The organism is Streptomyces sp. BBFR51, from assembly GCF_044591655.1.
Classification (GTDB): Bacteria; Actinomycetota; Actinomycetes; order Streptomycetales; family Streptomycetaceae; genus Streptomyces.
On sequence record NZ_CP172448.1, the window covers coordinates 565039 to 788899 of the forward strand.

General features: G+C 73.0%; 215 protein-coding genes (2 of these 215 running past the window's edge). 124 read left to right on the forward strand and 91 right to left on the reverse strand.

The annotated features are described in order from the left end of the window. The 5 genes in view from paaE to paaA are tightly spaced (at most 9 nt apart) and all read right to left on the reverse strand, a layout consistent with a single transcriptional unit that may run on beyond the window. Window positions 1–372, reverse strand: partial view of a 1,2-phenylacetyl-CoA epoxidase subunit PaaE gene (gene paaE / locus ACGH7X_RS02580; RefSeq protein ID WP_399881131.1) — the start only. It extends 735 nt beyond the left edge of the window; 372 of the gene's 1107 nt are visible here — the first part of the coding sequence; the start codon lies at window positions 370–372; its stop codon lies off the left edge, out of view. Then, on the reverse strand, window positions 372–878 hold the full coding sequence (paaD, locus tag ACGH7X_RS02585; RefSeq protein WP_399881133.1) for a 1,2-phenylacetyl-CoA epoxidase subunit PaaD: 507 nt from the start codon (window positions 876–878) through the stop codon (window positions 372–374). Before paaD ends, paaE begins: the two co-directional genes overlap by 1 nt. Further along, entirely contained in the window at window positions 872–1699 is an 828-nt protein-coding gene (paaC, locus tag ACGH7X_RS02590; RefSeq protein ID WP_399881135.1) for a 1,2-phenylacetyl-CoA epoxidase subunit PaaC, read from the reverse strand. Before paaC ends, paaD begins: the two co-directional genes overlap by 7 nt. Window positions 1700–1708: 9 nt before the next feature. After that, window positions 1709–2011, reverse strand: coding sequence for a 1,2-phenylacetyl-CoA epoxidase subunit PaaB (gene paaB / locus ACGH7X_RS02595; RefSeq protein WP_399881137.1), 303 nt, complete (start codon window positions 2009–2011; stop codon window positions 1709–1711). Continuing rightward, entirely contained in the window at window positions 2008–2985 is a 978-nt protein-coding gene (gene paaA / locus ACGH7X_RS02600; RefSeq protein ID WP_399881139.1) for a 1,2-phenylacetyl-CoA epoxidase subunit PaaA, read from the reverse strand. The genes paaB and paaA overlap by 4 nt, the downstream gene beginning before the upstream one ends. Window positions 2986–3162: 177 nt before the next feature. On the opposite strand from paaA, the gene paaI reads away from it, so the two are divergent. The 3 genes from paaI to ACGH7X_RS02615 all read left to right on the forward strand — a co-directional run bounded on the left by paaI (window position 3163) and on the right by ACGH7X_RS02615 (window position 6365). After that, window positions 3163–3612, forward strand: a complete 450-nt coding sequence (paaI, locus tag ACGH7X_RS02605; RefSeq protein ID WP_399881141.1) for a hydroxyphenylacetyl-CoA thioesterase PaaI — start codon at window positions 3163–3165, stop codon at window positions 3610–3612. Next, a complete protein-coding gene (gene paaK / locus ACGH7X_RS02610; RefSeq protein ID WP_399881143.1) occupies window positions 3609–4955 on the forward strand; it encodes a phenylacetate--CoA ligase PaaK in 1347 nt (448 codons plus the stop codon). Before paaI ends, paaK begins: the two co-directional genes overlap by 4 nt. A 111-nt stretch (window positions 4956–5066) precedes the next feature. Then, the gene (locus tag ACGH7X_RS02615; protein ID WP_399881145.1) at window positions 5067–6365 is read left to right on the forward strand and encodes a flavin-containing monooxygenase; all 1299 of its coding nucleotides are present in this window, start codon (window positions 5067–5069) and stop codon (window positions 6363–6365) included. A gap of 105 nt (window positions 6366–6470) precedes the next feature. Here the strand turns inward: ACGH7X_RS02615 and ACGH7X_RS02620 are convergent, their stop codons facing one another. The 6 genes from ACGH7X_RS02620 to ACGH7X_RS02645 form a co-directional block, all read right to left on the reverse strand. Further along, on the reverse strand, window positions 6471–7598 hold the full coding sequence (locus tag ACGH7X_RS02620; protein ID WP_399881147.1) for a tryptophan dimethylallyltransferase family protein: 1128 nt from the start codon (window positions 7596–7598) through the stop codon (window positions 6471–6473). Window positions 7599–7811: 213 nt separating this feature from the next. Next, window positions 7812–9161 carry a cytochrome P450 gene (locus ACGH7X_RS02625; protein ID WP_399881149.1) on the reverse strand — a complete coding sequence of 450 codons (1350 nt, stop codon included), beginning with the start codon at window positions 9159–9161 and terminating at the stop codon, window positions 7812–7814. Window positions 9162–9176: 15 nt separating this feature from the next. After that, window positions 9177–9770 carry a GTP-binding protein gene (locus ACGH7X_RS02630; protein WP_399881151.1) on the reverse strand — a complete coding sequence of 198 codons (594 nt, stop codon included), beginning with the start codon at window positions 9768–9770 and terminating at the stop codon, window positions 9177–9179. Continuing rightward, window positions 9745–10122, reverse strand: coding sequence for a DUF742 domain-containing protein (locus ACGH7X_RS02635; protein ID WP_399881153.1), 378 nt, complete (start codon window positions 10120–10122; stop codon window positions 9745–9747). Before ACGH7X_RS02635 ends, ACGH7X_RS02630 begins: the two co-directional genes overlap by 26 nt. Then, window positions 10119–10520, reverse strand: coding sequence for a roadblock/LC7 domain-containing protein (locus ACGH7X_RS02640; RefSeq protein ID WP_399881155.1), 402 nt, complete (start codon window positions 10518–10520; stop codon window positions 10119–10121). Before ACGH7X_RS02640 ends, ACGH7X_RS02635 begins: the two co-directional genes overlap by 4 nt. Then, window positions 10517–11698 (reverse strand): ATP-binding protein, encoded by a 1182-nt coding sequence (locus ACGH7X_RS02645; RefSeq protein WP_399881157.1) that lies wholly within the window; start codon window positions 11696–11698, stop codon window positions 10517–10519. Before ACGH7X_RS02645 ends, ACGH7X_RS02640 begins: the two co-directional genes overlap by 4 nt. Window positions 11699–12042: 344 nt before the next feature. On the opposite strand from ACGH7X_RS02645, the gene ACGH7X_RS02650 reads away from it, so the two are divergent. The 3 genes from ACGH7X_RS02650 (at window position 12043) to ACGH7X_RS02660 (ending at window position 15257) form a co-directional block, all read left to right on the forward strand. Beyond that, on the forward strand, window positions 12043–12795 hold the full coding sequence (locus ACGH7X_RS02650; protein ID WP_399896734.1) for a sulfite exporter TauE/SafE family protein: 753 nt from the start codon (window positions 12043–12045) through the stop codon (window positions 12793–12795). Between the two features lie 167 nt (window positions 12796–12962). Continuing rightward, the gene (locus ACGH7X_RS02655) at window positions 12963–14360 is read left to right on the forward strand and encodes a cytochrome P450 (protein WP_399881159.1); all 1398 of its coding nucleotides are present in this window, start codon (window positions 12963–12965) and stop codon (window positions 14358–14360) included. A 168-nt stretch (window positions 14361–14528) separates the two neighbouring features. Continuing rightward, a complete protein-coding gene (locus tag ACGH7X_RS02660; RefSeq protein WP_399881161.1) occupies window positions 14529–15257 on the forward strand; it encodes a S1 family peptidase in 729 nt (242 codons plus the stop codon). A 51-nt stretch (window positions 15258–15308) separates the two neighbouring features. Here the strand turns inward: ACGH7X_RS02660 and ACGH7X_RS02665 are convergent, their stop codons facing one another. After that, complete coding sequence (locus tag ACGH7X_RS02665; protein ID WP_399881163.1) at window positions 15309–16379, reverse strand: SCO7460 family lipoprotein; 1071 nt, start codon at window positions 16377–16379, stop codon at window positions 15309–15311. Window positions 16380–16573: 194 nt separating this feature from the next. Here ACGH7X_RS02665 and ACGH7X_RS02670 point away from each other — a divergent pair, with 194 nt between their 5' ends. Then, complete coding sequence (locus ACGH7X_RS02670) at window positions 16574–17413, forward strand: ABC transporter ATP-binding protein (RefSeq protein ID WP_399881165.1); 840 nt, start codon at window positions 16574–16576, stop codon at window positions 17411–17413. A 246-nt stretch (window positions 17414–17659) separates the two neighbouring features. Here the strand turns inward: ACGH7X_RS02670 and ACGH7X_RS02675 are convergent, their stop codons facing one another. The 3 genes from ACGH7X_RS02675 to ACGH7X_RS02685 form a co-directional block, all read right to left on the reverse strand. After that, a complete protein-coding gene (locus ACGH7X_RS02675; RefSeq protein ID WP_399881167.1) occupies window positions 17660–17995 on the reverse strand; it encodes a transglycosylase family protein in 336 nt (111 codons plus the stop codon). Window positions 17996–18130: 135 nt separating this feature from the next. Next, window positions 18131–19600 (reverse strand): MFS transporter, encoded by a 1470-nt coding sequence (locus ACGH7X_RS02680; protein ID WP_399881169.1) that lies wholly within the window; start codon window positions 19598–19600, stop codon window positions 18131–18133. A gap of 89 nt (window positions 19601–19689) precedes the next feature. Continuing rightward, on the reverse strand, window positions 19690–20619 hold the full coding sequence (locus ACGH7X_RS02685; protein WP_399896736.1) for a dihydrodipicolinate synthase family protein: 930 nt from the start codon (window positions 20617–20619) through the stop codon (window positions 19690–19692). A gap of 126 nt (window positions 20620–20745) precedes the next feature. Here ACGH7X_RS02685 and ACGH7X_RS02690 point away from each other — a divergent pair, with 126 nt between their 5' ends. After that, window positions 20746–21462, forward strand: coding sequence for a FadR/GntR family transcriptional regulator (locus tag ACGH7X_RS02690; protein WP_399881171.1), 717 nt, complete (start codon window positions 20746–20748; stop codon window positions 21460–21462). 111 nt (window positions 21463–21573) lie between these two features. Further along, window positions 21574–22065 (forward strand): DUF5949 family protein, encoded by a 492-nt coding sequence (locus tag ACGH7X_RS02695; RefSeq protein ID WP_399881173.1) that lies wholly within the window; start codon window positions 21574–21576, stop codon window positions 22063–22065. Window positions 22066–22125: 60 nt separating this feature from the next. On the opposite strand, the gene ACGH7X_RS02700 is transcribed toward ACGH7X_RS02695, so the two are convergent. Next, on the reverse strand, window positions 22126–22662 hold the full coding sequence (locus tag ACGH7X_RS02700; protein WP_399881175.1) for an isochorismatase family cysteine hydrolase: 537 nt from the start codon (window positions 22660–22662) through the stop codon (window positions 22126–22128). A gap of 105 nt (window positions 22663–22767) precedes the next feature. On the opposite strand from ACGH7X_RS02700, the gene ACGH7X_RS02705 reads away from it, so the two are divergent. After that, window positions 22768–23838: a nitrous oxide reductase family maturation protein NosD gene (locus ACGH7X_RS02705; RefSeq protein WP_399881177.1), complete on the forward strand. Its 1071-nt coding sequence runs from the start codon at window positions 22768–22770 to the stop codon at window positions 23836–23838. 47 nt (window positions 23839–23885) lie between these two features. Then, window positions 23886–24914 (forward strand): methyltransferase, encoded by a 1029-nt coding sequence (locus ACGH7X_RS02710; RefSeq protein ID WP_399881179.1) that lies wholly within the window; start codon window positions 23886–23888, stop codon window positions 24912–24914. Window positions 24915–25003: 89 nt separating this feature from the next. On the opposite strand, the gene ACGH7X_RS02715 is transcribed toward ACGH7X_RS02710, so the two are convergent. From ACGH7X_RS02715 to ACGH7X_RS02730, 4 genes are all read right to left on the reverse strand, one after another. Beyond that, on the reverse strand, window positions 25004–26155 hold the full coding sequence (locus ACGH7X_RS02715) for a SchA/CurD-like domain-containing protein (protein ID WP_399881181.1): 1152 nt from the start codon (window positions 26153–26155) through the stop codon (window positions 25004–25006). Between the two features lie 147 nt (window positions 26156–26302). Then, entirely contained in the window at window positions 26303–26980 is a 678-nt protein-coding gene (locus ACGH7X_RS02720) for a class F sortase (protein WP_399881183.1), read from the reverse strand. A gap of 116 nt (window positions 26981–27096) precedes the next feature. Next, window positions 27097–27540 (reverse strand): hypothetical protein, encoded by a 444-nt coding sequence (locus ACGH7X_RS02725; protein WP_399881185.1) that lies wholly within the window; start codon window positions 27538–27540, stop codon window positions 27097–27099. Window positions 27541–27784: 244 nt separating this feature from the next. Continuing rightward, on the reverse strand, window positions 27785–29680 hold the full coding sequence (locus tag ACGH7X_RS02730) for a SpoIIE family protein phosphatase (protein WP_399881187.1): 1896 nt from the start codon (window positions 29678–29680) through the stop codon (window positions 27785–27787). A gap of 154 nt (window positions 29681–29834) precedes the next feature. Here ACGH7X_RS02730 and ACGH7X_RS02735 point away from each other — a divergent pair, with 154 nt between their 5' ends. Beyond that, window positions 29835–30395 (forward strand): GNAT family N-acetyltransferase, encoded by a 561-nt coding sequence (locus ACGH7X_RS02735; protein ID WP_399881189.1) that lies wholly within the window; start codon window positions 29835–29837, stop codon window positions 30393–30395. A gap of 222 nt (window positions 30396–30617) precedes the next feature. On the opposite strand, the gene ACGH7X_RS02740 is transcribed toward ACGH7X_RS02735, so the two are convergent. Beyond that, window positions 30618–31091 (reverse strand): ATP-binding protein, encoded by a 474-nt coding sequence (locus ACGH7X_RS02740; protein WP_399881191.1) that lies wholly within the window; start codon window positions 31089–31091, stop codon window positions 30618–30620. A 103-nt stretch (window positions 31092–31194) separates the two neighbouring features. Beyond that, window positions 31195–31932 (reverse strand): SAM-dependent methyltransferase, encoded by a 738-nt coding sequence (locus ACGH7X_RS02745; protein ID WP_399881193.1) that lies wholly within the window; start codon window positions 31930–31932, stop codon window positions 31195–31197. 202 nt (window positions 31933–32134) lie between these two features. Here ACGH7X_RS02745 and ACGH7X_RS02750 point away from each other — a divergent pair, with 202 nt between their 5' ends. Further along, window positions 32135–33331 (forward strand): cytochrome P450, encoded by a 1197-nt coding sequence (locus tag ACGH7X_RS02750; RefSeq protein WP_399881195.1) that lies wholly within the window; start codon window positions 32135–32137, stop codon window positions 33329–33331. Between the two features lie 53 nt (window positions 33332–33384). Here the strand turns inward: ACGH7X_RS02750 and pgm are convergent, their stop codons facing one another. The 4 genes from pgm to ACGH7X_RS02770 all read right to left on the reverse strand — a co-directional run bounded on the left by pgm (window position 33385) and on the right by ACGH7X_RS02770 (window position 37554). Continuing rightward, window positions 33385–35025 carry a phosphoglucomutase (alpha-D-glucose-1,6-bisphosphate-dependent) gene (pgm, locus tag ACGH7X_RS02755; protein WP_399881197.1) on the reverse strand — a complete coding sequence of 547 codons (1641 nt, stop codon included), beginning with the start codon at window positions 35023–35025 and terminating at the stop codon, window positions 33385–33387. A 136-nt stretch (window positions 35026–35161) separates the two neighbouring features. Next, window positions 35162–35590 carry a hypothetical protein gene (locus ACGH7X_RS02760; protein ID WP_399881199.1) on the reverse strand — a complete coding sequence of 143 codons (429 nt, stop codon included), beginning with the start codon at window positions 35588–35590 and terminating at the stop codon, window positions 35162–35164. Window positions 35591–35831: 241 nt separating this feature from the next. Further along, complete coding sequence (locus ACGH7X_RS02765) at window positions 35832–36572, reverse strand: Type 1 glutamine amidotransferase-like domain-containing protein (protein WP_399881201.1); 741 nt, start codon at window positions 36570–36572, stop codon at window positions 35832–35834. Between the two features lie 46 nt (window positions 36573–36618). After that, on the reverse strand, window positions 36619–37554 hold the full coding sequence (locus ACGH7X_RS02770) for a LysR substrate-binding domain-containing protein (RefSeq protein ID WP_399881203.1): 936 nt from the start codon (window positions 37552–37554) through the stop codon (window positions 36619–36621). 95 nt (window positions 37555–37649) lie between these two features. Here ACGH7X_RS02770 and mdlC point away from each other — a divergent pair, with 95 nt between their 5' ends. The 3 genes from mdlC (at window position 37650) to ACGH7X_RS02785 (ending at window position 42109) form a co-directional block, all read left to right on the forward strand. Next, entirely contained in the window at window positions 37650–39230 is a 1581-nt protein-coding gene (mdlC, locus tag ACGH7X_RS02775; RefSeq protein ID WP_399881205.1) for a benzoylformate decarboxylase, read from the forward strand. Window positions 39231–39303: 73 nt separating this feature from the next. Further along, window positions 39304–40758, forward strand: a complete 1455-nt coding sequence (locus tag ACGH7X_RS02780) for a benzaldehyde dehydrogenase (RefSeq protein ID WP_399881207.1) — start codon at window positions 39304–39306, stop codon at window positions 40756–40758. 97 nt (window positions 40759–40855) lie between these two features. After that, window positions 40856–42109 carry an MFS transporter gene (locus tag ACGH7X_RS02785; RefSeq protein WP_399881209.1) on the forward strand — a complete coding sequence of 418 codons (1254 nt, stop codon included), beginning with the start codon at window positions 40856–40858 and terminating at the stop codon, window positions 42107–42109. Between the two features lie 87 nt (window positions 42110–42196). Here ACGH7X_RS02785 and ACGH7X_RS02790 read toward each other — a convergent pair whose 3' ends face one another. Both ACGH7X_RS02790 and ACGH7X_RS02795 read right to left on the reverse strand, forming a co-directional pair. Beyond that, window positions 42197–42964, reverse strand: a complete 768-nt coding sequence (locus tag ACGH7X_RS02790; RefSeq protein ID WP_399881211.1) for a PepSY domain-containing protein — start codon at window positions 42962–42964, stop codon at window positions 42197–42199. An 85-nt stretch (window positions 42965–43049) separates the two neighbouring features. Next, window positions 43050–44036 carry a LysR substrate-binding domain-containing protein gene (locus tag ACGH7X_RS02795; protein WP_399881213.1) on the reverse strand — a complete coding sequence of 329 codons (987 nt, stop codon included), beginning with the start codon at window positions 44034–44036 and terminating at the stop codon, window positions 43050–43052. A 216-nt stretch (window positions 44037–44252) separates the two neighbouring features. Here ACGH7X_RS02795 and snpA point away from each other — a divergent pair, with 216 nt between their 5' ends. Continuing rightward, window positions 44253–44939, forward strand: coding sequence for a snapalysin (gene snpA, locus ACGH7X_RS02800; protein ID WP_399881215.1), 687 nt, complete (start codon window positions 44253–44255; stop codon window positions 44937–44939). A 73-nt stretch (window positions 44940–45012) separates the two neighbouring features. Here snpA and ACGH7X_RS02805 read toward each other — a convergent pair whose 3' ends face one another. Continuing rightward, a complete protein-coding gene (locus tag ACGH7X_RS02805) occupies window positions 45013–45702 on the reverse strand; it encodes an adenosylcobinamide amidohydrolase (RefSeq protein ID WP_399881217.1) in 690 nt (229 codons plus the stop codon). A 184-nt stretch (window positions 45703–45886) separates the two neighbouring features. Between ACGH7X_RS02805 and ACGH7X_RS02810 the strand changes: the two genes are divergently transcribed. Then, window positions 45887–46237: a hypothetical protein gene (locus tag ACGH7X_RS02810; protein ID WP_399881219.1), complete on the forward strand. Its 351-nt coding sequence runs from the start codon at window positions 45887–45889 to the stop codon at window positions 46235–46237. Window positions 46238–46298: 61 nt separating this feature from the next. Here the strand turns inward: ACGH7X_RS02810 and ACGH7X_RS02815 are convergent, their stop codons facing one another. Then, a complete protein-coding gene (locus ACGH7X_RS02815) occupies window positions 46299–47495 on the reverse strand; it encodes a globin domain-containing protein (RefSeq protein ID WP_399881221.1) in 1197 nt (398 codons plus the stop codon). A gap of 72 nt (window positions 47496–47567) precedes the next feature. Further along, on the reverse strand, window positions 47568–48017 hold the full coding sequence (gene nsrR / locus ACGH7X_RS02820; RefSeq protein ID WP_399881223.1) for a nitric oxide-sensing transcriptional repressor NsrR: 450 nt from the start codon (window positions 48015–48017) through the stop codon (window positions 47568–47570). Window positions 48018–48177: 160 nt separating this feature from the next. Between nsrR and ACGH7X_RS02825 the strand changes: the two genes are divergently transcribed. Then, window positions 48178–48627 (forward strand): hypothetical protein, encoded by a 450-nt coding sequence (locus ACGH7X_RS02825; RefSeq protein WP_399881225.1) that lies wholly within the window; start codon window positions 48178–48180, stop codon window positions 48625–48627. Between the two features lie 8 nt (window positions 48628–48635). Here ACGH7X_RS02825 and ACGH7X_RS02830 read toward each other — a convergent pair whose 3' ends face one another. Both ACGH7X_RS02830 and ACGH7X_RS02835 read right to left on the reverse strand, forming a co-directional pair. Then, the gene (locus ACGH7X_RS02830) at window positions 48636–49322 is read right to left on the reverse strand and encodes an ABC transporter ATP-binding protein (protein ID WP_399881227.1); all 687 of its coding nucleotides are present in this window, start codon (window positions 49320–49322) and stop codon (window positions 48636–48638) included. Next, window positions 49319–50407: an ABC transporter permease gene (locus ACGH7X_RS02835; protein ID WP_399881229.1), complete on the reverse strand. Its 1089-nt coding sequence runs from the start codon at window positions 50405–50407 to the stop codon at window positions 49319–49321. The genes ACGH7X_RS02830 and ACGH7X_RS02835 overlap by 4 nt, the downstream gene beginning before the upstream one ends. Window positions 50408–50607: 200 nt before the next feature. Between ACGH7X_RS02835 and ACGH7X_RS02840 the strand changes: the two genes are divergently transcribed. Then, window positions 50608–51816 carry a sensor histidine kinase gene (locus tag ACGH7X_RS02840; protein ID WP_399881231.1) on the forward strand — a complete coding sequence of 403 codons (1209 nt, stop codon included), beginning with the start codon at window positions 50608–50610 and terminating at the stop codon, window positions 51814–51816. After that, a complete protein-coding gene (locus ACGH7X_RS02845) occupies window positions 51813–52457 on the forward strand; it encodes a response regulator (protein WP_399881233.1) in 645 nt (214 codons plus the stop codon). Before ACGH7X_RS02840 ends, ACGH7X_RS02845 begins: the two co-directional genes overlap by 4 nt. A gap of 14 nt (window positions 52458–52471) precedes the next feature. Here the strand turns inward: ACGH7X_RS02845 and ACGH7X_RS02850 are convergent, their stop codons facing one another. Continuing rightward, window positions 52472–54247: an MFS transporter gene (locus tag ACGH7X_RS02850; protein WP_399881235.1), complete on the reverse strand. Its 1776-nt coding sequence runs from the start codon at window positions 54245–54247 to the stop codon at window positions 52472–52474. Next, complete coding sequence (locus ACGH7X_RS02855; protein ID WP_399881237.1) at window positions 54244–54723, reverse strand: MarR family winged helix-turn-helix transcriptional regulator; 480 nt, start codon at window positions 54721–54723, stop codon at window positions 54244–54246. Before ACGH7X_RS02855 ends, ACGH7X_RS02850 begins: the two co-directional genes overlap by 4 nt. A 117-nt stretch (window positions 54724–54840) precedes the next feature. On the opposite strand from ACGH7X_RS02855, the gene ACGH7X_RS02860 reads away from it, so the two are divergent. From ACGH7X_RS02860 to ACGH7X_RS02895, 8 genes are all read left to right on the forward strand, one after another. Beyond that, entirely contained in the window at window positions 54841–55530 is a 690-nt protein-coding gene (locus ACGH7X_RS02860) for a GAF and ANTAR domain-containing protein (RefSeq protein ID WP_399881239.1), read from the forward strand. A 166-nt stretch (window positions 55531–55696) separates the two neighbouring features. Next, window positions 55697–57388, forward strand: coding sequence for an ATP-binding protein (locus ACGH7X_RS02865; protein ID WP_399881241.1), 1692 nt, complete (start codon window positions 55697–55699; stop codon window positions 57386–57388). Beyond that, on the forward strand, window positions 57385–57792 hold the full coding sequence (locus ACGH7X_RS02870; protein ID WP_399881243.1) for a roadblock/LC7 domain-containing protein: 408 nt from the start codon (window positions 57385–57387) through the stop codon (window positions 57790–57792). Before ACGH7X_RS02865 ends, ACGH7X_RS02870 begins: the two co-directional genes overlap by 4 nt. After that, window positions 57789–58136 carry a DUF742 domain-containing protein gene (locus ACGH7X_RS02875; protein ID WP_399881245.1) on the forward strand — a complete coding sequence of 116 codons (348 nt, stop codon included), beginning with the start codon at window positions 57789–57791 and terminating at the stop codon, window positions 58134–58136. The genes ACGH7X_RS02870 and ACGH7X_RS02875 overlap by 4 nt, the downstream gene beginning before the upstream one ends. Beyond that, on the forward strand, window positions 58117–58758 hold the full coding sequence (locus ACGH7X_RS02880; protein ID WP_399881247.1) for a GTP-binding protein: 642 nt from the start codon (window positions 58117–58119) through the stop codon (window positions 58756–58758). The genes ACGH7X_RS02875 and ACGH7X_RS02880 overlap by 20 nt, the downstream gene beginning before the upstream one ends. Beyond that, a complete protein-coding gene (locus ACGH7X_RS02885) occupies window positions 58755–59996 on the forward strand; it encodes a cytochrome P450 (protein ID WP_399881249.1) in 1242 nt (413 codons plus the stop codon). The genes ACGH7X_RS02880 and ACGH7X_RS02885 overlap by 4 nt, the downstream gene beginning before the upstream one ends. Beyond that, complete coding sequence (locus ACGH7X_RS02890) at window positions 59993–61216, forward strand: cytochrome P450 (protein ID WP_399881251.1); 1224 nt, start codon at window positions 59993–59995, stop codon at window positions 61214–61216. Before ACGH7X_RS02885 ends, ACGH7X_RS02890 begins: the two co-directional genes overlap by 4 nt. 107 nt (window positions 61217–61323) lie before the next feature. Further along, the gene (locus tag ACGH7X_RS02895; RefSeq protein WP_399881253.1) at window positions 61324–61725 is read left to right on the forward strand and encodes a hypothetical protein; all 402 of its coding nucleotides are present in this window, start codon (window positions 61324–61326) and stop codon (window positions 61723–61725) included. Window positions 61726–61741: 16 nt separating this feature from the next. On the opposite strand, the gene ACGH7X_RS02900 is transcribed toward ACGH7X_RS02895, so the two are convergent. Then, window positions 61742–62905, reverse strand: coding sequence for an enolase C-terminal domain-like protein (locus ACGH7X_RS02900; protein WP_399881255.1), 1164 nt, complete (start codon window positions 62903–62905; stop codon window positions 61742–61744). A gap of 165 nt (window positions 62906–63070) precedes the next feature. Between ACGH7X_RS02900 and ACGH7X_RS02905 the strand changes: the two genes are divergently transcribed. Next, on the forward strand, window positions 63071–63874 hold the full coding sequence (locus ACGH7X_RS02905; protein WP_399881257.1) for a ribonuclease BN: 804 nt from the start codon (window positions 63071–63073) through the stop codon (window positions 63872–63874). A gap of 11 nt (window positions 63875–63885) precedes the next feature. On the opposite strand, the gene ACGH7X_RS02910 is transcribed toward ACGH7X_RS02905, so the two are convergent. The 3 genes from ACGH7X_RS02910 to ACGH7X_RS02920 form a co-directional block, all read right to left on the reverse strand. Then, window positions 63886–64950, reverse strand: a complete 1065-nt coding sequence (locus ACGH7X_RS02910) for an SDR family oxidoreductase (RefSeq protein ID WP_399881259.1) — start codon at window positions 64948–64950, stop codon at window positions 63886–63888. Beyond that, on the reverse strand, window positions 64947–66749 hold the full coding sequence (locus ACGH7X_RS02915; protein WP_399881261.1) for a thiamine pyrophosphate-requiring protein: 1803 nt from the start codon (window positions 66747–66749) through the stop codon (window positions 64947–64949). The genes ACGH7X_RS02910 and ACGH7X_RS02915 overlap by 4 nt, the downstream gene beginning before the upstream one ends. Window positions 66750–66876: 127 nt before the next feature. Then, complete coding sequence (locus ACGH7X_RS02920) at window positions 66877–67944, reverse strand: LacI family DNA-binding transcriptional regulator (protein ID WP_399881263.1); 1068 nt, start codon at window positions 67942–67944, stop codon at window positions 66877–66879. 210 nt (window positions 67945–68154) lie between these two features. Here ACGH7X_RS02920 and ACGH7X_RS02925 point away from each other — a divergent pair, with 210 nt between their 5' ends. The 6 genes from ACGH7X_RS02925 to ACGH7X_RS02950 all read left to right on the forward strand — a co-directional run bounded on the left by ACGH7X_RS02925 (window position 68155) and on the right by ACGH7X_RS02950 (window position 75242). Continuing rightward, complete coding sequence (locus ACGH7X_RS02925) at window positions 68155–69081, forward strand: carbohydrate ABC transporter permease (protein ID WP_399881265.1); 927 nt, start codon at window positions 68155–68157, stop codon at window positions 69079–69081. Between the two features lie 7 nt (window positions 69082–69088). Continuing rightward, complete coding sequence (locus tag ACGH7X_RS02930) at window positions 69089–70039, forward strand: carbohydrate ABC transporter permease (RefSeq protein ID WP_399881267.1); 951 nt, start codon at window positions 69089–69091, stop codon at window positions 70037–70039. Between the two features lie 102 nt (window positions 70040–70141). Then, window positions 70142–71485: an ABC transporter substrate-binding protein gene (locus ACGH7X_RS02935; protein WP_399881269.1), complete on the forward strand. Its 1344-nt coding sequence runs from the start codon at window positions 70142–70144 to the stop codon at window positions 71483–71485. Window positions 71486–71512: 27 nt separating this feature from the next. Further along, on the forward strand, window positions 71513–73558 hold the full coding sequence (locus ACGH7X_RS02940; protein WP_399881271.1) for a beta-galactosidase: 2046 nt from the start codon (window positions 71513–71515) through the stop codon (window positions 73556–73558). Between the two features lie 125 nt (window positions 73559–73683). Continuing rightward, the gene (locus ACGH7X_RS02945; RefSeq protein ID WP_399881273.1) at window positions 73684–74325 is read left to right on the forward strand and encodes a sugar O-acetyltransferase; all 642 of its coding nucleotides are present in this window, start codon (window positions 73684–73686) and stop codon (window positions 74323–74325) included. Between the two features lie 125 nt (window positions 74326–74450). Further along, window positions 74451–75242, forward strand: a complete 792-nt coding sequence (locus tag ACGH7X_RS02950; RefSeq protein ID WP_399881275.1) for an SAM-dependent methyltransferase — start codon at window positions 74451–74453, stop codon at window positions 75240–75242. A 20-nt stretch (window positions 75243–75262) separates the two neighbouring features. Here ACGH7X_RS02950 and ACGH7X_RS02955 read toward each other — a convergent pair whose 3' ends face one another. Beyond that, entirely contained in the window at window positions 75263–75448 is a 186-nt protein-coding gene (locus ACGH7X_RS02955; RefSeq protein ID WP_399881277.1) for a hypothetical protein, read from the reverse strand. A gap of 245 nt (window positions 75449–75693) precedes the next feature. Between ACGH7X_RS02955 and ACGH7X_RS02960 the strand changes: the two genes are divergently transcribed. The 5 genes from ACGH7X_RS02960 (at window position 75694) to ACGH7X_RS02980 (ending at window position 80977) form a co-directional block, all read left to right on the forward strand. Then, the gene (locus tag ACGH7X_RS02960; RefSeq protein WP_399881279.1) at window positions 75694–76266 is read left to right on the forward strand and encodes an MSMEG_1061 family FMN-dependent PPOX-type flavoprotein; all 573 of its coding nucleotides are present in this window, start codon (window positions 75694–75696) and stop codon (window positions 76264–76266) included. A 103-nt stretch (window positions 76267–76369) separates the two neighbouring features. After that, on the forward strand, window positions 76370–77230 hold the full coding sequence (locus tag ACGH7X_RS02965) for an ABC transporter ATP-binding protein (RefSeq protein ID WP_399881281.1): 861 nt from the start codon (window positions 76370–76372) through the stop codon (window positions 77228–77230). Then, on the forward strand, window positions 77227–78210 hold the full coding sequence (cdtB, locus tag ACGH7X_RS02970) for a siderophore ABC transporter substrate-binding protein CdtB (protein WP_399881283.1): 984 nt from the start codon (window positions 77227–77229) through the stop codon (window positions 78208–78210). The genes ACGH7X_RS02965 and cdtB overlap by 4 nt, the downstream gene beginning before the upstream one ends. Window positions 78211–78217: 7 nt before the next feature. Next, the gene (gene cdtC / locus ACGH7X_RS02975; protein ID WP_399881285.1) at window positions 78218–80299 is read left to right on the forward strand and encodes a siderophore ABC transporter permease CdtC; all 2082 of its coding nucleotides are present in this window, start codon (window positions 78218–78220) and stop codon (window positions 80297–80299) included. 51 nt (window positions 80300–80350) lie between these two features. Next, complete coding sequence (locus ACGH7X_RS02980; protein ID WP_399881287.1) at window positions 80351–80977, forward strand: exonuclease domain-containing protein; 627 nt, start codon at window positions 80351–80353, stop codon at window positions 80975–80977. On the opposite strand, the gene ACGH7X_RS02985 is transcribed toward ACGH7X_RS02980, so the two are convergent. Continuing rightward, the gene (locus tag ACGH7X_RS02985; RefSeq protein WP_399881289.1) at window positions 80937–82406 is read right to left on the reverse strand and encodes a subtype B tannase; all 1470 of its coding nucleotides are present in this window, start codon (window positions 82404–82406) and stop codon (window positions 80937–80939) included. The genes ACGH7X_RS02980 and ACGH7X_RS02985 overlap by 41 nt on opposite strands. A 267-nt stretch (window positions 82407–82673) precedes the next feature. On the opposite strand from ACGH7X_RS02985, the gene ACGH7X_RS02990 reads away from it, so the two are divergent. Both ACGH7X_RS02990 and ACGH7X_RS02995 read left to right on the forward strand, forming a co-directional pair. After that, a complete protein-coding gene (locus ACGH7X_RS02990) occupies window positions 82674–84020 on the forward strand; it encodes a lipase family protein (protein ID WP_399881291.1) in 1347 nt (448 codons plus the stop codon). Between the two features lie 181 nt (window positions 84021–84201). After that, window positions 84202–85689, forward strand: a complete 1488-nt coding sequence (locus ACGH7X_RS02995; RefSeq protein ID WP_399881293.1) for an MFS transporter — start codon at window positions 84202–84204, stop codon at window positions 85687–85689. Here the strand turns inward: ACGH7X_RS02995 and ACGH7X_RS03000 are convergent. The 5 genes from ACGH7X_RS03000 to ACGH7X_RS03020 form a co-directional block, all read right to left on the reverse strand. Continuing rightward, window positions 85653–86591, reverse strand: a complete 939-nt coding sequence (locus ACGH7X_RS03000) for an EamA family transporter (RefSeq protein WP_399881295.1) — start codon at window positions 86589–86591, stop codon at window positions 85653–85655. The genes ACGH7X_RS02995 and ACGH7X_RS03000 overlap by 37 nt on opposite strands. A 145-nt stretch (window positions 86592–86736) precedes the next feature. After that, window positions 86737–87228 carry an MSMEG_6728 family protein gene (locus ACGH7X_RS03005; protein WP_399881297.1) on the reverse strand — a complete coding sequence of 164 codons (492 nt, stop codon included), beginning with the start codon at window positions 87226–87228 and terminating at the stop codon, window positions 86737–86739. A 328-nt stretch (window positions 87229–87556) separates the two neighbouring features. Continuing rightward, the gene (locus ACGH7X_RS03010) at window positions 87557–88435 is read right to left on the reverse strand and encodes an SDR family oxidoreductase (RefSeq protein ID WP_399881299.1); all 879 of its coding nucleotides are present in this window, start codon (window positions 88433–88435) and stop codon (window positions 87557–87559) included. A 65-nt stretch (window positions 88436–88500) separates the two neighbouring features. Further along, on the reverse strand, window positions 88501–90120 hold the full coding sequence (locus tag ACGH7X_RS03015) for a phytoene desaturase family protein (protein WP_399881301.1): 1620 nt from the start codon (window positions 90118–90120) through the stop codon (window positions 88501–88503). Continuing rightward, window positions 90113–90619, reverse strand: a complete 507-nt coding sequence (locus ACGH7X_RS03020; RefSeq protein WP_399881303.1) for an SRPBCC family protein — start codon at window positions 90617–90619, stop codon at window positions 90113–90115. Before ACGH7X_RS03020 ends, ACGH7X_RS03015 begins: the two co-directional genes overlap by 8 nt. Window positions 90620–90842: 223 nt before the next feature. Between ACGH7X_RS03020 and ACGH7X_RS03025 the strand changes: the two genes are divergently transcribed. Then, complete coding sequence (locus ACGH7X_RS03025) at window positions 90843–91292, forward strand: hypothetical protein (protein ID WP_399881305.1); 450 nt, start codon at window positions 90843–90845, stop codon at window positions 91290–91292. Between the two features lie 216 nt (window positions 91293–91508). After that, on the forward strand, window positions 91509–92678 hold the full coding sequence (locus ACGH7X_RS03030; RefSeq protein WP_399881307.1) for a S1 family peptidase: 1170 nt from the start codon (window positions 91509–91511) through the stop codon (window positions 92676–92678). Between the two features lie 104 nt (window positions 92679–92782). On the opposite strand, the gene ACGH7X_RS03035 is transcribed toward ACGH7X_RS03030, so the two are convergent. Both ACGH7X_RS03035 and ACGH7X_RS03040 read right to left on the reverse strand, forming a co-directional pair. Further along, complete coding sequence (locus ACGH7X_RS03035) at window positions 92783–93226, reverse strand: hypothetical protein (RefSeq protein ID WP_399881309.1); 444 nt, start codon at window positions 93224–93226, stop codon at window positions 92783–92785. Window positions 93227–93341: 115 nt separating this feature from the next. Continuing rightward, window positions 93342–94700: a cation:proton antiporter gene (locus tag ACGH7X_RS03040; protein WP_399881311.1), complete on the reverse strand. Its 1359-nt coding sequence runs from the start codon at window positions 94698–94700 to the stop codon at window positions 93342–93344. Window positions 94701–95936: 1236 nt separating this feature from the next. Here ACGH7X_RS03040 and ACGH7X_RS03045 point away from each other — a divergent pair. Then, window positions 95937–96311, forward strand: coding sequence for an SH3 domain-containing protein (locus tag ACGH7X_RS03045; RefSeq protein ID WP_399881313.1), 375 nt, complete (start codon window positions 95937–95939; stop codon window positions 96309–96311). Between the two features lie 75 nt (window positions 96312–96386). Beyond that, complete coding sequence (locus tag ACGH7X_RS03050; protein WP_399881315.1) at window positions 96387–96761, forward strand: peptidase M23; 375 nt, start codon at window positions 96387–96389, stop codon at window positions 96759–96761. A gap of 55 nt (window positions 96762–96816) precedes the next feature. Here the strand turns inward: ACGH7X_RS03050 and ACGH7X_RS03055 are convergent, their stop codons facing one another. After that, window positions 96817–97434 carry a hypothetical protein gene (locus ACGH7X_RS03055; protein ID WP_399881317.1) on the reverse strand — a complete coding sequence of 206 codons (618 nt, stop codon included), beginning with the start codon at window positions 97432–97434 and terminating at the stop codon, window positions 96817–96819. A 119-nt stretch (window positions 97435–97553) separates the two neighbouring features. Beyond that, window positions 97554–97967: an SRPBCC family protein gene (locus tag ACGH7X_RS03060; protein ID WP_399881319.1), complete on the reverse strand. Its 414-nt coding sequence runs from the start codon at window positions 97965–97967 to the stop codon at window positions 97554–97556. 35 nt (window positions 97968–98002) lie between these two features. Here ACGH7X_RS03060 and ACGH7X_RS03065 point away from each other — a divergent pair, with 35 nt between their 5' ends. After that, window positions 98003–99322 (forward strand): PP2C family protein-serine/threonine phosphatase, encoded by a 1320-nt coding sequence (locus ACGH7X_RS03065; RefSeq protein ID WP_399881321.1) that lies wholly within the window; start codon window positions 98003–98005, stop codon window positions 99320–99322. A 207-nt stretch (window positions 99323–99529) separates the two neighbouring features. Here ACGH7X_RS03065 and ACGH7X_RS03070 read toward each other — a convergent pair whose 3' ends face one another. Next, entirely contained in the window at window positions 99530–99841 is a 312-nt protein-coding gene (locus ACGH7X_RS03070; protein ID WP_399881323.1) for a hypothetical protein, read from the reverse strand. Between the two features lie 149 nt (window positions 99842–99990). Between ACGH7X_RS03070 and ACGH7X_RS03075 the strand changes: the two genes are divergently transcribed. Genes ACGH7X_RS03075 through ACGH7X_RS03085 form a run of 3 tightly spaced genes read left to right on the forward strand, consistent with a single transcriptional unit; the run spans window position 99991 to window position 101761 of the window. Then, window positions 99991–100743: a nucleotidyltransferase family protein gene (locus tag ACGH7X_RS03075; protein WP_399881325.1), complete on the forward strand. Its 753-nt coding sequence runs from the start codon at window positions 99991–99993 to the stop codon at window positions 100741–100743. Then, window positions 100740–101036: a BON domain-containing protein gene (locus tag ACGH7X_RS03080; RefSeq protein WP_399881327.1), complete on the forward strand. Its 297-nt coding sequence runs from the start codon at window positions 100740–100742 to the stop codon at window positions 101034–101036. The genes ACGH7X_RS03075 and ACGH7X_RS03080 overlap by 4 nt, the downstream gene beginning before the upstream one ends. Beyond that, window positions 101036–101761, forward strand: coding sequence for a metallophosphoesterase (locus ACGH7X_RS03085; protein WP_399881328.1), 726 nt, complete (start codon window positions 101036–101038; stop codon window positions 101759–101761). Before ACGH7X_RS03080 ends, ACGH7X_RS03085 begins: the two co-directional genes overlap by 1 nt. A 39-nt stretch (window positions 101762–101800) precedes the next feature. Here ACGH7X_RS03085 and ACGH7X_RS03090 read toward each other — a convergent pair whose 3' ends face one another. After that, window positions 101801–102439, reverse strand: coding sequence for a GNAT family N-acetyltransferase (locus ACGH7X_RS03090; RefSeq protein ID WP_399881330.1), 639 nt, complete (start codon window positions 102437–102439; stop codon window positions 101801–101803). A gap of 109 nt (window positions 102440–102548) precedes the next feature. Between ACGH7X_RS03090 and ACGH7X_RS03095 the strand changes: the two genes are divergently transcribed. The 4 genes from ACGH7X_RS03095 to ACGH7X_RS03110 all read left to right on the forward strand — a co-directional run bounded on the left by ACGH7X_RS03095 (window position 102549) and on the right by ACGH7X_RS03110 (window position 107705). Next, on the forward strand, window positions 102549–105038 hold the full coding sequence (locus ACGH7X_RS03095; protein ID WP_399881332.1) for a molybdopterin-dependent oxidoreductase: 2490 nt from the start codon (window positions 102549–102551) through the stop codon (window positions 105036–105038). Further along, window positions 105035–105526 (forward strand): hypothetical protein, encoded by a 492-nt coding sequence (locus tag ACGH7X_RS03100; RefSeq protein WP_399881334.1) that lies wholly within the window; start codon window positions 105035–105037, stop codon window positions 105524–105526. The genes ACGH7X_RS03095 and ACGH7X_RS03100 overlap by 4 nt, the downstream gene beginning before the upstream one ends. A gap of 152 nt (window positions 105527–105678) precedes the next feature. Beyond that, window positions 105679–106212: a DoxX family protein gene (locus tag ACGH7X_RS03105; protein ID WP_399881336.1), complete on the forward strand. Its 534-nt coding sequence runs from the start codon at window positions 105679–105681 to the stop codon at window positions 106210–106212. Window positions 106213–106346: 134 nt separating this feature from the next. Then, entirely contained in the window at window positions 106347–107705 is a 1359-nt protein-coding gene (locus ACGH7X_RS03110) for an SLC13 family permease (RefSeq protein ID WP_399896739.1), read from the forward strand. Window positions 107706–107763: 58 nt separating this feature from the next. Here the strand turns inward: ACGH7X_RS03110 and ACGH7X_RS03115 are convergent, their stop codons facing one another. Continuing rightward, the gene (locus ACGH7X_RS03115) at window positions 107764–108537 is read right to left on the reverse strand and encodes a maleylpyruvate isomerase family mycothiol-dependent enzyme (protein ID WP_399881338.1); all 774 of its coding nucleotides are present in this window, start codon (window positions 108535–108537) and stop codon (window positions 107764–107766) included. Between the two features lie 102 nt (window positions 108538–108639). After that, a complete protein-coding gene (locus ACGH7X_RS03120; protein ID WP_217169227.1) occupies window positions 108640–108963 on the reverse strand; it encodes a hypothetical protein in 324 nt (107 codons plus the stop codon). A 134-nt stretch (window positions 108964–109097) separates the two neighbouring features. On the opposite strand from ACGH7X_RS03120, the gene ACGH7X_RS03125 reads away from it, so the two are divergent. Both ACGH7X_RS03125 and ACGH7X_RS03130 read left to right on the forward strand, forming a co-directional pair. Continuing rightward, on the forward strand, window positions 109098–109967 hold the full coding sequence (locus ACGH7X_RS03125; RefSeq protein WP_399881340.1) for a fructosamine kinase family protein: 870 nt from the start codon (window positions 109098–109100) through the stop codon (window positions 109965–109967). A gap of 87 nt (window positions 109968–110054) precedes the next feature. Further along, on the forward strand, window positions 110055–111095 hold the full coding sequence (locus ACGH7X_RS03130; RefSeq protein WP_399881342.1) for an NAD(P)-dependent alcohol dehydrogenase: 1041 nt from the start codon (window positions 110055–110057) through the stop codon (window positions 111093–111095). A gap of 189 nt (window positions 111096–111284) precedes the next feature. Here the strand turns inward: ACGH7X_RS03130 and ACGH7X_RS03135 are convergent, their stop codons facing one another. Then, complete coding sequence (locus ACGH7X_RS03135; protein WP_399881344.1) at window positions 111285–112814, reverse strand: helix-turn-helix domain-containing protein; 1530 nt, start codon at window positions 112812–112814, stop codon at window positions 111285–111287. A gap of 169 nt (window positions 112815–112983) precedes the next feature. Between ACGH7X_RS03135 and ACGH7X_RS03140 the strand changes: the two genes are divergently transcribed. The 3 genes from ACGH7X_RS03140 (at window position 112984) to ACGH7X_RS03150 (ending at window position 116018) form a co-directional block, all read left to right on the forward strand. Beyond that, a complete protein-coding gene (locus ACGH7X_RS03140) occupies window positions 112984–113604 on the forward strand; it encodes an L-threonylcarbamoyladenylate synthase (protein ID WP_399881345.1) in 621 nt (206 codons plus the stop codon). A 42-nt stretch (window positions 113605–113646) separates the two neighbouring features. Continuing rightward, window positions 113647–114402 carry a dienelactone hydrolase family protein gene (locus ACGH7X_RS03145; RefSeq protein WP_399881347.1) on the forward strand — a complete coding sequence of 252 codons (756 nt, stop codon included), beginning with the start codon at window positions 113647–113649 and terminating at the stop codon, window positions 114400–114402. A 110-nt stretch (window positions 114403–114512) separates the two neighbouring features. Continuing rightward, entirely contained in the window at window positions 114513–116018 is a 1506-nt protein-coding gene (locus ACGH7X_RS03150; RefSeq protein WP_399881349.1) for a metallophosphoesterase family protein, read from the forward strand. A gap of 24 nt (window positions 116019–116042) precedes the next feature. Here the strand turns inward: ACGH7X_RS03150 and ACGH7X_RS03155 are convergent, their stop codons facing one another. Continuing rightward, window positions 116043–117044, reverse strand: coding sequence for a TauD/TfdA dioxygenase family protein (locus ACGH7X_RS03155; protein ID WP_399881351.1), 1002 nt, complete (start codon window positions 117042–117044; stop codon window positions 116043–116045). Between the two features lie 112 nt (window positions 117045–117156). On the opposite strand from ACGH7X_RS03155, the gene ACGH7X_RS03160 reads away from it, so the two are divergent. After that, on the forward strand, window positions 117157–117987 hold the full coding sequence (locus ACGH7X_RS03160) for an aldo/keto reductase (protein WP_399881353.1): 831 nt from the start codon (window positions 117157–117159) through the stop codon (window positions 117985–117987). Window positions 117988–118037: 50 nt separating this feature from the next. Further along, window positions 118038–118658: a DNA polymerase ligase N-terminal domain-containing protein gene (locus ACGH7X_RS03165; protein WP_399881355.1), complete on the forward strand. Its 621-nt coding sequence runs from the start codon at window positions 118038–118040 to the stop codon at window positions 118656–118658. 34 nt (window positions 118659–118692) lie between these two features. On the opposite strand, the gene ACGH7X_RS03170 is transcribed toward ACGH7X_RS03165, so the two are convergent. From ACGH7X_RS03170 to ACGH7X_RS03185, 4 genes are all read right to left on the reverse strand, one after another. Continuing rightward, window positions 118693–121020: a SpoIIE family protein phosphatase gene (locus ACGH7X_RS03170; protein ID WP_399896742.1), complete on the reverse strand. Its 2328-nt coding sequence runs from the start codon at window positions 121018–121020 to the stop codon at window positions 118693–118695. A gap of 61 nt (window positions 121021–121081) precedes the next feature. Then, complete coding sequence (locus ACGH7X_RS03175; protein ID WP_399881357.1) at window positions 121082–121549, reverse strand: peroxiredoxin; 468 nt, start codon at window positions 121547–121549, stop codon at window positions 121082–121084. Next, on the reverse strand, window positions 121546–121926 hold the full coding sequence (locus tag ACGH7X_RS03180; protein WP_399881359.1) for a DoxX family protein: 381 nt from the start codon (window positions 121924–121926) through the stop codon (window positions 121546–121548). Before ACGH7X_RS03180 ends, ACGH7X_RS03175 begins: the two co-directional genes overlap by 4 nt. A gap of 64 nt (window positions 121927–121990) precedes the next feature. Then, window positions 121991–122773 carry an AraC family transcriptional regulator gene (locus ACGH7X_RS03185; RefSeq protein WP_399881361.1) on the reverse strand — a complete coding sequence of 261 codons (783 nt, stop codon included), beginning with the start codon at window positions 122771–122773 and terminating at the stop codon, window positions 121991–121993. Window positions 122774–122827: 54 nt separating this feature from the next. Between ACGH7X_RS03185 and ACGH7X_RS03190 the strand changes: the two genes are divergently transcribed. Further along, window positions 122828–124027 carry an MFS transporter gene (locus ACGH7X_RS03190; protein ID WP_399881363.1) on the forward strand — a complete coding sequence of 400 codons (1200 nt, stop codon included), beginning with the start codon at window positions 122828–122830 and terminating at the stop codon, window positions 124025–124027. A 45-nt stretch (window positions 124028–124072) separates the two neighbouring features. On the opposite strand, the gene ACGH7X_RS03195 is transcribed toward ACGH7X_RS03190, so the two are convergent. Then, window positions 124073–125146, reverse strand: a complete 1074-nt coding sequence (locus tag ACGH7X_RS03195; RefSeq protein WP_399881365.1) for a FecCD family ABC transporter permease — start codon at window positions 125144–125146, stop codon at window positions 124073–124075. Continuing rightward, entirely contained in the window at window positions 125143–126213 is a 1071-nt protein-coding gene (locus ACGH7X_RS03200; RefSeq protein WP_399881367.1) for a FecCD family ABC transporter permease, read from the reverse strand. The genes ACGH7X_RS03195 and ACGH7X_RS03200 overlap by 4 nt, the downstream gene beginning before the upstream one ends. Before the next feature lie 99 nt (window positions 126214–126312). Between ACGH7X_RS03200 and fes (ACGH7X_RS03205) the strand changes: the two genes are divergently transcribed. From fes (ACGH7X_RS03205) to ACGH7X_RS03240, 8 genes are all read left to right on the forward strand, one after another. Then, window positions 126313–127647 carry an enterochelin esterase gene (gene fes, locus ACGH7X_RS03205; RefSeq protein ID WP_399881369.1) on the forward strand — a complete coding sequence of 445 codons (1335 nt, stop codon included), beginning with the start codon at window positions 126313–126315 and terminating at the stop codon, window positions 127645–127647. Between the two features lie 81 nt (window positions 127648–127728). Beyond that, window positions 127729–128706, forward strand: coding sequence for an ABC transporter substrate-binding protein (locus ACGH7X_RS03210; protein WP_399881371.1), 978 nt, complete (start codon window positions 127729–127731; stop codon window positions 128704–128706). Next, on the forward strand, window positions 128703–129488 hold the full coding sequence (locus ACGH7X_RS03215; protein WP_399881373.1) for a 2,3-dihydro-2,3-dihydroxybenzoate dehydrogenase: 786 nt from the start codon (window positions 128703–128705) through the stop codon (window positions 129486–129488). Before ACGH7X_RS03210 ends, ACGH7X_RS03215 begins: the two co-directional genes overlap by 4 nt. Before the next feature lie 49 nt (window positions 129489–129537). Beyond that, window positions 129538–130749 (forward strand): isochorismate synthase, encoded by a 1212-nt coding sequence (locus ACGH7X_RS03220; RefSeq protein ID WP_399881375.1) that lies wholly within the window; start codon window positions 129538–129540, stop codon window positions 130747–130749. Next, complete coding sequence (locus ACGH7X_RS03225; RefSeq protein WP_399881377.1) at window positions 130746–132374, forward strand: (2,3-dihydroxybenzoyl)adenylate synthase; 1629 nt, start codon at window positions 130746–130748, stop codon at window positions 132372–132374. The genes ACGH7X_RS03220 and ACGH7X_RS03225 overlap by 4 nt, the downstream gene beginning before the upstream one ends. 23 nt (window positions 132375–132397) lie before the next feature. Next, a complete protein-coding gene (locus ACGH7X_RS03230) occupies window positions 132398–133045 on the forward strand; it encodes an isochorismatase family protein (protein ID WP_399881379.1) in 648 nt (215 codons plus the stop codon). Window positions 133046–133048: 3 nt separating this feature from the next. Further along, a complete protein-coding gene (locus ACGH7X_RS03235; protein ID WP_399881381.1) occupies window positions 133049–133312 on the forward strand; it encodes a phosphopantetheine-binding protein in 264 nt (87 codons plus the stop codon). After that, a complete protein-coding gene (locus tag ACGH7X_RS03240) occupies window positions 133309–137172 on the forward strand; it encodes an amino acid adenylation domain-containing protein (protein WP_399881382.1) in 3864 nt (1287 codons plus the stop codon). Before ACGH7X_RS03235 ends, ACGH7X_RS03240 begins: the two co-directional genes overlap by 4 nt. Window positions 137173–137184: 12 nt before the next feature. Here the strand turns inward: ACGH7X_RS03240 and fes (ACGH7X_RS03245) are convergent, their stop codons facing one another. Further along, the gene (gene fes / locus ACGH7X_RS03245; RefSeq protein WP_399881383.1) at window positions 137185–138516 is read right to left on the reverse strand and encodes an enterochelin esterase; all 1332 of its coding nucleotides are present in this window, start codon (window positions 138514–138516) and stop codon (window positions 137185–137187) included. Window positions 138517–138620: 104 nt separating this feature from the next. Between fes (ACGH7X_RS03245) and ACGH7X_RS03250 the strand changes: the two genes are divergently transcribed. After that, window positions 138621–139700 (forward strand): YncE family protein, encoded by a 1080-nt coding sequence (locus ACGH7X_RS03250; protein ID WP_399881384.1) that lies wholly within the window; start codon window positions 138621–138623, stop codon window positions 139698–139700. A gap of 22 nt (window positions 139701–139722) precedes the next feature. Here the strand turns inward: ACGH7X_RS03250 and ACGH7X_RS03255 are convergent, their stop codons facing one another. Continuing rightward, window positions 139723–140379, reverse strand: coding sequence for a TetR/AcrR family transcriptional regulator (locus ACGH7X_RS03255; RefSeq protein ID WP_399896745.1), 657 nt, complete (start codon window positions 140377–140379; stop codon window positions 139723–139725). Window positions 140380–140609: 230 nt separating this feature from the next. On the opposite strand from ACGH7X_RS03255, the gene ACGH7X_RS03260 reads away from it, so the two are divergent. From ACGH7X_RS03260 to hemC, 4 genes are all read left to right on the forward strand, one after another. Beyond that, entirely contained in the window at window positions 140610–142064 is a 1455-nt protein-coding gene (locus tag ACGH7X_RS03260) for an MFS transporter (protein WP_399881385.1), read from the forward strand. A 96-nt stretch (window positions 142065–142160) separates the two neighbouring features. Further along, window positions 142161–143141 carry an ATP-dependent DNA ligase gene (locus tag ACGH7X_RS03265; RefSeq protein ID WP_399881387.1) on the forward strand — a complete coding sequence of 327 codons (981 nt, stop codon included), beginning with the start codon at window positions 142161–142163 and terminating at the stop codon, window positions 143139–143141. Window positions 143142–143274: 133 nt separating this feature from the next. Further along, window positions 143275–144051 (forward strand): NPP1 family protein, encoded by a 777-nt coding sequence (locus tag ACGH7X_RS03270; protein ID WP_399881389.1) that lies wholly within the window; start codon window positions 143275–143277, stop codon window positions 144049–144051. A 71-nt stretch (window positions 144052–144122) separates the two neighbouring features. Beyond that, a complete protein-coding gene (hemC, locus tag ACGH7X_RS03275; RefSeq protein WP_399881391.1) occupies window positions 144123–145058 on the forward strand; it encodes a hydroxymethylbilane synthase in 936 nt (311 codons plus the stop codon). Window positions 145059–145076: 18 nt separating this feature from the next. Here the strand turns inward: hemC and ACGH7X_RS03280 are convergent, their stop codons facing one another. Beyond that, the gene (locus ACGH7X_RS03280) at window positions 145077–145601 is read right to left on the reverse strand and encodes a hypothetical protein (protein ID WP_399881393.1); all 525 of its coding nucleotides are present in this window, start codon (window positions 145599–145601) and stop codon (window positions 145077–145079) included. Between the two features lie 300 nt (window positions 145602–145901). Here ACGH7X_RS03280 and ACGH7X_RS03285 point away from each other — a divergent pair, with 300 nt between their 5' ends. Further along, the gene (locus ACGH7X_RS03285) at window positions 145902–146693 is read left to right on the forward strand and encodes a SigB/SigF/SigG family RNA polymerase sigma factor (RefSeq protein ID WP_399896748.1); all 792 of its coding nucleotides are present in this window, start codon (window positions 145902–145904) and stop codon (window positions 146691–146693) included. Here the strand turns inward: ACGH7X_RS03285 and ACGH7X_RS03290 are convergent. Beyond that, window positions 146677–147015 carry an ANTAR domain-containing protein gene (locus ACGH7X_RS03290; protein WP_399881395.1) on the reverse strand — a complete coding sequence of 113 codons (339 nt, stop codon included), beginning with the start codon at window positions 147013–147015 and terminating at the stop codon, window positions 146677–146679. The genes ACGH7X_RS03285 and ACGH7X_RS03290 overlap by 17 nt on opposite strands. A 182-nt stretch (window positions 147016–147197) precedes the next feature. Here ACGH7X_RS03290 and ACGH7X_RS03295 point away from each other — a divergent pair, with 182 nt between their 5' ends. Further along, window positions 147198–148001: a VOC family protein gene (locus ACGH7X_RS03295; RefSeq protein WP_399881397.1), complete on the forward strand. Its 804-nt coding sequence runs from the start codon at window positions 147198–147200 to the stop codon at window positions 147999–148001. A 10-nt stretch (window positions 148002–148011) separates the two neighbouring features. Here the strand turns inward: ACGH7X_RS03295 and glgX are convergent, their stop codons facing one another. Both glgX and ACGH7X_RS03305 read right to left on the reverse strand, forming a co-directional pair. Then, a complete protein-coding gene (glgX, locus tag ACGH7X_RS03300) occupies window positions 148012–150159 on the reverse strand; it encodes a glycogen debranching protein GlgX (RefSeq protein ID WP_399881399.1) in 2148 nt (715 codons plus the stop codon). Next, window positions 150156–150671, reverse strand: coding sequence for a pep a2 (locus ACGH7X_RS03305; protein WP_399881401.1), 516 nt, complete (start codon window positions 150669–150671; stop codon window positions 150156–150158). The genes glgX and ACGH7X_RS03305 overlap by 4 nt, the downstream gene beginning before the upstream one ends. 278 nt (window positions 150672–150949) lie before the next feature. On the opposite strand from ACGH7X_RS03305, the gene ACGH7X_RS03310 reads away from it, so the two are divergent. The 6 genes from ACGH7X_RS03310 to ACGH7X_RS03335 all read left to right on the forward strand — a co-directional run bounded on the left by ACGH7X_RS03310 (window position 150950) and on the right by ACGH7X_RS03335 (window position 159789). Further along, window positions 150950–151222, forward strand: coding sequence for a DUF5133 domain-containing protein (locus ACGH7X_RS03310; protein WP_399881403.1), 273 nt, complete (start codon window positions 150950–150952; stop codon window positions 151220–151222). Window positions 151223–151275: 53 nt separating this feature from the next. Continuing rightward, window positions 151276–153276, forward strand: a complete 2001-nt coding sequence (locus ACGH7X_RS03315) for an alpha-1,4-glucan--maltose-1-phosphate maltosyltransferase (protein WP_399881405.1) — start codon at window positions 151276–151278, stop codon at window positions 153274–153276. After that, window positions 153273–155009, forward strand: a complete 1737-nt coding sequence (treS, locus tag ACGH7X_RS03320; protein ID WP_399881407.1) for a maltose alpha-D-glucosyltransferase — start codon at window positions 153273–153275, stop codon at window positions 155007–155009. Before ACGH7X_RS03315 ends, treS begins: the two co-directional genes overlap by 4 nt. A gap of 28 nt (window positions 155010–155037) precedes the next feature. Beyond that, on the forward strand, window positions 155038–156399 hold the full coding sequence (locus tag ACGH7X_RS03325; RefSeq protein ID WP_399881409.1) for a maltokinase: 1362 nt from the start codon (window positions 155038–155040) through the stop codon (window positions 156397–156399). 3 nt (window positions 156400–156402) lie between these two features. After that, a complete protein-coding gene (gene glgB / locus ACGH7X_RS03330; protein ID WP_399881411.1) occupies window positions 156403–158625 on the forward strand; it encodes a 1,4-alpha-glucan branching protein GlgB in 2223 nt (740 codons plus the stop codon). A gap of 72 nt (window positions 158626–158697) precedes the next feature. Next, window positions 158698–159789 carry a glutamate--cysteine ligase gene (locus tag ACGH7X_RS03335; RefSeq protein ID WP_399881413.1) on the forward strand — a complete coding sequence of 364 codons (1092 nt, stop codon included), beginning with the start codon at window positions 158698–158700 and terminating at the stop codon, window positions 159787–159789. Window positions 159790–159793: 4 nt separating this feature from the next. Here ACGH7X_RS03335 and ACGH7X_RS03340 read toward each other — a convergent pair whose 3' ends face one another. Further along, a complete protein-coding gene (locus ACGH7X_RS03340) occupies window positions 159794–160030 on the reverse strand; it encodes a DUF6480 family protein (protein ID WP_399881415.1) in 237 nt (78 codons plus the stop codon). A 155-nt stretch (window positions 160031–160185) separates the two neighbouring features. Between ACGH7X_RS03340 and ACGH7X_RS03345 the strand changes: the two genes are divergently transcribed. Next, the gene (locus ACGH7X_RS03345; protein ID WP_399881417.1) at window positions 160186–162096 is read left to right on the forward strand and encodes an AMP-dependent synthetase/ligase; all 1911 of its coding nucleotides are present in this window, start codon (window positions 160186–160188) and stop codon (window positions 162094–162096) included. Between the two features lie 175 nt (window positions 162097–162271). Continuing rightward, on the forward strand, window positions 162272–162706 hold the full coding sequence (locus tag ACGH7X_RS03350; RefSeq protein WP_399881419.1) for an ATP-binding protein: 435 nt from the start codon (window positions 162272–162274) through the stop codon (window positions 162704–162706). Window positions 162707–162715: 9 nt separating this feature from the next. On the opposite strand, the gene ACGH7X_RS03355 is transcribed toward ACGH7X_RS03350, so the two are convergent. Together ACGH7X_RS03355 and ACGH7X_RS03360 are read right to left on the reverse strand one after the other, a co-directional pair. After that, window positions 162716–163183, reverse strand: a complete 468-nt coding sequence (locus tag ACGH7X_RS03355; protein WP_399881421.1) for an ATP-binding protein — start codon at window positions 163181–163183, stop codon at window positions 162716–162718. Window positions 163184–163226: 43 nt separating this feature from the next. Further along, window positions 163227–163592 (reverse strand): PRC-barrel domain-containing protein, encoded by a 366-nt coding sequence (locus tag ACGH7X_RS03360; protein ID WP_399896750.1) that lies wholly within the window; start codon window positions 163590–163592, stop codon window positions 163227–163229. A 340-nt stretch (window positions 163593–163932) separates the two neighbouring features. Here ACGH7X_RS03360 and ACGH7X_RS03365 point away from each other — a divergent pair, with 340 nt between their 5' ends. From ACGH7X_RS03365 to ACGH7X_RS03410, 10 genes are all read left to right on the forward strand, one after another. Then, on the forward strand, window positions 163933–167928 hold the full coding sequence (locus ACGH7X_RS03365; protein WP_399881423.1) for a HAMP domain-containing protein: 3996 nt from the start codon (window positions 163933–163935) through the stop codon (window positions 167926–167928). A 103-nt stretch (window positions 167929–168031) separates the two neighbouring features. Continuing rightward, window positions 168032–170470: a SpoIIE family protein phosphatase gene (locus ACGH7X_RS03370; protein WP_399896753.1), complete on the forward strand. Its 2439-nt coding sequence runs from the start codon at window positions 168032–168034 to the stop codon at window positions 170468–170470. Window positions 170471–170586: 116 nt separating this feature from the next. After that, on the forward strand, window positions 170587–170979 hold the full coding sequence (locus tag ACGH7X_RS03375) for an STAS domain-containing protein (RefSeq protein WP_399881425.1): 393 nt from the start codon (window positions 170587–170589) through the stop codon (window positions 170977–170979). A gap of 159 nt (window positions 170980–171138) precedes the next feature. Beyond that, window positions 171139–172035 carry an STAS domain-containing protein gene (locus ACGH7X_RS03380; protein ID WP_399881427.1) on the forward strand — a complete coding sequence of 299 codons (897 nt, stop codon included), beginning with the start codon at window positions 171139–171141 and terminating at the stop codon, window positions 172033–172035. Continuing rightward, a complete protein-coding gene (locus ACGH7X_RS03385; protein ID WP_399881429.1) occupies window positions 172032–172463 on the forward strand; it encodes an STAS domain-containing protein in 432 nt (143 codons plus the stop codon). Before ACGH7X_RS03380 ends, ACGH7X_RS03385 begins: the two co-directional genes overlap by 4 nt. Continuing rightward, window positions 172463–172903, forward strand: a complete 441-nt coding sequence (locus tag ACGH7X_RS03390; RefSeq protein ID WP_399896756.1) for an anti-sigma regulatory factor — start codon at window positions 172463–172465, stop codon at window positions 172901–172903. The genes ACGH7X_RS03385 and ACGH7X_RS03390 overlap by 1 nt, the downstream gene beginning before the upstream one ends. Beyond that, on the forward strand, window positions 172903–173967 hold the full coding sequence (locus tag ACGH7X_RS03395; RefSeq protein WP_399881431.1) for an ATP-binding SpoIIE family protein phosphatase: 1065 nt from the start codon (window positions 172903–172905) through the stop codon (window positions 173965–173967). The genes ACGH7X_RS03390 and ACGH7X_RS03395 overlap by 1 nt, the downstream gene beginning before the upstream one ends. Further along, window positions 173964–175697, forward strand: coding sequence for a PP2C family protein-serine/threonine phosphatase (locus ACGH7X_RS03400; RefSeq protein WP_399881433.1), 1734 nt, complete (start codon window positions 173964–173966; stop codon window positions 175695–175697). The genes ACGH7X_RS03395 and ACGH7X_RS03400 overlap by 4 nt, the downstream gene beginning before the upstream one ends. A gap of 222 nt (window positions 175698–175919) precedes the next feature. Further along, window positions 175920–177296 carry an NAD(P)/FAD-dependent oxidoreductase gene (locus ACGH7X_RS03405; protein WP_399881435.1) on the forward strand — a complete coding sequence of 459 codons (1377 nt, stop codon included), beginning with the start codon at window positions 175920–175922 and terminating at the stop codon, window positions 177294–177296. A 115-nt stretch (window positions 177297–177411) separates the two neighbouring features. Then, a complete protein-coding gene (locus ACGH7X_RS03410) occupies window positions 177412–179658 on the forward strand; it encodes an FUSC family protein (protein WP_399881437.1) in 2247 nt (748 codons plus the stop codon). A 23-nt stretch (window positions 179659–179681) separates the two neighbouring features. Here ACGH7X_RS03410 and ACGH7X_RS03415 read toward each other — a convergent pair whose 3' ends face one another. The 5 genes from ACGH7X_RS03415 to ACGH7X_RS03435 form a co-directional block, all read right to left on the reverse strand. Next, window positions 179682–180116: a hypothetical protein gene (locus ACGH7X_RS03415; RefSeq protein WP_399881439.1), complete on the reverse strand. Its 435-nt coding sequence runs from the start codon at window positions 180114–180116 to the stop codon at window positions 179682–179684. A gap of 28 nt (window positions 180117–180144) precedes the next feature. Continuing rightward, complete coding sequence (locus ACGH7X_RS03420; protein ID WP_399881441.1) at window positions 180145–180984, reverse strand: DUF1206 domain-containing protein; 840 nt, start codon at window positions 180982–180984, stop codon at window positions 180145–180147. A gap of 153 nt (window positions 180985–181137) precedes the next feature. Continuing rightward, window positions 181138–181368 (reverse strand): DUF5133 domain-containing protein, encoded by a 231-nt coding sequence (locus ACGH7X_RS03425; protein WP_399896759.1) that lies wholly within the window; start codon window positions 181366–181368, stop codon window positions 181138–181140. Between the two features lie 44 nt (window positions 181369–181412). Then, on the reverse strand, window positions 181413–182285 hold the full coding sequence (locus ACGH7X_RS03430) for a SigB/SigF/SigG family RNA polymerase sigma factor (protein ID WP_399881443.1): 873 nt from the start codon (window positions 182283–182285) through the stop codon (window positions 181413–181415). A gap of 185 nt (window positions 182286–182470) precedes the next feature. Continuing rightward, complete coding sequence (locus ACGH7X_RS03435; protein ID WP_399881445.1) at window positions 182471–182917, reverse strand: ATP-binding protein; 447 nt, start codon at window positions 182915–182917, stop codon at window positions 182471–182473. A gap of 156 nt (window positions 182918–183073) precedes the next feature. Here ACGH7X_RS03435 and ACGH7X_RS03440 point away from each other — a divergent pair, with 156 nt between their 5' ends. From ACGH7X_RS03440 to ACGH7X_RS03450, 3 genes are all read left to right on the forward strand, one after another. Beyond that, a complete protein-coding gene (locus ACGH7X_RS03440; protein ID WP_399881447.1) occupies window positions 183074–183289 on the forward strand; it encodes a hypothetical protein in 216 nt (71 codons plus the stop codon). Between the two features lie 48 nt (window positions 183290–183337). Next, the gene (locus ACGH7X_RS03445) at window positions 183338–184816 is read left to right on the forward strand and encodes an aminotransferase class I/II-fold pyridoxal phosphate-dependent enzyme (RefSeq protein WP_399881449.1); all 1479 of its coding nucleotides are present in this window, start codon (window positions 183338–183340) and stop codon (window positions 184814–184816) included. A 326-nt stretch (window positions 184817–185142) separates the two neighbouring features. Further along, a complete protein-coding gene (locus tag ACGH7X_RS03450; RefSeq protein WP_399881451.1) occupies window positions 185143–185598 on the forward strand; it encodes a Crp/Fnr family transcriptional regulator in 456 nt (151 codons plus the stop codon). Window positions 185599–185605: 7 nt separating this feature from the next. On the opposite strand, the gene ACGH7X_RS03455 is transcribed toward ACGH7X_RS03450, so the two are convergent. Further along, on the reverse strand, window positions 185606–186916 hold the full coding sequence (locus ACGH7X_RS03455) for an MFS transporter (protein WP_399881453.1): 1311 nt from the start codon (window positions 186914–186916) through the stop codon (window positions 185606–185608). A gap of 100 nt (window positions 186917–187016) precedes the next feature. Further along, entirely contained in the window at window positions 187017–187631 is a 615-nt protein-coding gene (locus ACGH7X_RS03460; RefSeq protein ID WP_399881455.1) for a LysE/ArgO family amino acid transporter, read from the reverse strand. 81 nt (window positions 187632–187712) lie between these two features. On the opposite strand from ACGH7X_RS03460, the gene ACGH7X_RS03465 reads away from it, so the two are divergent. Together ACGH7X_RS03465 and ACGH7X_RS03470 are read left to right on the forward strand one after the other, a co-directional pair. After that, a complete protein-coding gene (locus ACGH7X_RS03465; protein WP_399896762.1) occupies window positions 187713–188606 on the forward strand; it encodes a LysR family transcriptional regulator ArgP in 894 nt (297 codons plus the stop codon). A gap of 115 nt (window positions 188607–188721) precedes the next feature. After that, a complete protein-coding gene (locus tag ACGH7X_RS03470; RefSeq protein ID WP_399881457.1) occupies window positions 188722–188973 on the forward strand; it encodes a WhiB family transcriptional regulator in 252 nt (83 codons plus the stop codon). A gap of 48 nt (window positions 188974–189021) precedes the next feature. On the opposite strand, the gene ACGH7X_RS03475 is transcribed toward ACGH7X_RS03470, so the two are convergent. Further along, window positions 189022–190695 (reverse strand): FAD-binding dehydrogenase, encoded by a 1674-nt coding sequence (locus tag ACGH7X_RS03475; RefSeq protein WP_399881459.1) that lies wholly within the window; start codon window positions 190693–190695, stop codon window positions 189022–189024. A gap of 23 nt (window positions 190696–190718) precedes the next feature. Next, a complete protein-coding gene (locus tag ACGH7X_RS03480; protein WP_399881461.1) occupies window positions 190719–191342 on the reverse strand; it encodes a TetR/AcrR family transcriptional regulator in 624 nt (207 codons plus the stop codon). A 141-nt stretch (window positions 191343–191483) separates the two neighbouring features. Between ACGH7X_RS03480 and ACGH7X_RS03485 the strand changes: the two genes are divergently transcribed. The 3 genes from ACGH7X_RS03485 to ACGH7X_RS03495 all read left to right on the forward strand — a co-directional run bounded on the left by ACGH7X_RS03485 (window position 191484) and on the right by ACGH7X_RS03495 (window position 194176). Beyond that, window positions 191484–192113: an alpha-ketoglutarate-dependent dioxygenase AlkB gene (locus tag ACGH7X_RS03485; protein ID WP_399881463.1), complete on the forward strand. Its 630-nt coding sequence runs from the start codon at window positions 191484–191486 to the stop codon at window positions 192111–192113. Between the two features lie 74 nt (window positions 192114–192187). Next, window positions 192188–192934 carry an MBL fold metallo-hydrolase gene (locus tag ACGH7X_RS03490; protein WP_399881465.1) on the forward strand — a complete coding sequence of 249 codons (747 nt, stop codon included), beginning with the start codon at window positions 192188–192190 and terminating at the stop codon, window positions 192932–192934. 9 nt (window positions 192935–192943) lie between these two features. Beyond that, window positions 192944–194176 carry a DUF4032 domain-containing protein gene (locus ACGH7X_RS03495; RefSeq protein ID WP_399881467.1) on the forward strand — a complete coding sequence of 411 codons (1233 nt, stop codon included), beginning with the start codon at window positions 192944–192946 and terminating at the stop codon, window positions 194174–194176. A gap of 19 nt (window positions 194177–194195) precedes the next feature. Here the strand turns inward: ACGH7X_RS03495 and ACGH7X_RS03500 are convergent, their stop codons facing one another. Next, window positions 194196–195068, reverse strand: a complete 873-nt coding sequence (locus ACGH7X_RS03500; RefSeq protein WP_399881469.1) for a universal stress protein — start codon at window positions 195066–195068, stop codon at window positions 194196–194198. A 207-nt stretch (window positions 195069–195275) separates the two neighbouring features. Here ACGH7X_RS03500 and ACGH7X_RS03505 point away from each other — a divergent pair, with 207 nt between their 5' ends. The 10 genes from ACGH7X_RS03505 (at window position 195276) to ACGH7X_RS03550 (ending at window position 208372) form a co-directional block, all read left to right on the forward strand. Continuing rightward, on the forward strand, window positions 195276–196952 hold the full coding sequence (locus ACGH7X_RS03505; protein WP_399881471.1) for an FAD-dependent oxidoreductase: 1677 nt from the start codon (window positions 195276–195278) through the stop codon (window positions 196950–196952). A gap of 11 nt (window positions 196953–196963) precedes the next feature. Further along, the gene (locus ACGH7X_RS03510; RefSeq protein ID WP_399896765.1) at window positions 196964–198442 is read left to right on the forward strand and encodes an ATP-binding protein; all 1479 of its coding nucleotides are present in this window, start codon (window positions 196964–196966) and stop codon (window positions 198440–198442) included. Next, window positions 198439–198792 (forward strand): UBP-type zinc finger domain-containing protein, encoded by a 354-nt coding sequence (locus ACGH7X_RS03515; RefSeq protein ID WP_399881473.1) that lies wholly within the window; start codon window positions 198439–198441, stop codon window positions 198790–198792. Before ACGH7X_RS03510 ends, ACGH7X_RS03515 begins: the two co-directional genes overlap by 4 nt. A gap of 137 nt (window positions 198793–198929) precedes the next feature. After that, window positions 198930–201896, forward strand: coding sequence for an AAA family ATPase (locus tag ACGH7X_RS03520; RefSeq protein WP_399881475.1), 2967 nt, complete (start codon window positions 198930–198932; stop codon window positions 201894–201896). A gap of 91 nt (window positions 201897–201987) precedes the next feature. Further along, window positions 201988–203283 carry a CAP domain-containing protein gene (locus tag ACGH7X_RS03525; protein ID WP_399881477.1) on the forward strand — a complete coding sequence of 432 codons (1296 nt, stop codon included), beginning with the start codon at window positions 201988–201990 and terminating at the stop codon, window positions 203281–203283. A gap of 57 nt (window positions 203284–203340) precedes the next feature. Further along, window positions 203341–204018: an AIM24 family protein gene (locus tag ACGH7X_RS03530; RefSeq protein WP_399881479.1), complete on the forward strand. Its 678-nt coding sequence runs from the start codon at window positions 203341–203343 to the stop codon at window positions 204016–204018. A 50-nt stretch (window positions 204019–204068) separates the two neighbouring features. Continuing rightward, the gene (locus tag ACGH7X_RS03535) at window positions 204069–205028 is read left to right on the forward strand and encodes a threonine/serine dehydratase (RefSeq protein WP_399881481.1); all 960 of its coding nucleotides are present in this window, start codon (window positions 204069–204071) and stop codon (window positions 205026–205028) included. A 187-nt stretch (window positions 205029–205215) separates the two neighbouring features. Continuing rightward, complete coding sequence (locus tag ACGH7X_RS03540; RefSeq protein ID WP_399881483.1) at window positions 205216–206802, forward strand: serine/threonine protein kinase; 1587 nt, start codon at window positions 205216–205218, stop codon at window positions 206800–206802. A 57-nt stretch (window positions 206803–206859) separates the two neighbouring features. Next, the gene (locus tag ACGH7X_RS03545; protein WP_399881485.1) at window positions 206860–207837 is read left to right on the forward strand and encodes an LLM class F420-dependent oxidoreductase; all 978 of its coding nucleotides are present in this window, start codon (window positions 206860–206862) and stop codon (window positions 207835–207837) included. Window positions 207838–207943: 106 nt separating this feature from the next. Next, window positions 207944–208372, forward strand: a complete 429-nt coding sequence (locus ACGH7X_RS03550) for an SsgA family sporulation/cell division regulator (RefSeq protein ID WP_399881487.1) — start codon at window positions 207944–207946, stop codon at window positions 208370–208372. Between the two features lie 46 nt (window positions 208373–208418). On the opposite strand, the gene ACGH7X_RS03555 is transcribed toward ACGH7X_RS03550, so the two are convergent. Next, on the reverse strand, window positions 208419–208922 hold the full coding sequence (locus ACGH7X_RS03555; RefSeq protein WP_399881489.1) for a DUF6328 family protein: 504 nt from the start codon (window positions 208920–208922) through the stop codon (window positions 208419–208421). Between the two features lie 153 nt (window positions 208923–209075). On the opposite strand from ACGH7X_RS03555, the gene ACGH7X_RS03560 reads away from it, so the two are divergent. Beyond that, the gene (locus ACGH7X_RS03560) at window positions 209076–209423 is read left to right on the forward strand and encodes a hypothetical protein (RefSeq protein ID WP_399881491.1); all 348 of its coding nucleotides are present in this window, start codon (window positions 209076–209078) and stop codon (window positions 209421–209423) included. 16 nt (window positions 209424–209439) lie between these two features. Here ACGH7X_RS03560 and ACGH7X_RS03565 read toward each other — a convergent pair whose 3' ends face one another. The 5 genes from ACGH7X_RS03565 to ACGH7X_RS03585 all read right to left on the reverse strand — a co-directional run bounded on the left by ACGH7X_RS03565 (window position 209440) and on the right by ACGH7X_RS03585 (window position 213894). Continuing rightward, window positions 209440–210423: an aldo/keto reductase gene (locus ACGH7X_RS03565; RefSeq protein ID WP_399881493.1), complete on the reverse strand. Its 984-nt coding sequence runs from the start codon at window positions 210421–210423 to the stop codon at window positions 209440–209442. 12 nt (window positions 210424–210435) lie between these two features. Then, window positions 210436–211701, reverse strand: a complete 1266-nt coding sequence (locus ACGH7X_RS03570) for an FAD-dependent monooxygenase (RefSeq protein WP_399881495.1) — start codon at window positions 211699–211701, stop codon at window positions 210436–210438. A 129-nt stretch (window positions 211702–211830) separates the two neighbouring features. Beyond that, window positions 211831–212532, reverse strand: a complete 702-nt coding sequence (locus ACGH7X_RS03575) for a ribonuclease H (RefSeq protein ID WP_399881497.1) — start codon at window positions 212530–212532, stop codon at window positions 211831–211833. Between the two features lie 31 nt (window positions 212533–212563). Then, window positions 212564–213361, reverse strand: coding sequence for a VOC family protein (locus tag ACGH7X_RS03580; protein WP_399881499.1), 798 nt, complete (start codon window positions 213359–213361; stop codon window positions 212564–212566). Window positions 213362–213411: 50 nt separating this feature from the next. After that, window positions 213412–213894, reverse strand: a complete 483-nt coding sequence (locus tag ACGH7X_RS03585) for a VOC family protein (protein WP_399881501.1) — start codon at window positions 213892–213894, stop codon at window positions 213412–213414. A 226-nt stretch (window positions 213895–214120) separates the two neighbouring features. On the opposite strand from ACGH7X_RS03585, the gene ACGH7X_RS03590 reads away from it, so the two are divergent. Together ACGH7X_RS03590 and ACGH7X_RS03595 are read left to right on the forward strand one after the other, a co-directional pair. Then, window positions 214121–214774, forward strand: coding sequence for an ATP-dependent Clp protease proteolytic subunit (locus ACGH7X_RS03590; RefSeq protein WP_399881503.1), 654 nt, complete (start codon window positions 214121–214123; stop codon window positions 214772–214774). Between the two features lies 1 nt (window position 214775). Continuing rightward, the gene (locus ACGH7X_RS03595) at window positions 214776–215378 is read left to right on the forward strand and encodes a ClpP family protease (RefSeq protein WP_399881505.1); all 603 of its coding nucleotides are present in this window, start codon (window positions 214776–214778) and stop codon (window positions 215376–215378) included. Between the two features lie 67 nt (window positions 215379–215445). Here the strand turns inward: ACGH7X_RS03595 and ACGH7X_RS03600 are convergent, their stop codons facing one another. Further along, window positions 215446–215874, reverse strand: coding sequence for a helix-turn-helix domain-containing protein (locus ACGH7X_RS03600; protein ID WP_399881507.1), 429 nt, complete (start codon window positions 215872–215874; stop codon window positions 215446–215448). A gap of 254 nt (window positions 215875–216128) precedes the next feature. Between ACGH7X_RS03600 and ACGH7X_RS03605 the strand changes: the two genes are divergently transcribed. Continuing rightward, complete coding sequence (locus ACGH7X_RS03605; RefSeq protein WP_399896768.1) at window positions 216129–217016, forward strand: RNA polymerase sigma factor SigF; 888 nt, start codon at window positions 216129–216131, stop codon at window positions 217014–217016. A gap of 45 nt (window positions 217017–217061) precedes the next feature. Here ACGH7X_RS03605 and ACGH7X_RS03610 read toward each other — a convergent pair whose 3' ends face one another. Then, window positions 217062–217517: an ATP-binding protein gene (locus tag ACGH7X_RS03610; protein ID WP_399881509.1), complete on the reverse strand. Its 456-nt coding sequence runs from the start codon at window positions 217515–217517 to the stop codon at window positions 217062–217064. A gap of 170 nt (window positions 217518–217687) precedes the next feature. Between ACGH7X_RS03610 and ACGH7X_RS03615 the strand changes: the two genes are divergently transcribed. The 3 genes from ACGH7X_RS03615 (at window position 217688) to ACGH7X_RS03625 (ending at window position 220058) form a co-directional block, all read left to right on the forward strand. Beyond that, the gene (locus tag ACGH7X_RS03615) at window positions 217688–218272 is read left to right on the forward strand and encodes a PRC-barrel domain-containing protein (RefSeq protein ID WP_399881511.1); all 585 of its coding nucleotides are present in this window, start codon (window positions 217688–217690) and stop codon (window positions 218270–218272) included. Beyond that, on the forward strand, window positions 218269–218685 hold the full coding sequence (locus ACGH7X_RS03620; protein ID WP_399881513.1) for a PRC-barrel domain-containing protein: 417 nt from the start codon (window positions 218269–218271) through the stop codon (window positions 218683–218685). The genes ACGH7X_RS03615 and ACGH7X_RS03620 overlap by 4 nt, the downstream gene beginning before the upstream one ends. Before the next feature lie 95 nt (window positions 218686–218780). Further along, entirely contained in the window at window positions 218781–220058 is a 1278-nt protein-coding gene (locus tag ACGH7X_RS03625; protein ID WP_399881515.1) for a streptophobe family protein, read from the forward strand. Between the two features lie 18 nt (window positions 220059–220076). On the opposite strand, the gene ACGH7X_RS03630 is transcribed toward ACGH7X_RS03625, so the two are convergent. After that, entirely contained in the window at window positions 220077–220487 is a 411-nt protein-coding gene (locus tag ACGH7X_RS03630; RefSeq protein WP_399881517.1) for a hypothetical protein, read from the reverse strand. A 379-nt stretch (window positions 220488–220866) separates the two neighbouring features. Here ACGH7X_RS03630 and ACGH7X_RS03635 point away from each other — a divergent pair, with 379 nt between their 5' ends. Next, window positions 220867–221265, forward strand: coding sequence for a nuclear transport factor 2 family protein (locus ACGH7X_RS03635; RefSeq protein WP_399881519.1), 399 nt, complete (start codon window positions 220867–220869; stop codon window positions 221263–221265). A gap of 81 nt (window positions 221266–221346) precedes the next feature. On the opposite strand, the gene mgrA is transcribed toward ACGH7X_RS03635, so the two are convergent. After that, window positions 221347–222339 (reverse strand): L-glyceraldehyde 3-phosphate reductase, encoded by a 993-nt coding sequence (gene mgrA / locus ACGH7X_RS03640; protein WP_399881521.1) that lies wholly within the window; start codon window positions 222337–222339, stop codon window positions 221347–221349. Window positions 222340–222467: 128 nt separating this feature from the next. Here mgrA and ACGH7X_RS03645 point away from each other — a divergent pair, with 128 nt between their 5' ends. Then, window positions 222468–223352 carry a LysR family transcriptional regulator gene (locus ACGH7X_RS03645; RefSeq protein WP_399881523.1) on the forward strand — a complete coding sequence of 295 codons (885 nt, stop codon included), beginning with the start codon at window positions 222468–222470 and terminating at the stop codon, window positions 223350–223352. Window positions 223353–223436: 84 nt separating this feature from the next. Continuing rightward, window positions 223437–223861 carry the 5' portion of a DinB family protein gene (locus ACGH7X_RS03650; protein WP_399881525.1) on the forward strand. The gene runs 91 nt beyond the window's last position, so only the first 425 of its 516 coding nucleotides appear in the window; its start codon is at window positions 223437–223439; its stop codon lies beyond the right edge, outside the window.

The window sequence follows — 223861 nt, forward strand, 5'->3', positions numbered from 1 at the left end:
GGTGGTCAGATCGGGGGTGAAGAGCCCGGTGGGCGCCATCACCTCGACACCGTCGCCGGGGCGCACGTCGTTGACCAGCCACGCGGAGAACAGGCCGCCCGGCACCACCCGCACCCCGATGCGCGGCACCGAGCCGGCCGGTGCGCAGATCGAGTACGAGCGGCGCTCGTCCCGTCCGTCGACCTCGCGCCGCAGGGTGAGCGACTGACCGGGCGCGAAGGCGAACTCCCCGGCCAGCTCGTCCGGGATCTCGAAGCTCACGGCCGCCGCGTCCGCGCACAGCCGCTCGACGGCCGCGACGCGCAGACGGTGGAAGGCGGGCCGGCGACGCGTGCGCACCGGTGGCGCCGGGACGGGGGCGCTCTGGGCCATCAGATCTCCTTGACGTACTCGAACGGCTCGCGGCAGGCCCGGCAGCGCCACAGCGCCTTGCAGGACGTGGCGGCGAAGCGGGAGGTCTCCTCGGTGTCCGCCGAGCCGCAGCGGGGACAGGCCACCGCAGGCCGGGTCGGCGACAGCACCAGCGGGACCGGACCGCGGGGCGCGGCACCGGGCGGGGCGATGCCGTGCTCGGCCAGCTTGCGGCGGCCGGACTCGGTGATCCAGTCGCTGGTCCAGGGCGGGTTCAGGACGGTGCGGATCTCCACGCGCGGGTAGCCCGCGTCCCGCAGCCGCGCGGCGACGTCCGCCCGCATCTCGGCCATGGCCGGGCAGCCCGAGTAGGTGGGGGTCAGACTCGCGACCACGGTGCCGTCCGCGCCCACCTCGACGTCGCGCAGCACCCCGAGGTCGGCGAGGGTCAGCATGGGCAGCTCGGGGTCGGGCACCTGCTCGGCGACGCGGCGGGCCCGGCGGGCGTCCAGGAGGGCGGTCACCATGTCGCCTCCGGGTGGGCGCGGGCGATGCCCTGCAACTCGGTGAGCAGCGGCGCCAGATGCTCGGTGTGCTCGCCTGCGCGGCCGGAGCCGGGCAACGGGCGGTACACCGGCAGGGGCAGTCCGGCCGCCTCGGTGACCTGGCGCAGGTCTTCGGCGACCTCGTCCCGTACGTCGTACGCGGTGTGCAGCTCGCCCAGGTACGGGGCGATGTCGTCCAGTGCCGCGCGCATCCTGCGGTGGGACTCCTCGGTGCCGTCGCCCAGGCGCACGGCCCACTCGGCCGCGTACTGCCGGTGGTAGGTGAGTTCCTTGACGCCCTTGGCGGCGACCGCCGCGAGGACCGGGTCGGGGTGGTCCAGCAGCCGCTGGAAGTGGGCCAGGCGCCAGCTGGAGAGCACCAGCAGCCGCACGACGGCGAACGCGAAGTCGCCGCCGGGCAGTTCGGCCAGCGTCACGTTCCGGAATTCGGCGGCGTCCCGGAAGTAGGCGTAGGCGTCCTCGTCACGGCCGGTGCCGTCGGCCTGGCCGGCGCGGGAGTAGAGCAGCCGGGCCTGGCCGAGCAGGTCCAGGCCGATGTTGGCCAGCGCCACCTCCTCCTCCAGCTCCGGGGCGCGGGTGACCCACTCGGCGAGCCGCTGCGCGCTGACCAGGGCGTCGTCGGCGAGCGCCACGCACTCCGCGGCCAGTGCGCCGGCGTCGACGCCCTCGGGCACGGTGGTGTCGACGCCGTGCAGCGGGTCCTCGAAGCCGGTGCCGTAGGCCCAGCGGGTGTCGTCCTCGTGCCCCTCGGCCAGGGTGAGGTAGACGTGGTCGTCACTCATGCCCTGCTCCTAGATGTGGGGGACGTCGTCGGGGATGTCGTAGAAGGTCGGGTGGCGGTAGACCTTGTCGGCGCTCGGGGCGAAGAAGGGGTCCTTCTCGTCGCGGGTGGAGGCGGCGATGTGCTCCGAGCGCACCACCCAGATGCTCACGCCCTCGTTGCGCCGGGTGTAGAGGTCGCGGGCGTGGGTGAGGGCCATGGCGTCGTCGGCGGCGTGCAGCGAGCCGACGTGGACGTGGTTGAGTCCGCGCTTGCCGCGCACGAACACCTCGTACAGCGGCCAGCCCTGCTTCTCGGGCTTCTCGGGGGTCATGCCGCCGCTCCCTTCTGCGCACGAGCGGCCTGCTTGGCGGCGTGGGCGGTGGCCGCCTCGCGCACCCAGGCGCCGTCCTCGTGGGCGGTCCGCCGCCGCTCGCTCCGCTGTGCGTTGCACGGGCCGTCGCCCTTGATGACGCGCATCAGCTCGTCCCAGTCCGGGGTGCCGAAGTCGTGGTGCCCCGTCTCCTCGTTCCACCGCAGCTCCGGGTCGGGCAGGGTGACGCCGAGCTTCTCGGCCTGCGGGACGGTCATGTCGACGAAGCGGCGGCGCAGTTCGTCGTTGCTGTGGCGCTTGATCTTCCAGGCCATCGACTGCGCCGAGTTGGGCGAGGCGTCGTCGGGCGGGCCGAACATCATCAGGGAGGGCCACCACCAGCGGTCCACCGCGTCCTGGACCATCTCGCGCTGGGCGGGAGTGCCGCGCATCATCGTCACCAGCAGCTCGTAGCCCTGCCGCTGGTGGAACGACTCCTCCTTGCAGATGCGCACCATCGCGCGCGCGTACGGGCCGTACGAGCTGCGGCACAGCGGCACCTGGTTGCAGATGGCCGCGCCGTCCACGAACCAGCCGATCACGCCCATGTCGGCGAAGCTGAGGGTCGGGTAGTTGAAGATCGACGAGTACTTCTGCCGGCCCTCGATCAGGCGCCGGGTGAGGTCGTCGCGGTCCGCGCCGAGGGTCTCGGCCGCCGAGTACAGATACAGCCCGTGGCCGGCCTCGTCCTGGACCTTGGCGAACAGGATCGCCTTGCGGCGCAGCGACGGCGCCCGGGTGATCCACTCGCCCTCGGGCTGCATGCCGATGATCTCCGAGTGCGCGTGCTGGGCGATCTGCCGGATCAGCGTCTTCCGGTAGCCCTCGGGCATCCAGTCCCGCGGCTCGATGCGCTGGTCGCGCGCGATCGTCGCGTCGAAGTGCTCCTGGAGCCCCTCGGGGGGCGGCGCCTCGGCATCGTGTGTCGTGGTCATCGTCACCAGCTTCCCAACCGACCATTCGTTCGGTATCAGTGTGACGGGTTTCCGGCCCCCGGGCAAGACCCGGACCCCCGCCGGTCACACTCTTGACAGCGCCGCCGCGCGGCTGGATTACTGGGGCTTGCCGCGCGCTAACCGAATGGTCGGTCGGGACAGAAGGTGGTGGGAAGGATGTCGCAGGCCACTGGGCCGACACCCACGGAGGTGATGTTCTTGGCGGACGAGGCCTCCCGGCGGCTCGGCATCGAGCTGGTCGAGCACGGCGAGGGGACCGCCGTACTCCGTATGACCGTGACCCCCGCGATGGTGAACGGGCACCGGATCGCCCACGGCGGCTATCTGTTCCTGCTCGCCGACACCGCTTTCGCCTGCGCCTGCAACAGCCACGGCCCGGTGACCGTCGCGGCCGGCGCCGACATCGTGTTCGTGGCCCCGGCCCGCGAGGGCGACGTGCTCGAGGCCCGCGCCGAGGAACGCGCCCGCTACGGACGCAGCGGCATCTACGACGTGAGCGTGCGGCGCGGCGACGAGGTGATCGCGGAGTTCCGCGGACGCAGCCGCAGCGTGCGGGAGACCACGGCGCGCGAGACGCCGGGCACGACGACGAAGGAGTCGCGATGAGCAGCGAGCCGACGACCGGGGCGGCCCCGGCGCCCCGACCTGGCGAGCCTCTCCCCCACGACCTGCTGGACGACGCCGAGCGCCTGTCCCGCGAGCAGCTCCGGGAGCTCCAGCTCGACCGGCTGCGCGCGACCCTTCGGCACGCCTACGACAACGTGGAGCTGTACCGGAAGAAGTTCGACGCCGCCGGGGTGACGCCCGACGACTGCCGCAGCCTGGCGGACCTGTCCAGGTTCCCCTTCACCACCAAGGCCGACCTGCGGGACACCTACCCGTTCGGCATGTTCGCGGTCCCGATGGCCGACGTGCGGCGCGTGCACGCCTCCAGCGGCACCACCGGCCGCGCCACCGTCGTCGGGTACACGGACCACGACCTGTCCATGTGGGCGGACGTCGTCGCCCGTTCGATCCGCGCCGCGGGCGGCCGCCCCGGCCACAAGGTGCACATCTCCTACGGCTACGGCCTGTTCACCGGCGGCCTCGGCGCGCACTACGGCGCCGAACGCGCCGGGTGCACGGTGATCCCGGCCTCCGGCGGCATGACCGCACGCCAGGTGCAGATCATCCAGGACTTCCGGCCCGAGATCATCATGGTCACCCCGTCCTACATGCTCACCCTGCTCGACGAGTTCGAGCGGCAGGGCATCGACCCGCGCTCCAGCTCCCTGAAGGTCGGCATCTTCGGCGCCGAGCCGTGGACCGAGGAGATGCGCCGCGAGATCGAGGAGCGCGTGGACATCCACGCCGTCGACATCTACGGCCTGTCCGAGGTGATCGGCCCCGGCGTGGCGCAGGAGTGCGTCGAGACCAAGGACGGCCTGCACGTGTGGGAGGACCACTTCTACCCGGAGGTGGTGGACCCGCTCACGGACACCGTGCTGCCCGAGGGCGAGGAGGGGGAGATCGTCTTCACCTCCCTCACCAAGGAGGCGCTCCCGGTGATCCGGTACCGCACGCGCGACCTCTCGCGGCTGCTGCCGGGCACCGCACGGCCGGCCTTCCGGCGGATGCGGAAGGTCACCGGGCGCTGCGACGACATGATCATCCTGCGCGGCGTGAACGTCTTCCCCACCCAGATCGAGGAGATCGTGCTGCGCACCCCCGGTGTCGCCCCGCACTTCCAGATCCGGCTCACCGAGCGCGGGCGCATGGACCACATGACCGTGCGGGTCGAGGCCCGTCCCGACGCGGACCCCGAGCGGCGCGAGGCCGCCGCGCGGGCGATCGCGCAGGGCGTCAAGGACGGGGTGGGCGTCACCGTGGAGGTGGAGATCGTCGCCCCGGAGACCCTGGAGCGCTCGCTGGGCAAGCTCCACCGGGTCCGGGATCTGCGGGGCGCGTGAAACGTGAGCACGGACACGTCTGTTCACCACTCGGGCTGGTGTGCGGCGAGATACGGATGGGCAGTAATGGCGTGATCGGGGGAGGTTGAGTACATCCTGGGGGGAAATCCCGTGCGTGTGTGTGTGATCGGTGCAGGCCTGTCGGGGCTGGCGGTGGCCCATGCTCTCAAGCAGCGCGGCATCTCCTTCGTCTGTCTGGAGAAGGCACCCGACGTCGGCGGGATCTGGCGTCAGCCACAGGCCGGCGAGCGGGGTCCGGGCTACCGGTCCCTGCACCTGAACACCGCCAAGCAGCTGACCGGTTACGCGGACTTCCCGATGCCGTCCTCGTACCCGCTCTATCCCCGGCACAGCCAGGTCGCCGGCTATCTGCGGTCCTTCGCCGAGTGGGCGGGCCTGCTGGACCACGTCGAGCTGCGGACCGAGGTGGTGTCCGTCGGTCAGGACCCTGACGGCGGGTGGACCGTCGTCAGCCGCGGCGCGGACGGCGCGCAGGCCACGCGGCGGTTCGAGCAGGTGGTCGTCGCCTCGGGCCACCACACCGACCCGGTCCTGCCCGACCCCCTCCCGCCCGGCGCCGATTCCTTCGCCGGAACGATTCTGCACTCCCTCGACTACCGCGACGGAAGCGACTTCGACGGCCGGCGCGTCGTCGTGGTGGGCCTCGGCGCGTCGGCGGTGGACATCGCGGCGGACCTCTCCCGGCATGCCGCGTACACCGTGCTGTCGGTGCGCCGGGGACTGCACATCGTGCCCAAGCAGCTCTTCGGGATGTCGGTCGACGAGATCGCCGAGGCCCCCTGGTGGAACGAGATGTCCTTCGACGAGCGGCGCCGGTGGGTGGAGCAGGCCCTGCTCGTGGCGCGCGGCAGACTGTCGGACTACGGCCTGCCGGAGCCCGACCACCCGGTCTTCTCCTCCGCCACGACCCTCTCGGACGAGATCCTCAGCCGGATCCGGCACGGGGCGGTGACCCCGAAGCCCGCGATCGCCTCCTTCGACGGCGACCGGGTCGTCTTCACCGACGGCAGCTCCGAGAACGCCGACGCGGTCGTCTACTGCACCGGATTCCACATGACCTTCCCCTTCCTGCCCGACGGCTGCCCGGTGGCGGCGGACGGCTCGGTCGAGCTGTACAGACGCGTCGTCCCGGCCGACCGGCCCGGCCTGTACTTCGTCGGGCTGGTCCGGCCGGTGGGAGCGATCACCCGGCTGGTGGAGGCCCAGGCGCAGTGGGTGGCACGGATCGTCGACGGCGCCGCCGCGCTGCCCGCGGCCGAGGAGATGCGCGAGGAGATCGGCACCTACCTCGACGGCATCGTCCGGCGTTACGGCCGGACCCGGGGTGCCTCGATCCAGGTCGACGTGGGCCCGTATCTGGCCGAGTTCCGGGAGTCGCTGACCGTGTAGCCGCTCCGCCGGGCGCGGTCGGCGACGACGACGCCCTGCGGCCATGTCCTCGCCAGGGCTCCCGGTGGATGTCACCGGGAGCCCTGGCACGTCCGCCGGGTCGCCTCAGCTCACCGACAGCCGACGGCGGTCGGCCTCCACGACCGGCGGCCGGACCGCGTACGCCTCCGAGGAGAGGTACGCCGTCACCCGCGGCGGGCGGTCCCGCTGATGGGCCAGGGCCAGGTAGGCGATCAGGCCCACCCCGTCCTCGGGGCGCCGTTCGGTGAGGGCGGTCAGGGCACGCTCGAGCACGGAGGCGTCCATGCCGTGGTGGCACAGCACCCTCCCCGCCCGCGCCAGGACCTCCCCGTCGTGCCGGGCGTAGTCCCTGACCGGGATGTGGAGGGTGAATCCACTCGGCCGTGCCGTGGCGGTGTCGGTGAAGGAGTGGCAGGACAGGCCGGGCCGTCTGCCGAGCCCCGTCGTGTCGGGGCCGAGGCCGGCGGCCGTGCGGAAGAACCCCTCGATCGCCGCGGGCCCGGGGCCGGAGTCCGTGCGGGACAGGCGCCCTGCCTGGCCGGCCGTGAGGTGGTCGTGACGCACGTAGACCTTCGCCCGGGGTTCCGCCCAGTCGCCGAGGTCCAGGGCGAGGAACGGATGGCCGGCCCCCTGGGGCAGGTTGGCGAAGGCCTGCCGGTGGCCGAGCCGGTGCAGGGCCTCGCGCACCGTCGTGGCGGAACGTTCCGCCCCGTTCGCCGCCGGGTTCAGATAGACCTTGACCTTGGGCACGCCGCCGGGCACCAGCTCCAGGGCGCACCACAGGGCGAGGGGGCCCTGTGGTGCGGGCGGCAGGAACAGGTCCTGGACCGCGTCGAGGGCGTCGGTGGTGAAGTGCCAGCGCCGGGCCATGCCCCGGATCGCCTCGAGTCCGATCCGGCCGCCCTGAGCCAGGCTGTCTGCGCCGCAGCCCGGTTCAAGGAGCACCCGCATGGAGGGCTTCGCGTCCGGCTGGAAGGAGAGGGAGAACTCCACGGGGGTGTGGTCGTCGGACAGGAAGGTGCGGGTGGGTGGCGGCAGGCTCAGTGGCCGCTCGGCCACCGGGCCCAGAGCCTCGGTCAGGACCTGTGCGTAGGTCCCGGCGTCGGTCTCCGAGAGGCCGGCGACCGCGCCGAGTCTTCGCAGCTGACCGCCGGTGAGGGAGCCGAGCGTGGGTGTGCCCCGCGGGCCCGTGCCCCTGGGTTCGGCGGTCACCGGCCCGTCCCCGGCCGCGGTTTGGGCCGCACAGAGTGATACCCGCCTCGGGAGGCGGGTATCGGGTGGGTCGGCGGCGGGAAAGCGGCGTTCGTGGATATGTGGTCCACGACACCTCCTTTTACTCGTAAGCAACTTGAATGCCGCGTTGCTCACTACCCGTGCCGTTCAACCTTCATGCGAAAGGGGCGGGTTGGGAGGGTGTTGCACAAATCACCGTGTGAGCCAGTTGAGGAACTGGCTCCACATGCCACTGCGTTCGGCCGGACGGGTCGGACTCGCCGCGTTCTGCTGCCCGGCCGAGGCGGTGGCCGGCCGCGGTTCGGCACTCCGGGCCGGGCGCACCGGGGTGAAGCGGGCCGGGAGCGTGGCCAGGGCCCGGTTGAAGGGTCCCGGTCGCCACGTCAGGCTGTCCTCGGGGACGGCGAGTTCGACGTCGGGCAGCTCGTTGAGCAGATGCTCGATGGCCGTGACCGTGATGTGCCGGGCCGGTTCCTTGGACGGGCAGGCGTGCGGGCCCGCGCTCCAGGCGAGGTGCGCGCGGTTGCTGCCGGCCTGGCGTGAGGCCTTCAGGGCCGGACCGGTGTTGGCCGCGGCGAAGCTGACCAGGACGAGGTCGCCCGCCTGAAGCTGCTGTCCGGCGAGTTCCGTGTCGGCGGCCGGGTAGTGCGGGGCGTAGTTGGCCATGGGCGGGTTCTCCCACAGCGTGTCGTCGAGCGCCTCGTCGATCAGGCCGCCCTCACGGGCGTACCTCTCGTGGGTGAGGAGCCGGTGCAGGGTGTTGCCGAGGAGGTTGCGCAGGGGCTCGGCGCCCGCGCCGAGGAGCAGGGCGAGCTGGTGGACCATCTCCTCGTCGTCGAGGCGCGCCTCGTGCTGCATCAGCCAGGAGGTGACGTCGTCACCGGGCTTGCTCCGCTTGAGCGCGACGAGTTCTCCCACGGCCTGGAAGAGCACCGCGGTGGCCTTGTCGGCGTTGACGCCGTCGAACATGCCGGAGATCCCGAACAGCACCCGGTCGCCGATGTCGGCAGGGCAGCCGAAGAGTTCGTTGAACACGAACAGCGGCAGCTGCTTGGCGTAGTCGCCGAGCAGGTCGGCCGAGCCGCGGCCGCCGAACTGGGAGATGAGGTAGCCGGAGATCTGCTCGGTGCTGCGGCTCAGCCGCCGGGTGTCCACCCGCGCCATGCTGTCGGTGACCGCCTGGCGCAGCCTGATGTGGTCGGCCCCGTCGGCGAACATGCAGTTGGGCCGGTAGGCCAGCAGGGGCGCGACCGGGCTGTCCGGCCCCACCTTGCCCTCGTTGAAGGCCCGCCAGCGGCGCGCGTCCTTGCGGAAGGACCCGGAGTCCTGCAGCAGTTGGAGCGCCGCCGCGTAGTCCGTGACCAGCGTGGCCTCGACCCCCGGGGCCAGTTCGACGGGGGCCGCGGCCCCGTAGTGGCGCAGGTACTCGTAGTACGCCTGCGGGTCGGCGGCGAACTCCGGCCCGTGCAGCGGCACTCGGGCGCCGGAGCCGTGGGCCGGGCAGCCGGGCGGCGGGACCAGCGCGGTGTCGTGGGCGTTCATGTCTGCTCCCAGCTCCTAGCGGGTGCGGTCCAGCAAGTAGCGGACGAGGGTGGTCAGTGCGGCGGCCGAGGACTTCTCGTCGCGGGCGTCGCAGGTGACGACGGGGGTGTCGTCGAGCAGGTCGAGCGCCTCGCGCAGCGCCCGCTCGTCGCGCAGCGGCGCGCCGTCGAAGTGGTTGACGGCGATGGCGTAGTCGAGCCCGTAGTGCTCGATGAGGTCGATCACGGGGAAGGAGTCCGCGAGTCGCTCGGGGTCGAGCAGGACCAGGGCGCCGAGAGCGCCGCGCGCCATGTCCTCCCACATCTGCACGAAGCGCTGCTGGCCCGGCGTGCCGAAGAGGTACAGCACGACGCGGTCGCTGATGGTGAGGCGGCCGAAGTCCATGGCGACCGTGGTGGTGGTCTTGCCCTGGACCCCCTTGAGGTCGTCGACCGACTCGGCGGCCTGCGTCATCGTCTCCTCGGTGGACAGCGGCTCGATCTCCGAGATGGAGCCGATGAGGGTGGTCTTGCCCACCGCGAAGTGCCCGACGACGAGGATCTTCACCGCGGTCTGGGTCGCCCCGCCGCTCACGTAGTCCCGCTCATCCAAACTTGGCGCGGAGCCCATTGAGCACCTCCTGAAGGATCTCCTTGTCGGCGAGACGGGCCCGGGCCACCGGCGGGCGGGTCGTCAGGTGTCCGCCTTCCATCAGGGAGGCCAGCAGGATCCGCACCACGCCCAGCGGGAACTGCGTGTGTCCGGCGATCTCGGCGACCGAGAGGTAGCCGGCGGAGCAGAGGTCCAGCAGGCTCTGCTCCTCGGGGGACAGCCGGGTCGGCTGCCGCGTGTCCTCGGCGGACGCGGTGACCAGGGTGATGAGCGAGAGGTGGTCCTCGTCGGGCAGGCCGCGGCCCTTGGTGATGACGTACGGCCGCACTAATTCGGGGGCCTCGGGCTGCCAGCCGTCGTGGCCGGTCATGAGTGGGCGCCGAGGTTCTCGCGCGGCGGTGTCGTCAGCCGCTTGCCGAGCTGGGCGACGAGCTGCTGCATCCGGAAGGTGATGTCCGCCATGTCGACCTCCGGGGAGGCGGAGACACCGAGGTAGGCACCCTCGCCCGCGGAGATCAGGAACACCCAGCCGCCGTCGAACTCGACCAGCGTCTGCCGCCACGCCTGGCTGGGGTCCTCACAGAAGAAGGCGAGGGTGCGGCTGAGCGACTGCACGCCGCTCATCGCGGCGGCGACCCGGTCGGCGTCGTCCTTGTCGAAGTCCTGCGTCCGGGCCATCAGCAGGCCGTCGGCGGATATCAGGACCGCGTGCAGGGCACCTGGAATCTCCAGAGCGCTGTCGAGCATCCATGACAGATCGTCGTTCACGAGACCTCATGTCCTTCGCTGCTTGCACCAGGTGTTCTGCTCGTCCGGTCAGCGTTGTCCGGGCGCTCCGGTTCGGTGCCCCGGCCGGACTGCGTTCCGCGCTGGAAGGCACCCATGACCTGTGCCTGCTCGGAGTCGGAGCGGCCCGTCGGGCGCGGGGTGGACGCGCTGCCGGGCACGATGGCCATCGGCCGCTTGCGGCGCCGCCGGGGCAGACCGTCGTCGGACTGGGACGAGGCGTGCGCGCTCTCCGGTCCGCCGTCCGTCACCGGCCGGGCCGTGCCGCGGGCGGCGGGCGCGGGTGCCTTCTTCTCCGGCATGCCGGTGAGCAGTTCGTGCGGCAGCAGGACCACCGCCCGTACACCTCCGTAGGGGGAGGAGGAGTCCACCGACACCTCGAAGCCGAATCGCTCGCTCAGCAGGCCGATGACCGCGAAACCGAACTGCGGCGGGTTGCCGAGCCCGGCCACGCCCGAGGCGCGCTCGGTGGCGAGCAGCTTGTCGGCGCGAGCCCGCTCCTCGTCACTCATGCCGACACCGGCGTCGTCGACCACGACGCAGATGCCCTTGGGCACGGTCCGGATGTTGATCTCGACCACGGTGTCCGGGCTGGAGTAGCTGGTGGCGTTGTCGAGCAGCTCGGCGAGGGCCAGGGCGACGGGCTCGACGGCCCGGCTGGTGATGCCGAAGTCGACCTGGGAGAGGATGTCCACCCGGCGGAAGTGCCGGATCCGGCCCTGGGCGCTGCGCACCACGTCGTACACCGAGGCGGTGTCGCGCCGCCCGCCCAGCCAGCCGTCGCACAGTACGGCGATGGACTGGGCCCGCCGGCCGAACTGCGAGTTGGTGTGGTCGATCTCCAGCAGGTCCTGGAGGAGTGCCGAGTCGCCGTACTTGTTCTGCAGCCGGGAGAGCACCAGCTGCTGTTCGGCGGCGAGGCCCTGAAGGGTCCGCATGGCGGATTTCAGCACCGTCTTCGTCTCGTCCTCGGCCCGCTCCTGAGCGGCCTGCACGGACTTCCCGTAATCGTTCTCCAGCTCGGTGTAGTGATCCCTGAGCCCCTGGACCTGCTGCCGCAAAGCTCGTGCCGCCCTGCGCTGGCGGCTGATGAGCACGGCGGCGGCGACGAGGCCGACGAGCAGGACCCAGAGCAATGGGTTCCCTGTGTATTCCGTCATAAGACTCTCTTCAGGCGACTGACAGCCGGCTTGCTGAATTCCCGTCCGTGCGGGCGGCCCGGTGGACTGCCCGCACCGGGGGTAGCTGCCCGGGCTGTCCCTTAAGTCGGGGATGCCGTCTTTCACCCATCCGCCCGCTCCGCAAACGCGGTGATCGTATCACCGCATGATCAGGTGAATTTACGTCAAGAAGCGCCCATCCAGGACCGGTTGGGGACCGCCCGGAGACCGCCGGACGTACCTCTTGTGACAGTGGGTACAGTCGGCCCCGTGAAAGATGCACAAGACACCTTCCGGTCGAGTACGGACCCGGCACGGGACGGCACCGGGTGACGCCGGAGGCCATGGCGGGTGTGTTCGCGGCGGGGGTCGGGGCCGGCGCCATCAACAGCGTCGTGGGCTCCGGAACGCTGATCACCTTTCCCGTGCTGCTGGCCACGGGACTGTCGCCGGTCACCGCCACCGTCTCCAACGCGCTCGGCCTGGTCCCCGGCTCCGTCAGCGGGGCCATCGGCTACCGCGCGGAGCTGAGCGGACAACGCCGGCGCATCCTGAAACTGAGCGTCGGCTGCCTGCTCGGCGCCCTCACGGGCGCCACGCTGCTGCTGTCCCTGCCGGCCGACGCGTTCGAGACGATCGTCCCGGCCCTGGTGGGCCTGGCCCTCGTCCTCGTGGCGCTGCAGCCCCGGCTCAGCAGGCTGGTGCAGCGCCGCCGCGCACGCACCGGCGCTTCACCCCGGCGTGACGGCGGCCCGCCGCTGTTCGCCGGACTGACGCTCGCCAGCGTCTACGGCGGCTACTTCTCCGCGGCACAGGGGATCATCTACCTGTCCCTGATGGGCATGCTCCTCGACGAGCCCCTGCAACGCCTCAACGCCGTCAAGAACGTGCTGTCCGCGATCGTCAACACGGTCGCCGCGCTCTTCTTCCTCTTCGCCGCGGACTTCGACTGGACCGCCGTCGCACTCATCGCGGCCGGCTCGGCCCTCGGCGGCTACCTCGGCGCCAAGGTGGGCCGCCGGTTCAGCCCCGTCGTCCTGCGCACGCTGGTCGTGACGGTCGGCACCGTGGCCCTCGTGCAACTGGTGCTCCGCTAGCCCCTGGCTCCCCGGAGCGGCGGCTCCTCGGCCGGGCCGGCCAAAAGTGGGGTGTGCCCCGCCACTTGCCCCTTCACACCCCGTCGGTGCCCATGCAGGACGTGGCATGCGACACGCCCTCGCGCGGATTGCCACCGGGAGCGATCGGGGAAGCCATTCAGGCGCCCATGATCGACTCGAAGGGACACGCCCTCGTGACGCTCGTAGCGCCTCCCCCCATACCCAGGGCAGCCGGTTCGCTGCCGTTCCTGGGTCACGCGATACAGCTCGTGCGCGACAACCTCGGCTTCATCGCCGCGCTGCGCACCACCTACGGACCACTCGTCGAGATCACCCTCCAGCCCGGCACCCGCACCCTCGTCGTCCAGGACCCCGGGCTCATCCGCACCATGCTCACCGACCTCGGACCGAGCCTCGACAAGGGCCGGTTCTTCGAGAAGATGGGACAGTTGCTGGGCGACTCCGTCGTCACCGCGGCGGGCCAGGAGCACGTCCGCAAACGACGCCAGCTCCAGCCGGCCTTCGCCCGCGAGCGGATCGCCCGCTATGTCGACACCATGCGCGCCGAGACGGAATCCGCCGTCGAGGGCTGGACCGTCGGCCGGCGACTGGACGTGCGCGAGGCCATGGTCGGGCTCAGCCTGGACATGCTGGCCAAGACCGTGTTCTCGGGCAGCCTCGACGACACCACCTTCCGCCGGCTGCGCGCCGACCTGTCGGTCGTGATGAACGGCGTCGGTGCCCGCGTCGTGCTGCCCGACTGGGTCGAGCGGCTGCCGCTGCCCGCCAACCGCCGCTTCACCGCGGCGCGCGACGCCGTGCGGGCCACCGTAGACCGGGCCGTCACCGATCTTCAGGCCTCCGGCCACGACACCGGCGACATGCTCTCCCTGCTGCTGCGCACCACCGACGAGGAGACCGGCCGGCCGTTGTCCGGGCACGAGATCTCCTCCGAGATCCTCACCCTGGCCGTGGCCGGCACCGAGACCACCGCCTCGGTGCTGTCCTGGGTGCTGTACGAACTCGCCCGCGAGCCGAGGATCGAGGCGCGGGTCCTGGCGGAACTGGACGAGGTGCTCGGCGACCGGCCGGTGACCTTCGACGATCTGGGGCGGCTGCCCTTCCTCGGGCGGGTGATCGAGGAGACGCTGCGGCTGCACCACACCGGCTGGCTCGTCACCCGCCGCACCGTCACCGAGACCCGGCTCGGCCCCTGGACGGTGCCCGCGGGCACCGAACTCGCCTACTGCCAGCACGCGCTCCACCGTGACCCCGTGCTGTTCCCGGACCCCCTGGTCTTCGACCCCGACCGCTGGCTCGACGGCTCCGGGCCCCGGCCCACGCAGGCGTTCCTGCCCTTCGGCGCGGGCAAGCACAAGTGCATCGGCGACCGGTTCGCGCTAACCGAACTGGTCACCGCCGTCGCCACGATCGTCCGGCGCGTACGCCTGGAACTGGCACCCGGTCAGACGGTGCGGCCCGTCGCCGCGGCCACCGTACGGCCCCGGACCCTGCTGATGACCGTGCGCGCGAGAGCGGACGCTCCGCCCTCCTCCGCCCGCTGAGGCACCGGGCCGGCCGGCGTGCTCACCCGGCCGGCCCGGCCCGGCCCCACCGGCATAACGCCGCGTTATGCGAAGCCGGGATTGTTCGCGCCGTGCCCGGGCCGGAGATGCTGGGCGCCCCCACACGGCAACACGCGCCCCGACGCGTGTCGTAGGAATCGAGGAGCCTTGCGAACAACGAGACTCGTCCCCGCCCTGTTGGCCGCTCTCGTGGCCGCGCTGCTGTCCGCCCTCACGCTCGCCCCGGCCGCCTCGGCGGTGGAACCCCGGCCCGGTGACGGCGGCCCCCAGCCGATCATCGGCGGCGGCTACGCGCAGAACGCCCCCTGGGCGGCACGGCTGTTCTCCGGCGGCGCCCAGACCTGCACCTCGACCATCATCTCCCCCACCTGGATCCTCACCGCCAAACACTGCGTCGGCGGCGGCGGCCTCGCCTTCCGTATCGGCAGCCTCGACCAGGGATCCGGCGGCACGGTGGCGAACGGCGTCCAGACCGTCACCCACTCCTCGGCGGACCTGGCGCTGGTCCGGCTCGACCGCTCCGTCTCCGCCTCCTACGCACCGCTCGGGCAGCCGGGCACGGTGCGGGTGGGACAGACCGTCCAGGTCTACGGCTGGGGAGCGACCTCCCGGTGCGGCTCGGAGATCAACTGCCAGTCCCAGTACCTCAAGGTCGCCAATGTGAGCGTCACCCGGGGCTGTTACGACGCCTACTACGGTCAGGCGATATGCGCCCGTCCCGTCGACGGCATCACCGCGGGAGGCGACTCCGGCGGCCCGATGATGGCCGGCGGCGTCCAGGTGGGCGTCGCCTCGACCAGCGACCGGCAGACCACCACGGCGTACACCAACGTGACCGCCTACCGCTCCTGGATCCAGTCGGTGGCGGGCGTCTGACCACTCCCGCACCCCGGGTCCGGCACCCGTCCTGCCTCCGGCCTGCCTCCGTCACTGCGGAGGCAGGCGCAGTACCCCGCGCTCGTCGCGGATGTCCGTGAGAACGCGCACGACCTCGGCGTCGCGGCCCTTCGGATCCGAGGTCACCAGCGCCGCCAGGTCACCGTTGCAGCGCTTGCCCTCGGCGGGCGGCCGCTCGCAGAACAGCACGTAACCGCGCATGCGCCGAACGGTCCCCGGCTCCAGCCGCCACACTCCCAGGCCCGCCCCGCCACTCGTCACGGCGTCCGGGTACTTCGCGCGCAGCGCGGGCAGCACCGACGCGTCGACCTGCCGGGAGAAGGCCTGCCTCTCCTTGAGCGGCGAGACGATCCGCAGGCCGGCGGAGGCCACATCCACGGTGTGCTCGGCGTCGCCCCCGACCGGATACGTGGCCACGTAGTACGACTTCTGGGCCAGCGCGGCGAGCCTGGGGCCGTGGGTGAGGCGCAGGACGGTCGGCAACGCACTCTTCGCGGCCGGGAGGTCCTCCGCCGTGCCGGGGGCCGCGAAGTTCACGGACACCGAGCGCGATGCCACCTCGAGGTCCTGCTCGGCGCGGGCCGTGACCCAGCGCTGCGCGCACGCGCCGACGCGGGCCAGGACGTCGTCCACCGTCTCGTCCGTCACCCGTACCTCGATCCAAGGTGCGGTGAGCCTCTCCTCCGAGGCCAGGACCGGGTGCCCGCAGCCGTCGAAGGCCTCCCGCATCGCGCGCAGGTGTCCGGCCTCCAGCCTGGCCCGGTCCACCGCCTTGCGCAGGGCGTCCTTGCAGCTCGGGCCGCCGTCGCAGTGGTCCTTGGCCGCGTCCACCCGCAACCGTACGGCCGCGTCCGGGTCACCGGCGACCGACAGGGTGACCTCCGAGCCCGTGGTCTCGGGGAACAGGATCCGGGCGCCGACGACCTCGAGTTCGCCGGGGTACAGTTCGTCGGCGATTTCCCGGGCCCGCCGTACGTCGTCGTCCGTGTCGAACGCCGCGCAGCCGGTGACGAGCAGCCCGAGCAGCAGGGCCGCAAGGCCCCCGCCGACGCGCCTCGTCCGCCGCCGTCCGCTCCCCCGTGCCGTGCGCCGACGTCCCATGACTCCCCCTCCGTGTCCCACCGACGGCGCCACGATAGGAGGGGTGACCGGCGGCGCGGATGAGTACGCGGGCTCATCCGCGCCCTGAGTGCCGCCGCCCACCGTCCAGGAACCGGACGGTCCGGCGGGCGCGTGGTGAGTACATCTACTGTTCGGGGTGATCGAGGGGTGTCCCGCGCGAAGGAGTCCACGACATGACCGCCCAGCCAGCCGGCTCCCAGGTGAACGAGCACGAGGCGGCCGTTCTCCGGCTCCGGGACGTGAGCGTGCGCCGCTTCACGACGGACCAGCTGATTCTCGACGGCGTCGACTGGACGGTCCGGCCGGGCGAGCACTGGGCACTGCTGGGGGCCAACGGCGCCGGGAAGACCACCCTGCTGCGACTGCTCGGCGCGCTCATGCACCCCACCACGGGCACGGTCGAGGTCCTCGGCAGCCGGCTGGGCCGAGTGGACGTCCGTGAGCTGCGGGCCCGCATCGGCCATGTCAACTCCGCCCAGCGGGTGCCGCAGGACCTCACCGCCCACGCCGTCGTGCTCACCGGCCACAGCGGCACCGTGCAGCCGCTGTGGCGGACCTACGACGACGAGGTCCGCGTGCGCGCCCGCGACCTCCTGACCGAGCTCGGCGTCAAGGAACTGACCGACCGGCCGTACGGTGTCTGCTCGGGCGGGCAGCGGGCGCGGATCCTGATCGCCAGAGCGCTGATGGCCGACCCGGCCCTGCTGCTCCTGGACGAGCCGTTCAACGCGCTGGACCTGCCGTCCCGCGAGGACCTCGTCGAGGCGATGCACCAACTGGCCGAGGGCCGCCCGCACCTGGCCACCGTGACGGTCACCCACCACCTGGAGGAGCTCTTCCCTGCCGTCAGCCACGCCCTGCTGCTGCGCGAGGGCCGGACCCTGTCGCGGGGCCCGGTGGACGAGGTCCTCACCGACTCGCTGCTGACCACCTGCTTCGGCCGCGACATCACGGTGGCCCGGCGAGACGGCCGCTGGTCGGCCTACTCGGGCCGGCGCGTCTGCGGAGCCTGACCCGCCGGTCCCGCCCGTGCGGACGCGGCCGCCGAGGGACCCGTCCGCCGAGGGGGCGAGGCGGCCCCGGAGGTATCGGTGTACGGAACGTCCGGGACCGCCGCTCGGCTCCCCCGCCGGGGCCTGCCCACCCACCCGCCGGGGGAAACGGGAGCGGCGGTGATCCGGCGCAAGTGCACGCCCACGGGTTACCCCGGTCAACCCGGCGCACCGCCGGATGCCGACTCGGCGCGGCCGGGCCGGGCGCTATCGGGCGCAGGACCAGGCGGACATGCCCTGGATGCGGGCCAGGCGTTTGGCCACGGCGATCTGCTCGGCGCGGCTGGCGAGGTCCGCGCGCGGGGCGTACGCGAGGCCGCCGGCGGCGATCCAGCTCGACCGCGCGAACTGCAGGCCGCCGTAGTAGCCGTTGCCGGTGTTCGCCTGCCAGTTGCCGCTGGACTCGCACGCCGCGATGGCGTCCCAGTCGGTGCGCGGAGCCGCCGAGGAGGAGGCAGCCGCCGCGCCGGTCGCACCCAGTGCGGTCGCGGCGAACAGCGCCACCGCGGCGGTTTTGATCCTGCGGCCATGCGAACTGCGCACGTCGCTCTTATGAGCATTTCGTCTACAGATCATAAGAAGACTGTTACACCACGTGACCGCCGGTCGCCGCGTCGGCCACCGCCCCTTGGGCCAGTCGGAGCAGGCCCCCTCCTCCTGCCTCGCCCGCCACGCGCATCACGTCGCCGACCGTATGTGCCCCGGGCTGTCCGGGACCGCCTCGGCGGCCAGGTAGTCCGGCACCGCCTCGGGATCGACGAGCCGGTTGAGCCGGCTCGGGACGTCGAAACCGATCAGCAGGATCACCACGAGAGTCAGCGAGAAGGTCAGCACCGCGAGCGACTGTCCCAGGGACATGGTCGACGCCAGCCTGGCGCCGAGCACCGGCGCGACGGCGCCGCCCAGCGCTCCGACGTTGTAGGTGAAGCCCAGGGAGGCGGCGCGGGTCTCGGTCGGGAAGTGCCCGGCGATGTACTTGGGCAGCAGCCCGGAGATGCCCTGCATGCAGGCGAGCATCAGGAACAGCAGGATGCCCAGCTGGAGTTGGCTGTCCCGGATCGCGAAGACGGGGAACACGAAGGCGATGCCGACCAGCAGGGTGAAGGCGTACGCCTTGCGGGTGCCGAACCGGTCGCCGATGAAGCCGGTGACGATGCAGCCGGCCATCGTGCCGAACCCCGCGAAGTAGAGCGCGTCACTGACCTGCGCGGGGGTGAAGCCGAGTTCGGTCTTGAGATAGGTGGGCAGCAGGGCCTGGACCGGCCAGCTGTAGAGGAAGGCGCAGAAGACGGTGACGCAGAGCGCGACGAACAGCACCCACCTCTTGCGGCCGCCCAGTTGGACCGCGAAGGCGACGAGACAGGCCGTGGCCACGACCGACAGGACGGGCACCGCTCCCGCGCCGAGCGGGGTGAACACCGCGAAGAGCGACCCCGTGGCGACGACCGCGAGCACCGTGTTGACCGTCGCCCGGCGGCGGTCCGCGAACAGCGGCCGGAAGGGGTTGGGCCGTTCACCGGCGGCTCCCACCCGCGCCTCCCAGTCGTCGGCCTCGGGCAGGGCCCGCCGTACCCACAGCGCGACGACGACGGGGAACAGGCCGATGTAGAACAGCCAGCGCCAGCCGTGTCCGGGCACCACGTGCTCGTAGGCCTCGGCCGCCAGGACGCCGCCCAGCGAGAAGCCGGAGATGAGGAAGCCGGAGGCGCGGTTGCGCAGCCGGGCGGGCCAGCTCTCCAGGACGTAGGTGGCGCTGGCGCTGTACTCGCCGGCCATGCCCATGCCGATCAGCAGCCGGGCGGTGAACAAGCTGGTGTAGTCCCAGGCGAAGCCGCAGGCGAAGGTGCCGATCGAGTACAGCAGGATGCTGGCCACCATGGCGCTCTTGCGGCCGAAGCGGTCGCCGAGCGCGCCGAGCACGGCGCCGCCGAGCCAGCGGGTGATGAAGGCTCCGGAGACCAGGCTCGCGGACTCGACGGTGGACAGTCCGAAGTCGTCCGCGATCTCGGTCAGCACGAGCGTGATGAGGACGAAGTCGAAGCCGTCGAGGAGGTAGCCGATCCAGGCGGCGAAGAAGGCCTTCCACTTTGCCCGGGTGATCTCGCGGTACCAGGGCGGAGAGGTCGGGGTCGTACGCGCAGCTGACATGACGGATCCAATGCGGGTGGGGAGACGCGCGGCGGGGTCTGGGGGCGGGTCTGGACCGGGGCCGCGGGCAGGCGGCCCCGGTCCGGGGGTCACAGGAGTCCGGCCTCGGTGAGCCGGGCGCGGACCCGGGCCACGGCCGGCTCGTCGAGCGGTACCTGTGGCGCGGCGGTGGCCGGGCAGTCGATGTGACCGAGCAGGTGGGCGGCGGCCTTGAAGGCGCCGAGCGCGCTGGAGCTGGGGCCCATCAGGCCCGGGTCGCCCGCGTCGGTGAGGGCGAACAGGGCGGCGAGCCGGTCCTGTTCGGCCCGGGCGGCGGCCCAGTCCCCGGCCCGCGCGGCCTCGTAGAGGCGTACGTAGCCGTGCGCATCGACGTTGCCGAGGCCGGGCACGACACCGTCGACGCCGGCCAGCAGCGCGCCGTCGACGGTGAGTTCGGAGCCGGTGAGCACCGAGAAGCCGGGGGCGCGGCGGCGCAGTTCGACCAGCAGGCGGCGCAGGGAGCCCTCGTCGCCGCTGGAGTCCTTGAGCCCGGCGAGGGTGCCGTCGGCGGCCAGGTCGAGGACCACGTCGCGGGGCAGCTTGGTGTGCACGGCGACGGGGATGTCGTAGGCGAACAGCGGCAGGCCGGCGCCCTCCCTCACGCGCCGGAAGTGGCCGGCGATCTCCACGGGGTGCGTGCGGGTGTAGAAGGGCGCCGTGGCCACGAGCGCGTCGGCGCCCGCCCGGACCGCGTCGGCGGCCCGGTCCAGAACCCGGGCGGTGGTCGTGTCGATGACCCCGGCGAGGACGGGCACGCGGCCCGCCGCGGCCTCGACGGCCGCCTCAAGCGCGGTCAGCCGCTGGGCGTCGGTGAGGTAGGCGGTCTCACCGCTGGACCCCAGCAGGAACAGACCGTGCACACCGGCCGAGATCAGGTGCTCGGCGAGCCGGCGCACGGAGGCGGTGTCCACCTCCCCCGCCGGGGTGAGGGGGGTGATGACCGGGGGAACGACGCCGCGCAGCGGCGTGGGGATGGGCATGCGGTACTCCAGGTCGTGCTGTTCGTGTCCCGGGACGGCGGCGGGCAGCAGCGCGCCGGGGGTCCCGGTGACCGAGGACGTAGGATGTCCCACGTCCTGTTAGAGTGACACATGACGGAGCAGGGGATGTCAAGGGTCGAGAGGGGACGTCACATGGGCTCGGTCGCCGCCGACGCCGAGGAGAAGATCAAGGAACTGATCGTCGAACAGGGCCTCGGCCCCGGCGACCCGCTGCCCACCGAGACGGAGCTGATGGAGCGTTTCGGCGTCAGCCGCAACTCGCTGCGCGAGGCGCTCAAGTCCCTCCAGGCCATGCACATCGTCGAGATCCGGCGCGGCTTCGGAACCTACGTCGGCACCATGTCGCTGGAGCCGATGACCGAGGCTATGGCGTTTCGCACCGTGGTCGGACACCGCCGGGGCCAAGGCAGCCTGCTCGAGCTGCTGCAGCTGCGCGAGGCCCTGGAGGCCGGGCTGATGTACCAGTTGGCCGGCCGGCTGCCCGGCGAGGACCTGGCCGAGCTGGACGCGCTGGTGGAGACGATGCACACCGAGGTGCGCGAGGCGGGCGAGATCGCGGCCCGCACCGACCGCGCCTTCCACCGGGCGCTGCACCGCTCGCTGGACAACGACCTGCTCAGCGAGCTCCTCGACGCCTTCTGGAGCGCCTTCCACCGGGTGCGGGCGCAGGCGCAGGGGCTCGGTACGGCCGCCGACGGCGAGGAGCTGGCCCGTATGCACGCCAGGATCGTCGACGCCGTGCGCGCGGGGGACGCGGAGGCCGCGGAGAGGGCCGTGCACCGGCATTTCGACGACATCCGCGGCCGGCTGTCGCAGCACTGAGCGAGCACCGCTCGAGCGAGCACCCCTCGTTCGTGTGAAGAAACGCGAGGACGTCCTCCGGACGGGTGAGAGTCGCCCGGGTGCGTCCCGGCGCCCGCTTACGGTTTCGCGGTGACCTCGATCTCCACTGACCCGCGCCCGCTGCGAACCGCCGACCTCGGCACGCTCGTCATCATGTCCTGGAGCCGTGAGACGCCCGACGGCGACGTCCCCTTCCTGCTCGCCTGCTCCCTCGGCGACGGGGAGGGCGGCCCCGAGGCCACCCCGGCCGCCGTCGAGGGCCTGCTGAGCCGTGCCGGACTCGCCGTGGGCGGCGGCGGCGTCCTCGACGCCGGCGTCCTGCCCGCCCTGCCCGTCGGCCTGCTCGTCGTGCCGGGCGCGGCGGCCCTCACCATGCCCGGAGTCAACGCCCAGTTCGTCCCCACCCCGCAGTGGCGGGCCGCGGTCGACGCGCGGGGGTACGCCTGCCTCATCTTCGCCACGCGCCCGTGGTCCGGGGGCGAGCCCGGCGACCCCGAGGCGGTCGCCGCCTTCGCCAACCACGCGGACACGCTCTCGTCGGCGGCGCAGCTCGTCCTGCCCGTGCGCAGCCTGCGGAGCTGACGCCGGGGGCCCGCCCCGGTCACGGCCCGGCGGCGGGTCACGGCCTGGCGGCGGGCCGCCTCAGGTCCACAACTCGCCGCTGTCGCACACCCGGGCGCCCATGTTCCGCTCCATCATGCGCAGCGCCGCGTCCGCCAGATCGGCGTGGATGTGGGCGACCGCGTCACGCGGAACGATGACCTGGAGATGGCGGATGTGGGCGTCGAGCGCCGAGTAGAGCACGCACTGCTCGGTCACCTGCCCGCACAGCACGAGCCGGTCGATGCCCTGCTGGTGAAGCAGATAGGTCAGCGGGGTCTCGAAGAAGACCGAGTGCCGGGCCTTGACCACGAAGAGGGACGACTCGTCGGGCTTCAGCGGCTCGACGAGCCGGGAGTGCGGCCCCGAGAGTGCCTTGTCGAGGATCTCGCCGTGGTGCGAGCGCCACTCCCCGAAGTTGTCGTTGACGTAGATCACGGGGACGCCCTGCCGCCTCGCCCGTTCCAGCAGGCCGGTCACCTGCGGCAGTACGGATTCCACGGCGGGGATCAGGGACTCGGCGTCCTGGTGGTCGTAGGTGTTGATCATGTCGATGACGATCAGCGCGGTCTTGCCCATGCCGCCCAGGTTGCCACCGGGTGCCGGTACACCGTCCGTTCATGACACGCCGTCGGATGGCTTATCCCGCCCGTGGCCGATTATGTCGGGCATAGCGTGCGGAATATGAAGAAATGCCATGTCGTGTACCTGGTGTGCACCGCAGCGATGATCGGCACGGGGCTCGGTGCGGCTCCGGCGTCCTCCGTCCCCCTGACCCACGTGGTCCACCCCGGGGAATCCATCCAGAAGGCGGTGGACGGCGCCAAGTCGGGCGACACCGTCCTCGTCACTCCCGGTACCTACCACGAGAGCGTCAAGGTGAGCACCCCCGGGCTCACCCTGCGTGGCGTGGGCCGCAGCACGGTCATCAAGCCCAGCACGAAGAAGGCGGCCGACAACACCTGCGCCGAGGGCGGCAACGGCATCTGCGTGATCGGCACCAAGGACAAGAACGTCAAGGGCATCACCGTCGCCGACCTCACGGTGACCGGCTTCACCCGCACCGGTGTGTTCTCGATGGCCACCGACGGCCTGACCGTGCGGAACGTGACCGCGGTGAAGAACGGCGTCTGGGGCATCGCCCAGGAGCGCTCGGTCCACGGCATCATCCGCGGCAACACCGCCCGCGACAACGGCGACGCGGGCATCTTCCTCGCCAACACCGTCAAGACCGAGGAGGGCGCCGCCGACACCGAGGGCACCCTCGTCGCGCACAACCGGCTCGAGGGCAACCGCGTCGGCGTCACCGTCCGGCGGCTGCGCAACCTCGCCGTCGCGGACAACCACATCACCGGCAACTGCGCCGGCGTGTTCGTCGTGGGCGACGAGAACAAGCCCAAGGCGGGCGACCTGGTCGTGCGCGACAACCACGTCGTGCGCAACAACAAGTCCTGCCCGAAGACCGACCGACTGGAGGCACTCCAGGGCTCCGGCATCGTCCTGACCGGCGTCGAGAAGGTCCTGGTCGCCGACAACACGGTCGAGGGCAACTCGGGCAAGTCGTCGATGTCGGGCGGCATCGTCCTGGCCGCGAGCATGGTGGGCACCGCCAACTCGAAGAACGAGGTCAACGGCAACCGGCTGCACGACAACTCCCCCGCCGACCTGGTCAACGCCGGGACCGGCGACACCGGCAAGAGCAACACCTTCACCGGCAACACCTGCGGCGCCTCCAAGCCCGCGGGCATGTGCTGAGCCGGCCGTAGCCACCCCGTGCACCGAAGAAGGAAGGAAAGCGGCACATGACGACCGCACAGACTGCCCCACCCCCGCCCATGCGGCTGAGGGAGCTCGTGTTCGGGGCGGCATGTGCCGCCGCCCTCCGCGCGGCCGCACGGCTCGGCGTCGCCGACGCGCTCGGCGACACCCCCACGGCCGTGGAGGATCTCGCTGCCGCGGTGAAGACCGAGCCCAAGCCGCTGCGCCGGCTGCTGCGCGCCCTGACCTGCTACGGCGTCTTCACCGAGCACAGGAACGGGACCTTCGCGCACACCGACATGTCCCGCCTGCTGCGCGAGGACGACCCGCACAGCCTGCGCAACATCACCCTGTGGTGCACCGAGCCGTGGACCTGGGACGCGTGGCCCCTGCTCGACGAGGCGGTGCGCACCGGTGGCAACGTCGTGGAGGGCCTGTACGGCAAGGAGTTCTTCACCTACCTCAACGAGGACGCCCCCCAGTCGGCCGAGGTCTTCAACCGTGCCATGACGACCTCCAGCCGGCAGTCGGCCCAGGACGTCGCGGCGCTCCTCGACCTGTCGGCGAGCACGTCGGTCGCCGACATCGGCGGCGGCCAGGGGCACGTGGTGGCGAGCCTGCTGGAGAAGTACCCGTCCATGCAGGGCACGCTGCTCGACCTGCCGCGGGTGGTGGAGAACGCCGACCCCCGGCTGCGCGAGGGCGGCTCGCTCGCCGACCGCGTCCGGATCGTGCCGGGCGACTGCCGCGAGGCCGTTCCCGTGCGGGCGGACGTGTACGTCATCAAGAACATCCTGGAATGGGACGACGACAGCACCGCCCGCGCCCTGCGGGGTGTCATGGAGGCCGGCGGGCCCGGCGCCCGGGTCGTCGTCATCGAGAACCTCGTCGACGACACGCCCTCGATGCGGTTCAGCACCGCCATGGACCTGCTGCTGCTCCTCAACGTCGGCGGTGCCAAGCACACGACCGACAGCATGGTCGGGCGGCTGACCGACGCGGGCCTCGTCATCGACGACATCCGCCCGGTCAACCCCTACCTGCACGCCTTCGACTGCACCGTGCCCGAGTGAGCTGACCGGGAGGCACACGGCACGTCGGCCGCCGGACCGCGCACGTCGCGATCCGGCGGCCGACGCGTGTGCGGGCCGCGGGGGCGGGGTCAGGCGTCCGGCGCCCGCCGGTCGGTGACCAACTCCATCCGTGCGCCCTCGAGAGCACGGACGAGTCCGCCGTCCGCCGGGGAACCGGCCTCCGTGAAACCGTCCAGCAGGGTCGTCAGCTCGGTCACCCGGCCCGGGTCCGGAAGGCCGAGGATCACGGCCGGATCGCCGGCGTGCAGGTCGCCCCGTACGTCGACCAGCCGCACCACGACGTCGTCGCGCTGGAAGATCGTGCTGCACAGGACCGGACCGCGCGGATCGTCGGCCGCCGTCTCGTCGCGCTCGGCGAGGAGCTGGGCCAGCCGCATGCCGCACCCCGGCCGGGCCGGGTACGAGAGCGCGTGCCGCTGCGCCGCCGGGTCCTGCTCCCGCGCCGTCACGTGGTGGACGGCGGGCAGCGCGGCCCGCGTGTAGAACACCCGGGCGGACTCCGGGTCGCCGAGGTCCCGGTCCTGCTCCAGGTACGGGTTGATGGCCTCCTCGACGGCCCGCACCTCGGGCTGTTCGGCCACGTGCCGCAGGGCCGCGAGCAGGTCGCCGCGCACCTCGATCGCCCGCACCACCCGGTTGCCGTGCAGGAACAGGGACGTACGGCACAGTCGCGTGGTGTCGTCGACCTTCGGCTCGGGCGAGGCGTAGTCGGCGAGGATCTTGCCGACCGCGTCCTCGCCGCCCGGCTTCACCGTGAAGGTGAGCGCGTGCCGGATCACACCGTCGCCGATCCGGGGCGCCGCCTGGAGCCCGCCCCGGCCGGGCTCGGCGCCCGCCGCCGGACGGCCGGTCTCGCGGACCACGTGGAAGCGCAGTGACCTGGTGTCCCGGACGCAGCTGTGGAGCGGTTCGACCATCCGCACGTGCTCTTCGCTGCTCACCCAGTTCAGGAACGGCGGTGCGCTCTCCCACTCGCTGGTGATGAGCCACTGGGAGGGGTTCTCGATGGACTGGCACAGCTGCTCGCCGATGTGCCCGGGGACGGACTCGACGTGGCTGCGCAGGTTCTCGTACGTCTCGAGGAACTGCTGCTGGGCTCCGTCGTAGACCTCCACCAGCAGGACGACGCGGAGCCTGGAGCCGTCGAACACGGACTGCGAGACCTGGTGCGACACCTGTCGCGTCAGCGGTTCGGAAGCAGGGGTGGACGTGGTGGTCATCCTGCGCACATCTCCTTCGCGGGGGCGGAACTGAACGTCGGCCGCGGTGATGCGACGCCAGCGTGTCTCGATCCTGTGCCCGCCCCCGACGGCGCGCGAGTCGTATGCACTGCGCGGGTGACCGGCGCCGGGGCACGGCGCGCGGGCTCAGGTGAGGTGGGCGAAGACGACCAGGTTGTCCGTGTAGTCCTTGGCCTTGCGGTCGTAGTCGCCCGCGCAGGTGATCAGCCGTACCTCGGGCCGGTCGGCGTCGCCGTACACGCGTTCGCTGGGGAAGTCGTCCTTCTCGAAGGTCTCCATGCTGTCGACCACGAAGGACGCCTTGCGTCCGTCGGCGCGCTCGACCTGGAAGACGTCGCCCTCGTCCAGTTGGTCGAGGCGGGCGAAGACGGCGGCGGACGTCTTCGTGTCCACGTGGCCGGCGATGACGGAGGTGCCCTTCTCCCCGGGGGAGGCGCCCTTGGCGTACCAGCCCACGAGGTTGGTGTCGCCGGCCGGCGGGGGCTGGAGCTGCCCCTTGTCGCCGATGGCCAGGTCGGTGAAGGGGGCGTCGACGGAGATCTCCGGGATCAGCAGGCGCACCGGCTTGGACCGCGGCAGGGCGGATGTGGCCGGGCCGGTCGCGGACGGGGCCGCCGACGCGGACGTGCCGGGCCGCGCGGGCATCGGAGGGCGGGAGGAGTCGGCCGACGTGTCGTTGCCGCCGACCAGGCTCACCGCCAGGATCAGCAGGGCCACGGCGCACAGCACCATCAGGCCGGAGCGGGAACCCTGACCGGTCGGCGCCGTCTCGTCGTCGGCGGGGGCGGAAGGGGGGACTGCCATCGAGGACCACCTCACTGGGGCAGGGCGGCAGGGCGGACACGGTGGAGGGAGGAAGCGAGCCGGGCCGCCCCGTGGTTCCTGGGTGGCGGCCCGGCTGCTATCGCGCCCGGCACGGCTTACGCCACTCCGTGAGCCGACTTCTTGCGTCGCACGGCGTACAGACCGGTCGCGGCGACGGCCAGGACGGCAAGACCGCCCGCGGTCGTGGTCGGCGTGTCCAGTCCGCCGCCGCCGGTGTGCATCCCGCCGCGCGGCTTCTCCTGCTCACCGCCGCCCCAGGACTTCTCGCCCTCGTCCTGCTTGTAGGTCTCCGAGCCCTCCTTGGACTCACGGCCGCCGCCGCCGTCCCAGTCGCCCTCGCTCACCGCGGCCAGCGCACCGCCACCGGTGTGCATTCCGCCGCGCGGCTCCTCGTGCTTGCCTCCGTTGTCGTGCTCCTTGCTGTAGGAAGAGTCGTCGTGGTCCCAGTCGCCACCGGCCGCCGCGTAGGCGCCGGGAGCGCCCAGGACGAAGACGGCCGAGGCCGCCGCCGTGGTCAGGAGCATGCGAGCAGAACGCATCTGAGGTTCCTTCCGTCACGACCGGGCAGCTGGTGCTTCGTCAGCTGAAGTGACCCGGCCCCGACGTGAATCACCGTCAGTCAGCCGTCCGTCTCGCACCACTCAAGGCGCTCAGCCGGGTGAACGCCCCGTCCGTCCGGGTGCTGGTGCCGCCTCGCACCGAGCGGCGAACAGGTCCGGACAGCAGGCGAGTTGACCCGTTCCGGACGGGGTGTCACCCGCGGCGGCCAGTCGTCCGCGCCCGCTACTCCTCCGGGTCGGTGTGGGTCGGGTCCTGTACCTCGGCCTGTTGGCGGCGGGAGCCGGGAGCGGCCCGGTCGGGGGTGGCCTCGCTGTGCCCGGTCTGGGGTGGTGGAGGCGGCTCGGTGTCGCCGGGGGCACCGACGCCGGCAGCGGGCAGGCGCAGGGCGAGCAGGGCGACGTCGTCGCCGCGGGGCGCGATGCGCGCGAGCAGTTCGTCGCAGAAGTCGTCGACGCTCCACCCCTCCAGCCGGTGGGCCAGTACGCCGGCGTGGTGGCGGAGCTGGTCCATGCCCACGTCGATCGGGCGGTCGCGGCTCTCCACCAGGCCGTCGGTGTAGAGCAGCAGGATGCTCTCCGGCGGGAGTTCCTCGCGGGTGTCGGGCCAGTTCAGGCCGAGGCGGAGGGTGGCGCTCATGCCGATGAGCGGGCCGTGGCCGCCCTCCAGGAAGCGGGTCTCGCCGTCCCGTGTGATCAGCAGGGGCGGCGGGTGCCCGGCGTTGACCCAGTGGAGCCGCCAGGGGCCGCCCTCGGCGCCTTCGATACGGGCGAAGACGAGGGTGGCCATGGGCGCGTCGCTGGTGTTGGTCACCGCCTCGTCCAGGCGGCGCATGATCACGCTGGGCGGCTCCTGGTGGTCCCAGGCCAGGGCCCGCAGCATGTTGCGGACCTCGGCCATGTGGGCGGCGGCCTGCAGGTCGTGTCCGACCACGTCCCCGATGACCAGGGCCATCACCCCGTCGCCGAGGAGGAAGGCGTCGTACCAGTCGCCGCCGACCTCCATGGCGCTCTCGGCGGGCCAGTAGCGGGCGGTCATCCGGAGGTGGTCGACCTGTGGAAGGGGCGTCAGGAGCTGGCGTTGCATGGTCTCGGCGACGTTCTGCTGCTCGTGGTAGAGCCGGGCGCTGTCCAGGACCAGCCCGACGCGGCGGCCGATGTCGGCCAGCAGGGCGGCCTCGGCCTCGCTGGGGGCGGGGTGCTCACCGGCGCGGGCCACGGTGAGGATTCCGTAGGACCGTTGCCGGGTGCGCAGGGGGACGACGACGGCCGTGTGTCCGCCGAGCCGTTCGAACAGCACCCGGTGGGTCGCGGCGAGCGGGTTTTCCGGGTCCTGGAACAGGTCGTCCGCTCTCAGCGGCACGGGCCGTTCGCCCTTGACGAGCAGGCTCAGAGCGGCGCGGGCCTGGTCCGGCAGCGAGGCCATGGGACCGCGCAGTCGTCTGGCCCGGTCCGGGTGCGTGCTGCTGCGGACGGCCACCCGTTCCAGTACGTCCGACTGCCCCGGGTAGACGTCGACCGCCGCCCACTGGCCCAGTTCCGGTACCAGCAGGCGTACGAGACGGCGGAGCATGGTGGAGGTGCGCTCGGTGGGCACCAGGACCGTGGAGATCTCGGCGACCAGGTGCAGCTGGGCGGTGAGGGCCTCCAGGGCGGCGGTCCGTGCCCCGGTCTCCTCGGCGGCGCTGCGGTGCAGGCTGAAGTCGTGGAAGACGAGCACCAGCCCTTCCCGCCGTCCCTCGCGGACCAGCGGGGTGGCCGCCCAGATGACGGGGACCACGGTGCCGTCGGCCCGCTGGAAGTACTCCTCGCCTCCCTCCTCGGCGGGCATCCCGTGCAGGGGGTTTCGCAGGGCGCACTGCTCGCGCGGCACGGGGCTGCCGTCCGCGTGCCGGTGCAGGAGGTCGTGCGCGTCGTGTCCGAGCATCCCTTGCTCCGACCGTCCCAGCAGCCGCTCGGCCCAGGGGTTCACCGAGGTGATCCGGGCGGTGGGGCCGAGGGTGAGGACGCCGGTGCCCAAGGCGCTGAGAACGGCACGGGCGAACTCGGGCTCCGGCGCTTCGTCCGTCCCGTCGTGCCCTGATTCCTCGCCCTCCCGGTGGCCCGCCCAGCGTGACGTCACGACCCTCACAGCCTTCCGATGGCGTCCATCCCGCCAGGTTCCCCCGGCGGGCGGGGATGAACCGCCCCACAGGGCCGAAGAGGGAGGAATCGGACGTAAAAATCGGCGCCGAAAATCGGTCGCTCCGCCGGCCCGGTCCCCGTACGTTCACGTGATGTCCGAACTCCGAACCGATCGTCTCGTGCTCCGCGACTGGCGGGCGTCCGACCTGGACCCGTGGGCGGCCATGAACGCCGACCCGGTGGTCCGCGAGTACTTCCCCGGGGTGCTGACCCGGGAGCAGAGCGAGGCCTCGGTGGCCCGCTTCCAGGCCGACCTCGACCGGCGGGGCTGGGGCTGGTGGGCGGTGGAGGTCGCCGCCACCGGCGAGTTCATCGGGTTCACGGGGCTCGATCCCGTGGAGGAGGGCATGCCGTTCTCCGGGGTGGAGGCCGGCTGGCGGCTGGCCCGCACGGCCTGGGGCCACGGCTATGCCACCGAGGCCGCGCGGGCCGCGGTGGCCCACGCCTTCGAGGGCCTCGCCCTGGCGGAGGTCCTCGCGGTGACGGCGGCCGGCAATCTGCGCTCGCGGGCGGTGATGAGCCGCCTCGGCATGACCTACGACCCGGCCGACGACTTCGACGACCCGGAGATCCCCGAGGGCCCCCTGCGACGCTCCGTCGTGTACCGGCTCCGGGCACAGGGCGCCGGGGTCCGGCCGCCCGGCGGGCGGTAGCGCGCGCGACGGTCCTCCATGCCGCCGGTCGCGTCGGCCCGGCCGGACGGTCCGGTGCGTCCGAGCCGGTCGGATCGCCGGCAGGGACCACGGCGCCCGGGTACCGCGTGCGGGCCGAGGCGAGTGACTCCGGTCCATGGGCCGGCGGCGGCGCCGGGCGGCTCCACCCCACCGGCTGGGAGCGCCGTGTTGTACGGCCGTGGTCGCCCCGTCGCGGCCGGGTCAGGCCGGGCGGCCGAGGGCGGCCGTGCCGTTCAGGTCGTCGGCGAGACCCACGGCGGCCCTCATGCGTTTGCCGACCGGTTCCCGGTGCACCTCGAAGCTCTGGCAGACGGCCATGACTATCTCCAGCCCGTGCCGGCCGACGCGGCCCGGGTCGGCGGTCGCGGCCACCGGCAGCACCGGTTCGCTGTCCCACACCGTGACCTCCACCCGGTCCTCGGCCAGCTCCAGGTCGACCAGTGAGGGCCCGGGCGCGTATTTGCACGCGTTCGTCAGCAGCTCGCTGACCACCAGTTGCACCAGCTCCACCGCGCGGTCGGACACGGCGAGCCCCTGGGCCGCGCGTGCCCGGGCCAGAAATCTCCTGGCCAGCTCCCGGCCCCGGGCGATGTCGCCGGGGATGCCCTCGTACTCTGCCGAAACCTTGACCGGCCCCACTCTCGGCCGATCCCCATTCTGGGCAGCCCCGTCCATCCGATCCGCCCTCTTCCTGAGCCTTGACCGTTACGCCAGCCCGTCTACCCCCGAATCCGGGAAACATCACCGGCCCGTCCGCGACCTCCCGGCGGCAGCGGCGTCAGGTGTCCGTCGGACGCAGGACCAGGCAGAGGAAGCCCAGTACGTCCCGGTAGACACGCAGCCATCCGTCGCGGTGGGCGGTGGCCGTCTCGAGTGCCTGCGCGCGGTCCGGGTCGGTGGGGTGGTCCAGGGCCCATGCGGCCAGCGTCCCGGTCCAGGACCACTCGTAGTCGTCGAGCTCCTGGCGGGTGCTGAGGTGTCCGCCCACAGGCGTCCAGCCGCCGGCCACGACCCGCTCCAGGGTGGTCGGCAGGTCGTCGAGGTCACCGAGCATCTCGACGGCCTCGGCGGTCGGTTCGCCGTCCCAGAAGCCGTCGCCGACCAGGACGCGGCCCCCGGGCGCCAGATGTGCGCGTGCGGCGGCGAGGGTGGCGGACAGGCCGCCGAAGGCGTGCGTGGATCCGACGCAGAGGACCAGGTCGAAGCGGTGCGGGGCGGTGAAGCCCGCGGCGTCCTGACGGTGCAGGGTCAGGCGGTCCCCGACCCCGAGCCGGGCCGCCGCCTCGCGGGCGCGGTCGAGCGCGCCCGCGGAGAGGTCGACGCCCTCGGCCGCCAGGCGCGGATGCTCGGCGAGGGCGCGCAGGAGCCACTCCCCTCCGCCGCAGCCCAGGTCGAGGACGCGGGCGCCGCCGCCCGGGATGCCGCGGGCCAGGAGGCGGCGTACCGAGTCGTCGTCGAGCGGGGCCGCGATCGGGTGATCGGCATGGGCGAGTCGGGAGATCTGTTGACGGTCCACCGGCGGAGCCTGGCACGAAGGGCCGGACGGCGCACCCGGTTTCCGGGCCGCCCGCGGCACAGAGGTCGCGGGCGCGCCTCCCCGCCCGCCCGACTCGGCGGATTCCGGGGCTGGTCGGCGTTCGTCGTGTGCCCCATCCTGTGACCACGTCGTCGAGCCGGGCGGTCACCGGGGCCGCGCGGCCGGACTTGGGGGTGGCCACGTGGTGCAGGACGGACAGGTCTCCGCGCGCAAGGCCGACCGGGGACGGGCCCGGCCGACGTGCCCGGTCGACCGCGCGGCGGACGGGACCTGGCAGGTGCACGATTTCGCGGTCGCGCGGGCGCTGCTGCGCGGCCCCGGCACCGTGCAGGCGGGTCTCGGCATCGAGACGGTGGAGAAGCTCCCGCCGCGGGTGCGCCGGCCCGTGCTCTACCGGGACGGTCCCGAACACCGGGAACACCGCAGGCAGACCGCCCGCTTCTTCACTCCGCGCCGGGTGGACGAGCACTACCGGGAGCTGATGGTCCGCATCGCGGAGGAGCAGTTGGCGTCGCTGCGCTCGGCCGGCGAGGCCCAGCTCTCCGACCTCGCCTTCAGTCTGGCGATCGGCGTGGTCGGCGAGGTCGTCGGGCTGCGGTACGGCAGGCCCGGGATCCGTCGCAGGCTGGAGCGGTTCTTCCCGGAGGAGTTCGGCGAGCCCGGGCTGACCAGTGTCCGGGGTCTGTACTGGTTCGTGCGGCAGAACACCAACTGGCTCCGCATCCACCTGGCCGACGTCCGCCCCGCCATCCGCGCGCACCGCCGCCGTGCGCACGACGACCTGATCTCCCACCTGATCGCGGAGGGCTGCTCGGACACCGAGATCCTCGGTGAGTGCCTGACGTTCGCCGCGGCCGGCATGGTCACCACACGCGAGTTCATCGGCCTGGCCGCCTGGCACCTGTTCTCGGACGCCGAGCTGCTCGGCCGCTACCGGTCGGCCGAGGAGACCGAGCGCCTCGCCGTCCTCCAGGAGCTGCTGCGGCTGGAACCCGTCATCGGACGGTTGCGCAGACGGGCCACGGAACCCGTGGAACTGCCCTGCCCCGAGGGGCCGGTGACGGTGTGCCCGGGCGAGTACGTCGAGGTCCATCTGGACGACGCCAACACCGACCCGAAGGCCGTGGGCGACGACCCGCTGCTGGTCCGTCCGGACCGCGCCGAGGGGGTCGGTGCGGGACTCTCCTTCGGCGACGGGCCGCACCGGTGCCCCGGGGCGCACATCGCCCTGCTGGAGACCGACGTCTTCCTCAGCCGCCTGTTCGCCCTCGACGGAGTCCGGATGAGCGGGCGGCCGCGCGTCGCCTTCCAGGAGGCGATCGGCGGCTACGAGATCCGTGGGCTGACCGTGGCAGTCCCCCGGACCGGCCGTGGCTGACCGGCCCGGGGGCGCTGGTACGGCGTGAGCCGTGCGGCGTCAGTGGTGCGGCGTCAGCCGCCCAGGGCGCCCAGGACGACGAGCTTGGCCTCGTCCTGCACCTGCCGGAGGTGGGCCTCGCCGAGGAAGGACTCCCCGTAGATCTTGTAGACGTCCTCGGTGCCGGAGGGCCGCGCCGCGAACCAGGCGTTCTCGGTGGTCACCTTGATGCCGCCGATCGGGGCACCGTTGCCGGGTGCCTCGGTGAGGACGGCGGTGACCGGCTCTCCGGCGAGGGTGCCGGCGGTGACCTGGGCCGGGGACAGCTTGGCCAGGCGGGCCTTCTCCTCGCGGGTGGCGGGGGCGTCGACGCGGGCGTAGGCGGGGGTGCCGAAGCGGTCGGTGAGCGCGGCGTAGTGCTCGGAGGGCGTCCTGCCGGTGACGGCGGTGATCTCGGAGGCGAGCAGGGCGAGGATGATGCCGTCCTTGTCCGTGGTCCACACCGATCCGTCCCGGCGCAGGAAGGACGCCCCGGCGGACTCCTCCCCGCCGAAGCCGAGGGAGCCGTCGACCAGTCCGTCGACGAACCACTTGAAGCCCACGGGTACTTCGACCAGTCGGCGGCCGAGATCGGCGGCGACCCGGTCGATCATGCCCGAGGACACCAGCGTCTTGCCCACGCCCGCGCCGGCCGGCCACTCGGTGCGGTGGGCGTACAGGTAGGCGATGGCGGTGGCGAGGTAGTGGTTGGGGTTCATCAGACCGCCGTCGGGGGTGACGATGCCGTGGCGGTCGGCGTCGGCGTCGTTGCCCGTGGCGATGGTGAAGCGGTCGCGCTGCGCGATGAGGGAGGCCATCGCGTGCGGCGAGGAGCAGTCCATGCGGATCTTGCCGTCCCAGTCCAGCGTCATGAACCGCCAGGTCGGGTCGGTGAGCGGGTTGACGACCGTCAGGTCGAGGCGGTGCCGTTCGGCGATCCGGCCCCAGTACGCGACGGAGGCGCCGCCCAGCGGGTCGGCACCGATGCGTACGCCGGCCGAACGGATCGCGTCGAGGTCCAGGACGCTCGGCAGGTCGCGGACGTAGGTGTCGAGGAAGTCGTACCGCCCGGTTCCGGGTGCGGCGAGCGCCTGTGCGTAGGGGACGCGCCGTACGTCCTTGAGTCCGGCCGCGATGATCTCGTTGGCCCGGTCCTGGATCCAGGAGGTGGCGTCGGAGCCGGCGGGGCCGCCGTTCGGCGGGTTGTACTTGAAGCCGCCGTCGGCGGGCGGGTTGTGCGAGGGGGTGACGACCACGCCGTCGGCGAGGCCCGAGGTGCGGCCGCGGTTGTGGGCGAGGATGGCGTGCGAGACGGCCGGGGTGGGGGTGTAGCCGTCCGCGGTGTCGATGAGGACGGTCACGTCGTTGGCGGCGAACACCTCCAGCGCGGTCACCCTCGCGGGCTCGGACAGGGCGTGGGTGTCGGCGCCCAGGAAGAGCGGGCCGTCGGTGCCCTGCCGGGAGCGGTACTCGCAGATGGCCTGGCTGGTGGCGGCGATGTGGTCCTCGTTGAACGCCGCCGCGAGTGACGAACCGCGGTGTCCGGACGTACCGAAGGCCACGCGCTGTGCGGGCTCGGCCGGGTCCGGGTGCAGGGCGTAGTACGCCGTCACCAGCCGGGCTGTGTCGATCAGGTCCTCGGGGCCGGCCGGCTGCCCGGCTCGGTCGTGCTGCATGCGCCCACTCCTCCGCGTCGGTCGGGACTTCGCTCGCGGTCCCATCTTCCCCTGTCCGGGCAGTGGTACCGCGCGTTCCGGCCGAGGTGGCGGTGCCGTGGGCGCCGGTCGCGCGGGCCGACCGGCCGGCCGGATGTCAGATCCGGCCGCCGGTGAGACGGGTGAGGGGACCGTGCGTGTGGCGTCCCGCGCGGCGTCCCACCGCGTACGACGCGGCACTCACGGCGGTGAGGCCCGCGCCCACGCCCGCGGCGACGAGCTTGCGGTGGGCGATGACCGTCCACGCCGTCTTCGCCGTGGCCGCGACCTGGCCGGAGGTGTTGACGACCGCCTGACGGCCCGCCGCGACGCCCTTGGCGGCCGTCTGTACGGCGCCGTTCGCGGCCTCGGCCGAACGCTGGGCGCCGGCCTTGGCCGCCGACGCGGCGTCACCGGCCTTGTCGGCGGCGGCCCGGCTCGCCCGCGAGGCCGGTGCCGTCGCCTTCTCGGCGGCGCCGCGGGCCTTGGACTCGGCGGTCCGGGTGCTGGTGGGCTTCTTGTTCGTGTCCTTGTTCGGATCGCTCATGGACACCGCCTTGCCCCTCACCGCGGTGGCAAACACGAACGGCCCCTCGGGGCGCTCAACGGGATTGGGCCGTCAGGGCCTTGACGCGACGGAGCGTGAGTACGGTCTCCGCGGTGTGCGGTCCTGTCTGCTGCAGGGGTGATCGCACAGATCACCGCGGTGCCGCCGGCAGCCAAGTCGGTCATCGGCGAGGACGTGGACGAGGCTCCCGCGTACTGACCCGCGTGACCGCGTCGCGCCGTCAGCGTCGCAGGCCTGGCAGCTCGCGTGGCTCGACGCGCTCCTCCACCGCCGTGTCGCCCTCGCGCACGACCACGTAGGCGCCCTTGCCCGGGATTTCCGTGACCGCCTCGATCAGTTCGGTGCCGCGGTAGACGAGGCCGACGCCGTCGTCGGTGCAGTGGGCCGTGGGGAGGGTGCCGTCGGCGACGAGGCGGTGGATCAGGGGGCGGCGGCCCGGGTCGACGTCGTAGTGCACGCCGTTGCCGTACGGCAGGAAGCCCAGGGCGTCGGTGATCGGACGCAGTTCGGGGCCGAAGGAGTCGGTCGCGCCGCCCCGGAACCAGCAGAGGGATCCCGCGCTCACGCCGCTGAGCACGACGCCCGCCTCCCAGGCCGTGCGCATGATCCGGTCCAGGCCGTGCACGCGCCACACCGCCAGCAGGTTGGCCACCGAGCCGCCCATGACCCAGACGACGTCCTGGGCGAGGACGGTCTCCTCCACGTCCTCGACGTTGGGCATGGGGAACAGGTGCAGCGGTGTCAGGTCGAACCCGGCGACGCGGGCCGCCTCCGTCATACGGGCGGTGAAGTGCTCGGCGTCCCCTGTGGCGGTGCCCACGTACAGGATGCGGGGACGGCGAGCGTGCGCGCCCGAGAGGTCCACGGCGTGATGGACCAGGGCGTCGAAGGCCACCATGGTCCGGCCGCCCGCCCGGTGTCCGCCGGAGGTGGCGAGGATGGTCGGTTCCGGTGCCGTCATGCGGGTGATTTTAACGACGCCTCGTCGGCGGCTCGGTGACCGGATGTCACTGAGCGGCGGTCGGCGGCAGCTGGGCCGGGCTCACCTGCTCCCCCAGCACCTCCGCCATGAACTGCACCAGCCAGCGCTGCGCCGGACTGCGCGAGGACTCGTGCCGTGCGTACAGGGCGATCTCGATCGGTTCGGTCTCAAACGGCAGCCGCACCAGGCGCAGTCGGTGGGAGGCGGTGAAGACCTCTCCGACGTACTCGGGGACGATGGCGATCAGGTCGGTCTGTTCCAGCAGGTAGGGCAGCATCGAGAAGCGGGTGGCGTCCACGGCCACCCGTTCCAGGAGCCCGTGCGCGGCCAGCACGGCCCGGGGTGCAACGTGCCCGCTCGGTCCGAACACCGTCGCGTGGTGCTCGGCCGCGAGGTCCGGCAGGGTGACCGCGTCGCCCCGTACGCGCGGGTGGTCCGCGGCGACCATGAGGACGTAGCGCTCCCGGAAGAGCGGGATCCGCACGGTCAGGTGCGAGGTGATCACCGGGGTGGCCACGAACGCGTCGAGGTCGCCGCGGCGCAGCTGGCTCTCGGCCTCCTCCACGTCGAACGGGCGGACGGTGAAGGACACCCCCGGCGCACGCTCGCGCGCCGCGGCGAGGAGCCTCGGCAGCAGGGTCGCCTCGCCGAGGTCGGAGAGGGCGATGGTGAAGCGGCCCGACATGGTCGCGGCGTCGAAGGCGTCGCCCTGCCGGACCGTCCCGTCGATCTCCGCCAGCGCGCGCTGGAGCGGCTCGTACAGCCGCCGGGCGCCGGCCGTGGGCGTCAGCCCGCGCCCGTTGCGGCGGAACAGCTCGTCGTCGAAGTGCCGCCGGAGCTTGCCCAGGCTGTAGCTGACGGTGGGCTGCGTGACGTGGAGCGTCTCGGCGGTGGCCGTGACGCTGCCGGTCTCGTAGAGCAGGACGAAGACGCGGGCCAGGTTGAGATCGAAGGTGCCCATATCGACGGACTCTATATCGGGAGGCCGAAACATCTATTGGTGCCCATGTCACGGGGTGCCTAGCGTGTCCCGCATCACTGCGAAAGGAACCGTCCGTGCCATCCGTGCGCCGTGTCTCCCACGCCCTCCTGGAGCGTCAGGGGCTCACCACCGTCTTCGGCAATCCGGGCTCCAACGAGCTGCCCTTCCTCGCCGGGCTGCCCGACGGCTTCCGCTACGTCCTCGGTCTGCACGAGGGCGCCGTGGTCGGCATGGCCGACGGGTACGCCCAGGCGACCGGCCGGCCGGTGCTGGTCAACCTGCACGCCGCCTCCGGTTCGGGCAACGCGATGGGCGCGCTGACCAATGCCGTGGCCTCCCGGACCCCGCTCGTGGTGGTGGCCGGCCAGCAGGTCAGGTCCGCCATCGGTCCGGAGGCCAACCTGGCGAGCGTCGACGCCCCGGCCCTGATGAAGCCGCTGGTCGGCTGGGCGGCGGAGCCGGCGTGCGCCGAGGACGTGCCGCGCGCACTGGCCCAGGCGGTCTTCGAGGCGCGGCTCCAGCGCCGGCCGACGTACCTGTCCGTGCCGTACGACGACTGGTCGGCCGAGGCCGGCGACAACGCCTCGGCGGTGCTCGACCGGCGGGTGCTGCGGGCGTCGGCGCCCGGTGACGAGCAGCGCCGGTGGCTCGTGGAGCAGGTCGCCTCGGCCCGGCGCCCCGCGCTCGTGCTGGGCGGCGACATCGACTCGGCCGGCCGCTTCGACGACGCCGTGCGGCTGGCCGAACGGCTGGGCGGCCCGGTGTGGGCGGCGCCCTCGCTGTTCCGGCTGCCGTTCCCCAACCGGCATCCGCTGTTCCGGGGTGTGCTGCCCGCCGGGATCGCGCCGATCTCCGAGGCCTTCGAGGGCCACGACCTGGTGCTCGTGCTGGGCGCGCCGGTCTTCCGCTACCACGAGCACCTTCCCGGCCGGTACCTGCCCGAGGGCACCCGGCTGATCCAGGTGACCGAGGACGCCTCCGCCGCCGCGCGGGCGCCGATGGGCGAGGCGCTGGTCGCCGATCCGGGTGCCGTCCTCGACGTACTCCTCGAGTCGCTCGACGCGCCGGGGGCGCCCACGGGCGCGTACCGGCCCGCGCCCGCGCCGCTCGCCGCCGAGGGACCGGGGCTCCACCCCGAGCAGGTCTTCGCCGCGCTGCGTGACGAACTGCCGGAGGACACCGCGTACGTCGTCGAGTCGACGTCGACCAACGCGGCGTGGTGGCGCCAGATGGACCTGCGCCGCCAGGGCTCCTACTACTTCCCGGCGGCCGGCGGACTCGGTTTCGGCCTGCCCGGCGCGGTGGGGGTCGCTATGGCGCAGCCCGACCGCCCGGTCGTCGGCGTGATCGGGGACGGCTCGGCCAACTACGGCATCACCGCCCTGTGGACGGCCGCGCAGCACCGGGTCCCGCTGACCGTGGTGCTGCTGCGCAACGGCACGTACGGGGCGCTGCGCTGGTTCGGCGGCCTGCTCGGCGTGCCGGACGCGCCCGGCCTCGACATCCCGGGCCTTGACTTCACCCGCATCGCGGAGGGGTACGGCGTCCGGGCCCAGCACGTCGGCGGGGCCGCGGAGCTGCGCGCCGCGCTCGCCGAACGCCCCGACCACCCCCGGCTGATCCAGGTGGACACGGCGCTCACCACGCCCTCCTGACCCGACCGACCAACCGGGCGCCCGGAGCCGCCGCCGCGCTCGGCAACCGAAGATCCCGACGAGAGGGAAGACGATGACATTCCTGGACAGCGCCGTCTGGGGCGGGAAGTTCCACAGCGACGGCTGGCAGGACTCCCCCACCGAGCAGCCCGTGACCGAGCCCGCCACCGGCGACCGGCTCGGCTCGGTGGGCCTGGCCAGGGCCGAGGACGTGAACCGTGCCGCCGCCCGGGCCGCCGAGGCCCAGCGCGCGTGGGCGGCGACCTCGCCGCAGCAGCGCGCCGCCGTGCTGCGGCGCGCGGGTGAGCTGTTCACCGAGCACGCCGCCGAGATCGAGGACTGGCTGGTGCGCGAGGCCGGCTCGGTGCGGTCCAAGGCGGGCTTCGAGGCGGGCCTGGCGATCGGCGAGTGCTTCGAGTGCGCCGGCCTGCCGACGCACCCCCAGGGCGAGGTGCTCACCTCCGAGGAGGCCCGCTGGTCGCTGGCCAGGCGCCGCCCGGCCGGTGTCGTCAGCGTGATCGCGCCCTTCAACTTCCCGCTCATCCTCGGCCTGCGTTCCGTGGCCCCGGCGCTGGCGCTCGGCAACGCGGTGCTGCTCAAGCCGGACCCGCGCACCGCGGTGAGCGGCGGCGTCGTCATCGCCCGGATCTTCGAGGAGGCCGGGCTCCCGGCCGGTGTCCTGCACCTGCTGCCGGGCGACGGGTCGGTCGGCCGGGCGGTCGTCGAGGCGCCCGAGGTCAGGGTGATCTCGTTCACCGGTTCCACGCCGGTCGGGCGGGCGATCGGCGAGCAGGCCGGGCGGCTGCTGAAGCGGGCGCACCTGGAGCTGGGCGGCAACAACGCGCTGGTCGTGCTGCCCGGCGCGGACGTGGCGAAGGCGGCCTCGGCGGGCGCGTTCGGCTCGTACCTGCACCAGGGACAGATCTGCATGACGACCGGCCGGCACATCGTGCACGAGTCGCTGGTGGAGGAGTACACCGCCGCGCTCGCCGCGAAGGCCGAGTCGCTGCCGGTGGGCGACCCGGCCCGCGAGGACGTGGCGCTCGGTCCGATCATCGACCGCCGGCAGCTGGAGCGGGTGCACGGCATCGTCACCGACAGCGTCGCGGCGGGCGCGAAGATCGCCGCGGGCGGCGAGATCGCCGGCGCCGGTTACCGCGCCACCGTCCTGACCGGCCTGACGACGGACATGCCGGCCTGGCGCGAGGAGATATTCGGCCCCGTCGCCCCGGTCATCGCCTTCTCCACACCCGAGGAGGCCGCACGGATCGTCAACGACTGCGAGTACGGGCTGTCCGTCGGCATCCTCGGGGACGTCGGGGCGGCGATGAAGCTCGCCGACCGGATCGACTCCGGCAAGGTGCACATCAACGAGCAGACCGTGAGCGACGAACCCAACGCCCCCTTCGGCGGGGTCAAGGCCTCGGGCACCGGTTCCCGCTTCGGGGGCGCGGCGGCCAACGTCGAGGCCTTCACCGAGACCCAGTGGCTCACGGTCCGCCCGGACATCGCCGACTACCCGTTCTGACCCCCTCCGGTCCCGCGCACCGATCCTTCCGGCTCCCCGGCCGCCCCGGCCGTTCCGGCTCCGCTCACTCACACCCGTCCCCGGGGGGAGAGTCATCATGGCTTCCACCACCACGTCCGACGCGCCCGCTCAGACCGGCCGCGCCGGCAGCAGCACGTGGACGGTGATCCTGTGCTGGATCACCGTCCTGCTCGAGGGCTACGACCTCGTCGTCCTCGGCGCCATCATCCCCACCCTGCTCAAGACCCACCATCTCGGCATGACCACGAGCGACGCGACCACCATCGCGACGCTCTCGCTCGTGGGCGTCGCCATCGGCGCGGTGTGCGTCGGTCCGCTGGCCGACCGGCTGGGCCGCCGCCGCCTGCTCATCGGCTCCGTCGTGCTCTTCTCACTGCTCACCGTCGTGGTGCCGCTGGCGAACTCCGTGGCGATGTTCGCCGCGCTCCGGCTGCTCGCCGGTCTGGGCCTGGGCGCCTGCATGCCGGTCTCGCTCACGATGATGGCCGAGCACATGCCCGCCGGCCGCCGGGCGCGGGCCAGCACGCTGACGATGACCGGCTACCACACCGGTGCGGTGATCACCTCGCTGCTGGCGCTGCAGGTGACCGACCACTGGGAGATCCTCTTCTACCTGCTCGGCGTCGTCGGCATCGTGATCGCCGTCGTCCAGTGGTTCAAGCTGCCGGAGTCGGAGGCCTTCGAGCGGGCCAGGCGGGACGGGGCGCGGCGGGTGCCGTTCACCGAGCTGCTCAAGCCGGCGTACCTGCGTGCGGGCATCGGCATCTGGGTCGCGTCCTTCATGGGTCTGCTGCTGGTCTACGGCCTCAACACCTGGCTGCCGAAGCTGATGAACGACGCCGGCTACCCCGTGCCGACGGCGGTCACCCAGCTCCTCGTGCTCAACATCGGCGGCGTCGTCGGTCTGGTCCTGGGCGGGTGGGTCGCCGACCGCCGGGGCATCAAGGGCACCACGATGGTCTGGTTCGCGGTCTCGGTGGCGATGCTGGCGTGCCTGAGCATCAAGATGGAGAGCGACCTGCTGCTCAACGTCGTCGTCTTCTTCACCGGCGTGTTCGTCTTCTCGGCCATGGTGCTCGTGTACGCCTACGTGACGAACTTCTACCCGGCGTCCGTGCGGAGCACCGCGCTGGGCTCGGCGTCCGGGATCGGCCGCATCGGCTCGATCGTCGGCCCGTCGATCACCGGCGCCCTGGTCGCCTCGGGGATCGGTCACCCGTGGGGCTTCTACTTCTTCGCCGCGGTGGCGGTCTGCGGCTTCCTGGCCGTACTGACGCTGCCGCGCGGTGCCGGGAGCGAGACGCAGGAGGCGGCCGCGCCCGCCGGGTGACACCCTGACCGCCTCCGACGGACACGAAGAACGGGAGCAGTGGGCTCGGCGGCCCGCTGCTCCCGTCGGTGTCCGGGGTCCGGTGACTCAGTCGTTGTCGACGTTCTGGCCCAGCACCTTGCCGTTGGCCGCGTCGACGTCGACGGTGGTCTTGTTCCAGTTGCCCTTGTCGACCACGTCGACGCCCCAGACGACCTGCTGGTCGTCGTTGTCGCCGAGTTCGACGTGGGTGACGGTGCCCTTGGCCTTGGCGGTGGCCGCCTTGACCGCCTGCTCCGGCGTCTGCTTGGCCTTGTCCAGCCACTCGGACACCTGGGTCTTGTCGTCGGGGTCCTGGTCCGGGTCGACCTGGGTGCGGAAGACCTTGCCGCTCACCGCGTCGATGTCGATACGGTGCAGGGTGCCGTCGGACTGGGCGACCTTGGCCTCCCACTCGGGGGCGCCCTCACTGGGCGCCGGGTTCGGCATGCTGGGGCTTGCCGAGCCGGTCGCCGAGCCGGACGGCGAAGCGGAGGCGGCGGCCTCCGTGCGCTTGAGTTCGAGGTCCACGAGCTTGCCCTCGGGGACCTCCTTGACGGCGGTGTCGGCGGCCTTGTCCCAGGTGACCTTCGTGGCCGTGACGAGGTCCTTGCGCTCGGTCTGGTCCTCGTTCATCGAGGCCGACGGAGAGCCGGAGGGGGACGCGGACGGCGAATCGGTGGCGGACGCGGAGGGGGACTCGGTCTGGGCCGCCTCCGCGACGCTGGAACGTGTGGTATCGGCGTTCGTACAGGCGGTCACCAGCAGAACGGAGGCGCCCAGGGCGCCCATCACGGCCAGTGAACGCAGCGGGGGAAGTCGTCGTGCAGAGCTCATGATGCTGTCCGTAACCGATCCGTCACGCAGACACACCGGCCCGGTATGAAAATCACTCCATTGGCCGGGGGCTGCTTCGGACCGCTCAGCGAGCCCGTACGAACTCCACCCGGCCGGTGCCCGTGGCGCTCACCGGGCGTCGGGGCAGCGGCCGGATCCCGGCCCCTTCCAGCCACTCGCGGTACGCGGTGGACTGGCGGGCGACCTCCCAGTACGCGTCCTCCAGCGCCGGGAAGACCGCGTCCAGCTCGGCGTGGGTGCGGGCGGCCAGCAGCAGGCGTACGCCCAGGGGGTCGCCGTACAGGCGCCGTACCGCCAGGTCGGGGCGGGACTGGGAGCTGGGCTGGCAGACGGTGACGACCTCGCCGGTGGCGACGAGGGACGCGGCGGTGTGGTAATCGCCGTGCAGCACCCGCGGGTTGAGGCCGACGGCGCGCAGCATGCGGTGCACGCCGTCCCATTCGCCGTCGACGGTGGGGTCGACCATCCACCGGTCCTCGGCCAGGTCGGCGAGCCGCACGACGGGCCGGACGGCCGCGGGGTGGTCGGCGGGCAGCATGACGAACTGGGGTTCGCGCTCGACGAGGACCCGCAGCCGCAGGCCCTCGGGGACGTGCAGGGGGCAGCCCTCGACCTCGTGCACGAAGGCGACGTCGAGCTGCCCGTCGGCGACCCGGCGCAGCAGCGCGTTGGCGGAGACGTCCATCTGCGGCGTCGGTTCCAGGCCCGGCCGTCTGAGCCGGCGCAGCCAGCCGGCCAGGGCCCGGCTGGCCGTGGAGCCGATACGCAGTCTGCTGTCGCCGCCGGCCGAGGCGGCACGGGCCTCGCGGACCAGGGTGCTCATGTCGGCCAGCAGCGGACGGGCCCGGCCGAGCACCGTCCGGCCGAGCGGGGTGGGGCGGCAGCCGGTGCGTTCGCGGATGAACAGGGGGCCGCCCAGGGCCTGTTCGATGCGGACCAACTGGGTGCTCAACGTAGGCTGGGCGACGCCCAGTTGACGTGCCGCCCGGTGCAGGCTGCCGGCGTCGGCGATGGCGCACAGCGCGCGTAGGTGCCTCACCTCGAGCTCCATGCAGGGAGCGTAAGGCGGAACAGTTGGTTGCGCCAGGTGAACAAAACGCGGCGGATCAGGGCGAGTTCTGCACTCCGGTCGAAGCCGCACCCGGGCGGCCGGACGGCGGGGGATAGCCCGGACCTATCACCTGTTGCCATCATCACAGCGGGCTCTTGGGCGCTCCACACTCACCGGTGACGACTTCTCCCCACTCCCCCACACAAGGAGTCATCGATGCGCATCAGCCTGCCCCTGCTGTCCACCGCGGTCGGTCTCGGACTGACGGCGGCCGTGCTCACCGGTCCCGCCGCGACGGCCGCCGCGCCCCAGGCCCCGGCCCAGGCCCAGGGCGCCCACGTGGGCTACGAGCCCTCGGCCGGCTCGGGCGAGGACGCCGCCGCCAACCGGGCGTTCTTCGAGGCGGTCATCAAGTCGGTCGCCGAGAAGCGCGCCGCCAACCCGACGTCGGCGGCGGCCGTCACCGTCTACTACAGCGCCACCAACGCGCCGAGCTTCCGCTCGCAGATATCCAGCTCCGCCCAGATCTGGAACAGCTCGGTGTCCAACGTGCGGCTCGCGGAGTCGAGTTCCGGCGCGGACTTCGCCTACTACGAGGGCAACGACTCGCGCGGCTCGTACGCCTCCACGAACGGGCACGGCAGCGGGTACATCTTCCTCGACTACGCGCAGAACCAGCAGTACGACTCGACCCGCGTGACCGCCCACGAGACCGGGCACGTGCTCGGTCTGCCCGACCACTACTCGGGACCGTGCAGCGAGTTGATGTCGGGCGGCGGTCCCGGCCCGTCCTGCACCAACCCGTACCCGAACTCCGCCGAGCGCGGCCGGGTGAACCAGCTGTGGGCCAACGGCTTCAAGGCCGCCCTCGACAAGGCGCTGGAGAAGACCTCCCAGCGCTGACCGCGGAGGCGGACACCCGCGTGGGCGGCCCGGCCGGGCCGCCCACGCGCACGTGTGCCTCGGGCGGCGGCGCTCAGGGGTGCGCGACGGCGGGGAGCGCGGCGCGTACGGCCCGGTGGACGGCCCGGGCCAGCCGGGCGCCCCACTCCGAGCGGGGGCCCGCGAAGGAATGCGTGTCCGCGCCGTCGCCCGGGGCGCGGGCGGCGACGCACACGGCGTCGGTGGGGGTGCCGGAGCAGTCGAGACCGGCGTCCAGCAGCGCCTGGACCTTGGCCTCGGTCGCCGTCATCACCGCGTTGACCAGCGCGGCGTCGCTCAGCGCGACCGGCAGCGCGGCGACGATGTTGATGGTCCCGGGCGGGGCGGCCCCGGTGGCGCCCTCCTCGGGCGAGGCCGCCCAGCCGCGGACCGAGATGCCGACGGTCGCCACGGCCTCCGCCCCGCCGTCCCGTGCCCGGGCGAACGCGGACACGTCGGCGGCCGTCATCAGGCCCACGCCGGGCCCGTGGGCGCCGTACGTACGGGCCAGGCCGGCCAGGTGCCGTGCGGGGTCGGTGCGCCGGTAGCCGTGGGCGACCTGGGCGTTGAGCACCCAGGCGCGCTCGCCGAGCCCGCCGCCCAGGACGGCGCTGCTGACCATCCGCCAGCCCGGCCCCGGGCGCCACAGCAGGGCGTGGAGCCGTTCGCCGTCCTCCACCCGGGTCAGGCGCTCCGGGGCCGGCAGGTGGGCCCCGGTGCGGGGCGGGGGCAGGAGGGCGGGCACGGTGCGGGGCTCCCAGCGGTGATCTACGGAGGTCCGACTGGGTCGGGACGGACCGGACGATCGTACTCAGTGCCGGTGTTCCGGCGGCGGCCCGCCCCGTCCGGTCGCGGGCGCATTGCGGGCGCGGGGCAGGGCACCTTCACTGAACACAACTTCGCCACCAGGCGACGGATCGGAGGCCGCGATGCTGTCCCACACCCTGGAGCATGGGGTCCTGGTCATCACGGTGGACCAGGACCCGGGAATCGACGGGCGGGCCACGCTGACCACGCACATCACCAACCTGGTCGACGCCCATCAGCCGACCCCCGTCGTCATCGTCCTCACCGACCGGGCCACCGGCCCCGCCACGGTCAGTGCCGTGCTCCGGGCCCACCAGTGGTGCTGCCGGCTCGGCGTCCTGATGTCCGTCGTGACCCACAGCGCGCCGGTGCGGCGGCTGCTGGAGAACAACGCCGACACCTCGGGTCCGCGTCTGGTCGTGCACGCCCGCGTCGACACCGCCATCAGCACCGCGTTCACCGCGGCGGCCTAACGCCCGTACGCAATTGTGCGGCGGCCGGGCGCCCGTCGTCCGGGGCCGCGGCCGCCGGGCACTACTGCTGTGCGAGCCAGAGGTCGGGGCCGAAGACCTCGTAGTGGATGGCCTCGGCGGGCACCCCGCGGCGCAGCAGGTCGCCACGGACGGCACGCATGAAGGGCACCGGGCCGCACAGGTAGACCGTGAGGTCCTCGGGCAGTTCGAGGCCGGTGAGGTCGGCACGGCCGGTCGACGCCTGCGAAGCCTGGTCTCCCGGCTCCTCGTACCACAGGTGGAGCCGGGCGTCGGGCAGCGCGCGTATCAGGTCGAGCTGCTCCTGCCGGTGGGCGTGGTGCTCGGGGGTTCGGTCGGCGTGGACGACGGTCACCGCGCGGTCGGCGCCGGCGGCGGCCAGGTGGTCGAGCATGGCCAGCATGGGGGTGACCCCGATGCCCGCGGAGGCCAGCAGCAGCGGGCCGCGGTCCTCCGCCAGGCCCAGGTCGCCGAACGGCGCGGACACGGTGAGCACGTCACCCTTGCGGGCGTTCGCGTGCAGCCAGGAGGAGACCTCGCCGTCCGGCTGTCCGTCGCCACGGACCCGCTTGACGGTGATGCGCCAGTCGGGGCGGCCGGGTGCGGCGGACAGGCTGTACTGGCGGATCTGCCGGGCGCCGTCGGGCAGTTCGACCTGGACGCTGACGTACTGGCCCGCACGGAAGGGTGCCGCGGCGCGGTCACCGGTCGGCCGCAGTACGAGGGAGACGGTGTCGGCGCTCTCCTCGACCCGGTCGGTGATCTCCATGGGGCGCCAGACGTCTCCGTCCGCGACGCCCGTGCCCGCGTAGAGCCGGGCCTCGATGGCGATGAGCGCGTTGGCCATCAGCCAGTAGACCTCGTCCCAGGCCCGGGCGACCTCGGGGGTGACGGCGTCGCCGAGCACGTCGACGATGGCGGCCATGAGGTGCCGGTGGACGATCGTGTACTGGTCGGAGGTGATGCCCAGCGAGGCGTGCTTGTGCGAGATCCGGGAGAGCATCACGTCGGCACGCTCGTCGGGGTGTTCCAGCAGCATGCCGGCGAACGCGGCGACGGAGCCGGCCAGGGCCCGCTGCTGCTCGCCGTTGGCCTGGTTCCCCCGGTTGAACAGGTTCCGCAGCAGCTCGGGGTGGGCGTCGAACATCTTCCGGTAGAACAGGTCGGCGATGTCACCGATGGCCGCTCCGACGGCGGGAAGAGTGGCTCGGACCACGGGAACGGACTGTTCGGAGAGCACAGCGACTCCTTAATTGGTAGATGATATTCGTGTTTTAGGTCACAGCTCGACGGCCCGTCGGCGGGCCACTCGTCATCCCGAGGGGCGGTCCGTCAGGCCGATCAGAACCGGGCCGGTCGGTGAGGCCACCAGGTCGGTCACGGTCAGGGGGTCGAGCGCCGCGTAGAACGCCTCCTGGGCGCCGCGCAGCGCACCGCGCAGGCGGCAGGCCCCGCGCAGCGGGCAGGGGCTGTCGCCGCCCTCGCAGTCGACCACCTCGGCGTCCCCCTCGAGTTCGCGCACCAGCCAGCCCACCGAGGCGGACCGCCCCAGGCCGGTCAGCGTCAGCCCGCCGCCGCGGCCGCGCCGCGCCTCCACCACGCCGAGGTGCTGGAGGCGGGTGATGGCCTTCGCCGCATGCGTGTACGGCACGCCGACGACCTCGGCCACCTCTCGGGTGGCCAGTGGTTCGTCACCGTCTCTCACGACCGCCAGACGCATCATGGAACGCAGCGCCAGGTCGGTGAACTTCGTCAGCCGCACAGCCAGGACGCTATCAAATACGCATGCTAGATTCGCCTTTACCCCGGGTACCGGTCCTGTGGAGTGCGTCACTCGACCGGCCGCACCCGGGGCGGCCGCTCAACAGGGCGGCACACAGGCACGGTTGGACACGGTCGGGCACACGGAACGGCGGCACCTGATGGCAGCGGAAGACAGCGGCGTCCCCGGCACGGCGGCGGGCCCTCCCCTCCCCCGGGTCCTGTGCGACACCGCCGAACTCGCGTCCCGCGGCGGCGACACGCCGGCCGGCGCCCTGTGGAAACTGGCGGAACCCGGACGGCAGCTCGACGCCAACGTCGTCCGCCTCCCCGCCGGGGGACGGGTGGACACGCACACCGAGCCGGACCTCGACGTCCTGCTGCTCGTCCTCGACGGCGAGGCGTCCCTCCTGTGCACCGACGGCGAACGCCCGCTGCGCGCGGGCGTCCTGACCTGGCTGCCGCACGGCTCGACGCGGGCCGTCCTCGCCGGGCCCGACGGGGTGACGTATCTGACCGTGCACCGGCGCCGCCCCGGTATGCGCATCCAGCCGCCGCAAGCCGCCGACCGGCTGCGGCCGTCCGTCGAGGACACCGGCGACCGCCGCTGAACACGCGGTCAGCTCCCGGTGGGTGAGGGAAGGCCCAGGCGCCCGTCGAACACCTCGGCGACCCGGTCGGCCGCGGCCAGATGGGCGTGGTCGTGGGTGACCAGCACCGTGGCGGTGCCCCGCTCCCGGGTGAGGCGGGTGATCAGGTCGATCACGGCGGCGCCCCGCTCGTGGTCGAGGGCGCTGGTGGGTTCGTCGACGAGCAGCACACCGGGGTCGTTCATCAGGGCACGGGCGATGTTGATCCGCTGCCGCTGGCCCCCGGAGAGCTGGTGGGGCCGTCGCTCGGCCCGGTCCGCCAGGCCCACCGCGTCGAGGAGTTCCAGGGCCCGGCCCCGCGCGGCGCGCGGCCTGCGCCCGTCGAGGTGGGCCATCACCTGGAGCTGCTCGGCCGCGGTGAGCGACGGCAGCAGGTTGGGCTGCTGGAAGACGATCCCGATCCGGTGCCGGCGCAGACCGGCCAGCTCCCCGCGGCTCATCCCGGTGGTGTCGGTGCCGTCGACGGTGACGGTCCCGGAGTCGGGCGTGATCAGCGTGGCGGCCACGGCCAGCAGGCTGGACTTGCCCGAGCCGGAGGGGCCGATGACGGCGGTCAGGCCGCCCCTCGGGACGTCCAGGGTGACGCCGTCGAGGGCGGTCAGGCGGCCGTCGCCGTCGGGGTAGGTGAGGGTGATGTCGGTCAGGCTCAGGCTCATCGGGCGCTCCCCAGGGCGGTCAGCGGGTCCACGGAGGTGATGCGGCGGACGGCGAGGCCCGCCCCGAGCCCGCCGAGGAGCACCATGACGGCGGCCGGGACGAGGACGGTGGCGGGGGTGAGGACGAAGGGGACGGCCGAGCCGGAGACCGCGGCGCCGATCGCGACGGCGGCGGCGGTGCCGGCGAGGGTGCCGCCGACCAGCAGCACGACGGCCTGGCCGAGCGCGTCGCGCAGCAGCGAGGCGGTGGTGGCGCCCAGGGCCTTCAGCACGGCGATGTCGCCGCCGCGCTGGATCGTCCACACGGTGAAGAAGGCCCCGACGACCAGGGCGGAGATGGCGAACAGGAAGCCGCGCATGAGTTGCAGCGAGCCGTTCTCGGAGGTGTAGGAGCCGATCGCGGAGAGCGACTCGTCCTTCGTCACGGTCTCGGTGCCCGCCGCCCGGTCCGTCGCCGCGATGTCGGCGCCGGAGGCGGTGTCCAGGGCGATCACCGTCGCGAGGGGCCCGCCGGCACCGGCGGTGGGCGGGGCGACGGCCTGCCAGGTGCGCAGGCTCGTCCACACCACGGGCGTGTGGCTGAAGGAGACGTCGCGGCCGGTGGTGGCGACGGTCAGCTCCCGGCCGGCCAGGGTGACGGTGTCGCCCACTCCGACGCCGAGTTCGCCCGCCACGGAGTGCGGCAGCGTCACCGCGTGGTCGTCGATCCGGTCGCCGTCCGGTGCGAGGGGCGAGCCGGGCCGGACGCCGAAGACGGACACCCCGGCGCTGCGGTCACCGGCGCCCGCCCGGGTGGTGGTGATGCCCAGCGGCTCGGCACCGAGGACGCCGGGCGCCTTCGCCCACCGGCGCCACTGCGCCTCGGTCACGGTGGAGTTCGCGTACGACACGTCCTGGCCGCCGCTCGGCGCGGCGAAGGCGATCCGGCCGGCGGGCAGGGACGTGACGGCGGAGACGTTCTCCCTGGCCAGGCCGGCGGTCAGCCCGGACACCAGCCCGACCAGCAGGGTGATCAGTACGACGACGACGCCCATCAGGGCGAACCGCCCCTTGGCGAACGTCAGATCTCTCAAGGCGACAAACACGTCTTCGCCCGGCCTTTCGACAACGGTGGGAGGTGCCACGGCACCGGTGGTCGCGGCGATTGCCGTGTGCTCCACCCTCGCCGCCCCGGAGCCCGCCGGCATCGCTCCTGGGCGGGCACTTCGCGGGCCGAAGGATGCGGCCCGGCTTGCACCTTTCGACAGATGCCCGGCCCCGGCCCGGTCCGTAGGCTGGGACGACCGTGAACGTTCTGACTCCCACCACCCGGGCCCTGACCTGGAGCCTGCACCTGCTCGTGGCCGGCCTGCTCGCCCTGGCAGCGGTGCGGGCGGTGACGGACGGCCGGCCGCACGCACCCGCGGTGTCCGCCGTGGCCGCGGCGGTGGGTGTGGTGTACGCCGTGGGCCCCGCGCTCCCCGCCGTCCGCGCCTCGCGCCGCGCCGCCGCGCTGTGGCTGGGTGCGGTCGGTGCGGTGTGGCTCGTACTGCTCGCCCTGTCCGCCGAGGGGGTGTGGCTGGCGTTCCCGCTGTACTTCGTCCAGCTGCATCTGCTGTCCCGCCGTGCCGGGCTCATCGCGGTGATCGGCACGACGGTCGCCGCGGTCGCCGCGTTCTCCGCCCACCAGGGCACGTTCACGGCGGCCACCGTGATCGGTCCCACGCTCGGGGCGGCCGTCGCGGTGGCGGTGGTGTGGGGCTACCAGGCGCTGTACCGGGAGAGCGAACAGCGCCGCCGGCTCATCGAGGAGCTGACCGTCACCCGGGCCGACCTGGCCGACGCCCAGCGGACCGCCGGGGTGCTGGAGGAGCGCCAACGCCTCGCCCGGGAGATCCACGACACCCTCGCCCAGGGGCTGTCCAGCATCCAGTTGCTGCTGCGGGCCGCCGAGCGGGCCCTGCCCGAGCGGCCGGGACCGGCGACCACCTATGTGGGTCAGGCCCGGCAGACCGCGATGGACAACCTCGCCGAGGCCCGCCGGTTCGTCGCCGCCCTCTCCCCACCGGCCCTGGACGACACCACCCTCGCCGACGCGCTGGACCGGCTGTGCGCCACCACCGGCGACCGGCACGGGATCGACGTCCGCTTCCGCCTCGCCGGCCTGCCCCGCCCCCTGCCCACCGCGCACGAGGTCGCCCTGCTGCGCGTCGCCCAGTCCGCGCTGGCCAACACGGTCGGGCACGCCCACGCCGACCACGCCGAGGTGGCCCTGAGTTACGAGGACGACGCCGTCGTCCTCGGTGTCACCGACGACGGGGCGGGTTTCGACCCCGGTGCCGTGTCCTCGCCCGGCCCGGAGGGCGCGGGCTTCGGACTGGCCGCGATGCGGGCTCGCGTGCACGCCCTGGACGGCACGCTCGCCGTCGAGACCGCCCCCGGACACGGCACCGCACTCGCCGCGCGGCTCCCCCTGCCGCCCGCCACCGACGACGACCCCGAGGCCAAGCCGTGACCGAGACCGCGCCGAAGCCGATCCGACTGCTGCTCGCCGACGACCATCCCGTGGTCCGCGCCGGGCTGCGCGCGGTGCTGGAGACCGAGGAGGGCATCACCGTGGCCGCCGAGGCCGCGACCGCCGAGGAGGCCGTCGAGCGGGCGGGGCGCGGCGACATCGACGTCGTCCTGATGGACCTGCGGTTCGGCGGGGGCATGACCGGCGCCCAGGCCACGGCCGCGATCACCGGCCGGCCCGGGGCACCGCGCGTCCTGATCGTCACGACGTACGACACCGACGCCGACACCCTGCCCGCCATCGAGGCCGGTGCCACCGGCTACCTGCTCAAGGACGCCCCGCCGGAGGACCTCGCCGCCGCCGTGCGCACCGCCGCGGCGGGCCGGACCGCCCTGGCGCCGACGGTCGCGGACCGGCTGATGACGCGTCTGCGGGAGCCGCACACCTCGCTGACCCGCCGCGAGACCGAGGTGCTCGCCCTGGTCGCCGAGGGCCTGTCCAACCAGCACATCGGCGAGCGGCTCCATCTGACCGAGGGCACGGTCAAGTCCCACCTGGCCCGCGTCTACGCCAAGCTGGACGTCGACTCCCGCACCGCCGCGGTCGCCGCCGCCGCCGCTCTCGGTCTCATCCGCCGCTGAACCGGGCCGGGGGCTCAGCGGGCCTCGGCGCGCAGCTCCGTCAGGGAGCGCGCGGTCAGGGGGCGCGGCTCCTCTTCGGGGTCGACGAGGACGACGGTGCAGGTGGCGGCGTGGGTGAGGGCGCTGGTGAAGCTGCCGTCGGCGAACTGGGTGAGCGGGCCGCGCGGCGAACGGCCGACCGCGACCGTGCGGGCCCCCACCTCGGCGGCGTGCCGGGCCAGGGCGCGCCCCGCTGCGGCGTGGTCGCCCACGCCGGTGAGGATCTGGCCGGTGGCGGCGACGCCGAGGCCGCTGAGCCGGTCCAGGTGGGCGGTGACGGCGGCCGTGGCCTGCGCGTCGGTCTCGGTGTCGACGGCCTGTTCCTCCACGACGGCGGTCTGCCGTACGTGGACGACCTCGAGCGGGCTGCCGGTGTCGCGGGCGAGTCGTGCCGCGCTGTCGACGACGGCGGCCGCGCCCGGATGGGCGCCGACGGCCACGACGACGGGCTGTGCGTCGGCCTGGGCGTCGGCCGGTGCCGCGACGCCGGCCCCGACGGCGGTGAGCGTCGGCGCGACCGGCTCGCCGTCGATCCCGCCCTCCTCGGCCTTGCGCAGCAGCCCGTGGCCGCTGGCGAGGACCGGGATGGCGAGCAGGAAGGTGGCGGCGCCGAGGTAGAACGGGACGCTGAGGTCGGTGGCGTCGGCGAGCTTTCCGGCGACGTAGGGGGCCAGGCCGCCGCCGATGAAGCGGAGGAAGCCGTACGCCGAGGAGGCCACGGGGCGCTCGACCGGCGAGACGAGCATGACGGCCTGGGTGGTGAGGGTGTTGTTGATGCCGATGAAGGCGCCGCTGACGACGACCGCGACGATCACGGTGGTGGGATCGGAGACGCCCGCCGCGATGACGGCCATGACGATGCTCAGGCCGAGGAGGTTGGCGTAGAGGACCGGTGCGGTGCCGTAGCGGGCCTGGAGGCGCGGGGCGAAGAAGACGCTGAAGGCGGCGACGAGCAGCCCCCAGCCGGTGAAGACGAGGCCGAGTTCGTGGGCGTTCAGCTCCATCGGGTACGGGGCGTAGCCGAGCATGGTGAAGAAGCCCCAGTTGTACAGCAGGGCCATGATGCCCATGGTGAGCAGGCCGCGGTGGCGCAGGGCCTTGAGCGGGGCGAGCGGTGAGGTGACCCGCTTGGGTTTGGGCAGGTCGGGGACGAAGGCGATGGTGGCTATCAGGGCGATGGCCATCAGGGCGGCTACGCCGAAGAAGGGGCCGCGCCAGCTGATGCCGCCGAGTTCGCCGCCGAGCAGGGGGCCGACGGCGATGCCGAGGCCGAGGGCGGTCTCGTAGAGGATGATCGCGCCGCCGAAGCCGCCGCTCGCGGACGCCACGATCACCGCGAGGGAGGTGGCGATGAACAGGGCGTTGCCCAGTCCCCAGCCGGCGCGGAAGCCGACGATGCCGTTGATGGAGTCGGTGGTGCCCGCCAGGGCGGCGAAGACGACGATGACGGCGAGACCGGTGACCAGGGTGCGCTTGGCGCCGATGCGGCTGGAGACCCAGCCGACGAAGAGCATGGCGACCGCGGTGACGATCAGGTAGCTGCTGAACAGCAGGGAGACCTGGCTGGGGGTGGCGTGGAGGCTGTCGGCCAGCGCGGGCAGGATCGGGTCGACCAGGCCGATGCCCATGAACGAGATGACACAGGCGAAGGCGACGGCCCAGACGGCCTTGGGCTGCCGGAACGGACTGGCGGCCTTGGCGTGCGGCGCGCCCTGTCCCTGTGACGTGCCCGGTCCTTGCGATGCGCTCATGTGCGGTGTTCCTCCTGGATGTCCTGACGGTTCTGGATGACCCGGGCCAGGGCCAGGAGCGCGGCGCTGGTGGCCCGCTGCTCCGGTCCGGTCATGTCCTCCATGAGCTCCTGGAGGGCCTGGGCGCGCTCGGCGCGTCGCTGTGCGAAGACCTCCAGTCCGGTGGCCGTCACCTCGACGAGCACGCCGCGCCTGTCGCTGGCGTCGGCGGTGCGACGGACCAGCCCGGCGCGTTCCAGACGGGTGACGAGCTGGGTCATGTTCGGCTGGGAGACGCCTTCGGCCCTGGCCAGTTCGGTCAGCCGCCCCGGGCCCTCGCGGCTCAGCCTGGCCAGCGTCGAGGAGGCGGCGGTGCTCAAAGAGCCGGTCCGGGCGCTGTGCCGCACGTACCGGATCATCTGCTCCACGGCGATGATCAGGTCGTCCGGGGAGGCGGCCGGCTCCTTGGGGCGGTCGGGGTCCGGAAGCCTGTCCATAAGCTCATTATGCATTTAGATGTAATGCGAAACAAGATACGCGTCCTCGTCCCCCGTTGTTGTGTCCGGAGTTCTCCGGGCACTCTTCAGGGACGAGGAGGCACAGGAGGCAACGGCATGGACTGGCGCGGATTCGCACAGCAGATGGCGTCACTGGCGCGTGATCTGCTGGCCCAGGAATCGCTGAACGACACCCTTGAACGGATCACGGGTTCGGCCACGGAACTGGTGGAGGGCTGCGACGCCGCCGGCATCCTCATCCTGCGCGGCGACCGGGTGCAGTCGCTCGCCCCCACCCACCAGGTGGTCGTCGACAGCGACGCACTACAAGGGCGCGTCGGGGAGGGGCCGTGCTTCGACGCCGCGCGCTCCACGGTGGAGCAGCGGCAGTTCCGGATCGCCGACTTCACCCACGAGGCCCGACGCTGGCCCAAGTACGTGCCCGAGGCCCGCAAGCTGAACCTCGGCAGCATGATGGGCTTCCTGCTGTTCACCGAGGACGAGGACTTCGGGGCTCTGAACCTGTATTCCTACCGGCCCGGCGCGTTCACCGAGGCAGACGAGACCGCCGGGTGGCTGCTGGCCTCCCATGCCGCCGTCGCCCTCTCCAGCGCCCGCACGCACGCCCAGTTACAGGAGGCCATCGGCACCCGCCACACCATCGGCGAGGCCATGGGCATCCTCATGGGCAGCCACCGCCTCACCGAGGACCAGGCCTTCGCCACCCTGCGCCGGTACTCGCAGGACCACAACGTCAAACTCCGGGACGTGGCCCGGCGGGTCTGCGAGCGGGGCGACCTGCCCTGAGCGGGAGGCAAGGAAACGAGCAAGGATTGAACAAGTTCCTCTCGTTTCGATCACGAACACTCGTATAGTGATCGCCAGTTGAGTGCCGTGTGAAGCTCTCTCGCTCACACGCGCCCCGTTGGACGACACGAGGGCCGCTCCCCGCGGCCTGGCGAGGACCCGATTGATGACCGCGCCCGCCCGCCCCGGCGACCGACCCGCTCCCCGCGCCCTCGCAGCAGTGGCCCTGCCGTGCGCCGTCGTGGCGGCGCTCGTCGTCGGCGGCGCCGTAGCCGCCGCGCCCTCCTCGGTGCGCCTTCCGCTCGGCCTGGGCGCGAGCGCCGCGGCGATCCTGCTCTGCGTGGCCGTGACGGTGGCCGTGCACGCGGTCCGCGCACAGCGGGCCACCCGCCGGCTGCTGGAGGCCGCCCGCACGGACGCGGACGGTCTCGCCCAGGAGCGGGGGCGGTTGGCGGAGCGGGCGCGACAGGAGCAGGAGCGTCTGCGCGCGGCGGCGGACGGCGAACGGGCCCGTGCCGCCGCGGAGGCCGACCGCGAACGGGCCGCGCTCATCGCCGACTTCGACACCGAGCGCGAGCGGCTCACGGACGGCTTCGAGCGGGAGCGGACGCGGCTGGCCGAGCAGCGGGCCCAGGAGGCGGCGCGGCTCACCGAGGAGACCGCCCGGCTGCGCACGCGACTCGAGACGGCCACCGGTGAGCGTGCCGCCGCCCTCTCCGCCACGGCGAACGCGGCCGGCCGGATGCAGGCGCTGGCCACCGGGATGCTCGCCGACCTGCGCGCCATGGAGGAACGGCACAGCGACGAGGACGTCCTGGCCGACCTGCTCCACCTCGACCACCGCACCGCGCAGGCGGGCAGGCTCGCCGACTCCGTCGCCGTGCTCACCGGCGCCCGCTCCGGGCGCCGTTGGGCCCGGCCCATCGGCATGGAGTCCATTCTGCGCGGCGCCATGGGACGCATCGCCGGCTACCAGCGGGTGCGTGTCCACTCCGCCAGCGACACCGCGGTCGCCGGGCACGCCGCCGAGGGCGTCATGCACGCCCTGGCCGAACTCCTCGACAACGCCGCCAACTTCTCCCCGCCGACGGCCGAGGTCCACGTGTACGTGGAGGAGGTGCCGGCCGGGGTCATCGTGTCCGTGGAGGACAGCGGACTGGTGATGGGCGAGGTGCAGCTGCGCCGGGCCCAGCAGGCGGTGGCCGGTGCGACGGCGGGGCTCGGCGGTCTGACCGGGACCAGGCTGGGCCTGGCCGTGGTGGGGCGGCTGTCCGCCAAGTACGGGCTGAAGGTGTCCTTCCGGCCGTCCGCGCGCGGAGGCACGGGCGTACTGATGCTCGTCCCGCAGGACATCCTGAGCGGCCCCGCCACCTCCGACGGCCCGTCGGCCGCCCCGTCCCACTCGGCCCCCTCCCCCACGGTCCCGGCCGGCCTGCCGCACACCCCCGCGCCCGCCGCCGAGTCCGGGCCCGCCCCCGTCGACGCGGGCCCCGAGCCGCTGCCCGTCCACGACCGCTCGGAGCCCGACCCGGACCGGGCCCCGGCGCCGGACGAGCCGTCCGCCGATCTGCCCAAGCGCCGGCGCGGCCGTACCCTCGCCGCCGCCGAACGCGCCCGGGCCGCCACCCGGGCCGCCGAGCCGAACGCCACGCCGCCCGCCGGCGACGCGAAGGCACGCGCGGCCCGCTTCAGCAGCTTCCGCCAGGCCGTAAGGCCCGCCACCGGTGCCGCCACCGGCACCGCCCCCGCGCGGGACAGCGACCCGCATGCAGAACCCGCCGCACCCGAACCGGCCGAGGCGGCCCCCGACCATCCGTCCCACTCATCCGCGCACCCGGAAGGCGACACCACCTCATGACCGGCTCGACCACCGCCGACGAGAAGCTCACCTGGCTCATCGAGGGCCTCCTGGAGCGCACGCCGGGCGCGCGGCACGCACTCGTCCTCTCCCGTGACGGACTCAAGCTGTGCCACACCCCGCAGCTCTCCGTCGACCAGGCCGACCAGCTGGCCGCCATCGCCGCCGGCATCCAGTCGCTGTCCCACGGCGCCTCCGTGGAGTTCGGCGACGGCAGTGGCGGGGTGCGCTCGGCCATGACCGAGTTCTACGGCGGGATCCTGTTCATCGTGGAGGCCGGTGAGGGCGCGCACCTCGCCGTGGTCACCTCGGAGGAGGCGGACGCCGGGCTCGTCGGGCACAACATGAGCGAACTCATCGAGCAGCTCGGCGAGCACCTCACCGCGCAGCCGCGCACGTCATGAGCCGCCCCGGCAGGGACGACGCGCCCGACCGGCTGTACACCGTCACCCAGGGACGCAGCGGTTCGGGCCCCGACAACCCCTTCGACCTGGTCACCCTCGTGGTCGCCGAGTGCGAGCCGACGCCCGGCATGCAGTCGGAGCACACGGCGATCCTGAGGCTGACCGAGGCCCCCACGGCCGTGGTGGAGATCGCCGCCGAACTGCGGCTCCCGGTGAGCATCACCAAGATCCTGCTCTCCGACCTGCACGCCGCCGGCCGGGTGAGCGCACGCCACCCGTACACCGCAGCCGTCCCCGATCCCGACATCCTGGAGCAGGTGCTCGTTGGACTCCGCAATCTCTGACGCCCGTACCCCAGCACGCACCCCGGCGCGCACCCCGCTGGGCGCGTCCGCCGACAACGGCCTGAAGATCGTGGTCGTGGGCGGGTTCGGCGTCGGCAAGACGACCATGGTCCGCTCGGTCAGCGAGATACGTCCCCTCAACACCGAGGAGACGATGACGCAGGCCGGCGAGGCGGTCGACGACATCAGCGAGGTGCGCGGCAAGACCGCGACGACCGTCGCCTTCGACTTCGGGCGCATCAGCCTCGACGCGCGCAACGTGCTGTACCTGTTCGGCGCGCCCGGCCAGGAGCGGTTCTGGTTCCTGTGGGACCGGCTGTTCTCCGGCACGCTCGGCGCGGTGGTCCTGGTCGACACCCGGCGCATCGACGACTCCTGGTACGCCATCGACCGCCTGGAGCACCACGGCACGCCGTTCATCGTGGCCTGCAACGACTTCGGCGGCCCCGGGCATCCTCCCGAGGCCGTCCGTGAGGCCCTCGACCTGGACCCGCGGGTACCGCTGGTCTCCTGCGACGCCAGGTCCCGCGAGTCCAGCAAGCAGGTGCTGATCGCGCTGGTCGAGCACCTGCGGTCCCGCTACACCGAGCAGGCCGCCCCGCCCCGACAGGAGTTCGCGTGAGCACCGACGCCGCCGACGTCCAGGACGCCGTGCCGCTCAGCGGCCCCCGTTTCCAGACCGAACCCGCCCTGCTGTACCGGCAGATGCGGCGCGAGCACGGCGCCGTCACGCCCGTGCTGCTCGACGGGGACGTACCGGCCTGGCTGGTGCTGGGCTACCGCGAGCTGCACCAGGTGACCGGCGATCCGGTGCTGTTCAGCCGGGACTCGGACCTGTGGAACCAGTGGGAGAACATCCCCGACGACTGGCCGCTGCTGCCGATGATCGGCCGCAAGCAGCCCTCGATCCTCTACACGGTCGGCGAGCGGCACCGCGAACGCGCCGCCATGATCAGCGATGCGCTGGAGGCCGTCGACCCCCAGCTGCTGCGCGGCCACGCCGAGCGGTTCGCCGACGAACTCGTCGACCGGCTCTGCGCCAAGGGCGAGGCGGACCTCGTCGGCGACTACGCCATGATGCTGCCGGTCCGGGTCCTGGCCCGCCTGTACGGCTTCTCCGACGAACAGGGGCCGGCGCTGGTCACCGCGCTCAACGACATGATCGACGGCCGGGAGCGGGCCATCGCGGGCCAGACGCACCTCGCCACGTCGATGGCACGGCTGCTCGCCGACCGGAAGGCGGCACCCGCCGACGACGTCGCCTCCCGGATGCTGGCGGACGAGAGCGGCTTCACCGAGGAGGAGGTCGCCCAGGACCTGATGGTGATGATGGCGGCGGGCCATCAGCCGACGGCGGACTGGATCGGCAACTCGCTGCGCCTGATGCTGACCGACGACCGTTTCGCCGCCTCGCTGTTCGGCGGCCGCAACAGCGTCGCCGAGGCCATGAACGAGGTGCTGTGGGAGGACACGCCCACGCAGAACGTGGCCGGCCGCTGGGCCCTGCGCGACACCCGGCTCGGCGGGCGCCGCATCCGCGCCGGCGACCTGGTGCTGCTCGGGCTGCAGGGCGCCAACTCCGACCCGCAGGTCCGCACCGACGGCTCCGCGCTCACCGGCGGCAACAACGCGCACTTCTCCTTCGGCCACGGCGAGCACCGCTGCCCGTTCCCCGCGCAGGAGGTCGCCGAGGTCATCGCGCGCACCGGCATCGAGGTCGTCCTCGACCGGCTGCCGGACATCGACCTGGCGGTGCCCGCCGGGTCCCTCACCCGTCGCCCCTCGCCCTGGCTGCGGGGGCTGACCGAGTTGCCCGTGCGGTTCACCCCGACCACTGCCCTGGGAGGCACGTCAGCATGACGACCGGCACCGAAGAAGCCCGGATCCCGCTGGACCCGTTCGTCACCGACCTGGACGGTGAGAGCGCCCGGCTGCGCGCGGCCGGGCCGCTCGCCGCCGTGGAGCTGCCGGGCGGCGTGCCCGTCTGGGCGGTCACCCGTCACGCGGAGGCCAAGTCCCTGCTCACGGACCCCCGGCTGGTCAAGGACATCAACGTGTGGGGCGCCTGGCAGCGCGGCGAGATCCCCGCGGACTGGCCGCTGATCGGGCTGGCCAACCCCGGCCGCTCGATGCTCACGGTGGACGGCGCCGAGCACCGCCGGCTGCGTACGCTCGTGGCACAGGCGCTCACGGTGCGCCGGGTGGAGCACATGCGGGGGCGGATCACCGAGCTGACCGACCGGCTGCTCGACGAACTGCCCGCGGACGGCGGCGTCGTCGACCTCAAGGCGGCCTTCGCCTACCCGCTGCCGATGTACGTCGTCGCCGACCTGATGGGCATCGAGGAGGTGCGGCTGCCGCGCCTGAAGGTGCTGTTCGAGAAGTTCTTCTCGACGCAGACACCGCCCGAGGAGGTCCTGGCGACCCTCACCGAGCTGGCCTCGATCATGGCCGACACGGTCGCCGCGAAGCGCGCCGCCCCCGGCGACGACCTGACGAGCGCGCTGATCCAGGCATCCGAGAACGGCGACCACCTCACCGACGCGGAGATCGTCTCCACCCTCCAGCTGATGGTGGCCGCCGGTCACGAGACCACGATCTCGCTCATCGTGAACTCCGTGGTCAACCTGTCCACGCATCCCGAGCAGCGCGCCCTGGTGCTCTCGGGCGAGGCGGAGTGGTCCGCGGTGATCGAGGAGACGCTGCGCTTCTCGACGCCGACCTCGCACGTGCTGATCCGGTTCGCGACCGAGGACGTCCCGGTGGGCGACCGGGTGATACCCGCCGGGGACGCGCTGATCGTGTCGTACGGCGCGCTCGGCCGCGACGAGCGGGCGCACGGTCCGACGGCGGGCGGGTTCGACATCACCCGCACCTCGGAGAACCGGCACATCTCCTTCGGCCACGGACCGCACGTGTGCCCCGGCGCGGCCCTGTCCCGGATGGAGGCCGGCGTGGCGCTGCCCGCGCTCTACGCCCGCTTCCCGCACCTGGACCTGGCGGTACCGGCCACGCAGCTGCGCAACAAGCCGGTGGTCACGCAGAACGACCTGTTCGAGCTGCCGGTCAGGCTCGCGTAACGGCGTCCGGAGCGGTCGGGACCACGACGGTCCCTCACCCGCGGGGCGTTTGCTCCCCGCCCTGCGGGTAACTCCGGCATTCCGGACGCCGACCCCCGGGAGTCGCCATGTGGAAGCGCAAGGGCAGGAAGGGCCGTCGGACCGCCAAGCCGGTCCCCGTGGAGCTGTGCGACCTGTGTGCCAGGGTCTTTCCCGAGGACGAGTCCGTGAGCGGCTACGTGCCGGACTCCTCCGCGGCGCACGCGACCAACGAGTGGTTCGACGGGCTGCGGCTCATCACCACGTGCTCGGACGAACACTTCGACGTGATCAAGGAGGGGTACGCGCACCGGCCCTTCGTGGACGAGGAGCTGTGGGCGGCGAAGCTCACGCGGGCCCTGACCACCGGGCCGCCGGCCGTCTCCATGGACCAGCTGGGCTGCCGGACGGGCCTCCAGGAGGCCCAGATCCGCGCCGCCGTCGCCTGGCACAACGAACGCATGCGCGAGCAGCAGCGCATGGACCCCTGACTCCGGTTCGACCCGGTCAGGACGGGCGGCCCCCGTACACGCGGTAGGGCTCCGCGTCGGCCCACCTGACGTCCAGGCCGAGGCCGGGCCGCCCGGTGTCGGGGCGCAGACAGCCGCCTTCGGGCGACAGGGTGCCGTCGAACAGCAGCCGCTCGACGCGCACGTGGTCGTGGAAGTACTCCAGGTGCCGCAGCCGGCGCACGGCGCAGAAGGCGTGGGCGGACACCGCGGGGGCGCAGTGCGCGGACAGGTCGAGGTGCCGGGCGGCGGAAAGGCCGGCGACCTCAAGCACGCCGGTGATGCCGCCGCACCGGGTGACGTCGGCCTGGAGGCAGTCGACGGCCGGCCCCGCCGGTCCCTCGATGAGGTTGGCGAAGTCCTGGGCGGTGAAGGCGTACTCCCCCGCGGTGATCTCGAGCCGGGCCGGGCCCCGCTCGCGCAGCATCCGCAGCCCTTCCAGGTCCGCCGAGCCGACCGGCTCCTCGAACCAGCGCACGTCCCACTCGTCGTGGAAGCGGTGCGCCCAGTACAGGGCCTCCTTGCGGCCGAGCGCCCCGTTGGCGTCGGTGAACAGTTCCGGCCCGTCGCCCACCGCCCGGCGTACGGCGGTCAGGCGCCGCGGGTCGGCGCCCGGTTCCCGTGAGGTCTTCAGCTTCACGCGTCCGATGCCCTGCTCGACCCAGCCGGCGAGCTGGCCGGTGAGGCGGTCCAGGGGGTAGTTGGTGAAGCCGCCGCTGCCGTAGACGGGTGCCCGGTCGTGGTGGGACGGCAGGAGGTGGACCAGCGGAATTTCCAGCAGCCGTGCCTTGAGGTCCCACAGCGCCACGTCGACGGCGGACAGGGCCATGGCCCCGACACCGGGGCGGCCGGCGTTGCGCATCCGCGCGCCCATCCGCTCCCACAACGCGGGCGGCGAAAAGACCGGTCCGCCCTGGACGACCGGCGCGAGCACGGAGTGCACGAAGGACGCCACGGAGACGTCCCCGTAGGTGTAGCCGAGGCCGGTCCTGCCGCCGGCGTGCACCCGTACGAGGACCAGGGTCGTGGAATCCCACTCCAGGGTGCCGTCCTGCTCCCTGCCGTCCGGGCCGTCGGTGGGGACCTCGAAGGCGTGCACGTCGACCGCGTCGACGACGCGGTCGTCCAGCGCGTTCGCGTCGAAACCGGTTGCGGACGTCATCGCGTACTCCCTCGCCTCGCGTAGCCGGGCCGCCCCCCGGGCCGGTTCCCCGCGCCGTCCGGTCCATTCGCGGGCCGTCCGGGTGGGCCGACGTTTGCCCGGGGCGCCCCCGGGTCACTCAGTTCTCCGTCCGCGAGCCATCGAAAGGACGCCCGAGGAGCACCCGTGAACCGGTTGTGGCGGCCGTTCCACCGCGTGTGGGACCGGCTGGCCGCGTCCGCTCTCGTCCGGCACGGGCGGGAGCTGGAGCTGATGCACAGGGCCATGGGCTTCGCCACCCTCGCCCTGGTCACGCTGGCGCCGTTGCTGATCGTGGTGGCCGCGGCCGACCCCCTGGGACGCGGGGGCTTCGCGTCGTGGCTGGCCGACGGCATGGGGCTGTCCGGACGGTCGGCCCGGGTGCTGACCGACATCTTCAGCCCACCGCCCAAGGTCGTCGGCACCACGAGCGTGTGGGGCGGCATCCTGCTCGCCGTGTTCGGCGTGTCCTTCGCGGCGAGCGTCCAGAACGGCTACGAGCGCATCTGGGGGCTGCCCTCCGGCCCGTGGCACCGCATCTGGCGCCAGATGGCCTGGGTGGTCCTCCTGACCGCCTACCTCTACCAGGAGGTGCAGACGCGGACCGCGCTGCACGGGACGGCGCGGATCGCGCTGTCCACCGCCAGCGGCATGCTGTTCTTCTGGTGGGGTCAGCACTTCCTGCTGGGCAGCCAGGTCCGCTGGCGGGACCTGCTGCCGGGAGCGCTGGCCACGATGGTGGGCCTGATCGGGCTGCGCGGCTTCTCGTACCTCGTCTTCACGCCGCTCATCCTCGACAACGCGATCAGTTACGGCACGGTCGGCATCGTGCTGGTGGTGGAGTCCTGGCTGATCGGGGTCGGGTTCGTCGTCTTCGGCGGCGCGATGGTCGGGCACTGGTTCTGCGAGCACCACTGGTGGACCCGCACCATCGACCGGGAGCCGGACTGACCCGAGGGCGGTCAACCGGCGCGCCGGCGCAGACCGCCGGTCACCGCGACGGCGACCGCACCGGTCACGGCGGTGGCCAGGGCGAGCGGCCGCCGGTGGCGGGAGAGCCAGAACTGGAGGCTGCGCGGGTGGGCCTCGTCGTCGAAGACGCCGTGGGCGCCGTAGTCGTCGGGGGCGGTGTCGTCCGGCGGCTTCCAGAGGTTGACCGGCCGCGACGGGTCGACGGGTTGGTCCGTCTGCTGCCCGTCGTAGCCGGTGCGCGCCAGGTAGCGGTCCAGGAGTCCCGGGGCGAGTTTCTGGCCCAGCAGCGTGGCGACGGTGGAGCCGCCGACCCAGTACACGCGCCGCTCGGGGTGGTCCGCGGCGTACAGCACCGCCTCGGCGGCGACCTCGGGCTGGTAGACGGGGGCCACGGGGCGCGGATGGCGGGGCAGCCGGGAGAGGACCCAGCTGAACTGGGGTGTGTTGAGCCCGGGCATCTGGACCATGGTGACCCGCACCCCGCTGCGGTCGTGCAGCAGTTCGCAGCGCAGCGACTCGGTGAACCCCTGGATGGCGTGCTTGGCCCCGCAGTACACGGCCTGGAGCGGGACGCTGCGCTCGGCCAGGGCCGAGCCGACCTGGACGATGGTGCCGCGATCGCGCGGCGTCATGTGCCGCAGGGCGGCCTGGGTGCCGTGGACGAAGCCGAAGTAGGTCACCTCGGTGGCCCGTCTCAGCTCCTCGGGCCCGACCTCCGACACGGGCGCGAAGACGGTGGAGAACGCGGCGTTCACCCACACGTCGATCGGGCCGAGCTGTTCCTCGATCCGGGCGGCCGCCGCGTCCACGGCCGCCGCGTCGGCGACGTCCACGACCAGGGGCAGCGCGTGTCCGCCGGCCTCGCGGACCTCCTCTGCCGCCCGCTCCAGGGCGTATTCGCCCCGCGCGAGCAGGGCCACGGTGCTCCCGCGGGCGCCGAAGGCCCGGGCGGTGGCCCGGCCCACGCCGCCGCTCGCCCCGGTGATGACCACGACCTCGGTGGCGGCCTCCCCGCCGCGCCGCCCGCCTCGGCGGGCCCGTCCCGCGGTGCTCACTTCTTGCCCCGGCCGGGGAGGTGCTCGGCGTACTGGGTGAGCTTCTGGCGTACGCCCTTGGTGGCGATGCCGGTCAGCTCCGGGTCGTGCAGCGCCGCCTTGATGGCCTTCTTGCCCTGGTCCTTCATGATGTGCGGCGGGATCGGCGCGATCTCCGCGTCGACCTTGAACTCCAGGACAACGGGCCGGTCGGCGGCGAGCGCCTCGTCCCAGGCGGAGCCGACCTTCTTGGGGTCGTCGCAGACGATGCCCTTGAGGCCGAGGAGTTCGGCGTAGGCGGCGTAGGGCACGTCCGGGATCTCCTGGGAGCCCGGGTACTTGGGGTCGCCGGACATGGCGCGCTGTTCCCAGGTGACCTGGTTGAGGTCCTGGTTGTTGAACACGCAGAAGACGAGGGGGGCTGCCCCGGACAGGCGGTCCAGATAGCGCTTGACGGTGATCATCTCGTTCATGCCGTTCATCTGGAACGCGCCGTCCCCGATGAAGGCGATCACCGGCCGGTCCGGGAACGCGAACCGCGCCGCGATGGCGTACGGCGTCCCCGGGCCCATCGTGGCCAGGGTGCCGGACAGCGAGGCACGCATGCCCTCGCGCAGCAGGAGGTGGCGTGCCCACCAGTTGGTGCCCGAGCCGGAGTCGGCCGTCAGGACGACGTCGTCGGGCAGTCGCGGCGACAGTTCGGCGGCGACGGCCTGGGGGTTGATCGTCTTGTCGAAGTGCTCGCCCGCCCAGCGGTCGCACAGGTCGTGCCACTCCCGGACGTCCTTCTCGATCTTCTCCCGCCAGCCGCGGTCCTCCTTGCGCTGGAGCAGCGGGATGAGGGCGCGCAGGGTCTCCCGGGAGTCGCCGACGAGATGGGCGTCCATGGGGTAGCGGATGCCGATCATGCGGCCGTCGATGTCGATCTCGACGCCGCGGGCCTGGCCTTCCTCGGGCAGCCACTCCGAGTACGGGAAGCTGCTGCCGACCATGAGCAGGGTGTCGCAGCCCTGCATCATGTTGTCGCTGGCCTTGCTGCCCAGCAGGCCGATGGGTCCGGTGACGTAGGGCAGGTCGTCGGGCAGGACGTCGCGGCCGAGCAGGGCCTTGGCGACACCGGCGCCGAGCAGTTCGGCCACCTCGGTCACCTCGGCCTCGGCGTGCGCCGCGCCCTGGCCGACCAGCATGGCCACCTTCTCGCCCGCGTTGAGGACGTCGGCGGCCCTGCGCACCTCGTCCAGGTCCGGCAGGACCCGGGGCCGGCTCCAGCCCACGCTGGAGAAGACGGAGCCGTGCTCCCTGGGCGGGGAGGGCTGGGCCTCCTCCTCCTGGATGTCGTTGGGGATGATGATCGTGGCGACGCCCCGGGTGGTCAGCGCGGTCTTGAAGGCCCGGTCGATCACGTGCCGGGCCTGGCCCGGGTGCACGACCATCTGGCAGTACTCGGACACGTCCGCGAACAGCTGGTCGAGGGCGATCTCCTGCTGGTAGTGGGTGCCCAGCGACAGCCGCTTCTGCTGGCCCACCACCGCCACCACGGGCTGGTGGTCGAGTTTCGCGTCGTACAGTCCGTTGAGCAGGTGCACCGCGCCCGGCCCCGACGTGGCGATGCAACAGCCCACCTCACCGGTGAACTTGGCGTGCCCGCACGCCATGAACGCGGCCATCTCCTCGTGCCGCGCCTGGATGAACTCGGGGTCCCCGTCGGCCCGGTCGAACGCGCCGAGCAGACCGTTGATGCCGTCACCCGGATAGCCGTACACCCGCTGGACGCCCCACTCGGACAGGCGCTGGAGCACAAAGTCGGCGACTAGGTTCATGGAGGCTCTCCCGGGCGTGCGACGACGACGGTCGGCTTGTGGGGTTGCCTGCCCGGGCGCCGGTAAACCGGAAAGCGGCCCACCTTTGCACAACGCAAAGAAGGGCGCGGTCCGCCGCATCCGCGGGCTACGCCGGCGGCGGGGCAGTGCTCGCCCGGGTCACCAGCCGGGTCGGCACCAGCGTCGTGCCCCGCGCGGGGCCGACCTCGCGCATCTTGCGCAGCACGGCCCGCACGCACAGCCGGCCCACCTCGGCGAAGTCCTGGTGGACGGTGGTCAGCGGGGGCAGGAAGGAACCGGCCTCGGCGATGTCGTCGAAGCCGATGACGCTGACGTCCTCGGGAACGCGCCGGCCGCGTTCGTGCAGGGCGCGCAGCAGACCGAGGGCCATCTGGTCGTTGGCCGCGAAGACGGCGGTGCACTCCTCGCGGGCGGCGATGTCCAGGCCGGCCCGGTAGCCGGACTCCGCCGACCAGTCGCCCCGTACGAGGGGCGGCGGGGTGCGGCCGGCCTCGGTGAGGGTGTGCCGCCAGGCGTCGGTGCGGCGCTGGGCGGCGAAGGAGCCCTCGGGGCCGGCCAGGTGCCACACCGTGTCGTGCCCGAGGTCCAGCAGATGGCGCACGGCGGCGCGGCTGCCGCCGGCCTGGTCGGTGTCGACGACCGTGTAGTGGTCGCCGGCGTCGGAGTCGACCACGACGACCTGGACGTGGGGCGGCAGCTTGAGGGACGCCGCGTCCAGGAGGTGGACCTCCATGATGACGATCACCGCGTCGACGGCCAGCTCCTCCAGCCGCGAGAACGCGCCGCGCACCTCGTCCTGGGTGGGGACGGCGACCGGCAGCAGCGTCACGGCGTACCCCTCACTCGCCGCGGAGGTGGCGATGGCCTCCAGGGTGCGCACGTTGCCCGTGGTGGCCAGCGTGAAGGTGATGACGCCGATGGTGCGGAACTCGCCGCGCTTGAGCGCCCTGGCCGCGCTGTTGGGCCGGTAGCCCAGCTCCTTCATGGCCACCAGCACCTGTTGCCGGGTCTCCTCGGTCACGCCTGCGTAGCCGTTGGAGACGCGGGAGACGGTCTGCGAGGAGACCCCCGCCAGCCGGGCCACGTCCGCCATGGACGCCGTAGGCACCCGGCCACCGCGGCGGTGTCGCGTGTCCGCGTCCCGCGCGTCCGCGACTCCCTCAGCCGTGTCCACTGCCGTCCGCCACCTCTCTGCAACCGTCCGAGCCCCGGCTTCCGAAGGACCCTTGACCGTCGTCCTCGGGGCAGTGTAGACATGCCGCCATCAAATGTTTACGCAAACATAACAGCACTCGACGGGCTTGACCGTCTCTCGCGGCCCTTGGTGTTTACGCAAACATGACGAGGCTCCAGGAGCTCCAGGACGGAACGGGCGAGGAACGACATGACGACGCTGCAACCGCCGGCCGCCGCCGAACCCCGGCCGGCCCCACCCCCGGCGAGGCGGGAGAGCCGCTCGTGGACGGGGTGGGGCTTCCTCGGTCCCTTCGTGACCGTGTTCGCCCTGGTGTTCCTCGCGCCGATCGCGTACTCGGTCTACCTCAGCCTCTTCCGTGACCAGCTCATCGGCGGCACCACCTTCGTCGGCCTCGACAACTACAGCGAGGCGCTGAAGGACGACCGGTTCTGGGCCTCGCTCGGCCGGGTCTCGCTCTTCCTCGCCGTGCAGGTGCCGATCATGCTCGGCATCGCGCTCCTCGTGGCCCTGGCGCTGGACAGCGGACGCCTCTACGGCCGGGACTTCTTCCGCATCTCGATCTTCCTGCCGTACGCCGTGCCCGCCGTGGTGGCCACCCTGATGTGGGGCTTCATGTACGGCACCCGCTTCGGGCTGGTCGGCGACATCAACGGCGCGCTGGGCGTCTCGCTGCCCGACCCGCTCTCCCCCGACCTGGTGCTGGCCTCCATCGGCAACATCGTGACCTGGGAGTTCGTCGGCTACAACATGCTGATCTTCTACTCGGCGCTGCGCGTGATCCCGCACTCGCTGTACGAGGCGGCCCAGATCGACGGCGCGGGTCAGATCCGTGTGATCACCGCCATCAAGCTCCCGGCCATCCGCGGCGCCCTGGTGATCGCCACGATCTTCTCGATCATCGGCAGCTTCCAGCTCTTCAACGAGCCCAGCATCCTGCAGCCGCTGGCGCGCAACGCCATCACCACGGACTACACGCCGAACTACTACACGTACTCGCTGTCCTTCAACGGCCAGCAGCACAACTACTCCGCCACGGTCGCCATCGTCATGGGGCTGATCACCATGGTCATCGCCTACGTCGTGCAGCTGCGCGGCATGCGCAAGGGAGTGTGAGGCAGCGATGACCAGTCCTGTCGCCACCGTCTTCGACCGTTCCGCGCCCAAGCGGTCCGGCACCTCGGGCCCGGTGCCCCGGCTGCGTACGTCGCGGCGCCGGCACTCCCCCGACAAGCCACGGCGCAGCGTGCTGCTGACCGCGCTCAGCGCACTGGTGCTGCTGTACAGCCTGGTGCCGCTGGTCTGGCTGGTCGTCAGCGCCACCAAGACGCAGGAGGGGCTGTCCCGTTCCTTCGGCCTCTGGTTCGACGGCGACTTCGCCCTGTGGGACAACATCGGTCAGACCTTCACCTACAACGACGGCGTCTTCACCCGCTGGCTGCTCAACACGCTGCTGTACGTGGGGCTGGGGGCGGGCGGTGCCACCTTCCTCGCCGTGCTGGGCGGTTACGCGCTCGCCAAGTTCGAGTTCCCCGGCCGGCGTGCCGTGTTCGCCGTCGTCATCGGCGCGGTGGCCGTGCCGGGTACGGCACTCGCGGTGCCGACCTTCCTGATGTTCAGCAAGATGGGGCTCACCAACACCCCCTGGGCGGTGATCATCCCGTCTTTGATCTCGCCGTTCGGCCTGTATCTGATGTGGGTGTTCGCCACCGAGGCGATCCCGACCGAGCTGATGGAGGCCGCCCGCATCGACGGGGCGGGCGAGATACGCACCTTCTTCCGGGTCGCGCTGCCGCTGCTGGCACCCGGCATCGTCACCGTCCTGCTCTTCACCATGGTCGCGACCTGGAACAACTACTTCCTGCCGCTGATCATGATCAAGGACCCCGACTGGTATCCGCTGACCCTCGGGCTCAACAGCTGGAACCAGCAGGCCGCGACCGCGGGCGGCGAGGCCGTCTTCAACCTCGTCGTCACCGGGTCGCTCATCACCATTGTGCCGCTGATCGCCGCGTTCCTGCTGCTCCAGAAGTACTGGCAGTCCGGCCTCGCCGCCGGAAGCGTCAAGGAGTAGCCCCCGCCCACAGCCACCTGTCCCCGTCCCCGTCCCCATGCCCCCGACCCCTCCAACCCTCAACGGTGCCGGTTCCGGCCACGAAGAAGTGGAAGCACACCCATGCCCAAGCACTCGCGCCGCCTCCTGCGCGGCATAGGCCTCGTCTGCGCCCTCGCCCTGGGAGCGGCCGCCTGCGGCGACTCCGACGACGGCGGATCGAGCCCGAAGGCGGTCTCCGAGGCGGACATCCAGGCGGCCCTCAAGGAGGGCGGCACCGTCACGGTCTGGGCATGGGAGCCCACGCTCAAGCAGGTGGCCACCGACTTCGAGAAGGAACACCCCGGCGTCAAGGTCGACCTTGTCAACGCGGGCACCAACAAGGACCAGTACACGGCGCTGCAGAACGCCATCTCGGCCAAGAAGGGCGTCCCGGACGTCGCCCAGATCGAGTACTACGCGATGGGCCAGTACGCCCTGACCAAGCAGCTCACCGACCTCAAGCCCTTCGGCGCCGACAAGCTCTCCGCCCAGTTTTCCCCGGGTCCGTGGAACGGTGTGAAGGCCGGCTCGGACGGCGTCTACGCGCTGCCGATGGACTCCGGTCCGATGGCGCTGTTCTACAACAAGAAGGTCTTCGACAAGTACGACATCAAGGTGCCCACCACCTGGGCCGAGTACCTGGACGCCGCCCGCGACCTGCACAAGGCCGACCCCAAGGCGTACATCACCGCCGACAACGGCGACGCCGGGTTCGCCACCAGCATGCTCTGGCAGGCCGGTTCGCGCCCCTACACGGTCAACGGCACCAAGGTGAAGATCGACTTCTCGGACCAGGGCGCCAAGACGTTCACCGGCGCCTGGCAGCAGCTCATCGACGAGAAGCTGCTCGCCTCCGTCCCGGCCTGGACGGACGAGTGGTACAAGGGCCTGTCCGACGGCAGCATCGCGACGCTGGCCACCGGCGCGTGGATGCCCGCCAACCTCGACTCCGGCGCGAAGGCGGCCTCCGGCGACTGGCGCGTCGCCCCGCTGCCGCAGTGGACCGCGGGCGGCAAGGTCAGCGCGGAGAACGGCGGCAGCGCGCTCGCGCTGCCGGAGCTGGGCAAGAACGAGGCGCTGGCGTACGCCTTCGTCGAGTACGCGAACGCGGGCGACGGCGTGCAGACCCGCCTGAAGAACGGCGCCTTCCCGGCGACCACCGCGGATCTGCAGTCCACGAAGTTCCAGGACACCGCGTTCCCCTACTTCGGCGGCCAGAAGGCCAACAAGATCTTCGCCGAGTCGGCCGCGAACGTCCCCGACGACTGGTCGTACCTGCCCTACCAGGTGTACGCGAACTCGGTCTTCAACGACACCGTCGGCAAGGCCTACGTCTCCGGCACCACGCTGGCCGAGGGACTGAAGTCCTGGCAGGAGGCCTCGATCAAGTACGGCGAGGAGCAGGGCTTCACCGTCCAGAAGTAGCTCACGCACCACACTGAAGGGACCGCCATGATCTCCACCCTCCTGTCCCGCCTGCACCGCGGGCCGGACGGTGCGCCCGCCCCCCGTCTCGCCTTCGGAGCCGACTACAACCCCGAGCAGTGGCCCCGGGAGGTGTGGCAGGAGGACGCACGGCTGATGCGCGAGGCCGGCGTCAACATCGTCTCGCTCGGCATCTTCTCCTGGGCCCGCGTCCAGCCGGGCCCCGGCACCTGGGACTTCGCCTGGCTCGACGAGGTCATGGACCTGCTGTACGAGCACGGCGTCGGCGTCGACCTGGCCACCGCGACCGCCTCGCCGCCGCCCTGGCTGACCACCGCGCACCCGGAGATCCTCCCGGTCACCGACCGGGGCGAGACCCTGTGGCCGGGCGCGCGCCAGCACTGGCGTCCGACGTCGCCCGTCTTCCGCGAGCACGCCCTGCGCCTGGTCCGTGAGATGGCGACCCGCTACGCCGGCCACCCGGCCCTGGTCGCCTGGCACGTCAACAACGAACTGGGCTGCCACAACGTCTACGACTACTCGGACGACGCGGCCCGTGCCTTCCGCGACTGGCTGCGCGCGCGGTACGGCACCACGGACGCCCTCAACCACGCCTGGGGCACGGCGTTCTGGTCGCAGCGCTACAGCGACTGGGAGCAGATCCTGCCGCCGCGGCTGGCCGCCTCGCACCCGAACCCGACCCAGCAGCTGGACTTCAAGCGGTTCTCCTCGGACGCGCTCAAGGACTACCTGCGCGCGGAGCGGGACCTCCTGCGGGAGCTGACCCCCGACGTCCCGGTCACCACCAACTTCATGGTGATGCCGGGCACCACGGGCATGAACTACGCGGACTGGGCCGGCGAGGTGGACTTCGTCGCCAACGACCACTACGTCGTGCCGAGCCCCCAGGCCCGCGACGAGCTGTCGTTCTCGGCGAACCTCACCAGCGGCATCGCGGGCGGCCGGCCCTGGTTCCTGATGGAGCACTCCACCAGTGCCGTGAACTGGCAGCCCGTCAACCTGGCCAAGCGGCCGGGCGAGCTGGCCCGGGACTCGCTGACGCACGTGGCGCACGGCGCGGACGCGGTCTGCTTCTTCCAGTGGCGCCAGTCGGCGGCCGGCGCCGAGAAGTACCACTCGGCGATGGTCCCGCACGCCGGCGCGGACAGCGACCTGTTCCGTGCGGTCACCGCGCTCGGCGACACGCTGAAGGCGCTCGCGCCGGTCGCCGGGAGCGAGCGGGAGCCCGCCGAGGTCGGCATCCTCTTCGACTGGGAGTCGCGGTGGGCGAGCGAGCAGGACTCGCACCCCACCTCGCTGCTCGACTACCACCAGGAGGCGCTCGACTGGTACTCGGCGCTGCTCTCCCTCGGCATCCGCGCCGACGTCGTCACCACCGGCGCCGACCTGGGCCGCCACCGGGTACTGATCGCGCCCGTGCTGCACCTGGTCCCGGCCGAGCTGGCCAAGGACCTCACACGCTACGCCGAGCAGGGCGGCCACCTGGTCACCACGTACTTCTCGGGCATCGTGGACGAGAACGACCACGTGTGGCTCGGCGGTTACCCGGGCGCCCTGCGGGACCTGCTGGGCATCCGCGTCGAGGAGTTCGGCCCGCTGCCCGCCGGGCAGCATGTGGAGCTGGACGACGGGAGCACCGGCGGACTGTGGACCGACCACATCACCGTCACCGCGCCCGGGACCGAGGTCCTCGTCCACTACCGCACCGGTTCGCACGCCGGCCGCCCCGCGGTCACCCGGCGTGCCGCGGGCAGCGGTTCGGCCGCCTACGTCTCCACCCGGCTCGGCGCCGACGGGCTCGCCTCGCTGCTGCCGAGGCTGCTGGAACCGGCGGGCGTGCGGAGCGAACTGCCCGCGGCGGTACGCGGAGCGGTCGAGGCCACCGTGCGCCGGGGCCCCGGCGGCCGGTTCCTGTTCCTGGTCAACCGGACCGACGACAGCGTCAGCGTCCCCGGGCTCACCGGCGAGGCCCTGGTGGGCGGCACCGACCCCGACGGCGCCCTCACCCTCGCGCCCAGGGGCGTCGCCGTCCTGCGCACGCCCACGGACTGAGCCCGCACCGACGCCACACCCAGGCCTCCCCGGAGCGGCACGCACCCGCTCCGGGGACCACCCCCCTCCTGCCCGGACCGGCACGGACGGGGCAACCCACGCACGCGCCGGCTCGAGGAGGCCACATGACGACCGACCCCCGCGAGAGCGAGGTCCGCCGCAGGATGGCGGCACGGGAGCTGTACTCGGACGGTGCGCCGGGCCTGGAGGGCCTGGCGGAGGAGCGGTTGCGGGGGAAGGAGCTGGCGGACGCCTACAACCGGACCGGCGCGCGGGACGAGGAGGACCGCCGGGCGATCCTGAAGGAGATGCTGGCCGCCCTGGGCACGGGTGTGTGGATCGAGCCCCCGCTGCACGTGGCCTACGGCAACCGGGTGCACCTGGGCGACGACGTGTACGTCAACTTCGGCCTCACCCTCGTCGACGACGTCGAGGTCTTCGTCGGCGACCGGGTGATGTTCGCCCCGCACGTGACGATCAGCACCACCGGACACCCCGTCCACCCGGACCTGCGCAGGGACGGCACGCAGTTCTCCGCGCCGGTTCGCATCGAGGACGACGTGTGGATCGGTGCGGGCGCGCTGATCATGCCGGGGGTGACCGTCGGACGGGGCTCGGTGGTCGGCGCGGGCAGCGTGGTGACCGCGCACGTGCCGCCCATGACGGTGGTCGCCGGGACCCCGGCGCGGGTGCTGCGCGAGATCACCGACGCCGACCGCGAGTGGGCCTACCGTCCGCCGCGCACCCTGGGCACGGGTTCCGGGTGATCCGGGGGGTGGTTCCGCGGTGATCGGCAACTTCCGCCGCCCACCGGGCACATGGCACGCCCGCAGGGCAGTACGATGATCGAAAACTGCGGCGGAGCGTCACCTCCCGGACCACGGAGCCTGCCATGACGACGGACCATTCCCAGCCTCCCCACATCGACACGGGACGGGCCCATCCCGCGCGCGTGTACGACTGGCTGCTGGGCGGCAAGGACAACTACCCCGTCGACGAGGCGGTGGGCGAGACCCTGCCGCCCGAGGCACGGGACGCGGCGCGGCAGAACCGCGCGTTCATGAACCGCGCGGTGGCCCACCTCGCCGCGCGCGGCATCGACCAGTTCCTGGACATCGGCACGGGCATCCCGACCGAGCCCAACCTGCACCAGATCGTCCAGCGGACGGTGCCGACGGCCAGGGTCGTCTACGCCGACAACGACCCCATCGTGCTGCGGCACGCGGAGGCCCTGCTGGTCAGCAGCCCCGAGGGGGCCACGGACTACATCCAGGCCGACGTCCGCGAGCCGGACGAGATCGTGCGGCACGCCCGCGAGATCCTGGACTTCGACCGGCCGATCGCCCTGTCGCTGATCGCCCTGATGCACTTCGTCCCGGACGACCAGGACGCCCACGGCATCGTCCGCGGACTGGTCGAGACCCTCCCCTCGGGCAGCCACCTGGTCCTCTCGCACGCGGCGATCGACCTCTTCCCCGAACTGGCGGAACAGGTGATCGCCCAGTACGCCAAGGGTGGCATCCGCCTCGGCTTCCGCACCCGGGCGGAGGTGGCGCGCTTCTTCGACGGACTGGGCCTGGTGGCGCCCGGCCTGGTCACGGCCACCGAGTGGTACGGCGAGGACCAGGAGCCGCCCTCGTCGGAGGAGAGCGGTATCTACGCGGGCGTGGCGCGCGTTCCCTGACGGGGGCGTGGATCGGTGGCTCAGCGGCGGCGCCCGCGTGTCGCCCAGCCGCTGCCTATTCCGGCGACGTGCAGGGCGAGCAGGGCGAGTCCGACGAGCATCACGTTGGTGGAGGTGAAGACGTCGTTGGTCGAGACCTCCGCCGCGTTGATCAGCCAGGCGATGAGGAACAGAACCGCCGCGATGATGGCGAGCACGGTGTACATCCCTTCGGATCGGCGGCACCGGGGCGGTGCCGTGTCACGCGTATGCCCCCGACGGGGTGCGTGACACGGCGGAAGGCTCCGTGCGCCGGCCGCCGCCCGCGCACGCCGTGGCGATGCGTCCGGTATGGGCCTTTCGTGAGCAGAGCACCGGGTATTGGGTAAGGCGAACCTAAGATCAGATAATGTTTCGTGTGCAACGACCGTCGGAAGCACGCCCTTCCGAAAGCACACTTGGGGAGCCGGCCTTGCCACACACGATCGACACGATCGACACGACCGGAGACCGGCCGGACGCGGTCGCCGAGGACGGCTGGGTCGAACTGGACTCGCCCGCCGAACTGCGTGAACTGCTGGGCGAGCCCTGGCCCCTCGTCATCGACAAGGTCCACGACCGGCTCACGGACGGCGACCTGGACATCCTGGCCCGCTCCCCCTTCTGCCTCCTGGCCACCTCCGACGCGGGCGGCGGCTGCGACGTGTCGCCCCGCGGCGACACCCCCGGATTCACCCATGTCCTCGACTCGCGCACCCTCGCCCTGCCGGAGCGGCCCGGGAACCGGCGCGGGGACAGCTTCCACAACATCCTCGACAATCCGCACGCCGGGCTGCTCTACCTGATCCCCGGCGGCAAGGAAGTGCTCCGGGTCAACGGCCGGGCGCGCATCCTCACCGACGCGCCGTTCTTCGACGCGATGGCGCGGGACGGAAGGCGTCCGGACCTCGCACTGGTCCTGGAGATCGACGAGATCTACCTCCACTGCCCGCAGTCCCTGAACCGGGCGGGACTGTGGAAACCCCAGTCGCGGCAGGCGAGTTGAGCCACTCCGCCGACCGCGGGAACCAGGGTCGCGCCGGTCGTCGCCCATCCTGTGTGAGCCCCGTCTCTACCAGCACTTTTTAGGTTAGGCTAACCTTCGCCACGTGAGATTTGGTGAAGACGCAGCCGGTACCCCGCGCCTGCGCGGTCATGAGCTGTCGGCAACGGGCGTGACCGTCGCATACGACGGCACCGACGTCGTGCACGACGCGGCGGTCGGGCTCAGGCCCGGCGAAGTGACCGTCCTGGTGGGTCCGAACGGCAGTGGGAAGTCGACGCTGCTGCGGGCCGTGGCCCGGCTGCAACGGGCCCGCAGTGCCACGCTGAGCATCGACGGCAGCACCGACGCCCTGGCGCTGACGTCCCGTGAGTTCTCGCGGTACGTCGCCCTGCTGACGCAGGGTCGCCCGACGCCCGGCGGGCTGACCGTGCGGGACGTCGTCGAGTTCGGCCGCTATCCGTACCGGGGCCGCTGGGGGCGGCCCGATCCGGACGGCCCGGCCGCCGTCGACCGGGCGCTCGCGCTGACCGGCGTCGACGGCTTCGCCGACCGCGGCGCGGACCACCTGTCCGGCGGGCAGTTGCAGCGGGTCTGGCTCGCGAGCTGTCTCGCCCAGGAGACCGGCGTACTGCTCCTGGACGAACCGACGACGTACCTCGACCTGCGCTACCAGATCGAACTCCTGGACCTCATCCGCGACCTGGCGGACATCCACGGCATCGCCGTCGGTGTCGTCCTGCACGACCTCGACCAGGCGGCGGCCGTCGCCGACCGGATCACGCTCCTCGAAGCGGGCCGGATCGTCGCCGACGGGCCGCCCGAGGACGTGCTGACGCCGGAGCGCCTGACCGCCGTCTACGGCATCCGGATCGACGTCGACACCGACCCCCTGACCGGCCGGCTGCGCACCCGCCCGATCGGCCGCCACCACATACGAACCGAAAGGCTCGGCACCACCTCATGAGACGCCTCCTGCTCACCGCGGCCGCCACCACCGCCGCGGCGCTCACCCTCGCCGCCTGCGGCACCACCGAACCCGCCGCCGACAAGACGGAGAAGACGGCGTCCGAGCCGATCACGCTCAAGGACGGCAAGGGCACCGAGGTGAAGCTCGACGGGCCGGCCACCAAGGTCGTCGCCACCGAGTGGAACGTCGTCGAGAGCCTCGTCTCGCTGGGTGTCGACCCGGTCGGCGTCGCGGACGTCAAGGGCTACAAGACCTGGGACAGCGCCGTTCCCCTCAAGAACGAGCCGAAGGACATCGGCACCCGCGGCGAGCCGAGCATGGACACCATCGCCTCCCTCGCCCCCGACCTCATAGTCGCCACCACGGACCTCACCCCCGCAGCCGTGAAGCAGCTGCGCGAGGTCGCACCGGTGATCGAGGTGACCTCCGCCGACGGCACCGGCCAGATCGACCAGATGCTGGAGAACGTCGACCTCATCGCCAAGGCCACCGGCACCTCGGACCGGGCCAAGTCGCTGCGCGAGGACTTCGAGGCCAAGGTCGCCGAGGGCAAGAAGGCCCTGACCGACGCCGGGATGGCCGGCAAGGACATCGCATTCGCCGACGGCTACGTCGCCTCCAACCAGATCTCGATCCGCCCGTACACCGCCACCTCGCTCATCGGCGAGGTCAACGAGGCGGTCGGCCTGAAGAACGCCTGGACGGTGAAGGGCGACGAGGCCTACGGTCTCGGCTCCACCGACGTCGAGGGTCTGACCAAGCTGCCCGCGGACACGCAGTTCGCCTACATCGGCAACGACGACGACCCGAGCGCCACCCCCTTCACCGGTGAGCTGACCAAGAACCCGGTGTGGAAGTCCCTGCCGTTCGTGAAGTCCGGCGACGTGCACCGCCTCGACGACGGCATCTGGATGTTCGGCGGTCCCGGGTCGATGGAGGCGTACATCGACGCCGTCGTCGGCGCGCTGACGAAGTAGCGAGGCCATGGCCGTCACCGCAACCGAACCCGCGACCGATCCGGCGGCCCGTCCGTCGACGGCCCCCACGTCCAGGTCGGGCGCGGCCGCGGTGACGGCCGGGATCGTCCTGCTGGTCGCCGTACTCGCCGTCGTCGACATCACCCAGGGCACCGCCGCCGTCGGACCCTCCGAGGTCCTCAAGGCCCTGACCGGGCGGGCCGATCCGGACGACGCGTCCGTCGTCGTCGCCTCCCGGCTGCCCCGGATGACCGCGGGGCTCCTGGTCGGCGCCGTCCTGGGCATGGCCGGCGCCGTGCTCCAGGCGGTCAGCCGCAACGTGCTCGCCTCCCCCGACACCCTCGCGGTGAACGCGGGTTCCTACCTGGCCCTCGGGCTGGCCGGCGCCACCGGTCTCTCGCTGCCGATGCTCGCCTCGTCCGGTGTCGCCTTCGTGGGCGGACTCGCGGCGGCGGCCGTCGTGCTGGGTCTGTCCGGCCTCGGCACGGGCACCGTCCGGCTGGTGCTGGCGGGCACCGCGCTGATGCTGGGCCTCAACTCCATGACGCAGGGACTGCTGCTGCTCTTCCCGGAGCAGACGAAGGGCCTCTACGAGTGGAACCAGGGCAGCATCGCCCAGAACGGCTTCGACGGCGTCCTGCAGATGCTGCCGATCGCCCTGGCCGGTCTGGTGGGCCTGATGCTGACGGCCCGTCGGGTGGACGCGCTGGCCCTCGGCGACGACGCGGCGCGCGGTCTCGGCGTCCCGGTCCGGGCCACCCGGGTCACCGTGGTGGTGCTGGCGGCGCTGCTGTCCGCCGCCGCGGTGACGCTCGCCGGGCCCATCGGCTTCGTCGGCCTGTGTGCACCCGCCCTCGTGCGCCCGCTCGCCCAGCGGTTCCGCGGCTTCGCACGCACCCGTACGGCCATGCCGGCGGCGGGGCTCACCGGCGCGGCCCTGGTGCTGGGTTCGGACGTGCTGCTGCGGGCCCTGGTCGCGGACGACCGCGCGGTGTCCGTGCCGACGGGTGTCGTGACGAGCCTGGTCGGCGCCGTGTTCCTGGTCACCATGGCGCTGCGGGTGCGGGACACCGCCGGGGCCGGGGCGCCGGACCGGCTGCGGATCCCCGGCCGGGCGGTGTTCCTGGCCACGGTGGCCGTCCTGGTCGTCGTCCTGGTGGGGCTCGTGATCGCCGCCGTGCTGGTGGGCGACAGCAAGCTGCTGCTGGGTGACGTCGTCAACTGGGCCCTGGGGCGGGCCGGGCGGACCGTCTCCTTCGTGCTGGACACGCGGGTGCCCCGGGTGCTCGCCGCGCTCTGCGCCGGCGCGGCGCTCGCCCTGGCCGGCACGCTCGTGCAGGCCGTCACCCGCAACCCGCTCGCCGAACCGAACGTCCTGGGCGTGACCGGCGGTGGCGCGCTGGGCGCGGTGATCCTGGTGACCACCGTGCCGGCCGCCGGTACGTGGGGCGTGGCGGGAGCCGCGTTCGCGGGGTCCGCGGTCACCGCGGTCGTCGTCTTCGGGCTCGCTGCCCGGGGCGGTTTCCGGCAGAACCGGCTGGTCCTCGTCGGTATCGGCGTGGCCTCCGGGACGGCGGCGCTGATCAGCCTGCTGATCGTGCTCACCGACCCGTTCAACGCCAACAAGGCGCTGACCTGGCTGTCGGGTTCGACCTACGGGCGGACCATGCCGGACGTCGTGCCCGTCGCGCTGGCGCTGGTCGTCGGCATCGGTGTCGCCCTCGCCCGGCGCACCGAGCTGGACCTGATCTCGCTGGACGAGGACACGCCGCGACTGCTCGGCCTGCGGCTGGCCCGGGGCCGTCTCGGGTTCCTGGTGCTGAGCGTCGTACTCAGTGCGACCGCGGTGGCCTGCGCGGGCACCATCGGCTTCGTCGGGCTGGTCGCCCCGCACGCGGCACGCGCGCTCGTGGGCCGGCGGCACGTGCGGGTCGTGCCGGTCGCGATCCTTCTCGGCGCCACGCTCGTCTGCGCCGCCGACCTCCTGGGCCGCACGGTGATCGCCCCGGCCCAGCTCGGCGCGGGCCTCATGACGGCGGTGATCGGTACGCCGTACTTCCTGTACCTCCTGGTCCGCAGCCGTCGCTAGGAGCCGGAAATCCGGGTGCCGGTCGGTCGTGTGCCCCCGTACGGTGCCGGAATGGACCGACGCGCCGCGGACGGGGGCCACGCGGGCCTGCTGAACGTCATCGACCTCGAGGCCACCTGCTGGGACGGGCAGCCGCCGCCCGGTGCGGTGAGCGAGATCATCGAGATCGGGCTCGCCGTGGTGGACCTGGACACCCGGGAGCGGGTGGCCCGGCACCGCATCCTGGTGCGGCCCGCCCGCTCCCGGGTGAGCGCCTTCTGCACGGAGCTGACCGGCCTCACCCAGGCGGAGGCCGACCGGGGCGTGCCTCTCGCGCGGGCCTGCGAGACGCTGGTGCGCGAGCACGGTGCCGGCGCCCGCCCCTGGGCGAGCTGGGGCGACTACGACCGGGGGCAGTTCGTCCGCCAGTGCGCGGCCGACGGCGTCCCCTACCCCTTCGGCCACCCGGCCGAGCGCACGCACACCAACGCCAAGGCGGTCTTCACCGAGGCCCACGGCCTGCGCAGGCGGCCCGGCATGGCGCGGGCGCTGGAGATCGCGGGGCTGCCGCTCGAGGGTCGGCACCACCGGGGCGTGGACGACGCCTGGAACATCGCGGCGCTGGTGCTCCACCTGGCCGACCGGGGCGCCTGGCTCCCTACCCGACGTGCCCGCAGGTCCGGCCGATCCAGTCGATGAAGTCGGGCGCGTCCAGGTTCGCTCCGTGTCCGGCGTCCCAGTACACGAAGGTGTCGACGTCGTCGCCGAGGTTGTCCAGGGCGGCGTTGAGGTTGCCGACCACGCTCAACGAGGTGTCGCTGTCCTTGGCGCCCACGCGGATGAACCAGTGCCGGGCCCGGTGCGGGTTGCGGCGGGCGAGGGAGGGCATCGGGTTCATCAGGTCGAGCTTCTCGGGCAGGTCGGCTTCGAGGCGCGCCCGGGGGTCGCCGGTGGCCTTGCGCAGGCTCCAAGGGGTGAAGTGGCGGGCCCTGGTGGTGTGCACGCCGTAGAGGTTGTTCTCGGGGGCGGACAGGTCGAAGGCGTCGAAGGCCGGGACGTTCTTCTTGCGCGGGCCGACGTGGGTGAGGAAGTCGGCCCAGGTGAAGGACGCCCGCCCGCCGGTCCAGTCGATCCAGGGGTTCGCGGACAGGTAGCTCGCACGCTCGCCGGCCGGCAGCGCGGCCAGGTGGCGGGTGGCCGACGGCTCCAGGAACGTGCGCACCAGGTACCGGTCGTAGGTGCGCGCGGTGAGGCGGCCGATGCCCCGGCCGCCGTCGAGCCGCAGGGAGGCCTGGTAGTCGGCGAACAGGCTCCTCAGCTCCCGGGAGAGGGACCGGTCGACCGACGTCCCGTCGGCCAGTGGACTGGAGCCCCAGTTCCACTCGTAGGCCATGTCGGCGTGTTCGAGGTCGGTGATCGGGCAGTACGGGGCCGCGGCTAAGACGGCGTCGCTCGCGTCGGCGGCGCCCAGGGCCCTGAGGTACGGCTCGTAGCGCGGGCTGTCGCCGGTGGCGCCGAGCAGAGCGGTGAGGGCACCGCCCGCGCTGACGCCCGTCGCCACGATGCGGTCCGTGTCGCCCGGTATCCGTCCCTCGTTGTGCCGCAGATAGCGGACGGCCGCCTTCAGATCGACGATCGCGGCCGGTGCGACGCCGTAGTACTCGCCGTCGGCGTCCACCAGCGTCCGGCCGCGGGCCCCGGGCTCCACGACGACGTAGCCGGCGGCGAGGGCGAGGGGCGGGTTGGGGCGGTTCAGCGTGACACCGGTGGCGCCGGCCGTGGAGGAGGGCATGTAGCCGCCGACGGCGTTGCTCAGCAGGACCGGGGCGCGTGAGGCGTCGACCGGTGCGCCGTCCACCGCCACGGGGACGCTGACGTTGAGGGTCTGGTAGGTGACGTCGACCGGCTCGGCGACGTAGGGGATCGCCCGGTGGAACCGGTAGGTCACCGTCCTGTCGCCCCCGGCCGTGGGGACGGTCGCGGTGAGGGTGGTGTGGTCGTCGGGGTCGAAGGCGAGCGGGTCGCGGCTCTTGCGTCTCCCGGTGGCCGACGCGGGTCCGGCCGCCCCGACCGCGGCGGGCAGGGCGGCCGTCGCGGCCATCGCCCGGACCAGCTGCCTTCGCTTCATCACGTCTCCCGTCTGCGGAACCGTTTGTGGCGCAGGCGAACGTACGACCCCCTTCCATCGATCGTCAACAATTTCGTCAACTTTGCTTGAGCAATCCTTGTTAGACATTCCGTCAAGTTACTGAACCGTAATATGACAGGTGCTACCCCTGGTAACCCCTGGCCGGATACGGTCCCGTCACCCCACAGGAGCAGCGCGACCACGGCCCTCACCCCACTGCACTGGACCGCGGACGACCGGTTCCGGCCCTTCCCCAGGAGGTTCGCCATGCCCCCACGTCCACGCATGCTCGCCGCGGCGATCACCGCCGCGCTCGCCCTCGGCGCACAGGCCGTCCCGGCCGCCGCGGCCGGCCAGGCCGACGGGTCGGCGACCGCGCCGGCCACGGAGGTGTCCCGCGGCGTCGAGATACCCGCCTTCTACACCCCGCCGTCGGAACTCCCCGGCGCCGACGGCTCGCTGATCCGCAGCGAGCCGCTCCCCCTCGCGCTGAGCCTGCCCGGCATCGACGGCCCCCTCCCGGGCCGGGCGACCCGGATGATGTACAAGTCCACCGACGCGAACGGCGAAGCCGTCGCCGTGACCGGCGCCTACATCGAGCCGACCGCGAAGTGGCGCGGCCAGGGGCCACGACCCCTGGTCGCCGTCGCGCCCGGCACGATGGGCCAGGGCGACCAGTGCGCCGCCTCGATGGCCCTCGAGCACCCGCTGCGGCTCAACGGTCAGACCGTCTCGGTCGGTTACGAGGACCTGTCGGTCTACCGCCTGCTGCTGCGCGGCGTCGCCGTCGTCGTCACCGACTACGTCGGCCTCGGCACCACCGACCGGCTGCACACCTACGTCAACCGCGTCGACGGGGCCCACGCGGTGCTGGACGCCGTACGCGCCGCGCGCTCCCTCGACTCGGCGTCCGTCACCTCCGACTCCCGGGTGGGCCTGTTCGGGTACAGCCAGGGCGGCGGCGCCACGGCGGCCGCGGCCGAGCTCCAGCCCTCCTACGCCCCGGACGTCCCGCTGTCGGGTACCTACGCCGGCGCCCCGCCCGCCGACCTCACGGAGGTGACCGAGGCGATCGACGGCGGCGACCTGGCGGGCGCCCTCGGCTGGTCCCTCAACGGTTTCCTGCAGACCGAGCCGGCCCTGCGTCCCCTCGCCGACCGGTACATCAACACGGCGGGACAGGAGGCGCTGAAGGACCTGTCGACCATGTGCGTCGGCGACGCCCTGTTCGGATACGGGGGCGACAGCAGCACGGACTGGACGAAGACCGGGCAGTCCATCAGCGACATCATCCGGGCCGAGCCCGCGCTCCAGGACTTCCTCGCCAAGCAGCGCATCGGCACGTTGAAGCCCGGCAGCCCGGTCCGGGTGGCCACGGGCGTCAGCGACGACCTGGTACCCCACGGCCAGGCCCGCCAACTGGCCGTCGACTGGTGCCGCAAGGGCGCCGAGGTCACCTACGTCCCCGTACTGCTGCCCGGCGTCGGCAGTGGCCTGCTCAACCACTTCGCTCCGTTGCTCACCGACCAGGGCAACGCCATCTCCTGGCTCACCGACCGGCTCTCCGGGGAGCCGGCCGGCTCCAACTGCTGGAGCATGCCGGTACAGCCCTGAGCCGTACCGGAGTCGCCGCCCGGGAGCGCCCGCGCCGCCCCGGGGCGGCGGCTCCGGCGTGCGCCGGTGCTTCGTTGCGGCACAGAATTCGCTCAGGCGAACAGTGGCGCAGCGACAGAGAGGCGGCGGCGTGGTGGACGCGAAGCCCGACGGCGGGTCCGGGCCCCCGGGCGGGGTGAGGATGCCGAGTACGGTCGCGCACCTGCCGCAGCAGGTGCGCGAGGAGCTGACCCGCCGGCTCGGCCGCACCAGGCGCGCCTTTCGCGAGGACGACGTCCAGGTCGTCGAGGGACCGCTGCTCAAGCGCGCGGTCGGGGCCTCGGCGCTCGGCAACTGCATGGAGTGGTTCGACTTCGGCGTCTACAGCTACCTGGCCGCCACCATCGGGAAGGTGTTCTTCCCGGACGCCTCCCCGGCCGCCCAGGTCGTCTCCTCCTTCGCCACCTTCGCCGCGGCCTTCGTCGTACGCCCCCTCGGCGGCTTGGTCTTCGGCCCGCTCGGGGACCGGATCGGACGGCAGAAGGTGCTCGCCACCACCATGATCCTGATGGCGCTCGGCACCTTCTCCATCGGCCTGATCCCCAGCTACGCCACCATCGGCATCGCCGCCCCGATCCTGCTGCTGTTCGCCCGGATGGTCCAGGGCTTCTCGACCGGCGGCGAGTACGGCGGCGCCACCACCTTCGTCGCCGAGTACTCGCCCGACCGGCGGCGCGGGTTCCTCTCCAGCTGGCTCGACTTCGGCACGTTCGTCGGCTACGCCCTGGGCTCGGCGCTGGTCACCGTCCTGAACCTGGCACTGACCGATGCCCAGATGCTGCACTGGGGCTGGCGGCTGCCGTTCCTGATCGCCGGCCCGCTCGGCGTCATCGGCCTGTACATGCGGCTCAAACTGGAGGAGTCCCCCGCCTTCCAGCAGCAGCTCGACGAGCACGAGAAGGGCCTCGCCCAGGAGTCGGCGGGCAGCGAGTTCAGGACCATCGTCCGCGACCACTGGCGCCCGCTGCTCGTCTGCATGGGCCTGGTGCTGCTCTACAACGTCACCAACTACATGGTCACCGGCTATCTGCCGACGTACCAGACGGAGACCCTGGACCGCTCCAGCGGCTTCGCGGACGTGCTGGTGCTGATCGGCATGGTGTGGATCGTGCTGCTGATCACCTTCTTCGGCCGGCTCAGCGACCACGTCGGCCGCCGCCCCCTGTACGCCGTCGGCGCCGCGGCGATGATCGTCCTCGCCGTCCCGGCGTTCCTGCTCCTCAAGGCGGACGGCACCTGGGCGCCGGTCGGCGGAATCCTGCTGCTGTCCACGCTGCTGGCCTGCTTCGCCGCACCCAGTGCCGCCACCCTGCCCGCGCTGTTCCCCACCGCCGTGCGCTACGCGGCCATGGCCATCGGCTTCAACTTCGCCGTCGCCGCCTTCGGCGGCACCACACCGCTGGTCACCGAGGCGCTCGTGAGCATCACCGGCGACGACATGATGCCCGCCTACTACCTGATGGTCGCCGGCGCCATCGGCCTGATGACCGTGAGGTTCCTGCCCGAGAGCGCCCAGGTGCCGCTGAACGGCTCGCAGCCCATGGTCGGCTCCCGGCAGGAACAGCGCGAACTCATCACGACCTCGAAGGACCTCTACAGCTTCTCCAAGGACCGCTCGAAGGCCCTGTGACGACTCGCCGGCGACCGGCGCCCGCGGGCGAAGCGCGAGAACGCGCCCGATCCCACGGCGACCCCGGCGAAGACCAGGGCGCTGCCCACGGCCTGGGCGGCGCCGTAGGAACCCGTGCCGACCAGCGGTGCCGTGCAGGCGGCGGCGACCGGGATCAGTCCGGAGAACAGGGTGGCGCGCTCGGCCCCGATCCGCTGCATGCCCATGTACCAGCACACGAAGCCCACGACGGTGACGACCACGGCCTGCCACAGCAGCGCTCCCGCCTCGACCGTGTCGGGCCGCCGCAGCCACCCGGCACCGTCCGCCAGGACACCCGCCACCGCCGACTCGGCCGCCGCGATGCCGCACACCACGGTGGACAGCAGGCGCGGGCCCAGAGGCCGCAGGACGGGCACGGCCAGGACGGCGAAGCCGACCTCGCCGGCCAGCGCGCACACGGAGAAGGCGATGCCCACGCCGTCGGTGCGCCCCCAGCCCTGGACCGTGAAGGCCCCCACGGCCACGAACAACGCCCCGTACAGGACGACACGTTGCGGCCGGCGTCCCTCCAGGAGGGGGACGAGGACGGCGACCACCACGGGCGCGCAGCCCACGAAGACGCCGGGCACCGCCGGTTCCGCCGTGCGTTCAGCGGCGAGGACGGCGAGGTTGAAGCCGACCATGCCCACGGCCGCGAGCAGCGCCAGCCGCACCCAGCGTCCGGCCCCAAGGGCCCGCAGCCGGGTCGTCGCGCCGGGGCCGGCCAGTGGGAGGAGCAGCAGGAAGGCCAGTGCGTAGCGCAGGAACTGACCGCCCGCGTACGGGTAGTCGCCGAGCAGGCTGTTGGCGGTGAAGGAGCCTCCGACGAGGACACAGGCGAGCGCGGCGAGCAGGGACCCGCGCATGGTGGTGGCGTTCATGCCGACGACGCTAGAGAGCGCGGCGGCCCGCTACAGGGTCCACTTCACGTGCTCTGTCGGGGACCAATCGCGATCCGCGCGGCGGCGAGCGGTGTTGGCCCGGCTCCCTGAGCGGACTCGCGGGAGTGCAGCCGACCCGGACGTCCTAGGCGCCGCCGCTGCCCGCCTCCCCGCGCTCGCGGTCCGAACTCGGCCACACGTAGGACAGGTCGTCCGGAACTCCGGGAAACAGCTCGGCGTACACGGCGGGCTCCTTGCGCACCAGCGCCGAACGGTGGCTGCGGTGGAAGGCCTCGTCACCCAGCCAGGGCGGCAGTTCCCCGGCGGCCGCCAGGTCCGCCTGCTCGCGCACCGGCTCGCCCGGGCGGCACGCGGCGAGCCCCGCGACGAGTGAGGCCGCGCAGCTGTCCTGGTGGCCCTGCTCGCGCCAGACCCGGCAGACGTCGAGGCCGTACCGGACGAGTGCCTCCTCGTAGCCCGTCCACATCCGTACCGCCGGATGCCGGCGCCAGCCGTAGCCGGGGACGGTCAGACCGCGCAGTACCTGAAGCGCCTCGACCCGCTGTTTGCCCAGGCGGCGGCGGTCCAGGGCCAGTGCGGACTCCCGGAAGCCGGGGGCGGGGAGGAAGGTCTGCATGGCGGTGCCGCTCCGTTCAGCCGGGGAACCGGGCCGGGCGGTGGCGGGGTTTCGCACTCATCCGGCCCTCTTCACGTCGTGGGCGTCGCTCGGGCCGGGCGCCGGCGGAGCCGCCTGGGAGGCGCGGGCGCCCCGTGCGCCGAGCCGGACCGGCCGGCCGGCATCCGTACCAGCCCGTCGGCGGGCGGCACGGCGTCGGCGTCATGCCTTCCCCCTTCGTGCCCCGCGCGACGCCGCTTCGGCTCGCAGACGCCCGCAGCCACTCGACCGGCGGACGGCCCGGACCGGACCACCGCGCGCGCAGCGCGCTGGCGGAAAGCGTGCGGCGCTACGCCCCCGTGTCCGCCGCGCGGTCGGCCTGCCCGCCCGCGCCGAGCGGGCCGGTGGGGGCCAGGGGGCCCTCGGCCTCCATCCGCGGCAGCTCACGGCGTGACAACCGCGCGACCACCGACGGCAGGGACGTGCGCCCCACCTGCGCCAGGCGCAGCCAGCCCGGCACGTACACCGCCGTACGACGATGCTCGACGGCGCGGACCAGCCGGGCGGCGACCTGGTCCGGCGGGAAGGTGCGGCGGGCCGGCGGCGGCATGTGGCCGCGCAGCTCGCGCAGGACCGGGTACCGGTCGGCGTCACGGATCATGTCGGTGTCGATCCAGTTGAGGTAGGCGATGCCCACGGCGATCCCGCGATGGGCCACCTCGGCGCGCAGCGAGTGGTTGAAGGCCTCCACGCCCGCCTTGGAGGCGCAGTAGGCGCTCATCATGGGGGCGGCGCCGAGCGAGGCCAGCGAGGCGATCTGGAGGTGGTAGCCCGCGGTGTGGAGCAGGTCCGGCAGGAAGGCCCGGGCGGTGTGGGCGCTGCCGGTGAGGTTCACGTCGACGACGCGCCGCCACTCGGCCGGGTCCGACGTGGCGAAGGGGCCGCCGTGCGCGATACCGGCGTTGGCCACCACGACCGACGGCCGGCCCAGACGCCGCCGCACCTCGCCGGCCGCGTCGTGCAGCGCGTCGGGGTCGGTGACGTCGACCTCGACGGCGAGCGCCGGGGTCGGCAGCTGTGCCGCGAGGGCGTCCAGTCGCGGCTTCTCGAGACCGAGCAGCGCGAGCCGGGCGCCCCGGCGGGCACACGCGCGGGCCAGGGCGGCGCCGAGTCCGCGCGCGGCGCCGGTCACCACGACGGTGCGGTTTTGGAGGGGACTGTCTGTCACCGGTCGGCCCTTTCCTCGGGGGACTTCGCGGACGGTCAATCTGTCGCCGGCCCGGTCGCGGCGGGTCAGTGTCTGTCGCCGGCCCGGTCGCGGCGGGTCAGGGCCCGCTGCACCCGGGTGAGGCCCGCGAACCGGTGCCGGCGCAGCGCGGCGCGCGCGGCGTTGGCGCCCGGCGCGCCGTGCACTCCACCTCCGGGGTGGGCGCCCGCGGAGGCGAGGTAGAGACCGGCCACCGGTGTCTCGGGGCGACCGGTGCCGGGCACGGGCCGGAAGACGAGCTGCTGGTGCATGGCGGTGGTGCCGCCGTTGATGGCGCCGCCCTCCAGGTTGGCGTTCATGGCCTGGAGCGTCGGCGGGGCGAGCACGCGACGGGCCCGGACCAGCGTGCGGAAACCGGGCGCGAAGCGTTCCACCTGGCGCTCGACACGGTCGGCCATGAGCTCCTGCTCCCGGGCGTCCCAGCTGCCGGTGATGCCCTCGTCGCCCGCGTCGGCCCGGATGTCGTGGGGGACGTGGGTGTAGGCCCAGGCGGACTCCGTGCCGCTCGGTGAGCGGGTCGGATCCGTGGTCGTCATCTGGCCGAAGAGCGAGAAGGGCCGGTCGGGGACCTGACGCATGGCGATCTGGGCGGCGAACCGGGTCAGCTCGTCGAGACCGTCGGCGAGGTGCACGGTGCCGGCCCGCGCCGCGTCCTCGCACCGCCAGGGCACGGGTCCGTCCAGCGCCCAGTCCACCTTGAACGTGGCGAAGTCCCACTGGAAGCGCCGCAGGTCGGCGAGGACCTGGCCCGGCAGGTCCGCCGGGTCGACGAGCCCGCCGTAGAGGGCGGGCACGGAGACGTCGGCGAGGACGGCGCGCCGGGCGGCGACCGTCTCGCCGCCGGCGGTACGCACACCGACGGCGCGCCGGTCGCGGACGAGGACCTGCTCGACGCGCCGCCCGCAGCGCAGGGTGCCGCCGCGGGCGCGCAGCCGGTGGACCAGGGCCTCGGTGAGGGCGCCGGAACCGCCGACCGGCACGGGGAATCCGTAGGTCTGTCCGAGCATCGACATCAGCCAGCCGAAGCCGCCGCTTCCGGCCGCCTCGGGTGCGAGGTCGGCGTGCAGGGCGTTGCCGGCCAGGAGCAGTTTGCCGCCCTCGCCGCGGAACTCCTCCTCGCCCAGGCGGCGCACCGGCAGGACCAGGGTGCGGGCAAGCCTGAGTCCGCCCGCGCCGCGCAGCCTGAGGGCCAGCCGGGCCGAGGCGCGCACCGGCGGGAAGGGGGTGAACAGGGCGTCCAGGATGTCGCCCCGGTAGCGGTCCCACACCTCGTGCAGCAGCTCCCAGGCGGCGCCGTCCCCGGGCGCGAAGGTGTCGAGGGAGGCGGCGGTGACGGCCACGGCCCGGTCGAGGACGGCGCAGGTGCCGTCGGTCAGGGGGTGGGCCAGCACGTGGGGCGCGTGGGCCCAGCGCAGCCCGTGGTCCTCGAGCCGCAGTCCGGCGAGCACCGGGGAGGCGGCGGCGAGCGGGTAGAAGGAGCTGAACAGGTCGTTGACGAAGCCGGGGGCGACCTCGCCGTCGTGGCGCACCGCGCCGCCCGGTTCGGGCTGCTCCTCCAGGACCTCCACGCTCCAGCCGGCGTCGGCCAGCAGGTTCGCCGCCACCAGTCCGTTGGGTCCGGCTCCGATCACGACGGCGTCAGGCACGGCCGGTTCCCGGCCGGTACTCCACGGATCCCATCGTGTTCGACGGGTCCGGCCGGCACTCGTCACCGGCCTCGGACTCACACAGTTTCGCGAGCCTGGAGAGCATGGCGCGGTGCCGCACCTGGATCAGCGCCTCGACGCCGACGTTGTGCAGCAGGCCGCCGGGGCCACGCAGGGGGTGTTCGTCCACGATCACCAGGCACTGCTCGCCCCAGGCGCGCAGCTCGACGTCGATCCGGGCCGTGCCCAGCCGTCCCGCCTTCGCCTCCAGCTCCAGCTCGGAGCCCGGCACGCAGCGCCTGACGACCGACTCGTTGTTCAGCCGCAACGGGCCGAGCCGTACCTCGTACGCGATCGTCGCGCCGACCTCCGGCCACTGTCCGGCCCTGGGGGTGACCTCGGAGGGCCCCACCACCCATTCCACGTACAGGGCGCCGTCCGCGAGGACGTCCCAGACCGCCTCCGGGGTCGCCTGGACCAACCGATGCCGAACCGCCACGTGTGCCTCCCACGTCCAGTGGCCGTCACTTGGCCGTCATTGCAGGGACGCAGCCTGAGTGCCCCGTCCGCGGCCGGCCAACCGGGCGGACGGACCGCCACCGCCCTGACATCTGTCAGGTACCGGGCGCCCGCGCGCCCGCCTAACGTCCCGAAAGGGGGGGCGCTCGCCGCTCCGAACAGCACCGGCGCGGATATGCGCCGACACAGGAGAAGAGGGGCTCATGAGCCGACGATCGCTCACGACACTGCTGGCCGCGGCGGGCGCCGCGGCCGCACTGACACTGTCCGCCGTGCCGGCCCAGGCGGCACCGCATTCGGGCGGGAACTACGGCGCCTACGCCATGGAGGGGCAGTACCCCACCGTCGGCGGCTGCGCGGGGACGTTCCACCAGGTCGGCGCGACCCGCTACGCGGAGGGGATGGCGCTGAAGTACTTCTACTCCGACACGTGCGGGTCCTTCGCCCGGATCGAGAACTCCAGGTCCAACTGTGCCGCCGTCCTCGAACGCTCGAACTCCGGCGCGGGGCGTGCCGACGGCTGGGTCTCGGAGACGGTCGACGCGGGCATCGACTACGCCTACACGAAGATCGGCGGCAACCTGCACGGCCGGGTCTCGCGAGCCCTGCTCACCTGCGACGGCCACGTCTGGACGCAGACCGGCTGGTACTGAGCGTCGCCTCTCCGCGCCGGCCTCCTCGCACCGCCGTGCCGGCCGCCCTCCGGGGCGACCGGCACGGAAGCCGTGCCGAAAGGCACTGCATTGGCATGGACCTGATGACGCGGGCTGGCTAAGCTCGAAGCGACCCGATGAGAGCGCTCTCAGACCGCGGTTGTTCCACCCATCTGTTCCACCCCCACCTTGCTGGAACGACGAAGGGCAACTCCCGTGAGACGCAGCAGACTCAGGCACCTCGGCCTGGCCGGACTCCTCGTGCTCGGCAGCCTCACCGCGGTCGGCACGCTGCCGGCCTCGGCGGCCGACGCCCCCACCCACTCCCCCTCCCCCGAGCAGCCGGCCTCGGCCGGTCTCCTGGACGCCATGCAACGGGACTTCGGCCTCACCCGGGCCGAGGCCGAGGACCGGCTCGCGGCCGAACGCGACGCCACCGCTCTCGAGCCCGTGGCACGCCGGGCCGCCGGAAAGACCTTCGGCGGCTCGTGGTTCGACGCCGGCTCCGGACGGCTGACCGTGGCCGTCGACTCCGACGCGCCGCCCTCGACCCTGCGGGCGGTCCGTGCCACCGGCGCCGAGGTCCGCACCGTCGAGTACAGCGCGCGGCAGCTGGACGCGGCCAAGGCGCGCGTCGACCGCCTCGACGCCCCGGCGGGCGTCAGCAGTTGGCGCGTCGACCAGAGCGCCAACAGCGTGGTCGTCGACGTGGTCGAGGGCAAGCGTGCTGACAACGATGTCCAGAACTTCGTGAAGCAGGCCCGCGAGGCCGGACCGGTCACGGTGCGTTCGGTGCCGTCGGCCCCGCAGACCTTCGCGGCCGGCACCGTCGGCGGCGACCCGTACTACACCGGCAACGTCCGCTGCTCCATCGGCTTCTCGGTGCACGGCGGGTTCGTCACCGCCGGGCACTGCGGGCGGGCCGGCGCGTCGGTCAGCGGCTGGGACCGCTCCTACATCGGCACGTTCCAGGGCTCGTCCTTCCCCGACAACGACTACGCCTGGGTCAGCGTGGGCAGCGGCTGGTGGACGGTGCCGGTCGTACTCGGCTGGGGCACGGTCTCCGACCAGCTCGTGCGCGGTTCGAACGTGGCGCCCGTCGGTGCCTCGATCTGCCGCTCCGGGTCCACCACCCACTGGCACTGCGGCACCGTGCTCGCCCACAACGAGACGGTCAACTACAGCGACGGCGCGGTGGTGCACCAGCTGACCAAGACCAGTGTGTGCGCCGAGGGCGGCGACTCCGGCGGCTCCTTCATCAGCGGTGACCAGGCGCAGGGCGTCACCTCGGGCGGCTGGGGCAACTGCTCCAGCGGCGGGGAGACCTGGTTCCAGCCCGTCAACGAGATCCTGAACCGCTACGGGCTGACCCTGCACACGGCCTGACCCGGCAGCGGTGGGGAGGGTCGCGCCGGTCTCCGCTGCGGCCCTCCCCGGCCGCCTCTGTCGGAGCGGCCCCCGCACCCCCGCACCCCCACGCCTTCCGCGGCTCAGACGTCGCCGGTGCCGGCGCCCGGTTCCGGCGCGTCGAGGCCCGTCGCCGTGGTCAGCCGGCGATAGGCGGCGCGCGCGTGGACCAGGCGGGCCAGCGCCGTGCCGACGAGGGCCGCGCCGAGCAGACAGGCGAGCCAGACCGCGTCCCGCCGGCCGGCCCACGTGAGCGTGCCGGCCGGCGGTATGGCGAAGCCGTTGAGGGACAGCCAGCACAGGACGGCCGTGCCGGGCGCGGCCGTGAACCGGGCGCAGAGCCCGAGCAGTGCCGCCAGCAGGGAGAGCGCGACGAGGGCGAGCCCGGGACGGCCCACGCCCACGGTGCCGTTGACGAGGGCCACCAGGAACAGGGCGCCGCCGAAGGCCCCCGCCCACACCAGGGGGGCCGCGACCGGCCGGGGAACGGGTCTGGCTCCGCTGCCCAGGGGCACCCACTCGATCATGCTGACGGCTCCTTCCGGTCCCGGACGCGTCCGACCACGGCGTCGGACGGCGACCCTGCGGGCAGATTGTCCCACCGGGCACCGCCGCGTCGTGCGGCCGTTCCCGTCCCGCGTCCTAGCGCTCGGCCTCCGCGCGCTCCGAGGACGCGGCCGAGGACGAGACCGAGGACGACGCCCGGGCCGCAACCGACATCGACGCCGAAGCCGAAGCCGAAGCCGAAGCCGAAGCCGACGGACTGTCCGCCTCCGCGTCCTCGCCGGTCCCGCCTCCCCGCACGGCGACCGGCGGCTCCGTCCCGGGCAGCAGCCGGCCGGCGGCTCGCAGCGCGGCGGCGAGTACGTAGGCGCGTCCCGCGACGATCGGGCCGAGGACGGCGAGGACGAGCACGTATCCGGCGATGAAGGGGGCGAGCCGCGGGTCGAGTCCGGCGCCCGCGGCCATGGCGGCCAGGATCAGCGCGAACTCCCCGCGGGCGACCAGGGTGGTGGCGATCTCCGCGGCGGGTTCGGAACCGTAGTGGTACACCCGGGCGACGCACAGTCCGGCGATGACGTTCATGACGACGGTCAGCGCCGCCGCGGCGGCGACCGGACCGGCGACGGAGGCGATGTCGCCCGGGTCGATGGCGAGTCCGAAGGCGAAGAAGAAGATGGCCGCGAAGGCGTCACGGAGCGGGTGCACCAACTCGCGGATCCGTGGCCCCGACGGGGTGCCGGCGAGGATCAGGCCGACCATGAAGGCGCCGATGGCGTCGGCGACGCCCAGGACTTCGGAGACACCGGCGACGAGCACCGCGGCGCCGAGGAAACTGATGACGAGCAGTTCGTTGTCCCGCGTCTCGATCAGGCGTCCGACGAGCCGGGTTCCGTAGCGGGCCGCGGCGGCCAGTACCAGCAGGAAACCGAAGGCCTTCCCGGCCTGCAGGGCCATCTCGGCCACGCCGTGCGCGCCCGAGATGATCGGCTGCAGGGCGGCCAGGTACAGCGCGAGGAAGATGTCCTCCACGACGATCACACCGAGGATCAGCCGGGTCTCCGGGCGGCCGATCCGGCCCAGGTCGATGAGGATCTTGGTGACGATCGCGGAGGAGGAGATGCCGAGCACCCCCGCCAGCACCAGCGCCTCGCGCACGCCCCACCCGAGGACGAACCCGAAGCCGAGCCCGGCGCCGACGTTCAGGAGCAGATAGATGCCACCGGCGTTGAGCAGCCGTCTGCCGCCGCTCTTGAGGTCGTCGAGGTGGAACTCCAGGCCCAGGTAGAAGAGCAGTAGCACCAGTCCGAGCGCGGAGAGCATCTCGAAGTCGTGTGCGTCCTCGACCAGGACGAAGCCCGGTGTGTGGGGACCGAGGAGGATGCCGGCGAGCATGAACAGGGGAATCGTAGGAAGTCCGATCCTGCCGCCGAGGCGGGCGAGGAGCGCCGCGGCCACGAAGGCACCGCCCATGGCGAGCAGGGTGTCAGCGTGTCCCACGGGTCACCGCCTTCGACCGCGCGGAGGGTCGGGAGGGCTTCACTTGACGTGGATGGATGCGGGTTCTCCTTCATCTGTGGTGCGTCATCGGTCGGACGGTCGTACGCCGCCCAAGGCGCCGGCGCCGTGACACCGCCCCCGGACCCGGGCCGCGCCCGCGGCGGTACGCCACGACGGCCACGGGGGCCGCCCCGGCACTCGGGGTGCGCACGGCACACCCGGAACGAACCACACGGAAACGCCCTCGAACGGGCCGGCCGGAGCCGGCCCGCGATGTCCCCCGGCCCCCGAAAAGGCCCCCCGGAGCGCGGCGTCGGTCCACGGTCACATGCCGGTCCATCGCGCTGCCATCGGGGACGACACCCAAATGATCCGGTGGCCGACACCCACCAGAGGGCCCACCAGCCACGGCGGTCGTTGGGGCAAGAAGGATGCGCCGCGGCCGACTCGGGGATCCCGGCCGCGGCGCGCCCTGCCGCCCCGGGCGCGGGAGGACTGCGCGCGCCGGGGCACGACCGGCGAATGCCCCGGCTCCGCGCCATGACACTGCACCAACCGGGTGATCGTCGGGGACGGCGCGGTCAGGAGTCGGGCCGGCCCCGCCGCCTTCCGCCCCGCCGCGGAAGGCGGCGGGGCGGACGGCTTGCGGACGGTCCGTCAGCACGGTGTGGTTGCCATCAACTTCTCGAAGGAAGCCATGCAGTCCGGGCAGTGACGCGCCCGTTCACCGTCGGATGCCTCAATACGCTCGCGGAGCTGCTGTCCGCACAGTGTGGCCGCGGCCTGTTTGGCCAACACGTGCCACACCAACGCTCCGCCCGCCTTCTCCGGGCCCACGCACATTTCGTACATGATCGGCCTCCCAGCCTGGACGCCGCTGACACACTCCAGGAGACACCGGTTCGGCCGTGACCAGTAGCGTGCGGGGGCCATTCGGGTGACGGCCGCTTCGGCCGCCCGGGGCGGCCGCACACCCGGACGGCTGCAAACGATCAGCCAACCGGCCCTGCGCGGGTGGTCACGTGACGTGTCGTCGACGCAGGCGGCCGGGGCCGCGTGCGTTCACCGGAGGGGCGTTCCGACGTGCCCTCGGGCGTACCGCCGTACCGGGTCGGCCCCGGGGCCCGCGGGCGCCCTGACATTTGTCAGGGACACCGACGGCCCGGTCGTCCCTAGAGTGCTGGGTGCAGGCCGGGTTCCACCCGGCGGCATCATCGGTACAGGGGGAATCACCACATGACCGTTCGCCCGTTCACCAGGGTCGCGCTCATCGGGGCAGGGGCACTCGCGCTGCTCGGACCGCTCACCGCGACGACCGCCGCCGCGGTCTCCGACGGCGGCCGCGGCGCCGAGCACGTGCTGGCCGCGCCGTACGCGGTCGAGCCGTACGAGACCGTCAACGTCCGTTCCGGGCCGGCCCGTTCCTACGACAAGGTCGGCTCCGTCGCGGCGGGCCAGCCGCGCGGGGCCTACTGCTGGACCCGGGGCGAGACCATCAGCGACCACGGCTACACCAACAACGTCTGGGTGAAGCTCGTCGAGGGCTACGTCAGCGCCGTCTACCTCAAGGGCGACGAGTACGGCGACCTGCCCGCCTCGGCGCGCTGCTGACCCGGATCCGGCCACCGGCCGGACCATCGGGACCGGCCGCGCCGCCGGTCCCTCAACCACATGGGGGAAACACACATGAAGCGAATGACGCGCCACTCCGTCACCGCGCTGGCCGCGGCCGCGCTCGCGGTCGGGGCGCTCGCCACCACGGCCCAGGCCGCCCCGGCCGCGCCGAGCGGCGGGGACCCGGCCCTCACCGACGTCTACATCTGGGCCACGGACGTCAACCTGCGCCAGCAGCCCACCACCGACTCCAACGTCCTCGCGGTCCGCTCCACGTACTGGCTGGACGCCGTCTGCCAGAAGCAGGGGCAGTACGTGAACGACCCGGCCGTCGGCGGCAACAACTGGTGGACGGCCGTGCAGGAGTTCTCGGGCAGTGACATCGCCTGGGTCAACAACCTGTACCTGAGGGGCGGCGAGAAGATCGCCGGCGTTCCGGACTGCTGACGGGCACCCGAGCACGTACGGGGGCGGGCCGGGTCACCGGTCCGCCCCCGCGCGTTCAGTACAGCTTGTCCACCGCCGTGACCGTGGTGTGCCTGAAGTCGGCCACCTGCGCGCGCTCGAAGGTGCCCATCTGCCCCCACTGGACGACGGTGACGGTCCTGCCGTCCCGGCCGACCGAGAACAGGCCGATGTCCGAGGCGCCCCACTCGGCGACCGTGTGGACGCCGTAGACGTGGGCGCCCTCCTCGACGTCCAGCCGGCCGTAGTACTTCTGCGTGGCGGTGATGTCGGGGTACTGCTCCATCACCGTGCGCGCGCAGTCGTCGAGTTTCTCGCGCAGCAGGGCGGCGAACCGCTTGGCCCGCTGCGTGCTCCGCTCGACGACCGTGACCTGGAGGGCGCCGGTGTCGTACTCGGTCCAGTACCGGCGGTGGGTGGCGGTGGACGGCAGCGCGTCGCCCACACACATCGGCAGTGGGTCCGGCTGCCCGGCGGCGACCGGTCCGGCGTACCAGTCGGAGGTGCGGTGCGGCGGCAGTTCGGCCGGCTCCAGGAAGGCGGGCGTCCCGGAGTCCGGCGTCGCCGCCGTCCCGGGGACGGCGGCGACGGCGAGCGCGGCACCGGCCGCCAGCGCGGTCACGGCGGCACGGACCCCTCGGTCACGGACGTACATGTTTCCCCCATGTCGGTTCGACCGGATCGACCGGATCGATCGACCGGTTCGAGCGGTTCGAGCGGTGTCGCTCGGGCTTTCCTGTTACGACCCGGCAGAACCGCCATGGGTTGCCCTCGTCAGCCGGCCGCGTTGTCGGTGCGCATCCGCACCTGCTCCTCCAGGCGCCGCAGGCTGCCGTCGAGGGCGTCGGCGACCGCAGGCTGCCCCGGGTCGTGGCTGTCGTCGAAGAACGACAGGTGCACCGTCACCTCGCTGGCCCCGCTGTCGAGTCCGGCGACCTGGAGCCAGCCGGCGTAGCTGCCCTGCTCGCGGGTGCCCCACTCGAGCCGCATCTGCTCGGGCCGGGCGCTCAGCAGCGCCGCGGTGTCCTGGTCGGTGCGGTCCTCGTGCACGGTGACGGCGGGCGGCTCCTCCGGCTCGACGTGCAGGTCGCGGGGCAGCCAGGTCTCCAGCTGCCCCACGTTGGCGGCCTGGTCGAAGACCTGCTCGGGCTGGGCGGGCATGGTGCGGGAACGCTCGTACTCGGTCATGTGGCACCACTCCTCGGCGCTCGGGGTCGTACGAGGTGACGCGTGCCCTGTCTGCCGGGACCGAAGCGCCGCACGCAGGACCGGCCCGACGGGCGGGGCGGGGCACGCGGTGCCAGACTGCTGCGCACGGGCCCCTGCCCCGCGGCGGGTTCCAGGTGAGAGGAGGCGAGGTGTCGACGCCGGACCCGGACGACGCGGCGCTGCGGCGGTTCCTCGCCGATCCGGCCCACCTCACCCTGGACCTGCGCACCGCCACGTCTCGTTCCGCCAAGGCACTGGGGCTGCGGCACGCCGTCGTCTACCTCGTCGACCTCCAGCAGCGCCACCTCGTCCCCCAGACGGCCGTGGCGCCGACGGTCCCGGTCGACGGCTCCCTGGCGGGCTGGGCGTACCGCACTCAGTCGCTACGCGTGGAGGAGTCCGGGGCGGGCGGCGGCATCACCGCCTGGTTCCCGCTGCTGGACGGGGTGGAGCGGCTCGGCGTACTGGCCGTGCACGAGACCGCCCTCACCGCTTCCTCGCTGACCCGCGGCCGGGCGCTCGCCTCGCTGCTCGCCATGGTGATCACGTCCAAGCGGGCCTACGAGGACTCCTTCGTCCGGCGCACCCGTACCGAGCGGATGCAACTGCCCGCCGAGATGCTCCGTGCCCTGTTGCCGCCGCGCACCATCGGCAATGGCCAGGTCGTGTCGACGGCCGTGCTGGAACCCGCCTACGAGATCGGCGGCGACGCCTTCGACCACGCGCTCACCGAGACGACACTGCACGTGGCGGTCCTGGACGCCATGGGGCACGACCTGGCCTCCGGCCTGACCAGCACCGTCGCCCTGGCGGCCTGTCGCAATGCCCGGCGCACCGGTGCCGACCTGCCCGATCTCGTGCGGACCGTGGACGAGGCGCTGTCCCGCTGGCTCCCGGACCAGTTCTGTACGTCGGTCATCGCCCAGCTGGACCTGGTCACCGGGGTGCTGCGCTGGGCCAACTGCGGTCATCCCGCGCCCATCCTGATCCGCGACCAGCGGTTGATCATCGACGCCATGGAGCGCGACGCCGATCCGCCCATGGGCATGCCCTCCCTGCTCACCTCCCGGTCGCGCCGGACGTACGAGATCTCGCTGGAGCCCGGCGACCGGGTGCTGATGTACACCGACGGTGTCGTGGAGGCGCGGACCCGGCAGGCGAAGCTGCTGGGCCTCGAACGCTTCGCCGACTACGTCATCCGGGCCACGGCCGGCGGGGAGCTGGCGCCGGAGTCCTTGCGCCGTCTGATCCACTCGATCCTGGCCACGCAGGAGGGCCGGCTGCGGGACGACGCGACCCTTCTGATGTTCGAGTGGCAGCCGCCCGACGGCTGACACCAAAGGGCCCGGCGACCGCCCCGGTGCCGGCGCCCACGTCACGTCGCTTCGGCGGTCAGCGGTCGACGCTCGGGAGTCGGTAGTCAGCGGTCGGCAGTCGGGCGGTCAGCGGTCGGCGGTCGGCGGTCGGGCAATCGGCGGTCAGCGGTCGGGCAGTCGGCAGTCGGCAGTCAGCGGCCGGCGGTCGGGCAGTCGGCGACCCCGTCATACGGCGTGCCCCCGCGCGCGCAGCCAGCCGTGGACGGTGTCCTTGTCCGACGGCGTGATCCGGACGGGTCCGGCCACGTACGGGCCCTCGTCCTCGGTGAAGCCGGTGTCGGTGACCCTGGCGGTGACCCAGGTGGCCAGATCCTGTGCGGCCTGTTCGGAAAGGGCGCCGCGCTCCCATCCGGCACGGGCCTCACCGGCGGCCTCGGTGTCGTGCCGTTCGGTCTCCGCCAGCCACGCCGCCACCAGCCGTTCCACGGTCCGGCGGTCCTCGGGGGCGGTCCGCTGTCGCATCCGCTTGTCGCTCATGCCGCCCGAGTGCCCGCGATCCCCGCACGCCCCACCCCCGCGACGGCCCGCCGTGTCGGCGGTTCGGCGCCGGGTACCCGCGTGTGGGGAGGGCCGGTCCGCTCCGGTCCGCCGAAGGCGACAGCCCGGGACCCGGGAAGGGGACAGCGATGAGGCAGCCCGCCGACGACCACGCTCTCGACCGGCGTGCCGGCGTCTCCGAGCTCCGCCCGTCCGCGGGGGACACCGAGCCCGCCTCCGGCCCCGCCCGCGTCCCCCGGGACGCCGCGCGCCACGAGGATCTCCCGCTCGACCGCAACCAGGCGATCCTCCAGGCCGCCAAGCAGGTGGGCTCGACGCTCAAGAAGGCCGAGCACCCGTTCGCGCTGGCCGGCAGCGTGGCCGTGTACGCGCACGGAGGCACCCAGAACCTCCAGCACGACGTCGACTTCTGCATCCGGCCCGAGGACGCGGACGCCGTCGCCGCGACGCTGCGGGAAGCGGGCCTGGTGGTCTACACGCCGCCCGAGGACTGGCTGCTGAAGGCCGACTGTCTGGGACAGCAGGTCGACCTCATCTTCGAGTTGGCGCACGAACCCGTCACCACGGAGCTGCTGGCACGGGCCGAGGACAAGTCGGTCGACTCGGTGCTGATGCCGGTCCTGTCCCCGACCGATCTGCTGCGTGGTCTGCTCGCGGCCTTCTCGGAGCACCACTGCGACTTCGGTGCGGTGCTGCCGATCGCCCGCACCCTGCGCGAGAAGATCGACTGGGCGGCGCTGCGCCGCGACTGCGGCGACGCCCCGATGCCCGCCGCGTTCTTCTTCATCCTCGAACGGCTGGAGATCATCCCCCCGGCCGGTCACCCGGTCGACCCGCCGACCGTACGCACTGCCGCCCCCTCGAAGGAGGAGCAGCGATGAGCGATCCCGCCGCACACCAGGGGCCCGCGGCGAGCGATGTCGCCTCCGCGGCCGAGAACGTCGAGTACCGCGTCGCCCACCTGCACGACCGGCTCGCCGCCGAGGAACTGGGCGAGCTGGGCGTGCGGGCCGAGATCCGGGCCGACGCCGTCGCGATCACCGGCACGGTGCCGTCGGCGGAGTGCCGCGAGACGCTGCTGCGGATCACCCACGAGGAGCTGGCGGGACTCACCGTGCACACCGACGTCGTGGTCGCGGAGAACACCGGCCCCGACCACGCGGAGGAGCTGTGATGATCCGTGTCGCCGCCGTCGGGGACATCCACATGGGGCCCGACAGCCAGGGGCTGCTGCGGCCCGCCTTCGAGACCCTGCCCGACTGTGCCGACCTGCTGCTGCTCGCCGGGGACCTCACCCGGCACGGCACCCCCGAGGAGGCGCGGGTGGTCGCCCGGGAGGTGAGCGACCTGCCGGTGCCGGTGGTGGCGGTCCTCGGCAACCACGACCACCACGACGAACAGCCCGAGAAGGTCGCCGGCCTCCTCCAGGACGTCGGTGTGACGGTCCTGGAGGGCGAGGGGGTGGTGGTGGAGTGCGCCGGGGCGAGGGTCGGGATCGCCGGGACCAAGGGTTTCGGCGGCGGCTTCGTCGGCCGCAGCGCCGGGGAATTCGGCGAGCCGCTGATGAAGGAGTTCGTCCGCACCACCCGGCGCTCGGCGGACAGTCTGCGCACCGCGCTGGAGGAGCTGGCCGGCCGGGACTGCGCCGTGCGGGTCGCCCTCACCCACTTCTCCCCCGTCGCCGACACGCTCGCCGGTGAGCCGCTGGAGATCTACCCGTTCCTCGGCAGCTATCTGCTCGCCGAGGCGATCGACACGGCCGGCGCCGACCTCGCCGTGCACGGTCACGCCCACCTCGGCTCGGAACACGGGATGACGGCGGGCGGGGTGCGGGTGCGCAATGTGGCCCAGCCCGTCATCCGCCGGGCCTTCAACGTCTACGGGCTGACCGCCGCCTGAGCGCCGGCGGCCGAGCCGCACGCCCGGTGCCCCGGTGCCTCAGGATCCGTCCGTGTCGTCCGTCGTGCGTCCCAGACAGGTGACGTCCGCGGGGTCCAGGCCCGCCGCCGCGATCTCGTGGAAGCCCAGCCGGTCGTAGAAGGCCCTGGCCGGTGTGTTGGCCGTCGCCATGACCAGGTGGACGGCCGGTACTCCGCGGTCCCCCAGGGCCCGCCAGAACGTCCGCATCAGCGCCCGGCCGTGGCCCCGTCCCTGCCAGTCGGGCAGCAGGTCGATGTGCAGGTGGGCCGGGTACGGGGCCAGTTCGGGGACGATCATCCGCTCCGGGTCGTGCAGCAGCCCCGCCATGATCTCGTCCGGGGTGGTGGGCGGGCCCTGCGGCGCCGGATGGCGGTCCGCCACCCGCGGCAGCCACTTAGCCCGGAACTCCTCGGCGAAGCGCGCGGTGTCCGCCGTGCCGAGGATGTAGCCGACCGCGCGGCCCCGGCCGTCGTCCAGCACGAAGGCCAGGTCGGGGTCCAGGTGGACGTAGGGGGCGGCGAAGATGGCGGGCAGGACGGCGGGGTCGGCGTACACGGGCCGGCTGTCCCGGCCGTTGTGCGCGGTCCGGATGCAGATGTCGTCGAGGGCCGGGGCGTCGGCGGGACGGTAAGGACGTACGGTGGCGGTCGGGGTCACCCCAGCATCCTGCCCGCCTGGGAGCGCTCCCACAAGTGTGTCGCTTCGGTCGGTGGCGTCCGGGTACCCGGCGCCCGGCAGTGTGACGGGTGTTGGCGGGAGGCCGGCGATGGAGGATGCGACGGACCGGATCGCGTGGCCGTGGGGCGGCAGGGTGCCCTACGGGCGGCACGAGACCTGGCCGGCCCGGGTGGACACGTTTCTCGCCGACGGGGTGGAGCCCGAGGCGGTGCAGCGATGGGTGCAGTCGGCGTCGATCCTGCACTCCGACGGCGACGCCATGGACATCGCGGTGGCCGACGGCCGGATGGTGGGCGTGCGGGGCCGGGACGTGGACCGGGTCAACCGGGGCCGGCTCGGGCCGAAGGACCTGTTCGGGTGGCAGGCGAACGCCTCCCGGGACCGGCTGACCCGGCCGCTGGTACGGCGCGACGGGCGGCTGGTGGAGACGGACTGGGACACGGCGATGGACCTGGTGGCCGCCCGCTCGCGCGAGTTGCTCGACCGGCGCGGGCCCGGCTCGATCGGCTTCTACACCTCCGGCCAGCTGTTCCTCGAGGAGTACTACACGCTCGCCGTGCTCGCCCGGGCCGGCATCGGCACCAACCACCTCGACGGCAACACGCGCCTGTGCACGTCGACGGCCGCGGAGGCACTGAAGGAGACGTTCGGCTGCGACGGACAGCCCGGCAGCTACGACGACTTCGACCACGCCGACGTGATCGCGCTGTTCGGCCACAACATCGCCGAGACCCAGCCCGTGCAGTGGATGCGGCTGCTCGACCGCATGGAAGGGGCCGACCCGCCGCGTCTGCTGTGCGTCGACCCGCGCCCCACCCGCGTCGCCCAGCACGCCGCCGTACATCTCGCCCCGCGCGGCGGCACCAACGTCGCCCTGCTCAACGCGCTGCTGCACGAGACGATCCGGCACGAGCGGATCGACCGCGACTTCATCGCCGCTCACACCGTCGGTTTCGAGGAACTGTCCGCCAGGGTCGCCGACTGCACGCCCAAGTGGGCCGCGGAGATCTGCGACGTCCCGGCCTCCCGGATCGAGGAGGCGGCCGAACTCGTCGGCACCGCCGACGCGTTGGTCTCCACCGTCCTTCAGGGCGTCTACCAGTCCCACCAGGCCACGGCGGCGGCGGTCCAGGTCAACAACCTGCACCTGATCCGCGGCATGCTGGGCCGCCCCGGCGCTGGGCTCCTCCAGATGAACGGCCAGCCCACCGCGCAGAACACCCGCGAGTGCGGCGCCAACGGCGACCTGCCGGCCTTTCGCAACTGGCAGAACGACGCCCATGTCGCCGACCTCGCCAAGGTGTGGAACGTCGAGCCGCAGACCATCCCGCACTTCGCGCCGCCGACCCACGCGATGCAGATCTTCCGTTACGCCGAACAGGGCTCGCTGCGGATGCTGTGGATCAGCGGCACCAACCCCGCCGTCTCGATGCCCGAACTGTCCCGTATCCGCTCGATCCTGACGCAGGACCGGCTGTTCACGGTGGTGCAGGACCTGTTCCTGACGGAGACGGCGCAACTGGCCGACGTGGTGCTGCCCGCCGCGACCTGGGGCGAGAAGACCGGTGCGCTCACCAACGCGGACCGCACGGTGCACCTGTCCCAAAAGGCGGTGGAACCGCCCGGCGAGGCCAAGCCGGACCTGGACATCTTCCTGGACTACGCGCGGCGTATGGACTTCCGGGACAAGGACGGCGGCCCGCTGATCACCTGGGACGACCCCGAGTCGGCCTTCGAGGCGTGGAAGCGGTGCAGCGCGGGCCGCCCCTGCGACTACACCGGCCTGTCCTACGCCAGGCTGCGCGACGCCGGCGGCATCCAGTGGCCCTGCGGCGAGCGGACACCCGAGGGCACCGCGCGGCTCTACCCGGACGGCATCGACTGGGCCCACCCGGACCTGTGCGAGAGCTACGGCAAGGACCTGGAGACCGGGGCGTCGCAGGAGGTCGTGGAGTACCGCTCCCTCAATCCCGACGGCAGGGCGATGCTGAAGGCCGCCGACTATCTGCCGCCGCACGAGGAGCCGGACGAGAGGTACCCGTTCCAGCTCACCACGGGCCGGACGATCTACCAGTTCCACACCCGCACGAAGACCGGGCGGGCGCCCCAGCTCAACGACGCCGCCCCGGACGTGTGGGTGGAGATCTCCACCGGGGACGCGGAGCGGCTCGGCCTCGCCGAGGGCGACCTGGTCGAGGTCGCCGGCAGGCGCGGCTCCCTGCGCGGGCGGCTGCGCGTGACCGGCATCCGGACGGGGCTGCTGTTCGTCCCCTTCCACTACGGCTACTGGGACACCGAGGGCGGGTCGGGACCGGGCCCGGACACTCCCGGCCGGGCCGCGAACGAGACGATCGTCACCGACTGGGACCCGGCCTCCAAGCAGCCGCTGTTCAAGACCGCGACGGCCGCGCTCACCCTCGTGGAGCGCGGCGAAGGCCGGCCGTCCCCGGCACCGACCACCACCGCGTCGGCACCGGCCGCCGCCGGCGCGGCCCGGCCCACCGCGGGCGGAGCGGCGGCACACACGACGCAGGAGCCCGCCGCGTTCCCGCACGGCCGTGAGGAAGGTGCCCGGTGAACGGCATCACCCTGACCCTGCGCACACTGCACCGCGGCGAGCGGCACCTGGCGCACGACCTGGTGGCCGTCGCCGAGCGGCACCGCGCCGAGCACGAGGTCCACCACGTGGCCGCCGACCTCGCGGTCTGGTCCCGCGAACACGTCCGCAGGCTCGCGGACGTCGCCGCACACCACGACCTGAAGCTGGGCGACCCGCCGGACCACCCGTCCGACGGTGTTCTCGCGACGCTGCGTGAGAAGGCGTCCGAGGCGGTGGCGCACCGGCCGGAGCCGGGCCTGCTGCTCCTGCGCGACCTGCGGGAACTGCACCTGGCCGCGGTGGAGAACTCACTGCACTGGGAGATGCTGGCCCAGGCCGCCCAGGCGTCGGGGGACAGCGAGCTGCTGGCGCTCGCCTCCTCCTGTCACCCGCGGACACTGCGCCAGATGCGCTGGACCAACACCATGATCAAGAACTTGGCGCCGCAGCTCCTCACCAGCTTGTGACCTGCGCGTTCCCCGCCCGGTGCGGTATCGGCGCGCATCGGTGCCGCACCGGGCCCCGAATGGCGCGGGCCGGTTCGGGCACCTGATGATCCCCGTAGGCACCACACCGTTGGTGATCCACCTGACACCCTTGGAGAGAGCGAGACAGCGTCATGAGTCTTCTGCGTTTGGCCGGCCGCCCGATGCTCGCCTCGATGTTCGTCGCGGGCGGACTTCAGTCGCTGCGCAGGCCCGAGGACGTGGCCCCGGCGGCCGAGCCGATCGTGCGGCCGGTGACGGACCGCGTGCCGTTGCTGCCGGACCGCACCGAGCAACTCGTACGGCTCAACGGCGCCGTGCACGTGGTGGGCGGGGTCATGCTCGGGCTCGGCCGCTGCCCGCGGCTGGCCGCGCTGGCCCTCGCGGCGACGCTGGTCCCCACCACGCTCGCGGCACACCGGTACTGGGAGTCGGAGGACCCGTCCGACCGCGCCCAGCAGCGCGCCCACTTCCTGAAGAACCTGTCCATGCTGGGCGGGCTGCTGATCGCGGCCGACGACACGGGCAGCGCGCCCTCGTTGCTGTGGCGCGGCCGGCACGCCGCCCAGGACCTGCGGCACGACGCCCACCTGGTGCACCGCTCGGTCCGGGCCGCGGCCCGCCCCGCGGTACGTGCGGGCGGTGTCCGGGCCAGGATGTGTGTCTGAACCGGGGTCGGACACACGCGGCCCGGCCGCGGCCGTCACGGCCGTGAGTCCCGTTCTTACCCAGAGGTGCGACGCTGGGCGGCGTTTGTCGATCGCCGGGTTCCCGCCCGGTTCACCGGGGTGGAGGAGAAGTCCTGAGTAGCGCCGTCCTCTCCGAGGCCGTCCCCGTCCTCCTGCTGCTGGGCGTCCTGGCCTTCGCCGTGCTGCGCCCCCGGGGGCTGCCGGAGGCGGTGGCCGCCGTGCCCGCCGCCGTGCTGCTCGTGGCGTTCGGCGCGGTCGGCCCGCACGAGGCGTGGGAGCAGACGCGCACGCTGCTCCCGGTCGTCGCCTTCCTCGCACTGGTGCTGATGCTGGCGTACCTGTGCGCGAAGGAGGGTCTGTTCGAGGCGGTCGGCGCGGCCGTGGCCCGCCGGTGCGGGGGAAGTCCGCGCCGGCTGCTGGCCGGGGTGTTCGCCGTGGCCTGCGCGGTCACGGCCGTGCTCAGTCTGGACGCCACCGCCGTCCTGCTCACCCCGGTGGTCCTCGCCACCGCGTCCCGGGCCGGCGCCCGGGCACGCCCGCACGTGTACGCGACGGCGCATCTGGCGAACTCCGCCTCGCTGCTCCTGCCGGTCTCCAACCTGACCAACCTGCTGGCGTTCACGGCCAGTGGGCTGTCGTTCACCCGTTTCGCCGCGCTGATGGCACTTCCCTGGCTGGCCGCGATCGCCGTCGAGTACGCGGTGTTCCGCCGCTTCTTCCGCGCGGACCTGGCCGAGCCGATATCCGTCGGCCCCGCGCGCGTCGGCCCCGTGCCCGTCGGCCCGCGCCTCGCTCCCCCGCCGGCCGGTTCCGCGCCCGCGAAGACGCCGGGCGACCCCGGTGCCCGGCCGGCCGTACCGCCCGCGCCCGCGGTGCCCCGATTCACCGTGGTCGTGGTGGCCTTCACCCTGGCCGGGTTCGCCGTGGCCTCGCCGGCCGGCGTCGACCCCGCGTGGGCGGCGCTCGGCGGCGTCCTGGTGCTCGGTCTGCGGGCGCTGGCCCGGCGCCATGTCACGCCCCGGGAGATGGTGGGAGCCGCTTCACCGCTGTTCTGCCTGTTCGTACTGGCCCTCGGCATCGTGGTGGAGGGTGTGGTGGCGGGCGGCCCGGCCACGGGGCTCGGGCGGCTGCTGCCGAACGGGGGCTCGCTGCCGGCGCTGCTCGCAGTGGCGGCGGTGGCCGCGGTGCTGGCCAACGTCGTCAACAACCTGCCCGCCGTACTCGCCCTGCTCCCCCTGGCCGCGCCCGCCGGACCGGGCCAGGTCCTCGCGGTGCTGATCGGCGTGAACCTGGGGCCGAACCTGACCTACGTGGGTTCGCTGGCGACCCTGCTCTGGCGGCGCATCCTGCACCGGCACGGCATCGAGGTGGAGCTCCGCCGGTTCACCCTGCTGGGACTGCTCACCGTGCCGGCCACGGTCGCCGCGTCCACGGTGGCCCTGTGGGGGGCGCTGCGCCTCATCGGCACCTGACGCCCGCGACGCCGTCGGGTGCCGGGCGCCGGGGCGCCACACTCACCGGGGCGACCCCTCACTGGGTCGCCACGACGAGGCAGCGCCTCAGTTCCTCCACGGCCTCCGGAGCGCCCTCGACCGTCACTGCGCCGTCCCCGTCCCCGTCCGCGCCCGCCCGGTTCCAGAGCAGCCGCAGCACGGCCTCCGCGGGGCCGCTCAGTGTCACGTCGGCCGTGCCGTCGCCCGCGCCGTCCGTGACGGTGAACTCGCCCGGTCCGGTCCGCACCCGCCACGCCGCGTCGTCACCGGCCCGCACCAGGAACGTACGCCCCGGCGAGCCGTCGAGGATCTCGGTGAAGTAGTCGCCCCACTCGGCCACGGAGTACGCGGCGAAGACCTTGAGCAGTTCGTCGACCCCGTCGACGGCGAGGTCGTCCGGTACGGGGGAGACAGGCCGGCCCGTGGCGAGCTCGGCGTCGATGCGGTGGACGACGGTCTCCTGGGCCATCCGCCGGATCCAGAAGCCGACGCTCTGGTCGGGGCCGTACCAGGTGCCGGCCCGGTCCCCGGGAGGGCGGGTGGCGAACTCGGCGCGCAGCGCGGTGTACCCCTGGTCGAGCAGCGCCGTCGGCGCCCGGTCGGCGAACTCCTTCGGCGGCCAGGGCTCGGGCTCGGCACCGTCGCGCATGGCGGCGGCCTTGTGCAGGTAGACCTCGCCGACGTGGCGGGTCAGATCGGCGACCGTCCAGCCGGGGCAGGTCGGCACGGGGGCGTGGGCGTCGGTCCCGACGACGTCCCGCAGGCGGTCGTGGTCGGCCGCGAGACAGTCGAGGAAGCGGGTGAACTCCATGCCGCCGAGCCAAACACACGTTCAGGGCGGGGGCACCCAGTTTTCCCTGCTCTCAGCGCCCCCGCGTCCCCACGTCCCCGCGCCCTCGCGCACCGTCCGCGCTCACCAGGCTCCGCTGGGGATCACGGGGCGGCGGACCGCTTCGGCCGCGTCCCGCAGGTGCAGGGCGACGGTGATCAGGGCGCGCAGCGCGGAGGGCCGCAGGCTCTGGGCACTCTCGGCGGCCAGCACCAGCAGACAGCCCGCGGCCTGCTCGACGACCGGGACCGAGAACGCGAAGTCGTCGCCGTCGGCCCCGCGGAAGGCGCGCCAGGGCGTGGCCGCACCGTCGATGGCCTTGTGCACGGCCTGTTCGAGGTGCTGTGCCGCCTGTCGGCACACGGGGGCGGGCAGGGTGATGGTGCGATGGAATGCTGAACTGGTCATAGTCCCACTGCTCCCCCGCGCCCGGGGTGTTCGATCGCCGTACCGGGCGTTTTTCACCGGGTCGGCGGCAGCCGACCGCGGTTCGGCCGCGGCGCGACTCCGGTCGGCCGCGATGCGGTCCTAGGCTCGTGGCCATGTACCCCGCCGGCTCGTCCTCGACCGCCGCGGCCCGGTTCACCGGCCGGGCGGTGACCGGTGAGCGCCCGCTGTCCGGATCGCTCACCGAAGTCACCCTCGACGACGGCCGTACGGTGATGGTCAAGGCCGCGGACGGCGCCGGGGCGACGCGGGCCGAGGCCGCCGGGCTGCGCTGGCTGGCCGGCACGGGCACGGTGCGGATCCCGGCGGTGCACGGCGTGGACGAACGCCTGCTGGTCACCGACCGGGTGGTGCAGGGGCCCGCGCGGGCTCGGGCGGCGGCCCGGTTCGGACGGGACCTGGCCGCGTTGCACGCCGCCGGGGCGCCCGCGTTCGGTACCGCGCCGCCCGGTGGGCCCGAGGAGGCCTACATCGGGCTCGCCCCGATGCGCAACGTCACCGGGGACGACTGGCCGCGCTGGTACGCCGAGCACCGGGTACTGCCGTATCTGCGCCGCGCGGTCGACGCCGGCACCGTCCGGGCGGCCGAGGCGGCCGACGTCGAGCGGGTCTGCGAGCGGCTGCCCGAGCTGGCGGGGCCCGCGGAGCCGCCGGCCCGGCTGCACGGAGACCTGTGGAACGGCAACGTGCTGTGGGGCGCCGACGGGCACGTCCACCTGATCGACCCGGCCGCACACGGCGGCCACCGGGAGACCGACCTGGCGATGCTGCGCCTCTTCGGCTGCCCGCACCTGGACCGGATCCTCGCGTCCTACGACGAGGCGGCGCCGCTCGCCGACGGCTGGACGGAGCGCGTCGGCGTGCACCAGCTCTTCCCGCTGCTGGTGCACGCCGTGCTGTTCGGGCGCGGCTACGCCGAGCAGGCCCTCTCGACAGCACGGGCGGCGCTGCGGCACGCGGGATGAGCATCGGCACACCGACACACCGCCGTGTGACGACCGGTCGCCCGCCCGGGGGGAGAGCAAACCGGGAGAGAGCAAAGGAGTTCGATCATGAAGGCACTGCAGTACCGCACCATCGGCGCCCCGCCCGAGGTGGTCACGGTTCCCGACCCGGAACCCGGGCCCGGACAGGTGCTGTTGAAGGTGACGGCCGCCGGCGTCTGCCACTCCGACATCGCGGTGATGGGCTGGCCCGCCGAGGGCTTCCCGTACGAGCTGCCGCTCACCCTCGGCCATGAGGGCGTCGGCACCGTGGCCGCGCTCGGCGCCGGTGTGACCGGGCTCGCCGAGGGCGACGCGGTCGCGGTGTACGGGCCCTGGGGCTGCGGCACCTGCGCCAAGTGCGCGGAGGGCAAGGAGAACTACTGCCCGCGCGCCGACGCGCTGGGGATCCGCCCGCCGGGGCTCGGCCGTCCGGGCTCGATGGCGGAGTACCTGCTCGTCGACGACCCGCGGCACCTGGTCCCGCTGGGCGGTCTCGACCCGGTCGCCGCGGTGCCGCTCACCGACGCCGGGCTGACGCCGTACCACGCGATCAAGCGGTCGCTGCCGAAGCTGGTCCCCGGCTCGACCGCGGTGGTCATCGGCACCGGCGGCCTCGGACACGTGGCCATCCAGCTGCTGCGCGCCCTGACCTCCGCCCGGGTGGTCGCCCTGGACGTCAGCGAGGAGAAGCTGCGCCTCGCCCGCGAGGTGGGCGCGCACGAGGCGGTGCTCTCGGACGCGCGGGCCGCGGACGCGGTGCGCGAGATCACCGGCGGGCTCGGCGCCGAGGCCGTGTTCGACTTCGTCGGCGTGGCACCCACCGTGAAGACCGCCGGAGCCGTCGCCGCCGTCGAGGGCGATGTCACGCTGGTCGGGATCGGGGGCGGATCGCTGCCCGTCGGGTTCGGCCTGCTGCCCTTCGAGGTCTCGGTCAGCGCCCCGTACTGGGGCAGCCGCGGCGAACTGATCGAGGTGCTGGACCTGGCCCGCTCCGGTGCCGTGTCGGTGCACACCGAGACGTACTCCCTGGACGACGCGCCGCTCGCCTACGAGCGGCTGCACGAGGGCAAGGTCGACGGCCGCGCGGTGATCCTGCCCCACGGCTGACCGGCCGCCTCCCGCACCCGCCCGCCACGGCCGACGCCGACGAGCCGGGCTCGCGCACCCGGACGGCGAAACTGCCGCGGGGGCGCGACCGGTCCCCCGTTCCGGTCCCGTCCCCACGGCCCGTCGAACCTACGTGGACCGCTCCGCCGTTGTGAATCGTGCCGATGCCCGCTACCGGCCCGTAATGACTCACCCGTGCACAGGTGAGTCCGGATGGCCCGGATTCGTCCCGTGCAGGTGCGGCTGGTCGAGGTCGCCGGCCACCAGGTGGGCCAGCACGACCTCGTACAGGTCGCCGCCGGCGGCGAGCAGCTGGCGTTCGAGGACGGGCTCCGCGCTGCGGACGTGCTCACGGACGGTCTGGGCGTGCATCCCGAGCCGCTGGGCGGCACGCTCGGCGTTGCCGCCGACGGCGATCCAGGTGCGCAGGGTGCGCCGCAGGTCCCGGCCGTCCGGGTCGAGGCGGCCGAGCAGGCTGACGGCCCAGGTGCGCAGCGCGGGTCCGGACAGCAGGTCGGTGAGGCGGGCGGCACCGGGCCGCGGGCCGGCGCCCGCCGGGAGTTCGGCGAGGCCGATCTGGGCGTTCAGCGCGAGGTGGACGGCGGCCCGGACGGTCAGATCGGCGAAGTCCGTGCGCAGCAGCCCCTCGACCCGGTCCATCCGGGCGCGGACCGTGTTGCGGCTGACCCCGAGGACCTTCGCGGTGTTGACGGCGGTGAACTCCAGGCCGAGCCGGGTGGTGGCGAGCAGTTCGGCGCGGGTGTGGTGCGACAGGGTGTCGAGCGGGCTCAGCACGTGGGCCGTCCAGTCGTGCAGCGCCGCCGGGTCCATCAGCCGCTCGGGGCGGGTCCGCTCGGCGTACAGGGCCGCCTTCTCCGGGCGGAACCGGGCCACGGCCAGGGCGCTGACGGCCTGTCCGTACGCGGCGGCGGTGCGGGCGAGGGCCTGCCGGGCACTGCCGCCGACGAACACGCCGGAGCGGGCGCCGACGAGTGAGCGCAGCTCCTGCCCGGCCGTGTCGCGCGGGGCGAGCACGATCACGTGCCCGTCCATCGCCGGGCACCGCACGACCAGCGCCCGTTCCCCCGTCACCGACAGGCACTCCTCGGCGAGGCGGTCGCGTTCGGCGGGGCTGCCCTCCACGACGTACACGCACGCCGTGTCGGTGTCGAGCAGGCCCGGCCAGAGACCGGCGGCCACCCGGCGGGCGGAGACGGTGTCCTCCACCATCAGCAGCTGCAGAATGGCCAGGCGCAGGTCGGAGGTGGCCCGGCGCAGCCGGTGTCCGGCCGCGGTCGACTCGTGGCCGGCCAGCAGCAGCTCCACCACCTGGGCGGCGTGCGTGACGATGTCGGAGGCGCGCCGGTCGAAGGGCCTCTCGCGCGTCACCGCGAGGACGGCGGCCGGCGCCGGGTGGGACCGCTCCACGCGCACGATCCGCAGATGGCGGCCCCGGGCCTCCAGTGCGGCGGAGGCGATCCGGCCGGAGGTGATGTCGGCTACCAGGCCCTCGTCGAGCGGGGTGTGGGTGCCGGCCAGCAGGTGACCGGCGGCGTCCTGCAACGAGACGGCGGCGTGCGCGGTGCCGGCGAGCCAGGCCACCACCCGGTTCAGGTCGCGCCCGGCCGGCCGCAGGTGCTCGAGCAGTTCCTCCGCCCATCCCGCCTGCTCACCGGCCCCGGATGTCCGCTGCCGCCTGTCGTCCTCTCGGCCCGCCACGTCGGCTCTCTCCTCGTTCTCGCCTCGACCCCGGCCCAGGCCGGGGACGTTACCCCATGCCCCTGTGCGCGCCACCCCTGCGACGGGCACGACGGTCCGGGCAGCGACCGCGCGGGGCCACCGACCGGGCCTGGCGGCCGGGGCGCGCGAACGGGCATAAGCTCGGTGAATGGCGAAGTACTTCGACGTGCACCCCGACAACCCCCAGCCGCGCAGCATCGCCCAGGTCGCCGACAGCATCCGCTCCGACGCGCTGATCGCGTACCCGACGGACTCCTGCTACGCGCTGGGCTGCCGGCTGGGCAGCCGCGACGGCATCGACCGCATCAGGTCGATCCGGCAACTGGACAGCCGGCACCACTTCACGCTGGTCTGCCAGGACTTCGCGCAGCTCGGTCGGTTCGTCCAGATCGACAACGACGTGTTCCGGGCGATCAAGGCCTCGACCCCCGGCAGTTACACCTTCATCCTGCCGGCGACGAGGGAGGTGCCGCGCATGCTCCAGCATCCGAAGAAGAAGACCGTGGGCGTGCGCATCCCCGACCACGTCGTCACCCAGGCCCTGCTCGCCGAACTCGGCGAACCGCTGCTGTCCAGCACACTGCTGCTGCCCGGCGAGGAGGAGCCGATGACCCAGGGCTGGGAGATCAAGGACCGGCTCGACCACGTGCTGGACGCGGTCATCGACTCCGGGGACTGCGGCACCGAGCCGACCACGGTCGTCGACTTCTCCGGCGGCGAGGCGGAGATCGTGCGGCAGGGGGCGGGCGACACGACACGGTTCGAGTAGCAGACCGTTCGCGAGAACCCGACAGAAAGGCACAGCCCCGCAATGACCGCCGTACAGACGAGCGTCGTCGACATACCCACCGACGACGGCACCGCCGACGCCTACCTGGCCCACCCGGGCGACGGGAGCCCGCATCCCGCCGTCCTGCTCCACATGGACGCCTTCGGGCTGCGCCCGCGACTGCGGGCGATGGCCGACCGGCTGGCGGGTGCCGGCTACACCGTCCTGGTGCCGAACGTCTTCTACCGCAGCGGACGCGCGCCGGTCGTGGAGCTGCCCGAATTCATCGACCCCAAGGAGCGTCCGGAGATCTTCCAGCGGCTCGGCCCGATCATGCGGTCGCTGACGCCCGACCGGGCGATGCGGGACGCGGACGCCTACCTTCAGTGGCTGGCCGGGGCTCCGCAGGCGGCCGACGGCCCGGTCGCGGTGACCGGCTACTGCATGGGCGCCGCGCTGGCCCTGCGCACCGCCGGCACCTATCCCGACCGGGTCGCCGCGGTGGCCGGGTTCCACGGCGGGAACCTGGCGACCGGGGATCCGGACAGTCCGCACCTGGTGGCCGGGCACATCACGGCCGAGGTGTACTTCGCCCACGCGGACCGGGACCCGGGCATGCCCGCCGAGCAGCAGGAGCGCCTGGTGGCGGCCCTGACGGAGGCCGGTGTCCGGCATCGCTGCGAGGTGTACGCCGGCGCCCACCACGGCTACACGCAGGCCGACACCGCGGCGTACGACCCGGAGGCCACCGAGCGGCACTGGACGGCGCTGCTCGACCTCCTGAAGCGGACGTTCTGACCGCTGCCGCCCCGCATCGGTACGAAGTCCACGAACCGCCCTGGCCGGGGCCGGAGTTGGCGGGCCCGCCCTCGTCCGGGCCCCGGGCCGGGCGTTGTTACCGTGCCCGGGTGTCCAACTCCTCACGTGATACCGCCGAAGGCGCCGGCTGGGGCTCCGCCGAGCGCGGCGCCTACCGAGACCTCATGCCGCCGCGCACCGAGAAGCTGTCCTGGCTGAGCCCGAGAACGCTGTGGGCCGCCCGCAACGGCGTACTGGCCTCCTGGTTCGGAGATCCCACGGGCTCGACCCGCGCCCGCTGGGTGGCGCAGCGGGCGGCGGCCGGGGCCCCGGCCGACAAGGTGATCCGGCGGGCGGACCCGGACCGGTTCTCCTTCCTCGTCATCGGTGACACCGGCGAGGGGGACGACCCGCAGTACGCCGTCGTGCCCGGTCTGCTGAAGGCGGGCCGGGACACCCGGTTCGCCGTCCTCGCCAGCGACGTGATCTACCCGGTGGGCAGTGCCGACGACTACGGCACGAAGTTCTTCCGCCCCTACCGCGACTACCAGGCGCCCATATACGCGATACCGGGCAACCACGACTGGTACGAGGACCTCGGCGGTTTCATGCGCGTCTTCTGCGACGACGCCCCGCCCCTGCCGCCGGAGCCCGCGCCGCGCCCCCTCGCCCCGGCCGCCCGGCTGCGGGCCCTGTTGTGGCACCGGCGGCGCCCGGACGACGGACGGCACCTGGACGAGGCGCGCAAGCTGCGCTCGGCGCCCGCCCAGCGGGCCGAGCAGCCCGGGCCTTACTGGGCGGTCGACGCCGGCCCGGTGCGGATCATCGGCATCGACACGGGACTGCTGGGCACGGTCGACGCCGCGCAGGGCGCCTGGCTGCGCGAGGTGTCCGCGGGCCCCCGGCCGAAGATCCTGGTCACCGGCTCGCCCCTGTACGTGGACGGCGAGCACCGCCCCTGCTCCATCGAGGGCGGCGGCACGGTCGACGACATCGTGCGCGACCCCGCCCACCACTACGTCGCGGCGATAGGCGGCGACATCCACAACTACCAGCGCTATCCGGTCGACGTGGACGGCCGCACCGTCCAGTACGTCGTCGCGGGCGGCGGCGGCGCGTTCATGCACGCCACCCACACCATCCCGCGCGTCTCGGTGGCCGGCGTCACCGAGGACGACTTCCGCTCCTATCCGCTGCGCGGCGACTCGCTCGCCTTCTACAGCGGGCTGTACGGGCGCCGGCTGCGGATGCGGCGCTTCTTCACCCTCACGGAGGCCGAGGCGACGGCCGTGATCGCCGAGCGCCTCGGCATCCGCACCGGCCGCGCCCCGGGCGGCGACGCGCGGGTCACCCGGCGCACCAGGCTGGTCGCCGGGCTGCTCGGCACCGCGCGGCGGCCCGAGCGCCGCAAGCGCTTCCGGCTGCCCGTGCGCGAGATCTACACGCAGGTGTTCTCGCCGGGTTCGGCGACGTACAGCCCGCCCTTCTTCAAGTGCTTCCTGCGTCTGGACGTGACGCCGGAGGCGGTCCGGCTGCGCTGCTACGCGGCCACCGGCAACCGGGCGCAGGAGCTGGACCCGCCGGTCGAGGACGAGGTGACGATCCCGCTGGTCTGACGCGGGGCCGCGTTCCCCGTCCCGTCACCAGCGGCCGGGTTCGCTGCCGACGAGCGGCTCGGACGGGGTGCCGTCGACGCCGGCCGGTACGTCGCCGGCGAGCATCACCCGGTGCATGGTGCGGGGGTGGTCGAGGTGGGTGTTGTCGCTCGGCGCGAGGTGGATGGTGGCCCGGTTGTCCCAGAAGGCGACGCTGCCCGGCTGCCAGCGGAAGCGGACGGTGTACTCGGGGCGGGTGGCCTGCTCGAGCAGCAGTTCCAGGATCGCCGCACTCTCCGGGCGGGAGAGCCCGGCGATCTGCTCGACGTAGTAGCCGTTGACGTACAGCACCCGCTCCCCCGTCTCCGGGTGCACGCGGACCAGCGGGTGCACCGTCGCGGTCTGGTGGTCGAGCAGATGCCGCACGTAGGCGTCGTCGCCGGGCCGGGGCTGGTAGCCGACGCCGAGGCGGTGCTCGGCGCGCAGTCCGTCGACGAAGGCGCGCATCGGGGCGGACAGTCCGGCGTAGGCGGCGGCCAGGTTCGCCCAGGTGGTGTCGCCGCCGTAGGGCGGTACGGTCTCGGCGCGCAGGATCGTGGCGGCGGGCGGGTCGACGCGGGCGCCGTGGTCGCAGTGCCAGCCGCGCAGCAGCGTGTGGCGTCGGCGCCGCAGCCACTCGTCGTGCTCCATCCCGAACCGTCCGCCCAGCTCCAGCCGGTCGGCGGTCGTCTCGATCTCCGGGAAGGCCGCCGGGGACGCCTTGCCGCGCCGGGGCAGGACGACCGGTTCGCCGAACAGGCGGGCGAACGCGACGTGTCCGGCGTGGTCGAGGCGCTGGTCGCGGAGGAACACCACCTTCCAGCGCAGTACCGCCGCCCGGACCGCGGCGACCTGCGCCGCGTCGAGGCCGGCCGCCAGATCGACGCCGCCGATCTCGGCGCCGATGTGCCCGGCGACGGGTTTCACCTCGACGCCCGCCGCCTCTGCCGCCGCACGATCCGCCGTCGCCCTGTCCGTAGCCCTGTCCGCTGCCCTGTCGGTCGTCATGCCCAGATCGTGGCAGACCTCCTTCTGCGCCGTCCGGTTGATCACCGCTCCCGGTGTGGGCGAGGCTGGACGGGCGGCACCCGGCCGCGCACAGTCGAGGGAAGGCCCCACGGTGAACAGCATCCCGGCGTACACGCTCAACGACGGCACCACCCTCCCCGCCCTGGGTCTGGGCACCTGGCCGATGAAGGACGACGAGGCCGAGCGGGCGGTCCGCGAGGCCCTTCGGACGGGGTACCGACTGATCGACACGGCGACGAACTACCGCAACGAGACGGGCGTCGGCCGCGGCGTGGCCTCCGCGGGGCTGCCCCGCGAGGAGGTCGTCGTGACGACCAAGCTGCCCGGCCGCCACCACGGCTACGAGGAGACGCTCGCCGCGTTCGAGGAGTCCCGCACCCGGCTCGGCCTGGAGTACGTGGACCTGTACCTGATCCACTGGCCGCTGCCCCGCGTGGACAAGTACGTCGACTCCTGGAAGGCCATGCTCAAGCTGCGCGAGGACGGCCTCGTGCGGTCGGTCGGCGTCTCCAACTTCACGGCGGAGCACATCGAGCGGCTGGAGAAGGAGACGGGAGTCCTGCCGTCCGTCAACCAGATCGAGCTGCACCCGCTCTTCCCGCAGGACGAGCTGCGCGCCTTCCACGAGCGCAAGGGCATCCGCACCGAGAGCTGGAGCCCGCTGGGCCGGGGCAGCGACCTGCTGGACGACCCCGCCGTCGCCGCGGTCGCCGCCGCGCACGGCGTGACGCCCGGCCAGGCGGTGCTGCGCTGGCACACCCAGCTCGGCGCCGTGCCGATCCCGAAGTCCGCCGACCCCGCGCGGCAGCGGGCGAACCTCGACGTCTTCGGCTTCGAACTGGACGCCGAGCAGATGCGCACGGTGGCGGACCGCGCGCACCGGCGGATCGGCGGCGACCCGGAGGTGCACGAGGAGTTCTGACGGGGGTACTCGGCCCCGGTCGGCGCGGGTCTCCCGGGAAGGAGCGTCAGGTGGGCAAGGACGACGGGCTGCGGGACTACCACGGCAAACGCGACTTCGGCCGGACCGGTGAGCCCGCCGGGCACGGGGCGCCCGGCGAGGGCGGCCGACCGCGTTTCGTGGTGCAGATCCATGACGCGAGCACCCTGCACTTCGACTTCCGGTTGCAGGTGGCCGACGTGCTCAAGTCCTGGTCGGTGCCGAAGGGCCCCTCGGCGGACCCGAGCGACAAGCGGCTCGCGGTGCCGACCGAGGACCATCCGCTGGAGTACGAGGAGTTCGAGGGCGTGATCCCGGCGGGTGAGTACGGGGGTGGCACCGTCATCGTCTGGGACCACGGGACCTACGAGCCGCTGAGCCACGACCGCCGGGGACGGCCGGTCGACTTCGCCGAGTCGCTCACGCACGGGCACGCCCGGTTCCGGCTGCACGGCGCGAAGCTGCGCGGCGAGTACGCGCTGACCCGGTTCCGCGGCGGCCGGGACGGCACGGCCGGCGAGGACGCGGCGTGGCTGCTGGTGAAGGCGGGCGGCGGCGGGGGCGGGCGCGGCACCCCGGACCCCCGGCGGGCCCGGTCCGCGCGCACCGGGCGCACGCTGGCGCGGGTCGCCGAGGAGGGCCGCGAGGGGTAGGGGCGGCGGGGCGGTCACTCGGCGGGCAGACGGTTCACTCCGCGGGCAGCGGCTGTTCGGCCCAGATGGTCTTGCCGCTCCCCGTCTGTCTGCTGCCCCAGCGCTGGGTGAGCTGGGCGACCAGGAGCAGGCCCCGGCCGCCCTCGTCGTAGGCGTGGGCGCGGCGCAGGTGCGGTGAGGTGGAGCTGGAGTCGGACACCTCGCAGATGAGGGTGCTGTCGCGGATGAGGCGGAGCTGGATGGGCGGCTCCCCGTACCGGATCGCGTTGGTGACCAGCTCGCTGACGACGAGTTCGGTGACGAACGCCGTCTCGTCCAGGCCCCACCGGGTCAGTTGCTCGGAGACGGACCGCCGGGTGGCGGCCACGTGCGCCGGGTCGGGCAGCACGTCCCAGGTGCGTATCTGGTCCGTGCCCAGCGCCCGGGTACGGGCCAGCAGCAGCGCCACGTCGTCGCTGGGCTCCTCGGGCATCACGGCCTTGAGCACGGTGTCGCACAGGGCGTCGAGCGAGTTGGCGGGCGCGGTGAGCGCGAGGCACAGTTCCGCGGTGGCGTGGTCGATGTCCCGGTCGCGGTCCTCGACGAGACCGTCGGTGTAGAGGGCGACGACGGTGCCCTCGGGCAGTTCCAGCTCGGTCGCCTCGAAGGGCAGTCCGCCGACGCCGAGCAGCGGCCCGGTGTTCATGCGGACGAGCCGGGTGGTGCCGTCGGGCAGCAGAAGGGCGGGTGCGGGGTGGCCGGCGGCCGCCAGGGTCAGCCTTCGCGACACGGGATCGTAGACGGCGTAGAGGCAGGTGGCGCCGAGTTCCGCGACCTCGCCGTCGTCGTCGGCCGCGAGGTGGGTGACGAGGTCGTCGAGGTGGGTGAGGAGTTCGTCGGGGGGCAGATCGACGTCGGCGAGGGTGCGGACGGCGGTGCACAGGCGGCCCATGGTGGCCGTGGACGGGATGCCGTGGCCCACGACGTCGCCGACGACGAGGCCGACGCGGGTGCCGGACAGCGGGATCACGTCGAACCAGTCGCCGCCGATGCCCGCGGCCGACGCGGAGGGCAGGTAGCGGTGGGCCACCTCGACCGCGGCCTGCCCGGGCAGACCCCTGGGGAGCAGGCTGCGCTGGATCGCCAGGGCGGTGGAGCGCTCGCGGGCGAAGCGGCGGGCGTTGTCCACGGAGACGGCGGCCCGGCCGACCAGTTCCTCGGCCAGTACGGCGTCCTCGGCGGCGTACGGCTCCCGGGGCGTGGTCCGGGCGGCCAGCGCGACGCCCAGTGTGGTGCCGCGGGCCCGCAGGGGCACGGCCAGGGTCGAGCAGACCGCCTCACGGAACGGGCGGTTGTGCGGGGCCCGTTCCGCGCGCTCCCGCATCCAGCGGTCGAAATCCGGATCGCCGGGGCCGCTCAGTACGACCCGGCCCTCGCGCACCGCCCGGGCGGGCGGGGCGTAGGGCGGGTAGACCTCGTTGCCGCCGAGGTGCACGGCGGGGGTGGGAAAGTGCTCGGTGGCGGCGGCGTGGGCCACCCGGCGCAGTTCGCCGTCCCCGGCCGGCGCCGCGTGCGGTTCGTCGGTGCCGAGGACCCAGCCGAGCAGGTCGACGTTGGCGAAGCCGGCGAAGCGCGGGACGAGCAGCCCGACCAGTTCCTCGGCGGTGCGCACGACGTCCAGGGTGCTGCCGACCTCGCCGGCCGCGTTCAGCAGGGCCAGTCGCTCCCGTGCCCGGTGCTGTTCGGTGCTCTCCAGCGCGGCCATGGCGACGGCGGTGAGCGTGCCGGAGGCGTCGTGGACCGGCCACATCTCGACGGTCCAGGCGTGCAGCCGGACACCGGCGGGCGCGGGCCCGAAGCTCTCGTACTGGACGGGGCGCCCACGGTCGACGACGACGCGCAGGTGGTGCAGGAAGCTCTCCTGGTCGCCTTCGAAGCCCGCCAGGGTGTCGGGCAGGCTGTGGCCGATCAGTTCCTCCGCGGATCTGCCCATCATCCGGCACGTGGCGTCGTTGACGTGCACGAAGCGCAGATCGGGGTCGAGGACGGACATCGACAGCGAGGCCTGCCGGACGGCGTGGTCGATCAGGCCGGGTTCCGGAGCGTCGGGGGCGGCGGTGGACACCGCGTAGCCGTCCGGTGCGCCGTCGGCGTCCAGCAGCGGGCAGACCCGCAGCCGCAGGGGCACGGCGTGCCCGTCCCGGTGCCGGATCACGGCGGTGCCGGACAGGGCGCCGGGCGGCACCTCCCGCGCGAGCAGGCCCCGCGCGGGACGTCCCACGACTTCTGCGGCCGCGTAGCCGGTGATCCGCCGCGCGCCGTCGCTCCACCCCGTCACCGTTCCGCGGGCGTCGACGATCATCGCGGCGGAGGAATACTCCATGTCGTCCAGGATCATCCCAGGACGATGCGGTATCAACCGGGACGGGGCACGGGTGGTCCCGTCACCGACGGTGAGCGCGGAGCGCGGCGAGGGCACGGTCGGCGTGCGTGTTCATTCTCAGTTCGCTGCGCACGACCTCCAGCACGGTGCGGTCCTGCCCGACGACGAAGGTGACCCGTTTGGTGGGAGCCGCGCTGAACCCCCGCTTCACCCCGAACTGCTCGCGGACCGTGCCGTCGGTGTCGGAGAGCAGGGGCATGCCCAGGGTGTGCCGGCCGGCGAACTCCTGCTGGCGTTCGACGGGGTCGCCGCTGACGCCGACGGGCCGGGCGCCCGCGGCGGCGAACTCGCCGGCGAGGTCGCGGAAGTGGCAGGCCTCCGCGGTGCAGCCGCGGGTGAGGGCGGCGGGGTAGAAGAACAGGACGACCGGGCCGTCGGCGAGCAGCTCGGACAGGCGGCGCGGGGTGCCGGTCTCGTCCGGCAGCGCGAAGTCCTCGACGGTGTCGCCCACACCGGGGGCGCCGCTCATGACCGGCCCTCGCAGCCCTTGGCGACCCCGCGGGCCCACAGCACGAGCGGCACCTGCACCGGCAGGCGGCCGAGGGCGGCGGCCTTCTGCGGGGTGGGGCGGTGCCGCCAGTCCCAGGCCATCTTGACGTTGGCGGGGAACACCCCGACGAAGAAGGCGGCCGCGGTCAGCGCGGCCGCCTTGCGGGTGCGCGGCATCGCGAGTCCGGCGGCCAGCGCGAGTTCGGCGACGCCACTGGCGTACGTCCACGCCCGGGGCGCGCCCGGCAGGGAGCGCGGCACGGTCGCGTCGAAGGGGCGGGGCTGGGCGAAATGGGCGACGCCCGCGGTGGCCAAGAGGCCGGCGAGCAGCAGCGGTGAGCGTTCGGACCGTGACACGGTTCCTCCTCGGGGGGCCTGCCGCGCGATATTACTCGACGGTAAGGAGCGGCGGGCGACCGGCTCACGTACGGCGGTTGTGGGTGCCGGGCGTGTAGCCGAACGTGCGGCGGAAGACCTCGATGAACGCGCTGGCCGAGGACCAGCCGCAGCGGTGGGCGACGCTGGTGACGGGCAGGTCGTCGGCGAGCATGCTCAGGGCGTGGTAGAGGCGGGACTGGGTGCGCCACTGGGGGAAGGTCATGCCGAACTCGCGGCGGAAGAGCCGGCTGAGGGTGCGTTCCGCGCTGCCGGTGGCGGCGCCGAGGGCGGCGAGGGTGCGGGTGTCCGCGGGGTCGGCGTGCACGAGCGCGCAGACCGCGGCGAGCCGGGGGTCACCGGCGGTCGGCAGGCGCAGCGGCTGCTGCGGCGAGGCGCGCAGCTGGTCGCACAGGACGGCCAGGAGGCGTCGGCGCTCCGGGCCGGTGTCGCCGGGGTCCCGGGTGTAGGCGACGATCAGCTCGCGCAGCAGCGGGCCGACGGCGAGGACGACGGGGGTGTGCAGGCCGAGCGGGTTGGCAGCGGCGGGCAGGCCGACCAGATGCAGGTCGAGAGGGCCGTGGGCGCGGTGGGAGTGCACGGTGCCGGCCGGAATCCAGATGGCCCGGGTCCCGGGCGCGAACCAGGTGCCCGCCTCGGTGGTGACGGCCACGACTCCGGACCCGGCGTGGACGATCTGGTGCTCGTCGTGCCGGTGCGCGTCGATCCGCTGCCCGGCGACCAGCCGCTGGGCACGCGTGGGCGCCGTGGGGGTGTGGCGGACGGACGGGGTGTGGGGCGATGGCGGGCTCTGGCGGGTCTTCGACACAAGTGGGCAGGTTATCGAAAGCGGGCCATCGGTGGCGGGCATGACGATCGACGGGTGACCCCGAATCGGAACCGGCCCATCGTCCTGCTGTCCTTCGGGCACGCCTGTGTCGACGTCTACCAGGGCACGGTGGCCGCCCTGGTGCCGTACTTCGTCGCCGAGCGGGCCTACACCTACGCCGCCGCCTCGGGCGTCGTGCTCGCCGCCTCGCTGCTGTCGTCGCTGGTGCAGCCGTTGTTCGGGGCGCTCACCGACCGGTGGGCGCTGCCGTGGCTGCTGCCGCTGAGCACGCTGACCGCCGGGGCGGGGGTCGCTCTCGGCGGGGTCACCGACTCCTACGCGTTCACCCTCGCGGCCGTCGCGGCGGGCGGTGTCGGGGTCGCCGCGTACCACCCGGAGGCCGCGCGGGCGGCGCGTGCGGCCGCGGGGGGCAGTCATACGGCGATGGGGTGGTTCTCCCTCGGCGGCAATGTCGGCTTCGCGCTGGCGCCGCCGCTGGTGTGGGCCGTCGTCGGGGCCGGGGGCCTCGGTGCCTCCCCGCTGCTGGTGGTGCCCGCGGTCGTGGGAGCCCTCCTGTGCGGGGCGGCGGTGCGTTCGGCGGCCGGAGCGGTCCCGCCGGCGGGCGGCCGTACGGCGGTGGCGCAGGGGACGGACGACTGGCCGTCCTTCCTGCGGCTCACCGGCGCCGTCGTCTGCCGTTCCGTCGTCTTCGTGGGCCTGAGCACGTTCGTGTCGCTGTACGTGCGGGAACGCGTCGGCGGCGGAAGTGCCGCGGGGACGGTGGCGCTGTTCGTGCTCTACCTGGGCGGCGCGGTGGGCACCGTCGCCGGGGGCCGGCTCGCCGACCGCCACGGGCGGCTGAAGGTGGTGCGGCTGTCGTACGTCCTGTCGGTCCTCGCGGTGGCGGGGGTCGTCCTCGTGCCCGGGCCGGCGGTGTACCTGTTCGTCGCCCTGACGTCGGCGGGACTGTACGTGCCGTTCTCCCTGCACATCACGCTCGGTCAGGACTACCTGCCCCGCCGGGTGGGCACGGCGAGCGGGGTCACGCTGGGGCTGGCCGTGAGCGTCGGCGGTCTCGCCGCCCCGGTGCTGGGCGCGCTGGCCGACGCGACCTCGCTGCGGGCGGCCCTGCTGCCGCTGGTGGCGTTGCCCGCCGTGGGTCGGCTGCTCCTGTGCGGCCTGCGCGAACCGGTCACGTCCCCGCCGTCGCCCGCCGTGGGCGCACCGGCGGCGAGCGACGCCGACGTGCGCTGAGCCCTCGGCCGGCTCGCCGCCCGCCCGTCACAGCCGCGGGCCCCCTCACAGCCGCGAGCCCCGGCGCTCCCCGCGCAGCAGCCACGCGAGGTAGGCGCCGCCCGCCACCCCGGTCACCACGCCCACCGGCAACAGTGCGGATCCGGTGAGCCGTTGGGTGGCCAGGTCGGCGGCGGCCACCAGGAACGCGCCCGTCCACCCGGCGGACAGCACACCGGGGCCCGCGGCGCGGGTGACCCGGCGGGCCAGTTGCGGGGCGGCCATCGCCACGAACGGGATGGGACCCGCCGCCGCGACGGCCATGGCGGTCAGCCCGGTGCCCGCGCTCAGCAGGACGAGACGGCTGCGTTCGGGCGGGACACCGAGCGCCGCGGCGGTGTCGTCGCCCATCTCCAGCATCGTCAGCCGCCGTCCGTACACCAGGACGACCGGGACCAGCACGAGCAGTCCGAGCGCCGCGATGCGCACGTCGGCCCAGTCGCGGGCGTTGAGCGAGCCGATCATCCAGCTCGCGGCCTGCGCCGCCTTGCCGATGTCGGCGCGCACGTACAGGAAGCTGGTCGCCGAGCCGAGCACGGCGGAGGCGCCGATGCCGACGAGGACGAGCCGGTAGCCGTGCACGCCCCGCCGCCACGCCAGCAGGTACACGGCGGCGGCGGTGGCCAGACCGCCGCACACCGCGCCGAGCGCCGTCTGCGCCGCGCCCGCGTCGAGGACGATGATCGCGACGAGGGCGCCGGCCGAGGCTCCGTTGCCGAAGCCGATGATGTCGGGGCTGCCCAGCGGGTTGCGGGTCAGCGACTGGAACACCGCGCCCGCCATGCCCATCGCGAAGCCCACCAGCGCGGCCACCAGGGCGCGCGGCAGCCGCAGGTCGAGCACCACGAACCCGGCGCCCGGCGGACCGTCGCCGGCCAGGGTGCGCAGCACCTCGGGCGGGGACAGCTCGTACGTCCCGGTGCCGACGGCCAGCACCATGGCGCAGGCCGTGAGCGCGGCGAGCACGACGCAGACCAGCAGGGCGCGGAGGTCGTACCGCAGTGACCAGCGGGACGTGCGCAGCGCTCCGGGCCGTACGCCGGCGCGGCCTCTGGCGATGCCGTCCTTGACGAGGCTCACAGCTGGGCCACCTTCCGCTGCCGGACGAGATGGATGAAGAGCAGTCCGCCGAGGAAGGCGGTGACCGTACCGACCTCGATCTCGGAGGGCGGCACCACGACGCGTCCGATCACGTCGGAGACGAGCAGCAGCACCGGTGCGAACAGTGCGCAGCAGGGGAACAGCCGGCGCGGGTCGGGACCGCAGAAGGCGCGGGCGGCGTGCGGGATCATCAGGCCCACGAAGCCGATCGGCCCGCACACGGCGGTGGCACCGCCGCACAGCAGGGTGATGGCGACGACGGACAGCACCCGCACGCGCCGCACCCGGGTGCCCAGCGCCAGCGCGTGGTCCTCGCCGAGGGCGACGGCGCCGAGCGGCCGGGCGAGGGCGAAGGCGAGCAGCGCGCCGGCCGCGAGCAGCGGCGCCACGGTGAGCAGCAGGGAGGCGTCGCGCTTGGCGAGGGTGCCGACCGACCAGTACCGCATCTCGTCCAGGGTGCTCAGGTGCCACAGCGACAGGCCGTTGACGTAGCCGAACAGGGCCGCGTTGACGGCGGTTCCGGCCAGCGCGAGCCGTACCGGTGTGGCCCACCGACCGCCCCCCAGGGCGTTGACGGCGGTGGCGGCGAGGGCCGCCCCGGCCAGCGCGAACCACAGGTAGCCGGTGAACGACGTGATGCCGAGGACGCCGATCGCGGTGACGACGGCGGCGGACGCGCCCGCGTTCACACCGAGCAGCCCCGGGTCGGCGAGCGGGTTGCGGGTGAGGGTCTGCATGACCGCGCCCCCGAGGCCGAGGGCGACGCCGACCGCGGCGCCGATGAGGGTGCGCGGCAGCCTGAGGTCCCGCACGATGGCGTCGTTCTCCGTGCCGGACGGGGTGAACAGCGCCGACCAGACCTGGTCGAGGGGGACCTGTTTGGCACCCACGGCCAGCGAGAGGGCGATGGCCGCCACCAGCAGGACGACACCGAGGAGCAGTCCCGCCGCGCGCCGGGAGCCCCCGGCGCGGGGCTCTCTCGTGCCGTGCTCCCGGCCGGGCGGCGCCGGATCGGCTGAATGCGGTGCACATGTTCCGATGGACATGTGCTTAGCTTAGGCTAACCTAACCTAGGCTGTTGACGATTTCGTCGGCAGTCATTGACCCCTGCCTGCCCTCCGACCAGCGGTTCACGGAGAACGCCGATGACCACGCTCCCCCGCCCCACCTCCCGCGGTGCCGCCGCGCCGGACGTCCGCCCGGTCCGGGTCACGGGCCGGCGCGTCGCACGCCTCCTGGAGGAGACGGAGGGCGTGGACGACGCACGGCGGACGGCACTGGCAGACGGCTTCTGGAGCGAGGCGGAGCACCTGGGCACCCCGCTCGTCGAGGAACTCGACGGTGAACCGGACCACCGGTCGGTCACGTTCCTGTGGCGCGGCCACCGCGCCACCCGTCAGGTCCTGCTGTTCGGCAACCGCATCACCGACCGCGAACGGCTGGCCGGTTCGCTGCTGGAGCGGGTGCCCGGCACCGACGTCTGGCACCTGGGTCTGCGGCTGCGCGCCGACCACCGCGGCTCCTACCGGATGGCCGCCGACATCTCGCTCGGTCGGGCGCCCACGGACCCGGTCGCCCTTCAGCAGCGGCTGCGGTCGCTGTCCGCGCACGCCGCGGCCGACCCGCTCAACCGGCGTATCGTCGCCACCCGTTGGCAGCCGGCCGACGGGTCGGTCTTCGCCCTGCCCGACGCCCCGGCCGAGCCGTGGGCCGGGCGCCGGGGCTCGGTGGCGCCGGGGCGGGTGGAGCGGCACCGCGTGCCGGGCACGGATCCGGTCGGCGACCGGGACGCCTGGGTCTACCTGCCGCCGGGAAACGAACACGCCTCCGGCGCCCCGTTGCCGGTCGTGGTGCTGTGCGACGGTGACATGTGGTTCGGGCGGCTCGGCTTCGGCGACACGCTGGACGCACTGATCGCCGACGGCGCGCTGCCGCCCCTCGTGGTGGTGGCGCCGGACGCCGTGGACCGGCGCACCCGGTGGCGCGACCTGGGCTGCCGGGACCCGTTCGTCGCCTTCCTGGCCGACGAGTTGCTGCCCTGGGCGGCCGGTCGCTGGCCGCTGACCACCGACCCGCACCGGACCGTGGTCGCCGGCCAGAGCCTCGGTGCCATGACCGCGCTGCACGCCGGCCGGCTGCGCCCCGACCGCTTCGGCAACGTCCTCGCCCAGTCCGCCTCCCTGTGGTGGCGCCCCGGCCTGCCGCCGCCGACGGCGGCCAAACCACCGGTGTACGGCACCCCGTGGCTGGTCGGCCGCTGCGCGTCCGGCGCGACGGGCCCCCTGACGGTCCATCTGGACGTCGGCCTGCACGAGGGCTCCATGGTCGAGCACACCCTCGCCCTGTACGAGGCCCTGCGCGCGACGGGCCACCGGGTCACCTGCGACGCGTACAACGGCGGCCACGACTACGCCTGCTGGCACGGCGCCCTGGCCGCGGGCCTGGCGCGTCTGCTGGGCCCTGCCGCCACCGCCCCCTGAACCACGTATCCCTATCCCTATCCCTGTTCCTCCATTCCCTTCCACCCCTCACAGCCGACAGCGCCAAGGAGTCCCCTTCTCATGTCCTTCGTACGTGCCTCCCGCAGAACCGCCCTGACGTCCGCCGCCGCCGTCGTGACGGGAGCACTGCTCCTCACCGGCTGCGGTGACGACGAGGGCAGCGACAGCGCGGGCGGCCAGGAGTCGAGCACCCGTCAGGTCACCGACGCCACGGGCCGTGAGGTCGACGTACCGGCCGACCCCGAGAAGGTCGTCACCCTGAGCGAGCCCACCCTCGACGCCGCGCTCGCGCTCGGCGTCCGGCCGGTCGGCACGACCGCGGGACGCGGGCAGAAGGGCGTCTCCACCTACCTCGCCGACAAGGCGGGCAAGGCCGAGGTCGTCGCCACCGTCGCCGAAGCGGACTTGGAGAAGCTGGCCGCGCTCCAGCCCGACCTGATCCTGCTCGACGAGACCACGGCGGTGAAGAAGGAGGTCTCCAAGCTGGAGTCCATAGCCCCGACCGTGGTCACCGCGAAGCTCAACGAGGACTGGAAGAAGGCGTTCACCGCCACGGCCGACGCGCTGAACCAGAAGGCCGAGGCCGAGAAGCTGCTGAGCGGATTCGACGCCGACGTGGCCGCCGCGAAGGGCAAGCTGGGCGAGAACGCCGGCGCGGTCGTCAGCGTCGTCCGCTGGCAGAACAAGGCGCCGTCCGCGGTCGGTCGCGGCGTGGGCCACGTGGGCGCGACCATCACCGCCCTCGGCCTGGACCGGCCGAAGGACCAGCAGGGCACCGGCACCGGCCACAGCGAACCCGTCAGCCTGGAGAAGCTCTCCACGATCGACGGCGACTGGCTGCTCTTCGGCACCCTCGGCGACAGGGCCGACGGGGAGAAGGCGTACGCCGAGGCGAAGAACGTACCCAACTTCGGCAAGCTGAAGGCCGAACGGGAGGGCCATGTCGTCGTGGTCCAGGGCTCCGCGTGGAACAGCGCCGGAGGCCCCCTCGCGGCGCGCGTCGTCCTGGACGACCTGACCGCGGCGCTCGCCTCATGACGGCCGGGCTCGACGGCCGGCTCGCCCTCGTGACGGGGGCGGGCCGGGGCATCGGCGCGGCGGTCGTCACCGCGCTCGTCGAGCAGGGCGCCCGCGTCGTCGCCACCGACCGCACACCCGAGGGCGTCGAAGCGCTCGCCGGCGAGCACGGTCACGACCGGGTCACCGCCCGCCCGCTCGACGTCACCGACGCGGACGGGGTGGAGGGGCTGGTCGACGACACCGAGCGCGCCCTCGGCCCGCTGGACATCGCCGTCAACGTGGCCGGGATCCTGCGCGCGTCGGACGTCGTGGACCTGACCGACGAGGACTGGGCGGCGACGTTCGCCGTCAACTCCACCGGCGTCTTCCACGTCTCGCGCGCCGCCGCCCGCCGGATGACCGAACGCGGTCGCGGCAGCATCGTCACCGTCGCCTCGAACGCGGCCGGTGTCCCCCGGGCGGGCCTCGCCGCCTACGCCGCCTCCAAGGCCGCCACCGTGATGTTCACCAAGTGCCTCGGCCTGGAAGTGGCCGGGCGGGGCGTGCGCTGCAACACGGTCTCCCCCGGTTCGACCCTCACCGACATGCAACGCGCCCTGTGGACGGCCGGTGACGAGACCGCCTCGGCCCGGCGCGTCGTCGACGGGGACCTCGCCACGTACCGCACGGGCATCCCGCTGGGCCGGATCGCCGACCCGGCGGACATCGCCGACGCGGTCGTCTTCCTGGCCTCCGACCGCGCCCGGCACATCACGATGCACGACCTGTACGTCGACGGCGGCGCCACCCTGCGCGCCTGACCCGGCCCCTCGGGATCCCCGGCGCACGCCACCCCCACTGGAGACAGCCATGTCCCTCACCCCGCACGCACCCCTGCACGAGCCCCTGCCCACGGCCACGCCGGTGAGTCCAGGCACCGCGACCGCGCTCCTGGAGTCCTACCGCCCGGCCACCGACCGCTTCCTCGCCACACCCCACCGCACACTGCTGGGCCGCGGCACCGCCACCGCGATACCCCACGACTCCCGCCCACCGGCCGCCCGGGTGCGTGAGGCGCTGGACGCGCTGCGCCGCCCGGGCACCCCGGTGCCGGTGGTCGTCGGCGCGCTGCCCTTCGCCCCGGACGCCGCGCCCGCGCTCGCGGTGCCCCGGACGGTGCGCTGGGCGCCGCCGCTGCGCGAGGACCCGCTGATCGCCCTGCACGTCCCCCAGGACGAGGACCGGCCGCGGTGGGCGGTGCGGGAGGTCCCCGCTCCCGAGCGGTACGGCGAGGCGGTCGCGGCGGCGGTCGCGCGGATGCGGGCGGGGGAGTTCGACAAGGTCGTCCTCGCCCGCACCCTGGAACTGTCCTGCCCGCGCGAGCCGGACCTGCCGGCCATGCTGCGCCGCCTGGCCCGCCGGGACCCCGCCGGGTACACCTTCGCGGTGCCCAGCGGCGCGGGCCGCACCCTGATCGGGGCCAGTCCCGAACTCCTCGTCGCCCGGCAGGGTGGCCGGCTGACCGCCAACCCCCTGGCCGGCTCGGCGCCCCGCAGCGACGACCTGGCCCAGGACGTGCGAAGCGCGGTCGCGCTCCTCGAGTCCGAGAAGGACCTGCACGAGCACGCCGTCGTGGTGGCCGCCGTACGGGAGGCACTCGCGCCGTTCTGCGCCACGCTGGAGGTGCCCGAGCGGCCCACCCTGGTGCGTACGGCGGCCATGTGGCACCTGTCGACCACGGTCACGGGCGAACTGGCCGACGCCGGGACGACCGCCCTTGACCTGGCGTCCGCGCTGCATCCGACCCCGGCCGTGTGCGGCACCCCCACCGAGGTGGCACGGGCCGTGATCGCCGAGTCCGAGCCCTTCGACCGGGGCGCGTACACCGGCATGGTCGGCTGGCAGGACGCCGACGGCGACGGCGAGTGGGTCGTGACGATCCGCTGCGCCGAGGCCGAGGGGCGGGCGCTCAGGCTGTTCGCCGGCGCCGGAGTCGTGGCGGCCTCCACTCCGGAGGCCGAGACGGCGGAGACCGCCGCCAAGTTCCGTACGTTCCTGCACGCGGTGGGAGCGACACTGTGACCCTCGCTCCCGGCGTGGACGCGCCCACCTGGCCGGCCGAGTTCGCCGCGCGCTACCGCGCCGCGGGCTACTGGCGCGGCGAGACCTTCGGCGGCATGCTGCGCGAGCGCGCCGCCGCGCACCCCGACCGGATCGCCCTGGTCGACCCGGCCCCCGAGCGCCGGACCTGGACCTACGGGGAGCTGGACGAGCGCGTCGACCGGCTGGCCGCCGGGTTCCTCGCGCGCGGCCTAGCCAAGGGCGACCGGGTGGTCGTACAGCTGCCCAACACCGGCGAGTTCGTCGAGGTGGTCTTCGCCCTGCTCCGCATCGGCGTGCTGCCGGTGTACGCGCTGCCCGCGCACCGGGACACGGAGATCGCCCACTTCTGCTCCTTCGCCCAGGCCGTCGCGTACGTCGTCCCGGACGTGCACGCGGGTTACGACCACCGCGCCCTCGCCTCCCGGGTACGCGAGGAGGTGCCGGGCCTGAAGCACGTGTTCGTGGCCGGCGATCCCGGTGAGCACAGTGCGCTGTCCGGGGTGCCGTGCGAGCCCCGTGCTCCCTTCGACGGGCCCGAGCCGCACCAGTTGGCGTTCCTCCAGTTGTCAGGCGGGACGACCGGCGTGTCCAAGCTGATCCCGCGCACCCACGACGACTACCTGTACTCGCTGTGGGGCTCCAACGAGATCTGCGGCGTCGACGAGGACACCCGCTTCCTCGTCGTCCTGCCCGCCGCCCACAACTTCCCGATGAGTTCCCCGGGCTGGCTGGGCGTGCTGTACGCGGGCGGCACGGTGGTGCTGTGCCCGAAGCCCGACCCGGACACCGCGTTTGCGCTGATCGCCCGGGAGCGGATCACCATGACGGGCCTGGTGCCGCCGCTGGCCCTGGTGTGGACGCAGGCCGCGACCGAGACCGCGCACGACCTGTCCAGCCTGGAGCTGGCCCTGGTCGGCGGCGCCAAGTACAGCGAGCAGGCGGCCCGTCGGCTGGAACCCGCGCTGGGCTGCCGGCTGATGCAGGTCTTCGGGATGGCCGAGGGCCTGGTCGCCTACACGCGGCTGGACGACGACACCGAGACGGTCGTCACCACGCAGGGGCGGCCGATCTCCCCCGACGACGAGATCCGCGTCGTCGACGACGCCGACGAGGACGTCCCCGACGGGGAGCCCGGTCATCTGCTGACCCGCGGCCCGTACACGATCCGCGGCTACTGGCGGGCTCCGGAACACAACCGGCGCGCGTTCACCGAGGACGGCTTCTACCGCACCGGGGACATCGTGCGCCGCACCCCCGCCGGCCACCTCGTGGTGGAGGGACGGGCCAAGGACCAGATCAACCGCGGCGGCGAGAAGATCGCGCCGGAGGAGGTCGAGAACATCATCCTCGGCCACCCGTCCGTGCACGACGTGTCGGTGGTCGCCGTCCCCGACGCGTACCTGGGCGAGCGTTCCCTGGCCTACGTGATCCTGCGCGCGGGCGCCGAGCCGCTGCGGCCGGTCGCGGTCAGGCGGTTCGTGCGCGAGCGCGGCATCGCCGCCTACAAGGTGCCCGACCTCGTCGAGTTCGTCGACGTCTTCCCGCAGACCGGCGTCGGCAAGATCAGCAAGAAGCACCTGCGCTCCGCCGCCGGCGACTCCTGACCGTCATCGAGAGGCCCTCCCCCATGGCTCTGCCCGCCATCGCCCCCTATCCGCTCCCGGCGCCGGACGAACTCCCCGCGAACCGCGTGTCCTGGACCGTCGACCCGGCGCGTGCCGTGCTGCTCGTGCACGATCTCCAGCAGCACTTCCTCTCCGCCTTCCCGGCCGGCGAACAGCCCCTGACCGGCATGCTCGGCAACACCGCCCGCCTGCTGAAGGAGTACCGCCGCCTCGGCGCCCCGGTCGTCCACTCCGCCCAGCGCGGCGGTCAGACGCCCGAGGAACGCGGCCTCCAGCTCGACTTCTGGGGCCCCGGCGTCGCCGACGACCCGGAGAAACTCGCCGCGCCCGACGCGGTGGCGCCCGAGGACGGGGACACGGTGCTCACGAAGTGGAAGTACAGCGCCTTCGTCCGCACCGGCCTGGCGGACCTGCTGCGGGACACGGGACGCGACCAGTTGGTGATCGTCGGCGTGTACGCGCACATCGGCGTGCTGATGACCGCCGCCGACGCGTGGCAGCGGGATCTGCGGGCGTTCGTGGTCGCCGACGCCGTCGCCGACTTCTCCCGCGAGGACCACGACATGGCGCTGCGCTGGGCGGCCGGCCGCTGCGCGGCCGTCACCACCACCGACGCGCTCCTCACCGACGCGCCCCTCCAGGAGGCCTGAACCGTGGCGCCCACCCCGCCCACCCCGCCCACCCCGATCACCCCGCTCACCGTGGAACGGATCCGTGCCGACGTCGCCGACTGCCTCGGCGAGGACCCGGCGGACATCCCCGTGGACGAGAACCTCGTCGACTACGGCCTCGACTCGGTCCGCGTCATGACGCTGCTGGAACGCTGGCGCCGCGAACACGCCGTCACCGCCGGCTTCGCGGACCTGGCCGAGCAGCCGGCCATCGAGGCCTGGGCACCACTGCTGGGGGCGGTATGAGCATCCCCGGACTGCCTTTGACGGCGGCCCAGTCGGGCATGTGGTTCGCGCAGGCGCTGGACCCGCTCAGCCCCGCGCAGAACACCGCCGAGTGCCTGGAGATCGACGGGCCGCTCGATCCGGAGCTGTTCGCCGACGCGCTGCGCCGGGTGGCCGCCGAGGCGGAGGCGCTGCGCGTCGTACGCGTCGAGGACACACCCGAGGGGCCCCGCCAGTACGTCGCCGACGGCGTCGAACTGCCGCTGACCGTGCACGAGACGGGCGACGCGGACCAGGCGGAGGCGTGGATGCGTGCGGACCTGGCCGAACCGTTCGACCTGAGGTACGGACCGCTGTTCCGGCACGCCCTGTTCCGGGTCGGACCGGACCGCTGGCTGTGGTACCAGCGCATCCACCACCTCGTCATGGACGGCTACGGCTACTCCCTGCTGGTGCGCCGCACCGCCGAGGTGTACTCGGCGCTCGCGCAGGGCGTCGCACCCGCCCCGCGTGCCTTCGGCGCCCTCGCCGACCTGGTCGAGGACGACACCGCGTACCGCGCCTCCCCGGCGTTCGAGGCCGACCGGGCCCACTGGGCCGAGGCGTTCGCGGACCGTCCGCAGGCGCCCCGGCTCGCGGGGCGCGGCGCGCTGCCGTCCCGCACCTTCCTGCGCCGCGGTGCCCACCTGTCCCCTCGGAGCACCGAGCGCCTGCGGGATCTCGCCGCCCGGCTCCGCGCGACCTGGCCGGACGTGCTGATCGCCGCCCAGGCCCTCTACACCTCCCGGGCCACCGCGCAGGCGGACGTGGTGCTGGGCCTGCCGCTGATGGGCCGCATGGGTTCGGTGTCGCTGCGCGTGCCCGGGATGGTGATGAACGTGCTGCCGCTGAGGCTGGTCGTCTCCCCGGAGGCGACCTTCGCCGAGCTGGTGCGGCAGGTCGTACTCGGCATCCGCGAGCTGCGCCGCCACCAGCGCTACCGCTACGAGGACATCCGCCGCGACCTGGGTCTGCTGGGCGAGAGCCGCGCCCTGGTCGGCCCGCTCGTCAACGTCATGCCCTTCGACTACGGCGTGGACTTCGCCGGTGCCCCCGCCCGGGCCCGGAACCTGTCGGCGGGCCCGGTGGACGACCTGACGGTCAACATCTACGACCGCGCCGACGGCCGGGGCCTGCGCATCGACCACGACGCCAACCCGGCGCTGTACGACGACGCCGCCCTGGCCGCGCACCAGGACCGGTTCCTGCACCTGGTGGACCGGCTCGCCGGAACCGACCCGCACCTTCCGCTCGCCGAGCACTCGGTGGCCACCCCGGCCGAAGAGGCCCTGGTCCTGGAGGAGTTCAACCGCACCGACCGCGTCCTGCCGCCCACCACGCTGATCGGGCCGATCGAGTCGCGGGCCGCGCGGGCCCCGGAGGCCACCGCCCTGGTGTACGGGGGCACCACCCTGACCTACGCGGAACTCAACACCCGCGCCAACCGCCTGGCCCGGCACCTCCAGTCGCTCGGCGCAGGGCCCGGCACGGTGGTGGCCGTGTCGGTGCCGCGCTCGGTGGAGCTGGTGGTGGCCCTGCTCGCGGTGCTGAAGGCGGGCGCGGCCTATCTGCCGCTGGACCCGGACTATCCGGCACCGCGCCTGACGTACATGCTCCGGGACGCGACGCCCGTGTGCGCCGTCACCGACCGCGCCGGGCGTCTCCCGGAGGACGCGGGCACCGACGTGGTCGTCCTGGACGGCCTCGACGTGTCGGCGTACCCGTGGACGAACCCGCCCCGCGCGCTCACTCCCGCGCATCCGGCGTACGTCATCTACACGTCGGGGTCGACGGGCCGGCCCAAGGGCGTCGTCGTCCCGCACCGGGCGATCGACAACCGGCTGCGGTGGATGCAGCACGAGTACGGGCTGAGAGCCGGGGACCGGGTGCTGCAGAAGACTCCGTCGTCGTTCGACGTGTCGGTGTGGGAGTTCTTCTGGCCGCTGCGTCAGGGCGCCGCGCTGGTCGTCGCCGAACCGGGCGGGCACAAGGACCCGGTCTACCTGGCCCGTCTGATCCGCGAACAGGGGGTCACCACCTGCCACTTCGTGCCGTCGATGCTCCAGGTCTTCCTGGCCGCCCCTGAGGCGGCGGGGTGCGGGGACGTGCTGCGCCGGGTGTTCTGCAGCGGCGAGGCCCTGCCCCGCGAGAGCGCGCAGGGCTTCGCGCGCGCCCTCCCGGACGTCGCTCTGCACAACCTGTACGGGCCCACGGAGGCCGCCGTCGACGTCACCTACCACGCCGTGGACCCGGCCGCTCCGGGCCCGGTGCCGATCGGCCGACCGGTGTGGAACACCCGCCTGTACGTGCTGGACGCGGCGCTGCGGCCGTGTCCGCCCGGCGTGCCGGGCGAGCTGTATCTGGCGGGCGTGCAACTGGCCGACGGCTACCTGGGCCGCGAGGAGCTGACCGCGTCCCGGTTCGTGCGCGACCCGTTCGGGCCGGCGGGCGGCCGGATGTACCGCACGGGCGATCTGGCGCGCTGGACCGGCGGCGGCGAGGTCGAGTACCTCGGCCGGACCGACCACCAGGTCAAGCTGCGCGGGCAACGCGTCGAACTCGGGGAGATCGAGGCGGCGCTCGCCGCCCGGCCCGGGGTCGACGGGGCCTGCGCCATGGTGCGGGAGGACCGCCTCGTCGGCTATGTCACCGGCGGCGCGGACCCGGCGGACGTGCGGGCGGCACTGGCCCGCGAGTTGCCGGAGCACCTGGTCCCCGCGGCCGTCGTGGCCCTGGAGGTCTTCCCGCTCTCCCCCAGCGGCAAGCTGGACCGCCGTGAGCTGCCCGCCCCGGTCTTCGCGGGCGACGCGGGCGCTCGGCCCCCGGCCTCCGCCCGCGAAGCGGCGCTGACCCGGCTGTTCGCCGAGGTGCTGGACGTGGCCGGGGTCGGTCCCGACGACGCGTTCTTCGACCTGGGTGGTACGTCGCTGCTCGCGGTGCGGCTGGTGACGCGGGTGCGGGAGGAGTTCGGCACGGAGCTGACCATCGGCTCCCTGTTCGAGGCACCGACGCCCGCCGCGCTCGCCGCCCGGCTGGACGCGGCCGGGCCGGCCGCCGAGGACGCGCTGGGCGTCGTACTGCCCCTGCGCACCGAGGGCGACCGGACGCCGCTGTTCGGCGTCCACCCGGCGGGCGGCCTCGCCTGGTGCTACGCCGGGCTGGCGGCGCGGCTGGGACCGCAGCAGCCCGTGTACGGCCTCCAGGCCCGCGGTCTGACCGGCGACGAACGGCTGCCGCGCACCCTCCGGGAGGAGGCGGAGGACTACGCCCGGCAGATCCGCCGCGTCCAGCCGCACGGCCCGTACCGTCTGCTGGGCTGGTCGGTCGGCGGAGTCCTCGCGCACACCGTGGCGGTGCTGCTCGGGCAGACGGGCGAGGAGGTCGAACTCCTCGCGCTCCTGGACGCGTTCCCCGCCGAGCAGTGGCGGGAGCGGCCCGCGCCGCAGGAGGGCGACGCGCTGACCGCGGTGCTGCGCATGGCGGGCTTCGACCGGGCCGGCGAACGCACCCGCGAGGACGTGCTGGCCACGCTGCGCCGGGCGGGCAGCCCGCTGGCGGGGCTCTCCGAGCGCGCCCTGTCCCGGATCGTCGACATCGTGCCGAACCACGCCCGCATGATGCGCGAGCACGAGCACGCCGCCTACGACGGCGACGTGCTGTTCTTCACGGCCGCCGCCCCGCGCGCCGAGGACTGGCTGACACGCGAGGCCTGGCGCCCGTACGTGCGCGGCGCGATCGACAACCACGACCTGGACTGCACCCACCCGCAACTGATGCGGGACCGGTACCTGGACGAGATCGCCGCGGTGCTCGCCGCGCGTCTGAAGGAACTCGACGCGTGATCGGCGCGACCGTCACCGGCCGAGGAGCTCCACGAGTCCGTCGGCCAGCTCCGTGCGCCAGCAGAGGTAGTCATGACCGCCGTTGAACTCACGGTAGGAGGAGCGGTGGGAGGAGCGGTGGGAGGAGTCGTGACAGCCGGTCGAGGCCAGGGCGTCGCGGAACCTGCGGGCGGCCGGCAGGGCCACCCATTCCTGTTCGCCGAAGGAGAGCCGAAAGCGCACCGGTGGCCGTGGCTCTTCGGCGACGGCCCGGGTGAGCCACTCCGCCTCCGGCCCGGCCGGCCACCAGAACGACCCGGACTGGACGAGGGCGTTGCCGAAGCATTCCGGGGCCGCCACGGCGGCGTACGCGGCGGTCAGCCCGCCGAGACTCTGCCCGGCGACGACGGTGCGCGCCGGGTCCTCGGACAGCGGAAGTCTCGCGGCCGCCCACGGCAGCAGCTCGTCGGCGAGGAAGCCGACGTACTCGGGCCGGCACGACAGTTCCGCCCAGCGCGTGGCCTCGTCCACGGCGTCCGGCAGCACGGCGGCGACGGGCGCGACACGGCCGTCGGCGATCAGGTTGTCGAGCAAGTGAGGCAGCCCGAGCCGGGGCCCCCAGTGCTCGCCGTCGAGCAGGACCAGAACCGGCAGCTTCGCCGGTTCCCGGGCGCCGCCGGGAGGTTCGTACAGCCAGACCCGGCGGCTCCCGCCGAGCCGTGCGCTCGCCACGGTGTGCTCGGTGAAGGTGCCCCGCGGGACGCCGGGCCGGGGCAGCCAGTCCTCGGCGCTCGGAGCGGCCGGGAGTTCGGCGTACGAGACGGGCGTGCCGTCCCAGCGGTGGGGCAGGGCCCGGGGGTTGTACGGGTCGGGGCGGCGCCGGGTGCGCAGCCACCGCCAGTATGCGGCGGTCCCCGGAGCGGGTCGGTCGCCTTCGTGGGCCTCGTCGGCGTCATGGGTGTCGTCCACGTCATCGGCGTAGAAGTCGTAGGTGCCGCGCCAGTCGTGGCGCAGACGCAGGGTCCAGTGCCACACGTCCGTGCCCGGGGCCCGCTCCATGAGGTTTCCGGCGGGGTCGCGCGGGTCGCCGAGCTTGTTCGGCAGGACCTGGACCGCACGGGTCGCGGGCGTGCCGCGCCACAGGAACGTCACCGCCCGGTGCTCGGCGCCGCCCAGCGGGTCGGGGCCCACCACAGGCGTGCCGCGTTCGCGTACGCCGGCCCAGAAGCCCTCGGTGCCGTCCGGGCCGGGCAACGCGCACACGGGGTCGGCGAGGCGCGGGACCGGGTGGGTGCGGGGCACGCGCGGCGGGTGGTTCGGGGCGCCGTCGGGAGGGCCCACGAGGAACGTGCGTACGGAATTCAATTGACCATCCGTCATCGTGTGGTTAGGTTAGCCTTACCTTACTCGATCACCAGTTCGGTCATCCCGAGAAGTCGGTCATCCCGAGAAGAGGGAGTTCCACCACTATGCCCACCCCTGCCACCCCCGCCTTCCGTACCCAGCGCCCCCACCGCCTCCGCCGCACCACGCTCACCGCGGCCGTCGCCGTGGCGGTCGCCGCGGGCAGCACACTGACCCTGGCGGGCACTGCGTCCGCGCACACCACCGGCTCGAAGGTCACGACGGCCGAGCTCACCAAGGGCCTGTACCAGTCGGCCTACTCCGAGCGGAACAACGTGCTGTGGGTCACCGCCGCCGTGGGCCGCCCGCCGGTCACCGAGTCGCACCTGCTGAAGGTCGACCCGAAGTCCCTCGCCGTCGAGGCCGACGTCACCCCGCCGGTCACCGACTCCGCCACCGGCGCCGTCGAGGCCGTGTACGGCGTGGCCGTGGACGACGAGCACAACACCGTCTGGACGACCAACACCCGCGACAACTCGGTCGCCGTCTACAGCCAGCGCACCGGCAAGCACCTGGCGAGTCTGCCGAACGTCGCCCACGCCCGCGAGATCGTCGTGGACGAGCGGCACAACACGGTCTGGGCGAGCGGTTTCGGCGACGGCACCCTGGTCGCCTTCGACTCCAAGTCCCTCGAGGAGAAGGAGCGGATCACCGTCGACGGGGCCTCCCCGACCGGCCTGACGGTCAACGAGAGGACGGGTGCCCTCTACGCGGCCGACCTCGGCAACGACCGGCTGATCGAGCTGCGGCGCGGCTCCGCGACCCCGCGCTTCGTCCCGGCCGGCGACGGCCCGATCTCGGTCTCGCTGTCCAGGAACGGCAGGACCGCGTACACCGCCGACCAGACCTCGGGCACCCTGTCCGTGATCGACCTGCGCAAGGGCGTCGTCACCAAGTCCGTGGCGACCGGCGCCGGTGCCCTGTCCGTGGCGACCGACGAGCGTTCGGGCGACGTCCTCGTCGTCAACCGCACCGACGCCACCGTCACCCGGGTCGACCCGCGCGAGGGCGTCGTGGAGGAGACCGTCGCCACCGGCGCCAACCCCAACCACGTGGAGATCGCCGGCGGCAGCGCCTACGTGGTCGACAAGTCCGGGGCCGGCGCGGCCGCGGACACCGTGACCCGCGTCCGCCTCTCCCGCTGACCACCCCCTCACCCGGCGCCCGTCAGTCCCCGCTCCGGGGCGTGACGGGCGCCAGCCACATGCCCACGATCGCGTCGACGAGACCGTCGGCGGCGTCCTGCCAGGTGGCGCGCGGGGTGGGGCGGTTCTCGGCCAGGGCGCGCTCCCGCTCGGCCGCCGTGTGCACGATGAGGTGCCGGGCCATGTCGCCCCGCTCCGCGCCGACCTCGCCCGGCAGCGCGGGCATGCTCCGGTTGCGCCCCTCGATGATCTCCCGCAGCGAGACGGAGGCTCGGGACTCCTCGGTCATGATCTGCCGCAGCGCCGGGTCGGTCATGACCTGGGCGCAGAACCGCGCGTACCAGGTGGGACTGCCCAGCGCCGCAAGGTGGTCGAACTGCGGACGGACCAGGCAGTCCACCCAGTCACGCAGACCGGGCGAGTCGCCGAGCGCGGCGAGCTGCCGGGCGCGCAGCTCCTCGACGCGCTCCGAGTGCCGCTGCGCGATGGCGCGCACCAGGTCGATCTTGGTACCGAAGTGGTAGCCGACCGCGGCGTTGTTGCCCTGCCCCGCGGCCTCGCTGACCTGGCGGTTGGAGACCGCGTAGACCCCGTGCTCGGCGAACAGCCGCTCAGCGGTGGTCAGGATCAGCTGCCGGGTCGCGCTGACCTGTTCCGTCCGGACCGTACTGCCCGCCATGCTCACCGCCGCGCCGGGACTTGCCTTACGGCCCACGGCGACCAGTCCCTCGAGTCGTCGCAGGTCCGCCGTCGTACGGCGCGTTGTCACAAAAGCCTACGGGGCGGCGGCGCCGGGTCGCCGAGCGACCCGGAGGGGCGTGCCCTCTCCACACCCCGTAGAGTACTTCAAGCGACTGACTTAAAGGTTCGCGCTCCGGTTCCGACACTCATTGCCCGAAAGGCTCCTCCATGCCCGCTTCACCCGCCGCACCACGGCCGAACGCCGTGGTGGCGGTACTGGCCCTGGCCGGGATCGTCGTCGCGCTGATGCAGACCCTGGTCATCCCGATCATCCCGGAGCTGCCCAAGCTCCTGGACGCGTCGGCCTCGGACGCGGCCTGGGCGGTGACCGCCACGCTGCTCGCCTCCGCGGTGGCCACTCCGGTCGTCGGCCGGCTCGGCGACATGTTCGGCAAGCGGCGGATGCTGCTGCTCAGCCTGGTGCTGCTGATCGCCGGCTCGGCGGTCTGCGGACTGAGCGACACCCTGGTCCCGATGGTCGCGGGCCGCGCCCTGCAGGGCCTGTCCGCCGCCGTCATCCCGCTCGGCATCAGCATCATGCGCGACGAGCTGCCGGCCGAGCGGCTGGCCGGCGCCACCGCGGTGATGAGCGCCTCCCTCGGGGTCGGCGGTGCGCTCGGCCTGCCCACCGCCGCGCTGATCGCGGACAAGCTCGACTGGCACATGCTGTTCTGGCTCTCCGGCGCGCTCGGCGCCGTCTCCCTGGTGCTGGTCCTCGCGCTGGTGCCCGAGTCGGCGGTGCGCACCGGCGGCCGCTTCGATGTGCTCGGCGGCATCGGCATGGCGGCCGGCCTGATGTGCCTGCTGCTGGCGATCTCCAAGGGCGGCGACTGGGGCTGGACCGGAGGCACCACCCTCGGTCTGTTCGCGGCGGCCGTGGTGATTCTGCTGGTGTGGGGATGGTGGGAGCTGCGTACCCCGCAGCCGCTGGTGGACCTGCGCACCACCGCCCGCCGCCAGGTGCTGTTCACCAACCTGGCGTCCATCTCCATCGGCTTCTCGATGTTCGCGATGTCCCTGGTGCTTCCGCAGCTGCTCCAGTTGCCCGAGGCCACCGGTTACGGACTCGGCCGCTCCCTGCTGACCACGGGCCTCGTCATGGCGCCGTCCGGTCTGGTGATGATGGCGTTCGCGCCGGTCTCCGCGAAGGTCTCCAAGTCCAGGGGCCCGAAGGTGACGCTGATGATCGGCGCCCTGATCGTCGCGGCCGGCTACGGCCTGAACATCGTGCTGATGTCCGAGGTCTGGCACCTGGTCCTGGTCTCCTGCGTCATCAGCGCGGGCATCGGCTTCGCCTACGGCGCCATGCCGTCGCTGATCATGGGCGCCGTCCCGGCGAGCGAGACGGCCGCCGCGAACAGCCTGAACACCCTCATGCGCTCGCTCGGCACGTCGACCGCCAGTGCCATCGCCGGCGTGATCCTGGCCCAGATGACCATCGACCTCGGCGGCTTCGCCGTGCCGTCCGAGAGCTCCTTCAAGGTGGTCATGGCCCTCGGCGCCGGCGCGGCCCTGCTGGCCTTCGCCATCGCGTCCTTCATCCCCCGGCACCGTCCCGCCGGCTCGGCGGCGGGCACGGCACCGGCCGGCGGTGTCGCGCCGGAGCCCGCCTCCGTCCGCTGACCGCGACGGCGCCGGCCCCGCCCGGGACCGGCGCCGTTCAGGCGAACCTGGCGGGCGACGCGCGTGGCGGCGCCCGGACACGTCGAGAACTGATCCGTGGAGCTGCCGCTGATCCCTCCGATGCTCGCCACCCCCGGCGCCCTGCCGCCCCCCGCGCAGGACGCCCGCTGGGCCTACGAGACCAAGCAGGACGGGCAGCGCGTGGTGGTCTACCTGCCCGGTGACGGCGGTGTGCGGCTGCGCGCCCGCTCCGGCCAGGACATCACGGCCGCCTACCCCGAACTGGCGCCGCTGGCCACCGCGCTCGGCGGCACCTCCGCCGTACTGGACGGGGAGGTGCTGGCCCTGGACGAACACGGCCGCGCCGACTTCCAGTTGCTGCAGTCCCGGATGGGGCTCGCGCACGACCCGGGCCGGGCGGCGCACCGGGCCGCGAAGGTCCCCGTCCATCTGGTGCTGTTCGACGCCCTGCACCTGGCGGGCCGCTCCCTGCTGCGCCGGCCCTACACCGGCCGCCGCGAGCGGCTGACGGACCTCGGCCTCGACGGGCCGTCCTGGTCGACCCCGGCCGCGCTGGTCGGGCACGGCGAACAGGCCCTGCGGGCCACCCGTGAGCACGGCCTGGAGGGGCTGGTGTGCAAGCGGCTGGACTCCCTGTACGAGCCCGGGGCCCGCTCCCGCGCCTGGATCAAGATCCGCAACATGCGCAGCGAGGACGTCGTGGTCGGAGGCTGGCTGCCCGGAAAGGGACGGCTCGGCGGACTTCCCGGCGCCGTGCTGGTCGGCCAGCGCGCCGCGGGCCGGCTGCGCTACGTCGGCGGGGTCGGCACCGGCTGGAGCGCGGGCGAGCGCACCGAGCTGGCCGCGCTGCTGCGGGCCGCCGCGACGGACGTGTGCCCCTTCGACCCGGTGCCGCCGGTGCCGGGAGCGCGCTGGGTCGTCCCCCGGCTGGTCGGCGAGGTCCGCTACAGCACTCGCACCCGGGAGGGCATGCTGCGCCAGCCGTCCTGGCTCAGGCTCCGCCCGGACCTGGCACCCGAGGAGTCCGCGGCCGACGTTCCGGACGACCTGGTGTGACGCGGGGCCGAGTATTGGCCTGCCCTTAACCACCGGGACCACCGTGCACCCTTGGCGCGGAAGTGAAAAGACGGCACCCTGAACTCCCCTTCCCCCCCACAGCCGTTGGGCTGCGTCAGCAGAGGAGGACGCGATGCCGTCGCGTACCGCTCCCACCCGCCGCACGAGATGGCTCACCGCGCCGCTCGGTGCCCTCGCCCTCGTCGTCGCCTTCCCCGCCACCGCCTTCGCCGCCCCGCCCCCGGGGCTCCCCGGCAACGCCGACAGCCTGGAGCAGACGTACCAGCCCGCCTACGACTACGACACCGACGGCTGCTACCCAACACCGGCCATCGGCTCCGACGGAGCGGTCAACGGCGGCCTCAACCCGACCGGCGCCCTCAACGGCAACTGCCGGGACGCCGCCGACCTGGACAACACCAACGGCTACTCGCGCGCCAAGTGCGACAACGGCTGGTGCGCCTACATGTACGGCCTCTACTTCGAGAAGGACCAGGCGCTGCCCGGCAGCAGCCTCGGCGGGCACCGGCACGACTGGGAGCACGTCGTGGTGTGGGTGCAAGGCGGCACCGTGCAGTACGTCTCGACCTCCAACCACGGCTCGTTCAGCGTGCACGCGCGGTCGGCGGTCCGCTTCGACGGCACCCACCCGAAGATCGTCTACCACAAGGACGGCATCAGCACCCACTGCTTCCGCCTGGCGACCTCGGGCGACGAGCCGCCGGAGAACCACAAGGGCGGCTGGCAGTTTCCCACCCTGGTGGGCTGGAACGGCTATCCGGCCGGTGTCCGCGACAAGTTGACCTCCTACGACTTCGGCAGCGCCAACTTCGGCCTCAAGGACGGCAGCTTCGCCTCCCATCTGGCGGCCGCCAAGCCCTCCGGCATCTCCTTCGACCCGAACGCCTGACGCGGCGGCGGACAGGGGCCGTTCGGGCGAAGCGCGCGGCCCGGGCGGCCCGGGGGCACTATCGTGTCCGCATGTCCGCCCCCGAACTGATCCGCGTCGTCTCCCGCGACTCCCCCATGGCCCTGGCTCAGGTCGAGCGTGTCCGGGCCGAGTTGACGGCCCTCCACCCCGGCGTGCGCACCGAGGTCGTGCCGGTGAAGACCACCGGTGACAAGTGGCTCGGCGATCTGTCGCAGGTGGAGGGCAAGGGCGCGTTCACCAAGGAGGTCGACGCCGCGCTGCTGTCGGGCGAGGCCGATCTGGCGGTGCACTGCGTCAAGGACGTGCCGGCCGACCGGCCGCTGCCCGCCGGGACGGTGTTCGCCGCGTTCCTGAAGCGCGACGACGTGCGGGACGCGCTCGTCCACCCGGGCGGGCTCACCCTGGACGAGCTTCCCGCCGGGACCCGCGTCGGCACCTCCTCGGTGCGCCGCGTCGCCCAGCTGGCCGCCACCCACCCGCACCTGCGGTGCGTGCCGTTCCGCGGCAACGCCAACCGGCGGCTGGCGAAGCTCGCCGCGGGTGAGGCGGACGCGCTACTGCTCGCCGTCTCCGGGCTGGAGCGCATCGGCCGCCCCGACGTGATCAGCGAGGTCCTCTCCACCGAGACGATGATGCCGCCGATCGGCGCGGGCATCCTCGCCCTGCAGTGCCGGGAGGGCGACAGTGCCCTCATCGAGGCGGTCAGCGCCCTCGGCGATCCGCGGACGCACCGGGAGGCGACGGCGGAGCGCATGTTCCTGCACGTCCTCCAGGGGCACTGCAACAGCCCCATCGCGGGGCACGCACACGTGGACCGGAGCGGGGAACTCTCGCTGCGGGCCTGTGTCTTCACCCTGGACGGCAAGACGCGGCTGAACGCTCACGAGTGGGCCGGCCGGCTCGACCCGGCGACCCTCGGCACCTCGGTCGCGGTGGCCCTGCTGCGCCAGGGCGCCCGGGAGATCATCGACGGCATCGCGCACTGACGCGCCGCCGCCCGGGGGTCAGGCGGAGTCGTCCTCCGACTGGCCCCGCAGGAACGCGCTGACCTGATGGGCGAGGCCCTCGTCGCGCACCGCGCCGCAGGGGGCCCCGGTGGCGCCGTCGGGCAGCCCGAGGCCGCCGCTCCACAGCCGGCGGTCGGCCCACTCCTCGTCCACCCGCAGCTGCACCTGGACGTCCACCTGGCACAGGCTCGCCTCCGGGCCGGCGGCGTAGAGCACGGCGGTGGCCCGGCGCAGCGGGTAGACGTCGAAGCCCTCGATGAACTGGGAGTTGCGCCAGTCCAGGAAGGCGCTCTCCCCGTCGGTGCCGATCCGCACGTCGATCTGGCCGTCCTCCAGGTGGATGCCGAGGTGCCGCCCGCCGCGGTTCTCGACGGTCACCCGGACGCGGAAGTACGTCAGCGACTCGGCCGCGTCGTCGCGCCCGCGCGGCGGCTCGGCCGGCTCCAGAGCGTGAACACGGACCCGCAGGCCGGCGTGCTCGTCGTACTCCTGCCAGTCCCCGACCACGTTCGGCTCGTACACGGTGCCCCTCTCGACCTCTCGACGCTGCTTCCTATCCGTACGCTCAGCGCACTGTCAAATGAGCGGAATGCGCTGTGGCCAGGGGCTTCGCCCCTTTTGATCGGTGATCAAGCGTTGCGCAGGAACTATCGGCCGGCGCCCGCTCGCGGCGATCATCGCAGCGTGCCGCACATCACGTCGGCCGGCGGGGCGGCGCCGATCACCGGTCCGCAGCCGTTCGAGTGGCCGTTCGGGGCATTCGCGCTCAGTATCCATATATACGAGGACTTGCCAGCACCCCTGCTGAGGGAGGTGCGCGTGATGCGTGTCGCCGGCAGAACCAAGCCCCACCCGCACGACGACGCCCCCGACACGGCCGCGGCGTTCGACCGGCTCGCCGGGCTGCCCGAGGGACCCGAGCGCAAGGCGCTGCGGGACGAACTGATCCGGGTCTGGCTGCCCATGGCGGAGCGGATCGCCGTCCGCTTCCGGGGCCGCGGCGAGAACCTGGAGGATCTGTATCAGGTGGCGGCCCTCGGCCTGGTCAAGGCCGTCGACCACTACGACCCGGAACGCGGCCACGCCTTCGAGGCATACGCCGTACCGACCGTGACCGGCGAGATCAAACGGCACTTCCGCGACCACATGTGGACGCTGCACGTGCCGCGCCGGATCCAGGACCTGCGCAACCGGGTCCGCAAGTCCGCGAAGGAGCTGGCGCAGACCACGCCGGGGCGCGCGCCGACGGTCGAGGAGATCGCCGAGCACGCGCAGCTGACCACGGTCGAGGTGCGTACCGGCATGGAGGCCCTGGAGTGCTTCTCCGCCCTGTCGCTGGAGGCGGAGATGCCCGGCACCGACGGGTACGCCCTCGGGGACGCGCTCGGCGGCCTTGATCCCGCCTTCGACGCGGTCGTGGACCGGGTGGCCGTCCGGCCCTGTCTGGAGGCGCTGCCCGAGCGCGAGCGCACCATCCTCTACCTGCGCTTCTTCGCAGGGATGACGCAGAGCCGCATCGCCCAGCAGCTCGGCATCTCCCAGATGCACGTCTCCCGGCTGCTCACCGGCTGCTTCGACCGGATACGCGAGGAGATCCTCACAGAGGCCCGGTGAGGCGGGTACAGCGCCCCAGGCGGTCCTCCAGAGCGGCGAGGATCTCCGGCGGCATCACTCCGGTGCGCCCCCAGATGAGTGTCGCTTCGGCCACATTGCGGAGTTTGATGTTCGTATGCTGGGAAACCTCCTTCAGTACGATCCACCCCTCGTCCGGCGTCACCCCGCCGAGGACGACGACCACGCCGATGGCCTGGTCGACGACGGCGTGCGAGACGACCGCCTCCTTGAGCTGGCGGACCTGCTCCTGCAGCCGGAAGATCTGGTCCGAGTCCGAGCCCGCATCCGATTCCGCGGTCGAGTCCGAGTCCGTGGGGGGCATGGTCACCTCCGGATCCCCATCGTCGCCATCGGTGCCCTGCCCCGCCACTGGGCCGTCCGGGGCGTCCGCGTCCCCGTTTCGGCGTCGCCGCCGGGGTACTCGGCAGGCGCCCGCCGCACTCCCGGCCGGACACTGGTGTGGAGCCGGTGACTGCCGGTGGACGAGACCAGGACACGACTGCCATGAATCACGACATGACCTTCCCCGCCGGCGGGAAGAGCCTCCTGTCCACGCACTCCGTGTACGGGGCCCCGTGCTGGGTGAGTCTCACCAGCCGTGATGTGAAGGCCACCGAGGAGTTCTACTCCGCCGTACTGGGCTGGCAGTGGCGGCCCGCCAAGCTGGGCGAGCCCTTCCGGATCGCCCTGGCCGACGGGGTGCCCGTGGCCGGGATCGCCGCCGTGGCCTCGATGTGGCAGATGGCGGTGGCGTGGACGCCGTACTTCGCCGTGCGCAGCGCGGACGAGGCCGTGTCGCGGGCCCAGGAGCGCGGCGGCACCGCCGCGGTCGGGCCGATCTCCCTGCCGCCCGGGCGGGCGGCACTGCTCGCCGACCGGGACGGCGCGACGTTCGGGATCTGGGAGGGCGAGCTGTTCACGGACTGGGACGCCTGGCGCACCTCGCGTCCCGCCTTCATCAGGCTGCACACGCGCGACGCCTTCGACGCCGCCATCTTCTACGGCGAGATCTTCGACTGGGCCTCGGGCGAGGGCTGCTGCGAGGTTCGCTACGAGGGCGACGAGGTGGTCCTGCGCAACCAGGGCGACGTCGTGGCACGCATCGAGTCGGGCGCCCTGGGCGCGGCCCCCGACCCGGCCGTCCGGCCGCACTGGCAGATCCACTTCGCGGTCGAGGACGTCGCGGCCCGCGCCCGCACCGCGGAGCGGCACGGCGGCAGCGTGCTTTCCCTGAGCAGCGACGAGGCGGTGCTCAGGGACGCCGACGGCGCGCAGTTCACGGTGACCGCGCGCCGCCTCGACAGCTGACCTCACCGGCTCACCGGCCGGGGCGGGACGGCCGGGAGAGCAGCACCAGGCTGCGCTGCTCGACGGTCAGTCGGGTGCCGGCCTTGTGCTCGGCCTCGTCGGGGACACCGTCCGGATCGGCGGTGTCGACCAGGGTCGCCCAGCGCTCGCCGTAGGTGACGTCGGGCAGCCGGAAGTCGGTGGGCTCCCAGTGGCTGTTGAGCAGCAGCAGGAAGGAGTCGTCGACCACGGGCCGGCCGCAGGGGTCCGGTTCGGCGATGGCGTCGCCGTTGAGGAACACACCGACGGCGTGCGCGTCGGAGCGCCCCCAGTCGTCGTCGGTCATCTCCCGCGCGTCCGGCAGCAGCCACACCAGATCGGGCAGCGGCTGGGAGGCGTGGGTGAGGGTCTCGCCGCGGAAGTAGCGGCGCCGGCGCAGCACGGGGTGGTCGGCACGCAGCGCGATGAGGCGCCGGGTGAAGTCCAGCAGTGCGCGCTGCTCGTCGCCGAGCCGCCAGTCGATCCAGGAGATCTCGTTGTCCTGGCAGTAGGCGTTGTTGTTGCCGCGCTGGGTGCGGCCCAGTTCGTCGCCGTGGCAGATCATCGGGATGCCCTGCGAGAGCAGGAGCGTGGCCAGGAAGTTGCGCTGCTGCCGGCCGCGCAGCTCCCGCACGGCCGGGTCCTTCGTCGCTCCCTCGGCGCCGCAGTTCCAGGACCGGTTGTGGCTCTCGCCGTCGCGGTTGTCCTCGCCGTTGGCCTCGTTGTGCTTGTCGTTGTAGGAGACGAGGTCGCGCAGGGTGAACCCGTCGTGCGCGGTCACGAAGTTGACGCTGGCGCGGGGGCGGCGCCGGCTGTGCTGGTACAGGTCGGAGGAGCCGGTCAGCCGGGAGGCGAACTCGCCGAGCGTGTGCTCCTCGCCGCGCCAGAAGTCCCGTACGGCGTCCCGGTACATGCCGTTCCACTCGGACCACAGCTGCGGGAAGTTGCCCACCTGGTAGCCGCCCTCGCCGACGTCCCAGGGCTCGGCGATCAGCTTGACGCGGCTGATCACCGGGTCCTGCTGGATGAGGTCGAAGAACGCCGACAGCCGGTCCACCTCGTGGAACTGCCGGGCCAGGGTGGCCGCGAGGTCGAAGCGGAACCCGTCGACGTGCATCTCGGTCACCCAGTACCGCAGCGAGTCCATGATGAGCTGGAGCACGTAGGGGTGGCGCATCAGCAGGCTGTTGCCGGTGCCGGTGGTGTCGTAGTAGTGCTGCCAGTCACCGTCCACCAGGCGGTAGTACGAGGCGTTGTCGATGCCGCGGAAGGAGAGGGTGGGGCCCCTCTCGTTGCCCTCGGCGGTGTGGTTGTAGACCACGTCGAGGATCACTTCGAGGCCGGCCGCGTGCAGGGTCTTGACCATCGACTTGAACTCGGTGACCTGCTGCCCGCGGGTGCCGAGGGCGGCGTAGCCGTTGTGGGGCGCGAAGAAGCCGATGGTGTTGTAGCCCCAGTAGTTGGCCAGGCCGCGGTCCTGGAGCACCCCGTCGTGGACGAACTGGTGCACCGGCATCAGTTCCACGGCGGTCACCCCGAGGGACGTCAGGTGCGCCACGGTCGCCGGGTGCGCGAGGCCCGCGTAGGTGCCGCGCAGTTCCTCGGGCACGTCGGGGTGGGTGCGGCTGAGTCCGCGGACGTGGGCCTCGTAGATCACGCTCTCCGAGTACGGGCGCCTGGGCGGACGGTCTTCGCCCCAGTCGAAGAACGGGTCGGTGACCACGCCGAGCATGGTGTGCCCGGCGCTGTCGCCCGCGTCGGCCCTGCCCTTGGCCCGCTCGAAGAGGGAGGCGTGGTTGTCCACCATCCCGTCCACCGCCCGGGTGTACGGGTCGAGGAGCAGCTTGGCCGGGTTGCAGCGGTGGCCCACGGCCGGGGCCCACGGACCGTGGACCCGGTAACCGTAGCGCTGCCCCGGGCCGACGCCGGGCAGGTAGCAGTGCCAGACGAAGCCGTCGACGTCGGGCAGCGGGATGCTGCTGTGGTTGCCGTCGTCGTCGACGAGCACGAGGTCCACACGCTCGGCGACCTCGCTGAACAGGGCGAAGTTGGTGCCCTGCCCGTCGTACACGGCCCCCAGGGGATAGGGGTGCCCGCTCCACACGGGCGCCCCCTTCCAGTTCGGCCTGGCGCGGGTCACCGGGCCTCCTCCAGCACACCGTCGCCCGTGTGTGCCCGGTCGGCCAGCCTGGCCACCGGCATGATCTCGCGTGGCACTTCCAGCCCCTCCTGGGTGATCGGCTCGGGCGGCATCGCCACCAGCGGCACTCGTTCGCCGGCCCGGGCGCGCCGGGAGAACCAGATGACCTTCGCGCCGGTGTCAGTGGCGCAGCACCCCCAGCCGTCGCTGTTCGCCGCGAGGTGCTGCAGACAGGTGCGCAGGTCCTGGTCGGGACGGAGCGCCTGGTCGTTGCCCCCTACGGCCGTGATGAGGTGCTGGTGGTTCCACCACATCTCGATCGACGTGTTCTTGTCGCTCGCGTGCTCGTCGATTGCCAAAAGCAGCATCTCGGCGCCCGAGCAGACGGGTTCGACAAGGTTGTCCAGGTTCCAGAACCGGAGGTGAGCGGCCAGGATGCGCCTGACCTGTCCGACCCGTTCCGGGCTCACTTCCACGTCGAGGTGGTAGTAGCAGGGCACTGCGGTCTTCATCGTCGTGGCTCCTCACCGCGAAGGCTCTCGCTCCTCCTCGTCCCTTGGGGGACGGGCTCCCCGATCACGAAGCGTGAGCGCTGATCGCTTCTGAGTCACTCCAGAGTGGGAGCAGTAGTCCATTCGTGCAACACGAGCGACGGAGAGCCGGAACCGGGGCGGGAGAACGGTCACGGGAAGCAGTTGAAGATCCAACAAGACGGGGCGTCACCGTCCGTGCACCATGTGTGAAGAACTCGAGCGTCCGTACCACCGGACCGTCCGGAAGGTGACCGGCCATGCTGCTACCCGCGAAGAGCGAAGTCGCCCGGCAGCTGCGCCATTACCGCGCCTGGGAACGCTCGATGCTGGCGTCCCCCACGGACGTGAGGGTCCGGACCACCTTCGAGGACTCCGGCTACACCCTCTGCGTGCTGATGGGGAAGCGGTGCGCACGCGAGGCCGCGGACGCCGCCGAGCGGTATCTGCGGACGAACCTGGTCACCCATGCGCAGGAGCAGACGGAGCGGCTCGCCCCGTCGGGGCGGAAGACCCCCTCCGGTGCGGCCTGACCCAATCGGCCGGGCCGGCGCCCGGCCCCGAGCACGGCGGAGGTGAGATGCGGATGAGTACGACCGTGGGCATCGGACGTATCCCGGTCCGGGACGTCCACCCGGTGGTGGAGTACGGCAGGCTCCCGGCGAAGGCGGTGGCGGGAGAGACGTTCGAGGTCACCGCCACCGTGTTCCGGGAGGGCCACGACGCGGTGGCCGCCAACGTCGTGCTGAAGGACCCCGAGGGCCGGCCGGGCCCCTGGACGCCGATGCGTGAACTGGCCCCGGGCAGCGACCGCTGGGGCGCCGAGGTCACCCCGGGCGCACCGGGCCACTGGACGTACCGGGTGGAGGCGTGGAGCGACCCCGTCGCCACCTGGCAGCGTCACGCGCGGATCAAGATCCCGGCCGGCATCGATGCCGGCCTCGTTCTCGAGGAGGGGGCGGAGCTGTACCGGCGGGCCGCCACGGGGGTGCCGAAGGGCGCCGGGCGGGCGGTCCTGCTGTCCGCCGCTGCGGCCCTGCTCGACGACACGCTGCCGGTGGCCACCCGCCTGGCGGCGGCGTTGACGCCCGAGGTGGACGCGGTCCTGGCCCGGCATCCGCTGCGGGAGCTGGTCACCAGCTCCGACCCGCTGCCCCTGCTCGTGGAACGCGAACGCGCCCTGTACGGCGCCTGGTACGAGTTCTTCCCCCGCTCCGAGGGCACCCCCGAACAACCCCACGGCACCTTCCGCACCGCCGCCCGACGCCTCCCCGCGATCGCCGCCATGGGCTTCGACGTCGTCTACCTCCCCCCGATCCACCCCATCGGCACCACCCACCGCAAAGGCCGCAACAACACCCTCTCCGCCACCCCCGACGACGTCGGCGTCCCCTGGGCCATCGGCTCCCCCGAAGGCGGCCACGACACCGTCCACCCCGCCCTGGGCACCATCGACGACTTCGACCACTTCGTCGGCCAAGCCACCCGCCTGGACCTGGAAGTCGCCCTCGACTTCGCCCTCCAGTGCTCCCCCGACCACCCCTGGGTCCACAAACACCCCGAGTGGTTCCACCACCGCCCCGACGGCACCATCGCCCACGCCGAGAACCCGCCCAAGAAATACCAGGACATCTACCCCGTCGCCTTCGACACCGACCTCGACGGCCTCGTCACCGAAACCGTGCGCGTCCTCAGGTTCTGGATGGACCACGGAGTACGCATCTTCCGCGTCGACAACCCCCACACCAAACCCGTCCTCTTCTGGGAACGCGTCATCGGCGAGATCAACACCGCCGACCCCGACATCATCTTCCTGGCCGAGGCCTTCACCCGCCCCGCGATGATGCACACCCTCGCCCAGATCGGCTTCCAGCAGTCCTACACCTACTTCACCTGGCGCAACACCAAACAGGAACTCACCGAGTACCTCACCGAACTGACCGGAGACGCCGCCTCCTACATGCGGCCCAACTTCTTCGCCAACACCCCCGACATCCTCCACGCCCACCTCCAGCACGGCGGCCGCCCCGCCTTCGAGACCCGCGCCGTCCTCGCCGCCACCCTCTCCCCCACCTGGGGCATCTACAGCGGCTACGAACTCTGCGAGAACACCCCCCTGCGCGACGGCAGCGAGGAATACCACAACTCCGAGAAATACCAGCTCACACCCCGCGACTGGACCACCGCCACCCGCGAAGGCACCACCATCGCCCCCCTCATCACCCGGCTCAACACCATCCGGCGCGCCCACCCCGCGCTGCACCGGCTCAGGAACCTCCGCTTCCACCACACCGACAACGACGCGCTCATCGCGTACAGCAAGCGCGTCGACTCCGACGTCGTCCTGGTGGTCGCCAATCTCGATCCGCATCGCACCCAGGAGGCCACGATCTCGCTCGACATGCCGCAGCTCGGCCTGGACTGGCACGAGTCCGTGCCGGTCCACGACGAACTCACGGGCCGGACCTACCACTGGGGCCGGACGAACTACGTGCGTCTCGAGCCCGGCCGGGCTCCCGCGCACGTCTTCCACGTCCTGCGGCCGTCCGCCGCCACGCCGCGAAACGGAGGGGCAGGAGCCTCATGACCGTCAACGAGCCCGTGCCGGACACCTTCGAGGACACCCCCGCGGGTGACCGGCACCCGGACTGGTTCAAACGAGCCGTCTTCTACGAGGTCCTCGTCCGCTCCTTCCAGGACAGCAACGGCGACGGCGTCGGCGACCTCAAGGGCCTGACCGCCAAGCTGGACTACCTGCAATGGCTGGGCGTGGACTGCCTGTGGCTCCCGCCCTTCTTCAAGTCACCGCTGAAGGACGGCGGCTACGACGTCTCCGACTACACCGCCGTACTGCCCGAGTTCGGCGACCTCGCGGACTTCGTGGAGTTCATCGACGCGGCCCATCAGCGCGGCATGCGCGTGATCATCGACTTCGTCATGAACCACACCAGCGACCAGCACCCGTGGTTCCAGGAGTCGCGCAAGAACCCCGACGGCCCCTACGGCGACTACTACGTCTGGGCCGACGACGACACCCGCTACTCCGACGCCCGCATCATCTTCGTCGACACCGAGGCGTCGAACTGGACCTTCGACCCGGTCCGCGGCCAGTACTACTGGCACCGGTTCTTCTCCCACCAGCCCGACCTGAACTACGAGAACCCGGCCGTGCAGGAGGAGATGCTGGCCGCCCTCAAGTTCTGGCTGGACCTGGGTGTCGACGGCTACCGTCTCGACGCCGTGCCCTATCTGTACGCCGAAGAGGGCACCAACTGCGAGAACCTGCCCGCCTCTCACGCGTTCCTCAAGCGTGTCCGCCGCGAGATCGACGCGCAGTACCCGGACACCGTGCTGCTGGCCGAGGCCAACCAGTGGCCGGAGGACGTCGTCGACTACTTCGGCGACTACGCGGTCGGCGGCGACGAGTGCCACATGGCGTTCCACTTCCCCGTCATGCCCCGCATCTTCATGGCGGTGCGCCGCGAGTCCCGCTACCCGGTCTCGGAAATCCTCGCCAAGACCCCGGCCATCCCCTCCGGCTGCCAGTGGGGCATCTTCCTGCGCAACCACGACGAGCTGACCCTGGAAATGGTCACCGACGAAGAGCGCGACTACATGTACGCGGAGTACGCCAAGGACCCGCGCATGCGCGCCAACATCGGCATCCGCCGGCGGCTCGCCCCCCTGCTGGACAACGACCGCGACCAGATCGAACTGTTCACCGCGCTGCTGCTCTCCCTGCCCGGCTCGCCGATCCTGTACTACGGCGACGAGATCGGCATGGGCGACAACATCTGGCTCGGCGACCGCGACGCCGTACGCACCCCGATGCAGTGGACACCCGACCGCAACGCGGGCTTCTCGTCGTCCGACCCGGGGCGCCTGTTCCTGCCCACGATCATGGACCCGGTCTACGGCTTCCAGGTGACGAACGTCGAGGCGTCGATGGCCTCGCCGTCCTCGCTGCTGCACTGGACCCGCCGCATGATCGAGATCCGCAAGCAGAACCCCGCCTTCGGCCTGGGCACCTACACCGAGCTGCCCTCCTCCAACCCCGCGGTCCTGGCCTTCCTGCGCGAGGCCCCCCCGAATGGGGAAGAGGGGGACGACCTGGTGCTGTGCGTGAACAACTTCGCCCGGTTCGCCCAGCCCACCGAACTCGACCTGCGGGAGTTCGCCGGACGCCATCCGGTCGAGCTGTTCGGCGGAGTCCGCTTCCCCGCCATCGGCGAACTGCCGTACCTGCTGACCCTCGGGGGCCACGGCTTCTACTGGTTCCGGCTCACCCGAGTCGCATCCCGCATCGGCCGCCGCGTTTGAGCGTGGGCCGAGGAAAGGACGCGTCACCATGCCGAAGACCGCACCCCTGCGCCCCAGACGCAGGCATCTCGCCGAGCCCATGGCGTCGCTCGGCGAGCTGCTGCGCGAGTGGCTGCCGAGCCAGCGCTGGTTCGCGGGCAAGGACCGGCCCGTCGCCGAGCTGGGTCTGCTGTCGATGACCGAGCTGTTCCCCGGCTGTCTGCACCTCCTGGTGCACACCGGGCAGGGCTCCGTGCCCGCCCCGGGCGGCGTTCCCCCGGCCGGCGACTGCTACCAGCTGCTGCTCGGCGTGCGTGAGCAGCCGTCGCCGCGCCTGGGCCGGGCGATCATCGGACAGGTGCAGGACGGCCCGCTGGCCGGCCGGACGGTCTACGACGCGCTGCACGACCCCCGGACCGCCCAGCTGCTCCTGGAACGGCTCCGGCATCCGGGCAAGGCGGGTCCGCTGCGCTTCGAGGCCGACCCCGCGCGGCCGGTGCCCGGCGGACTGGTGCCGCGGCTGCTGGACGCGGAGCAGTCCAACTCCTCGCTGATCTACGGCGACGAGTTCATCCTGAAGCTGTTCCGGCGGATCCAGCCCGGCGTCAACCCCGACCTCGAGGTGCCCGACGCGCTGGCCCGGCAGGGGTGCGGCCGGGTCCCGGCGCCGGTGGCGTGGATGCGCACGACCCATCCGTACCAGGCGACGCTCGGTGTGCTCCAGCCGTTCCTGCACGACGCCTCCGACGGCTGGACGCTCTCCCTGAACGCGCTGGCGTCCGGGGACGACTTCACCGTGCAGGCCAGTGAGCTGGGGCGGGCGATGGCCGACGTGCACCTCGCGCTGGCCTCGGCCTTCCCGTCCGGTGCCCCCGGGGAGAACGGCCGCACGGCGGCGGCGATGACCGAGCGGCTGACCGCCGCCGCGCACTGCGTACCGGCGCTCCAGCCCTTCGTCCCGGGCCTGCGGGCGGCCTTCGCGGCGCTGTCCACCTGCGACTCCGGACCGCCCGCCCAGCGCATCCACGGAGACCTGCACCTGGGTCAGGTGCTGCGGGCCGGCCGGGACTGGTTCGTCATCGACTTCGAGGGCGAACCGTCGCGCCCGCTGGCCGAACGGCGCAGCGCCCACTCCCCCGTCAGGGACATCGCGGGCATGTTGCGTTCCTTCGACTACGCGGCCCGGCAGCGCCGCCCGTGGCGCCCCGAGTGGGCGCGCCGCTGCCGGGAGGCGTTCTGCGCCGGCTACGCCGCCCGCGCCGGGTGGGACCCCCGTAAGAAGCACGGCCTGCTGCGCGCCTACGAGACGGACCGCGCCGTGTATGAGGTGCTGTACGAGGCCCGGCACCGCCCCGACTGGCTTCCCGTACCCATGGCGGCGATCGAACGACTCGCCGTGAGAGGAGACTGACCCGTGGCCCTCCGCGACACTTCGATCCCCGAGCCGTCCGGTCCCGTCCCGCCCACACCCGGTGCCTGCAAAGCCGCACCGCCCCTGGACCCCACCGACCGGGGGCGCCTCCTGGCGGGCGCCCACCACGACCCGCACGCCCTGCTCGGCGCCCACCCGGTGCCCGGCGGCATCGCCTTCCGGGCGCTGCGTCCCTTCGCCCGCGAGGTGAGTGTGGTCGTCGACGGCGAGCGCCACGGCCTCGTGTCGCAGGAGGACGGCCTGTTCTCCGGGGTGCTCCCGCTCCCGGAGATGCCCGCGTACACCCTCGCCGTGGCCTACGAGGAGGGTGTGCAGGAGACGCACGACCCGTACCGCTTCCTGCCCGCTCTCGGCGAGCTGGACCTGCATCTGATCGCGGAGGGCCGGCACGAGCAGCTGTGGCAGGCCCTCGGCGCGGAGCCTATGACGCACGAGGGCGTCACCGGCACCCGGTTCACGGTGTGGGCGCCCAACGCCCAGGGGGTGCGGGTCGCCACCGACTTCACCCACTGGGACGGCACCGCCTTCCCGATGCGCTCGCTGGGTTCGTCCGGGGTGTGGGAGCTGTTCCTGCCCGGCGTCGGGGCGGGCACCCGGTACAAGTTCGAGATCCACTCCCGGTACGGGCACCGGTTCCTCAAGGCCGACCCGATGGCCCGCGCGGCCGAGGAGCCGCCCAACACCGCGTCCGTGGTGACCGCCTCGGCGTACAAGTGGGGCGACGCGGAGTGGATGCGCACCCGCGCGGACACACCCGTGCACGAGGCGCCGTTCTCGGTGTACGAGGTGCACCTGGCGTCCTGGCGGCCGGGGCTGACCTACCGCGAGCTGGCCGAGGAGCTGCCCGCGTACGTGAAGGACCTGGGCTTCACCCACGTCGAGCTGATGCCGGTCGCCGAGCACCCCTACGGGCCGTCCTGGGGCTACCAGGTCACCGGCTTCTACGCGCCGACCGCGCGCCTCGGCTCGCCGGACGACTTCAGGTACCTGGTCGACGCGCTGCACGGGGCGGGCATCGGCGTGATCATGGACTGGGTGCCGGCGCACTTCCCGAAGGACGACTGGGCGCTGGGCCGCTTCGACGGCGACCCGCTGTACGAGCCCGGGGACGACCGGCGCGCGACCCACCCGGACTGGGGGACGTACACCTTCGACTTCGCGCGCACCGAGGTGCGCAACTTCCTGGTGGCGAACGCCGTGTACTGGTGCGAGGAGTTCCACATCGACGGGCTGCGCGTGGACGCCGTCGCCTCGATGCTGTACCTGGACTACTCGCGCGACTCCGGCCAGTGGGAGCCCAACCAGTACGGCGGCCGGGAGGACCTGGCGGCGATGGGGTTCCTCCAGGAGATGAACGCGACCGTCTACCGGCGCTGCCCCGGCGTGGTGACCATCGCCGAGGAGTCGACCGCGTGGGGCGGGGTGACCCGGCCGACCGACACCGGTGGGCTCGGTTTCGGCCTGAAGTGGAACATGGGCTGGATGCACGACTCGCTGGAGTACGTCGCCCACGAGCCGGTGCACCGCAAGTACCACCACCACGAGATGACGTTCTCGATGGTGTACGCGTACAGCGAGAACTACGTGCTGCCGATCTCCCACGACGAGGTGGTGCACGGCAAGCAGGCGCTGGTGACCAAGATGCCCGGCGACTGGTGGCAGCGGCGGGCGAACGTGCGCGCCTACCTGGGGTTCATGTGGGCCCACCCGGGCAAGCAGCTGCTCTTCATGGGGCAGGAGTTCGCGCAGGGCGCCGAGTGGTCCGAGAAGCAGGGGCCCGAGTGGTGGCTCCTCGACGAGGGCTACCACTCGGCGGGCGACCACCGCGGGGTGCGGGACCTGGTGCGCGAGCTCAACACCCGCTACGCGCGCACCCCCGCCCTGTGGCAGCGCGACACCGATCCGGCGGGTTTCCGGTGGGTCTCGGTGGACGCGGCCGAGGACAACGTCTTCGCCTTCCTGCGGTACGGCACGGACGGCGCCCCGCTGCTGGCGGTCTCGAACTTCTCCCCCGTCGTCCGGCACGACTACGGGCTCGCCGTCGGCGAGGAGGCCGTCGCCTGGCAGGAGGTGCTCAACACCGACGCCGAGGAGTACGGCGGCGGCGGTGTGGCCAACCGGGACCCGGTCAAACCGGAGGACGGGAGCATCCGGATCACGCTGCCTCCGCTCGCGACGGTGTGGCTGATGCCGTACGCCCTGTGAGGCGACCAGGTGTCCGGCCGTCTGCCCGGGGCAGTCGGTTGGTCCCACCTGCCCACAGAAAGGCGGCCCCAGGTGCGCACCGTCGGAGTGGAGGAGGAGCTCCTCCTGGTCGATCCCGCGACCGGTGAGCCGCGGGCGCTGTCCGCCGCCGTGCTCGCCCGGGCCTTCCTGGACGACGCCGGGCAGGACGTGTTCGAGAAGGAACTGCACGAGCAGATGCTCGAGTTCGCCACGCATCCGCAGGCGGACATGGAGCGGCTGCACGCGGAGATCGTCCGCTGCCGTGAGGAGGCCGGACGGCATGCCGGGGGGATCGGGTGTGCCGTCGCGGCGCTGGCCACGTCGCCGCTGCCGGTCACGCCCTCCATCGGCGTGAACCGCCGCTACGAGTGGATGGCCGGGCAGTACGGCGTCGTGGTCCAGGAGCAGCTGGTCCTGGGCTGCCACGTGCACGTCTCGGTCGAGTCCGACGAGGAGGGCGTCGCGGTGATCGACCGGGTGCGGCCCTGGCTGCCGGTGCTGACCGCGCTGAGCGCGAACTCCCCGTTCTGGCAGGGCGAGGACTCCTCCTACAGCAGCTACCGCAGCCGGGTCTGGCAGCGCTGGCCGTCGGCCGGTCCTACGGAGCTGTTCGGCTCGGCCGAGCGCTATCACCGCCGGGTCGCGGACATGCTCGCCACCGGGACGATCCTCGACGACGGGATGGTGTACTTCGACGTCCGGCTCTCCCAGCGGTATCCGACGGTCGAGTTCCGGGTCGCGGACGTCTGCCTGGACGCCGGGACGGCAGTCGTCCTCGCCGCACTCGCCCGCGCGCTGGTCGACACGGCCGCACGTCAGTGGCGCCGGGGCGCGGAGCCGGCCGAGGTCAGCGTGAGCCTGCTCCGCCTCGCGGCCTGGCGGGCCGCCCGGTCCGGGCTGACGGAGGAGTTGCTGCACCCCGCGACGATGCGGCGGATGCCGGCCGAGACGGTCGTCCGGGCGCTCCTCGAGCACGCCGGGGACGCCCTCGCGGCCGCGGGCGATCTGGAACGGGTGCGCGAGGGTGTCGAGGAGTTGCTGCGGCACGGCAACGGCGCCCGGGTGCAGCGCGAGCTGCTGGCACGCACGGGCAGCCTGCGGGAGGTCGTCGCCGCGTGCGTGCGCCGTACTCAGGCGGCGTGAGCCATCAGTAGATCAGGGCCAGGGCGTAGCCCAGGAGACCCACCGCGAAGATCAGCACGACCGCGAGGATCAGGGTCATCGGCCCCTTGCCCCAGCCCTTGGCCGGATTGCTGAGCAGGTCCTGGGGGCCTGCCTCGGGCATGCTGCTCTCCGCCGGCGGGGTCTCCCCGGGCGGCACGCCGCCGCCGGGCTCGAGGCCGGTGCTGAGTCGGGGTTCGGGATCAGGATTCACGTACGTCATGTCCCCCCGAGTCCCCCGATCGGGCCGAGATCACCGGGTGGGAACACTTCTGCGTTCCCGGCCCCCCGCCGCCCGCGGCTGAGCTAGCCTCCGAGCACCGTCGACCACGGTGTTCGTCGGCGGCGTCACCGTCCGTACACGTCAGGAGCCGGCGCATGCACAACCCCGCACTCGCTCCCCCGACCGTTGCGCCCCTGACCGGCGGACTCGCCGACAGCCTCTTCGAGACGGCCGTGCGCCGGCCGACCCTGCCGATGCTCGCCCGCCGCCGCGCTCCCGGTTCCGCGGTCTGGGACGAGGTGACGGCCGTGGAGTTCCGCGACGAGGTGGTCGACCTGGCGAAGGGGCTGATCGCGAGCGGGATCTCGCCGGGCGACCGGGTGGCCATCCTGGCCCGCACCCGCTACGAGTGGACGGTCTTCAGCTACGCCCTGTGGACGGTGGGCGCCGAGGTCGTGCCGATCTATCCGACCTCCTCGCGCGACCAGGTCGAGTGGATCCTGCGCGACGCGGACTGCGTGGGCGTGCTGGTCGAGGACGAGCAGAGTGTGATGACGGTCGGCTCGGTGTGCGCGTCGCTGCCGGCGCTGCGCCACGTCTGGCAGCTGGACGCGGGCGCGCTCGACACGCTGGTGGCGCGCGGCGAGTTCCTCCCCTTCGCCACGGTCGACTCCATGCGCCGCATCGTGCTGCCGGACTCCACCGCGGTGGTCGCCTACACCTCGGGCACGTCCGGCCGCGCCATGGGCTGCGCGCTGAGCCACCGCGGCCTGGCCGGCCCGTGCGACACGCTGCTCGCGGGCTGGGGGCACACGGTGGCGCCGCCCGGGGAGCAGGGCGCGGTCCTCGCCTATCTGCCCTTCTCGCACGTGTACGGGCTGATGATCCAGAGCCTGTGCGTCCGCGGCGGGCTCCTCATGGCGCACGAGCCCGCGATGACCGGGGAGGCGCTCTCCTCGGCCCTGCGCTCCTTTCGTCCGACGTATCTGTACGCCGTCCCGTCGGTCCTGGAGAAGATCTACAAGACCTTCCTGCGCACGGCGCAGCAGGCGGGGCGCGGGGCACTGTTCGAGCGGGCCGCGGACACGGCGCGGGACTTCGCCGCCGCCCTGGAGCGCCAGCGGCTGGGCCGGGGGTCCGGGCCCGGTTTCGATCTCCGGCTCCAGCACGCCCTGTACGAGCGCACGGTGTACCGGCGGCTGCGCACCGCGCTGGGCGGCCGGGTGAACCGGGCGACGTCCGGCGGTTCGCCGCTCAGCCGCGAACTCTCCCTCTTCTACGAGGGCATCGGCGTCTACGTGCACGACGGCTACGGCCTGACCGAGACCAGCGGCGGGCTGACCATGCAGCCGCTGGGCCGGGAGAAGTCGGGCACTGTGGGGCAGCCGCTGCCCGGCATGGAGATCCGGTTGGCCGACGACGGGGAGATCCTGGTGCGCGGGCCGTCGCTGTTCCAGGGCTACATCGGTGACGAGGCCGCCACCCGCGAGGTGATGCGCGGCGGCTGGCTGGCCACCGGCGACCTCGGGCACCTGGACGACGAGAACTATCTGGCGATCACCGGCCGCAAGAAGGACGTCATCATCACCAGCGGCGGCAAGAGCGTGGCCCCGGCCGCCCTGGAGCAGCGGCTGCGGATGCATCCGCTCGTCCACCAGGCGGTGGTCGTGGGCGACAACCGGCCCTGCGTCGGTGCGCTGATCACGCTCGACCCGGAGTTCCTGACGCACTGGCGGGCGGCCCTGGCCCTGCAGGGCGACACCCCCGCCCGCGAGGCCCGCGAGGAGAACGCGCTGCGCGAGGAGGTGGCGCGGGCCGTGGCGGCGGCCAACAGCGCGGTGTCGCGCTCGGAGTCCATCAGGGTCTTCCGCGTCCTGCCCGAGCCCTTCGACGTGGCCAACGGGCTGCTCACCCCGTCGATGAAGCTCCGGCGGGACGAGATCGTACGGACCTACTCCCTCGAGATCGACGCGATGTACGAGGCGCGCTCCCAGCGCCGGCCGGCGCAGACGCCGCCGGAGGAGCCGGCCGGCTGGGAGGACTCGGACAGCGTGTTCTTCCGGTGACCGGCACCTGTTCCCCTGGCGGCCCGCGCGGCGGGTGACGGGGCCGTCACCCGCGGTCCCGCGCCCCCGGCCCGGCCACACCGGCGCGACTAGGCTCGGCCCGCAAGGGAACTAACAAACGAAGGGAATGCGAAGAAGGGGCGACGCCCGGCCGGTGCCGGGCCGGGAAGGCACGATGGCAGCCGAGTCGCGTTGGGACAGGACACTGGCTTCCGAGGAGATCACGAACCGCACGGCCAGCTTCTCCGGGGAGCTGCACAATGTGACGGACGCACGTCTGGTCGCGGAGGAGTTCCTCTACGACCTGGCCCGTGCGGCACCCCCCTCGGCACCCGAACACTGGGACGACATCCTTCTCGTCGTCACCGAGCTGGCGGCGAACGCGGTGCAGTACGCCCCGGGGCCGTTCCAGCTGCGGCTGCGCCGTACCTTCGACGGCGTGCACGTGGTGATGCACGACACCAGCACGACGGAGCCCGCACCCCGCCCCTTCCATCCGAGCAACGGCGGCGGCGGCATCGGCTGGCACCTGATCCACACCCTGTCCGACCAGGTGAGCGTCGTCACCGGCGAACAGGGCAAGGACATCCACGTCTTCCTGCCCTGGTGACCGGCCCCCTCACACAGCGCCCGTGTCGCGCAGCGGCACCAGCGCGCTGATCGTCTTGCCGCCCCCCGGGTGCCGGTCGACGGCGATGTCCCGGGCGAGGCGGGCGACGAGCGGCCAGCCGTAACCGCCCCCGGGGTGCGTGGTGGGAAACGCGTACGCGGCCCGCGGCACCACCGCGCTGTTGTCGTGCACGGCGATCCACAGCCCCTCGTCCGTGGGCAGGGCCTCGAAACCGGCCAGTCCCCCGCCGTGCCGGATCGCGTTGGTGACCAGCTCCGAGACCACGAGCAGCAGATCGACGACGTCCTCCTCGCGCACCTCGCGGCCGGGGCCGCCCCACCGCGTCCGCGCCACCGACTCGGCGTACGCCCGTGCCGCCGCCGCGCCCGCTCCGGCGCCGGGCGCCGGTGGGCCGGGCGCGAGGTCGAGCGCCTGGTCCGCGGGTCGGGCCGTGGTGATCCGGTCGGTTGGTTCCATGTCGGTGCTTTCCCCGGTTTCGCAGGCTGTCGCTGGGTGCCGGTCAGGTCGCGGGGCTCTCCCGCGGCGGCAGCCGGTGGTAGTAGTCGCCGACGGACGCCAGGTAGTCGCGGTCCATCGTCTCGCTGTCGGTACGGAACCTCGGCGCGGCCTTGACCTCCGCCCTGGTGCAGGTCAGCGTGACCGTACGGCTCTCGGTGTCCACGCTTTGGACCACTCCGACCGGCACGAGCACGCTCCGGCCGAACACCCAGACTCCGGTGTCGACGACGAGGTGCCGCATGCCGAAGTGCTCGCCCTGCCGGTCCACGTGCCCGATGGTGCCGTCGCCGGCGACGACGGTGCAGCCCGTCAGGTCCTGTTCCTCCACGTGAGCGCTGTCCGCCGCGTACGACCAGATGCTCTCCATCGGCACGCTGCCCTTCCCTCCCATGTCGGTGACGACCGTGGGACCGGGCGGGCGCAACGGGCCGGACCGGCTCCACAGCAGCAGATACCCGGCCCGGGCCACCGCATTCGGACCCGGTGGACCATTCGGTGCCGGCGGGGTTTTGGCCCATCGCCCCACCGGGTGACACATCACTTGGTGCGCACCCCTCGCCCGGGTTAGCCTCTGACGTATTTTTCTCCCGCGGGCGAATCCGTGAACTGCGCAAACGCGGACACGGGAGGCCGGACCGCCCGAACGGTCCGGAGGGGGTTGCGAGTCCTCGACGCGAGGGCTCCCGGGGAGCGGAACGAGGGTGCGCATGACCAACGACAGCACCGGAGCCGGCGACGCGGTTCCGGGCGATCAGGAGCTGCGTCGTCTCCTGGCGGGCCTGACGGCCGTGCGGGACGGCGACTTCGGCACCCGTCTGCCGGACGACGCGGACGGGCTGATGGGTGACATCGCCAAGGTCTTCAACGGCATGGTGGACCAGTTGTCCGTGTTCACCTCCGAGGTGACCCGGGTGTCCCGCGAGGTCGGCACCGAGGGGACCCTCGGCGGACAGGCGCGGGTGCCGGGGGTCTCGGGCACCTGGGCCGACCTGACGGACTCCGTCAACGCCATGGCGGGCAACCTGACCACCCAGGTCCGGGACATCGCCCAGGTGGCGACCGCGGTCGCCAAGGGCGACCTCTCCCAGAAGATCGACGTGGACGCCCGCGGCGAGATCCTGGAACTGAAGAACACCATCAACACGATGGTCGACCAGCTCTCCGCCTTCGCCGACGAGGTCACCCGCGTCGCCCGCGAGGTCGGCACCGACGGCAGGCTCGGCGGCCAGGCCGACGTCAAGGGCGTCAAGGGCACGTGGCGCGACCTCACCGATTCGGTGAACTTCATGGCGGGCAACCTGACCAACCAGGTCCGCAACGTCGCCCAGGTGGCGACCGCCGTGGCCAAGGGCGACCTCTCCCAGAAGATCACCGTGGACGCCCGCGGCGAGATCCTGGAACTGAAGAACACCATCAACACGATGGTCGACCAGCTCTCCGCCTTCGCCGACGAGGTCACCCGGGTCGCCCGCGAGGTCGGCACGGCCGGGAACCTGGGCGGGCAGGCGCGGGTGCGCGGGGTGTCGGGCACCTGGAAGGACCTCACCGACAACGTCAACGTGATGGCGTCGAACCTGACCGGTCAGGTCCGCTCCATCGCCCAGGTGGCCACCGCCGTGGCCCGGGGCGACCTGTCGCAGCGGATCACCGTCGACGCCGAGGGCGAGGTCGCGGCACTGGCCGACGTGATCAACACGATGGTCGACACGCTGTCGGCGTTCGCCGACGAGGTCACCCGCGTCGCCCGCGAGGTCGGCACCGACGGCAGGCTCGGCGGCCAGGCGAACGTGCCGAACGTCGCCGGCACCTGGAAGGACCTCACCGACAACGTCAACTCGATGGCCAACAACCTCACCGGGCAGGTGCGCAACATCGCGCTGGTGACGACCGCGGTGGCCCGGGGCGACCTGTCGAAGAAGATCGACGTCGACGCGCGCGGCGAGATCCTCGAGCTCAAGACAACGATCAACACGATGGTCGACCAGCTGTCCGCCTTCGCCGACGAGGTCACCCGGGTGGCCCGCGAGGTCGGCACCGAGGGCCGGCTCGGCGGCCAGGCCGAGGTGGAGGGTGTCTCCGGCACCTGGAAGCGGCTCACGGAGAACGTCAACGAACTGGCCGGCAACCTCACCCGCCAGGTCCGCTCCATCGCCCAGGTCACCAGCGCCGTCGCCGAGGGCGATCTGACCCGTTCGATCAACGTGGAGGCGTCCGGCGAGGTCGCCGAGCTGAAGGACAACATCAACTCCATGGTGGAGTCCCTGCGCGAGACCACGCGGGCCAACCAGGAGCAGGACTGGCTCAAGACCAACCTCGCCCGCATCTCCGGCCTGATGCAGGGCCACCGGGACCTGCCGGTGGTCGCGGAGCTGATCATGGACGAGCTGGTGCCGCTGGTGTCGGCCCAGTACGGCGCGTTCTATCTGGCCGAGGACGGGGACGACGGACCGGAGCTGAGACTCGTCGGCTCCTACGGCTACCCCGAGAACACGACCGGGCCGGGGCGCATCGCCTTCGGCCGCACCCTGGTCGGCCAGGCCGCGCGCAGCCGGCGCACCATCATGGTGAACGAACTGCCGCCGGGCTACCTGACCATCTCCTCGGGGCTCGGCGAGGTCGTGCCCGCCGCACTGGTCCTGCTGCCCATCGTGGTCGAGGGGCAGGTCCTCGGGGTCATCGAACTCGCCTCGGTCGCCGCGTTCAGCCAGATCAACCAGGACTTCCTGGAACTGCTGATGGAGACCATCGGCGTGAACGTCAACACGATCGTGGCCAACGCCCGTACCGACGAACTCCTCGCCGAGTCGCAGCGCCTGACCGGCGAACTCCAGGCCCGCTCCGCGGAGCTCCAGTCGCAGCAGGAGGAACTCCAGCACTCCAACGCCGAGCTGGAGGACAAGGCGTCCCTGCTCGCGACCCAGAACCGGGACATCGAGGCGAAGAACCTGCAGATCGAGCAGGCCAGGCAGGAGCTGGAGGCACGCGCCCAGCAGCTGTCGCTGGCCTCGAAGTACAAGTCGGAGTTCCTGGCCAACATGAGCCACGAACTGCGCACCCCGCTCAACAGCCTGCTCATCCTTGCCCAGTTGCTCGCCCAGAACCCCTCGCGCAACCTCACCCCGAAGCAGGTCGAGTACGCGGGCATCATCCACTCCGCCGGGTCGGACCTGCTCCAGCTGATCAACGACATCCTGGACCTGTCCAAGGTCGAGGCGGGGAAGATGGACGTCTCCCCCGAGCGCGTGACGCTGCGCCAGCTCATCGAGTACGTCGAGGCGACCTTCCGGCCCATGACGACGCAGAAGGGCCTGGAGTTCACGGTGACGACGGCCGCCGGGGCGCCGGCGGACCTGCTGACCGACGACTCCCGGCTGCGTCAGGTGCTGCGCAACCTGCTGTCCAACGCGGTGAAGTTCACCGAGCGGGGCGGCGTGGAGCTGGCCGTGGAACCGGCGCCGGACGACGAGGTGCCCAGGGGCGTGGTCCGGGGCGGTTCCGTGGTGGCCTTCCGGGTGAAGGACACGGGCATCGGCATCCCGGAGCAGAACCTGGAGTCGATCTTCGGTGCCTTCCAGCAGGCGGACGGCACGACGAGCCGCAAGTACGGCGGCACCGGTCTCGGCCTGTCCATCACGCGGGAGATCGCGCAGCTGCTCGGCGGCGCCGTCACGGTGGACAGCACGCCGGACCGGGGCAGCACCTTCACGCTGTACCTGCCCGTGGCCCGGCCCGACTTCGAGGACCTGCTGGCCCGGGGCCCGGAGTACGCCCCGGTCGAGGCGTCCGCCGACGTGCTCGACCGTCCGGTCCCGGTGCCCGAACCGGCCGGCGGCCACCGGCAGCGTCCCAGACGCCTGCTCGTCGTGGAGGAGCGTCCGCGTGGTCTGCTGACCCTCGTCGCGGAGAGCGTGATCGCGGACCTGACGCACGGGCGGGACGACGCGGGCGACCGGCCCCCGCTCGACGTCATCACGGCCGTGGGGGCCGAGGAGGCCGCCGGTGCGCTGGCGGCCGAGCCGTGCCACTGCGTCGTGCTGGAGCTGGGCATGCCGGACGACGAGGCGTCCCGCTTCCTGCGGGCGCTGCGGGGCGACTCGGCGCAGGCGAGTGTGCCGGTGCTCGTGCACAGCGGTCACCGCGCGGACGCCGCCCTGGAGGAGGACCTGCGTTCCGGCGCGGCGGGCGGGGCGCTGGAGTTCCTGTCGAGCCTCGACGAGCTGCGGGAGCGCATCGCCCTGCACCTGGCCGCCGAGGAACCCGGGGACGTGCTGTCCCTGGTCCGGTCGGAGGAGCTGCCGCGCCTGAGCCCGCACGCCGGGGAGGAGCCGCCCACCGGGCGGACCGTCCTCGTCGTCGACGACGACGCGCGCAACCTCTTCGCACTCAGCGGGATCCTGGAGCTGCACGGATTCCGGGTCCTGCACGCGGAGAACGGCCGCCGGGGCATCGAGGCGCTCGTGGACCACCCGGACGTCGCGCTGATCCTGATGGACGTGATGATGCCGGAGATGGACGGCTACACGGCCACGGCCGAGATCCGCCGGATGCCCCAGTACGCCGAGCTGCCGATCATCGCGGTCACGGCGAAGGCGATGCCCGGGGACCGGGAGAAGAGCCTCGCCTCGGGCGCCAGCGACTACGTCACCAAACCCGTCGACACCCAGGACCTCATCGCCTGCGTCCGACGGTGGCTGCCCGCATGAGCGCCCCGGCCCCCGTCCCGTATCAGGGTGGGCCGAGCGGTGCGCGGCCCCTGCGGTCGCGCGCCGCGGCGGCCCCCGGCCGAGGAGCGTCGCCGTCGTGAGCATGTCCGAACAGCCCGGCGATCCGGCCGGCGACCTGCACGACATGACCCCGCTGTCGCCCGTGGGCAGGCTGGCCGCCACGGTGGACCGGCTCAGCCGCGAGGTGCGGGCCGCCCAGGCGGAGGCCGAGGGCCGGGCGCTGATCGAGCTGGCCAAGGGCATCCTGGTGGCCCGGCTCGGCTGCGGGCCCGCGCAGGCCGCCCGGCAGCTCGCCGAGCTGGCCGAGCAGTCCCAGGTGACGCCGCTGGAATTCGCCGTCGACGTCATCAACCAGGCCGCCCGGGACCGGATGTCGGAGGTGACGGACGCGTTCCTGACGGCCACCGCCGCCGTGCGGGTGGCGGGCCCCGAAGACGGCACGGACCCCGAAGACGGCACGGACGGCGCGGGAGCCGGGGAGGCGGTGACCGATTCGGCCGCCGTACGTCTGCGGGCCGCCGAGAGCGGCGCGCTGGCCGCGGACGACACCCAGGCCGTCGCCGACGCGCTGCTCGAACAGGCGCTGCGTCCGCTCGGCGCGGTCGCGGTGGCCATCTGGGCGGCCGGGTACGACGGTTCGCTCACCCTGGCCGGCAGCGCCGGGTTCCCCCCGGCCGAGGCCACCCGCTGGCGTTACGTGCCGCCGGACGTGGCGACGGTGGCCCGGCGCGGGCTGACCGAGCGGACGGGGCAGTGGATCACGTCCCTGTCGAGGACGGGGCTGCCCAGCGTGGGCCGGCACCAGTACCCGGACGGCGGCAGGGTCGCCGTGCCCGCCGGTACCGGGGGGCGCATCCACGGCGTGCTGGAGATCGCCTGGCCGGCGCCGCTGCCCCCGCAGCCGCCCCAGGTGGTCCGTCAGGTGGAGGCGCTGGCGGAGCTGTGCGCGCACACCCTGGAGTCGTACACACCGCCGCACGGCCCGGGGCAGGAGCCGCGGGTCATCCCGGACGCGGTGGAGCTGATGGACCTGGCCGACGGGCTGCACGACCCCGCTCTGGTCCTGGTGCCGCACCTGGACGCCGCGGGGCACCTGGCGGACTTCCGCATCCAGCACGTGAACAAACGCTTCCTGGATCCCGCCGGCCGGCCGCGTGCCGTCGTGGGCGGTGCGCTGCTGCTGGAGGCGTACCCGATGGCCGCCGGGGACAGCGAGCTGTTCCAGAACGTGGAGCGGGTGTACGCCACGGGCGAGCCGTTCCGGGCCCGGCACATGAACCTGACCGCGCTGGTGGACCAGGTGCCGCTGTCGGCGGTGGCGGACATCAGCGTCAGCCGGCACGGCAACGCCGTGCTGCTCATCTGGCGCATCGAGGACGAGACGGCCCGGCTGGCCAGCCTCCTCCAGCACGCCCAGCGGCTCGGCCGCATCGGCGGTTTCGAGGAGAACCTGCTGACCGGCGAGATCACCTGGAACGCGCAGCTGTTCGACCTGTACGGGCGCCCGTACACGAGCACGCCGGTGCCGCTGGAGGAGCTGGCCGCCCACGCCCATCCGGACGACGCCGTCACCATCGGGCGGTTCCTGCGCACCCTGCTGCACCACCGGCGGCCGGCGTCGGCGGCGTTCCGGCTGCGGCGGCCCGACGGGGTGACCCGGCACGTGAGGGTGGTGGCCGAGCCGGTCCTGGACACCGACGACCGCCTGCTCCTCGTACGGGGCGCCTGTCAGGACATCTCGGCCCAGCACTGGACCGAGGTGGCGCTCGCCGCGACCCGTGACCAGCTGGCGCACAGCGAGCAGCAGGCCATCGAACGCAACCGGCTGACGTTGCAGTTGCAGCACGCGATCATGCCGCCCGAGCAGACCCCGCTCAAGGTGCCGGACCTCCAGGTGGCCGTCCGGTACCGGCCCGCGGAGACGGAGCAGCTGGTGGGCGGCGACTGGTACGACGCCGTGATGCTGCCGAACGGGCTGGTGCTGCTGTGCGTGGGGGACGTGGCCGGGCACGGGATAGAGGCGGCGACCAGCATGGTGGTCCTGCGCAACGCGCTGCGCGGCCTGGCGGTGACCGGCGCCGGGCCGGGACAGCTGCTGTCGTGGCTCAACATCGTGGCGCACCATCTGACCGGCGGGATCACCGCCACCGCGGTCTGCGGCCTGTACGACCCGGCCCGGCGCACGCTGCGCTGGGCCAGGGCGGGCCATCTGCCGCCGGTGCTGGTCCGGGACCCGGAGGCGGGCCCGCTGCCGCTGGTCAGGGGCATGCTGCTGGGGGCGGTGGCGGAGGTCACGTACGAGGAGGCCGAGGTGCAGCTGGCCGCAGGGGACACGCTGCTGATGTACACCGACGGCCTGATCGAACGCCGCGACCGACCGGTGGAGGAGGCGCTGGCCCAGTTGCTGAGCACCGTCCGCCCGATGCCGAACACCCTGGACCAGCATCTGGACCGGCTGCTCACCTACAGCAGGTCGGACACGGACGACGACACGTGTCTGGTGGGCATCCGGGTCGGGTGACGCCGGGCCCGGGAGCGGGTCCGGCCGACAGGTATGAGGACGGGATTCGGGGGTATCCGCCCGGCGCGGTGGGCCACACACGGCCCGCCGCGCCGCCGCGTTTGTTGGAGGTACACGTGCCCATAGCCCAGAACCCGCTGTCCGTCGAGGTGACGCTGGAGCGGGAGGAGGTCGCGCTGCTCAAGGTGGAGGGTTACCTGGACGTCGACACGGCGACCGAGTTCCAGCACCATCTGGCCAACCAACTCCACCACGGCCGACGGCACTTCCTGCTGGACCTGTCCAAGGTGCCGTTCATGGACTCGTCCGGCATGAACATCATCCTGCGGATCTACCAGGAGGTGCGCGAGCTGCCGGGCAGTGTGCACATCATCTCGCCGGCTCCTGCGGTGCTGCGCGTCCTGGATCTGACGGGGGTGAGCATCACGGTGCCGGTCTCGGAGAGTGTCGAGGAGGCCCTCGCCCGCGTCGACGCCGAGCCGGAGGGCCCGCGGGTACCCGACGCCTGAGCCTCCTCGGCCCCGCAGCTCATCCGGAGCGGTCGTGCGGAAGCAGGTGTCTTGCGAGGTCGGCAGGTGGTTACAGTTGTCGCCCGGCAGAGTCACGTCGTCGGCACGTCGCCCCATGTGGGGTGATGTGCGGCGCAACGCGGATGAGGAGTGGGACAGGTGCCGGATCAGGCGGAGGGAACAGCGGGATCGTCGACGAACGAGGTCAGGGACTTTCTGCGACGCCGACGTGAACAGATCGCCCAGCGGTGGGCGGACGACCCCTTGTTCCGGGCCGTGTTCACCGTTTCGCGCGACGAGGCGGTGGAGGCGGGCAAGACGGTCGTGGACGCGCTCGCCCAAGTCGCGGACGCGGCACGGGTGGAGGACCCGGACGCCGCGGGATTCACCACGGTGCGTGAGCAGTTGGCGCGGATGGGCGCGGCCCGTTCACGCGCCGGTCTGAGCACCGCGCAGGTGTCGAGCGAGCTGGCCGCGCTGCGCCCGCCGGTCGAGAACCTGCTCCTGGCCGACCTCCTGGACGCCTCGGCCGAGCACTCCCGGGCCTGTGTCACCACGCTGAGCGTGCTGCTGGGTACGCTGCGGGTCGTGGTCATGCAAACGGCGCTCAGCGAGGGACAGGCGCTCATCGACCGGCAGCGGCTGCAGTTGCTGGAAGTCGCCACTCCGGTCATCAAGCTGTGGGACGGCATCGTGGCCGTTCCGCTGATCGGCACCCTGGACAGCGCGCGCAGCCAGGTGGTGATGGAGACCCTGCTGGAATCCATCGTGGAGCAGCAGGCCCGCTACGCGATCCTGGACATCACCGGTGTCCCGACCGTCGACTCGCTGGTCGCCCAGCACCTGATGAAGACGGTCGCCGCGGCCCGGCTCATGGGTGCCGAGTGCATCGTCTCCGGCATCCGGCCGGCGATCGCCCAGACCATGGTCCACCTGGGGCTGGACCTGGGCACGGTGGTCACCCGGGCGAGCCTCGCCGACGCGCTGGGCTACGTACTGCACCAGCTCGGGGTCGGCATCGTCACTCCCGGCACGAACGGTCCGGTCGCGCGGTGAGCCAGGCGTTTCCCGGGCCCCACGGGGCTCCGGTGACAGGGCATGTACCGGTGCTCCGGCTCGGCGAGGTCCTGCTGGTCACCCTTCAGGGGGACCTGCACGACAGCACGGCGCAGCAGCTCCAGGAGGACCTCGCCGAGACCATCGTGCGCAGCGGTGCCACCGGCGTGATCATCGACATCTCCGGGGTGGAGATCGTCGACTCGTTCCTCGGCCGGATCCTGGCGGAGATCGCGGGGCAGACGGACCTGCTCGCCGCGCGGACCGTGGTGGTCGGCATGCGGCCGGCGGTCGCCATCACGCTGGTGGAGCTGGGCCTGACGCTGCCGGGCGTGCACACCGCGCTCAGCACCGAGGTGGCCATGGATCTCCTCACGCGGCAGGCCCCGTCGTCCCGCTTCGGCGGCCTGCGCCAGGAGAGGCCGTGATGCACACCGCCGCGGGCTCCCAGGCCCGCCTGCCGATCCGTTCGGACATGGATCTGGTGTGGGTGCGACAGCATGTGCGGCAGGCGGCCGCCCAGCTCGGCTTCGGCCTGGTGGACCAGACCAAGCTGGTCACCGCGGCCAGTGAGCTGGCCCGCAACACGCTCGTGTACGGCGGTGGCGGCACCATGGACACGGAGCCGCTCGTCGAGGGGACCACGCACGGGCTGCGGCTGACCTTCAGCGACGAGGGACCCGGTATCCCGGATCTGGAACAGGCGCTGAGCGACGGGTTCACGTCCGGCGACGGACTGGGCATGGGGCTGGGCGGCGCACGGCGTCTGGTGCACGAGTTCGCGATCGAGACCGCCCCGGAGTCGGGGACGACCGTGCGGGTGACGTCCTGGGTGGGCCGGCCGCCGCGCCCGCGTGAGGAGTCCTGATGCCCCGCGTGTGGGACGTCCCGGTGCACGACTCGACCCGGGTGCGCGACGCCAGGGTGGCCGCGGAGCACGCGGCGGCCCTGGCCGGTCTCGACGAGCAGCGCACCTCGACGGCGGCGCTGGTGGCGACCGAGCTGGCCACCAACCTGCTCAAGCACGCCGGGGGCGGCCGGGTCCTGGTCGACGTGGTCGCCCCTCCCGTCCTCGCGGCCGGCCGGGAGGGGGTGCTGCTCGTGCAGGTCGCCACCGTCGACCACGGGCCGGGGATCGCCGACGTGTCCGCCGCGCTGCGTGACGGTTTCACCACCACGCGCTCCCTGGGCGCCGGCCTCGGCACCTGTGCGCGCCTCGCCGACGACTTCGACCTGCACAGCGTCCCCGGCCGGGGCACGGTGGTGGTCGCCCGGGTCGGCCCCGTGCCCGACGCGTCCGCCGGCGACTCCGGTCCGGCGGCCCGGTTGCGGGCGGGCGCGGTGAACGTCCCGTTCGGCGGTGCGGAGTACTCGGGCGACGCCTGGGCCTGGGCCCGGGACGGGGACCTCGTCACGCTGATGCTGGCCGACGGTCTCGGCCACGGTCCGGAGGCGGCCCGTGCCTCGACGGCCGCCGTGGAGGCGCTGCGGACCTCCGCCCACCTGGCGCCGGCCGAGATGGTGCGGCGGCTCGACAGGGCGCTGGCCGGCACCCGCGGCGCGGCCGTCGCGGTGGCGCAGGTCGACACGCGGGCCGCGGTGCTCAGGTTCACCGGTGTCGGCAACATCGGGGCGCGGCTGTGCGAGGGCGGCACCTGGCGGCATCTTGTGTCGCGGCCCGGCATCGTCGGCACCCACCGGCCCTCCACCCTGCGCGAGGACAAGAGCGCCTGGGCGGACGACCGGGTGCTGGTCCTGCACAGCGACGGTCTGCCGAGCCGCTGGTCGCCGACGGCCGACACGTGCCGCACGGCGACCGACCCGGCGGTGACCGCCGCCGTCACGATCCGCGACGCCAGCAGCCCGGCCCGGCCCGTACGGGACGACACCGCGGTCGCCGTGCTGGCCCCGACCCCGCCGGACCCTTCATGACCCGTACCTGGCAGATCAACGACGTCACCGACGCGGCGCGGGCGCGCATCGCCACGGCGCGTCTGGCCGCGGCATGCGGTGTGCCGCCCCTGGAGCGCACGCGGCTGTCGGCCTCGCTCGGCGCGCAGTTGCGGCTGTGTCTGGCCAAGGGCGGCACCTGGCGGCTCACCCTGGAGACCGGCACGCTCTCCCGTGCCACGCCCGGGGCCGGACAGAGCGTGCTGCACGCCGTGGTGACGCCGTCGCGCGACGTCGCCGGGGCGGGTCAGCCGCCCTGGCGGGTCACGGTGCCGTGCCCCGAGGCGGCATCGGACGTCGACGCCGATGTCGCGGGAGACGACCCGCCGGGGCTGGCGGAGGCCCTGCTGGGCGCCGACGAGGACACGGCGCTGGTGCTGGAGAGGCTCACCGAGCAGGAGGGCCTGGTCGACTTCCACCGGGAGGAACTCCAGCAGACGAACCAGGGCGTCGTGGCGCTGCACGCCGAGCTGGACGCCGCCGGGCGGGCCCAGCGCGAGGCGTTCGCCGCCGAGCGCAAGGCGCGTACGGAGGCGGAGAACGCCCGGCGCAGGCTGACGTTCCTGGCGGACGCGAGCGCGGTGCTGACGGCCTCGCTCGACCATCACGAGATCGTGCGCAGGCTGCCGGAGCTGCTGGTGCCCGAGTACGCGGCGAGCGTCGACGTCTGGTTGTTCGATCAGGACGGCGACCGGCCGGGCCCCGCCCACGCCGCCGCCGCGGTGGTCGCCGCCCGCACCGGGCGGCCGCAGTACGCCGCCGCGCACCCGGGCGGACTGCCCGGTGTCGACGACCAGCCGCCCTCGGCGCTGGCCCCGGAGCGGCCCCTGCTGTGCATCCCGCTGCCGACGCGGCAGGCGCCCCTGGGTGTGGTGACCCTGTCCCCGCCCGGGGAGCGCTGGGACCCGGACGACGCCGTCATGCTGATCGAGCTGACCCGGCGGGCCAGCATCGCGATCGACCACGCCCAGCGCTACCAGCACAACCGGGACATCGCCGAGACACTCCAGCGGGCCCTGCTGACGGAGCTGCCCGCGCCGCCCGGTCTCGCGCTGGCCGCGCGCTATCTGCCCGCCACCCACGGGCTGAACATCGGCGGCGACTGGTACGACGCGTTCCGTCAGCCCGACGGCAGCGTCATCGCCGTGGTCGGGGACGTCACCGGGCACGGGCTGCGCGCGGCCGTGATGATGAGCCAGCTGCGCACCGCCCTGCGCGCGTACGCCGTCGACGGCGGCAGCCCCGGCCAGCTCCTGACCCGGCTGCACACCTTCCTGCACCACCTCCAGCCCGACCTGTTCGCCACCGCCGTCATCGCGCGCTTCCACCCCGACGACCCGGTCATGACGTGGGCGGCCGCCGGGCATCCGCCGCCGGTGCTGCGTACCCCGGACGGAGGGGTGCGGACCCTGGACGCCAAACCCGGTGCGATGCTGGGCATCCCGCTGCGGCAGCAGATCGCCGACCACACGGTGCGCCTGGCGCCGGGCTCCACGCTGGCGCTGTACACGGACGGCCTGGTGGAGCGCCGCGCCCGGGGCATAGACCCGGGCATCGCACGGCTGACCGAGGCGCTCGGATCGTTCGGCCCGGCGGAGCTGGAGAGGGACCTGGAGGGCTCCGCCGACGGCATCCTGCGTCCCATGCTCAGCGACTCCGAGCGGGACGACGACGTGTGCCTGCTCCTGTGCCACCTGCGCGGTTCGGGCTGACGCCCGGGCACCACTCCCCCACCGGAAAGTTCCACGCGGTTCACTCCCGCCCGGTGCGCTCCGGGCCCGGGCGGGGCATGGTGGTGATCGTGTGTGTCGCCTGCCTGCCGCGCCCGGCTGGCCGAACCGGCGTGGGCACGGTGGGATCGACGAGGTGCGAAGCAGCGATCCAGGGGCAGGCGAAGGGCGTTCGCGGCAGACCGCCTGGAGCCGCAGAAAGGGATGAACACCGTGACACGACCCAGGATCCTGGTGGTCGGCGCAGGCTTCGCCGGCGTGGAGTGCGTCCGTCGGCTGGAGCGGAAGCTCTCCCCCAACGAGGCCGACGTCACCCTGGTGACGCCGTTCTCCTATCAGCTCTACCTGCCGCTGCTGCCGCACGTCGCCTCCGGGGTGCTCACCCCGCAGTCGATCGCGCTCTCCCTGCGCCGCAGCAGCCGTTACCGGACCCGGATCATTCCGGGCGGCGCCATCGGCGTGGACCTCAAGGCGAAGGTCTGCGTGGTGCGCACCATCACCGACCGGATCGTCAACGAGCCGTACGACTACATCGTGCTGGCGCCCGGCAGCATCACCCGCACCTTCGACATTCCGGGGCTCACGGACAACGCCTTCGGCATGAAGACCCTGGCGGAGGCCGCGTACATCCGCGACCACGTCATCTCGCAGCTGGACCTGGCCGACGCCAGCCAGGACCCCGTGGAGCGCGCCTCCCGGCTGCAGTTCGTGGTGGTCGGCGGCGGTTACGCGGGCACCGAGACCGCGGCCTGTCTGCAACGGCTGACGCACGCGGCCGTCAAGCGCTACACCCGCCTCGATCCGGCTCTGATCAAGTGGCACCTGATCGACATCGCCCCGAAGCTGATGCCCGAGCTCGGCGACAAGCTCGGACGGGACGCCCAGGAGATCCTGACCCGGCGCGGCATCGAGATCTCCCTGGGTGTCTCCATCGCCAAGGCCGCTCCGGAGGAGGTCACCTTCACGGACGGCCGGGTGGTGCCGACCCGCACGCTGATCTGGACCGCGGGGGTGGTGGCGAGCCCGCTGATGGCCACGCTCGGCGCCGAGACGGTCAAGGGGCGGCTCGCGGTGACCGCCGAGATGTGCCTGCCGGACCACGACGGGGTGTTCGCGCTCGGCGACAGTGCGGCCGTGCCCGACCTCGCCCAGGGTCAGGAGGGCGCCGTCTGCCCGCCCACCGCCCAGCACGCCATGCGGCAGGGCCGGCACGTGGCCGAGAACCTCATCGCCACCCTGCGCAACCAGCCGATGCGGCCGTACGTCCACAAGGACCTGGGGCTCGTCGTCGACCTCGGCGGCGCCGACGCGGTCTCCAAGCCGCTCGGCGTCGAGCTGAAGGGCCTGCCCGCGCAGGCGGTGGCCCGCGGCTACCACTGGTCGGCGCTGCGCACGGGCGTGGCCAAGGCCCGGGTGGCGGCCAACTGGGCGCTCAACGCGGTCGCCGGGGACGATTTCGTGCGTACCGGCTTCCAGGCCCGCAAGCCGGCCAAGCTGAAGGACTTCGAGTACACCGACGCCTATCTGACTCCGGAGCAGGTGCGGCAGCGGGTCCAGGAAGGGGACCGGGCGGAGCTGTGACCCCACGGCCTGTGACCCCACGGCCGGTTCCGGCCGGGGGCATGACATGCTGAGAAGTGGATCTCGGCGTGAACCGGCCGGGCATCGGCTGTGAATCGGGAGAGTGTACGGCGGCGTGAAGGCAGCGGGGCGCTCGGTGCGGACACGGCTGCGGGACCGCGTCGCCGCGTCCGACCCCGGGCTGTTGCGGCTGACGGCGGGGCTGCGGACGGTGGGCGCGATCGCCCTGACGCTGAGCGTGCTCGCCGTGTTCGGCGTGGACGTCAAGCATCTGGTGGCGGGGGCCATCGCGGCGATGGTCGCCACGTTCGCCATCCGGGAGAAGGAACGGGGCCCGCAGGCCGTCACGCTGGCCCTGGGGCTGCCCGTCGCCCTGGCCTCGATGTCGCTCAGTACGCTGCTCGCCTCGCGGGTCGTCGTCGGGGACGCCGTCTTCGTGGTCCTGATCTTCTGCGCCGTCTTCGTCCGCCGGTTCGGTGACCGCGGCACGGCACTGGGACTGATCGGTTTCCAGGTCTACTTCGTGTCCCTGTTCGTCGGCGCCAAGGCGTCGGGACTGCCCGGCCTGTGGACCGCCGTCGCGGTGGCGTTCGCGTCCAGCGCGGTGGTGCGCTTCATGGTGGTGCCGGAGACGCCGACGCGCATTCTGGGCCGGCTGCGGCAGGCCTTCCGGGCCCGGCTGGCGCAGTTGATCGCGACCCAGATCGAGTTGCTGGACGCCGGGCCGGACGAGATCGACAAGACGCTGGAGCACCTGCGCGAGGGCACCGCGCGCCTGCACGAGACGGCCCTGATGATCCAGTCCCGGCTGGAGGAGGGCACGCCCGACGAGTCCACGGCGCGGCTGGTGCAGCGGCGCATCGCGGACGCCGAGATCGCCGCCGAGCGCCTCGGCCTGCTGCTGCTGACCGCGCGCAGCGCCGAGCGGGCCGACACCCTGACCCTGCATCTGCCGGGCGCGCCCGCCCCCTCGGTGGGCCGGTCACCGGCGCCCGGCGAGGCCACGGAGATCCTGCGCCGCGATCTCGGTGCGCTGCGCACCCTGGTGCTGCGGCCGCCGGCGGAGGCGCGCGGCACCGCGCTGTCCCATCTGCGCAACCGGCTGCTCGGCTACCGCGACGAGGAGAACCTGCCCGAGGCGACTCCCGCGGTCCAGGACGTGTTCCGCGGCATCGGTGAGACGGCGCGCGCGGTCATGGGTCTGAGGATCGCCCTGGACGGGCCGCAGGACGAGTCGGACGACACGCCCGCGACGGCCCGTTCCCGGGAGGAGCTGGACGCCGAGGACGCGGCCATCGACGCGGGTGAGGAGGCGGCGCCGGAGGAGGAGCCGACCGGGCTGCGGCGGCCCACCACGCGCGCCGCCGTGCAGGTGGCGGTGGGGTCCTCGCTGGCCATCGTCGGCGGGGAGTTCCTGTCCTCGCAGCGCTGGTACTGGGCGGTGCTCACCTGCTGGATCGTCTTCATCAACACCGCTTCCACCGGCGAGATCCTGGTCAAGGGCTACCGTCGCCTGCTCGGCACCATGCTGGGGGTGGTGGCGGGCATCGTGCTGGCCGCTCTGGTGGGGAACCACACCTGGACCGCGTTCGGTCTCGTGCTGGTGCTCATCTTCGCGATGTTCTACACGGCACCGCTGTCCTACACGTTGATGTCGTTCTTCGTCACCGCGATGCTCGGGCTGCTGTACACGCTGCTGCACACCTACAGCCTGTCGGTGCTGCTGCTGCGGGTGGAGGAGACGGCGCTCGGCGCGGCCTGCGGGATCGTGGCGGCGGCGCTGGTGCTGCCGATACGCACCGACCGGCGTACGAACGAGCTGCTGGGTACGGTCCTGGAGCGGCTCACGGACGTCACGGAGGCCGCCGTCGACCAGCTCAGCGGCGGGTCGACGGCCGACCTGCTGGACACCGCGCGGGAACTGGACCAGGCGCTGGGCGATCTGCGGGGGGCCACCCAGCCGCTGACGCATCCGATCACGCCGCTGCGGGCCCGGCGGGACACGGCCCAGTACGTGGTGGCCCTGCTGGAGACCTGTGCGTATCACGCGCGGTCCCTGGCCGCGACGGCCGAGCTGCTGCCGACCCACCCCTCGATCGCCGCCGACCCACGGCTGCGCGGGGCGGTGCGGCGCACGGTGCGCAACATCGAGGCGATCGCCGCCCATGTCGCCGACGAGGGCGCCGGGACCGAGGTGGAGACCGGGCCGAGCATCGCCTCGCTGCTGGGACCGGACGCCGCCGGGGTGCCGCGCTACGGCCGCATCACCGGCCGGGTGCTGCGGCACCTGGAGCGGCTGGACGAGGCGGTGGTCGGCCTCGCCCGGCCGCTGGGCGTGCCCGTCAAGGCGCCGCAGCGGTGACGGTGTCGCCGGGGCGGTGACGGTCAGAAGTCGCTGGGCAGACCGCTCGCCTCGGCTATCCCGCGCAGTTCCTCGTTCTGCTGGTGGCGTTCCTTGAGGTAGTCGGCTATCTCGCCGAGGCGTTCGGGGTCGGAGGCGGTGGCCGCGTCGGTGACGACCCGGACCGGGCCGGTCTCGTCGGTGCTGATCTCGACGACCTCGTTGTCGAGGCGGCCGGTGACCGCGGTGGCGATGACCAGAGCGGCCTCGTCCCTGATCTCCTGGGGCAGCGCCTCGGCGTTGTCCCCGTCCAGGGAGAAGTCGATGGTCGGCATCTGGTGCTCGTCGATCGCCTGGAGGACCGGCTCCACCACGCTGAGCAACAGCTGGTAGTCGTCGGTCGGCATGCGCACGCGCAGCAGGTCGAGGTAGACGTCCACGGGACGTCCGTCCGGCGGAGGAATCTCGTGTTCGTTCATTCGCCCCGTGTTCCCCGTGCGACGCGGCTCAGACGCGACGCCACCGGGCGAGGGCGAAGGAGAAGACGCCGAAAAGCACCAGGCCCGCGGCGACACACACCAGCAGCCAGGGGCCGAGGGGGGTGTCGGCGAAGGAGCGCAGGGTATCGTCCAGTCCCTTGGCCCGTTCGGGTTCGTAGTCGACGGCGGCCCGTACGGCGAAGGCGCCGACCACGGCGAACAGGATGCCGCGGGCCACCCCGCCGCCGACACCGGTGACGTCGACGAGCCGCCGGGCCCGTGGGCTCAGCGCGCCGAGTTTCATCTTCTTGCGGTAGCTGCGGCGCAGCGCCTGTACGCCGATCACCACTCCGGCGACGACGATCGCGGCGCCGGCGACGCCCACGAGCCACCGGCCGGCCGGCACCTCCATCACCCTGGCCGTGACGTCCCGGGACTGCTGGTCACTGGACCCGCTGCCACTGCCGCCGGAGCCGGCCGCGAAGGCCAGTACGGAGTAGGCGACGAACGCGTAGAACACGCAGCGGGCGGCGGCCGGCAGACGCTTCTTCGCCGTGCGGCCGTCCTTTCCCGTGGCCCCGAAGAGCGCCTCGGACAGCCGCCACAGGGCCATGCCGACGAGCCCGGCGCCGAGCGCCCACAGCAGCACGGCTCCGAACGGCTTGTCCGCCAGCTCGGCCAGCGCTCCGCCCCGGTCCGCCTGCCGGTTTCCGGTGCCGAAGGCGATCTGCAGGGCCAGGATGCCGACCAGCAGGTAGATGACGCCACGGGCCGTGAGTCCGGCCCGGGCGGCCCCCTCGGCCGCCGTCCCGTTCGCGGCCCGCCGGGCGCCGGAACGGCCGTTGCGTGCCAGGACACGTGCGTTCATGTGGCCCTCCCCTCCCGGAGTCCGGATGCCCCGGCATCCCGCGCGCACACCCGGGCGTTCGTGGACGTACGAGGACCCGTACACCGCCTGGCGGCGTACGGGCCCTCGTGTCGTCGCGCCCCTGTTCGTGCCTCGCGTCAGTCCGTCACCCCGTCACCCCGGCGTGGCGCCACCGGGTACGGGCGCCGACGCGTCCGTGAGGTGGCGCCGGGCGGTCTCCAGGGCCCGGCGCACGTCCCGTGTGCCGGTGGACACGCACAGCGTGTACGCCAGGTCCCTGGTCCGCGGGCCCGGCTCGCCCGTCGCGTCGGCGGGTTCGTCGCGCGCGGCGGCCTCGTACGCGTCCACGAGCCCGCGCAGCACCGCCGGGTCGGGCATCAGCAGCCGTCCCGTCCCTGCGGCCGCCGGACCCCGGTCCGTCCGGGTCATCAGGTCCGCACCGGGCGGCCCGGGCGGGCGGCCCGTTGTCCCATCGCCTCGTCGCGCACGCGGGCGCAGCTGCGGCTGATGAGCCGCGAGACGTGCATCTGCGAGATGCCCAGGTGGTCGGCTATGCGGCTCTGCGTCATGTCCTCGAAGAAGCGCATGTAGAGGATGGCGCGCTCACGTTCGGGCAGCCTGCGCAGGCCCTCCTTGGCGGACTCGCGGTCGATCACGGTGTCGTAGGAGGCGTCCGCCGCGCCGAGGGTGTCCGCGAGGCTGTAGCCGTCGTCGCCGGCCGACAGCTCAGCGTCCAGCGACAGGGTGCTGAAGCTCTCCAGTGCCTCCATGCCGGCGCCGACCTCGTCCTCGGTCAGTCCGGTGTGGGCGGCGAGGGCGGCCACCGAGGGTTCGGGGCTGCCGGGGCTCTGGGCGAGTTCGCGCCGCGCGACGCGCACCTTGTTGCGCAGTTCCTGGACCCGGCGGGGCACCCTGAGGGCCCACATCCGGTCGCGGAAGTGACGCTTGACCTCGCCGGTGATGGTGGGGACCGCGTAGCTCTCGAAGGCTCCGCGCTCCGGGTCGAAGCGGTCGATGGCCTTGACCAGGCCGAGCGCGGCGACCTGACGGAGGTCCTCGATGGATTCCCCGCGGTCCCGGAAGCGTCCGGCGATCCGGTGGGCCATGGGCAGCCAGGCCGTGACGAGTTCATCGCGGACGGCATCGCGTTCGGGCCCGTCCGCCAGCCCCGCCAGGCGTCCGAAGAGGGCCATGGTGTCGGGGGCGTCGTCGTGACGGCGGCGGACGGGAGCGGCGGAAGCGTTGGAGGACTCGGGGGACTGGTGGCTGCCGGGACAGATGGTGGGCGTTTCAATGAGCATGCGGACTCGCTCCTGAACGGTGGTCTCAGGGGACTTTCCGCGGGAACGGCGCTGTCCGGGGCGACCCCGGAAGAGCCGGAGCACCGAAGCAGCCGTACCGCTCCCGCTGCTGCGCCTCCGGTCCGAAGCACGAATCTGCGACTGCCCCCACCCCGGTGGAACAAACTCCGCTTTTCGAAAAGTACTCAGAACAGCGGAACGACCACGGTGATGCACTTGCCTCCCGAGGGAAGGTCTGCCACGCGTACGTCGCGTGCCAGCCGGCAGACGATCGGCCAGCCCCGGCCGCCCGGGTGCCGGTGGCCCCGGTCGTCGACGGGCGGCACGGCCACCGGGAGGTCGTGGCTGCGGTCGCACACCGACAGGCGCACACCGGGTCCCACGACGTCGACCTGGAAGTCGGTGATGCCGCCGCCGTGCAGGATCGCGTTGGTGGTCAGCTCCGAGGCGACGAGCACGGCGTCCGACAGGGCGCCGACGTCGCAGGACGGGTGGTCGCCGGTGCCGCGGCATTCGGTGACGACGCGTTCGACCGCCCTGCGGGCGTCGGCGGGCCTGCACGGCATGTACCGGCGCCGCCGGTCGGTGCCGAGCTGTTCGACGGCGGGTTCGGTCGTGTCCCTGTCACACATCCGTCTGCTCCCTGGTCGGTGGGCCGAGCCGATCCGGCCGGGTGTGCGCCGTACCGCCTCGTCCCTGTCGGCTGACCTCTGGCGGTACCGGCAAACCTCCCCTCCTCCTTACGGCCCAAGGGCCATCCGGGCGCGTTGCGGGGGTACCCGCAGTGCATGACGGATGTTGTGGACTCGGACGAACTGCTGCGCCGCATGCACCGCGCGAGGGTCTGCGCGCTGGAGGAGAGCCGGAGCTGGCGGGAGCGCAGCGAGGAGCTGCGGCCGACCGACCCGGAGGGCTCGCGGGAGGCCGCCGTACGGACGGTGGCGTACGAGGCCGTCCTGCGGGTGCTCGACGAGGTGCTGACCCCGGGCCGGAACTCGGGGTGAGGGGCCGGGGGCGGATTGACGGGTCGCCGGACGGGAAACCGGGTCGGCATGACAGCCGACCACAGCCGAGCACCGGTCCTGGAAGCCCTCGTCGAGTACCGCCGCGCGGGACGGCTGTCGTTCACCCCGCCGGGGCACAAGCAGGCGCGTGGCGCGGACCCGGCGGTGCGCGAGGTACTGGGTGACGCGGTCTTCCACGGTGACGTGCTGGCGACGGCCGGACTCGACGACCGGCTCACCCGGGGACGGGTGCTGCAACGCGCCCAGGAGCTGATGGCGGACGCCGTCCACGCCGATCACACGTTCTTCTCCACGTGCGGCAGTTCCCTGTCGGTGAAGGCGGCGATGCTGGCGGTCGCGGGGCCGCACGAGAAGCTGCTGATCGGCCGGGACGCCCACAAGTCCGTGGTCTCGGGGCTGATTCTGTCCGGGATCGAGCCGGTCTGGGTGGAGCCCCGCTGGGACGCCGAGCGGCATCTGGCCCATCCGCCGTCCGCCGAGGCGTTCGAGGAGGCGTTCGCCGCCCATCCCGACGCCAAGGGCGCCCTGATCACCAGCCCGACGCCGTACGGGGCGAGCGCCGACCTCGGGGCCGTCGCCGAGGTCTGCCACCGGCGTGGGGCGCCGCTGATCGTCGACGAGGCGTGGGGGGCGCATCTGCCCTTCCACCCCGACCTGCCGTCCTGGGCGATGGACGCGGGCGCCGACATCTGCGTGACCAGCATCCACAAGATGGGCAGCGGTCTGGAGCAGGGCTCGGTGTTCCATCTGCGCGGTGACCTGGTGCCGCCGAAGCTCCTCGGCATGCGGGCCGACCTGCTGGGCACCACCAGCCCCTCGGTACTGATCCTCGCCGGTCTCGACGGCTGGCGCCGCCAGATGGCGCTGGGCGGTCACGAGCTGATGGGCGGCGCCCTGGAGCTGGCGGCGGTCGTCCGCGCGGCCGTCGAGGAGATCGACGGCATGCACGTCAACGACCGCGCCGACTTCTGCGGCCCCGGGGCGGCCCACGGCTTCGATCCGCTGCCCGTCGTCATCGACCTCGACGGGCTCGGCGTCTCGGGCTTTCGGGCGGCGGACTGGCTGCGCGAGCACCGCGGCGTGGTCGCGCACATCACCGACCACCGCCGCATCGGCGCGCAGATCACCCACGGCGACGACCGGGAGACCGCCGACGAACTGCTGGCCGCCCTCAAGGACCTCGCGCGCGCCGCGCCCGGCCTGGACGCCGCAGTGCGCGTCGAGGTGCCGTCGCCGGCGGAGCTGCGGATGCCGCAGGTGAGCCTGCCCCGGGACGCGTTCTTCGGTCCCACCGAGGACGTGCCTCTCGGCGGGGCCGCGGGCCGGATCGCGGCGGAGATGATCACGCCGTATCCGCCCGGTATCCCGGCCGTCCTGCCGGGTGAGCGACTGGCCGAGCCCGTCCTGCGCTATCTCCGCAGCGGCCTGGACGCCGGGATGTACCTCCCCGATCCGAGCGATCCGGCCCTGGAGACCATCAGGGTCGTCGCGGAGGGCGGCGCGTGAGAAGGGGTGAATGCGGAGTGAAAGGTGAGTGAAACGGGTCACGTGTCCCGGTTCCGGCTTCGCGAAACCCCAAGAGATAGTTTAGCGTTCATCCATACGTGGCGACGGAGTCGACCGGAATGTCCTCCGCGGTCACCGCTTACGGCCCTGGCCGGCCTCCCCCGTCCGGCCAGGGCTTTTTCATGCCCGGAGGCCGACGTCCCCGGTTCCGGCACCGAATCCGTACGGGATCCGCCGTCCGCCGAGGTGCTCAGGGCGCCGACAGCGACTGAAATGGGGCATAGGGAAAGCCCCGGATCCGAATCGCCGGCGAGGAGCCCCGTGCCATGACCAAAGCGATCAAACTCCTGACCGCCCTCCCCCTCCCCCAGCGCGAGCGACTGATGGCACTCGCCCGGGAGGTCTCCTTCCCGGAGGACGCCCGGATCTTCGAGGCCGGGGGCAGGGCCGACCGCTTCTGGGTCATCCACTCCGGCGCGGTCTCCCTGACCCAGCAGGTGACGCCCGTGCAGCAGGTCACGGTCGCCGGCCTCGGCGTGGGCGACCTGCTCGGCTGGTCCTGGCTGTTCCCGCCCTACGAGTGGGACTTCGGCGCCGAGGCCTTCAGCCCGGTGCGCGCCTACGAGTTCGACGCGTCCTCGGTGCTCGAACTGTGCGAGGAGGACCCGCAGCTGGGCATCGTCCTGGTGCGCTCCGTCGCCGAGATCCTCGCGCACCGGCTGGAGACCACCAGGGGCCGGCTCATGGAGCACTACGCGCTGCACGGACGCGGCTCCCTGTGAGGCCCCGTCAGACGCGGTAGCGCCGCAGCGCGGGCATCGCGGCCGCCAGGACCAGCATCACCGCGACGACGAGCAGCCCTCCCCCGGCCACCGACTCCCGCGCGCCGAAGGCGGAGCCCGCCCCGCCGTGCAGGACGTCGGCCAGCCGCGGGCCGCCCGCGACGACGACGGTGAACACGCCCTGCATGCGCCCGCGCATCTCGTCGGTGGCCGCGGACAGCAGGATCGCCCCGCGGAACACCATGGAGACCATGTCCGCGACGCCCGCCACCGCCAGGAACGCCACCGCGAGCCACAGGCTCCCGCTCAGTCCGAAGCCGGTGATCGCGGCGCCCCAGACGACCACCGCGCCGATCACCATCCAGCCGTGCCGGCGCGCCCGCGAGAAGGTGCCCGAGAACAACCCTCCGGCCACCGCGCCGATGGGGATCGCCGCGAACAGCAGGCCGAGGGCGAGACCCTCGCCGTAGGGGGCGTACGTCTCGGCGGCGAGTTGCGGGAACAGGGCGCGGGGCATGCCGAAGACCATGGCGACGATGTCGGCCAGGAAGGACAGCAGCAGCACCTTGTGCCCGGCGATGTAGCGGAAGCCGGCCACAACCTCGCGCACCCCCGCGCGCCGGACCGCCGTGCCCGCCAGCGGCACAAGGGCGGGGAGCCGGTAGACCGCCCACACGGTGACGCACAGGGCCAGGGCGTCGATCAGGTACAGCTCGGGCAGCCCGATCACCGGGATGAGCACACCGGCGAGCAGCGGGCCGACCACCTGCCCGGTCTGCATCACGGTCGAGCCGAGCGCGTTGGCGGCGGGCAGCTCGTCCTCGGGCACCAGGCGGGCGATGGAGGCGTTGCGGGCCGGGGCGTTCAGGCCCCAGAACGCCTGTTGCAGGGCGAGCAGCAGCATCAGGGCGGCCACCGACTCCATGCCGGTGACCGCCTGTATCCAGAACAGCAGCGAGGTCACGGCGATGCCGGTGTTGGTGATGAGCAGCAGCTTGCGGCGGTCCATGGTGTCGGCCACCGCGCCGCCCCACAGCGCGAACACGATCAGCGGCAGCAGCCCGGCGAGGCTCGCGGCGCCGACCCAGGCCGAGGAGCCGGTGATGTCGTAGACCTGCTTGGGCACCGCGACCGCGGTGAGCTGGCTGCCGACGGCCGTGACGATGGTCGAGGACCACAGCCTGCGGTAGGCGGGGCGGCGCAGGGGACGGGTGTCCATGGCCCAGCGGCGCCACCCCCGCTGCCGGGCGCCGTCCGGGTCCGGGGCCTTCGCCCCGGGTTCGGTGCCGCTCTCGCCGCTGCTCTCGCTCGTGTCCACGCGCTTCCTACATGCTCGGTACATCTTTCGGTTGCGGGGATCACTATCGCAGCCGCGTTCGACGGTCCGGCAGCCGCGTGGCCGGGCGGGGCGGCCGCGGTCAGGCCCCGGCGACGAGCGTGACGCCGAGGACGATCATGGTGGCGGCCACCAGGCCGTCCAGGACGCGCCAGGCCGCGGGCCTGGCCAGGAAGCGGCCGAGGTAGCGGGCGCCGAAGCCGAGAGCGGCGAACCACACCAGGCTGGCGACCGCGGCACCCAGGCCGAAGGTCCAGCGCAGCGGTCCCCGGTCGGCGGCGACGGAGCCCAGCAGGAACACGGTGTCGAGGTAGACGTGCGGGTTGAGCCAGGTCAGCGCCAGGCAGGTGAGGACGGCCCGGCGGCGCGAGCCCGCGGCGTCCCCGTCGGCCCGCAGCGCCCCGGACGGACGGAACACGCGCCGGGCGGCCAGGGCCCCGTAGCAGAGCAGGAAGGCACCGCCGATCCAGCCGACGGCGGTCAACGCGCCCGGCCAGGCCACCACCACGGCGCCGACCCCGCCGACACCCAGGGCGATGAGCAGGGCGTCGGACAGCGCGCAGATGCCGACCACGGCGAGGACCGCGTCGCGGCGGACGCCCTGGCGCAGGACGAAGGCGTTCTGGGCGCCGATGGCGACGATGAGCGAGAGGCCGGTGCCGAATCCGGCGGCCGCTGCCGTGAGGGCGTTGGTCATGCCCTTGACGCTAAGCGAGCGATCACCGGGCGTACAGCTAAGGATTCTTACGTAACATTAGCCGTTGTGATGACGAGAGCGATGTTCGCCGATCTGCCCCTGGACCAGGTGCGCACGCTGCTGGCCGTGGTGGACGAGGGCACGTTCGACGCGGCCGCCGCCGCCCTGCACGTGACGCCGTCGGCGGTCAGCCAGCGGGTGAAGGCGCTGGAGCAGCGCACCGGCCGGGTGCTGCTGCTGCGCACCAAGCCGGTGCGGGCGACCGATTCCGGTGCGGTGCTGGTGCGGCTGGCCCGCCAGGTGGCGCGGCTGGAGCGGGACGCCTCCGCCGAGCTGGGGCTGCGGGAGGAGGGCGAGCCGACCCGGGTGTCGGTGGCGGTGAACGCGGACTCGCTGGCGACCTGGTTCCTGCCCGCCCTCACGCGCCTGCCCCGGGAGCCCGCGCTCTGCTTCGAGCTGCGCCGCGAGGACGAGAGCCACACGGCGGCGCTGCTGCGAGAGGGCGTGGTGATGGCGGCGGTCACGTCGTCGCCGGAACCGGTGCCGGGCTGCACGGTCCGGGCGCTGGGCCGGATGCGGTATCTCCCCTGCGCCGCCCCCGACTTCGCCGCACGGCACCTGGAGGGGCCGCCGCGCGAGGTCGTCGCAGAGGCTCCCGTGGTGGTCTTCGACCGGCGGGACGACTTCCAGGACGCCTTCGCGCGGCGGCTCGGTCACGACGGCGCGAGCGCGGCGCGGCACTACGTGCCCACCTCCGAGGGCTTCGTCGAGGCCGTCGCCGCCGGCCTGGGCTGGGGCATGGTGCCGCAGCAGCAGGCGGATCCCCTGCTGCGCACCGGCCGGCTGCTGGGCTTCGCCCCGGACCTGGCGGTGGACGTCCCGCTGTACTGGCAGCAGTGGAAGCTCGACTCCCCGGCGCTGGTCACGGTGGCGGACGCGGTGACGGCGGCGGCCGCGAAGGCGCTGCGGTGGTAGGCCTCTTCGCCACCGCACGGGCGACGCGCCGGTTTCGCCCCGCTGTCGACTGGTCACCCGCAAGGGATCAGGCCGTGCACGAGGGCGCGAACGATACCGATCGCAGGTGACTTTGATGGACAACTGGCGAGAGCACGCCGCATGCCGGACCGAGGACCCCGACCTGTTCTTCCCGATCGGCACCACCGGTCCGGCGGCCTTGCAGACCGAGCAGGCGAAGACGGTCTGCCGGCGCTGCCCGGTCCAGGAGCAGTGTCTGCGCTGGGCGCTCGACACCGGGCAGACCCTCGGCGTCTGGGGCGGGACCAGCGAGCCGGAACGCCGTGCGCTCAAGCGGCGCGAGGCCGTGCGCCGAAGGTCCGGCTGATCCCGCCCGTCTCCACCACGGGCGCTCGCCCGGGCTGAGCGGCGGACGTCAGGCGGTCTGCCGTGCCGCGGCCCGGCCCGCCGCCCGGCCGGAGAACAGGCAGCCGCCGAGGAAGGTGCCCTCCAGCGCGTTGTAGCCGTGCACCCCGCCGCCGCCGAAGCCGGCCACCTCGCCGGCCGCGTACAGGCCCTCGACGGGGGTGCCGTCGGCGCCCAGCGCGCGGGAGTCGAGGTCGGTCTGGATTCCGCCGAGGGTCTTGCGGGTGAGGATGTGCAGCTTGACGCCGATCAGCGGGCCCGCCGCCGGGTCGAGGATGCGGTGCGGGGTGGCCACCCGGCCGAGGCGGTCGCCGATGTAGCGGCGGGCGTTGCGGATGCCCTGGACCTGGGCGTCCTTGGCGTACGGGTTGGCCATCTGGAGGTCGCGGGCCTCGATCTGGCGCCGCAGTGCGGCGGCGTCCAGGAGCGGCTTGTCGGTCAACCCGTTCATCTTGTCCACCAGTTGCTCCAGGTTCGGCGCGCTCACGAAGTCGGCGCCGTTGCGCAGGAAGGCGTCCACCGGGCCCGGCGCTCCCTTGCCGAGGAGGCGTGTCCGCAGGAAGCCGGCGCGGTCCTTGGCGGTGATGTCGGGGTTCTGCTCGGAGCCGGAGAGCGCGAACTCCTTCTCGATGATCTTCTGGGTGAGCACGAACCAGGAGTGGTCGTGGCCCGCGAGGTCTTCGGCCGTGCGCAGGTGGCGCAGGGTACCGAGGGTGTCGTAGCCGGGCAGGCAGGGCTCGGGCAGCCGGCGGCCGAGGGCGTCGAACCACATCGAGGACGGTCCTGGCAGGATGCGGATGCCGTGGCCGGGCCAGATCGGGTCCCAGTTGCGCAGGCCCTCCGTGTAGTGCCACATACGGTCGCGGTTGACCAGGCGCGCGCCCGCCTCGGCGCTGATGTCGAGCATCCGCCCGTCGACGTAGGCGGGGACACCGGTGACCATCTCGGCGGGCGGGGTGCCCAGGCGCTCGGGCCAGTGGCGGCGGACGATGTCGTGGTCGGCGCCGATGCCGCCGGAGGTGACGATCACGGCCTGCGCGGTGAGTTCGAACTCGCCGCTCGCCTCGCGGCTCGAGGCGACGCCGCGCGGTGAGTCGTCCGCGGCGAGGACGGTGCCGCGTACCCCGCGCGCGGTGCCGCCCTCGACGACCAGGTGGTCTACGCGGTGGCGGTGGTGGAAGGTGAGCAGCCCGTCCCGCGCGGCCTGCTTCGCGTACCGCACGAACGGCTCGACGACTCCCGTGCCGGTGCCCCAGGCGATGTGGAACCTGGGCACGGAGTTGCCGTGCCCGGCGGCCCTCAGGTCGCCGCGCTCGGCCCAGCCCACGGTGGGCAGGAAGGTGATGCCGTGTCCGGCCAGCCAGGACCGCTTCTCCCCCGCCGCCCACTCGACGTACGCCCTGGCCCAGCGCACGGCCCAGGAGTCCTCGTCCTCCATCCGGTCGAAGCCGGCGCTGCCCTGCCAGTCGTTCCAGGCCAGGTCGAAGGAGTCCTTGACGCCGAGCCGCCGCTGCTCGGGGGAGTCGACGAGGAAGAGGCCGCCGAAGGACCAGAAGGCCTGTCCGCCGAGGTTGGCCGCGTTCTCCTGGTCGACCAGGGCGACCCGCCGTCCCCGGCTGGTCAGTTCGTGGGCCGCGACCAGGCCCGCCAGGCCCGCTCCGACCACGATGACGTCGGCATCCATGGCGACCGTCCCTTTCTGTTCCGTCACGGGCGAGTGCCGCCCTCGGTGAGCAGCGCGGTGAGCAGTTGTCCCAGCCAGACCCGGGCGTGCCCGGCGTCCCGGTCCAGGAGCAGTTGGGTGGTGACCCCGTCGTACGCGGCGACCACGGCGTGCGCGGCACCGTCGGCGTCGCCCAGCACGGCGGGCAGGGCGGTGTGCCCGCGCGCCCGGGCGAGCCGGTCGGCGATCGCGCGCCTGAGGCGTGCCCGGTGCTCCAGCAGGGTCCGCGCCACCTCCGGGTCGCGGGCGGCGTGCACCAGGAAGTCGGTCTTCACCAGGAGCCAGTCCCGGTCCAGGAGCAGCACCTCGGTGACGCGCTCCACGGCGGCGGGTACGTCCAGGCCCGGCCCGTCCAGCGCGAGCGCGCCGAAGACCTGCTCCGCGATGAGTTCGGCCCGGTCCCGGTAGAGGGCGAAGAACAGCTCGTCGAGGCTGTCGAAGTTCGAGTAGAAGGCACCCCGGCTGTATCCGGCCGCCTCGCAGACCTCCTCGATCGACACCCGGCCGAACCCCTTGGCGGCGAACACCGCGAAGGCGGCGTCCAGGAGCTTGGCGCGGGTCCGCACGCGCCGCCTGGTCACCCGCCCGCCCGTCGCCCCGACCGCCATGCCCCGGCCCCTTCTCCTCGGTTCCGGCGTTTCGATGCGTGAATGTATCGGATACACCGATGTATCGAAAGGGCCCGGGCAGCGATTGGCAGCGATTGGCAGCGATAGAACGTACATTCGAATGAGGGGTACGCTGGATCCATGACCACGCATCTCCAGGGCTCGCTCTTCGACCAGGCCGACGAGGTCCGGCTCGGCTCCCTCGACGCACTGCGGCGCACCGAGCTCGGCTCCGGGGCCTGGATCGACCTGCTCCCCGGGTGGCTGGGCGGAGCGGACGCGCTGTTCGAGCAGCTGGCCGGCGAGGTCCCCTGGCGCGCGGAGCGGCGTGCCATGTACGACCAGGTGGTCGACGTACCCCGGCTGCTCGCGTTCTACGGCGCGGGCGACCCGCTGCCGCACCCGCTGCTGTCCGAGGCGCGCGACGCGCTGTCCGCGCACTACGCCGGGGAGCTGGGCGAGCCGTTCACGACGGCGGGGCTCTGCCACTACCGCGACGGCCGGGACAGCGTCGCCTGGCACGGCGACCGGATCGGGCGCGGAGCCCACCGGGACACGATGGTCGCCATCCTCTCGGTCGGAGCACCCCGGGACCTGCTGCTGCGACCGGCGGGCGGGGGCGGCGAGACCGTGCGACGCCCGCTGGGCCACGGCGACCTGATCGTGATGGGCGGCTCCTGCCAGCGCACCTGGGAGCACTGCATACCCAAGAGCACCCGCGCCGCCGGGCCCCGCATCAGCGTCCAGTTCCGCCCGCACGGCGTGCGCTGAGGGTCGCGCCGCGGTCCGCGTGCCGCTTCTGGTTGGCTGTCCTCGCGGGGCAGCCACCTGGAATGCGGGAGACCATGAGCGCGGACGTACGGCACGTGGCCGACGGCACCTATCTGGTGCACGGCGGCAACACCAACTGGGTCATCCTCACCGACGGCGACGCGGTGACCCTCGTCGACACCGGCTACCCCGGCGACCGCCGGCTGCTGCTCGACTCCCTGGCCGCCGTCGGGAGTTCGCCCGAGGCCGTGGCGGCCGTGCTGATCACCCACGCCCACAACGACCACCTGGGCTCGGCCGAGTACCTGCGCGCCGCCCACGGCACCCCGGTCCTGCTCCACGCGGCCGAGGTGCCCCACGCCCGGCGCGACTTCCTCCAGCAGGTGTCCGTCGGCAGGGTGCTGCGCAACGCCTGGCGGCCCGGGGTGCTGCCGTGGACGGCACATGTGCTGCGCTCCGGCGGCACCGAGCAGCACCCGGTGACCGCGCCCGCCCCCTTCCCGGCGGACGGTCCCCTCGACCTGCCCGGCCGGCCGGTGCCGGTGCACACCCCCGGGCACACCGACGGCCACTGCGTCTACCACCTCCCCGACGCCGGGGTGGTGATCTCCGGCGACGCGCTGGTGAGCGGGCATGCCGTCTCCCGGATCGAGGGACCGCAGCTGCTGCCCGACATGTTCCACCACGACCGGGCACGGGCGGTCGCCTCGCTGGACGTCCTCGCGGGTCTCGAGGGCGACCTCCTGCTCCCCGGGCACGGTCCCGTCCACCGCGGGCCGGTGAAGGACGCCGCGGCACGGGCCCGGGAACGGGCGTTCTAGAGTCGGGGCATGGCCTTGCAGATCAGCGCCACCAATCCGGAGCACCCCGCGCTCCTGCTCGAACTGCCCTGGCAGACGCCGCTGGAGCAGTGGCCCGAGGAGTACCTCGTGCCGCTGCCGCGCGGCATCTCCCGGCACGTGGTCCGCTACGCGCGCGCCGGGGACGAGGTGATCGCGGTCAAGGAGCTGGCCGAACGGCCCGCGCTGCGCGAGTACCAGCTGCTGCGCGACCTTGACCGGCTCGCCATCCCGGCGGTGGACGCGCTGGCCGTGATCACCGGCCGTACGGACACCGCGGGCGGCGCACTGGAGCCGGTGCTGGTCACCCGGCACCTGGGCGGCTCGCAGCCGTACCGGTCGATGTTCGAGACGACGCTGCGCCCGGCGACCATGCACCGTCTGATGGACGCCCTCGCGGTGCTGCTGGTCCGGCTGCACCTGGCCGGGTTCGCCTGGGGGGACTGCTCGCTGTCCAACACGCTCTTCCGGCGCGACGCGGGCGCCTACGCCGCCTACCTGGTCGACGCCGAGACCGGGGAACTGCACCCCCGGCTCAGCCCCGGGCAGCGCGACTACGACCTCGACCTCGCCCGGGTGAACATCAGCGGCGAGCTGCTCGACCTGGAGGCGTCGGGGGCGCTGCACCCCTCCGTCGACCCGGTGGACTTCGGCACCGAGATCTGCGCCCGCTACGGACGCCTGTGGGAGGAGCTGACCCGCACCTCCGTCTATCCGGCGGGCAAGTACCACTACATCGAGCGCCGGATCCGGCGCCTGAACGACCTCGGCTTCGACGTGGCCGAGATGCAGATAGAGCACGCCTCCAACGGCGACACGGTCACCTTCGTGCCCAAGGTGGTCGACGCCGGTCACCACCAGCGCCAGTTGCTGCGTCTGACCGGCCTGGACGCCGAGGAGAACCAGGCCAGGCGGCTGCTCACCGACCTGGAGAGCTGGATGGCCACCCAGGACGACTACGCCCCGGGCGACCCCCTCGGCGCCCGCCCGGAGGTCCTGGCCCACCGCTGGGTGCGCGAGGTGTTCCGCCCCACCGTGCGCGCGGTGCCGGTGGAGCTGCGCGGTGCGATGGACCCGGCGGAGATCTACCACGAGCTGCTGGAGCACCGCTGGTACCTGTCCGAGCGGGCCCAGCACGACATCGGCCTGGACACGGCCGTCGACGACTACATCGTCAACATCCTGCCCAGGGCCCGCGAGACCCTCCAGCCCACGGCGGACTGAGCGGCGGCGTACCGGGGCCTCACGTGTGCGGGACCACCGCCACCGGGCACTCGGCGTGATGCAGCACGCCGTGCGCCACCGAGCCGATCCGGGCGCCGACGGCCGTACGGCGGGCGCGGCGGCCGACGACCATCAGCTGGGCGCCGCCGGCCGCCGAGAGCAGCACCTGGCCGGCACTGCCCATCTCCACGTGCTCGACCACCGGCACGTCGGGGAAGCGCTCGCGCCACGGCCCGAGCGCCTCGCCGAGCGCCTTCCTCTCGTACTGCTCCAGTCCCCCGGCCTCGTCGGCGAGCGCCATCGAGCCGGGGCTGTAGGTGAACACCGTCGGCAGGGCCCAGGCCCGTACCGCTCGCACGGCGGCGCCGCGCGCGGCGGCCGCCTCGAAGGCGAACCCGACGACGTCGGCGCTGTCCTCCGGCTCGCCCTGCTGGCCCACGACGACCTCGCGGCCCGCGGCCTCCGCGGCGGCCTCGTCACCGGCCCGCACGAGGACGACCGGCCCGGTCGCCTCGGCGATCACCTGCCGGCCGACCGAGCCGAGCAGGAAGCCGACGACCGCCCCGTGCCCGCGCGAGCCGAGCACCAGCGTCTCGGCGTCGGCCGCGGCGGCGAGCAGTGCCGCGACGTCGTCGCCCTCGCGGATCTCGGTGGACACCGTGAGGTCGGGGTGCCGTGCGGTGACGGTCCCGACCGACTCGGCGACGGACTCCCGCACCCACCGCTCCTGGGTGTCCCGGTCCACCGTGCCGGCCACCCCCTGCCCCTGGAAGCGCCACGCGTGCACGACATGCAGCGGCCTTCCGCGGCGGACCGCCTCCCTGGCGGCCCAGGCCAGCGCGGCCAGACTCTCCTCGGAACCGTCCACACCTGCCGTGATCGGGCGCGTCATGCGGGTCCCTCCCTGTGTCGCACTCACGTCGTTCATGGGGCCCAGTCTTCCCCAAGCCGCCCCGTGAGCCCGCACGGGGAGCGGGTGAGGGCCGACGCCTCCGCGCCGCCTGAGCGAGGTGCGGCGATCGAACATACGATGGGCTGCAGGCCGGTGCGGTGACGGGGACGCCGTGCCGTGAATCCGGCCGCTCGACGTGGGGGACGCATGGCACAGGCCGACGCGGAGACACGGACCGTCATCATGACCGTGGACGACGATCCGGGGGTCTCCCGCGCCGTCGCCCGCGATCTGCGGCGGCGCTACGGCGCCACGTACCGGATCGTGCGCGCGGAGTCCGGCGAGTCGGCGCTCGAGGCGCTGCGTGAGCTGAAGCTGCGCGGCGACCTGGTGGCCGTGCTCCTGGCCGACTTCCGGATGCCGCAGATGAACGGCATCGAGTTCCTCGAACAGGCCCTGGACGTGTATCCGGGCGCCCGGCGCGTGCTGCTGACGGCGTACGCGGACACCAACGCGGCGATCGACGCGATCAACGTCGTCGACCTGGACCACTACCTGCTCAAGCCCTGGGACCCGCCCGAGGAGAAGCTCTACCCGGTCCTCGACGACCTCCTCCAGGCCTGGCGCGCCGGCGACCACCGGCCGGTGCCCAGCACCAAGGTCGTCGGGCACCGCTGGTCGGCGCGGTCCTCGGAGGTCCGCGAGTTCCTGGCCCGCAACCAGGTGCCGTACCGCTGGTACTCGTGTGACGACCCGGAGGGGCGGCGGCTGCTGTCGGCGGCCGGCCAGGACGGGCAGCGGCTGCCGGTGGTGATCACGCCGGACGGGACCCCGCTGGTGGAGCCGGAGGCACCCGACCTGGCCGCGCGGGTGGGTCTGGCGACCACGCCGACGGCCGACTTCTACGACCTGGTGGTGATCGGCGGCGGCCCGGCCGGGCTCGGCGCGGCCGTGTACGGGGCCTCGGAGGGGCTGCGGACGGTGCTGGTGGAGCGGTCGGCGACCGGCGGGCAGGCCGGGCAGAGCTCCCGCATCGAGAACTACCTCGGCTTCCCCGACGGCGTGTCCGGCGGCCAGCTCACGGAGCGGGCCCGGCGGCAGGCCGCGAAGTTCGGCGCCGAGATCCTCACCGCCCGCGAGGTGACCGCTCTGGAGGCGGGCGGCGCGGCGCGGATCGTGCGGTTCTCGGACGGCTCGGCGATCGCGGCGCACAGCGTGATCCTGGCGACCGGCGTCTCCTACCGGCAGCTGTCCGCGCCCGGCACGGACGACCTCACCGGCTGCGGGGTGTTCTACGGGTCGGCACTGACCGAGGCCGCCTCCTGCCAGGGTCACGACGTGTACATCGTCGGCGGCGCCAACTCGGCCGGGCAGGCGGCGATGTACCTGGCCCGGGGCGCCAAGTCGGTGACGCTGCTGGTGCGCGGCGAATCCCTGGCGGCGTCGATGTCGTACTACCTGATCCAGCAGATCGAGGAGACGCCCAACATCCGCGTGCGCTGCGGCACGGTCGTCGAGAGCGCGCACGGCGACGGCCACCTGGAGCGGCTGACCCTGCGCGACGCGGCGGGCGGCGGCACGGAGCTCGTGGACGCGCAGTGGCTGTTCGTGTTCATCGGGGCGGCCCCGCTGACCGACTGGCTGGACGGCACGGTGCTGCGGGACGAGCGCGGGTTCATCCTCGCCGGGCCGGACCTCACGCCGGACGGGCGGCCGCCGGCCGAGTGGGAGCTGGACCGGCCGCCGTATCACCTGGAGACCAGCGTCCCGGGCGTGTTCGTGGCGGGCGACGCCCGCGCGGAGTCCGCCAAGCGGGTCGCGTCCGCCGTCGGAGAGGGAGCCATGGCCGTGATGCTCGTCCACCGTTATCTGGAGCAGTCGTGAGCGGGCGGCCGATGCCCTGCAGCCCCGAGGAGATCGGGGCGCTGTTCCTGTTCGAGAAGCTGACGCCCGAGCAGCTGGGCCGGCTGTGCGCCGAGGGCCGCGTCGAGCTGTTCGAGCCCGGGCCGGTGTACGCCGAGGGCGAGGACGCGACGTGCTTCTACGTGATGCTGGAGGGAACCGTCGTGCTGACCCGCCGGGTCGGCGGCGACGACGTGGAGACCAACCGCACCTCGCAGCCCGGGGTGTACGCGGGCGCGATGCAGGCGTACGTCGGTGACCGGGTGCCGCAGGTCTACAACAACTCCATGCGGGTCACCGCGCCGACGCGGTTCTTCGTGCTGCCCGCGGACACGTTCGCGGCCGTCATGCGGGAGTGGTTCCCGATGGCGGTGCATCTGCTGGAGGGGCTCTTCTTCGGGTCCAAGAACACCCAGCGGGCCATCGGCCAGCGCGAGCGGCTGCTGGCGCTCGGCTCGCTGTCCGCCGGTCTCACCCACGAGCTGAACAACCCGGCGGCGGCCGCGGTCCGGGCCACCTCGACGCTGCGGGAGCGGGTGGCGAAGATGCGGCACAAGCTCGCCGTGATCGCCGAGGGCCCGTTCTCCCGCGACGCGCTCGCGGGGCTCATCGAGATACAGGAGCGCACGGCGGAGCGGGTCGCCAAGGCGCCCACGCTCAGCCCGCTGGAGGCCTCCGACCGCGAGGACGCTCTCGGCGACTGGCTGGAGGACCACGGCATCGAGCACGGCTGGCAGCTCGCGCCGACCTTCGTGCAGGCCGGTCTGGACACCGAGTGGCTGGAGCAGGTCGCGGCGGCCGTGGACGAGGAGATCCTGCCGGGCGCGGTCGGCTGGCTCAACTACACGGTCGAGACGGAGCTGCTGATGAACGAGATCGCGGACTCCACCGCCCGCATCTCGCACCTGGTGGACGCGGCCAAGCAGTACGCACAGCTCGACCGGGCGCCCTACCGGACCGTCGACGTCCACGAACTCCTCGACAGCACCCTGCTGATGCTCTCCGGGAAGATCGGCCCGCGGATCGAGGTCGTCAAGGAGTACGACCGTACGGCGCCGGAGGTCCCGGCGTATCCGGCGGAGCTGAACCAGGTGTGGACCAACCTGATCGACAACGCGGTCGCCGCGGTGAACGCCGCGGGCGGCGAGGGCACGCTGACCGTGCGGACCGCGCTCCATCACGACCGGCTGCTGGTGGAGTTCCGCGACACCGGCACCGGGATCGCCCCGGAGATCCGGGAGCGCATCTTCGACCCGTTCTTCACCACCAAGCCGGTGGGCGAGGGCACCGGGCTCGGCCTGGACATCTCCTGGCGGATCGTGGTCAACAAGCACCACGGCACGCTCCAGGTCGAGTCCGTGCCGGGCGACACCCGTTTCCAGGTGCTCCTGCCGCTCACCGCCGCCGCATCCGACCCGACCGAGCCGCCCGACCCGCCCGACCCCACCGATCCGACCGAGGAGCCGGTATGACCAGCGACACCGGAATCGACCCCACCGTCCCGCCGAGCGGCACCGGCTGCGTCGAGTGCGACGCGGCGGGCGGCTGGTGGTTCCATCTGCGGCGCTGCGCGAGCTGCGGCCACGTCGGCTGCTGCGACAGCTCACCCGGACAGCACGCGACCGGCCACTACCGGTCCACCGGCCACCCGATGGTGCAGAGCTTCGAGCCGGACGAGGACTGGTACTGGGACTACGCGACCAACGAGGTCCGGGAGTCCGGTCCGCGGCTCGCCGCGCCGGGCAGCCACCCCGACGACCAGCCGACGCCCGGACCCGCCGGACGCGTCCCGGCGGACTGGGCCACGACGCTGCGGCGCTGAGCCCGTGCGGGCCGCTGAAGCCCGCCGTCCCCGTCCGGCGCGCGCCGTGCGGTGCGTTGCGGCCGAGGCGATGCCGCCGGGCGCCCCGCCGGTCCGCGCACCCGCCGGGGGACCGGTTGCCGGACCCGCGTGCCAGGATGGACAGCGTGCCGCAGACCTCACTCACCAGCCCGCTCGTCGGCCGCGAGGACGAACTCGCGCGTCTCACCGGCGTACTGGAACGCGCCCGCGCCGGCGAGGCCCGCGCGGTGCTCGTCGCCGGGGACGCCGGGGTCGGCAAGACCCGGACCCTGGACGAGGTCGCGGGCCGGGCCGTCGCGGCCGGGACGACCGTGCTCACCGGGCACTGCGTGGACCTGGGCGACGTCGGCCTGCCGTATCTGCCGTTCACCGAGATCCTGGGCGTGCTGGCCGCCGACGAACGGTTCGCCGCCGTGCTGGCCGCGCACCCGGTGGCCGACCGGCTGCTCGGCGGCGGTCCGGACGACGGGAGCGCCGCCACCCGCTCGCGGCTGCGACTCTTCGAGGGTGTGGCCGCCCTGCTCACCGACCTGGCGGACGTCGCGCCGCTGCTGCTGGTCCTGGAGGACCTGCACTGGGCCGACCAGTCCTCCCGGGACCTGCTGAGGTTCCTGCTCAGCCGGGGAGTGCTGCAACGGCCCGCGGGCGGGACTCCCGGCCACCGGCTCGCGCTGTTCGCCTCGTACCGGGCGGACGACCTGCACCGCCGCCATCCGCTGCGTCCGCTGCTGGCCGAGCTGGTGCGCCTGCCCGGCGTGGAGCGGCTGGAGCTGCGGCCCCTGCCGGACGCCGACGTGGCCCGGCTGGTGCGCTCGCTGCGGGAGCGCCCGCTGCCGGACACCACGGTGCACCGGATCGTCGAACGCGCCGAGGGCAACGCCTTCTACGCCGAGGAGCTGGTGGCGGCCACGTCCGCGCCCGCCGGTGGCGTTCCCAGCGGGCTGGCCGACGTCCTGCTCATCCGGTTCGAGCAGTTGTCCGAGACCGCCCAGCAGGTGCTGCGCACCGCCGCCGTCGCGGGCCGCCGGGTGGGGCACGACCTGCTGCGGGACGCCGTGGGGCTGCCCGAGGACGAGCTGGAGACGGCGCTGCGCGAGGCGGTGGAGCGGCAGTTGCTGGTCTCCGGCGACGGGGACCTGTACTCCTTCAGGCACGCCCTCGCGCGGGAGGCGGTCTACGCCGACCTGCTCCCCGGTGAACGGGCCCGGCTGCACGGCGCGTTCGCCCGGCTGCTCGCCGGACCCGGCCACCGGTCCGACAGCGCGGCCGAGCGCGCCCACCACTACCGCGAGAGCCACGACCTGCCGGAGGCGCTCGCCGCCTCCCTGGAGGCCGCCGACCACGCCCAGCACGTCGGCGCCCCCGCCGAGGAGCTGCGGCACGTCGAGGCGGCCCTGGACCTGTGGTCGGCGGTCGACTCCGCCGCGCGCCCCGCCGGACCCGACGCGGTGACGCTCACGCTGCGCGCCTCGGCGGCCGCCGCGCACGCCGGGGAGCTGCACCGCGCGGTCTCCCTCACCCGGTCCGCGCTGGCCGGCCTCGGCCAGGACGCGGACCTGGAGCTCGCCGCCCGCGTCCGCTACACACTCGCCGGGAACCTGCTGAGCGTCGACAACCTGTCGGCCGCGTACGCCCACAGCAGCGAGGCGCTGGACCTGATCCCCGCCGAGCCGCCGTCCTCGACGTGGGTGTGGGCGGCGGCCACGCATGTGACGACGGCCCGCCAGGTCGGGGAGAACGGGACGGCGCTGCGGGTGGCCCGCCGGGCCCTGGGGGTCGCCAAGGAGCTGGGGGTCACCGACGCCCGCGCCGACCTTCTGATCTCCCTGACGAGTCTGGAGGGCGGCAACCGCTCCACGCCGGTGGGCCGGGAGCGGCTGCTGGAGGCACGCGAGCTGGCGCGGCGGGCGGGCAACGCGCCCGTGGAGCTGCGCGCGCTGTTCAACCTCGCCATCGGCAGCTTCGAGTCCGGTGACCTGGAGGACTGCCTGCTCTGGGCGTCGGAGGGCCTGGACCGGGCCCGCCGCTCCGGGCTGCTGTCCTCGCCGTATCCGCGGGAGATGCGGTATCTGCGACTGCTCGTCCAGTACACGCTGGGCCGCTGGGACGAGGTGTTGCGCGAGTCCGCCGAGCAGCCCGGTCAGGGCCCGGCCGTGAGCGGTCACGCCCTCGGGCCCGGGCTGTACGTGGCGCTGGCGCGCGGCGACTTCGGTGCGGCCGAGCGGGCCCGGGCCCTGCTGGAGGGGCCGTTCGACTGGATGGCGCGGATGGTCGGGGCTGTCGTGCTGACCGACGCGGCGGCGCTGCGCGGGGACGCCGAGGACGCGGTGCGGTGGATGCGGTCCAGTGTCGAGGCGCTCAGAGAGGCGGGCTCGCGGCCCGCCGTGACCGTCCGGCTCGCCACCCTCGCGCTGACCGCGGTCGCCGACACCGTGGCCGAGCTGCGCCGGGCCGGGGACACGGCGGGGGTGGCCCGCTGGACGGACACGGCGGCCGAGCTGCTGGCCGACGCCCGCTGGTCCGCCGAGCACGGCTACGACGACGTGCCCCAGGGCCCGGAGGGCCAGGCGTGGCTGGCGCGCGCGGAGGCCGAGTGGTCCCGGGTCTCCGCCGCCGCACCGGACCCGGCGGCCTGGGAGAGGGCGGTGGCCGCCTTCACGTACGGCGACGCCTACGAACGTCTGCGGTGCCGGCTGCGGCTGGCCGAGGCCCTGCTGGCGGCCGACCGCCGTGACGAGGCGAGCGCCGAGGCCGACGCCGTACGCCGGGAGGCCGACCGGCTGGGCGCCACGGTGCTGCGCGAGCGGCTCGACGACCTGGCCCGCCGCGGCCGGCTCACGGACCCGGCGCCGGGCGGGGGCGGCGCGGCGGCGCTGACCGCCCGCGAGCAGGACGTGCTGCGGCTGCTCGCCCTGGGCCGCAGCAACCGGCAGATCGGCGAGGAGCTGTTCATCAGCGCCAAGACGGCGAGCGTCCACGTCTCCAACATCCTCGCCAAGCTGAACGCGGCGAGCCGCACGGAGGCGGTCGCCATCGCCTACCGGCAGGGCCTGATCGCTCCGGAGCCCACGTCGCCGCGCTGACACGGGCACCGGGAACCCCCGCCGCCCGGTGGACGTTGACCCGGCACCGGCACCCCCACCCGGAGCGCGAACCAGGACACAGGGCGGCACGATGAGCGAATTGGTCCCCGGGGGCAACGTCCCTCTGCCGGGCGGTCCCGTGAGCGTGCGGGTTCCCGCCGGCTTCGACGTGTCGGCGCTCGTCACGGACGACGCCGGCAAGGTCGGCGGCGACGAGGACTTCGTCTTCTACAACCAGCCGCGGGCACCCGGCGCCCGGCTGCGCGAGGACACGCTCACCGTCGATCCCGCGCGACTGCGCCCCGGTGCCACCCGGGTGACGGTGGCGGTCGGCCCGTCGGACCCCGGCACGGCGCTGAGCGCCCTCCCCTCCCCCACCGTCCATGTCACCGACGCCCGCGGCCGGAACCTGACCCGGTTCACCCCCGCGCGTCCCGGGCAGGTGAGCGTGCTGCTGCTCGTGGAGTTCTACCGGCGGGGCGAGGGCTGGAAGTTGCGCGCGCTCGGCCAGGGGTACGCGGACGGGCTGGCCGGTCTCGCCCGGGACTTCGGGGTGGAGGTCGTCGACGACGCCCCGGCTCCCGACGGGGCACCGGCGCCACCCGCAGCCGACGCCGACGGCTTCCTGGAGCTGGTCAACTCCGCCCGGAGCACAGCCGGTTCACGTCCCGTCTCGGCCGACTCCCGCCTGGTCTCCGCGGCCCGGGCGCACGCCGCCGCCATGGCCGCCGCGGGGAGGCTGAGCGTCGAGACGCGGGACGGCGTCTCCGTCCACCAGCGCGTCGTCCGTGCCGGGTTCGCGTATCTCACCGTCGGCGAGCACCTGGTCTCCGGCCCGCGTACGCCCGCCGAGTTCGTCGCGTACTGCCTGGGCACCGAGCGCACCCGGCGCACGCTGCAGGACGCCGCCTTCACACACGCCGGGTGGGCGTACGTCACCGGCGGGCCCTCGGGCGACACGTACTGGACCGCGCTGTGGGCCGCGCCGCTCACCCCGGACGGTCTGTCCCGTACGACGGCGGAGGTCGTCGACCTCACCAACCGGCGGCGGGCCGCGGCGGGACTGCCGGCCCTGGCCGTCGACACCCGGCTGACCGCCGCCGCGCAGGCACACAGCACGGACATGGTGGACCGCGACTTCTACTCGCACACCGACCCCGACGGCGGCAAGCCCTGGGACCGGGCCGCGGCCGCGGGCGCCACCCGGCGCACGGTCGGCGAGAACATAGCGTGCGGCCAGCGCTCCCCCGCCGACGTCGTCGAGGGCTGGATGAACAGCCCCGGGCACCGCGCCAACATCCTCAAGGCCGACTTCACGCACATCGGCGTCGGCCTGGCCGGCGGCGGCCGGGCGGGCACCTACTGGACCCAGCTCTTCGGCGGCTGAACACGGCCCCGGCACCCGATCTTGGCGGAACGGGACGCTCCGGGCCAGGATGCCGGTATGAAGGGTGACCTCTTTTCCAGCGAGCACATGGTGCAGCCCGCGACCGCGCCGGGCATGACCGTCGAGAATTCCAAGTGCATCCGTTACGCGGTGAACGGCGAGATGCTGGCCCGGCAGGGCGCGATGATCGCCTACCGGGGCAGTCTGCAGTTCGAACGCAAGGGCCAGGGCGTGGGCGGCATGCTCAAGCGCGCGGTCACCGGGGAGGGGCTGCCGCTGATGGCGGTGCGCGGGCAGGGTGAGGCCTGGTTCGCGAACGAGGCCCAGAACTGCTTCGTCGTCGAGGTCGAGCCCGGCGACGAGTTCACCGTGAACGGCCGCAACGTCCTGTGCTTCGACGCGTCGCTGTCGTACCGCATCGCCACCGTGAAGGGCTCGGGCATCGCGGGCGGCGGGCTGTTCAACAGCGTCTTCACCGGGCAGGGCAGGCTGGGGCTGGTGTGCGAGGGCAATCCCCTGGTCATCCCGGTCTCGCACCAGTACCCGGTCCACGTCGACACGGACGCGATCGTCGGCTGGTCCGCCGGTCTGGCGACCTCCCTGCACCGTTCGCAGTCCATCGGCTCGATGCTGCGCGGCGGTTCCGGAGAGGCCGTCCAACTGGTGCTCCAGGGAGAGGGCTTCGTCGTCGTCCGGCCGAGTGAGGCGACGCCGCAGAAGACGCAGCAGCACTGAGAGACTCACGACGGACGCGGATCACCGCCCGCGCCGGAAGGAAGACTGCCTTGATCCAGATCACGGAGATCGAAGCCGCGGCCGAGCGGATCGCCCACCATGTCGTACGCACCCCGACCGTGCCCAGCCCCGGGCTGTCCGCGCTGCTCGGCGTCCCGGTCACCGCGAAGCTGGAGCTGCTCCAGCGCACCGGTTCGTTCAAGGCGCGCGGCGCGACGGCGAAGCTGCTGTCGCTGACCGAGGCCGAGCGGGCCGCGGGCGTCGTCGCGGTCAGCGGCGGCAACCACGGCATCGCGGTGGCGGTCATGGCCGCAGCCCTCGACGTGAAGGCCACGGTGGTCATGCCGCGTACGGCGCCGGCCCGTTCCGTGGAGATCGCCGAGGAGGCGGGCGCGCTGGTGCGGCTCACCGACGGCATGGACAGTGCCTTCGCGCTCGTCACCCGGCTCCAGGAGGAGGGGCTGACCCTGGTCCACCCCTTCGACGACCCGGTGGTGATCGCGGGGCAGGGCACCGTGGGGCTGGAGTTCGCCGAGGACGCCGGGGAGCTCACCGACGTGGTGGTGAGCATCGGGGGCGGCGGCCTGATCGCGGGCGTGGCGGCGGCGCTGCGGGCACTGCGGCCCGGCGTGCGGATCTGGGGCGTGGAGACCGAGGGCGCCGAGGCCATGTCCCGGGCGCTGGCGGCGGGCGGGCCGCTCGCGGTGCCGCTGTCCTCATTCGTCACCACCCTCAGCGCCCCGTCCGTCTCGCAGGTGACGTACGACCATGTGTCGGAGCTGGTCACCGAGGTGCTCGTGGTGCCGGACCGGGAGGCCGTGCGGGGTACGCTCGCGCTCGCCGAGCACGCGAAGGTGTGGACCGAGCCGGCCGCCGGCTGTCTGCTGCCGGCGGCCCGGCGCGTGGTGGAGCGGGTGGGGGACGACGCCCGGATCGGGCTCGTGGTGTGCGGAGGCAACGCCACCGTCGCCGACACGGCCGCGTGGACCGACCGCTTCGGACTCCGCTGACGTCCGCCCGGCCGGGGCCGGGTGCGCGCCCGCACGGACGCTTTCCCCGTACGCCCCTCGGTCGTACGCGTGTTCGCCGCTTTTGAAGAAGGGTCAGAAACGGGGCGGCAAGGCGCCGCCGCTGAACGCACCCCGGCCCCCTCGACGTACCTCTGGGCAAGCCGAGAGCCGGCGGTGCGAACGAGGGATGGCCATGGGCAGGGCGCGCGTCTCCACACACGAGTTGATCGCCGGACGGTACCGCCTGCTCGAGGTCGTCCACCGCGAGACGAATCGTGTCCACTGGTGCGGTGAGGACGCCACGACGGGCCGCCCGTGCCTGGTCACGCAGCTGGCGCTGCCCCAGGAGCAGGCCGGCGAGGCCGCCCGCCGGGCCACCGGCCGGGTGATCCGCACCGGCGAGACCATGGCGTCGCTGTGCCCGGGGCGGGTCGCCGCGGTGCTCGACGCGGTGGTGGCGGACGGCACGCTGTGGACCGTGACGGAGTGGATCGGCGGTGTCCCGCTCGGTGACCTCCTCGACCGTCAGGGCACGTTCAACTACGCGCGGGCCGCGCGCATCGGCCTGGAGCTGCTGGCCGTGCTGGAGATGGCGCACAGCCAGGGTGTGACGCACGGCGAGCTGAGCCCGGGCCAGGTGTTCGTGCGCGAGGAGGGCCCCGTCGTCGTCACGGGCTTCGGGCTGGCCGGCGCCACCCTCGCCCCGCGCCTCGCCGCACCCTCGTACGCCTCGCCCGAGCAGGCCCGCGACGAGCGGATCGGGCCCGCTGCCGACCTGTGGACGCTGGGCGCGATCCTCTACACGATGGTCGAGGGCCGCCCGCCCTTCCGCGACCGGGGGCGCCCCGAGGCGACGCTGAAGGGCGTGGACCGGCTGCCGCTGCGCACGCCGGTGCGCGCCGGTCCGCTCACCCAGGCCGTGCAGGGGCTGCTGCGCAAGAACTCCCGGGAGCGGCTGACCCGCCCGGTGGTGCGTGAGGCGCTCACCCGGGCGCTGACGGAGGACCGCGACGCGACCGTGCGCGAGGTGCCCCGCCCCCGGCTGCGCGGCGTGTACTGCGCCGCCCGGCAGGCGAGCCGCGACTGGAGCCGGCGGACCATGGTCGCCGGGACCGCCCTGGCCCTCGTCACGGTCACGGTCGCCGTCCTCGCCGTCACCGAAGGGCTCTCGGGTACGGGCGGGGGCTCCGCCACGGGCTCCCGGCAGCGCCCCTCGGTCCCCGCCGCCACGCCCACCGAAGCCGCCCCCTCCTCCCCCGCCGCCCGGCCGAGCCCGAGCGCTTCGCCGGCGGAGCCGGGCACCTCCGTACCGGCCGGCTTCCGCCGCTACGCCGCGCCGGAGGGCTTCTCCGTCGCCCTTCCCGGGAACTGGCGGCGCCTGGACACCTCGCGCGTGCCGGGGGGCGCGTACCGGGTGGTCTTCGGCACGTCGGGCGATCCGCGCACCCTCGCGGTCACCTACAGCGAGCGCGCGGGCGCGGACCCGGTGGCGGTCTGGCGCGACGACGTCGAGCCCGGCCTCGAACGCTCGGGCGGCTACCGGCGGATCGGCGAGATCCGGGCGACCACCTACCGGGGGCGCGAGGCGGCCGACATGGAGTGGCTCACCCGGGACGACGGCACCCGGATCCGCACCTTCGGCCGCGGCTTCCTGCTCGGCGGCGGCCGCAGCTTCTCGCTGCGCTGGACGACTCCGGCGGGCGACTGGGGCGACACCGCGAACGAACGGGCGCTAGCCGCCTTCCTCGGGACCTTCCAAGAGGACGCCGCCTGACCTCTTCCGTACCGTTTCGGCCTGTTTTCCCTCCGGCCGGGCGGGGACTCGGCCGCCATGGCACACATCGGATACACGATGATGACCGAGCAGGCCGGCCCGCGTGAACTCGTCGGCCATCTGGTGCGGGCCGAGGAGGTGGGGTTCGACTTCTCGGTGACCTCGGACCACTACTTCCCCTGGCTGCGCTCGCAGGGCCACTCGCCGTACGCGTGGAGCGTGCTGGGCGCGGCGGCGCAGGCGACCTCCCGCATCCCGCTGATGACGTACGTGACGTGTCCGACCTTCCGCTACCACCCGGCGGTGGTGGCGCAGAAGGCCGCGACGCTGCAGTTGCTCTCCGAGGGCCGGTTCCGGCTGGGGCTCGGCTCGGGCGAGAACCTCAACGAGCACGTGGTGGGCGGTGGCTGGCCGTCCGTCGACGTGCGGCACGAGATGCTGCGGGAGGCCGTGGAGATCATCCGGGCGCTGTTCGAGGGCGGCCACGTGAACCACCGCGGTGCGCACTTCGACGTGGAGTCGGCCCGGCTGTGGGACCTGCCGGAGAGCGCGCCGCCCATCGGCATCGCCGTCTCCGGGGAACGCTCCTGCGAACTGGCGGGCGAGTTCGCCGACCTGGTGATCGCCACCGAGCCCAAGGCGGGGCTGCTGGAGGCCTTCGACCGGCACGGCGGTGGGGGCAAGCCGCGCGTGGGCCAGCTGCCCGTGTCCTACGACCCCGACCGGGCCACGGCAATCAAGCGGGCCCATGCCCAGTTCCGCTGGTTCGGCAGCGGCTGGAAGGTCAACTCCGAACTGCCGCACCCGGACGCCTTCGAGGCGGCCACCCAGTTCGTGACGCCGGACGACGTCGCCGAGTCCATCCCGTGCGGCGACGACCCGGACGCCTTCGTGGCGGCCGTACGCCCGTACGTCGAGGCCGGGTTCACCGAGATCGCCCTGGTGCAGATCGGCGGCGAGTCGCAACCCGCCTTCCTGGACTGGTCGGAGAAGTCCCTGCTGCCCGCGCTGCGCGAGGCGTTCGGCAGGGACTGAGACCCCGTGACCGAAACCCGGGAACGGGCGAATCACCCGGATGACTGAGCATCTTGCCGGTGGGCGGGGTACTAGAGGGCTCTAGGTCCGCTCCCCTGGAGGCCCCGTGAACACCGTCGTGCACAAGACCCTGGTCGTGCAGCTCCAGGCGGGCGACGCCGCCGACCGGTTCCCCGTGCTCGCCCACTTCGGCTACGAGGCGGCGGACCCGTTCGCCCTCACCGTGGTCTTCAGCCATGACGGCCGGGTGCTCGCCCGTTGGACGCTGGACCGGGAGATGGTGGGCGAGGGGCTCACCCGCCCGGTCGGCGTCGGCGACGTGCGGCTGCGGCCCGAGTCGCGGGGCATGTGGGACGAGCTGCGCATCGAGCTGCTGGGCGACGACCGGTCCGACGGGGACCGCCATCGTGCCGTGGTGTTCGTGTGGGCCGCGGCCGTCGAGGCCTTCCTGCGCGAGACGCACACGGTGGTCCGGCCGGGGAGGGAACAGGTCCGCGTCGACGACTTCCTCGCCGAGCTGATGGCGGAGGGCTGAGGGGCAAGGGCGAGAACAACTGGGGGCGAGGGCGCCGCGGGGAGCCTCAGCGTGCCGTGTGCCGGTGCCGGGTCCACAGCGGGATCGCGAACCAGCACAGCAGGTACCAGATCACCACGCCGGTCACGAGGTAGGGCACGAAGCCGTCGTGGGTCGCGACGCGCAGGATCAGCAGGAGCGAGCAGGCCGTCGTCGCGAGCAGCAGCACCAGGCCGAGCACGGTCAACCGGGACGCCCAGCGCACCGCCTGGGGCTTCACGCGCCGCCCGGAGACGAGGCGGTGCAGGGACACCGGCCCGATCAGGGCCCCGGTCGTCACGGCGCCGAGAACCACCGTAATCAAGTAGATCATCTGATCGGTGTCCGAGAGGCGCTCGTACTTCGGCTGGAACACGACGGTGAGCAGGAAGCCGAACAGGATCTGCACACCCATCTGCGCGACGCGGACCTCCTGGATCAGCTCAGTCCACATCCGGTCCGCCCGCTCCTCCTCGCTCTCGTCGCGGCCCTTGCGCCGGCTCGAGCCGGCCACCGAATCCGAGTCCGTCACTGTTCCTCCCGGTGACCGTCTCCTGCGTCCCCTTCCCTCTTCCCGGGATCGCCCCACTCAGGCGCCGCGCCGGGGCGGCGCCTGCCCGGTTTGGGTGATGGGGGGACGGTTACACGGGCCGGGACCGACCACGCGCGGCAAGGAAGGCGAAGGATGTCCGACACTCAGCTCACCGTGACGCTCAACGGCGGCGGCATCGACGACGCACGGGCCATCGTCCGCGCACTGGAGGGCGTCTTCGGGGCTCCCGACGGCCTGCCCTCCGACGAGCGGGCGACGGTGCGCACCGCGACCTTCGACTCCCCGGGCACCCCACGGTCGTCCTCGGCACCGCCGACGGCGGGCGAGGCGCTGTCCGCGCCGGTGACGGTCACCGTGCAGGGCACACCGCAGGCCGTCGAGGCGGCGAGCGAGACGCTGTCCCGCGTCTTCGGCGCGCGGAACGAGGGAGCGGCCTCCGGCGACCAGGAGCGGGAACGGCAGTTGCTCCTGGCGCCGTGAGGCCGGGACCCGCCGCCTACCAGCGGCCCTCGACCTGGTCCTTGACCCGGCGGTCGTAGAGGTCGCGGATCGCGGCGAGGGCGTCGTCGGACAGCTCCGGCAGCCGGGCCGCGTCGGTGTTGGCACGGGCCTGCTCGGGCGAACGGGCGCCCGGGATCACGGTCGTCACACCGGGTTGCTGGACGATCCAGCGCAGCGCCAGCTGGGCCGGGGTGCATCCCTCGGGGGCGAGCGCGGCGAACTCGGCGGCCGCCTCCACGCCGGTGGCGAAGTCGACGCCGGAGAAGGTCTCGCCCTGGTCGAATGCCTCGCCGTGCCGGTTGAAGTTCCGGTGGTCGTTCGCGGCGAAGACCGTGTCCCTGGTGTACTTGCCGGTCAGCAGTCCGGACGCGAGCGGTACCCGGGCGATGATGCCGACGCCCGCCTCGCGGGCCGCCGGCAGCACCTCGCGCAGGGGCTTCATCCGGAACGGGTTGAGGATGATCTGGACGCTCGCCACGTTCGGCCGGGCGATCGCGGTGAGCGCCTCCGCGCAGGTCTCCACGCTGACCCCGTACGCGGCGACGCGCTCCTCCTCGACGAGGGTGTCCAGCGCGTCGAACACCTCGTCGCTGGAGTAGACGGATGTCGGCGGGCAGTGCAGCTGGACCAGGTCGAGGCGGTCGACGCCGAGGTTGCGGCGGGACCGGTCGTTCCACTCCCGGAAGTTGTCCAGAACGTAGTTCTGCGGGATCTGGTCGACCCGGCGGCCCATCTTGGTGGCGACCAGCACGTGCAGGTCGGGCCTGCTCGCGAGGAAGGTCGCGATGGTCTGCTCGCTGCGGCCGTCGCCGTAGACGTCCGCCGTGTCGAAGAAGGTCACCCCCGACTCGGCCGCCGCCTCCAGCACCGCGAGGGCTTCCTTGTCGTCGATGTCGCCCCAGTCGGCGCCCAGTTGCCAGGTGCCGAGGCCGATGACCGACGCGTGCTGATCCGACCTGTCGAAAGTGCGCTCGTCCATGGCGTCAGTCTGTCACCCGCGGCGCGCCGGCACCTCGTCGGTACGCCCGCGGCGGCCCGGTCCGTCGCCGGCGGCGAGCCTGCGTGCCTGCATGGTGGCCGCGAGCCTCGGTCCCAGCCGGCGCTTGAGCCGGCGCAGTGTCTCCAGCCGCGCGGCCGTCCGGTCGAGCCGGTAGTACAACCGGGGCGGAACGTAGGGCAGCAGGGGCGAGTGGCGCTGGCCGAGCAGGGCGAACATCCGCTCCGGAGGCAGGTGCATGTAGCGGGGCAGGCTCTCGAACCACTGGGCGCTGTGGCGGGCCGCGCTCTGCACCGGCAGCAGGGCCGCCCTGCGTTCGCGCTCGTAGTGGGCGAGGGCGTCCGGGAGGGTGGCCCGCCGGTGCAGCGCGGTGGACAGCGCCATGGCGTCCTCGAGGGCGAGCGTGGTGCCGGCGCCGATGGAGTAGTGCGTGGTGTGTGCGGCGTCGCCGAGCAGGACGAGGTTGCCGCGGGACCAGGTGCGGTTGGTGAGGGTGCGGAAGGTGCGCCACGGGGTGCCGGTCCGGCCGGTCGACCGCGCGGTGAGCGGGTGCCCGTCGAGTACGTCGGCGAAGAGCTTCTCCAGCAGGATCCGCCCCTCGGCCTCGTCGGCCCGGTCCAGACCCAGGCCGCTCCAGGTCGCGGGTGCGCACTCGACGACGCAGGTGCTGCCCTCGGGCCCGAACCCGTAGCCGTACGCCCAGATCCAGCCGTGGTCGGTCTCGACGAAGGCGAAGGTGAAGGCGTCGAAGACCTTGGTGGTGCCGAGCCACACGTAGGGGTTGCGTCCGGCCCGGGTCACGGTGCCGAAGTGGTCGGCGTGCCGGGTGCGCAGCGCGCTGCCCGCACCGTCGGCCGCCACGACGAGATCGGCGGCGGGCGGAGTGGCGCCGGTGATGCCGTGCTCGAACTCCAGGCGTACGCCGAGGGAGCGGGCGCGTGCGGCGAGGATCGCGAGGAGCCGGTGCCGGCCGATGCCGAAGCCCGGGTCGCCGTGGTGCCGGGTTTCATGGTCGCCGACGTGCGCGACGCCGTCGCGCCAGCACACGGAGTGCTCCTCGACGGCGCGCGCGGACTCCGGGTCGTACTCCTGGAGCCGGTCGAGCAGTGCGCGCCAGTAGGTGACGCCCCAGCCGTAGGTGGAGCCCTCCGGATCGCGTTCGTACACGGTGATGTCGTGGGACGGGTCCTGCCGCTTCAGCAGGATGGACAGATACAGTCCGGCGGGCCCACCGCCGACGCAGGCGACCTTCACACGCACCCCTGGTATGCACTCGGCATGCACTCATTGCACTCATTGCACTCATTGCACTCATTGCGGTCATTCGGGAACGCAGAGTAGCAAGGGGGAGGCGCGAAGCGGCGGCGCACGGCCGTGGACCGGCGCGGGTTATCCGGCGGTCACCGCGCGGCACTCCGGGTGGCCCCAGCCCTGGTCGTTCTTGGCGATGGACTCGCCGGCCGCGTACGAGCGGCCGCACATGCAGCGCCCGGGGAACTTCGCCTTGAGGGTGCGGGCCGAGGTGCCGCCGCCCTTGCGGGCCGTGCCCGGTGCTCGGCGCGGTGCCTTCCGGGCCGCGGGGACGTCCGGTGCGGGCGGCGGCTCCGGGGAGCCGAGGCCGCTGCCCGCGGGCTCCTGGACCACGGCGGCCTGGCTGGCGGCGCGGTCGGCGAAGTCGTTGAGCCGGTCGCCGTCGACTTGGTGGGCGGGCACGTAGCGGAAGTCGACCGAGCGGCCGTCGAGCAGCTCGTCGATGCGCACGACCAGCTCCTGGTTGGCGACCGGCTTGCCGGCGGCCGTCTTCCAGCCGTTGCGCTTCCAGCCGGGCAGCCAGGTGGTGACGGCCTTCATGGCGTACTGCGAGTCCATGCGGACCTCGAGCGGTACGCCGGGGTCGGTCGAGGCCAGCAGGCGCTCGAGCGCCGTCAGCTCGGCGACGTTGTTGGTGGCCTTGCCCAGCGGGCCGGCCTCCCAGCGGACCGGGGTCTCCGACGCGTCGGCGACCACCCAGGCCCAGCCGGCCGGACCCGGGTTTCCCTTCGAGGCGCCGTCGCACGCGGCCACTACACGTTCACGCATGCGCCCGATCATGCCATGGCCCGGCGGGGTGTCCGGACAGGGTTCAGGAGACGTCCGTGACCTTCGGCATCTCCCCCTCGGTGGTCGTGATGTCGATCACCGAGAAGCTCGCGCCCTGCGGGTCGCTCAGCGCCGCGAAGCGGCCGAACGGGGTGGTCAGCGGACCGAACCGCAGGACGCCGCCGAGCTTCGTGGCGCGGGCCACGGCGTCGTCGCAGTCGGCGACGGTGAAGTAGACGTTGATGTGGGGCGGGACCTCGGGCGGGAAGTCCTCCGTCATGGCCATCCGGCCCAGGACGGTGCGGTCGCCGAGGTCGAAGAGGCGGAAGTCCACCTGGTCGTCCTGCGTCTGCCTCGCCGTGTAGGAGAAGACCCCGGGAAAGAAGGCGTCCGACTTCCCGGGCTCGCGGGTGAAGACCTCGGCCCAGCAGTACGCGCCGGGCACGGCCACCGCCTCGAAGCCCTCGTGGGCGGCGCCCTGCCAGATGCCGAAGACGACGCCGCCCGGGTCCCGGGCCAGGCACATGGTGCCGAAGTCGCCGACCCGCATCGGCTCCAGCAGCAGTTCGCCGCCGGCCTCGCGGATCCGGCCGGCGGTGGCCGCCGCGTCCGGGGACGCGAAGTAGAGACACCACTGGGACTGGTCCTCCCGGCCGGGCGGGGGCGGGACCACCGCGGCCACCGCCTTGCCGTCCGCGTAGCACTGGGTGTAGTCGCCGAACTCCGACGACGACTCGCCGAAGGTCCAGCCGAGGACGTCGCCGTAGAACCTCTTGGCTCCCTCGACGTCGGTGAACATCGCGTCGGCCCAGCAAGGGGCCCCTTCGGGTGATACGGCCATGTCTGCCGCCTCCTTCGCGAACATGGGTCCGGGTGTGGGTCGGGTGGGGCTCACTCCCCGGCGTACGCCCGCTCCAGCGCGGCGATGTCGAGCTTGCGCATCGACATCATGGCCTTGTTGGCGCGCGCCACCTTCGCGGGGTCCGGGTCGCGGAACATCTCCTCGAGCCGGCTCGGGACGACCTGCCAGGACACTCCGAACCGGTCCTTGAGCCAGCCGCAGGGGCCGTCCTCGCCGCCGCCCTCGGTGAGCCTGGTCCAGTAGTGGTCGACCTCGTCCTGGTTCTCGCAGGTGATCTGGAAGGAGATCGCCTCGTTGAACCTGAACTCCGGGCCGCCGTTGAGGGCGACGAACTTCTGGCCGTTGGCCGTGAAGTCGACGGTGAGCACGGAACCGGCGGGCTGGGGCGCTCCCTCGGGGTAGCGGGTGACGGCACCGATGCCGGAGTTCTTGAAGAGGGAGACGTAGAAGTGGGCGGCGTCCTCGGCGTCGCCGTCGAACCAGAGACACGTGGTGAATCCGTCGGTGCTCATGACTACCTCCTGGGCATGGAACACGGTCACCACTGTCGACCGGCGCGGAGCGCGGAACTCATCGCTCTGCCGGCGGCGAATCTGCCACGGGCAGAGAAGGACCCCGGCGGGGCCGCCGCGGGCCGAGAGTGGAGGAACCGCGGCTCCATCGGCCGCGCACCACCCCCACCACCCCTCTACGACTCGCTATGTCTCTGACTCGCTACCAGCTCGACAAGGAGCGCCGATGTCTCCACTCATCGCCGGCCTCGCCCCGGCCGCACTGCCCCGGGCGGAGGAGGGCGAGACCCCCGCGACCCGGTTCGACGACCAACTCGCCGCGCAACTGCTCGCGCAGCGGATCGTGCTGCTGGGCACGCAGGTCGACGAGGTCTCCGCGAACCGGGTCTGCGCCCAGTTGCTGATCCTGTCCGCGGAGGACCCGCGCACCGACATCAGCCTGTACGTCAACAGCCCCGGCGGTTCCGTGCACGCGGGTCTCGCCATCTACGACACGATGCGGCTGATCCCGAACGACGTCTCCACGCTCGCCATGGGGTTCGCCGCCAGCATGGGGCAGTTCCTGCTGAGCGTCGGTGCGGCGGGCAAGCGCTACGCCCTGCCGAACGCGCGAGTCATGATGCACCAGCCGTCGGCGGGCATCGGCGGCACCACCGCCGACATCGAGATCCAGGCGGACAACCTGGAGTTCACCAAGCGGACCATCGAGCGGATCACCGCCGAGCACACCGGGCAGAGCCCGGAGACCATCTCCCGGGACGGCGACCGCGACCGCTGGTTCACGGCCGAGGAGGCCAGGGAGTACGGAATGGTGGACCAGGTCGTGCAGTCCCTCGCGGACGTGCGGCCGGCCGCCACCAGGCGACGGATGGGGCTGTGACATGGGGAGCTACACGATTCCGAACGTCGTCGAGCGGACTCCGCAGGGCGAGCGGTCCTACGACGTGTTCAGCCGGCTGCTGTCGGAGCGGATCATCTTCCTGGGGACCGACATCGACGACGGCGTGGCCAACGTCGTGATCGCACAGCTCCTCCATCTGGAGTCGTCGGCCCCGGAGAGCGAGATCGCCGTCTACATCAACTCCCCCGGCGGCTCGTTCACGTCGCTGATGGCGATCTACGACACGATGACGTTCGTGCAGGCGCCGATCTCGACGTTCTGCGTCGGGCAGGCGGCGTCCACGGCGGCCGTGCTGCTGGCGGGCGGCGACCCCGGGCGGCGGTTCGTACTGGAACACGCGCGGGTCCTGCTGGGGCAGCCGGCCAGCGGCGGACGCCAGGGGACGGTCTCCGACCTGGCACTCCAGGCCAAGGAGATGGTGCGGATCCGCTCCCAGGTGGAGGAGGTGCTGGCCCGGCACACGCACCACGACGTCGCGACGCTGCGCGCGGACATGGACCGCGACAAGGTGTTCACCGCCGAGGAGGCGGTGGCGTACGGGCTGGCGGACGAGGTGCTCGCGCGGCGCCTGGCACGGGTGTGAGAGAAGGGGCCGGCGTCCCGCCTCGGCGGGGCGCCGGCCCGTGCGTGCTCCAGGAGACGAACAGGTCCTAGGCGGCCAGGCACATCCCGTCGAACCGCGTGCCGGACGTGCCCCGGCCGGGCCCCGCGCCGGCGTGCCGGGAGGTGAGACGGAGCAACTCCCCCTGGGCCCGGGCCAGCAGGTCGCCCAGACCCAGTCCGAGGGCGCCCGCGGCGGCGGCCAGCACCTCCGAGGACGCCTCCTTGCGGCCGCGCTCCACCTCCGACAGGTACGGCATGGAGATGCGGGCGGTCTCCGCGACCTCCTTCAGCGTGCGCTCCTGGTCGAGGCGTTCACGCCGCAGGACGTCCCCGACCAGATCGCGCCACAGGGGCTCCCTCACGGCGGGCGGCCTTCGCTCCGGGGGAACCGGCGCGGCGGCGGGACGGACTCCCGGGCGCGCGGCCTGCGGGCGCAGTGGAATGACGCGGGCTTCGTTCGGCACGTGGCTGGTCACCTCCTCAGCCTAGGATCCCGGGCGCGGCACGGAAGGGCGCGGCGTTCCGCCCTGAGGGAAATCCGGGGGCGATCCCGCGTGCCGGACAGCACGCGCGGGTCTACGCTGAGGGTGACGCATCACCCCGCGAAGACGCCGCGGCACAGGTTTTCGGCCACCCGTGAAGACGGGGGGCATGTGCTGCCGCGACCCGGGTACCCGCAAGCGGGAAGAGCCTAGGGAGACGTCGAACCGTGACTTTCGTGGGAGAGGCAATGGAGACCGCCGTGGTCCGGCCGAAGGCGCAGGTTGTCGAGCAGACCGCCGTGAGCGGGGCGGGTGAGGGCTCGCTGCGGGGTGTGGTCGACCCCCGCACCGTGGCACCGCGGGACGCGCGGCAGCTGTCCCGTCAGTTCTTCCGGCGTCTGACGGAGCTCGAAGAGGGCACGCACGAATACCAGTACGCGCGCAACACGCTGATCGAGATGAACATGTCGCTCGTGCGGTTCGCCGCCGGCCGCTTCCGGGGCCGCGGGGACGACATGGAGGACGTCGTCCAGACCGGCATGATCGGTCTGATCAAGGCCATCGACCGGTTCGAGCTGTCGCGCGAGGTCGAGTTCACCTCCTTCGCGCTGCCGTACATCGTCGGGGAGATCAAGCGGTTCTTCCGGGACACCACCTGGGCGGTGCACGTGCCGCGGCGGCTCCAGGAGCTGCGCGTGGAGCTGGCCAAGGCCCGCGAGGAGCTCTCCTCCCGCCTGGACCGCGAGCCCACGGTCGCCGAACTCGCCACGCTGATGAACATCGGCGAGAGCGAGGTGGTCGAGGGCCAGATCGCGTCCAACGGCTACAACTCCTCGTCGCTGGACGCCGCGCTGACCGGTGACGGGCCCGAGCACGGCGAGTCGGTGCTGGCCGACTTCATCGGTGTCGAGGAGGACGGGCTGCGGCTCGTCGAGGACTTCCACTCGCTGGCCCCGCTGATGGCCGAGCTGAGCGAGCGCGACCGCCGGATCATCCACATGCGGTTCGTGGAGGAGGCCACCCAGGCGGAGATCGGCGAACAACTCGGCTGCTCGCAGATGCACGTCTCGCGCCTGATCAAGCGGATCATCACCCGGCTGCGCGAGGGCATGCTGGGTGAGCTCGGCTGCGCCTGACGGCGTCGCCGTCGCCGTCCTTCGCCGCACGGTGGTCGGTGCCCTTCACGCCTCGGTGAGGGGCACCATGGCCCGTACGCGCTTGCCGACCGGGACGCGTTCGACGACGACCGTCTCCACCAGGGCGTGCACGATCTCCAGTCCGTGCCGGCCGACGCGTTCGGGGTCCCGGGGGAAGCGCTCGGGCACGGCGCCGCTGCTGTCGTAGACGGTCACCGCCACCGAGGCGCCCGTTCCCTCCAGCTCCAGGATGTACGGGCCCCTGCTGTGGCGGTCGGCGTTGGTGACCAGCTCGCTGACCACGAGCAGTACGGCGCCGTCGGCGCGCGGGCCGATCGTGGCGCACCACTCGGTCCTCAGTTGGTCGAGGAAGAGCGAGGCGAAGGAACGGGCCTCGGCTATGCATCCCGGCTCACCGGAGTAGTGTGCCGCCCGCCTCAGCGGTTCAACGGGTACGTCGAAACCAGTCGGTATCACTGCCCCGTCCAGGTACTCGGTCATGCGTTTCTCTCTCGGAAGCCGGACTGGCCGGACGCTGCTGCACCTGTCCTCGTACCCCGACCCGGGGCGCGCAGTCCCCCTCTCTTCGTAGTGCGGGCATCGTCACAGTGGTGCGGGGAACCCGGAGGTGGGACAAGGGTGTGCGATCGGGCGGGGAAGGGCGGTGTGCGATGAACGAACTCATGGCCGCGCGAAGCCTCACCACCCGGCCGGTGGTCACGCTCGGCGGCGACGCCGTCGCCCATGTCAAGGACACCGTATGCGACGCCGACGCGGCCCGGATCACCGGTTTCACCCTGACGGGACGGGGGCTGCTGTCCGGCCCGCTGAAGGAGGGCCTGCCGTGGTCGGCCGTGTACGCGCTGGGCCACGACGCGGTGATGATCCGCGACCGGCGGGGTCTGGTGAGCGCGGCGGCGATGACGGCGCACCAGCAGATGCTGCGGGCCCGGGTGCTGGGGGCGAGGGTGGTGACCGAGGCGGGCGCCGAGATCGGCACGGTGCTCGACGTCGTGGTCGAGGGCGGCACCGGTGGACGGGTCGTCGGCTTCCGGGTGGCGGCGAGCCGGCGGTTCGTGCCGGGCCCCACCCGGCACCGGCGGCGGGTCTACGTGCCGCGCGGCGAGACGCTCACGGTCTCCGGCCGCACCCTCGTCCTTCCCGAGGGCGCGCTCCGGCACGTCGCGGACGACCTGCCGGGCTTCAGCGCCCTGGTCGGCGGCGTGCCCGGCCAGTGGAAGGGGTCGCTGCCGTGATGCTGTTCACCGAGGTGCGCGGGCTGCCGGTGGTGCCGCCGGACGAGTCCGGGCCGCTCGGCACCGTGACGTCCCTGACGGTCGACATGGTGTCCGGCACCGTGAGCCATGTCCGGTTCCGCGGCAGCCGCTTCGGCGGAGAGACGGTGCTGCCCTGGGAGTCGGTGGACACGTTCGGACCCGGCGCCGTCCGGGTCGGGTCCATCGGCGCCGTCGAGTCGGTGCGGCCCCACCACGACCTGCTGGGCCGTCGGATTCTCACCGACACGGGCACCGGGCACGGCACGGTGCTGGACGTGGCGTTCGACACCGGGACCGGTCGGCTCCTCGCGGTCTTCACCACCCGCGGCGAACTGCCGGCCGACCGCCTGCTGGGCCTCGGCGACTACGCCTTGGTCGTCCGGGCGGGCTGAGCCCCGGGCCGGTCCGTCGGGTGCGGGACGCCGCCGTCCGACGCGGACGGACCTGTCGGCGGGCGCGCACGGCGGGGGCTGCTTAGCGTGACAGCGTGAGTTCGCGAACCGCGTGGGGACCCTCCGGCCGGGCAGCCACCCGTCACGGCTGGGCGCAGGCGCTGGGGACGGTGCTGGCCGGGCTGGTCGCCATGGGGGTCGTGGCCGCGCTCGGGCTGTGGGCGGCCGGCGCCACTGACCTGCCCGACAACGCCTTTCCCCGGGTCGTCGTGGCGACCGTCGTCACCGCCGTGGGCGGCGCGGTCGAGATGTCCGGCGACGCGGGCGGACTGGCCGACACCGACGCGGGGCTGACCGTGATGCCGTTGTCCGTCACCCTGACCGGCGCGCTGGTCATCGCCTGGGGCTTTCTGCGGCCGCTGCGCCGGCGGGCCGTCACCGGCGCCCCTGAGCTGGCCGGCTGGGCCGGGCGGATCGCCTTCCTGTGGCTGCTCGCCCTCCTCGGGATGGCCTTCGCCGCGCGGCAGACCTTCGAGGTCTCCCTCGGGGAGGGCGTGCTGAGCGACCTCGGCGACCTGCTCGGCGTCACCCCGAAGGTCGGTTTCACCACGGACGTGCCGCTGACGGTCCTCTTCGGGCTGTCGTGGCTGGCGGGGGTGTTCTTACTGGCCCTGCTGGTCACGCGCGAGGCACCGCTGCCCGGACGGCTGCCGCGCCTGCGGACGTCGGTGCGGCCGGCCGCGTACGCGATGGTTGCTCTGCTGCTCGCCTACGTGGTCGTCGGCGTCGTCGTCGCCCTGGTCGTCGCCGGCACGCGGGGACATCCGGCGGACACCTTCGCCGTACTGCTGCTCGGGCTGCCGAACCTGGCGTGGCCCGCGCTCACGATCGGCCTCGGTGCGACGTGGAACGGGCGCGTGGAGGGGCCGTTCGGGCTGCCGATGCCGCAGGTGCTCGACGAGGTGCTGCGCACGCGCGACGTCTCCACCGTGAACGTGGGCACGCTCGCCGAGCACGACGGGCGGATGTGGTGGCTCCTGGTCGCCGCGGCGGTCCTGGTCCTGGCGGCCGGGTTCCTCATGGCCTCGCGCTCCCCGGCCGGAACGCCGGTCTGGCTGCACGCCCTGCGGATGGCCGTGGCGCTGGCGCTCACGGTCCTCGCAATCGGCCTCGTCGGCCGGATCTCCGCCCACTACGGGCTGTCCGTGCTCGGCATCGGCGATCTGGGCGGCGGGCTGGCGGGGCGGTTGTTCCTGCGGCCGCGTCTGTGGGGTGCGGTCGGTCTCGCCCTGCTGTGGGGGCTGGTCGCCGGGTTGCTGGGCGCGCTGCTCGCCCGGTGGGTGGGTCGGCGGACCCGCGGGGCCCGGTCCTAGGGGCGCCGGGCAGGAGGTTCAGGCGACGGGGACGACCAGCGGCGGGGAGGCCCGCTGCATGCGCAGCGCGTCCACGGACTCCGCCATCAGCTCGTACTCGGTGGTCTCGTCGCTGGTCGCGATGAGGACCAGCCGACCCGCGGCCAACTCGTCGGCGACCAGCTCCTGTTCGGTGTCGTCGGCGCACCAGGTGCGCAGGACGCGCGGCACGTCGGGCGCGTCGTCGGCGACGGGAGTCAGGGCGCCGCGCGGTAAGTGGGGGGTGTCGGGCTGCGGATCCAGCCGCTCGGCGATCCAGGACGCCCGGTCGCGCAGCCACCACAGAGCCAGGGCCAGGGTGGGGGCTCGGTAGGTTCCCAGGGGGACACCGATACGCCGGCCGTCACAGACGCCGTAGGCGGTGACATGGCACAGGAACTCGTCGTGCACTGCTACCCTCCCCCGTCACCCAGCCCGCCTGCCGGTCGGGCATGGCGTCCGTGCGGCTCGTGTGCTGTGCGTGAGGGCGCTGTCGCATGGTGTGAGAGGCCCTAGTGGTGAGTATGTTCACTACTGAACCACTGTCACCATGAATTTCCGGCCAGTCTCCTGGCATATTCACGGCGATTGATGGCCGAAACGCTGCGCTACGGGTGATCGACTCAGGGTTCCGGGCGAACCGCCGCGTTCCCGGCCGTGTCGGCCGGAGCCATGACCCCGGGGGTAATCGACGGGGCCAACGGACGCGGGCATGGTTGCGGTACCGGGTCGCCGAGACCGGGATCCGGTCCCTGACCAGCGCAAAACCCCTCCATGGAGGCTGATCGCCATGTCCGCACCCACCCGTCGCTACGAGGACGCCGTCGCCCGCTACTTCGAGGCCTGGAACGCCGGGCCGGACGCGCGGGCCAAGGCGGTCGCCGCGGCCTGGACCAATGACGGCGGCTACAGCGACCCCCTGGCCGAGGTTCGCGGCCATGAGCAGATCGCGGCCGTGATCACGGCGGCGCACGAGCAGTTCCCCGGCTTCGTCTTCCGGCTGTCCGGTGCCGTCGAAGGGCACCACGACACGGCGCGCTTCTCCTGGGAGCTGGTGAGCGGAGCTGGGGGCACCCCCTCTGAGGGAGGCCCGGCGCCGGTGGCCGGGTCGGACGTGGTCACGCTGGACGGCGAGGGCCGGATCCGGGACGTCTACGGCTTCCTGGACCGGGTGCCCGCGGGGGCGTGAGGGCCCCACCACGCGCGAGCCGGTCCCGGAGGCGGGCAGTCGCCTCCGGGACCGGCTCGCGCGTTCCGCGCCCGACGGACCTCAGCCCTTGACGATCTTGTCGATGCGGGCCAGTTCGTCGGCCCCGAAGTCGAGGTTGCCGATGGCCGCGACGCTGTCCTCCAGCTGCCGCGGGCTGCTCGCGCCGACAAGGGCGGAGGTCACCCGTCCCGCGCGCAGCACCCACGCCAGGGCCAGCTGGGCCGGCGTCTGACCGCGGGACCTGGCGATCTCGTCCAGGGCGCGCAGCTTGCCGACCAGTTCCTCGGTGACGGCGTCGGAGTTCAGGAAGGGGCTGTCGCTCGCGGCCCGGGAGTCCTCCGGGATGCCGTTCAGATAGCGGCCGGTCAGCAGTCCCTGCTCCAGCGGGGAGTAGGCGATGGAGCCGACCTTCAGCTCGTCGAGGGTGTCCAGCAGGCCGCTGGTCTCGGGGCGGCGGTCGAGCATGGAGTAGCGCGGCTGGTGGATCAGCAGCGGGGTGCCCAGCTCCGCGAGGATGCGGGCGGCCTCGCGGGTCTGCTCCGGCGAGTAGTTGGAGACACCGACGTACAGCGCCTTGCCCTGCTGCACCGCGGTGTGCAGCGCGCCCATCGTCTCCTCGAGGGGAGTCTCCGGGTCGGGGCGGTGCGAGTAGAAGATGTCGACGTAGTCCAGGCCCATGCGGGACAGGCTCTGGTCGAGCGAGGACAGCATGTACTTGCGCGAGCCCCACTCGCCGTACGGGCCGGGCCACATCAGATAGCCGGCCTTGGTGGAGATGACCAGCTCGTCGCGGTACGCCGTGAAGTCGGCCTTCAGAGCCTCGCCCAGCGCGGACTCGGCGGCGCCGGGGGGCGGGCCGTAGTTGTTGGCGAGGTCGAAGTGGGTGACGCCGAGGTCGAAGGCGCGGCGCAGGATGGCGCGCTGGGTCTCGACGGGGCGGTCCGGGCCGAAGTTGTGCCACAGGCCGAGCGAGAGCGCGGGGAGCTTCAGGCCGCTGCGTCCGGTGCGCCGGTAGGGCATCTCCGCGTAGCGGTCGGGGTGTGCGGTGTACAACGCGACTCCAGAGGGGTTGGCCCCCGAGGTACGGGGCTTGGGTGGAACCGTCCTCCACTCTGGCGTGACCTGCGTGCAGTGGTCCAACAGAAGAATCCGATGGGATTGCGCGGTTACGCTTCTCAATCATGGAACTGCGTCATCTTCAGCACTTCGTGGCCGTCGCCGAGGACCAGCACTTCACCCGCGCGGCGGAACGGCTGCTGGTGTCCCAGTCCGGCCTGTCGGCGTCCATCCGGGCGCTGGAGCGGGAGCTCCGGGCGCCGCTGTTCGTGCGCACGACCCGCCGGGTGACGCTGACCGAGGCCGGGCGGGCGCTGCTGGACGAGGCGCAGCGGATCCTCGCCCAGGTGCGCTCGGCGCACGAGGCGGTCGCCGCGGTGCAGGGGGTGCTGCGCGGGACGCTGTCGCTGGGCGCCGAGCAGTGCATCGCCGGGGTGCCGGTGGCCGGGCTGCTGGCGGCCTTCCGGCGGCGCCACCCCGACGTGGAGATCCGGCTGCGGCAGGCGGGCTCCGGCGAGCTGGCGGAGGAGGTGGCGGCGGGGCGGCTCGACCTCGCCTTCGCCTACCGGACGCAGGCCGACACCGACCAGTTGCGTTCGGTCTCGCTGGCCGGCGAGCCGATGACGGTGCTGTGCCACCCCGAGCACCGGCTCGCGGCGGACGGCGCGGTCCTCACCCCGCACGATCTCGCCGACGAGGTGTTCGTCGACTTCCACCCGGACTGGGGACCGCGCCGGGTCACCGACGCCGTCTTCGCCGCGGCGGGCGTCCGGCGGACCGTGCCGCTGGAGGTGAACGACGTGCACGGCCTGCTCGACCTGATCGACGAGAACCTCGGCATCGCGGTGGTGCCGCGGCACTTCCGGCACAAACGGGCCGCCCTCACCTCGCTGCCGCTCAAGGACGCCGGCGGGACGGAGTACGAGACCATCGCGCTGCTGCCGGCCGCGCAGGCCACCAGCCCCGCGGCGCGGGCGCTGATGGGGCTGCTGGAGACGGGAAGCGGGTGAAGGGGAGCGGGTGAAGGGCGAGCGTGTGAAGGGCGAGCGTGTGAACAAGGAGCGGCTGAGGGCGGCATGCGCAATGGTGGACGCATGCATGCGAAGGACATCCTCATCGAGGGCTACGCCCGTATCCAGGAAGAAGTCCACGCCGCCGTCGAGGGCCTGGACCCCGACGGCCTGAGCGCCCGGCCCGCCGACGACGCGAACTCCGTCGCCTGGCTGGTCTGGCATCTCACCCGTGTCCAGGACGACCACGTCGCGGACGCCTTCGGGCTCGACCAGGTGTGGCTCGCCGGGGAGTGGGAGGAGCGCTTCGGCCTCGGCCTGCCCCGCCGGGACACCGGGTACGGCCACAGCCCCGCCGAGGTCGCGAAGGTGCGGGTCGACTCGGGCGACCTGCTGACCGGCTACCACGACGCCGTGCACGAGCAGACGCTCACCGCCCTGCGCTCGCTGACCGCCAAGGACCTGGAGCGGGTCGTGGACGACAACTGGGATCCGCCGGTCACGCTGGC

Coding starts and splice junctions, on each gene's coding strand:
- ACGH7X_RS03645 (WP_399881523.1), top strand. CDS start 222,468: ATGGAACTGCGTCATCTTCAGCACTTCGTGGCCGTCGCCGAGGACCAG.
- ACGH7X_RS02950 (WP_399881275.1), top strand. CDS start 74,451: ATGACGACGGACCATTCCCAGCCTCCCCACATCGACACGGGACGGGCC.
- ACGH7X_RS03420 (WP_399881441.1), bottom strand. CDS start 180,984: ATGAACGCACGTGTCCTGGCACGCAACGGCCGTTCCGGCGCCCGGCGG.
- paaC (WP_399881135.1), bottom strand. CDS start 1,699: ATGAGTGACGACCACGTCTACCTCACCCTGGCCGAGGGGCACGAGGAC.
- ACGH7X_RS02705 (WP_399881177.1), top strand. CDS start 22,768: ATGAAGAAATGCCATGTCGTGTACCTGGTGTGCACCGCAGCGATGATC.
- ACGH7X_RS02685 (WP_399896736.1), bottom strand. CDS start 20,619: ATGCCCATCCCCACGCCGCTGCGCGGCGTCGTTCCCCCGGTCATCACC.
- ACGH7X_RS03080 (WP_399881327.1), top strand. CDS start 100,740: ATGAGCGATCCCGCCGCACACCAGGGGCCCGCGGCGAGCGATGTCGCC.
- ACGH7X_RS03510 (WP_399896765.1), top strand. CDS start 196,964: ATGCCCTGCAGCCCCGAGGAGATCGGGGCGCTGTTCCTGTTCGAGAAG.
- ACGH7X_RS03035 (WP_399881309.1), bottom strand. CDS start 93,226: ATGATCGAGTGGGTGCCCCTGGGCAGCGGAGCCAGACCCGTTCCCCGG.
- ACGH7X_RS03290 (WP_399881395.1), bottom strand. CDS start 147,015: ATGCCCCCCACGGACTCGGACTCGACCGCGGAATCGGATGCGGGCTCG.
- ACGH7X_RS02995 (WP_399881293.1), top strand. CDS start 84,202: ATGCCGAGTACGGTCGCGCACCTGCCGCAGCAGGTGCGCGAGGAGCTG.
- ACGH7X_RS03000 (WP_399881295.1), bottom strand. CDS start 86,591: ATGAACGCCACCACCATGCGCGGGTCCCTGCTCGCCGCGCTCGCCTGT.
- ACGH7X_RS03120 (WP_217169227.1), bottom strand. CDS start 108,963: ATGACCAGTTCAGCATTCCATCGCACCATCACCCTGCCCGCCCCCGTG.
- ACGH7X_RS02740 (WP_399881191.1), bottom strand. CDS start 31,091: ATGGACGGGGCTGCCCAGAATGGGGATCGGCCGAGAGTGGGGCCGGTC.
- ACGH7X_RS03175 (WP_399881357.1), bottom strand. CDS start 121,549: ATGAGCGGCGCCCCCGGTGTGGGCGACACCGTCGAGGACTTCGCGCTG.
- ACGH7X_RS03360 (WP_399896750.1), bottom strand. CDS start 163,592: ATGGAGAGCATCTGGTCGTACGCGGCGGACAGCGCTCACGTGGAGGAA.
- ACGH7X_RS02665 (WP_399881163.1), bottom strand. CDS start 16,379: ATGGGACGTCGGCGCACGGCACGGGGGAGCGGACGGCGGCGGACGAGG.
- paaD (WP_399881133.1), bottom strand. CDS start 878: ATGGTGACCGCCCTCCTGGACGCCCGCCGGGCCCGCCGCGTCGCCGAG.
- ACGH7X_RS03560 (WP_399881491.1), top strand. CDS start 209,076: ATGTCCGACACTCAGCTCACCGTGACGCTCAACGGCGGCGGCATCGAC.
- ACGH7X_RS03605 (WP_399896768.1), top strand. CDS start 216,129: ATGGAGACCGCCGTGGTCCGGCCGAAGGCGCAGGTTGTCGAGCAGACC.
- ACGH7X_RS03475 (WP_399881459.1), bottom strand. CDS start 190,695: ATGGATGCCGACGTCATCGTGGTCGGAGCGGGCCTGGCGGGCCTGGTC.
- ACGH7X_RS03105 (WP_399881336.1), top strand. CDS start 105,679: ATGAGTCTTCTGCGTTTGGCCGGCCGCCCGATGCTCGCCTCGATGTTC.
- ACGH7X_RS03435 (WP_399881445.1), bottom strand. CDS start 182,917: ATGTGTGACAGGGACACGACCGAACCCGCCGTCGAACAGCTCGGCACC.
- fes (WP_399881369.1), top strand. CDS start 126,313: ATGACCACGCTCCCCCGCCCCACCTCCCGCGGTGCCGCCGCGCCGGAC.
- ACGH7X_RS03045 (WP_399881313.1), top strand. CDS start 95,937: ATGACCGTTCGCCCGTTCACCAGGGTCGCGCTCATCGGGGCAGGGGCA.
- ACGH7X_RS03095 (WP_399881332.1), top strand. CDS start 102,549: ATGGAGGATGCGACGGACCGGATCGCGTGGCCGTGGGGCGGCAGGGTG.
- ACGH7X_RS02810 (WP_399881219.1), top strand. CDS start 45,887: ATGCTGTCCCACACCCTGGAGCATGGGGTCCTGGTCATCACGGTGGAC.
- ACGH7X_RS03125 (WP_399881340.1), top strand. CDS start 109,098: ATGTACCCCGCCGGCTCGTCCTCGACCGCCGCGGCCCGGTTCACCGGC.
- ACGH7X_RS02710 (WP_399881179.1), top strand. CDS start 23,886: ATGACGACCGCACAGACTGCCCCACCCCCGCCCATGCGGCTGAGGGAG.
- ACGH7X_RS02900 (WP_399881255.1), bottom strand. CDS start 62,905: ATGACGTCCGCAACCGGTTTCGACGCGAACGCGCTGGACGACCGCGTC.
- ACGH7X_RS02925 (WP_399881265.1), top strand. CDS start 68,155: ATGACGACGCTGCAACCGCCGGCCGCCGCCGAACCCCGGCCGGCCCCA.
- paaI (WP_399881141.1), top strand. CDS start 3,163: ATGTCGCAGGCCACTGGGCCGACACCCACGGAGGTGATGTTCTTGGCG.
- ACGH7X_RS03540 (WP_399881483.1), top strand. CDS start 205,216: ATGGCCATGGGCAGGGCGCGCGTCTCCACACACGAGTTGATCGCCGGA.
- ACGH7X_RS02915 (WP_399881261.1), bottom strand. CDS start 66,749: ATGAACCTAGTCGCCGACTTTGTGCTCCAGCGCCTGTCCGAGTGGGGC.
- pgm (WP_399881197.1), bottom strand. CDS start 35,025: ATGCAGCACGACCGAGCCGGGCAGCCGGCCGGCCCCGAGGACCTGATC.
- ACGH7X_RS03365 (WP_399881423.1), top strand. CDS start 163,933: ATGACCAACGACAGCACCGGAGCCGGCGACGCGGTTCCGGGCGATCAG.
- ACGH7X_RS03200 (WP_399881367.1), bottom strand. CDS start 126,213: ATGTCCATCGGAACATGTGCACCGCATTCAGCCGATCCGGCGCCGCCC.
- ACGH7X_RS02635 (WP_399881153.1), bottom strand. CDS start 10,122: ATGACCGGCCACGACGGCTGGCAGCCCGAGGCCCCCGAATTAGTGCGG.
- ACGH7X_RS03215 (WP_399881373.1), top strand. CDS start 128,703: ATGACGGCCGGGCTCGACGGCCGGCTCGCCCTCGTGACGGGGGCGGGC.
- ACGH7X_RS03085 (WP_399881328.1), top strand. CDS start 101,036: ATGATCCGTGTCGCCGCCGTCGGGGACATCCACATGGGGCCCGACAGC.
- ACGH7X_RS03340 (WP_399881415.1), bottom strand. CDS start 160,030: ATGACGTACGTGAATCCTGATCCCGAACCCCGACTCAGCACCGGCCTC.
- ACGH7X_RS02720 (WP_399881183.1), bottom strand. CDS start 26,980: ATGGCAGTCCCCCCTTCCGCCCCCGCCGACGACGAGACGGCGCCGACC.
- ACGH7X_RS03430 (WP_399881443.1), bottom strand. CDS start 182,285: ATGCTCATTGAAACGCCCACCATCTGTCCCGGCAGCCACCAGTCCCCC.
- ACGH7X_RS03210 (WP_399881371.1), top strand. CDS start 127,729: ATGTCCTTCGTACGTGCCTCCCGCAGAACCGCCCTGACGTCCGCCGCC.
- ACGH7X_RS03400 (WP_399881433.1), top strand. CDS start 173,964: ATGACCCGTACCTGGCAGATCAACGACGTCACCGACGCGGCGCGGGCG.
- ACGH7X_RS03500 (WP_399881469.1), bottom strand. CDS start 195,068: ATGACGCGCCCGATCACGGCAGGTGTGGACGGTTCCGAGGAGAGTCTG.
- ACGH7X_RS03440 (WP_399881447.1), top strand. CDS start 183,074: ATGACGGATGTTGTGGACTCGGACGAACTGCTGCGCCGCATGCACCGC.
- ACGH7X_RS03145 (WP_399881347.1), top strand. CDS start 113,647: ATGACCGCCGTACAGACGAGCGTCGTCGACATACCCACCGACGACGGC.
- ACGH7X_RS02645 (WP_399881157.1), bottom strand. CDS start 11,698: ATGACGGAATACACAGGGAACCCATTGCTCTGGGTCCTGCTCGTCGGC.
- ACGH7X_RS03450 (WP_399881451.1), top strand. CDS start 185,143: ATGACCAAAGCGATCAAACTCCTGACCGCCCTCCCCCTCCCCCAGCGC.
- ACGH7X_RS03170 (WP_399896742.1), bottom strand. CDS start 121,020: ATGGAGTATTCCTCCGCCGCGATGATCGTCGACGCCCGCGGAACGGTG.
- ACGH7X_RS03565 (WP_399881493.1), bottom strand. CDS start 210,423: ATGGACGAGCGCACTTTCGACAGGTCGGATCAGCACGCGTCGGTCATC.
- ACGH7X_RS02780 (WP_399881207.1), top strand. CDS start 39,304: ATGACATTCCTGGACAGCGCCGTCTGGGGCGGGAAGTTCCACAGCGAC.
- ACGH7X_RS02785 (WP_399881209.1), top strand. CDS start 40,856: ATGGCTTCCACCACCACGTCCGACGCGCCCGCTCAGACCGGCCGCGCC.
- ACGH7X_RS02940 (WP_399881271.1), top strand. CDS start 71,513: ATGATCTCCACCCTCCTGTCCCGCCTGCACCGCGGGCCGGACGGTGCG.
- ACGH7X_RS03520 (WP_399881475.1), top strand. CDS start 198,930: ATGGACAGCGTGCCGCAGACCTCACTCACCAGCCCGCTCGTCGGCCGC.
- ACGH7X_RS02895 (WP_399881253.1), top strand. CDS start 61,324: ATGTGGAAGCGCAAGGGCAGGAAGGGCCGTCGGACCGCCAAGCCGGTC.
- ACGH7X_RS02980 (WP_399881287.1), top strand. CDS start 80,351: ATGGACCGACGCGCCGCGGACGGGGGCCACGCGGGCCTGCTGAACGTC.
- ACGH7X_RS03305 (WP_399881401.1), bottom strand. CDS start 150,671: ATGAAGACCGCAGTGCCCTGCTACTACCACCTCGACGTGGAAGTGAGC.
- ACGH7X_RS03295 (WP_399881397.1), top strand. CDS start 147,198: ATGAATCACGACATGACCTTCCCCGCCGGCGGGAAGAGCCTCCTGTCC.
- ACGH7X_RS03075 (WP_399881325.1), top strand. CDS start 99,991: ATGAGGCAGCCCGCCGACGACCACGCTCTCGACCGGCGTGCCGGCGTC.
- ACGH7X_RS03250 (WP_399881384.1), top strand. CDS start 138,621: ATGCCCACCCCTGCCACCCCCGCCTTCCGTACCCAGCGCCCCCACCGC.
- ACGH7X_RS02680 (WP_399881169.1), bottom strand. CDS start 19,600: ATGTCAGCTGCGCGTACGACCCCGACCTCTCCGCCCTGGTACCGCGAG.
- ACGH7X_RS02890 (WP_399881251.1), top strand. CDS start 59,993: ATGACGACCGGCACCGAAGAAGCCCGGATCCCGCTGGACCCGTTCGTC.
- ACGH7X_RS03115 (WP_399881338.1), bottom strand. CDS start 108,537: ATGGAGTTCACCCGCTTCCTCGACTGTCTCGCGGCCGACCACGACCGC.
- ACGH7X_RS02725 (WP_399881185.1), bottom strand. CDS start 27,540: ATGCGTTCTGCTCGCATGCTCCTGACCACGGCGGCGGCCTCGGCCGTC.
- ACGH7X_RS02700 (WP_399881175.1), bottom strand. CDS start 22,662: ATGGGCAAGACCGCGCTGATCGTCATCGACATGATCAACACCTACGAC.
- ACGH7X_RS02760 (WP_399881199.1), bottom strand. CDS start 35,590: ATGAGCGATCCGAACAAGGACACGAACAAGAAGCCCACCAGCACCCGG.
- ACGH7X_RS03285 (WP_399896748.1), top strand. CDS start 145,902: ATGCGTGTCGCCGGCAGAACCAAGCCCCACCCGCACGACGACGCCCCC.
- ACGH7X_RS02650 (WP_399896734.1), top strand. CDS start 12,043: ATGGCGGGTGTGTTCGCGGCGGGGGTCGGGGCCGGCGCCATCAACAGC.
- ACGH7X_RS03325 (WP_399881409.1), top strand. CDS start 155,038: ATGCCGAAGACCGCACCCCTGCGCCCCAGACGCAGGCATCTCGCCGAG.
- ACGH7X_RS03130 (WP_399881342.1), top strand. CDS start 110,055: ATGAAGGCACTGCAGTACCGCACCATCGGCGCCCCGCCCGAGGTGGTC.
- ACGH7X_RS03460 (WP_399881455.1), bottom strand. CDS start 187,631: ATGACCAACGCCCTCACGGCAGCGGCCGCCGGATTCGGCACCGGCCTC.
- ACGH7X_RS03240 (WP_399881382.1), top strand. CDS start 133,309: ATGAGCATCCCCGGACTGCCTTTGACGGCGGCCCAGTCGGGCATGTGG.
- ACGH7X_RS03050 (WP_399881315.1), top strand. CDS start 96,387: ATGAAGCGAATGACGCGCCACTCCGTCACCGCGCTGGCCGCGGCCGCG.
- ACGH7X_RS02945 (WP_399881273.1), top strand. CDS start 73,684: ATGACGACCGACCCCCGCGAGAGCGAGGTCCGCCGCAGGATGGCGGCA.
- ACGH7X_RS03515 (WP_399881473.1), top strand. CDS start 198,439: ATGACCAGCGACACCGGAATCGACCCCACCGTCCCGCCGAGCGGCACC.
- ACGH7X_RS02770 (WP_399881203.1), bottom strand. CDS start 37,554: ATGGGCACCTTCGATCTCAACCTGGCCCGCGTCTTCGTCCTGCTCTAC.
- ACGH7X_RS03590 (WP_399881503.1), top strand. CDS start 214,121: ATGTCTCCACTCATCGCCGGCCTCGCCCCGGCCGCACTGCCCCGGGCG.
- ACGH7X_RS03635 (WP_399881519.1), top strand. CDS start 220,867: ATGTCCGCACCCACCCGTCGCTACGAGGACGCCGTCGCCCGCTACTTC.
- ACGH7X_RS03595 (WP_399881505.1), top strand. CDS start 214,776: ATGGGGAGCTACACGATTCCGAACGTCGTCGAGCGGACTCCGCAGGGC.
- ACGH7X_RS03470 (WP_399881457.1), top strand. CDS start 188,722: ATGGACAACTGGCGAGAGCACGCCGCATGCCGGACCGAGGACCCCGAC.
- ACGH7X_RS03495 (WP_399881467.1), top strand. CDS start 192,944: ATGGCCTTGCAGATCAGCGCCACCAATCCGGAGCACCCCGCGCTCCTG.
- ACGH7X_RS03060 (WP_399881319.1), bottom strand. CDS start 97,967: ATGACCGAGTACGAGCGTTCCCGCACCATGCCCGCCCAGCCCGAGCAG.
- ACGH7X_RS03415 (WP_399881439.1), bottom strand. CDS start 180,116: ATGAACGAACACGAGATTCCTCCGCCGGACGGACGTCCCGTGGACGTC.
- cdtB (WP_399881283.1), top strand. CDS start 77,227: ATGAGACGCCTCCTGCTCACCGCGGCCGCCACCACCGCCGCGGCGCTC.
- ACGH7X_RS02875 (WP_399881245.1), top strand. CDS start 57,789: ATGAGCCGCCCCGGCAGGGACGACGCGCCCGACCGGCTGTACACCGTC.
- ACGH7X_RS02830 (WP_399881227.1), bottom strand. CDS start 49,322: ATGAGCCTGAGCCTGACCGACATCACCCTCACCTACCCCGACGGCGAC.
- ACGH7X_RS02850 (WP_399881235.1), bottom strand. CDS start 54,247: ATGAGCGCATCGCAAGGACCGGGCACGTCACAGGGACAGGGCGCGCCG.
- ACGH7X_RS03350 (WP_399881419.1), top strand. CDS start 162,272: ATGGCAGCCGAGTCGCGTTGGGACAGGACACTGGCTTCCGAGGAGATC.
- snpA (WP_399881215.1), top strand. CDS start 44,253: ATGCGCATCAGCCTGCCCCTGCTGTCCACCGCGGTCGGTCTCGGACTG.
- ACGH7X_RS03315 (WP_399881405.1), top strand. CDS start 151,276: ATGAGTACGACCGTGGGCATCGGACGTATCCCGGTCCGGGACGTCCAC.
- ACGH7X_RS02825 (WP_399881225.1), top strand. CDS start 48,178: ATGGCAGCGGAAGACAGCGGCGTCCCCGGCACGGCGGCGGGCCCTCCC.
- ACGH7X_RS03585 (WP_399881501.1), bottom strand. CDS start 213,894: ATGAGCACCGACGGATTCACCACGTGTCTCTGGTTCGACGGCGACGCC.
- ACGH7X_RS03395 (WP_399881431.1), top strand. CDS start 172,903: ATGCCCCGCGTGTGGGACGTCCCGGTGCACGACTCGACCCGGGTGCGC.
- ACGH7X_RS02765 (WP_399881201.1), bottom strand. CDS start 36,572: ATGACGGCACCGGAACCGACCATCCTCGCCACCTCCGGCGGACACCGG.
- ACGH7X_RS03530 (WP_399881479.1), top strand. CDS start 203,341: ATGAAGGGTGACCTCTTTTCCAGCGAGCACATGGTGCAGCCCGCGACC.
- ACGH7X_RS02790 (WP_399881211.1), bottom strand. CDS start 42,964: ATGAGCTCTGCACGACGACTTCCCCCGCTGCGTTCACTGGCCGTGATG.
- hemC (WP_399881391.1), top strand. CDS start 144,123: ATGTCCGCCCCCGAACTGATCCGCGTCGTCTCCCGCGACTCCCCCATG.
- ACGH7X_RS03405 (WP_399881435.1), top strand. CDS start 175,920: ATGAACACCGTGACACGACCCAGGATCCTGGTGGTCGGCGCAGGCTTC.
- ACGH7X_RS03445 (WP_399881449.1), top strand. CDS start 183,338: ATGACAGCCGACCACAGCCGAGCACCGGTCCTGGAAGCCCTCGTCGAG.
- ACGH7X_RS03230 (WP_399881379.1), top strand. CDS start 132,398: ATGGCTCTGCCCGCCATCGCCCCCTATCCGCTCCCGGCGCCGGACGAA.
- ACGH7X_RS02870 (WP_399881243.1), top strand. CDS start 57,385: ATGACCGGCTCGACCACCGCCGACGAGAAGCTCACCTGGCTCATCGAG.
- ACGH7X_RS02865 (WP_399881241.1), top strand. CDS start 55,697: ATGACCGCGCCCGCCCGCCCCGGCGACCGACCCGCTCCCCGCGCCCTC.
- ACGH7X_RS03525 (WP_399881477.1), top strand. CDS start 201,988: ATGAGCGAATTGGTCCCCGGGGGCAACGTCCCTCTGCCGGGCGGTCCC.
- ACGH7X_RS02930 (WP_399881267.1), top strand. CDS start 69,089: ATGACCAGTCCTGTCGCCACCGTCTTCGACCGTTCCGCGCCCAAGCGG.
- ACGH7X_RS03260 (WP_399881385.1), top strand. CDS start 140,610: ATGCCCGCTTCACCCGCCGCACCACGGCCGAACGCCGTGGTGGCGGTA.
- paaB (WP_399881137.1), bottom strand. CDS start 2,011: ATGACCCCCGAGAAGCCCGAGAAGCAGGGCTGGCCGCTGTACGAGGTG.
- ACGH7X_RS02990 (WP_399881291.1), top strand. CDS start 82,674: ATGCCCCCACGTCCACGCATGCTCGCCGCGGCGATCACCGCCGCGCTC.
- treS (WP_399881407.1), top strand. CDS start 153,273: ATGACCGTCAACGAGCCCGTGCCGGACACCTTCGAGGACACCCCCGCG.
- ACGH7X_RS02935 (WP_399881269.1), top strand. CDS start 70,142: ATGCCCAAGCACTCGCGCCGCCTCCTGCGCGGCATAGGCCTCGTCTGC.
- ACGH7X_RS03485 (WP_399881463.1), top strand. CDS start 191,484: ATGACCACGCATCTCCAGGGCTCGCTCTTCGACCAGGCCGACGAGGTC.
- ACGH7X_RS03480 (WP_399881461.1), bottom strand. CDS start 191,342: ATGGCGGTCGGGGCGACGGGCGGGCGGGTGACCAGGCGGCGCGTGCGG.
- ACGH7X_RS03345 (WP_399881417.1), top strand. CDS start 160,186: ATGCACAACCCCGCACTCGCTCCCCCGACCGTTGCGCCCCTGACCGGC.
- ACGH7X_RS02955 (WP_399881277.1), bottom strand. CDS start 75,448: ATGTACACCGTGCTCGCCATCATCGCGGCGGTTCTGTTCCTCATCGCC.
- ACGH7X_RS02670 (WP_399881165.1), top strand. CDS start 16,574: ATGACCGCCCAGCCAGCCGGCTCCCAGGTGAACGAGCACGAGGCGGCC.
- ACGH7X_RS02985 (WP_399881289.1), bottom strand. CDS start 82,406: ATGAAGCGAAGGCAGCTGGTCCGGGCGATGGCCGCGACGGCCGCCCTG.
- ACGH7X_RS03370 (WP_399896753.1), top strand. CDS start 168,032: ATGTCCGAACAGCCCGGCGATCCGGCCGGCGACCTGCACGACATGACC.
- paaA (WP_399881139.1), bottom strand. CDS start 2,985: ATGACCACGACACACGATGCCGAGGCGCCGCCCCCCGAGGGGCTCCAG.
- cdtC (WP_399881285.1), top strand. CDS start 78,218: ATGGCCGTCACCGCAACCGAACCCGCGACCGATCCGGCGGCCCGTCCG.
- ACGH7X_RS02655 (WP_399881159.1), top strand. CDS start 12,963: ATGATCGACTCGAAGGGACACGCCCTCGTGACGCTCGTAGCGCCTCCC.
- ACGH7X_RS02690 (WP_399881171.1), top strand. CDS start 20,746: ATGTCAAGGGTCGAGAGGGGACGTCACATGGGCTCGGTCGCCGCCGAC.
- paaK (WP_399881143.1), top strand. CDS start 3,609: ATGAGCAGCGAGCCGACGACCGGGGCGGCCCCGGCGCCCCGACCTGGC.
- ACGH7X_RS02625 (WP_399881149.1), bottom strand. CDS start 9,161: ATGAACGCCCACGACACCGCGCTGGTCCCGCCGCCCGGCTGCCCGGCC.
- ACGH7X_RS03140 (WP_399881345.1), top strand. CDS start 112,984: ATGGCGAAGTACTTCGACGTGCACCCCGACAACCCCCAGCCGCGCAGC.
- ACGH7X_RS03465 (WP_399896762.1), top strand. CDS start 187,713: ATGTTCGCCGATCTGCCCCTGGACCAGGTGCGCACGCTGCTGGCCGTG.
- ACGH7X_RS02860 (WP_399881239.1), top strand. CDS start 54,841: ATGGACTGGCGCGGATTCGCACAGCAGATGGCGTCACTGGCGCGTGAT.
- ACGH7X_RS03490 (WP_399881465.1), top strand. CDS start 192,188: ATGAGCGCGGACGTACGGCACGTGGCCGACGGCACCTATCTGGTGCAC.
- ACGH7X_RS03580 (WP_399881499.1), bottom strand. CDS start 213,361: ATGGCCGTATCACCCGAAGGGGCCCCTTGCTGGGCCGACGCGATGTTC.
- ACGH7X_RS02855 (WP_399881237.1), bottom strand. CDS start 54,723: ATGGACAGGCTTCCGGACCCCGACCGCCCCAAGGAGCCGGCCGCCTCC.
- ACGH7X_RS02715 (WP_399881181.1), bottom strand. CDS start 26,155: ATGACCACCACGTCCACCCCTGCTTCCGAACCGCTGACGCGACAGGTG.
- ACGH7X_RS02795 (WP_399881213.1), bottom strand. CDS start 44,036: ATGGAGCTCGAGGTGAGGCACCTACGCGCGCTGTGCGCCATCGCCGAC.
- ACGH7X_RS03025 (WP_399881305.1), top strand. CDS start 90,843: ATGAGCCGACGATCGCTCACGACACTGCTGGCCGCGGCGGGCGCCGCG.
- ACGH7X_RS02630 (WP_399881151.1), bottom strand. CDS start 9,770: ATGGGCTCCGCGCCAAGTTTGGATGAGCGGGACTACGTGAGCGGCGGG.
- ACGH7X_RS03005 (WP_399881297.1), bottom strand. CDS start 87,228: ATGCAGACCTTCCTCCCCGCCCCCGGCTTCCGGGAGTCCGCACTGGCC.
- ACGH7X_RS03505 (WP_399881471.1), top strand. CDS start 195,276: ATGGCACAGGCCGACGCGGAGACACGGACCGTCATCATGACCGTGGAC.
- ACGH7X_RS02735 (WP_399881189.1), top strand. CDS start 29,835: ATGTCCGAACTCCGAACCGATCGTCTCGTGCTCCGCGACTGGCGGGCG.
- ACGH7X_RS03545 (WP_399881485.1), top strand. CDS start 206,860: ATGGCACACATCGGATACACGATGATGACCGAGCAGGCCGGCCCGCGT.
- ACGH7X_RS03615 (WP_399881511.1), top strand. CDS start 217,688: ATGAACGAACTCATGGCCGCGCGAAGCCTCACCACCCGGCCGGTGGTC.
- ACGH7X_RS03610 (WP_399881509.1), bottom strand. CDS start 217,517: ATGACCGAGTACCTGGACGGGGCAGTGATACCGACTGGTTTCGACGTA.
- ACGH7X_RS03390 (WP_399896756.1), top strand. CDS start 172,463: ATGCACACCGCCGCGGGCTCCCAGGCCCGCCTGCCGATCCGTTCGGAC.
- ACGH7X_RS03220 (WP_399881375.1), top strand. CDS start 129,538: ATGTCCCTCACCCCGCACGCACCCCTGCACGAGCCCCTGCCCACGGCC.
- ACGH7X_RS03070 (WP_399881323.1), bottom strand. CDS start 99,841: ATGAGCGACAAGCGGATGCGACAGCGGACCGCCCCCGAGGACCGCCGG.
- ACGH7X_RS03270 (WP_399881389.1), top strand. CDS start 143,275: ATGCCGTCGCGTACCGCTCCCACCCGCCGCACGAGATGGCTCACCGCG.
- ACGH7X_RS03255 (WP_399896745.1), bottom strand. CDS start 140,379: ATGGCGGGCAGTACGGTCCGGACGGAACAGGTCAGCGCGACCCGGCAG.
- ACGH7X_RS03355 (WP_399881421.1), bottom strand. CDS start 163,183: ATGGAACCAACCGACCGGATCACCACGGCCCGACCCGCGGACCAGGCG.
- ACGH7X_RS03575 (WP_399881497.1), bottom strand. CDS start 212,532: ATGATCGGGCGCATGCGTGAACGTGTAGTGGCCGCGTGCGACGGCGCC.
- ACGH7X_RS03155 (WP_399881351.1), bottom strand. CDS start 117,044: ATGACGACCGACAGGGCAGCGGACAGGGCTACGGACAGGGCGACGGCG.
- ACGH7X_RS03055 (WP_399881317.1), bottom strand. CDS start 97,434: ATGTACGTCCGTGACCGAGGGGTCCGTGCCGCCGTGACCGCGCTGGCG.
- ACGH7X_RS03310 (WP_399881403.1), top strand. CDS start 150,950: ATGCTGCTACCCGCGAAGAGCGAAGTCGCCCGGCAGCTGCGCCATTAC.